The sequence below is a fragment of the Streptomyces sp. NBC_00083 genome, assembly GCF_026343295.1.
Classification (GTDB): domain Bacteria; phylum Actinomycetota; class Actinomycetes; order Streptomycetales; family Streptomycetaceae; genus Streptomyces.
Window position 1 is genome coordinate 1,598,437 of the sequence record NZ_JAPELY010000001.1, and the last position, 229,605, is coordinate 1,828,041.

Below are 229,605 nucleotides of genomic sequence, written 5' to 3' on the forward strand. Positions count from 1 at the left end.
TCATAAGTTGCCGGGCGGGTTGCCGCAGCGCCCGCCCGGCACGGTAGCGTCGACCCTGCCATGGAACTTGCCTTCATCCCCAGCCCGTCGACCGGGGTGCTCCACCTCGGGCCGATCCCGCTGCGCGGCTACGCCTTCTGCATCATCATCGGTGTCTTCGTCGCCGTCTGGTACGGCAACAAGAGGTGGATCGCCCGCGGCGGCCGCTCCGGCACCGTCGCCGACATCGCCGTGTGGGCGGTGCCCTTCGGTCTCGTGGGCGGCCGGCTCTACCACGTCATCACCGACTACCAGCTGTACTTCAGCGACGGTGAGGACTGGGTCAACGCCTTCAAGATCTGGGAGGGCGGCCTCGGCATCTGGGGCGCGGTCGCGCTCGGCGCGGTCGGCGCCTGGATCGGCTGCCGCCGCCGGGGCATCCCGCTGCCGGCCTGGGCCGACGCCCTCGCCCCCGGCCTCGCCTTCGCGCAGGCCATCGGGCGCTGGGGCAACTGGTTCAACCAGGAGCTGTACGGCCGCCCGACCGACGTGCCCTGGGCGCTGAAGATCAGCGAGGGCCCGAACCGGATCGCCGGCACCTACCACCCGACGTTCCTGTACGAGTCGCTGTGGTGCCTCGGCGCCGGCTTCCTGATCATCTGGGCGGACCGCCGCTTCAAGCTGGGCCACGGCCGGGCGTTCGCGCTGTACGTCGCCACGTACTGCGTGGGCCGGTTCTGGATCGAGTACATGCGGGTCGACGAGGCCCACCACATCCTGGGTCTGCGCCTCAACGACTGGACGGCCGGCGGGGTCTTCCTGCTCGCGGTCGCCTACATCGTGATCTCGACGAAGCTGCGCCCCGGCCGCGAGGAGATCGTCGAGCCCGGCGCGCAGGACGACGACGAGCCGGTGTCCCTGGACAAGTCCGAGGACGTGTCCCAGGACGAGTCCCCGGACAAGGGCGAGTCCGCGGCCGAGTCCACCGGGCCGGCGGACGAGCCCCGGGCCGAGTCGACGGCCTCGGCCTCGCGACCGGAACCGAAGAAGGCCTAGCCACCGCCACCCCGGCCGGCCCGCGGAGCTCCGCCCCGGCCGGGCCCGGGGCTCCCGCCCCCGCAGGGCTACCCGTCGATCTCCGTGCGGTACGGCATCGACGTCGCCGCGCCCGGACGCTGGACCGACAGCGCGGCCGCGGTGGACGCCCAGGTCAGCGCCTCGGTCATCGGGCGGCCCTCGGCCAGGGCCACCGCGAGGGCGCCCACGAAGGTGTCGCCCGCGCCGGTCGTGTCCACCGCGGTGACCGGCGGGGCCAGCACCGCCACCGGCTCCGGCTGGGAACGGGACGCGTACAGACAGCCCCGCGCGCCCAGCGTGATCACCACTTCGGGCACCTGCGCGAGCAGCGCCGCGGCGGCCCGCTCCGGATCGCCCGAGATGCCGGTCAGCGTCGCCGCCTCGTGCTCGTTGGGCACCAACAGGTCGGTGACGGCGAGGAGTTCGGCCGGCAGGGGCTGGGCGGGGGCCGGGGTCAGGATGGTACGGACGCCGTTGCGCCGGGCCGCTTCGGCGCCTTCGAGGACGGCGCTCATCGGCAGCTCCAGCTGGAGCAGGAGCGACTGCGCCTCGGCGATCAGCGCACGGTCGGCGTGGCTGAGCGAGGTGACGGAGCCGTTGGCGCCGGGGATGACGACGATCGCGTTGCCGCCGTCGCCGTCCACCACGATGTGCGCGGTGCCCGAGGGGCCCTCGGTGGTGCGCAGCAGGTCGATGTCGATGCCCGCGTGCTCCAGGGTGCTGCGCAGCCGGTCGCCGAACTCGTCCGTGCCGACCGCGCCGATCATCGCGACCTCCGCCCCGGCGCGGGCGGCGGCGACCGCCTGATTGGCGCCCTTGCCGCCGGGAACGGTGCGGAACTCGTGGCCGGTGACGGTCTCGCCGCTGCGGGGCGCGGTCGTGACGTAGGCGACGAGGTCCATGTTGGTGCTGCCGAGCACGGTGATCCGGGTCATGCCGGGATTGTCTCCCGGGGGCGGCCGGTTCGGTGACCGTGGGTCTCCCGGCGCGTTCGGCGCAGAACGCCCGAAAACGGCTCTCGAAACGCCCCCAGCCAGGCCTTCCTTACTGAGCGCAGCCTTACTGAGTAAGGCCTTGCTTGCTGGCGCGGCCCTTACATCGAGCGTAGTTTCGACAGCATTGAGGGGGCGCGGGACGAGCTGGTGCCCGCTGCTGAGTACAAGGGGATAGCTGTGTCCATCATCGATACCGACGCCACGCTGCACGAGGCGCACCGCGACAACCACACCCACCGCGATGTCAACGGTGGCTGGCTGCGCCCGGCCGTGTTCGGCGCGATGGACGGCCTCGTCTCCAACCTGGCCCTGATGACGGGCGTCGCCGGCGGCGCGGTCTCGCACCAGACCATCGGCATCACCGGTCTCGCGGGTCTCGCGGCCGGCGCCTTCTCGATGGCGGCGGGCGAATACACCTCGGTGGCCTCGCAGCGCGAACTCGTCGAGGCCGAACTCGACGTCGAGCGGCGGGAGTTGCGCAAGCACCCCGCCGACGAGGAGCGCGAGCTCGCCGAGCTGTACATGTCGCGCGGCGTCGAGCCGGACCTCGCCCGCGAGGTCGCGCGGCAGCTGTCGCAGGACCCCGAGCAGGCGCTGGAGATCCACGCCCGCGAGGAGCTCGGCATCGACCCCTCCGACCTGCCCTCGCCCACCGTGGCCGCGGTGTCCTCGTTCGCCTCCTTCGCCCTCGGCGCGCTGCTGCCGCTGCTGCCGTACCTGCTCGGCGCGAGCGCGCTGTGGCCCGCGGTGCTGCTCGCCCTGATCGGCCTGTTCGGGTGCGGCGCGGTGGTCGCGAAGGTGACGGCCCGCTCGTGGTGGTTCAGCGGTACGCGCCAGCTGGCGCTCGGCGGCATCGCGGCGGCCCTCACCTTCGGGCTCGGCCACCTCTTCGGCACCGCCATCGGCTGACGGGCGCCGCGCGACATCAGGACCCTCACACGGGGCGGAGCCGATCGGCTCCGCCCCGTGTGACATTCGTCCTGCCCGCTGCGGGGCCCCGGGCCGTAGAATGGCGGGAGTATGCAGACGGCCACATAACTAATCGTTACTCGGCGGTTTCGGATCTTCCGCCGCCGGGCATAGGCCGTACACACCCATCACCGCACTTCTGTGCGACTCGCGAGCAATGAAGCTCGCACCCGGGTGTCCGCATGTTGGAATGAACTATCCGGTTCCCGAGATACGTTCCATCATGTAACCTGCACAAAATTTCGCAGAGGGCCAACGTCGTCCCTCGGCTTCGAACATGCCACGACGACGACGGGAGAGCCGATGCGTTCCGACGCCTGGTCGCCCATGGACGGTCGCCCCGCCCAGCAGGGGATGTACGACCCCCGTAACGAGCACGACGCCTGTGGCGTCGGGTTCGTGGCCACCCTCACCGGTGTTGCCAGCCATGAGCTGGTCGAGCAGGCGCTGACCGTACTGCGGAATCTGGAACACCGCGGTGCCACCGGCTCCGAGCCCGACTCCGGAGACGGCGCCGGCATCCTGCTCCAGGTCCCGGACGTGTTCCTGCGCGAGGTCACCGACTTCGAGCTGCCCGAGGCCGGCTCCTACGCCGTCGGCATCGCCTTCCTGCCGCTGGAGGAGACCGACGAGGCCGTCTCGCGGATCGAGACGATCGCCGGTGAAGAAGGACTCACGGTCCTGGGATGGCGCGAGGTCCCCGTCACCCCCGCACTCCTCGGCAACGGCGCCCGCGCCACCATGCCCGCCTTCCGTCAGCTGTTCGTCGGCGACGGCAGTGCCACGGGCATCGCGCTCGACCGCAAGGCCTTCGTGCTGCGCAAGCGCGCCGAGCGGGAGGCCGGTGTCTACTTCCCGTCGCTCTCCGCCCGGACCATCGTCTACAAGGGCATGCTGACCACCGGCCAGCTGGAGCCGTTCTTCCCGGACCTCTCCGACCGCCGCTGCGCCACCACCGTCGCCCTCGTGCACTCGCGGTTCTCGACCAACACCTTCCCCAGCTGGCCGCTGGCCCACCCGTACCGCTTCGTCGCGCACAACGGCGAGATCAACACGGTCAAGGGCAACCGCAACTGGATGGTGGCCCGCGAGTCCCAGCTCGCCTCCAACCTGTTCAACTCCGGCGCCGGCAAGATCGACCGGATCTTCCCCGTCTGCACGCCGGACGCCTCGGACTCCGCGTCCTTCGACGAGGTGCTCGAACTCCTCCACCTCGGCGGACGCTCGCTGCCCCACTCGGTCCTGATGATGGTCCCCGAGGCGTGGGAGAACCACGAGTCGATGGACCCGGCCCGCCGCGCCTTCTACCAGTTCCACTCCACGATGATGGAGCCCTGGGACGGCCCGGCCTGCATCACCTTCACCGACGGCGTCCAGGTCGGCGCGGTCCTCGACCGCAACGGTCTGCGCCCCGGCCGCTACTGGGTGACCGACGACGGCCTCGTCGTCCTCTCCTCCGAGGTCGGCGTCCTCGACATCGACCCCGCGAAGGTCGTCCGCAAGGGCCGCCTCCAGCCCGGCAAGATGTTCCTCGTCGACACCGCCGAGCACCGCATCATCGAGGACGACGAGATCAAGGCGTCCCTCGCCGCCGAGAACCCGTACCAGGAGTGGCTGGAAGCCGGCGAGATCGAGCTGGAGGACCTGCCCGAGCGTGAGCACATCGTGCACACCCACGCCTCGGTCACCCGCCGCCAGCAGACCTTCGGCTACACCGAGGAAGAGCTCCGCGTCATCCTCGCGCCGATGGCCCGCACCGCCGGCGAGCCGCTCGGCTCCATGGGCACCGACTCGCCGATCGCCGCGCTCTCGGCCCGGCCCCGGCTGCTCTTCGACTACTTCACGCAGCTGTTCGCGCAGGTCACCAACCCGCCGCTGGACGCGATCCGTGAAGAGCTCGTCACCAGCCTGCGCTCCACGCTCGGCCCCCAGGGCAACCTCCTGGAGCCGACCGCGGCCTCCTGTCGCAGCGTCACGCTGCCCTTCCCGGTCATCGACAACGATGAGCTGGCGAAGCTGATACACATCAACGCCGACGGCGACATGCCGGGCATGACGGCCGCCACCCTGTCGGGCCTGTACCGGGTCTCCGGCGGCGGCGACGCGCTCGCCGCCCGCATCGAGGCCATCTGCCAGGAGACGGACGCCGCCATCGAGGCCGGCGCCCGCCTGATCGTCCTGTCCGACCGGCACTCCGACGCCGAGCACGCGCCGATCCCGTCGCTGCTGCTCACCGCCGCCGTCCACCACCACCTCATCCGCACCAAGCAGCGCACCCAGGTGGGCCTGCTGGTCGAGGCCGGTGACGTCCGCGAGGTGCACCACGTCGCGCTGCTCATCGGATTCGGCGCCGCCGCGGTCAACCCGTACCTCGCGATGGAGTCCGTCGAGGACCTCGTGCGGGCCGGCACCTTCATCGACGGCCTGGAGCCCGAGCAGGCGATCCGCAACCTGATCTACGCGCTCGGCAAGGGCGTCCTGAAGGTCATGTCCAAGATGGGCATCTCCACGGTCGCCTCCTACCGCGGCGCCCAGGTCTTCGAGGCCGTCGGTCTCGACGAGGCCTTCGTGCAGAAGTACTTCATCGGCACCGCCACCAAGATCGGCGGCGCCGGCCTGGACATCGTCGCCAAGGAGGTCGCCGCCCGCCACGCCAAGGCGTACCCCGCCTCCGGCATCCCCTCGGCGCACCGTGCCCTGGAGATCGGCGGCGAGTACCAGTGGCGCCGCGAGGGCGAGCCGCACCTGTTCGACCCGGAGACGGTCTTCCGCCTCCAGCACGCCACGCGCAACAAGCGGTACGACATCTTCAAGCAGTACACGGACCGCGTGAACGAGCAGTCCGAGCGGCTCATGACGCTGCGCGGCCTGTTCGGCTTCACCAGTGAGCGCCCGTCGATCTCCCTCGACGAGGTCGAGCCGGTCTCCGAGATCGTCAAGCGCTTCTCCACCGGCGCCATGTCGTACGGATCCATCTCGCGCGAGGCCCACGAGACGCTCGCCATCGCCATGAACCAGCTGGGCGGCAAGTCCAACACCGGCGAGGGCGGCGAGGACGCGGACCGCCTGTACGACCCGGCGCGCCGCTCGTCCATCAAGCAGGTCGCCTCCGGCCGCTTCGGTGTGACCAGCGAGTACCTGGTCAACGCGGACGACATCCAGATCAAGATGGCGCAGGGCGCCAAGCCCGGCGAGGGCGGCCAGCTGCCCGGCCACAAGGTCTACCCGTGGGTCGCCAAGACCCGGCACTCCACCCCGGGCGTCGGCCTCATCTCGCCGCCGCCGCACCACGACATCTACTCCATCGAGGACCTGGCTCAGCTGATCCACGACCTCAAGAACGCCAACCCGGCCGCGCGCATCCACGTGAAGCTCGTCTCCGAGGTCGGCGTCGGCACGGTCGCCGCGGGCGTCTCCAAGGCCCACGCGGACGTCGTCCTCATCTCCGGCCACGACGGCGGGACGGGCGCGTCCCCGCTGACCAGCCTCAAGCACGCGGGCGGTCCCTGGGAGCTCGGCCTCGCCGAGACCCAGCAGACGCTGCTGCTCAACGGCCTGCGCGACCGCATCGTGGTGCAGACCGACGGCCAGCTCAAGACCGGCCGCGACGTCATCATCGCCGCGCTGCTCGGCGCCGAGGAGTTCGGTTTCGCGACCGCGCCGCTCGTCGTCTCCGGCTGCGTCATGATGCGCGTCTGCCACCTGGACACCTGCCCGGTCGGCATCGCCACCCAGAACCCGGTGCTGCGCGACCGCTTCTCCGGCAAGCCCGAATTCGTCGTGAACTTCTTCGAGTTCATCGCCGAAGAGGTCCGCGAGATCCTCGCCGAGCTCGGTTTCCGTACGATCGAGGAGGCCGTCGGCCACGCCGAACTCCTCGACACCGACCGGGCCGTCACCCACTGGAAGGCCCAGGGCCTCGACCTCGCGCCGCTGTTCTACGTGCCCGAGCTGCCCGAGGGCGCCGTGCGCCACGCGGTGATCGAGCAGGACCACGGCCTGGAGAAGGCGCTCGACAAGGAGCTCATCAAGCTCGCCGCCGACGCCCTGGAAGCCGAGACCCCCGAGGCCGCCCAGCCGGTCCGCGCGCAGATCGCGATCCGCAACATCAACCGGACCGTGGGCACCATGCTCGGCCACGAGGTGACGAAGAAGTTCGGCGGTGCGGGCCTGCCCGACGACACCATCGACATCACCTTCACCGGCTCGGCGGGCCAGTCCTTCGGCGCCTTCCTGCCGCGCGGCGTGACGCTGCGCCTGGAGGGCGACGCCAACGACTACGTCGGCAAGGGCCTCTCCGGCGGCCGCGTCGTGGTCCGCCCGGACCGGGGCGCCGACCACCTCGCCGAGTACTCCACGATCGCGGGCAACACCATCGCGTACGGCGCGACCGGCGGCGAGCTGTTCCTGCGCGGCCGCACCGGCGAGCGCTTCTGCGTCCGCAACTCGGGGGCCACCGTCGTCTCGGAGGGCGTGGGCGACCACGGCTGCGAGTACATGACCGGCGGCAACGCGGTCGTCCTCGGCGAGACCGGGCGCAACTTCGCGGCCGGCATGTCCGGTGGCATCGCGTACGTCATCGACCTCGACCGGGACAACGTCAACTCCGGGAACCTGGGCGCCATCGAGGCCCTGAGCGACACCGACAAGCAGTGGCTGCACGACGTCGTGCGCCGCCACTTCGAGGAGACCGCGTCCACGGTCGCCGAGAAGCTGCTCGCCGACTGGTCCGTGCACGTGGACCGCTTCAGCAAGATCATCCCGACCACGTACAAGGCAGTGCTCGCCGCCAAGGACGCCGCTGAGCTCGCCGGTCTCTCCGAGCAGGAGACCACCGAGAAGATGATGGAGGCGGCGACCAATGGCTGACCCCAAGGGCTTCCTGACCACCGGACGCGAGGTCGCCAAGACCCGCCCGGTGGGCGAGCGAGTCAAGGACTGGAACGAGGTCTACGTTCCCGGTTCGCTGCTGCCGATCATCAGCAAGCAGGCCGGGCGCTGCATGGACTGCGGCATCCCGTTCTGCCACAACGGCTGTCCGCTGGGGAACCTGATCCCCGAGTGGAACGACTACGCCTACCGCGAGGACTGGCAGGCCGCCTCCGAGCGCCTGCACGCCACCAACAACTTCCCGGAGTTCACCGGGCGGCTGTGCCCGGCGCCCTGCGAGTCGGCGTGCGTGCTCGGCATCAACCAGCCCGCCGTCACCATCAAGAACGTCGAAGTCTCCATCATCGACAAGGCGTGGGACACCGGCGACGTCCGGCCGCAGGCGCCCGAGCGGCTCTCCGGCAAGACCGTCGCGGTCATCGGCTCGGGCCCCGCGGGCCTGGCCGCCGCCCAGCAGCTGACCCGGGCGGGCCACACGGTCGCTGTGTACGAGCGTGCCGACCGCATCGGCGGCCTGCTGCGCTACGGCATCCCCGAGTTCAAGATGGAGAAGGTGCACATCAACCGCCGCATCGAGCAGATGCGCGCGGAGGGCACCAAGTTCCGCACCGAGGTCGAGATCGGCCGCGACATCGACGCGGCGAAGCTCCGCAAGCGGTACGACGCGGTCGTCATCGCGGCCGGCGCCACCGTCTCGCGCGACCTGCCGGTCCCGGGCCGCGAGCTGAACGGCATCCACTTCGCGATGGAGTACCTGCCGCTCTCGAACAAGGTGCAGGAGGGCGACTTCGTCACCCCGCCGATCACCGCCGAGGGCAAGCACGTCGTGGTCATCGGCGGCGGCGACACCGGCGCGGACTGCGTGGGCACCGCCCACCGCCAGGGCGCGGCCTCCGTCACCCAGCTGGAGATCATGCCGAGGCCGGGCGAGGAGCGGAACCCGGGCCAGCCCTGGCCCACGTTCCCCATGCTCTACAAGGTGACCTCCGCGCACGAGGAGGGCGGCGAGCGGGTCTACTCCGTCTCGACCACCCACTTCGAGGGCGACGAGGACGGCAACGTGCAGTCGCTGCACCTCACCGAGGTCGAGTTCATCGACGGCAAGCTGACCCCGAAGCCCGGCACGGAGCGCTCGATCCCCGCGCAGCTGGTCACGCTCGCCATGGGCTTCACCGGCACCGACCAGGCCAACGGCCTCGTCCAGCAGTTCGGCCTCGAACTGGACGAGCGCGGCAACGTGGCCCGTGACGCGGAGTTCGCGACCAACGTCGACGGCGTGTTCGTCGCCGGTGACGCGGGCCGCGGCCAGTCCCTGATCGTCTGGGCGATCGCCGAGGGCCGTTCGGCCGCGCGCGGTGTCGACCGCTACCTGACCGGCGCGAGCGACCTGCCCGCCCCGATCCGCCCCACGGACCGCTCCCTGATGGTCTGACCCTCATCGTCCCGTACAACGACGTACGGAACTGACCGGCGCCCGCCCCACTGTCCCCGACCGGACGACTGGGCGGGCGTCGCGGCATGTCCGGCCCGGCCGCCCGGCGCCCGCTGCCCCGCGAGGTATTGACTAATAGTCAATAACGCTCCACCCTTTCGGGACGACCAGCCGTCCGTCACCGGGAGGTCCCGTGAGCAACGAAGCGCTGTCGCGACTGAGTACGGAGCTGGGGGCGGTGCCACCGCCCGCCGTCACCGACCTGACGGAGGATCAACTCGACTACCTCGCAGGCGCGTTGAGTGCCGAACGCGAGCGCCGCGCCGCCGGACTCGGCGAGGCCGCCGAAGCCGCCCTCGGCCTGGTGCCCGCCCTCGCCCGCGGCCCCGTGCGCCGCATCCTCTTCAAGTGAGGCCGGTGACAGGCATGGACACCCGAGACGCGCTCCGCACCCGCGCCGAGACCGAGAAGCTCGCCGCCCAGCTCGACGTGCGCGCCGACGAGCTCGGCTTCCTCGCGGCGCTCCCCGCCGACGACGTACGCATCCTGCGCGAACAGTCCGTGGCCGCCCTGTTCGACGGTGCGCCCGACATGCTGGACCGCATCGCCCGCGCCACCCGGCTCGTCCCCGCCGGGGTCGCCGCCGCCATCTCGCAGAAGGCCCTCGGACCCCGGCTCGCCGCCGCCGTGGCCGGCCGGCTCGAACCCGCGCGCGCCGCCGACATCATCGACAGGCTCCCGGTCGCCTTCACCGCCGTGTCCTGCGCCCACCTGGACCCGCGCCGCATCGCGGGCATCGTCGACCGCCTCGACGAGGGCCTGCTGGTGCGGATCTCGGTCGCCCTCGCCGAACGCGGCGACCACCTCACGATGGGCCGCTTCGTCGGCCACCTGCCCGATGCGGCGCTCACCCGCATCCTGCCGCAGGTCGACGACGCGGTGGTGCTGCGCACGGGGTACGCCATGGACCAGCCCCAACGCCTCGGCAGGGTCATCGAGTTGATGGGCGAGGAGCGCCTGGCCCGGGTCATCGCGTCGGCCGCCGACGGCCTGTGGCCGCAGGCCCTGGCGATCGCGGGCATGGCGCCGCCCGAGCAGCGGGCCCGCATCGCCACCCTGACCGCCCGCCGGCCGGCTGCCCAGTTGGACACCCTGGTCCACACGGTGGCCGACCAGTCCCTCTGGGAGTCCCTCCTGCCCCTGGTGGCCCTGCTGTCCCCCGAGGACCGCCGAACGATGGCCCGACTCCCGTCCCTGGCAGACCCGGACACGCTCGACGGCATCGTCCCCGCAGTCGTGGCGACGGCCCTGTGGGCGGACTTCCTCCCCCTGGCGGAACTCCTCCCCGACCCGTCCCGCCAGGCGATCGCGAACGCCGCGGCGACCCTGGCCGACGAGGAACTGGACGCCCTGGCCCGCGAGGTCGCCGAGCAGGACCTGTGGGACGCGGTCCTGCCCCTGGTGGAGCTGATGGACGACGCGGCCAAGGAGCGCATCTTCGCCCTGCCGTCCTTCCAGAACCAGGCCTAGGGCACGGCGCGTCAGCCGGGTCGGGCCGCTCGCCGGCGGCCCGACCGGGGGCGAGCGCAGGAACTCCCGCGCCCCGGACCAGGCCGTACCATCGATCAGGAGTTCCACGGCCCAGGGCGTCTCCCTGCGCGCTCAGCCCCAGAAGGACCGCACTTCCGTGAACGCTGCCCGCCCCCACGCCCTGTTCTCCTTCGGCACCCTTCTGGACGACCGCGTCCAGAAGACCCTCTTCGGGCAGCGCGTCCCGCGGACAGCGGCCGCCCTCGCCGGACACTCGACACGGTCCCTCACGATCACCGACCCCGCGGTGATCGCCACCAGCGGCCTCGACGTGCACCTCACACTGGAGCGCCGGATCGGCGCCGAGGTCGAGGGGGCCGTACTGCACCTGACGGAGGCCGAGTTGGCCGCCGCCGATGCCTACGAGGTCGACGACTACACCCGCCGCCGCGTACGGCTCTCCTCGGGTGCGAGCGCCTGGGCCTACCTCGACACGCGACCGCTGCGCCCCGCGGCCCGCGTCGTGATCGTCGGCGACAGCATCGCGTACGGACGCTGCGATCCGCGGGGCGGCTGGGCGGCCCGGCTGGCGGAGCAGCACATCGCCCGGGACGAGAGCGACCACCGCGTCTTCAACTGCGCCGTCCCCGGCGCCACGCTCGCCGAGATCGCGGAGCAGACCCCCGCCCTGCTGCCGGCCCGTCTCCCCGACACGCTGGTGGTCGCGGCGGGCATCAACGACGTGGCCGCCGGCACCGCCCCGGGCCACCTGGAGGCCGGCCTCGACGCGCTGGCGGCGACGGCCCTGGCCCACGGTGCGCGGCTGGTCGTCATCGGCCCCACCTGGCTCGACGAGGACCGGGCCCCCCGCTATGAGGGCCTGTCCTTCACGCACGAACGCGCCCTGGCCCTCCGCGAGACCCTGCGCTCCTGGTGCACCGCCCACCACATCGACCATGTCGACCCCTGGGAAGCGCTGCGCGACCGCTCCGACCTCCTCGCCGACGGCCTGCACCCCACACCCGAGGGCCACGAGGTACTCCACCACCTCATGACCACCGCCCTGGCGTAGCCTCGACACCCCCGACCCGTCGTAGGCCGAACGAACGGAGACGAGGCGCATGCCCGCACTGCCCCTCCAGCGCGTGAAGGAGCGTGCCCCCGCGCTCGTCTCCCTCTACAAGAGCGCCGCGGAGTCCATCGAACGGCATGGGCTCGACGCCGAGACCGCCGCCGTCTACCTCGTCGTCGACCACTCCGGCTCGATGCGCCCGTACTTCAAGGACGGCAGCGTGCAGGCGCTCGCCGACCGCGTACTCGGGCTCTCCGCCCACCTCGACGACGACGGCCGCGTCCCCGTCGTGTTCTTCTCCACCGGCATCGACGCCGAGACGGAGATCGCGCTCGACAACCACCGCGGCCGCATCGAGCGGATCGTCGCCAACCTCGGTCCCATGGGCCGGACCAACTACCACGTGGCGATGGACGCCGTCATCGACCACTACCTGGAGAGCGGAGCGAGCGCCCCCGCGCTCGTCGTGTTCCAGACCGACGGCGGCCCCAGCAGCAGGCTCGCCGCCGAACGCTACGTCTGCAAGGCGGCGGCCCTGCCGATGTTCTGGCAGTTCATCGGGTTCGGCGATCCGGACAGCCACCGGTTCGACTTCCTGCGCAGGCTCGACGAGCTGGCCGTCCCCGCGTTCCGGCGCGTCGACAACGCGGGGTTCTTCGCCGCCGGGAGCGACCCGCGCCGGATGACCGACGCCCAGCTCTACGACCGGCTCCTCGGCGAGTTCCCGCACTGGCTGCGGGCGGCGCGTGGGGAAGGGGTCGTGCGGTGAAGGTGTTGCGGGCCGCCGGGCGGGTGGCCGTGCCGTGGAGGAACGGGGGCGGGGTGACCCGGGGCGTCGCCGCGCATCCCGAGGGCGCGGGGACCGCGGACTTCGCGTGGCGGGTCAGTCTCGCCGATGTCGCCGAGGACGGCCCGTTCTCCGGCTTCCCCGGCGTCGACCGGATCCTCACCGTCGTCGAGGGCGCCGGAATGGACCTCACGGTGGACGGCCGGCGGCGCCTGGTCGACGAGCGGTTCGTGCCCCAGCACTTCCCGGGCGACGCCCCCACCGACTGCCGGCTCCTGGCCGGCCCCGTCGTCAACTTCAACGTGATGTACCGCAGGGGGCGGCCCGCCCCGACGGTCGCCGTCGTCCGCGGCGCCCTGCGCGTCGCCGGGCCCGCCCTGATCGTCGCCCTCGACGCGCCCGCCCACGCCGGCGCCGTCCATCTCGACCCGTACGACGCGGTGCTCACCGGCGAGGGCACCACGGAGGTGCGCGCCGAGGGCCACACCGCCGTGGTCACCCTCCCTCTTCGGTAATCCCGACAGAGGACGTCGGGTATCTGAGGTTTCCTGGAGTCAGGACGCCGCACATCAGCACGAAGGAGATGTCGTGACCGGTCAGGACAGACCCGCCCCCGCTGTCGGCTGGGCGCAGTTCCAGGAAGCCGAGAGCTCGTTCGCCGCCGCGGTCGAGGCGCGGTTCGCCCAGTACAAGCACCAGGTCCTCGCGACCCTGCGCGAGGACGGCTCGCCCCGGGTGACGGGTCTGGAGGTGGAGTTCCAGGCCGGTGAGATGTGGCTCGGCATGATGCCGGGCTCGATGAAGGCCCGCGACCTGCGGCGCGACCCGCGCTTCGCGATGCAGGCCAACCCGGGGCCGGACGCGGAGATGGCCGACGGCGACGTACGGATCAGCGGGCGCGCCGTGGAGGTCACCGACCCCGCGGTGATGGCGCGGTTCGCCTCCCTGGTGGCGCCGCCCGAGCCGTTCCACCTCTTCCGCGCCGAGCTGACCGAAGTCGTGCGCACCGATGTGGAGGACGACGAACTCGTCGTACGGGTGTGGCGCCCCGGCGCCGCCCTGCGCGTCCTCAGGCGCGGCAACGGCGACGAGGGAGTGCGCGAGGACGCCTGAACCGGCACCGGGCCCCCGGGGAGATCAGCCCGCCAGGACCAGCTTCCTGCACGCGCCGGGTGTGCCCCACGCGTCCCTGAGCGGGCGCGCCTTGCGCAGCCAGAGCGACAGATCGAGCTCCTGCGTGTAGCCCACCGCGCCGTGCAGTTGCAGCGCGGTGCGGGCGGCGGCGTACGCGGCCTCACCTGCGGTGACCTTCGCGGCGGCCACGTCAGCCGGCGCGAGCGAGAGCGCGGCCCCGAAGAGCAGCGGCCGGGCGAACTCCACCGCGACCAGCGTGTCCGCGAGCCGGTGCTTGACCGCCTGGAAGGAGCCGATGGGCGCTCCGAACTGGATGCGCTGCTTGACGTACGCCACGGTCCGGTCGAGCAGCGCCTGGGCGAGTCCGAGGCACTGCCCGGCCGCCGCGAGCCGCGCCCACCCGGTGGCGTACGCGACGGCATCGGCCAACGGGGGCCCCGCGGCGAGGAGTTCACCTCCGGGCAGCGGCCGGGACAGCCGCCGCGCGGGATCGGCCGAGGCCTGGACCGGACCGTGCCCGGGGGCGAGCCGCAGCTCGGGGCCCGGCCCGCCCGGCCGACGCGTCCGGGCCGACTGGGCCGATACGACCAGGACGGCATCGGCGGTGTCCGCGTCGAGCGCGTACGGCCCCGCGCCGGGGAACAGCACGCTCGCCACGCAGGCGCCGGAGACGACCGGGGGCAGCAGCCGCTTGGCCGGTCCCGGCTCGCCGAGCTCCGCGAGCCGGCCGAGCAGGGCAGCCGCCGCCACCGTCTCCACATAGGGGCCCGGCGCCGCATGACGGCCCAACTCCACACAGGCGAGGGCGAGTTCGACGGGCAGCGGGCCGACGTCTTCGTACGCCCCGGGTGCCGCGAGTGCGAGGATCCCGGCGTCGGCGGCGCGCGACCACAGGGCCCGGCCCGGCCCCGCGTCCCCCGCGCCCCACGCCCGTACCGCGGACGGCGTGTCGGCGGCGGTCAGCATCGCGTCGAGGGAGCGCGTGAAGTCGCGCTGTTCCGAGGTGAGCAGGAACCTCATCGGCGGCCCTTCGGCAGGCCGAGCAGACGCTCGGCGATGATGTCGCGCTGGATCTCGTTGGTCCCCGCGTAGATGGGGCCGGCCAGCGAGAAGACGTAGTTCTCGGCCCAACTCCCGTACTCCGGGGCCTCGTCGGCGTCGTCGGACAGCTCCCCGTACGGCCCGAGCAGATCGAGCGCGCACTCGTGCAGGGCGATGTCGTACCCGGACCAGAACACCTTGTTCAGGCTGGACTCGGCGCCGATGGTCCCGCCCGCGGCGAAGCGGGAGGCGTGGGCCGCGGTGAAGAGCTGATAGGCGCGCGCCCCGATCACCGCGTCCGCGACCCGGTCGCGCAGCGCGGTGTCCGCCGGATCGCCCGAGGCCCGCCACAGCTCCACGAGGCGCGCGGCCGACGCGAGGAAACGACCGGGGGAGCGCAGCATCAGGCCGCGCTCGTTGCCCGTCGTCGACATGGCGATCCGCCAGCCCGCGCCCACCTCGCCGATGACGTCCTCGTCCGGCACGAAGACGTCGTCGAGGAACAGCTCGGCGAAGGCGGGCTTGCCGTCGAGCCGGCCGATGGGGCGGACCGTCACGCCGGGCGCCCGCAGGTCGAACATCAGATACGTGAGGCCCTGGTGCGGCCTGTCCGCCGCCGGGTCCGTGCGGAAGATGCCGAAGGCGCGGTCGGCGAAGGCGGCCCGCGACGACCAGGTCTTCTGCCCCGAGAGCAGCCAACCCCCGTGCGTGCGAATGGCCTTGGAGCGCAGGGAGGCGAGATCGGAACCCGCCTCCGGCTCGGACCAGGCCTGCGCCCAGATCGTCGCGCCGCTCGCCATGTCCGGCAGGACGCGCGCCCGCTGCTCGGGTGTGGCGTGGTCGAACAGGGTCGGCGCGAGCAGGTTGATGCCGTTCTGCGAGACCCGGCCGGGCCCGCCCGCCGCGAAGTACTCCTCCTCGAAGACGAGCCACTGGAAGATGTCGGCGCCCCGGCCCCCGTACTCCTCGGGCCACGACACCACCGACCAGCGGTCCGCGGCCAGTTGCGCCTCCCACTCCCGGTGCGCGGCGAAACCGGCCGCCGTCTCCAGGGAGGGCAGCGGCACGGCGGGCACGTGCGTGGCGAGCCAGGCGCGCGCCTCGGCCCGGAAGGCCTCCTGGCCGGGCGTGGGATCCAGGTCCATGGGTGCGGCACACCATCCTTCCCTAACAAGTGTTTGGTAGGTTAACGTGGCGCCGTGACGGACAACAAGGCTCAGTACGTGCCGGGCCACGGCCTCCTCGACGGCCGCACCGCCGTCGTCACCGCGGCGGCCGGCGCCGGGATCGGCGGGGCCACCGCCCGCAGGCTCCTCGAAGAGGGCGCCCGTGTCGTCATCGGCGACACCCACACCCGCCGCCTCCAGGAGTCCGAGCGGGCGCTCGCCGCGGAGTTCGGCGCGCACCGCGTCGCCTCCCTGCCCTGCGACGTGACCGACGAGGACCAGGTCGCCGCCCTCTTCGCGCTCGCCGCCCGCGAACACGGCGGCCTCGACATCGTCGTCAACAACGCGGGCCTCGGCGGCACGTGCTCCCTCGTCGACATGAGCGACGAGGCATGGACCAAGGTCCTCGACGTCACGCTGGGCGGCACCTTCCGCTGCACCCGCGCCGCCCTGCGCGCCTTCAAGGAGAGCGCCGGGTCCGGGGAGACCGGCCGCGGCGCAGTGATCGTCAACAACGCCTCCGTCGTCGGCTGGCGCGCCCAGGCGGGCCAGGCCCACTACGCCGCCGCCAAGGCCGGCGTCATGGCGCTCACCCGGTGCGCGGCCATCGAGGCCGCCGAGTACGGCGTCCGCGTCAACGCCGTCGCGCCCAGCCTCGCCATGCACCCGCACCTCGTGAAGGTGACCTCCGCCGAACTCCTCGAAGAACTCACCGCGCGCGAGGCGTTCGGCCGCCACGCCGAACCCTGGGAGGTCGCCAACGTCATCGTCTTCCTGGCCAGCGGCTACTCCTCGTACCTGACCGGCGAGGTCGTCTCCGTCAGCAGCCAGCACGCCTAGCCGGGGCAGCACAATGGACGGGTGCCGACGAACGAACCGACGAACAAGCCGAACAGGCCCGCGCCCCGGAAGGCGGCGCAGGTGAGCGCCGCGCCCGAGCGGCGGAGCGAACTCCTCGCCACCGCCGCCGAGGTGTTCGCCTCCCAGGGGTACAACGCCACCACCGTCCGCCGGATCGCCGACGAGGCGGGGCTGCTCGCGGGCAGCCTCTACTACCACTTCGACTCCAAGGAGTCGATGCTCGACGAGATCCTCTCGACCTTCCTGAACGAGCTCTGGGAGGGGTACGACGCCGTGCTCGCCGCCGGCCTCGGGCCCCGGGAGACCATCGAAGCCCTCGTCACCGAGTCGTTCCGGGAGATCGACCGGCACCGCGCCGCCGTCGCGATCTACCAGAAGGAGTCCCGCCACCTGGCCGCGCAGCCCCGCTTCCACTACCTCGCCGACTCGCAGCAGAAGTTCGAGAAGGCATGGCTGGGCACGCTGGAGCGCGGGGTCGAGGCGCGGGTCTTCCGCGCCGACCTGGACATCCGCCTCACCTACCGCTTCGTGCGCGACACGGTGTGGGTCGCCGCGTCCTGGTACCGCCCCGGCGGCCTGCACAGCCCGGAGGAGATCGCCCGCCAGTACCTCTCGATGGTCCTGGACGGAATCGCCGTACGCACATAACGCGCATCCACACATGGGGAGTCGACATGGCCGAGGCCTACATCGTCGAAGCGGTACGCACTCCGGTGGGCCGCCGCGGGGGAGGGCTCGCCGGGGTCCACCCCGCCGACCTCGGCGCCCACGTACTGAAGGCGCTCGTCGAGCGCAGCGGCATCGACCCGGCCGCCGTCGAGGACGTCGTCTTCGGCTGCCTCGACACGGTCGGCCCGCAGGCCGGCGACATCGCCCGCACCTCGTGGCTGGCGGCCGGGCTGCCCGAAGAGGTCCCCGGCGTCACCGTCGACCGCCAGTGCGGCTCCTCCCAGCAGGCCCTCCACTTCGCCGCCCAGGGGGTGCTCTCCGGCACCCAGGACCTGGTCGTGGCGGGCGGCACCCAGAACATGTCGATGATCCCCATCGCGTTCGCCTCCCGCCAGGCCGCCGAGCCGCTCGGCCTGACCGACGGACCCTTCCTCGGCAGCGAGGGCTGGCGGGCCCGCTACGGCGACGCGCCCGTCAACCAGTTCCACGGAGCCCAGCTCATCGCCGAGAAGTGGGCCATCACGCGCCGCGACATGGAGGAATTCGCCCTGTGCTCGCACCGGCGGGCCCTGCGCGCCATCGACGAGGGCCGCTTCGCGCGCGAGACCGTCGCCTTCGGGGACGTCACCACCGACGAGGGCCCGCGCCGGGACACCACCCTCGACAAGATGGCCGCCCTCAAGCCCGTCATGGACGGCGGCACCATCACCGCGGCCTGCTCCTCGCAGGTCTCCGACGGCGCGGCCGCCCTCCTCATCGCCTCCGAGCGCGCCGTCGCCGACCACGGCCTGACCCCGCGCGCCCGCATCCACCACCTGTCGGTACGCGGCGAGGACCCGATCCGCATGCTGTCCGCGCCGATCCCCGCGACCGCGTACGCCCTGAAGAAGACGGGCCTGACCATCGACGCCATCGACCTCGTCGAGATCAACGAGGCCTTCGCGCCGGTCGCCCTCGCCTGGCTGAAGGAGACCGGCGCCGACCCGGCCCGCGTCAACGTCAACGGCGGCGCGATCGCGCTCGGCCACCCGCTCGGCGCGACCGGCGCGAAGCTGATGACCACGCTCCTGCACGAGCTGGAGCGCACCGGGGGGCGCTACGGCCTGCAGACGATGTGCGAGGGCGGCGGCCAGGCCAACGTGACCATCGTCGAACGGCTCTGACGCGCCTCCGCGCACGGCACCGGGCCCGGCCCTGCGGCCTCCCCGTCCGTGACGTGCGCCACGGACGGGCCGCACAGGAGCGTGCTATCGTGGTGGCTGTTGCAGTTTTGGTACCCATATACTTTATGTGCGCCTGACGGGAATGTTCCTCAGGCGCATTATTTGTTTCCGGGGTTTCTCCGGATGGGCTCAATGCGGCGACGAGGAATCCGTAAATCCGCGGATTTCCGGAACTGCCCCTGTCTTAGGAGAAATGACATGGCTACTGGCACCGTGAAGTGGTTCAACTCGGAAAAGGGCTTCGGCTTCATCGAGCAGGACGGCGGCGGCCCCGACGTCTTCGCCCACTACTCCAACATCGCCTCCTCCGGCTTCCGTGAGCTCCTCGAGGGCCAGAAGGTCTCCTTCGAGGTCACCCAGGGCCAGAAGGGCCTGCAGGCGGAGAACATTCTCCCCGCCTAATCGCCGACGAGGCGTATTTTGCAGCCGCGGAATTAGCGGCTCGCGAATTTCGCAGCCGGGGCCCGCACCCTCAGGTGCGGGTCCCGGCTTGTGCTGTCTTGTCCCAGGAGGCAAAACCGTATGACGCGCACGACCAGCAAGCGCTTCGGCGCAGGTTCCGGTGCCGCCGCCGGCTCACGTACCGGTTCCGGTGGCCGCCAGGGGTCCGGACGGCCCGCCGCGAAGTCCGCCAAGTCCGCGAAGCCCGCCAAGGGCCGGAGCACGGGGGCGCCGCAGGGCGAATTCAAGCTGCCGGAGACCCTCACCCCCGCGCTGCCCGCCGTCGAGGCCTTCGCCGACCTGGACATGCCCGCCGCGCTCCTCAAGACGCTCGACGCGCAGGGCGTGACCGAGCCGTTCCCGATCCAGGGCGCCACCCTTCCGAACTCGCTGGCCGGCCGCGACATCCTCGGGCGCGGCCGTACCGGTTCCGGCAAGACCCTCGCCTTCGGCCTCGCCCTGCTCGCCCGCACCGCGGGCCGGCGCGCCGAGCCCACCGCGCCCCTCGCGCTCGTCCTGGTCCCCACCCGGGAACTGGCCCAGCAGGTCACCGACGCGCTCACGCCGTACGCGACCGCGGTCAACCTCCGCCTCACCACCGTCGTCGGCGGGCTCTCCCTCACCAAGCAGGCCAACGCGCTGCGCCGCGGTGCCGAGGTCGTCGTCGCCACGCCGGGCCGGCTCAAGGACCTCATAGAGCGAGGTGACTGCTCGCTGGAGAACGTGGGCATCACCGTCCTCGACGAGGCCGACCAGATGGCCGACATGGGCTTCATGCCGCAGGTCACCGCGCTGCTCAAGCAGGTCGAACCGGACGGCCAGCGCATGCTGTTCTCGGCGACCCTCGACGCCAACATCGACCGCCTGGTCCGGATGTTCCTCACCGACCCGGTGGTGCACTCCGTCGACCCGTCGGCCGGCGCGGTCACCACGATGGAACACCACGTCCTGTACGTGATGGACGAGACCGACAAGAAGGCCGTCACCACGCGCATCGCGGCGCGCGACGGCCGCGTGATCATGTTCCTCGACACCAAGCGGTCCGTGGACCGGCTGGTCAAGCGACTGCTCGCGAGCGGTGTGCGGGCGGCCGGGCTGCACGGCGGACGTTCCCAGCCGCAGCGCAACCGCACGCTCGACCAGTTCAAGAACGGCCAGGTCACCGCGCTGGTCGCGACGAACGTGGCGGCGCGCGGCATCCACGTCGACGACCTCGACCTCGTCGTCAACGTCGACCCGCCGACCGACCACAAGGACTACCTCCACCGCGGTGGGCGCACCGCGCGCGCGGGCGAGTCGGGCAGCGTCGTCACGCTGGTCCTGCCGGACGAGAAGCGCGAGATGACCAAGCTCATGTCGTTCGCGGGGATCCGGCCCAGCACGGCCGAGATCAAGTCGAGCTCGGAGGAGCTGACGCGCCTCACGGGTGCGCGCGAGCCGTCCGGCGTGCCGGTCGTCATCGAGATCCCGGCCCAGCCGGAGCCGAAGCGGGCCGCGTCCGGCGGGCGCAGCCGGGGCCGCCGCGGCGGCCAGGGCACCCGCGGCACGACCCAGCCGTCGACCCCGCGCACCCAGTCCGGCGCCTCCCGCACGGAGTCCGGCACGCCCCGCTCACAGGGCGCGTCCCGTACGCAGGGCGGTGCTGCTCGCACGCAGGGCGGTGCTGCTCGCACGCAGGCGGGCGCATCCCGTACGCAGGGTGGTGCTGCCCGTTCGCAGGGCGGCGCGGGCCGTACCCAGGGCGCGCGGACCCAGGGCTCCGGCCAGGGCGGCCGGGGCGCATCGCCCCGCTCCTCCCAGCCCGGCCGAGGCCGCGGCCAGTCCGGCACGGGCCGGTCGGGGGCCTGAGCCTTTTCGCGCAGCCCTCCGAGTCGTCGCTCAACGGGTTTGGGCGGTCTCGTACTGCGGGTTAGGGTGCCCAGCGCACGCTGATCATCAGGGGGGACCGCACATGAGCGACGACAAGCTGCCCGAACCGTCTCAACTGCCGCTCACGCCCGAGGAGTTGGAGAAACACCACGCTCCCTGGGCGGCCGGCACGATGGTAGCGCCTCCCGCCGGCAGTTACGCCGATCCGTTGGCCGTCCGGCCGCTACAGCCGAACCCGGTTCAGCAACCGTCTCCGTTCCTCAAGCCGGCTCCTCAGGCCGGACGGCACCAGGAAGGCGAACGGCTGAAGATCGAGCCGTCCATCCTGACGGGGGCCGCGGGCAGGGCGGACGAGATCCATACGGCATTCACCAAACCCGCCGCAGCGCTGGAAGCCCCGGCGCTGGCCGCAGCCTCGGCCATGGAGGGCTGGGAGACGGCGCTGGCACTGAAGACCGCTCACACGCACTGGGAGAGCCAGGCCGGCACGGTGGCCGGCTGGCTTGCGCAGATCGCGGCGAGTCTGCGCGCGGGAGCGAAGGACTACACCAAGACCGATGCGGCCATTGATGAGGCCTTCAGGGGTGTCAAAAGTCCTCGATCGCCGTTCGAGAGGTACTGATGTCTTCGTTCTACCGGGAGATACTGGACACCGATCTCGGGCCGCTCCACAAGCTCGCCACTCAGTGGCGTACCTCGCACCGCGAGATCGGGAAACTCGGCAAGCGAGTCCATGACGAGATACTCCAGCCGTTGCGGAACAAGGGGTATTGGGAGGGTGCCGCAGCACCCTACGCGTGGCGCATGATCGACGACATCGAGCGCCAACTCGAAAACGCCACCAAGGTCGCGGCGGCCGTGGTGGGCGTATTGGACGACGCTCTGGGCGAGTTGGAGTCCGTGCGAGCGGATCTGCACGCCGCGATCGGCCGGGCGAGCGCCTCGGGGCTTCACGTCGCTGCCGACGGGACCGTATCCACGACGGTGGTCCGTGGGCAGTGCATACCCATCGACAAGGACTCCGATGAGGACAAGGCGATCCAGACCGCTCAGCGCGAGTTCGTGGACATCGTGAAACGAGGGATTGCCGCCGACCAGAACTTGGCGTTCAGCCTCATGTCGGACATAGGAGTCGACCCGTGGTTCAACGGCAATCCCCAGCACAGCAACATCGACACCACCAACACCATCGGCTATGAGGAGTACAACGCCCTCAACCGAGCGATGCAGGGCAAGTCGCCCTATCCCGTGGCCTCCAAGGACGATCCGTACGACCTGGGTCTCGGGTGGCTTCTGGGCGAGGGGCCGCGGGAGCGGGACTACGACGCAGGGGACACCATGACGGAACTGATCCGTGCGAGCGAGAGCATGGAGCAGCTCCGGGCCGACACGGCCGATCAGTGGCGCAAGGAGGGGAACGCCCAGGGGACCGTGCAGTACTCCATCTCCGCCGGTGGGAAGGTAGGCGCCCTCGAGAAGCTGATCACGACGGACCTTCCGGCGATTGTGACCGATGACCCGAAGCATCTCGGCGAGGCGTTCGTCGGATCCTATTCGCTGGACTACCAGATTCGCGGGCAGGACCCCGACGGTTCTCTCGTCGTGCAGTACAAGTTGAAGAACGCGACCAGCAATGAATCCTTCCTGCACTACATCGGCTACTACGACTGGCTCAAGAAAACCAATCGCGATGAGGGTGTTCTCTCTACCGTGCGCCAGGAAATCACTTGGACCGAGCGCATCCCTGCCGGGGGAAAGTAAAGGTATGAGCCGCTTTCTGCGCATGGCCGCGATAGTTGCGACCCTCCCATTGTTGGCTCTCGGGCTCACGGGCTGCGGGGCGGCCGAGCGCTGTGTCCCGGCGGGGAGTTCGGTCGTGGGCACCGGGGATCTGGCCGGGACGTACCGGGGGGTGCACGAGGCGCAGGGAGCCGTTCTCACGCTGGCGTCCGTCCCGGGGTGGAGTGGGGGCACCCTCACGGTCGAGGGCTGGCCCACGGGCCCGTCCTACCGTGCGGAGCTGGGCAGGACGTTCAAGGGCTCTGGCACGTGGGAGCTCGATGCCGGTTCCACGGGCGGTCCACTGGTCCGCCTCTCCTTCACCCAGCCGCACGACTGGATATCGGGCGACACGGTGGATCGGCTCGCAGTCGCGGCGGATTCGTCGAGGACGGTGCTGTACGAGAACTCCGACCCGGACACGTGCCCCGACTTCCGTCTGGACCGCCCCTGACGCTCCGGCTCCGCCGCGGTGATCCGCTCGGTCCCGGGTGCCCTACGTAGGGGCGCGGGGAACTGCGCGGGTGCCCCAGCACGGTCCGCACTCGAAGTCCGGGGGGTTCCTGGGGCTCCGCCCCAGACCCCGGGAGTCACCCCACCCCGCCCCTTCCCGAAACCCTCCGGGGGCGGGAGAGGGGGCTGGGGTTCAGGATGCTGGGGCTCCGCCCCAGACCCCGTTCGCGCCTTAAGGGAAGCATGTCAGGGGACCAGGTGAGTGCGGAGGGCCGTCAGGTCTCCCAGGGTCAGGCCCAGGCCTCGCGTCAGGTAGCCGTACAAGTCGCCGTACTGGGACGACAGTTGGGTGAGCGCCGCGTTCAAGTAGTCGCTCCGCACCTCCTGGAGCGGGATCAGCAGGTCCGGGTTCTGCATGATCCCCGCCTGCTTCAGCCCCGCCCGCAGCCCCGCGTCCGCCGCCGCGCGGAACCCGTTGGACGCCAGATAGTCCTGCTCCGCCGTCGCCGCCGGGACACCCACCGCGCGCAGGAGCACGTAACTCTCCCACCCCGTACGGTCCTTGCCCGACGTGCAGTGGAAGAGCACCGGCCCGCGGGACGACGCCACGTCCTTCAGCGTCGCCCCGAACTGGGCGCGCGCCGCCGGGTCGGAGACGAACGCCCGGTACTCGGCGCGCATCAGCGCCTCCGCCCTGCCGTGGCCGAGCATCGCGTCCTGTGTCGCCGGGTCCCTGGACCCGATCGCGGACAGCGTCTGCGCGTACAGGCCGCTGTCGGTGACCGGGCGGGACGTCGGGGCCACCCCGGCCGGCAGCCGGTCGGGGCCGTCGTACTGGAGCTCCAGCGGCACCCGGAAGTCGACCACCTCGCGCAGGCCGAGCCGCGCCAGCGTCGAGAGGTCCGGGTCCGTCGCCTTGTTCAGCGCGTCGGCGCGGTAGGCGACGCCGTACCGGACCTGTCCGCCGTCGTAGGTCCGGTAACCGCCCAGGTCACGCACGTTGACCGCGCCCTGGAGCACGACCTGGTGGATCGGCGCGGCGTACGCGTGGTGCGGGGCCGCGGCCGGTCGGGCCGGCGCGGCGGACGCCGAGGCCGCGGCGGGCAGCAGGCCCACGGTCAGGGCGGCCGCCACCGCCGCGATCGCCACGGACCTGGCACGTGTCACTGGACGGGCGTGCGGGTGGGGGTGGGAGTACCGCTTCATCGGATCATCAACTCCACTGCTGGGGAGGGGGGTTCACTTCGTCGTCGGCAGCGCGGTGAGAACCCGCGCCGCCTCGCGCATCACCCGGGTGATGAGTTCCTCGCAGCTCGGGAGGTCCTCGATCACCCCGGCGACCTGGCCCGAGGCCATCACGCCGAGATCGGTGCGGCCCTCGACCATGGACGCCCTCAGCAGCATCGGGGTGTTCGCCGCCAACAGGGTCTGACTCCAGGTCAGGTTCTTGCCGTGCCGCGTCGCCAGGCCGTCCCTGACGAGCTGGGCCCAGGTCAGACCGGAGATCCTCCGGAAGCCCGAGGCCCGCCGTAGCGCGTGGGTCAGTGCCCGGACCCGGCCCGCCGCCTCCAGCGACGCGACGAGGTCGGTACGGAGCATGCGGTGCGGCAAGCCGTCCACGGCCGTGGTCACGGTGACGTCCTTGACCGAGGCCTGTAGGTACTTCGCCTTCACCGCGTCCGGGACCGTCGAATCGGAGGTCAGCAGGAAGCGGGTGCCCATGGCCACGCCCGCCGCGCCGTAGGCGAGCGCCGCCACCAGACCCCGCCCGTCGTGGAAGCCGCCCGCCGCGATCACCGGGATGTCCACGGCGTCCACGACCTGCGGGAGCAGCACGGTGGTCGCCACCTCGCCCGTGTGACCGCCGCCCTCGCCGCCCTGCACGATCACCGCGTCCGCGCCCCACGCCGCGACCTTCTCGGCGTGCCGCCGCGCGCCGATGGACGGGACCACGACGACGCCCGCGTCCTTCAGCTCGGCGATGAGATCGCGGGAGGGGGCGAGCGCGAAGGACGCCACACGCACCCCCTCGTCGACGATGATCCGTACCCGCTCGCGGGCATCGGTGGCGTCGGCCCGCAGGTTGACCCCGAACGGGGCCCGGGTGCGGGAGCTGACCTCCCGCACCGCCCGCCTCAGTTCGGGCACCGTCATCGTCGCGGACGCCAGGATGCCGAGGGCGCCGGCGTTCGCGGTGGCCGAGACCAGCCGGGGGCCGGCCACCCACCCCATGCCGGTCTGCACGATCGGATGCCGCACGCCCACCAGCTTCGTCAGCGCCGTCTCGATCCGCGGCTCCGCCGTCATGACCTCACCTCGCGCTCGCGCAGCCCGTCCGGGTCGAGGACCTCGCGGATCAGGCGCAGTTCGTCGGCGCTCGGCTCGCGGGTGTACGCAGCCTCGTCGAGCCCGGCCGGCTCGAACGCCGTCGCCTCGCGCACCTCCCCGACCGTGGCCCCGGGGTGCAGCGACACCAGCCGCATCGAGTGGTCCGGCGTCGCGAAGTCGAAGACGCCGAGGTCGCTCACCACGCGCGGGATGCGGTGGAAGCGCGTCGCGGAGGGGCCCGCGGCCGCCGCGCTGTCGTAGCCGACGCCGCAGATCATGTCGACCTTCGGCACGAAGACCCGGGTCGAGTGTTTCGGCACCCAGTAACTCACCGGATTGTTCAGGGTGTTGACGGGTGCGCCGCGCACCCCGAGGAGCTGGCGGTCCGGCCGGGACCAGTCGCCGATGCAGGAGATGTTCTGGTTGCCGAACCGGTCGATCTGGCTCGCGCCCATCATGACGTGCCGTCGGCCGCCGGTGACCATCGTCAGATGGCGGCGGTAGGGCAGCCACCCCTCGGGTCGGCCGTCGGGCCCCACGAGCATCGCCTCGCCGTCGGTGAGCAGCAGGTCGGGCGCGAAGGTGCGCCGGGCGAGGCGGGCGCCGATCGACGGGATCAGCCCCATCGGGCTCGCGAGGACCTCGCCGTTGTCGCGCCAGGCCTCGGCGCAGGCGATCACGCAGTACTCGGCGCGCGTCACGCGCACGGCGTTCGTGGTCACGCGCGCTCCTCGTCGTGCAGGCTCTGGACCGCCGACTGGTAGGACTTCTCGTCGGGCCCGGCCAGGAAGCGCCCGGCGAACTCGGCCCAGGGCGTGGTCGCGTACAGCTTCTGGAACGGCTCGTCCCGGGCGTAGTCGGGGGCGCAGGAGGTGAAGTGGGCGCCGCCGGGGCACTCCACGACGCCGGTGACCACGTGCCGGCCGACCAGCAGGGACTGCGGCACGGCGTCCGTGAAGCCGTCCACGATCCGCTCGCACGAGAGGTACGCGCTGTCGGCGGCCTCGCAGAACAGGTCGTCGAAGTACGGGTCGGGGCCGAGGTACTGGCCGTTGCCGAGCCGGTCGGCGCGGTTGAGGTGGACGAGCGCCGCGTCCATCCGCAGGGCCGGCATCGCGACGAGCGTCTCGCCGTCCCCGTACGGTGATGTGACCGTGCGCAGCGCCGGGTTGACGCGCATCACGTCCGAGCCGAGGCCGGCGCGGACCGGCAGGAACGGCAGCCGGTTGGCGGCGGCGTGCAGGCCCCACATGAACATTGCCTCGTCGACCTCCATCAGCTCGAACGCGGCCGCCTGGCGGGCCGCGCGGAAGTGCGGCTCCAGGGGGATCGAGTCGAGCGTGACGAAGGGCGCGACCAGCTTGCGGATCCGGCCGGCGGCGGCGAGCAGGCCGACGTCGGGGCCGCCGTACGAGATCACCGTGAGGTCGGTGACGGGGGAGCGCAGCAGGGCGCGCACCAGGGCCATGGGCTTGCGGCGCGAGCCCCAGCCGCCGATGCCGAGGGTCATGCCGCTGCTCAGGCGGGCGACGACGTCCTCGGGCGTCATGGTCTTGTCGGTCACCGCTGTCCCTCCTCGATGGGTGTCCCGCCGGTCGTCGCCGGGTCGGTCCCCGGCGCCCCGAACGTGTCGCGCACGCGGTCCGCGACGCCGCTGAGGCCCGCCTCGAAGGTGAAGCCCTGCTCGAAGCGGTAGCTGCGGCGGACGTCGACGGGGTCGATGCCGTTGATGGCGGCCTTGGCGAGCCGGATGAGCGTGCCGTCCTTGCGGGCGATCTCGCGCGCCAACTCCATGGCCTCGCCCATCAGGTGGGTGCGCGGGACGACCTTCCACACCGAGCCGTGGGCGTGCAGCTCGGCGGCGGTCGCGGTGCGCGAGGTGTAGTAGAGGGCGCGCATCAGGTGCTGGGGCACGAGGCGGGCGAGGTGGGTGGCGGCGCCCAGCGCGCCGCGGTCGAGTTCGGGCAGGCCGAAGACGGCGTCCTCGCTCGCCACGATCGCGTCCGCGTTGCCGGCCAGGCCGATGCCGCCGCCCAGGCAGAACCCGCCGACCGCCGCGACGACCGGCACCTCGCACTCGTACACCGCGGCGAACGCCTCGTAGCAGCCCCGGTTCGCACCGATGAGGGCCGCGTGGCCCGGGTCGCGCTGCATTTCCTTGATGTCGACGCCCGCGTTGAAACCGCGGCCCTCGGCGGCGAGGACCACGCAGCGGTTCTCGGGGTCGCGGCCGGCGGCGCGGACCGCGTCGGCGAGCTCGTACCAGCCCCGTACGGGAAGGGCGTTGACGGGCGGGAAGTCGACCGTGACGAGGCGGATGCCCTTGTCGGGGCTTGAGGTGGAGACACCCATGGGCGGATCAGCTACCTTTCCACCAAACATTTGTTAGGTGAGGAAGGTAGCGCGGATGGAGCTGACCGGGAAGGCAGTCGTCGTCACCGGTGGCACCCGGGGCGTGGGCGCGGGAATAGCGAAGGCGTTCCTCGGGGCGGGCGCCCATGTCGTCGTGTGCGCCCGCAGACCCCCCGACCGGCCGGTCCGGCGCGCGGGCCGCACCGCCGAGTTCCGCCCGCTCGACCTGCGGGAGCCCGACGCCGTACGGGCGTTCTTCGCGGAGGTCGCCGCCGACCACGGGCGCCTGGACACGCTGGTCAACAACGCCGGCGGCACCCCCTACCGGCTGCTCGACGAGGGCGACGCGGAGCGTCACGCGCGGGTCGTCGAGCTGAATCTGCTCGCACCGATGACGGCTTCCCTGGCGGCCCGGCCGTATCTGCGGGCCGCCCGCGGATCGGTCGTGATGATCGGCAGTGTGAGCGGGACGCGGCCCTCGCCGGGGACGGCCGCGTACGGCGCGGCCAAGGCGGGCCTCGAGGGCCTCGCCCGCTCGATGGCGGTCGAGTGGGCGCCCGAGGTACGCGTCAACACCCTGGTCCTCGGCATGGTCCGCACCGAACGGAGCGACCTGCACTACGGCGACGCGGAAGGCGTCGCGCGGGTGGGCGCGACCGTGCCGCTCGGCCGGCTCGCCGAACCCGGGGAGATCGGGGAGGCCGCCGTCTTCCTCGCCTCCGCCGCCGCGTCCTACATCAGCGGCGCGTCCCTCCTCGTCCACGGCGGCGGGGAACACCCGGCGTTCCTGGACGCGGCAACAGTCGATCGACGTGCTCAACAACCCTGAAGGAGACGGAAGATGAGCGGATTGTGCGACGGGCGGGTCGTGATCGTGACCGGCGCGGGGCGGGGGCTCGGCCGCGCCCACGCGCTGGCCTTCGCCGAACAGGGTGCCCGCGTCGTCGTCAACGACCTGGGCGTGGGGCCGGACGGCGCGGGCGCCTCGGGCGGGCCCGCGCAGCAGGTGGTGGAGGAGATCCGCGCGGCCGGCGGCGAGGCCGTGGCGCACGGCGGCGACATCGCCACGACACAGGGCGCCGCCTCCCTCGTGGCCACCGCCCTCGACGCCTTCGGCGCGCTGCACACCCTGGTCAACAACGCGGGGTTCCTGCGCGACCGGACGCTGGTCAACCTGGACGAGGACGACTGGGACGCCGTGATGCGGGTCCACCTCAAGGGCCACTTCCTGCCCCTGCGGCACGCCGCCGGGCACTGGCGCGCCGAGGCGAAGGCGGGCCGCGAGATCGCCGCGCGGGTCGTCAACACCAGCTCTGGCGCGGGCCTGTTGGGCTCGGTGGGGCAGGGCAACTACAGCGCCGCGAAGGCCGGGATCGTGGGGCTCACCCTGGTGGCGGCGGCCGAGCTGGGCCGCTACGGCGTCCAGGTCAACGCGATCGCGCCGGCCGCCCGCACCCGGATGACCGAGGGGACCTTCGCGGAGGCGATGGCCGCGCCCAAGGAGGCGGGCGCCTTCGACGCGATGGCGCCGGAGAACGTCTCGCCGCTGGTGGTGTGGCTGGGGTCGGCCGCGAGCGAGGGCGTCACCGGTCGGGTCTTCGAGGCGGAGGCGGGCCGCATCACCGTCATGGAGGGCTGGCGGCCCGGCCCGACCCGCGACAAGGGCGCCCGCTGGACCCCGCGCGAGGCGGGCGAGGCGACCCTGAAGCTCCTCGCGGAGGCCGAGGCCCCGGGGGTGGTGTACGGGTCGCGGTAGCCGCCTGGCGGCCCCGGGTTGACGGACGCTCAACCCCCGGTGGCGGCTTCGTTACGAGCCCGGCGGGTTCGGTGAACAGGCGGAAAAGATAGCGGAGTTGCCGTTGACCGGCCCCGCTCTACGCGCGTCATCATGGCCGACATGACCATCCCCCCACGCTTGACCGTCCTCGCCGGCGCGTTCGCCGTCACCGCCGCCCTCTTCGCCGGCCCCGCCGCCGTGAGCGCCTCGGCCGCCCCCACGACCGCGTCCGTCGCCACGGCCCCGGCCTCTCCCGCCTCGGTGGGCAGCGTCTGCTACTCGGCCCTGCCCTCCCAGGCCCACGACACCCTCGACCTCATCGCCAAGGGCGGCCCGTTCCCGTACTCCCAGGACGGCGTCGTCTTCCAGAACCGCGAAGGTGTGCTGCCGCAGCAGAGCAGCTCCTACTACCACGAGTACACGGTGATCACCCCGGGTGCGCCGACGCGCGGCACCCGCCGGATCATCACGGGTGAGAAGTCCCAGGAGGACTACTACACCGCCGACCACTACGCGACGTTCAAACTGGTCGACTTCGGCTGCTAGAGGCCCAGTTGGCCAAGACGCTCCGACGCCGGGCCCGCCTCACCCTCCGGGGTGGTGCGGGCCCGCTCGCGTGGCCCGTACGGCGCGGGGCTCACTCCTGCCCGAACTGCCGTCCCAGCGCCCCGCCCGCCGTCGAGTTGTGCACCGTGAACGCCACCGTGCCCGGCAGATAGCGGTCCTCGGACCACTCCACCGGGGTGCCCGCCGGGTCGGTGGAGCGGCGGCGTTCGCGCAGCAGCGCGTCGCCCCGCCGGCAGCCGAGCAGCTCCGCGTCGTCCGCGTCCGCGTGGCCCACGTCGATGGTGTGCTGGGCGTCGGTGAACAGCACGCCGTGCAGCTCCAGTTGGCGCGAGTGCGACACCTCGTCGACCGCCATGGCGGCCACCAGCCGCCCGACCCGCACCGGGTAGGTCGAGCGCTCCACCATCACCGGCGCGCCCGACAGGGTCCGCACCCGACGGACCCGGAACACCGGTGTGCCCTCGGCGAGTTGGAGATGATGGGCCTCCTCCGGTGTCGCCTCGGCCGGCTCCACCGCCACCGTGCGGCCACCCGGCTCCTCGCCGAGCGAGCGGGCCCAGCGGGCGAAGGAGCGCAGCTCCGAGAAGCTCTGCAGCCGGGCCGCGCCGCCGAGCACCACCCGCCGCGCGCCGCGCCGCGACGTCACCAGGCCGTCCGCGCGCAGCGAGGCGAGGGCCTGGCGGACCGTGCCCCGGGACACGCCGTAGCGGCGGGCGAGTTCCTCCTCGGCGGGCAGCCGTGCGCCCGAACCGTACTCGCCCGCCGCTATGGCGGTCCGCAGATCCCCGGCCACTTTCCGGTAGAGCGGCGACTTGCTGGACACCCCGGCCCCCTCACCTGCCGATCAGCGAGCGGAGCAAGGAGACGTCCGCCTCCTCCAGACTAGCCACCACCGTGCGGCCCTCGGCCGGCGCGATGGGCTCCACCGACGGCACCGCCAGCACCACACAGCCCGCCGCCTCCGCCGACGCCACGCCCGTCGCGGTGTCCTCGACCGCCACGCAGCGCGCCGGGTCCGCGCCGAGCGCCGCGGCCGCCGCCAGATACGGGTCCGGGGCCGGCTTGGTGCGGGCGGTGTCCTCGGCCCCGTACACCGCGTCGAACCGGTGGCCGTCGAGCGAGGTCGCCACCCGGCGCACGATCGCGCGCGGCGACGCCGACACCAGCGCGGTCAGCACCCCCGACTCCCGCAGCGCGCGCAGCAGTCGCAGCGCGCCCGGCCGCGGCTCGGCGCCCTGCGCGACCCGGGCCGTGAAGCCGGCGCCCAGCTCCGCCGCCAGCTCCTCACGGCCAACGCCGAGCGGGCCGTACAGCAGCCCGGCGGTGTCCTCCACCGAGCGCCCGTACACCGAGCGGCGCTCCTCGCCCGCCAGCGTGTGCCCGCGGCGGGCCGCGACCTGCTCCACCACCTCCACCCAGGCCTCCTCGGTGTCGACGAGGGTGCCGTCCATGTCGAACAGGACCGCGCGCAGCCCGCTCATGCCGCCTCACCGGCCGCGAGCACGGGACGCCGCTGCGGGCGTACGGTGACGCCCGCGCCCGCGCCGAACGAGCCGGCGGCGTGCGAGGGCAGGTCGGCCTTGACCTCCGTGCCGTCCGCGAGCCGCACGCTCAGGCGGGTGCTCGCGCCGTGGAAGGACGAGGCCGTCACCGTGTCGGGGCCGCCCTGCGTGACCTCAAGGGCCTCCGGGCGCAGCAGGAACACCGAGCCCCGCGCGGGCCCGTCCACCGGCAGGCGCACACCGAGCACCTCGGCGAGCCCGTCGGAGGTGACCGTGCCGGGCACCCGGTTCATCGTCCCCACGAACGACGCCACGAACGCGGTCGCCGGACGGTCGTACAACTCGGCCGGGGCAGCGCACTGTTCGAGCCGCCCGCCGCGCATCACCGCGACCTTGTCGGCCATGGACAGGGCCTCCTCCTGGTCGTGGGTGACGAACACGGTGGTGATGCCCAGCTCCAGCTGGAGCCGGCGGATCTCCTCGCGCAGCTGCACCCGGACCTTCGCGTCGAGGGCGGACAGCGGCTCGTCCAGGAGGAGCAGCCTCGGCTCCAGGGCGAGCGCGCGGGCCAGCGCCACCCGCTGCTGCTGCCCGCCGGAGAGCTGGTGCGGGAACCGGTCGCCGTGCTCGGGCAGCCCGACCAGGTCCAGCAACTCCGCCGCGCGCGCCCGGCGTCGGGCGGCGGGCACCTTGCGCATCCGCATGCCGAACGCCACGTTGTCCGCCGCGTTCAGATGCGGGAAGAGGCTGTACGACTGGAACACCATCCCGGTGTCGCGCCGGTTGGCCGGCACCGGCACGATGTCCTCGCCGTCGAGCAGCACCTCACCCGCGTCGGGCCGCTCGAAGCCCGCGAGGACCCGCAGGGCGGTGGTCTTGCCGCAGCCCGACGGGCCGAGCAGCGCCAGGAGTTCGCCCGGCGCGGCATCGAGGTCGAGCCCGTCGAGGGCCACGGCGGACCCGAAGGTGCGGCGCAGGCCCCGGATGGTGAGGGCGGTGCCGGTGCGCGGCGGTGCGATGGTCATCAGGAGGCTTCCTTCGTACGGGACGTGACGGTACCGCGGGTGCGGGCGAGGCCGGTCACGACGAGCAGCAGGCCCCACGTGAGCAGCAGGCTGAGCAGGGACACCGCCACCGACAGCTGGGCGTCGGCGCCGGAGGCCTGCACGATCCACACCGCGAACGGCTGGAACCCGAGCAGGGAGGCCACCGTGAACTCGCCGAGCACCAGGGCGAGCGCCAGGAACGAGGCGTTGAGCAGCGCGGTCCGCAGATTGGGCAGCACGACCGCGAACAGCGCCCGCGGCCAGGACGCGCCCAGATCGCGGGCCGCCTCCACGAGGGTGCGGACATCGACGGCCCGCAGGCCCGCGTCGAGGGAGCGGTACACGAACGGCAGCGCCATCACGACGTACGCGAAGACCAGGACCAGCGGGAACGACGGGTTCTGGAGCGCGACGAACGTCTGGTACAGCGGCGTCGTCGCCAGATGGTCCGGGCCCCACTTGAGGACCGTGCCGAGGCCCGCGACCAGCGCCACCGGCGGCACCACGAGCGGCAGGGTGCACACCACTTCGAGCACCGCGCGCAGCCGCCCCGAGCCGGACAGCCGCACCGCGAGCGCGGCCGGCACCGTCAGGAGCAGCGCGAGCGCCACCGTGGCCAGGGCCAGGCCCATCGACCGGAGCAGGGCCGCGGTGAACCCGTCGGCGCCGAAGATCCGCGTGTACGAGTCCAGGGTGAAGCCCTGCCCCGGCACGTCCACCGTGAACACGAGGGAGGCGAGCAGCGGCACCGCGAAGTAGGTCCCGGCGACGAGCAGGACCGCGCCGCGCCAGGGGCGCGGCGGATGTGTCAGGCGAGCCATCGGGCGCTCCTTCGCTGCAGCGGCAGATGGACGGCCATGACCAGGAGGGCGACGATCACCATGTCGAGGCTGAGCGCCAGCGCCACGTTCTCCTGGCCGACCAGGACGTTGCCGGAGAGCGCGTCCGCGATCTGCATGGTGACCAGCGGCACCGAACTTCCCACCATCGAGGCGGCCGTGGCGTACGCGGCGAACGCGCTGCCGAACAGCAGCACGAAGCCGCCGAGCAGGGTGGGCAGCAGCACCGGGATGCCGACGTGGCGCCAGTACTGCCAGGCGCTCGCCCCGCTGTTCCGGGCCGCCTCGCGCCACTGGGGGCGCAGCCCGTCCAGGGCCGGCGCCACGGTGAGCACCATCAGCGGGACGAGGAAGTACAGATAGGTCAGGGCCAGGCCCCAGAAGCTGTAGAGGCTCCAGCCGTGGTCGGCGAGGCCCAGCTTGGTGGTGAGGACACCCGCGTTGCCCAGGGTGGCGACGAAGGCGAACGCGAGCGGCACGCCGCCGAAGTTGGCGAGCACGCCCGACGCGGTGAGCACGGCCTCGCGCAGCGCCGTGCCGCGCGAGGTGACGACGGCCTGCGCGAGCAGCAGCCCCAGCAGGGCCGCGATGGCGGCGGTGGTGGCGGACAGCTTGACGCTGCCGAGCAGCGCGGTCCAGTACGCGCCGTGCACGGACTGGCTCATGTTGCCGAACCCGTACGAGCCGTTCACGGACAGCGCGCCGTTCAGCATGGCGAGGGCCGGCAGGCCGAAGGCGAGCGCGACGAAGACGAGCAGCGGGACGGCGGCGAGCCAGGCGCCGGGGCGCTTGCGGCCCCGGCGTCCGTTCGGCCGCTCGACTGCCGCTGCGGCGGCGGTGGTCGAGGTGGTGGCGACAGTCATGACGGTGTGATCAGCCCGAGATCGCCTTGGCCCAGCCGTTGGCCAGGACGGTCTTGGCCTTGGTGTTCTGCGCCTCGGTGGGGAAGGTGGGGGTGCCGGAGACCTGCGGGAGCTTGCCGGCCGCGGTCTTGTCGAGCGTGCCGTCCTTGTCCATGGCGGGCATGAGCGCCGGGCGGGCGTACCCCTTCAGCCACAGGTTCTGGCCCTCGGCGGAGTACAGGTACTCCTGCCACAGGCGGGCCGCCGCCGGGTGCGGGGCGTCCTTGTTGACGGCCTGGGAGTAGTACTGGGCGTAGACGCCGTCGGTGGGGACCGCGGTCTTCCAGTCGAGGCCCTTGCCCTTGAACTGGTCGGCGTAGCCCGCGTTCAGATAGTCCCAGTCGATGGAGATCGGGGTCTCGCCCTTCTCGACCGTGGCCGGGGTCGACTCCACCGGGTTGTAGTTCCCGGCCTTCTTCAGCTTGGCGAAGAAGTCGAGGCCGGGCTGGATGTCGTCCAGCGAACCGCCGTTGGCCAGCGACGCCGCGTACACCCCGGCGAAGGCCGAACCGGACTTGGTGGGGTTGCCGTTGAGCGCGACCTGGCCCTTGTACTCGGGCTTGAGGAGATCGGCGAAGGTCGTCGGGCACACCTTGACGCGCTTGGCGTCGCAGCCGATGGAGACGTAGCCGCCGTAGTCGTTGAACCAGCGCCCCTGTGCGTCCTTCTGGGCCGCGGGGATCTTGTCGAAGCCCTCGACCTTGTACGGGGCGGTCAGGCCCTGGTCGCCCGCGGACTGGGCGAACGACGAGCCCAGGTCGAGGACGTCGGGGGCGCGGCCCTGGCCCTTGCGGGTCTTGACGGCGTTGATCTCGTCGGCGCTGGAGCCGTCGGGGTTCTCGACGGCGACCTTGATGCCGTACTTCTTCGTGAAGCCGTCGATGAGCGCGCCGTAGTTGGCCCAATCGCGGGGGATGGCTATCGCGTTGAGCGTGCCCTCCTTCTTGGCGGCGGCGATCAGCGCGTCCATGCCGCCGGCGTCCTTCGCGGAGGTGGCGGTCGCGGGGCTCTTGCCGCCCTTGCCGCCGTCGGCCGCGCTGGTCGAGGCGTCGGACTTGGCGCCGCAGGCGGCGAGGGCGAACGCGGAGGCGGCCAGGGTGACGGCGAGGGTGGCGGTGCGGATGCGTGGGGCGATCACGGGGGCTCCAAGTTGTACGGACAACTGTTGTACAGACAACTCCATTACGGAGGGGGTGGGTGGCGGGCCGGTGAACGCGGGGCGACGTACGCGATGCACTTACCCATCGCTTTCCAGCCACCCTCCTGGACGGCGGCGTCGCCGGGCTCCAGCTCCCCGGGGCTCCGCCCCGGACCCCGCTCGCGCCTGAAGGCCGCTCGTCCTCAACCGCCGGACGGGCTGAGGATGCCGATGCCGGGCACACCGCCCAGGCCCGACCCCGCCAGGGGCGCGGGGAACTGCGCGAGACGCGGACACGGTCCGCAGACGAAAGCGGGGGTGTCCTGGGGCTCCGCCCCAGACCCCGTTCGCGCCTGAAGGGCGCTCGTCCTCAAACGCCGGACGGGCTGGGGATGCCGATGCTGGGCACACCGCCCAGGCCCGACCCCACCTGGGGGCGCGGGGGACTGCGCGACCAGCCACGCACGGTCCGCACCCGAAGGCGGGGTTGCCGGGGCTCTGCCCCGGACCCCCGTTCGCGCCCGAAAGGCCGCTCGTCCTCAATCGCCGGACGGGCTGAGGATGCTGGGGCTGGGCATGCCGCCAAGGCCGACCCACCTAGGGGCGCGGGGAACTGCGCGAGAAGCGGGCACGGTCCGCAGGCGAAGGCGGGGTTGGGGGGCGCAGGGGCCGCAGGTGAAGGTCAGGGGCGCGGGCGACTGCGCGGCGGGGCTACGTGTCGCAGGGGAGGAGCGTGCCGCACACCCCGCACCGCACCCGCACAACCCCCCGCACCCCCACCCGGATCCGCTGGCAGCACGTCGGGCAGGGGAAGGAGACCCGCAGGCCGGAGGGGCCGGGCTCGAAGGCGTACGGGGCGCCGGGCGCGGCCCGGGTGTGCCGGCGGTCCTTCTCGTAGCGGCGCCGCCCCGCCCACCCCGCCGCCGCCAGCGGAGGCTGCCGCGCGTCCCGCCGCGCGAGGGCCGCGCCCGCCGTGTACGCGGGGTACGCCTGCGGGCTGGTGAACCAGGGCGACGGGTCCTCGCCGAACAGCTCGGCCCGCTTGGCCAGGACGTATCCGAACTCCTCCGGCGTCAGATAGCCCAGCTTCTGGCTGGACACCCCGTCCTCGCGGAACGCGTCGAGCAGCAGCCACCCCGCGCCCAGGTACGTCGTCACGGTGTCGGTGAGGATCTCGTTGTCCCGCGTACCGGGGAACGTCAGGTCCAGGCGGTGCAGCAGCACATGCGTGATCTCGTGCGCGAGCGCCGCCCCGATGTCCCTGCGGTGCGTACGGAAACGGTCGTTCAGCTCGATGAAGTACTCCGGCCCCGCGGCCAGTTCGACGCTCGCCGCATGCTGCATCTCGCGGTAGCCCACGATCATCCGGGCCTCGGGAAGACGCAGGTGCCGCACCAGCGCCCCGGCCACCCGCTGCGCCCCCAGGTGCAGGTCGTCGTGGTCGGCGAAGGCCACGTCGACGGGGAGCACGCTGGTCGCGTACGCCCGGAGCCCCTCGTAGGACAGCCGCTTGTGCAGCGCAGTGATCGCCGCGCGCACCGTGGCGAGGTGCGGATAGCCGTGCACGACCGGGCTCGACGCGCCCACGCTGTCACCCCCGTTCCGAACCGCGGACCGGCTTCCACTGTAAGCGCGCCGCGCCCGAGCCGGACCGTCCGCGGCCTGGCCGGAAAGCGGTCCTTGTGGGGGTCGGGGACGCCTCCTCATAATCCCCGCAACGCATTGACGCGCCCATGACAGAAGGGCGTCCGTCCGTGCGGACCGACAGCCAACCCCCCACGAGAGGCAGTCAGTTGAAGAAGATCATGCGAGCGCTGCGCAGATGCCTGGCCGTCACGGCCGTCCTCGCCGCCGCGGTCACCCTCCCCGCCACCGACGCCTTCGCCTCACCCGCGCCGGCGGCCTCCGCCTCGCCCCAGCCGGTGGTCGGCGGCACCCGGGCCGCGCAGGGCGAGTTCCCCTTCATGGTCCGGCTCTCCATGGGCTGCGGCGGCGCGCTCTACACGCAGCAGATCGTCCTCACCGCCGCCCACTGCGTCGACGGCAGCGGCACCAACACCTCCATCACCGCCACCGGCGGCGTCGTCGACCTGCAGAGTCCGAGCGCGACCAAGGTCAAGTCCACCAAGGTGCTCCAGGCCCCCGGCTATAACGGCAAGGGCAAGGACTGGGCGCTGATCAAGCTCGCCAAGCCCATCAACCAGCCCACCCTCAAGATCGCCACCACGACCGCGTACAACAGCGGCACCTTCACCATCGCCGGCTGGGGCGCCCGCAGCGAGGGCGGCGGCCAGCAGCGCTACCTGTACAAGGCGACCGTCCCCTTCGTCTCCGACGCCCAGTGCCAGCAGGCGTACGGCGGTGACCTAGTCCCGAGCGACGAGATCTGCGCCGGCTACGTCGCCCAGGGCGGCGTCGACACCTGCCAGGGCGACTCCGGCGGCCCGATGTTCCGCAAGGACGACGCGGGCGCCTGGATCCAGGTCGGCATCGTCAGCTGGGGCAACGGATGCGCCGAGCCCGGCTACCCCGGCGTCTACTCCGAGGTCTCGACCTTCGCCTCCGCCATAGCCCAGGCCGCCGCGACGCTGTAGCGCCGCACGCCCCACCCGCCGGCCCGCCCCGCCCAGGGGCCCGCACCCCCGCCCGGCCGGGCGCCGCGCATTTGCGGACGCCCGGCCAAACCTGCTCATATAGGGGCATGTCGATCAGAGTGGTCATCGCGGACGACCAGGAAATGGTCAGGACCGGGTTCCGCATGATCCTGGAGAGCAGGGACGACATCGAGGTCGTCGCCGACGTCGTCGACGGGAACGCCGCCCTCGAAGCCGTCGCACGCCTCCAGCCCGACGTCCTGCTCCTCGACATCCGCATGCCGGGCCTGGACGGACTGGAGGTCACCCGCCGCCTGGCCGGCCGCGACCGGCCCCGCATCGTCATCTGCACCACCTTCGACCTCGACGAATACGTCCACTCCGCCCTGCACGGCGGCGCCTCCGGCTTCCTCCTCAAGGACGCAAGCCCCGAAATGCTCGTCGAGGCGGTACGCGCCGCGGCCGCCGGCGACTCCCTCGTCTCACCCGCGATCACCGTGCGCCTCCTGAAGGAGCTGGCGTCGGCCCGCCCCGCCGACGGCATGCGCACCCCGGTCGAGCCGCTCACCGACCGCGAACGCGACGTGGTGCGCTGTCTGGCCCGCGGCGCCACCAACGCCGAGATCGCCGGCGAACTCTACGTCTCGCTGTCCACCGTCAAGACCCACCTCGCCAACGTCCAGGGCAAACTCGGCGCCCGCAACCGCGTCGAGATCGCCGCCTGGGCCTGGGAGAGCGGACTCGCCACGAACGCCGCGTGAGCCGCCCATGAGCCCCGTACGCAGCTGGCTCCGGCGCCACCCGCGCGCCGCGGCCACCGCCCGCCCGCTGCTCGCCGCCGTCCTCGTCGCCCTCGTCACCTACGAGGGCGTGGCCCTGGCCCGCCAGCCCACCCGGCCGCACGCCATCGTGTGGTGCGCCGGCATCGCGGTCTGCCTGTGCGCGGTGCCCTGGCCGAGGATCCCGCTCGTGTCGCGGGCCTGGACCGCGGCGGCCCTCACCTGGACCGCGACCGCCCTGCTCCTCCTCGACCGGCCCGAGATCGTCTGGGGCATGGGCGAGGCGATCGCGCTCCTGGTGCTGCTCTCCTCCGTCCTCCTGTACGCCCCCGCCCGCACCGCGGCGCTCCTCGGCCCCGTCCTCGGCCTCGGCTGCGTGGCCGTACCCGTGCGCGACGCCGACCCCGGCCGGTTCACCCTGCTCTTCGCCGTCCTCGCGGTCGTCGTCAGCGCGTACTCGCTGCTCATGCGCGCCCAGTCCGGCCAGCGGATCCGCGACCTCCAGGCCGTCCGCACCGCGGAACGCCTCGAACTCGCCCACGAACTGCACGACTTGGTCGCCCACCACGTCACCGGCATCGTCGTGCAGGCGCAGGCGGCCCGCTTCACCGCCGCCTCGGGCGAACGCGCCGCCGAGTCCTTCGCCCGCATCGAGGAGGCGGGCGGCGAGGCGCTCGGCGCGATGCGGCGGCTGGTACGGGTGCTGCGCGAGGACGACCCGAAGACGGAGCCGGTGGCGGGCATCCCCCAGATCCGCGAGCTCACCGCCCGCTTCTCCCTCGCGGGACCCCCGGCCGTCCTCGACGTGGAGGACGGCCTTGAGGCACGCCTGCCGGGCGAGGCGGCGGCGCTCGCCCACCGGGTGGTGCGCGAAGCCCTCACCAACGTACGCAAACACGCGGCGGACGCGACGGTGGTGCGGGTCGCGCTGCGCGTCACGGAGCGGGGCCTCGACGTGCGCGTCGCCGACGACGGCTCGCACGCGGTCCCCCTCACGGAGCAGGCCCGGGGCGGCGGCTTCGGCCTCGTCGGCCTGACGGAGCGGGTGGCTGCGATGGGGGGCGAGCTTGCGGCGGGGCCGGGGGAGGACGGCTGGCAGGTGACGATGCGCCTCCCCTTGCACCCCCTGTAGCCCCAGCCCCTCCCGCGCAGTTCCCCGCGCCCCTGGATGGGGTCGCCCTTGGCAGGGTGCCTGGTCTCGGCATCTTCAGCCCGTCCGGCGTTTGAGGACGAGCGCCTTTCGGGCGCGAACGGGGGTCTGGGGCGGAGCCCCGGGTAACCCCGGCCTTCGGGTGCGGACCGTGCGTGGCTGGTCGCGCAGTTCCCCGCGCCCCTATCGGGGTCGGCCTGGGCGGTGTGCCCAGTCTCGGCATCTTCAGCCCGTCCGGCGTTTGAGGACGAGCGCCCTTCAGGCGCGAACGGGGTCCGGGGCGGAGTCCCGGGGAGCCGGGGCCGGGGGAGCGTTAGTCCAAGACGTACCCCCGCTTTGTCCATGGGCACACCCGCACCCAGCGGAACACCGTGGTGCGCACCCACCCCCCACGGCAAGGAGCGCGCGCGTGAATCCCGAACAGCACGGCCCGACGCGGAGGACGGTCGTCGCCGTCACCGCCCTCGCCGGAGCCGGAGCCACTCTGGGCATCCCCTCCCCGGCGCACGCCGCAGGCCCGAACGCCCGCCGGAACACCGGCGAGACGGTGCTGCGCTCCGCCGGCCTCGACGTCCGCGTGGCCGACACCTTCCCGCGCATCGTGGCGTACACCGACCGCGCGACCGGCGCCGTCCTGCACGGCCAGGAGGACCCCGTCACCGAGGTGCTCATCGACGGCGCCCCCCACACCCCCCGCGTCACCTCGCACGCGTCCCGCGACCACATCGCGTACACCCTCACCTTCGACGGCGACGGCGACGGCGACGGCGACGGCGACGGGAACCGCACCCCGACCCGCATCACGGCCGAGATCCGCGTGAGCGGCCACCGCGTCGACTGGCGCATCACCCGCATCGACGACACCCCGGCCCTGCGCGTCGGCACCCTCCAGATCCCCGGCCTCGCCCTGCTGTCCGTCCGCAGCGACCAGCCAGGCGCCCAACTCCTCGCCGCACAGCTCCAGTTGGACAAGGCCAAGAGCGGCGACACCCTCGTCGTGCCCACTGCCACCACCGCCCCCGACGCCAAGCCCATCGGCTGCGCCTACGCGGTCCTCGCCCACCACGCGCTCGGCGGCGCCGTCGAGACCAACACCGTCTACGACAACCCCGCCGCCACCCCGGGTGCCACCTGGGAGAACGGCCGGCTGTGGCGCCAGACCCTGCGACGCGACGGCTACGTCAAGACGCAGCTCGTCCCCGGCCAGTGGACGCACCGCGCCGCGACCGCCCCCACCGGCGCCACCGAGCCCCTCCCGTACGCCACCGTCGTCGTCACCGGTGACCGCAACAAGGACGGCGTCGTCGACTGGCAGGACGCCGCCATCGCGTTCCGCGACATCATGGTCGAGCCGCTCGGCGCCGACACCCAGCACCTGCGGGTCGTCCCGCACATCCCGTACAACTTCGCCTCGCAGGCCACCAACCCGTTCCTCGCCACCCTCGACAACGTCAAGCGGATCTCGCTCGCCACCGACGGGCTGCGCCAGTACACCCTGCTCAAGGGCTACCAGTCGGAAGGCCACGACTCCGCGCACCCCGACTACGCGGGCAACTACAACGAGCGCGCCGGAGGCCTCGCCGACCTCAACTCCCTGGTGCGCGAGGGCAAGAAGTGGAACAGCGACTTCGCCGTCCACGTCAACGCCACCGAGTCCTACCCGGTCGCGCACGCCTTCTCCGACACCCTCGTCGACAAGAACAACCCGCAGTGGGACTGGCTCGACCAGTCCTACCGCATCGACCAGCGCCGCGACCTGGTCTCCGGCGACATCGTCAAGCGCTTCGCCGACCTGCGCCGCGAGGCCGACCCCGCACTCGACGCGCTCTACATCGACGTGTTCCGCGAATCGGGCTGGACCTCCGACCGGCTCCAGCGTGCCCTGCGCGACCAGGGCTGGCTCGTCGCCTCCGAATGGGGCCACGGCCTGGAACGCTCCTCGCTGTGGTCGCACTGGGCCAACGAGACGGATTACGGCCCCGACACCTCGCGCGGCATCAACTCCCGGCTCATCCGCTTCATCCGGCACCACCAGAAGGACGTCTTCGCCAACAAGTGGCCCACGCTGCTCGGTCACGCCCACATGGGCAACTTCGAGGGCTGGACCGGCAAGACGGACTGGACGGCGTTCTATGACCTGATCTGGACGGAGTCGCTGCCCGCGAAGTACCTCCAGGCCCACCCCATCGAGCGGTGGACCGAACACGAGGTCACCTTCGCCGGGTCCGCCGCCACCTCGGTCAGCGACGCCACCGGAGCGCGCCGCATCACCACCGACGGCCGGCTCGTCTACGACGCCGGCACCTACCTCCTGCCCTGGGAGCCCCGCAACGCCACCGACCCGGCGAAGCTCTACCACTACAACCCCGTTGGCGGCACGACGAGTTGGCGGCTGCCACGCGGCTGGTCGGGGCTGCGTACGGTGGTGCTCTACCGGCTCACCGACCAGGGCCGGGTGCATGTCGCCGACCTGCCCGTCCGCTCCGGCGGCGTGACGATCCCCGACGCGGCGGCCGGGCAGCCCTACGTCGTCCACCGCACCCGGGCCCGCGCGCAGGGCGACCCGGCCTGGGGCCAGTTCACCCCGGTGCGCGACCCCGGCTTCCACTCCGGGGCGCTGCGGGACTGGCAGGTGTCCGGCGCCGCGAAGGTCGTCCGCAGCGCGCTCGGCGACTACGAACTGGTCCTGCCCGGCGGCGCCGCGGCCACCGTGGGCCAGCGCCTCGCGCGGCTCGCGCCCGGCACGTACCGCGCGTCCGTACAGGTCGAGGTCGGCGAGACGGCGGGGGAGCGGCGCCTCGCCGCGCTGGACGTCCGCACCGGGGACGGCGTCACCGCCACCAACTGGACCGACACCTCCACCGCGGTCAACTACGTGGCCGGCGACCGCAAGCACGGCACCCGCTTCCAGCGGATGGGGGTGCCCTTCACCGTGCCGGCGGGCGGCGGCCCGGTCACCCTGACGCTGCGGGCGGGCGCGGGGGCGGCGCGGGTCCGCTTCGACAACGTACGCGTCGTACGGGCCGAGCCGACCGTCAAGCCCGGCACGGTCGCGTACGAGGACTTCCAGAACGTGCCGTCCGGGTGGGGCCCCTTCGTCAAGGGCGACGCGGGCGGCTCCACCGACCCCCGCACCCACATCGCGCTGCGGCACGCGCCGTTCACCCAGCGGGGCTGGAACGGCAAGGCGATCGACGACGTCGTCGACGGCACCCAGTCGCTGAAGTCGCGGGGCGAGAACGACGGGCTGGTCTACCGCACGGTCGACCACACCGTCCGCTTCCTGGCGGGGCGGCGCTACCGGGTGTCCTTCCGGTACGAGAACGAGAAGGCCGGGCAGTACGCGTGGATCACGGCGGTCGACGAGCCGGCGCCGCGCGAGCTGAGCCGGGTCGCGCTGCCGGCCGCGGCCGAACCCACCGAGTTCTCCTACGAGTTCACCGCGCCGGAGGCGGGGGCGGCCTGGGTCGGCCTGCGGAAGGCGGGCGACGACGGGACGGCGGAGTTCACCCTGGACACCCTGTCCATAACGGCCCTGTAGCCCGCCCCGATGTCCACGCCGCCCGGCATCGAGTAACTCAGGGACGCGGGCACGGTCCGCACCCTGAAGCCGACCCCCTGGGGCTCCGCCCCAGACCCCCGTTCGCGCCTTAAGGGCGCTCGTCCTCAATCGCCGGACAGGCCGAGATGGCCCCGCCTACGCGCCCCGCCAAGGGCAACCCACCTAGGGGCGCGGGGAACTGCGCGACCAGCCAAGCACGGTCCGCACCCTGAAGCCGACCCCCTGGGGCTCCGCCCCGGTCCCCGTTCGCGCCCGAAAGGCGCTCGTCCTCAATCGCCGGACAGGCCGAGGTGGCCCCGCCTACGCGCCCCGCCAAGGGCAACCCACCTGGGGGCGCGGGGAACTGCGCGAAACGGGCCGAGGAGGTCCACGCCGCCCGGGGGCGGGTCAGGGGGTCAGGGTGGGGGGCGGGGCAGACTCCGCGCCGGCCAGTTCGAGCACCCACACCTCCGCCCCGGCCCCCAGCACCGCCCCCGGCACATAGAGCGCCTCCTGCGGCCCGACCCCCCAGTACCGGCCCACACAGAACCCGTTCACCCACACGAACCCCCGCCCCCACCCCGCCATCCCCAGCCACCCGAAGTCCGCCCCGGCGGGCACGTCGAGCCGGCCCCGGTACAGGCCCGGCACCCCCGGCCGCGCCGGCACCTCGCCGCAGGGCAGTTTCTCCACCGCCCCCGGGACGGAGAGCGCGTCCAGCCGCAAGCCCCGCGCCCGTACCCCGTGCAGATACTGCCGTTCGTGCAGCACCCCGCCGGTGATCCCCTTCGGCTCCCCGCCGCGCGGCCCGTAGTTGACGCGCCCGAGCGACTCCACCCACAGCTCGACCGCCGCCCCGCCCGGCACCGGCTCCGCCAGCGTCGCGTCCTCGCTGTCCAGGACCCCGGCGCGCACCCCGTCGACGTACACCGTCGCCACGTCGCGCAGCCCGAGCACGCCCAGCGGGTACGGCCGGCGCCCCCCGGGCACGTCCACGCGGTAGCGGACCACGCCCCGGTCCACGTCGAGCTCCTCGAACGTGGGCGGCACCGGCGACTCGCTCTCCTCCCCGCCCAGGGTGTCCATCACCTCGGAGAGGGCGGTCCAGCCCTGCCACACCGTCGCGGCAGGACCCGTCAACCGCAGCGGTTCCGGCGGCAGTTGGGGCAGCGCCGCCGCCCCGCCCTCCTGGTACTCCGCCAGCACCTCGCGGAAGCGCCAGAACTTCTCCGTGGGCCTGCCCGCCTCGTCGATCGGCGCGTCGTAGTCGTACGACGTAGCCGTCGGCTCCAGCGCCCCCACATGCAGCGTGCCCGCCCGGTTCGCCCCCGACCAGCCCGCGAAGTTGGTGCCGCCGTGCGCCATGTAGAGGTTGACCGACGCCCCGCACTCCAAGATCTCGCGCAGGGTCGCCGCCGCGTCGGCCGCGTCCCGCACCACGTGCTCCGCACCCCAGTGGTCGAACCAGCCGCACCAGAACTCCATGCACATCAGCGGCCCCGACGGCTGGTGGCGGCGCAGGACCTCGAAGCCCTCGCGCGCCCCGCTGCCGAAGTTCGCCGTGGCGAGGACACCCGGCAGCGACCCCCCGGTCAGCATGTGGTCCTCGGGCCCGTCCGACGTGAACAGCGGCACCGTGATCCCGCAGTCGTGCAGCAGATCCGCGAGGTGACGCAGATAGCCGCGGTCGGTGCCGTAGCTGCCGTACTCGTTCTCCACCTGCACCATCAGGACGGGACCGCCCCGGTCGATCTGGCGCTCGGCGACCTGGGGGAGCAGCGCGTGGAACCACCGGTTCACATGCACCAGGTACTCGGGGTCGTCCGTGCGCGCCCGCCGTCCGAGGCGGCCCGTCAGCCAGTGCGGAAGCCCCCCGTTCTCCCACTCGGCGCAGATGTAGGGCCCCGGCCGCACGATCGCCCACAGGCCCGCGTCGTGCGCCGCGTCCAGGAACCGGCCGAGCGCCGCCACGTCCCGGTACTGGCCGAGGAACGGCTCGTGCAGGTTCCACGGCACGTACGTCTCGACACAGTTCAGGCCCATCGCCCGCAGCATCGACAGCCGGTGCCCCCACTGCGCCTCGTGCACCCGGAAGTAGTGCAGGGCGCCCGACAGGAGCCGCACCGGCCTCCCGTCGAGCAGAAAGTCCTCGTCCCCCACCGTGAAGTCGGCCACCGGTCAGCCCCGCCCGTCTCTCTCGATCGCTACGCGGGCCACTCTCGCCCCCTGGCGCGGCACCGGTCCATGGACAAAGATCGGCGCTGATTGGACGCAAGGGGGACCGGCAGAGAGCGGAAAGCGGCATGTATCACACCTGGATGCGGTATTTCACCCCGAGTCCGGCCCACCATCGGCTCGGCCTGGTCTGCCTCGGCGTCGGACTGCAGCACGGCACGCTGCCCACCGTGGGACCCCGCACCCTCGACCACCACGTCGCCGTCGTCATCGGCGCGGGGAGCGGCTGGTTCCGCGGCGCCGACGGCCGCCGGATCCCCGTCACCGCGCCCGCCCTGATCTGGCTCACCCCCGGCGTGCCCCACCACTACGGCGCCGACCCCGCCACCGGCTGGGACGAGTCGTTCGTCGACTTCGCCGGGCCCGCCACCACCACGTACACCGAACTCGGCTACATCGACCCCGACCGGCCCGTCGTCCCGCTCAGCGACACCGTCGCCGCCCGCGCCGCCGTCGGCCGCATCGCGAGGGCCGCACGCCGCGGCAACCCGCTCCTGGAGGTGGAGACCGCAGCCGCCGTCCACGAACTGCTCGTCGCGCTGCGCCGCGCCCGCGCCGACGTCGCGCCCGACGGCGACCCCGTGCTCGACGCGCTGGCCCGCGACGCCTTCCAGCCCCTGTCGGTCGCCGAACACGCCGCCCGGCACGGCATGACCCCCGCCGAGCTGCGCACCGCGGTGCGCAGATCCGCCGGCTGCAGCCCCAAGGACTACCTCCTCGGCATCCGCCTCGGCCGCGCCAAGGAACTCCTCGCCGCCACCGAACTGCCCGTCGCGGCCGTCGCCCGCCGGGTCGGCTACGACGACCCCGCCTACTTCTCCCGCCTGTTCACCCGGCGTGTCGGCATCGCGCCCGTACGCTTCCGCGAGCAGCAGGGCCGGGCCGTCCCCGGTGGCTGGAGCCGGCAGATTCCGGATCCTGAACACCCGCCGACCATCGTCGGCCATGCCACGTAAGCTCGACCAATGACCACGATCGACCCCTCCGTGCAAGCAGAGCTCTCCCGGCTCCGCGACAGCATCGACAACATCGACGCCGCTGTCGTGCACATGCTGGCCGAGCGCTTCAAATGCACCCAGCAGGTCGGCCACCTCAAGGCCGAGCACCGACTTCCCCCGGCCGACCCCTCCCGCGAAGCCGAACAGATCGCCCGGCTGCGCCGCCTCGCCGAGAGCGCCAAACTCGACCCCGCCTTCGCCGAGAAGCTCCTCAACTTCATCATCGCCGAGGTCATCCGCCACCACGAGACCATCGCCAACTCCGGCTGACCCGGCCCCACCACACCCGGCACGCCCCACCCCGCGCATCCCAGGACATCGCACCGCGACCCGGTGCGATGATCTGCCCGTGACGACACACCAGGTGGCGACCCACGCCCAGCCGACCGGAAGCGACATAGCCGGCTACCTCCGGCGCCTGGGCCTGGAACGGCCCCAACAGCCCACCGCCGAGGCCCTGTTCGCCCTCCACCGCGCCCAGATCGAACGCGTGGCGTACGAGAACATCGACACCTACCTCGGCCGCCCCGCGGGCATCGACGCACTCCTCTCGCTGCGCCGCGTCGCCGCCGGGCACGGCGGCTACTGCTACCAGGCCAACGGCGCCCTCGGCCTGCTCCTGCACACCCTCGGCTTCGACGTCACCCGCCACTACGCCGGCGTGCACGGCACCCCCGAAACCGAAGGCGCCCGCGGCAACCACCTGGCCCTCACCGTCCGCACCGGCGACCAGGAATGGCTCGTGGACGCGGGCCTCGGCGACGGCATCCACGAACCGCTCCCGCTGCTGACCGGCACCTACCGCCAGGGCCCCTTCACCTTCCGCATGGCCCCCTCCACCGCCGAACCCGGCGGCTGGCGCTTCCAGCACGACCCCGCCGGCGGTTTCCACCACATGGAATACGCCCCCGCGCCGACCGGCCCGACCGCGTTCGACGACGAGCACACACGGCTCACCACCTCACCCGAGTCCGGCTACGTCAAAGCCCCCGTCGTGGCCCGCCGCGACGCCACCACCATCGACGTCCTGCGCGGCCGCATCCTGCGCCACACCGACGCCGACGGCACCAGCGAACACGAACTCGCCACCCCCGCCGCCTGGTTCGAGGCCCTCCACGACCTCTTCCACATCGCGCCGGCCACCCTCACCGACGACGACCGCACCGAACTGTGGGCCCGCGTCACCCGCTCCCACGAGGCATGGCTCGCCACCCGCACCTCCTGAGACCGGCCCGCCCGCACGCTGGGCGGGCCCGCCCGCATCGGGCAGCATGGGCCCATGTCCGTACTGACGCGCGACGAAGCGCAGACCCGAGCCCTCCTCCTCGACGTCCAGCGGTATGCGATCGAGCTCGATCTCACCACCGGCGACGACACGTTCGACTCCCGCACCACCATCCACTTCACCTCCCGCGCCGCCGGGGACACCTTCGTCGAACTCAAGCCCGCCACCCTGCGCTCGGCCACCCTCGACGGCACCCCCCTCGACCCCGAGACCCTCGACGAGAACCGGCTCCCGCTGACCGCCCTCACCGCGGGACCCCACGAACTGCACATCGACGCCGTCATGAGCTACTCCCGCACCGGCGAGGGACTGCACCGCTTCACCGACCCCGCCGACGGCGAGACGTACGTCTACACCCAGCTCTTCATGGACGACGTCCAGCGCGTCTTCGCCGCCTTCGACCAGCCCGACCTCAAGGCCCTCGTCGACCTCACCGTCACCGCCCCCGAGCCCTGGACCGTCCTCGCCAACGGCATCACCACCCAGCAGGACGACGGCCGCTGGAAAGCCGCCACCACCCCGCTGATCTCCACCTACCTCGTCGCCGTCGCCGCCGGCCCCTGGCACTCCGTCACCACCGAACACGCCGGACTCCCCTTCGGCCTGCACTGCCGCCGCTCCCTCGCCCCCCACCTCGACGCCGACGCCGACGAACTCTTCGAGATCACCCGGCAGTGCTACGACCGCTACCACGAGAAGTTCGAGGAGCCCTACCCCTTCGACTCCTACGACCAGGCGTTCGTCCCCGAATTCAACGCCGGCGCCATGGAGAACCCCGGCCTCGTCACCTTCCGCGACGAATTCGTCTACCGCTCCGCCGTCACCGACACCCAGCGCCAGATCCGCGCCATGGTCGTCGCCCACGAAATGGCCCACATGTGGTTCGGCGACCTCGTCACCCTCCAGTGGTGGGACGACATCTGGCTCAACGAGTCCTTCGCCGAATACATGGGCTACCAGACCCTCACCGAAGCCACCCGCTTCACCGACACCTGGGTCGAATTCGCCATCACCCGCAAGTCCTGGGGCTACGACGCCGACCAGCGGCCCTCCACCCACCCCGTCGCCCCCGCACCCGACGCCGTCCCCGACACCGCGTCCGCACTGCTCAACTTCGACGGCATCTCCTACGCCAAGGGCGCCTCCGCCCTGCGCCAACTCGTCGCCTGGCTCGGCGAGAAGGACTTCCTCGCCGGCATCAACACCCACTTCGCCCGCCACAAGTTCGCCAACGCCACCCTCGCCGACTTCATCGACTCCCTCGCCTGCGCCACCGACCGCGACGTCCACGCCTGGGCCGCGGAATGGCTCGGCACCACCGGAGTCGACACCCTCACCCCCACCGTCGCCGAGAGCGACGGAGAGTGGCACCTCACCACCACCCACCAGGGCCACCGCCCCCACCGCCTCACCGTCGGCGCCTACGACCCCGACCCGCACCACCCCCGCCACCTCGTCCTGCGCGAACGCTTCGACATCGACGTCCCGCACAGCGAACCCGTCACCCGCCCCGGCCGGCGCCCCGCCCTGCTCGTCCTCAACGACCAGGACCTCAGCTACACCAAGGTCCGCCTCGACGCCACCTCCACCGAAACCGCCCGGCACGCCCTGTCCGGCATCCCCGACGCCCTCACCCGCGCCGTCCTGTGGAACACCCTGCGCGACATGGTCCGCGACGGCGAACTCGCGCCCGGCGCCTACCTGGAGACCGCACGCGACCACCTCGGCGAGGAGACCGACCTCGCCATCGTCCAGGGCGTCCTCACCTTCGCCGCCACCCAGATCACCGACCGCTACCTCACCCCCACCGACCGCCCCGCCGCCCTCACCCTCCTCACCGACCTCACCCGCGACCTGATCCGCCGCACCGAGGACGGCACCCACCCCGGCCTGCGCCTCATCGCCGTACGCCACTTCATCGACGCCGCCACCCAGCCCGACACCCTGCGCGCCTGGCTCCAGGACGGCCACGTGCCCGGCGGCCCCGAACTCGACCCCGAACTGCGCTGGCGCGTCCTGACCCGTCTCGCCGTCCTCGGCGCCACCGACGAGAACGAGATCGCCGCCCACCTCGCCGACGACCCCAGCGCCACCGGCGAAGAAGGCGCCGCCCGCTGCCGCGCCGCCCTGCCCACCCCCACCGCCAAGGAAGCCGCCTGGAACGCCATGTTCCACAGCGACACCCTCTCCAACTACCTCTTCACCGCCACCGCCCAGGGCTTCTGGCAGCCCGAACAGGCCGACCTCCTCCAGCCCTACATCGCCCGCTTCTACGAGGACACCGTCCCCTTCGCCACCCGCCGCGGCCCCGCCATGGCCCAGGCCGCCGGCCACTACGCCTTCCCACTGCCCGCCGTCGACGAGGAGACCCTGCGCCTGGGCGAGACCTGCCTGACCCACGAGGACCTCACCCCCGCCCTGCGCCGCCGCCTCGCCGACCAGGTCGACGACCTGCGCCGGGCCCTGCGCGTACGCGGCTGACCCCCACACGGGCCGCCCCGGACCCGGCCCGGGGCGGCCCGGACCCGCCATACCAGCAACCACCCGCCCCAACTCGCCCCCACCGCAAGGCAATACCACTTTCGGGTTGAGATCGTTGTGCACAGCGGCTTCACCGGCCGACGCAGGACCACGCTGGTGAAGTCGCTGCCCACACCCCCGAAGGAACCCCATGCACAGCCCGCCCCTCGCCGGAGGCACCGCAGGGCCCGCCGCCCTTCGCCCCCTCCTCGACGTCGTACTCGACGCCCTCGACCAGGGAGCGAAGACCCGGGGCGGCCCGCTGCCCGCCGGCGGACCCCGAGCCGTCGCCGACCGCGTCCACCACGCAGCCCGCGACGTACTCCCCGCCCACGGAACCGGCGCCGAAGAAGCCCTCACCACCCTCGTCCGCACCCTCGCCGAAGGCGCCGCCGACCCCGCCGAACCCCTCTGCGCCGCCCACCTCCACACCCCGCCCCTCGCCCTCGCGGCCGCCGCCGACCTCGCCGCGTCCGCCCTCAACCCCTCCCTCGACTCCTGGGACCAGGCCCCCGCCGCCTCCGCCCTCGAAGCCCTCCTCACCCGGACCATCGCCCAGGAGATCTGGCCCCACGGCGACGCCCTCATCACCACCGGCGGCACCGAGTCCAACCAACTCGCGCTCCTCCTCGCCCGCGAACACCACGACCACGTGCAGATCGTGTGCGGCGCCCACACCCACCACTCCATCCAGCGCGCCGCCTGGCTCCTCGGCCTGCCCCGGCCCGTCGTCGTCCCCGCGCCCACCGGCACCACCGACCTCGCCGCCCTCGACGACACCCTCACCACCCTCGGCGGGCCCGCCCTCGTCGTCGCCACCGCCGGCACCACCGACACCGGCGCCATCGACGACCTCCCCGCCATCGCCGCCCTCTGCGCCCGCCACCACGCCCGCCTCCACGTGGACGCCGCCTACGGCGGACCCCTCCTCTTCAGCGAACGCCACCGCCCCCGGCTCGCCGGCCTCCACCACGCCGACACCGTCACCCTCGACCTGCACAAACTCGGCTGGCAACCCGTCGCCGCCGGCCTCCTCGCCGTCGCCGACCCCGACCACCTCACCCCCCTCGCGCACACCGCCGACTACCTCAACGCCGACGACGACACCCACCACGGCCTGCCCGACCTCCTCGGCCGCTCCCTGCGCACCACCCGCCGCCCCGACGCCCTCAAAATCGCCGTCACCCTGCGCGCGCTCGGCCGCGACGGCCTCGCCCACCTCGTCGACCAGGTCTGCGCCCACGCCGCCACACTCGCCCAACTCATCGAGCGCCAACCACAGTTGGAGCTCTACCGGCACCCCGCCATCTCCACCGTCCTCTTCCGCCCCCGCCACGCCCCCGACGCCACCGTCGCCCACCTCCGCCGCACCCTGCTCACCCACGGCACCGCCGTCCTCGGCCGCGCCCACGCCGACGGCCGCCTCTGGCTCAAAGCCACCCTCCTCAACCCCCACCTCACCCCCGACGACCTCACCACCCTGCTAGCCACCACCCTCGAAGCCGCCGAAGCCGCCGCACCCCAAGCAACCGGCACCTCCGAAGCCCCCGCACCCGAAGCAGCCGCCCCACCCCGCATCACCCCACCCCCCACCCCACCCCCCACGGAAGGCGCCCCACAATGACCCCGCACCCCGAAGACCAACCCCACGACCTCGTCGGCATCGGCATCGGCCCCTTCAACCTCTCCCTCGCCGCCCTCGCCCACGGCCTCCCCGACGGACTCGACACCGCCTTCTACGAACAGCGCCCCGCCTTCCACTGGCACCCCGGCCTCCTCATCGAAGGCACCACCCTCCAAGTCCCCTTCCTCGCCGACCTCGTCACCCTCGCCGACCCCACCAACCCCTGGACCTTCCTCAACTACCTGAAGCACCGAGAACGGCTCTTCCCGTTCTACTTCGCCGAAAAGTTCCACATCCAGCGCACCGAATACGACGCCTACTGCCGCTGGGTCAGCGAAAACCTCACCAACCTCCACTTCGCGCACCAGGTCGACGCCGTCCGCTGGAACGCCGAACGCGCCCTGTTCGAAATCGACTACACCCACCTCGACCTCAACGGCGAAGCCCAGGCACTCGGCCGCGCCCACACCCGCCACCTCGCCATCGGCATCGGCACCGAGCCCCACGTACCCGAACCCCTCAAGCCCCTCGCCGACGCCCCCACCGTCCCCGTCCTGCACTCAGCCGACTACCTCGACCACCGCGCACGCCTGCTCACCGCCGACCACATCACCGTCATCGGCTCGGGCCAGTCGGGCGCCGAAGTCTTCCTCGACCTCCTGCGCAACCGCCCCCAGGGCGCCGAGAAACTCACCTGGCTCACCCGCAGCGAAGCGTTCGCGCCGATGGAGTACTCCAAGCTCGGCCTCGAACACTTCACGCCGGACTACACCCGCTACTTCCACGCCCTGCCCGAAGCCGTACGCGACCAGCTCCTGCCGCGCCAATGGCAGCTGCACAAGGGCATCGACGCCGACACCATGGCCGCCATCCACGACGAGCTCTACCGCCGCACCCAGCACGGCGGCTGGCCCGACATCACCATGACCCCCGGCGTGAGCGTACGAACCGCGGGCCGCGTCGCCACCACCAAGGTCGAACTCCACCTCGAACACGCCCAGCAGGGCACCCGCTCCCGCCTCACCACCGACGCCGTCGTCCTCGCCACCGGCTACCGCGAACGCCCCCTCGGCCGCATCCTCGCCGGACTCGACCCCTACATGCGCTACGACGCCTCCGAACGGCCGCGCGTGGACGACGAGTTCAGGCTCGTCCTCGACCCCTCCGTCACCGGACACGTCCACGTCCAGAACGCCGAGCAGCACACCCACGGCGTCGGCGCCCCCGACCTCGGCCTCGCCGCCTGGCGCAGCGCCACCATCCTCAACTCCCTCACCGGCAAGGACCCCTACCCCCTGCCGGCCCGCACCGCCTTCACCACCTTCGGCCTCGACAAAAAGAACCAGGCCCGCCCGGCGCATCTCCCGGGGGGCCTGATTCCACTCGTCGAACAGCCGTGACGTTTCGCCGACCGCCGGCTCAGCACGTCCGACGGCTCAGCACACCGACGGCTCAGAACACCGCGACACCGTTCTGCGTCAGCTTCCAGTCCACCGAAGCGAACTCCGCCTGATCGATGACACCCTTCGCCTTCACCCACGCGATCATCGTGTTACGGATCTCGTCGGAGTTCGCCCACAGCTGCTTGGCGGTGGCCACCCCGGGGAAGTTGCCGCCACCATTGGCCCGGTAGTTGTTCACCGCCAGCACGAACTGCGCCGCGTCGTCCAACGGCTTCCCGTCGAACATCACCTTCGACACCCGCGAACCCGCCGGCTTCGCGATGTCGACCTTGTACGACACCCCGCTGACCACGTCGTAGTTGTAGTCCGGCGTGCTGTTCGCGTTCGTGATCTTCGCCGGGTCCACCGCACCCGTTGTCTGCACGTAGTAGTTGGCCGAGAACTCGATGTACGCCCGCACCTGAGCACCCGTCAGAAGCCGCGCCTCCAGCGTGTTCTCGTACACGTACAGACCCGCGACGTCCTTGATCGTCACCTTGCCCGCCGGAATGACGGCCGACCGCGAGAAACACGCCGCCTGCGACAGCACCGGCAGCGCCGCGTACTGCGTCGACGCGAGCGCCGCCTTCACCGTCTCCGCCTGGATGTGGTTGATCAGATCGATGATCGGCACATCCTTGTACGGAGCCTGGTCCGAGCGCATCTCCGCCGCGTTGCTGCCCACCACCTGGTTCACATACGCCACGACCCTGTCGTGCTCCGCCTTCACCAGACGCTTCACCACCGGGTCCTCGGCCACCGCGTTGGCGTTGCGCACCCCCGCCGTCACCGACGCCACATGCCAGCGGCCCCGCGAGAACTCCAACTCGAAGTCGAAGACGCTCAGCCGCATGCCCCACATGTACGGCTCGGACAGCACCACCGTCTTGCCGGTCTCCTGGTTGACCACCGTCCGCGACGCCACCTCCTTGTGGGTGTGACCCACCAGGATCGCGTCGATCCCCGGCACCTGCTCCGCCACCAACGACGACGCGTTCTCCGGATACGGCAGCGCGTCCCCGTACGACGTGGAACCGTCCAGGCCCGAGTGATCCGTACAGATCACCACGTCACACCCGAGCGCCCGCAGCTTCGGCACATAGATCTTCGCCTGCTCCACCAGACCCGGGAACACCATCCTGCCCTGCACGTTCGCCTTGTCCCAGATCGCGATCCCCGGGTTGGTGAGACCCAGGATCCCCACCTTCACATCCGGCCCGTGCGGCACCTTCAACCGCCGCACCGTGTACGGAGGGAACGCCGGCTTCAACGTCTTCGCGTCCAGCGCGTTCGCACCGAGCAGCGGAAAGTCCAACTGGTCCTGGAACGCGCGCAGCGTCGGAATGCCGTAGTTGAACTCGTGGTTGCCGAGCGCCGCCGCGTCATAGCGCATGTGGTTCATCGCCAGCGCCATCGGGTGCTCGGGCCCCCGCTTCCCGCCCGACCCCGTGATCGGCTCGACCCGCGCGTAGTAGTACGACAGCTGCGTGCCCTGGATGATGTCACCCGCGTCGATCAGCAGCGTGTTGTGCCGGCCCTTCTCCTTGCGGACCTGGTCCACCAGAGTCGAGATCTTCGCCAGACCCACATCGTTGTGCGCCGCGTCGTCGTACTCCGCGTCCGTGAAGTAGTCCCAGTTGAAGACATGGCCGTGCAGATCCGTCGTCCCCATCACCGAGAACGCGTACCGCTTCGGCGGACGCCCGTGCCCGTGGTCCAGCTCCATCGGCGCCGCCTCGGCGGGCGACGCGACACCCCCGGCCACGGCCACACCGGCACCGGCGGCGGCCGTAGTGCCAAGGAACGTCCTGCGGTTCAGCGGCATGCTCTCTCCCTGAAGTCGTGTGACGCGCGTAGAAGTTGAGCGGACGGCGACGCGCGTAGACCCACGGATTCTGACGCACAACCCCGCCCCCGCAACACCCACAGAAGGTTTCGATCTGATGACCGGGCCCTGACAGAACACCACCCACCCGACACCCCCGCCAATGCCACAGTGGACCCATGACCGACACCCAGCCCTACGGAACCCCCGACCAGCCCCGCCTCGCCGTCCACGGCGAAGCCCACCTCGAAGTCGACCCCGAACTCGCCGGCATCACCATCACCATCGCCACCCGCGGAACCGACCGCCGCGCCACCCTCGACGACCTCACCCGCCGCAACGCCTACGTCATCGACCTCATCAAGACCTACGGCACCGCCGTCGACAAACTCGAAACCGGCGCCTTCACCCTCACCCCCCAACTCGCCCGCCACGGCCGCGGCGAACGCGTCCGCACCTACAACGGCAGCGTCCGCATCACCACCGAACTCACCGACTTCACCGCACTCGGCGAACTCACCACCCGCCTCGCCGACCTCGAACTCACCCGCGTCGACGGCCCCTGGTGGTCCCTGCGCCGCGACTCACCCGCCTACGGCGACGTACGCCGCCGCGCCGTCCAGCAAGCCGTCGCACGCGCCCGCGAATACGCCGACGCCCTCGGCACCAGCCTCGCCGCACTCGTCGAACTCTCCGACCCCGGCGCCGACAACCCCACACCCGGCTACGGCCGCCCCGCCGGCGGCGGCATGGCCTTCCGCGCAGCCGCCCCCGGCGCCGCCCCCGAACCCGCCCCCGCCCTCGACCTCGAACCCCAACGCCAATCCGTCCACGCCCGCGTCAACGCACGCTTCATCATGACCCCGCCCACCCTCTAACACCCCGCCGCGCCACCCCGCCCGGGGGCCCCGAACCGCTCATCGGAGCGCCCCCGCGCACGATTCAACACTTGTCAACCACCCTTCACCCAAAGGTTGTTGAGCAGTAACCCACGACCAAATACCTACCCGACGGTAAGCCCCTAGGCTCATCCCATGCGCCGAGCCAAAATCGTCTGCACCCTAGGGCCCGCCACCGACACATACGACCAGATCAAAGCCCTGGTCGAAGCCGGAATGGACGTAGCCCGCTTCAACCTCAGCCACGGCACCTACGCCGAACACGAAGAGCGCTACCACCACGTCCGCAAAGCCTCCGACGAAACCGGCCACAACGTCGGCATCCTCGCCGACCTTCAAGGCCCGAAGATCCGCCTCGGCCGCTTCACCGAAGGCCCCGTACTCCTTGAACGCGGCGACGAATTCACCATCACCGTCGAACCCGACACCCAAGGCGACCGCCACCGCTGCGGCACCACCTACAGCGGCCTCGCCGGCGACGTCACCACCGGCGAACGCATCCTCGTCGACGACGGCAAAGTCGCCCTCCAAGTCACCGCCGTCGACGGCCCCCGCGTCCACACCCTCGTCATCGAAGGAGGCATGGTCTCCGACCACAAAGGCCTCAACCTCCCCGGCGTCGCCGTCTCCGTCCCCGCCCTCTCCGACAAGGACCAGGAAGACCTCCGCTGGGCCCTGCGCACCGGCGCCGACATCATCGCCCTCTCCTTCGTCCGCAACGGACGCGACATCGACGACGTCCACCGCATCATGGACGAAGAAGGCCGACGCCTCCCCGTCATCGCCAAAATCGAAAAACCCCAAGCCGTCGACAACATCGACGACATCGTCGCCGCCTTCGACGGCATCATGGTCGCCCGCGGCGACCTCGGCGTCGAAATGCCCCTCGAACAAGTCCCCATCGTCCAAAAACGCGCCATCAAACTCGCCAAACGCAATGCCAAACCCGTCATCGTCGCCACCCAAATGCTCGACTCGATGATCGACAACGCCCGCCCCACCCGCGCCGAAGCCAGCGACGTCGCCAACGCCGTCATCGACGGCACCGACGCCGTCATGCTCTCCGGCGAAACCAGCATCGGCAAACACCCCATCGAAACCGTCAAAACGATGGGCCGCATCGTCGAAGCCGCCGAAGAAGACGTCCTCGCCAAAGGACTCCCGCCCCTCACCGACCGCAACAAACCCCGCACCCAAGGCGGAGCCGTCGCCCGAGCCGCCGCCGACATGGGCGACTTCCTCGGCGCCAAATTCCTCGTCGCCTTCACCCAGTCCGGCGACACCGTCAAACGCCTCTCCCGCTACCGCTCCCCGATCCCCCTGCTCGCCTTCACCCCGGTGCCCGCCACCCGCTCCCAGCTCAACCTCACCTGGGGCGTGGAGACCTACCTCGGCCCGCACGTCGAATCCACCGACGAGATGGTGGCGCAGGTCGACGAGATGCTCCTGAAGGTCGGCCGCTGCCAGAAGGGCGACGTCGTCGTCATCACGGCCGGCTCCCCGCCCGGCGTCCCCGGCTCCACCAACCTGGTCCGCGTCCACCACATCGGCGAAGACGACAGCCCCAAGTAACCCCGGGCCCCGGCCCCTTGCCCCACCCCTTGCAGGGGGCCCTCGTCAGTATTTCGGGCCTATGTGCTGGTCCATGAGGGCGACGGAGTTCCGCCGGGCGACGGATACGTTCCGGGCGCCCCGGGCGCGGCGCGCGGAGCGCCATTCCACCCCGACACGGTCGAGTGCGCCGGTGAAGAGGTCCACGATGTCGGTGGAGGTGTTGGTGAAGAAGTACCGAGGATATTCGTAGCGCTTGCGTTCACCGGAGATGACCTTCTCGGTCCAGTTGACGATCCGGCATCCGTCGGAATGAACGAGCCCGCGGATGAACTCCCATGGATGTGTGCCGATCACGGCCTCCTGCCAGGGTTCGAGCACGATGGCACGCTCGTGCTTCTTGCCAGGACCGTGCTGAGGGAACAGGCAGGGCCAGTGGCGGTCGTAGCTGGTCACGGAGACGTACCCCTGCCTTTGCAGGTCGTACACGCCGCTCTCCGGGCGCACCGCTTTGATCGCATTCCGGCACAGCTCCATCAGGCCCGGCCACGCGTCGGCGCAGGCGATGCGCAAGTAGTGGCCGACGCCTCGCGGGTGTGCGCTGATGCAGCCGTCTCCGAGATAGAGGCCGAGAAGGTACGCGTACGCGGCGGTGTCACCCGGAACGCCCGGGTCGTGGCGGCACCTCGGACACGGGCTCGCGCTGCGGAGCGGCTCGATTCGGCTCTGCCAGGCGCGAATCGCCGCGCGCGATATCCCGGTCTGCTTGCTGACGGAGTTCAGGCTGCGGCCTTGGGCGACGAGCTCCAGAACGGAGCGCCGCGTCGATATGTCGTACATGCCCGAGAGGCTTGTCGATTGCCTGCCGCAGGGTGACGTTCCGAGCGTGTGTTCAGCAGGTCGAGTGAAGATCGCCAAACATTGGCTGAACCTTGGAAATGAAGGAGAAGTGCCCCGAGTCGGATTCGAACCGACGCTGAATGGGTTTTGAATCCATCGCCTCTACCGCTGGGCTACCGGGGCCCCTTCGAAACGAAGGATACCGAAGACCCCTCGTATCTCAAACATACAGGAGCTAGGTAGGCTCAGGTAGCAGCACCTGCCTTAACCAAGGAGCCCCCGTGACCGCCCCCGAGTCGCCCCAGCCCGTCGCAGACGACGACGCGTCGCACGTCCCCCCGCTGACGACCCGTGTCGTCATCGCTGAGGACGAGGCCCTCATCCGCCTCGATCTCAAAGAGATGCTCGAAGAAGAGGGCTACGCGGTCGTCGGCGAGGCCGGTGACGGGCAGAAGGCCGTCGAGCTGGCCCGGGAGCACCAGCCGGATCTGGTGATCCTGGATGTGAAGATGCCGGTCCTGGACGGGATCTCCGCGGCGGAGCTGATCGCGAAGGAGTCGATCGCGCCGGTGCTGATGCTGACCGCGTTCAGTCAGCGGGATCTGGTGGAGCGGGCGCGGGACGCCGGTGCGATGGCGTATCTGGTGAAGCCGTTCTCGAAGAGCGATGTGGTGCCGGCGATCGAGATGGCGGTGTCGCGGTTCACGGAGTTGAAGGCGCTGGAGCAGGAGGTCGCGGACCTTTCGCAGCGTTTGGAGACGCGGAAGCTGGTGGACCGGGCGAAGTCGGTGTTGCAGACGCAGTACGGGTTGTCGGAGCCGGCGGCGTTCCGGTGGATTCAGAAGACGTCGATGGACCGGCGGATGTCGATGCAGCAGGTTGCCGAGGCGGTTATTGAGGACGCCGAGGAGAAGAAGGCGGCGAAGGGGGAGTAGTTCCCCGATGTACGCGAAGGGCCCGCATCCGGAGGCAGTTCCGGGTGCGGGCCACTTTTGTGTGTGCGGGGTTCAGTCTTCGCCGAGGTAGGCCTTGCGGACGGATTCGTCGTGGAGGAGGTCCTGTCCGGTTCCGGAGAGGACTATTTTGCCGATTTCCATGACGTGGCCCTGGTCGGCGAGGGAGAGCGCGGCTTGGGCGTTCTGTTCGACGAGCAGGATGGTGGTGCCTTGGGCTTTGAGTTCGGTGATGGTGGCCATGATTTTCTGCATCATGATGGGGGAGAGGCCCATGGAGGGTTCGTCCAGCATGAGGAGTTTGGGCTGGGACATGAGGGCGCGGCCCATGGCGAGCATTTGTTGTTCGCCGCCGGAGAGGGTGCCTGCGGCTTGCTTTCGGCGTTCTCCGAGGATGGGGAAGAGGTCGTAGGCGCGCTGGATGTCTTTTTCGATGCCGGCTTTGTCGTCGCGGAGGTAGGCGCCGAGGCGGAGGTTGTCCTCGATGGTCATGCGGGGGAATATGTGGCGGCCTTCGGGGGAGTGGGCCATGCCGAGGGCGACGATTTTGTGTGCGGGGACGTTTTTGAGGGGTTTGCCGTCGAAGGTGATGCGTCCGGCGAGGGGTTCGAGGAGGCCGGAGAGGGTGCGCAGGGTGGTGGTTTTGCCGGCGCCGTTGGTGCCGATGAGGGTGACGACCTGGCCTGCTTCGACGCTGAAGGAGATGCCTTTGACGGCTTCGATTTTGCCGTAGGCGACCCGGAGGTCCTCGACTTCGAGGAGTGCGGTCACGGGGTGTCTCCTTCGGTGCGGGTGGTGCTCTGCGCCGTTTCGGCTGCTTCTACTTCGGCGATTTCCTCGTCTCCGGGTGCGCCTTCGAAGGGGGTGCCGAGGTAGGCGGCGATGACGCGTTCGTCGGCTTGGACGATGTCGGGGGTGCCTTCGATGAGTTTTTGGCCTTGGACGAGGACGGAGACGCGGTCGCAGAGGTTCATGATGAACCGCATGTCGTGTTCGATGACGAGGACGGCGATGCCTTGGTCGCGGATGGCGAAGATGAGTTCTTCGGCGGCGCGGGTTTCTTGGGGGTTCATGCCGGCGGTGGGCTCGTCGAGGAGGAGGAGTCCGGGTTCGCTGGCGAGTGCGCGGGCGATTTCGAGCTTGCGTTGTTCGCCGTAGGGGAGGTTGCGGGAGAGGTGGTCGGCTTTTGCGGCGAGTCCGGTGAACTCGAGGAGTTCCATGGCTCGTTCGCGGGATGCGTCTTCGGCTTTTTTGAATCCGGGGAGGCGCAGGAGTGCGGACCAGAGGCCTTCTTTGGTGCGGGTGTGGCGGCCGACGAGGACGTTTTCCAGGACGGTCATGTTGGGGAAGAGGCGGATGTTCTGGAAGGTGCGGGCGACGCCGGCTTGGGTGACGAGGTGGGGTTTGGGGGGAAGGATGGTGCCTTTGTAGGTCACTTTTCCTTCGGTGGGGATGTACAGGCCGGTGAGGCAGTTGAAGAAGGTGGTTTTGCCTGCGCCGTTGGGGCCGATGAGGCCGACGATTTCGCCGCTGTTGACGGTGAGGTCGACGTTGCGTACGGCGGTGAGGCCGCCGAAGCGCATGGTGACGCCGCTGGCGTGGAGGACGGTGTCGGTGGTGGTGGTCATGGTGGTCACGCCCCCGCCTTGGTGACGCCGACGGGTGTGTCGGTGAGGCTGGTTTCTGGTGTGTCGAGTTGGCCGGTCTCGTGGAATTCGAGCTTTTTCCTGCGGTCGGCGACGATGCCTTCGGGGCGTAGGCGCATGAGGACGATGAGGGCGACTCCGAAGAGGAGGAGCTGGTAGTCCTGCATGAATTGGAGTTTGGCCGGGATGAGGTAGAGCAGGGCGGCGCCGATGAGGGGTCCGCTCATGGTTCCCATGCCGCCGAGGATGACGGCGGCGAGGAGGAAGGCGGAGTTGGGGGGTACGGAGCCGGCGAATTGGTACTGCTCGGGGGTGACGGTGCTGGTGAGGTGGCCTTGGACGGTGCCGGCGAGTCCGGCGAGGGTGGCGCCGAGTGCGAAGGCGATGAGTTTGACGCGGAAGCCGTTGATGCCCATGGCGGTGGCGGCGGTTTCGTCTTCGCGGATGGCGACCCAGGCGCGGCCGATGCGGGAGTCGGCGCTGCGTCGGAAGACGGTGACGACGATCAGGGTGATGACGAGCATCAGGAGGTAGTAGTTGCCGGGTTTGCCGAGGGTGAAGCCGGCGATGTCGTGGCTGATGCCGAGGTCGTATCCGAAGATCGTGATGTCGGGGATGGCGGGGATGCCGCGGGAGCCGTTGGTGACGTTGGGTCCGCTGTTCCCGTTGAGGTTGTTCATGGTGATGCGGAAGATTTCGCCGAAGCCGAGGGTGACGATGGCGAGGTAGTCGCCGCGTAGGCGCAGGGTGGGGGCGCCGATGAGGACGCCGAAGATGAGGGATGCGCCGGCGCCGACGAGGATGGCGGCCCAGAAGGGGAAGTGGACGCCGAGGCTGGAGGTGCTTGCGCCGGAGACGAGGGCTGCGGCGTAGGCGCCGACGCCGAGGAAGGCGACGTAGCCGAGGTCGAGGAGGCCGGCGAGGCCGACGACGACGTTGAGGCCGAGGGCGACGGTGGCGAAGATGAGGATGTTGGCGCCGATGAGGGCGTATTCGTCGCTGGATTGTGTGAAGGGGAAGCAGATCGCGGCGACGAAGGCGGCGCTGAGGGTGATGGTGCGGTGGTGTGCGGTGAGTGCGGAGAGGCGGGCGATGAGGCCTGCCTGGGTGATGGCGGCGAAGGTGAACACGGCGGTGATGAGGAAGCCGATGAACAGTTCGGTGTAGGCGGTGTCGATGCCGTAGGCGAAGACGTAGAGGCCGATGGCGAAGGCGGCGACGATGATGAGGATGCCGGCCCAGTCGGGGATTGTCTTGGCGGGGGTGGGGCTGGGGGCGGCGAGGGTGTGGCGGATGCGTTGCCAGGTGTTGTCGCCGGTGGTGTCGGTGGTGGGGGTGTCGCCGGGGAGGGCGAAGGCGGCGATGAGGGCGATGAGGGAGCCGATTCCGGAGACGTAGGCGCCCGGTTCGAGGTTGACGATGCCGCCGAGGTCGCTGGAGATCGCGCCGAGGGTGTAGCCGGTGGTGCCGAAGGTGGCGAGGGTGAGGAGGCGGAGGGGGGCGTTGGTGCCGCCGGGGGTGAGCCAGCGCAGTCCTGGGACGCCGTAGGTGGAGAGGGCGAAGAGGATGGTGAGGGCTGCGGTGGTGAGGGTGAGGAGCTGGAGGCCGCCGGGGTAGCCGGTGACGGTGAGGTCGCCGGGGAAGTCGCTGGTCCAGGTCCATGCGAGGAAGGTGCCGATGAGGGCGATGGCGGCGCCGGCGGTGACGGTGTGCCGGGCGAGGGTGGTGGGGAGCGGGATGAGGGGGGCCGCGGTGTCGGCGGCGGGGGTGCTGGGGGTGGTGTTGGTGGTCATGGTGATCACGCCCTGTCCGCGACGCGTTCGCCGAGCAGGCCTTGGGGTCGCACGAGGAGGACGACGATGAGGAGGACGAAGGCCCATACGTCCTTCCAGGCGCCGCCGCCGAAGAGTTCCATGCTGGGGATGTTGCCGATGTAGCCGACGGCGAGTGCTTCGGCGAGGCCGAGGACGATGCCGCCGAGCATGGCTCCGTAGATGTTGCCGATGCCGCCGAGTACGGCTGCGGTGAAGGCTTTGAGGCCCATGATGAAGCCCATGCGGAAGCCGACTTGGCCGTTGTGGAGGCCGTAGCCGACGGCGGCGACGGCGGCGAACGCGGCGCCGATGGCGAAGGCCATGACGATGATGCGGTCGGTGTTGATGCCCATGAGTTTGGCGGTGTCGGGGTCTTGGGCGGTGGCCTGCATGCCGCGGCCGGTGCGGGTTTTGTTGACGTAGATGCCGAGGGCGATCATGCAGACGGGGGCGGCGATGAGGATGAAGAGGTCGCCGCGTTGGATGTTGGCGCCGAGGAGGTGGAAGGGGCTGCCGTCGAACTGGGGGAAGGAGCGGTCCTTCTTGGCGTCGGGGTACCACTTCCATACGGCTTGCTGGAGGGCGAGGGAGAGGCCGATCGCGGTGATGAGCGGGGCGAGGCGGGGTGCGTTGCGCAGGGGGCGGTAGGCGAAGCGCTCGGCTGCGGTGGCGACGAGTACGGAGACGATGACGCCGCCGATGATCATGAGCGGGATGGCGGCGAGGAGCGAGAAGCCTGAGGGGAGTGCGAGGAAGACGGTGAGAGCCCCGAAGCCCCCGACCATGAATATCTCGCCGTGGGCGAAGTTGATGAGCTGGACAATGCCGTAGACCATCGTGTAGCCGATCGCGATGAGTCCGTACATCGCGCCGAGGATGAGTCCATTGGCCAGCTGTTGCGGCAGTTCGTGCACCGCGGGGCCTCCGTGAATGTGAGCGGATATGGCACCGCGCGGGAGCGCTGGTGGCGCTCCCGCGCGGTCCTTGGGTTGCGGCGTGGCGGGATTCGCCGGGTTACGGCTTGTAGGCCTCGCTGAGCTCGGGCTTCCAGGCGCCGTCGGTGACCTTGTAGGCGGTCATCATGGTGTTGGTGGTGTCGCCGTATTCGTCGAAGGAGACGGGGCCGGTGACTCCGTCGAACTTGACCTTGCCGACGGCGTCGAGGACCTTGGCGCGCAGGTCGCCGTCGGGGAGCTTGCCGTTGTTGGCGGTGACGACGTCCTTGACGGCCTGGATGATGGCCCAGGTGGCGTCGTAGGTGCCGCCCCCGTAGGCCTCGTAGGCGTCCTTGTATCCGGCGGTCTTGTAGTTCGCGATGAAGGTCTTCGCGGAGTCGAGCTGCTCGACGGGCTTGCCGACGGAGGTGGCGAGGTCGCCTGCGGCCTTCTTGTTGAGCTTGATGAAGTCGGCGCTGTAGATGCCGTCGCCGCCCATGAGCGGGATGTTGGTGCCGCTGTCCTTGAGCTGCTGGGACAGGGGGCCGGCGGCGGGGTATTCGCCGCCGTAGTAGAGGGCCTTGGCGCCGGTGGTCTTGACCTTGGCGACGATGGCGTTGAAGTCGCGGTCGTCGGGGTTGATGTGGTCGCTTCCGACGATCTTGCCGCCGAGCTTGGTGAAGGTGTCCTTGAAGGACGCGGCGAGGCCGGCGCCGTAGGTCTTCTGGTCGTCGATGAGGTAGACCGAGTCGATCTTGGCGTTGTTGAACAGGTACTTGGCGGCGAAGGCGCCCTGGACCTGGTCGGTGGTGGCGGTGCGGAAGAAGGTCTTGTAGGGGCGCTTCTTCGTGCCGGTCTTCCAGCCGTCGCCCTGGGTCAGCTCGGTGCCCGTGTTGGCGGGGGATATCTGGGTGAGGCCGGCGTCGTTGAGCGGTTTCTGCATGGACTGCGAGACGCTGGAGTTCAGGGGGCCGACGACGCCGACGACGCTCTTGTCGCCGATGAACTTCGTGGCGTTCTGCTGGCCGACGGACGGCTGTGCCTGGTCGTCGAGCGGCTGGGTCTTGAACTCGACGCCGGGGACGAGGTTCTGCTTGTTCGCCGTCTGGGCGGCGAGGTCGGCGGAGTTCTTGATCCCGAGGCCGAGGGCGGACAGGTCACCTGTGAGGGGTGCGTCTACGCCGATGACGACGGTCTGCTTCTTGCCGCTGCTGTCGTCGCCGCCTTTGTCGCGCGAACCGCAGGCGGTGAGCGTGAGTGCGCCTGTGGTGAGCACTGTGGTGAGGATGAGCAAGGAACGGTGTCGCACGGTGGGTCCTTTCCCTGGCGCGGCCTCCTCGTGGCGAGGTGCCGTGTCGGTCGCCGGGCCGTACTGGTTGGTGAGGGCCGTGCAGCAGTCGCACCCGGCGGCGCGGTGACTGGCCGTGACTCTAAGCGCAGCTGGGGAGGGTGGGGAGCGGCCGGGACAGGATGTGACTTTCTTGTTATGCCAAGGCCAAACCTTCGTGGCACAGGGCGGACAATTTGCACATTTAAGGGCGCCGGGATTTCTCGCATGATGAGAACGCGCAGTTCCGCTAAGGGGCTTGAGGGGATCATGGTGCTGACACGGCCCCGGGCGTCCGGAAGCCGGGCGTCGGCCTGGACGGTGTCGCCCGGTGGCCGGAACGTGCTCTCGCCGCCCCGGCTGATCATTACGCAGCGTTACGAAGATCCGGACGGGGTGGGCAGCTTCGTCTGCGCCCAGGGGTCCGTCGTCGGGGTGCCGTTGCGATAGCGCTCGGCGCAACCGCGCTGCGCGTGCTCCTCGATGAGCCGGTCGCCCGCGGCCCTGCCGTGCGCGGCGCGCTCCTGACGTGCCGCGGCCAGGGTGGTCAGGAGGATCTCGTTCTGCCCGTCGGACAGGCCCTTCTCCTGATAGTCCAGGCCGGATCCCTGGCCCTCGTCCAGCTCCTGCTCCGCCCAGTAGGTGATCAGGTGGGTGCAGAGTTCCGCAGGTGAAGTGGTGTGCGGGGAGGGGGAGTTGAGGGAGGGGGCGGGGTGTGCGGCGGTGGTGCCGGGTGGGGCGGGGGAGTCGGTGGAGGAGCAGCCCGCCAGGGCGGCCGCGAGGGCGAGCGCGCCGACGAGGGCCGCTCGCGCCCGCGCCGGCCGCCGTGCCGGCGGGCGTTCCGGCCGCTGTGTCCGTGCCCGTGCCCCCGCCCGTGGTCCCGCTCGGGTCCTCATGGCACGACGGTAGGGCGCGCCCCGTGACGTGACAATGGCCGGTGAGTCGTCAACTCACCGGCCGTGAAGCGGAGTTGTCGGCTCCGGCGTGTTCCTGCGCGGGTTCAGGCCTTGAGGCCCTCGGCGTCGCGCAGCAGGCACGTCAGCCGGGCCGAGCAGACCCGCTTGTCCTGCTCGTCGGTGATGACGATCTCGTACGTGGCGGTCGAGCGGCCGCGGTGCACGGGGGTGGCGACCCCGGTGACCAGGCCGCTCTTCACGCCGCGGTGGTGGGTGCAGTTCAGGTCCACGCCGACGGCGACCTTGCTGAGGCCGCCGTGGAGCATCGAGCCGACCGAGCCGAGCGTTTCGGCCAGGACCGCGGAGGCGCCGCCGTGCAGCAGTCCGTAAGGCTGGGTGTTGCCCTCGACGGGCATGGTGCCCACGACGCGCTCCGCGGAGGCCTCGATGATCTGCACGCCCATGCGGGTGCCCAGATCGCCGGCGGAGAACATCGCATGCAGGTCGACGCCGAGGGCCGCGTACTCGTCGACTACGTCCTGCGGGAACTTCACGCTGCTCTGCTCGCCCATGGGCACGGCTCCGTTCATCTGCGGTTACTGCGCTGTCCGCTCCGTCATACCAGATGGCTGAGCAAACGCTTAGGGCGCAGCTCTCATTCCCCGGCCCGGTCCTCCCGCTCCGCGGGTTCGAAGCGCACCACCACGGACTTGCTGGCCGGGGTGTTGCTGACGTCGGCCGTGGAGCCGAGGGGGACCAGGACGTTGGTCTCCGGGTAGTAGGCGGCGGCGCAGCCGCGGGCGGTCGGGTAGTGGACGACGCGGAAGCCGGGGGCGCGCCGCTCCACGCCGTCCTTCCACTCGCTCACGAGGTCCGTGTACGCCCCGTCGGCCAGGCCCAGTTCGGCCGCGTCGGCGGGGTTGACGAGGACCACCCGGCGGCCGCCCTTGATGCCGCGGTAGCGGTCGTCGAGGCCGTAGATGGTGGTGTTGTACTGGTCGTGCGAGCGCAGGGTCTGCAGCAGCAGCCGGCCTTCGGGGAGCTCGGGGAATTCGACGGGCGCCGCCGTGAAGTTGGCCTTGCCGGTGGCGGTGGGGAAGCGCCGCTCGTCGCGCGGGGCGTGCGGCAGCTGGAAGCCGCCGGGGTGGGCGACCTTGGCGTTGAAGTCCTCGAAGCCGGGCACCACGCGGGCGATGCGGTCGCGGATCGTGGCGTAGTCCTTCTCGAACTCCGCCCAGTCGATCACCGAATGGGCGCCGAGGGTGGCCCGCGCCATGCGGGCCACGATGGCGGGCTCGGACAGCAGATGGCGGCTTGCCGGGGCGAGGTTGCCGCGGGAGGCGTGGACCATGCCCATGGAGTCCTCCACGGTCACGAACTGCCTGCCGCTCTTCTGTACGTCCTTGTCGGTGCGGCCCAGGGTGGGCAGGATCAGGGCGCGCCGGCCGGTCACCGCGTGCGAGCGGTTGAGCTTGGTCGAGACGTGCACGGTGAGCGAGGCGCGGCGCATGGCGGCCTCGGTGACGTCGGTGTCGGGGGTGGCGCTCACGAAGTTGCCGCCCATGGCGAAGAACACCTTGGCCTTGCCGTCGCGCAGCGCCTCGATGGACCGGACGACGTCGTAGCCGTGGTGGCGGGGCGGGGCGAAGCCGAACTCCTTCTCCAGGGCGTCGAGGAGGGCCGGGGCGGGCCGCTCGAAGATGCCCATGGTGCGGTCGCCCTGCACGTTGGAGTGGCCGCGGACCGGGCAGACGCCGGCGCCGGGGCGGCCGATGTTGCCGCGCAGCAGGAGGAAGTTGACGACCTCGCGGATGGTCGGCACGGAGTGCTTGTGCTGGGTGAGGCCCATGGCCCAGCAGACGATGGTGCGCTTGGAGGCGAGGACCATCGCGAGGGCCTGCTCGATCTCGGTGCGGCTCAGGCCGGTCGCGGCGAGGGTGGCCTCCCAGTCCGCTTCGCGGGCCGCGGCCCTGAACTCCTCGAATCCATGGGTGTGTTCACGTACGAAGAGCTCGTCGACGGCGCCTTCGGTCTCCAGGATCAGCTTGTTGAGGAGGCGGAACAGGGCCTGGTCGCCGCCGATGCGGATCTGCAGGAACAGATCGGTGAGGGCGGCGCCCTTGATCATGCCCTGGGGGGTCTGCGGGTTCTTGAACTTCTCCAGGCCCGCCTCGGGCAGCGGGTTGACCGAGATGATCCTGGCTCCGGCGTGCTTCGCCTTCTCCAGGGCGGAGAGCATCCGGGGGTGGTTGGTGCCCGGGTTCTGCCCGGCGATCACGATGAGGTCGGCCTGGTGGAGGTCTTCGAGGGAGACGCTTCCCTTGCCGATGCCGATGGTCTCGGTGAGCGCCGAACCGGACGACTCGTGGCACATGTTGGAGCAGTCCGGCAGGTTGTTGGTGCCGAACTCGCGGGCGAAGAGCTGGAGCAGGAACGCGGCCTCGTTGCTGGTGCGGCCCGAGGTGTAGAAGAGGGCCTCGTCGGGCGAGTCGAGCGCGGTGAGCTCCTCCGCGATGATCTCGAAGGCCCGCTCCCAGGTGATGGCCTCGTACCGGTCGGCGCCCTCGGGCAGGTACATGGGCTGGGTGATGCGGCCCTGCTGGCCCAGCCAGTACCCGCTGCGCGTGGCGAGGTCGGCGAGGGGATGCGCGGCGAAGAAGTCGGGGGTGACCCGGCGCAGCGTGGCCTCCTCGGCGACGGCCTTCGCGCCGTTCTCGCAGAACTCCGCGGTGTGCCGCTTGTCGCCCTCCGGCCAGGCGCAGCCGGGGCAGTCGAAGCCGTCCTTCTGGTTGACCTTGAGCAGGGTCCGCGCGGTGCGGCTCACGCCCATCTGCTGCTGGGCCATGAGCAGGGTGTGACCGATGGCGGGGAGGCCGGCGGCGGCGTGCTTGGGCGCGGCGACCTGCGGCGCGTCCTGGACCGGATCACCTGCGGGCGGCTTGCTGGCCATGGCGCTGCTCCCCTTCGAGCGGACACGAGATGCGTACACCTTCGATCCTGTCACGCACCTCCGACAGCCGCGGGCCCGGACCGGGACTGGCCAGGATTGTCAGTGGGGCGTGGCAGGATCGGGGGCATGGCTGAGACAGCATCGAAGAAGTCCCCGGACAACCGACCGCGCCTGCTCCTCATGGACGGGCACTCCCTGGCGTACCGGGCGTTCTTCGCGCTGCCCGCGGAGAACTTCACCACCGCGACGGGCCAGCCGACCAACGCGGTCTACGGCTTCATGTCCATGCTCGCGAACACCCTGCGTGACGAGGCGCCCACGCACTTCGCGGTCGCGTTCGACGTGTCCCGCAAGACGTGGCGTTCCACGGAGTTCCCCGAGTACAAGGCGAACCGGTCGAAGACCCCGGACGAGTTCAAGGGCCAGGTCGAGCTGATCGGCGAGCTGCTCGACGCGATGCACGTCGACCGGTTCGCGACCGACGGGTTCGAGGCGGACGACATCATCGCCACGCTGGCCACCCAGGCCGAGGCGGCCGGTTTCGACGTCCTGATCGTCACCGGTGACCGCGACTCCTTCCAGCTGGTCTCCGACCACGTGACCGTCCTCTACCCCACCAAGGGCGTCTCGGAGCTGACCCGGTTCACCCCGGCGAAGGTCGAGGAGAAGTACGGCCTGACCCCGGCGCAGTACCCGGACTTCGCGGCGCTGCGCGGCGACCCGTCGGACAACCTGCCGGGCATCCCCGGTGTCGGTGAGAAGACCGCCGCGAAGTGGATCAACCAGTTCGGTTCGTTCGCGGAGCTCGTGGAGCGCGCCGAGGAGGTCAAGGGCAAGGCCGGGCAGAACTTCCGCGACCATCTCGACGCGGTGAAGCTCAACCGCCGCCTCACCGAGATGGTCAAGGACGTGGAGCTGCCCAAGGGCCCGGCCGAGCTGGAGCGCGCCGCCTATGACCGCGCCGCGTTGACCGGCGTCCTCGACGTCCTGGAGATCCGCAACCCGTCGCTGCGCGAGCGGCTGCTCGCCGTCGACCCGGGCGCGGACGAGGCGCAGGCGCCCGAGCCGGCCGCCGGTGTCGACGTCGACGGCACCGTCCTCGGCGCGGGCGAACTCGCTCCGTGGCTGGCCGAGCACGGCGGGCAGCCGCTCGGTGTGGCCACCGTCGACACCTGGGCGCTCGGCGCCGGAAGCGTCACCGAGATCGCGCTGGCCGCGGCGGACGGGGCGGCCGGCTGGTTCGACCCGGCGCTGATCGACGAGGCCGACGAGCGGGCCTTCGCCGCGTGGATGGCCGACGCCGCCCAGCCCAAGATCATGCACAACGCCAAGGCCGCCATGCGGGTCTTCCCCGAGCACGGCTGGAGCATCGCCGGCGTCTCCATGGACACCGCGCTCGCCGCCTACCTCGTCAAGCCCGGCCGCCGCTCCTTCGCCCTGGACGCCCTGTCGATCGAGTACCTCGGCCGTGAGCTGGCCCCGGCCGGCGCCGCCGACGGGCAGCTCGCGTTCGGCGCGGACGACGAGGCGGAGGCCGCCGCCCTGATGACGCAGGCACGAGCCGTCCTCGACCTGGGCGGCGCGTTCACCGAGCGCCTCAAGGAGGTCGGCGCCACCGACCTGCTGCACTACGTGGAACTGCCCACCTCGCTCCTCCTGGCCCGCATGGAGCGGTACGGCATCGCGGCCGACCGCGCCCACCTGGAAGCGATGGAGCAGCAGTTCGCCGGCGCGGTCCAGCAGGCCGTCAAGGAGGCGCACGCCTCGGTGGGCCACGAGTTCAACCTGGGCTCGCCCAAGCAGCTCCAGGAAGTCCTCTTCGGCGAACTGGCCCTGCCCAAGACGAAGAAGACCAAGACCGGCTACACCACCGACGCCGACGCGCTGGCCTGGCTCGCCGCCCAGACCGAGCACGAGCTGCCCGTCGTCATGCTGCGCCACCGCGAGCAGGCCAAACTGCGCGTCACCGTCGAAGGCCTGGTCAAGACGATCGCGGCGGACGGCCGCATCCACACCACGTTCAACCAGACCGTCGCCGCGACCGGCCGGCTCTCCTCCACCGACCCCAACCTGCAGAACATCCCCGTCCGCACCGACGAGGGCCGCGCGATCAGGCGGGGCTTCGTGGTCGGCGAGGGGTACGAGTCGCTGCTCACCGCGGACTACAGCCAGATCGAACTGCGCGTGATGGCCCACCTGTCGGAGGACGCGGGCCTCATCGAGGCGTTCGCCTCCGGCGAGGACCTCCACACCACGGTCGCCTCCCAGGTCTTCGGCGTCGCCAAGTCCGAGGTCGACCCGGAGATGCGGCGCAAGATCAAGGCGATGTCGTACGGCCTGGCCTACGGCCTGTCCGCGTTCGGCCTGTCGCAGCAGCTGAACATCGAGGCCGGCGAGGCGCGCGGCCTGATGGACACGTTCTTCGAGCGCTTCGGCGGCGTACGCGAGTATCTGCAGCGCGCCGTCGAGGAGGCCCGCGCGACGGGCTACACGGAGACGATGCTGGGCCGGCGCCGCTACCTGCCGGACCTCAACAGCGACAACCGCCAGCGCCGAGAGATGGCCGAGCGGATGGCGCTCAACGCCCCGATCCAGGGCACCGCGGCGGACATCGTGAAGGTCGCGATGCTGAACGTGGACCGCGCCCTGACCGAAGCGGGCCTCACCTCCCGCCTGTTGCTCCAGGTTCATGACGAAATCGTCCTGGAAGTCGCACCCGGCGAACGCGAGAAGGTCGAGGCGCTGGTCCGCCGCGAGATGGCGGGAGCGGTGCAACTGCGCGCTCCGCTCGACGTGTCGGTGGGCTCGGGCAACGACTGGGAGTCCGCGGCGCACTGAGGCCGCGGGCCCGGGAGCCCGGCTCGTCGCAGGCCGCGGCCGGTGGAACATCTCCACCGGCCGCGGCCTGCGCGTTAGCCGCCCGTTAGCGGTGAGCCGTTCAATGGCAGACGACACCCGGCTGCCGTCTGCCGTATGGACGCCTGCCGTCCGCCTGATGCCTGCCGCCGGTACGGCACACGTGGCGAATCAGTGAAAAGCGGTCGGGCCACGGTGCCGTCGCACAGACGGTTGCCGTAATGTCACCTGCGTTCGAGCGCCGGGGAGCGCGAACAGCCGAGTACCGGGGAGGGACTTGACGTATGGCACCGCACATGGGCCGACGACTGCGCAAGGGAGCGGGGACCACGGCGGTGGCCGCGCTGGCGGTGGCGGCGCTTTCCGCGTCGCAGGCGCCGGGGATCGTACACGCGAGCAGCCCGACCGACCAGGCCGCCTCGGACGTGACGCCGTCGCCCACGCCTGACGCTCCGGCCTCGGGCAACTCCCCGTACTACACCGACCTGCCGCCCCTCACGTCGCCGACGCCGCCGCCCGCCGCGTCGAACCCGCCGGTGGGCCAGCTGCCCGCCGGTGACCAGCAGGGCATACCGGCGACGGTCCTCGACGCGTACCAGAAGGCACAGGCCGCCCTCGCCCGGGACAGGCCCAACTGCCACCTCCCCTGGCAGCTGCTCGGCGGCATCGGCAAGGTCGAGTCGGGCCACGCCAACGGCGGGCGCGTCGACGCCAACGGCACCACGCTCACGCCGATCCTCGGCCCCGTGCTCAACGGTGCGGGCTTCGCCAACATCACCGACACCGACCACGGCCTCTACGACGGCGACTCGGTGCACGACCGGGCGGTCGGGCCCATGCAGTTCATCCCGTCGACCTGGGCGTCCTCGGGCCGCGACGGCAACGGCGACGGTGTCAAGGACCCGAACAACGTCTACGACGCGGCGCTCGCCGCCGGTTTCTACCTGTGTGGCCATGGACGCGACGTCGCGGTCAAGGCCGATCTGGACCGGGCGATCCTGAGCTACAACCAGTCGCAGGAGTACCTGACGACGGTCACGACGTGGTTCGACTTCTACCGGCGCGGCACCCACGAGGTTCCCGACGGCACGGGCTCCCTGCCCGGTCGCCGCAGCGACCAGAGCTCCGGCAGACTGTCGACGCCGACGGCGCCGCCCAGCACCCCGGCGTCCGGACCGAGCTCGAAGCCCGGCTCCCGGCCCACGACGAAGCCGACCACCCCGGCGACACCGCCCACGGTGCCGGCCAAGCCCCCGGTGACGCCCACCAAGCCCGGCGGCGACGCGACGCCGACGCCGGTGCCGCGCCCCAAGACGCTGGAGAGCACCGGCGCCAAGGAGCTGACGGCGTTCGCCGGCGGCGCCTTCTCCGGACAGCCGACGGTGCGGGTGACATCCGACTCCGGCAAGACGATGGCGCACGTGACCGTCAAGTTCGAGATCGTCGGCGACACGGACACCCGCTTCGCCGGCGGCGCCACCACCGCGAACGCGCAGACCGCGGCCGACGGCACGGTGGCGGCCCCGGCCCTGAAGGCCGGCGAGAAGACCGGCACCTTCACGGTGCGCGCCACCGTCGTCACCTCCGCGCTGCCCGCCGTCGAGTGGAAGGCGACCGTCGTCGCCCGGCAGGCCGACGGGATCACGCGCGGCGACACGAAGGCGCTGACGGCGGCGCCCGGCGGCGAGTTCGCCGACGTCGTGTCGCTCAAGGCGACCTACAAGGGCGCCGTGGCCTCCGGTGTCGCGGCCACCGCGACCATGATCGAGACCCCGGCGGCGGGCGCCGACCCCAAGGCCGCGCCCAAGGTCAACGACAAGGGCCCCTACTTCAAGGACGCCAAGAACAACCCGGTCCGCGAAGTGAAGGACCTGAAGACCGACGCGAAGGGCCTCCTGGTCCTGCCGAAGATGTACGCGGACGGCCAGAGCGGCACGTTCCTGCTGCGCATCACCACCGAGGGCGGCGCCACGCTCACCGTCGAGCTCAAGGTGGCCGCCGCCTCCTGACGGGCCCCCGGTCCCCGCTTCCCCAGCAGCCCCTTTGCCGCCCCGCGGCAGAGGGGCTGTTCGACGTGTTCTCATCTCGGCCGGGCGTTGCTACGGTGCCCACTCCTGACGCCCCATCAGCTCCCGGAGGCCGAGCATGCGCGCCCTGATAGCCGCCGCGATCGGGCTGGCCGCCGCCCTCGCCCTCGTCCTGACGGTCTCCGCCATCGGCGCCCCCGAGGGCACGACCTCGCCCAAGCCCCTGCTCACCACCGTGCCCAGCGCCCCCGGGAAGATCACGCAGACCAAATAGCGCCCACTTGGGCCCAGTTGAGCTACAGCACGAGTTGAGCTACAGCCCCAGTAGAGATCCGGCCCCAGTTGAGGGAGAGCAGGTCCATGCGACGCAAAGCCAGTCTCGTCCTGCTCGCCCTCGCCGTGTTCTTCGCCGCGCTGTCGCCCCTGCTGCGCTGGTACGCCTTCCCACGCCTCGCGAAGATCCCGCCCAGTCAGTACCAGGAAGCTGTCCTCGAAGCGAAGAACGCCACCCTCATCGACTACGCCACCATGCAGTCCAAGACGGTTCCCAAGGTCACGGTCGTCCAGACGCTGAAGGGCAACGTGGAGGCGGCCAAGGAGATCGAGAAGAGCGCCGGCAAGGACGTCGTGGTGTGGGACACCCTCTCCTACGTGCAGGGCCCCGACGGCAAGATGGTCTCCCAGATACCCGAGCGCTACATCTTCGACGCCCACACCCAGGCACCCGTCCACGCCACCGGCGAGATGGTCGACGGGGACGCCGTCCAGCGCAAGGGCATCGAGTTCAAGTGGCCGTTCCTGACGGAGAAGCGGGACTACGAGTACTTCGACTTCCAGGCCCGAACCTCCGCGCCCATCCACTACAAGGGCACCCAGAAGTTCCACGGACTCGACGTCTACTACTTCGAGCAGACCATCCCCTGGACCAAAGTGCCCTACCCGAAGAAGATGCCGCTGCCCGGAATCGACTCCAGCACTCTGGAGAAGACCACCGGCACCTCCCTCTGGTACACCACCACCCGCAAGTTCTGGATCGACCCGGTCACCGGCGCGCCGGTCAACGGCGAGGAGATGAACCAGGAGGAGATGCGCGGCGGCACCCTCCTCGGCGGCCGCGACAAGGTCACCGTGTTCGCCGGCGACGTCAAGATGCGCCCCGACTACGTCGACTACACCGTGGACCTGGTCAAGAAGAACCGCGTTCTGGTCCTGCTGCTCACCTCCTACCTCCCGTGGGGGTTCCTCGGGCTCGCCCTGGTCCTGCTCGCCCTCTCCCTGTGGCTCGAAGCACGCACCCGGCGCCCCGGCGGCCCGCCCACCGGTGTGAGCGAACCCCTCGAACCCGTGATGACCTGAGCGCCGCTCCCGTCCGCCGTTACCGAGGCGCCGCTCCAGCCGCTCATGGCCGGAACGCCGCCCGGACCGTCATGACCCCAGCCGTGCCTTGGTGAACCGCGTCGCCTGCGCCCGGGTCGGATCCTCCGGCCACGGATGCTTGGGGTAGCGGCCGCGCAGCTCGGCCCGCACGGCGCGGTATCCCTCGCGCCAGAAGTTCGCCAGGTCGGCGGTGACCGCGGCCGGCCGCCCGGCGGGGGAGAGCAGATGGACCAGGACGGGCACCCCGGCCACCTCCGGTGTGCCGTCCAGACCGAACATCTCCTGCAACTTGACGGCCAGGACCGGCTGTTCACCCCCGTACTCCACCCGTATCCGCGAGCCGCTGGGCACGAGGATCCGCTCGGGCGCCAGCTCGTCCAGGCGCGCCGCCTCCCCGGTCGCCCACGGCAGCAGCCGGTTGAGCGCGGCGCCCGCCTCGATCCGGCCGAGGTCGGCCCGGCGCCGGGCCCGCGACAGCTCGGGCTCCAGCCAGGCGTCGGGCCGGGCGAGCAGGGCCGCGTCGGCCACATCGGGCCAGGGCGGGCCGAGCACCCGGTGCAGGAAGGCGAGCCGCTCGCGCAGGTTCACCGCGTCACGGGTCCAGCGCAGCAGTCCGAGCCCCTCCCGCGCGAGCCCGTCGAGAAGGGCGTCCCGCACCAGACCCGTGTCCGGGCTCTTCAACGGGCGTACGGCCAGCTCGACCGCGCCGAGCCTCGACACCCGGCGGGCCACGACGTCCCCGTCCTCCCAGTGCACCTCCTCTCCCTGCGCCAGCAGGTGTCCCGCGGCGAGCCGGGCGGTCTCCTCGTCGATGACGCAGGCCAGCCGCACCCGGGCGGACGCCGCCTGCACCGGCCGGTCCGCGACGGCCACCGCGAGCCAGCCCGCGGAGCCGAGCCCGGACCCATCGGCCACCTCGGCGCCGGTGCCCGACACCATCAGGAACGCGCCGCCCCCACGCGCCCGCGCCACCCGTTCGGGAAACGCCAGGGCCGCGACGAGCCCGGCGGCCGCCTCGGCGGAACCCCGCTCGGGGTGGCTCCCGGCGAACGCGGTGAGGCGCCGCACCTCCTGCGTCCAGCGCCCCGCGTATCCGTCCCCGCCCCGGCGCGCGGTGCGCCAGGCCGCCGCCAGGTCGTCCCCGTACTCGCGCGGCGGTTCCTCGCTGAGCAGCGCCACCACTTCGGCGGCCCGCCGGCCCCCGACCTCCGCGGCCCCGTCGAGGAGCGCGCGGGCGAGCCGGGGGTGCACCCCGAGCCGGGACATCCGGGTGCCCCGCTCGGTGGCGCGGCCCTGCCCGTCCACCGCCCCGATCGCCGAGAGCACCGCTCGGGCCGCGGCCATCGCGCCCGCCGGAGGTGCGTCGAGCAGGGCGAGGCCCTCGGCCGACGGGTCGCCCCAGCAGGCGGTCTGCAGGGCGAAGGCGGCCAGGTCGGCGACCTTGATCTCGGGGGCGGGGAAGCGCGGCAGCCGGCTGTTCTCCGCCTCGGTCCAGCAGCGGTAGACCGCGCCCGGCGCCTCACGCCCGGCCCGGCCGGCGCGCTGGCGTGCGGCGGCCTGCGAGGCCCTGACCGTGGTCAGCGCGCCGAGACCCCGGGCATGGTCGACCCGCGGCTCGCGGGCCAGGCCGCAGTCCACCACCACCCGCACCCCCGGCACGGTCAGTGACGACTCGGCGACCGAGGTCGCGAGGACGACTCGCCGCCCGGCCGCCCCGGCGAGCACCGCGTCCTGCACGGAAGCCGGGGCGCGGCCGTGGACCTGGAGGATCTCGACGCCGGGCAGATCGCCCAACTGGCGTGCCACACGGGCGATCTCACCCACGCCGGGCAGGAAGCAGAGGACATCGCCGTCCCGCTCGGACAGCGCCGCGCGCACCGTGGCAGCCACATGGGAGAGCAGCGCCGGGTCGACCCGCATGCCGTGCGGCGGGCGCACCGGCCGTGCGGGGGGCGCCCACACCACCTCCACCGGGTGTGCCACCCCGGCCGCCTCGACGACAGGGGCGCCGCCGAGCAGCTCGGCCCAGCCCTCGGCGTCCGTCGTCGCCGAGGCCGCCACCAGGCGCAGCTCGGGCCGCAGCGCGGCGCGCACGTCCAGGAGGAAGGCGGCCACGGTGTCAGCGTCCAGGTGCCGCTCATGGCACTCGTCGAGGACGACGACGTCGACGCCCGTCAACTCCTGGTCGCGCTGCAGGCGTTGGAGGAGCACACCGGTGGTGACGACCTCGACGACGGTGTCCGGTCCGACGGACCGCTCACCGCGCACCGTGAATCCGATCCGCCCGCCCGTCCGCTCGCCGAGCAGCCACGCCATCCGGCGCGCGGCCGCCCTGGCTGCTATGCGGCGCGGCTCGGCCACCACGACCCGGCGCACCGGGCCGTCGCCGACCAGGCCCGCGAGGATCAGCGGCACGAGAGTGGTCTTGCCGGTGCCGGGCGGGGCGCACAGCACGGCCGTCCCGTGCCCGTCGAGTGCGGCGAGCAGCTCGGGCACGGCCTCGCGTACGGGGAGGGCGTCGAGTGCGTCGGTTCGGATCATGCGCTCAGTGTCGTACGTCCCGCGGAACCGTGCGGCGCCCCGTCCACAGGCGCGGTGGGCTTATATGACTGCCCGCGTCGCGGAGGGCCCGCCTCAGTCCCGTACGTACACGCGTCAGTCCCGTACGCACACGAAGATCGCGGTCCCCGGGAGCAGATTGCCCCGGAGCGGAGACCAGCCGCCCCACTCCTGTGAGTTCCAGGCCGGCCACTCCGGTTCCACGAGATCCTGGAGGTGGAAGCCGCCCGCGACGACGTCCCGCACCCGGTCGCCGAGCGTGCGGTGGTGCTCCACATAGACGGCGCGACCGCTCTCGTCCTGCTCGACGTAGGGCGTCCGGTCGAAGTAGGAGGCGGAGACCGACAGGCCCTCGGGTCCCGGTTCGTCGGGGAACGCCCAGCGGATGGGATGGGTGACCGAGAAGACCCAGCGCCCGCCCGGCCGCAGCACGCGGCGCACCTCGCGGAAGACCCGCACCGGGTCCGAGACGAAGGGGACCGCGCCGTAGGCGGAGCACGCCAGGTCGAAGGATCCGTCCGCGAACGGCAGGGCGCCCGCGTCCGCCTCGATCAGCGGGAACGCGCCACCGTCGATGCGCAGCGCGTGCTGGAGCTGGCGGTGCGAGAGGTCCAAGGCCACCGGGCGCGCGCCTTGAGCGGCCAGCCATCGCGAGCACTGGGCGGCGCCCGCCCCGATCTCCAGGACGTCGAGGCCCTTCAGGGACTCCCTCGGGCCGAGAAGCTGGGCGTCCGCCTCGTCCACGCCTTCCGGACCCCACACGAAGCGGTCGTCGCCGAGGAACGCACCGTGATCGGTCTGGTACTCGTCGGCGTTCCGGTCCCACCAGCTGCGGCTGGCCCGGCTGCTCTCCGTGTCCCCGGCCGCACGACGTGTCGCCTCCGGTTCGGAATCGGCCCCGTTCTCGGACTCGTACGCTTGGATCTCTTGGCTCATCGTGCCCGTCGTTGTAGTTTGCGCGGAACGTGGCCGCGTGTTCGCGAAGGCCCTCGAAAGAGGTGCCCGGAGCCCATCGTGGCCTCGGGGAACCTTAGTTGTGCCGGGATTGCGGGGATCCGCCCCGGGTGTGCGCCTTCGCGCATTGACCCTGTCCGGCAGCCCCCGTATGCTACAAGTTGCGCTGCGAGCCTGCGCACCTCAGACGTAGCAGGCGCGCCTCCATCTGTTGCATGTCCCCTCGGTTTGTCGAGGCACCATCCGGACCGACCCGGATCGGTGCTTCCCTGGCTGTCCGGCTTCTGCAGAGGCGATACGGGCTTACGGCGTGGCAGTACCTACGACTTTCTGTCCGTAACCGGAGCCCTTTCCCACATGACGAGCAGCACCGAGACCACCTCTACCACTCCGCAGGTAGCGGTCAACGACATCGGTAACGAGGAAGCCTTCCTCGCCGCGATCGACGAGACGATCAAGTACTTCAACGACGGCGACATCGTCGACGGCGTCATCGTGAAGGTCGACCGGGACGAGGTCCTGCTCGACATCGGTTACAAGACCGAAGGCGTGATCCCGAGCCGTGAGCTCTCGATCAAGCACGACGTCGACCCGAACGAGGTCGTCAAGGTCGGCGACGAGATCGAGGCCCTGGTTCTCCAGAAGGAGGACAAGGAAGGCCGTCTGATCCTGTCCAAGAAGCGCGCTCAGTACGAGCGTGCCTGGGGCACGATCGAGAAGATCAAGGAAGAAGACGGCATCGTCACCGGTACCGTCATCGAGGTCGTCAAGGGTGGTCTCATCCTCGACATCGGCCTCCGTGGCTTCCTGCCGGCTTCCCTCGTCGAGATGCGCCGCGTCCGCGACCTCCAGCCCTACGTGGGCAAGGAGCTCGAGGCGAAGATCATCGAGCTGGACAAGAACCGCAACAACGTGGTCCTGTCCCGCCGCGCCTGGCTCGAGCAGACCCAGTCCGAGGTTCGCCAGACGTTCCTCACCACCCTGCAGAAGGGTCAGGTCCGCTCCGGCGTCGTCTCCTCGATCGTCAACTTCGGTGCCTTCGTGGACCTGGGTGGCGTCGACGGTCTCGTCCACGTCTCCGAGCTCTCCTGGAAGCACATCGACCACCCGTCCGAGGTTGTCGAGGTCGGCCAGGAAGTCACCGTCGAGGTCCTCGACGTCGACATGGACCGCGAGCGTGTCTCCCTGTCGCTGAAGGCGACGCAGGAAGACCCGTGGCAGCAGTTCGCCCGCACGCACCAGATCGGGCAGGTTGTTCCCGGTAAGGTCACCAAGCTCGTTCCGTTCGGTGCGTTCGTGCGCGTCGACGAGGGCATCGAGGGCCTGGTCCACATCTCCGAGCTGGCCGAGCGCCACGTGGAGATCCCGGAGCAGGTCGTCCAGGTCAACGACGAGATCTTCGTCAAGGTCATCGACATCGACCTCGAGCGTCGCCGGATCTCGCTGTCCCTGAAGCAGGCCAACGAGTCCTTCGGTGCCGACCCGGCGTCGGTCGAGTTCGACCCGACCCTGTACGGCATGGCCGCGTCCTACGACGACCAGGGCAACTACATCTACCCCGAGGGCTTCGACCCCGAGACCAACGACTGGCTCGAGGGCTACGAGACCCAGCGCGAGGCGTGGGAGGGCCAGTACGCCGAGGCGCAGTCGCGCTTCGAGCAGCACCAGGCCCAGGTCATCAAGTCCCGCGAGGCCGACGAGGCCGCCGCTGCCGAGGGCGCTGCCGCTCCGGCCGGTGCCCCGGCGGGCGTCTCCGGCGGTTCGTACTCCTCGGAGTCGGACGACAACTCCGGCGCTCTGGCGTCGGACGAGGCGCTGGCTGCCCTGCGCGAGAAGCTGGCGGGCGGCCAGAGCTGACGCTCCGACCACCGGCTGGTAGATAGCTGAAGGCAAGGCCCGTTCCCCCTGGGGGAGCGGGCCTTGCTTCATGTCGCGATCATGTCGTGATCAAGTCGCGAGCATGCCGGGGCGACATCGGAGTGCCGCCGGGCCATGCCGACCAGCCGCAACCCGGCCGGTGCGCAGCCGAGTTGGCCGCCGCCCAGGCCTGTTCCGGACGGCGTGCGCGGGGGGCGGCGGCAGGCCGGGCGTGCGGAGCCCCGGCAGCGTCTGCGGGTTTCCGCAAATGCGGCGTGGGCGGGAATGTCCACGTCCTGACGGTCGTTCTTCCTGGTGAACACGAGGAGGAGCGGTAATCGTGCTTGATCCGCAGGGTTTGTACGAATGGGAGCCGAAGGGCCTCGCCGTCGTCGACATGGCGCTCGCGCAGGAGTCGGCCGGCCTGGTCATGCTGTACCACTTCGACGGCTACATCGACGCGGGTGAGACCGGCGAGCAGATCGTCGAGAAGCTGCTCGACACGCTGCCCCACCAGGTGGTGGCCCGCTTCGACCACGACCGGCTCGTCGACTACCGGGCCCGCCGGCCGCTGCTGACCTTCCGGCGCGACCGCTGGACCGAGTTCGAGGTCCCCTCCCTCGAAGTGCGCCTGGTGCAGGACGCCACGGGCGCGCCCTTCCTGCTGATGTCGGGCCCCGAGCCGGACGTCGAGTGGGAGCGCTTCGCGCTGGCCGTCCGCCAGATCGTCGAGCGCCTCGGCGTCCGCCTGTCGGTCAACTTCCACGGCATCCCCATGGGCGTCCCGCACACCCGCCCCGTGGGCCTCACCCCGCACGGCAACCGCACCGACCTGATGCCGGGCCACCGTTCGCCGTTCGACGAGGCACAGGTGCCGGGCAGCGCCGAGTCGCTGGTCGAGTACCGCCTGATGGAGGCCGGTCACGACGTCCTGGGCGTCGCCGCGCACGTTCCGCACTACGTGGCGCGCTCGTCCTACCCGGACGCGGCGCTGACCGCCCTGGAAGCCGTCACGGCCGCCACCGGCCTGGTCCTGCCGAGCGTCGCGCACGGCCTCCGTACGGAGGCGCAGCGCACCCAGACCGAGATCGAGCGGCAGATCGGCGAGGGCGACGAGGAACTGGTCAGCCTGGTACAGGGACTTGAGCACCAGTACGACGCGGTCGCCGGCGCGGAGACGCGCGGCAACCTCGTCGCCGAACCGGCGGACCTCCCGTCGGCGGAGGAACTGGGCATGGAGTTCGAACGTTTTCTCGCCGAGCGGGAGGGCGACCTCTAGGGGCGGGCGCCTAAGCTTCGGCTCATGCTGAAGGTGGGCCTGACCGGCGGTATCGGCGCCGGCAAGAGCGAAGTGTCACGGCTGCTCGTCTCGTACGGGGCCGTTCTGATCGACGCGGACAGGATCGCGCGGGAGGTCGTCGAGCCAGGAACACCCGGTCTGGCGGCGGTGGTCGAGGCGTTCGGCCCGGCCGTCCTGGCCGCGGACGGCACGCTCGACCGGCCCAGGCTGGGCGGCATCGTCTTCTCCGACCCGGAGAAGCTCGCCACCCTCAACAAGATCGTGCACCCGCTGGTCGGGGCGCGCTCGGCCGCGCTCGAATCGGCCGCGGGCCCCGACTCGGTCGTCATCCACGACGTGCCCCTCCTGACGGAGAACGGCCTGGCGGCCCTGTACGACCTGGTCGTCGTCGTCGACGCCACCCCCGAGACCCAGCTCGACCGGCTCGTGCGGCTGCGCGGCATGACGCCCGACGAGGCCCGCGCCCGCATGGCGGCCCAGGCGGACCGTACGCAGCGGCTTGCCGTCGCCGACCTGGTCATCGACAACGACGGGCCCCTCGCGGCCCTGGAGCCGCAGGTGCGGAAGGTCTGGGCGGAACTGGTGGAGCGCGCAGACAGCTGAGAAGCGGGGCGCCGGCGCGTATCGGGGCCGTATGGATTCCCTCATCATGCTGGGTTTCCCGGGCTTGCGCCGCCCTGCGCGGCCTGTGCGATCTACGATCCGGACTGTGCTCTTCGTACTCGCGGGTTTCACTGTCCTCGGCGGTCTCGTGGCACTGCTCGCCGGGGTGTACGGGCTGCGGGAGACGCGGCGCGTGGAGCGGGCAGGGGCGCTCGCGTGGGCGCTCGTGAAGCCCGCGCCGCACGGGTCCGAGCGGCCCCTCCTGCAGTTCGAGACGGTCGACGGCGATGTCCTCGAACTGCCGTCGCCCGTCCCGCCGAGCCGCCGCGAACCCCTCCCCGCGGGCTCCAGCGTCCGGGTGTCCTACGACCCGGAGGACCCCCGCACCGTCGTCGTCCTGGGCCGCGAACGCACCGCCGTGGACCGGGCGTTCATGGCGGCCGGCGCGGCCATCGTGCTCCTCGGGCTGACCCTGGCCGCCGCCGCGCTCTGAGCCGCGCGCCCGACGCGACCGCGACCGGTATCCCGTACGCATCCATCGCCACGCATACGGAATAGCGCGGCCGGGAATGGCGTTGACATCGCGCAGCGAGCGAAAGGAACAGGTACGTGGGCGAGAACACCCCCGAGACGCACGTCATCGACTTCCGCGCCGCCGAGCAACTCCTGGCCGCCCGGGACCCACGTGGTGCCGTCAAGCTTCTCGACTCGGTCGTCGCGGCCCACCCCGAGAACACCGCGGCCCGTCTGCTGAGAGCGCGAGCGTTCTTCGCGGCGGCCCAACTCCGCGCCGCGGAAATGGAGTTCCAGCTGGTCCTGGAGCGTGAGCCGGACAACGCCTTCGCCCACTTCGCGCTGGCCCGCACCTACGAACGGCAGGCCCGCCCCGACCAGGCCAAGCGCCACTTCCGTCTGGCGGCGGCCCTCGACCCCAAGCCGGACTATCTGGCGGCGGCGCGTTTCGAGGACGAGGCGCGGTAGCGAGCGGGTGCGCGTGCGTAGTCGCGCGCAAGCACGGCGTCAGCGGGTGCGCGGTGGTTCGTAGGGAGGGATGTCACGACCCGGCTGGTAGTGCGGGCCCTGCCGCATATGGCGGATGATCATGACAAGGTCGACGACGATCACCGCGGCCAGCACCGCGCAGGCCGCCATCCACCCCGGGCGGCCCTCGACGGCGAACCCCACTGTGCCTCCGGCGGCCCAGATCAGGCCCCAGATGCTCAGCCAGAGCCGCATCCGCAGGGGGCTGCGGGCGGTGATCGGTTCGTTACCCGTGCGCGGCATGGTGATCGCCTCCCTAGAGGTGTACCCGCTGGGGCAGGGGTGAAAGCCGTTGCGCACGGACGATCGGGACGCCGGGCGCCGTGTGCGGGACCCGGGGGCCGGGCGGAGCGGCTGAGGCGCGTCGCCCGATGCGGGCGCGCGCCGGGAACGGCGTGGCTAGGGTGGCGCGCATGCTGCTCCTCGACGATCTGCCCGAGACGCTGCTCGACCTCGCCGTGCCCCACGAGGACATCAACGAACTGACCGCGCTGGCCGCCCGGTTCACCGCCGAGCCCGAGCTCGCCGGTCTCCTCGAGCGGTCCGTGCTCGCCCTCGTCGAGGACATCGGCACCATCGGCGGCCCGTGCGAACCGCCTCCCCTGCCCAAGGGGCTCGGCGACCTGGAACGCTGGTTCCCCGTGTACGTCACGCTCGCCGCGCTGCCGTACACCAGGGCGTACCACCGGGAGCGGGGCATCCCCGAGGACATCGCCCGCCGCACCCTCGCCGACCTCGGGCGACACATCGCGCTGCACCGCAGGCGGCGCGGAAACGGCGGCCTCAACGCGCCCCACTGGCTGCGGCTGCACTTTCGGGGGGAGCTCTATCAGCTGGGGCGGCTCCAGTTCCAGCGCGCGCGGCTCGGGGAGCGCACGAGCCGGGCCGCCCGCGCGGCAGGCGTCGAGGCCGAACCCGGCGACCCCTGCCTGAACCTGCACATCCCCGATTGTCTGGGCCCCCTGACACCCCGGGCGTGCGCCGACTCCGTCGCCCGCGCCAGGACGTTCTTCGCCCGGCACTTCCCCGAGGAGCGCTTCCGCGTGGCGACGTGCCACTCATGGCTGCTCGACGAACAGCTGAGGGACCACCTTCCCGAAAGCTCCAACATTCTCCGCTTCCAACGTTTGTTCCGTACCGCCTACAGAAGCGACGAACAGGCCGACGGCGAACCCGTCGGCTTCGTCTTCGGCGATCCCCGCCTGCCCGTGGCGGACCTTCCGCAGCGCACCTCGGTGCAGCGCGCCGTCACCCGGCACCTGCTGAACGGCGGCCACTGGTACCTGGGCCACGGCTGGTTCGAGCTGTAGGCGCGCGGGCCGGCGTCGGGGGCTCAGTGCACGAAGCTGTAGCTGCGCCACGGCGGCGCCTGCGGTGCGACGTTGTTGGTGAGCCGGCTGCCGATGTACGTCGTGTCCTTGCCGGTGCAGTCGGGCGTCCGGTACATGACCATGTCGACCAGCGTGTTGTTGAACACCTGGTTCGTGCCCGCCGGGAGCACCCGGTGGCAGCCCCTCACCTTCGGGCTGGTCAGCGAGACGGCGGCGTTCCGGCCCACCGGGTAGCTGATGGTGCCGACCGCCGTCCGCCCGAGGCTGGAGCACGCGGTGGTGGCGAGGGTGAGCAGCACGGCCCCGGCGGCGATCCGCGTGCGGCGACGGCGGCGCGAGGCGGAGCCGGGAGCGGGGGACTGGGACGCGGTCACGGACATGAGTGGTCCTCGTCTGTACGGCATGGCTGCGGCGGTCAGTGTCGCCAGCCTGCCCCGGGTCGCCGCGCACGGCATCCGGTGTGCCCCGCGGATAGCCCGCCCGGGGTACGAGGGATTACGGTGCCCGCAGCCGGGCATGCGGTCCCCGTGGAATGCCCCGGGTCACGCGGCGCGGCTCCACCCGAAACCCTGTCGGAAGGCGCACGAACCTGATGGAACCGATCCGTACGACCCACCAGGGAGCGGTGCGAGGACGGCTCGTCGCCGACGATGTGGCCGCCTTCCTCGGGATTCCGTTCGCCGCGCCCCCCTTCGGGGAGGGACGCTTCCGGGCCCCGGCACCGGCCGTGCCCTGGGACGGCGTACGCGACGCGCTCTCCTGTGGACCGAGCATGCCCCGGGCTCCCTACGCGCCGCCCTTCGACGCCCTCATCGCGGACGAGGAGCCGCAGGGCGAGGACTGCCTCAATCTGAACGTCTGGGCCCCGCAGCCGGCCCCGGGCGGCGGGCTCCCGGTCATGGTGTGGATCCACGGCGGGGCCTTCGCCAACGGCTCGGGCTCGTCCACCGCCTACGACGGCAGCGCCTTCGCGCGGGACGGCGTCGTCTTCGTCAGCATCAACTACCGGCTCGGCGCCGACGGCTTCCTGAGGCTGCCGGACCGGCCCGACAACCGCGGCCTGCTCGACCAGATCGCCGCCCTCGAATGGGTGCGCGACAACATCGAGGCCTTCGGCGGCGACCCCGGCCAGGTGACCGTGTTCGGCGAGTCGGCGGGCGCCATGAGCATCGGCGCCCTGCTCTCGATGCCCCGCGCCCGCGGCCTGTTCCGGCGGGCGATCCTGCAGAGCGGCGCCGCCCACCACTTCCTGCGCCCCGCGTCCGCCGACCTGATCACGGCCCGCCTCGCGGAGAAGCTCGGCATCGAGGCGACCGCGGACGCGTTCGCCGCCGTCCCCCTGGCAGAGCTGCTGCCCGCCCAGGCGGAGCTGCGCGGCGAGATCGGGGACCGCCCGGACCCGGCGCTGTGGGGCGAGGCGGCGCTCAACATGATGCCGTTCGAACCCGTCCTCGACGCGTTCACCCTCCCCGCCGAGGACTGCGGCGTGGAGTTCCTCGTGGGCAGCAACCGCGAGGAGTACCGCCTGTTCCTGGTGCCCACCGAGCGCCTCGACGTCCTGCCGCAGGAAAGGCTCCGGCTGGCGACGGCGGCGTACGGACTCGACCCGGACAAGGCGCTTCCCGTGTACGCGGAGCGCCGCCCGGACGCCGTGCCCGGCGAGCTGTTCGACGCGGTCACCACCGACTGGTTCTACCGGATCCCCGCGCTGCGCCTCGCCGAGGCGGTGCCCGGGTCGCACGTGTACGAGTTCGCCCGGCGCTCCCCGGCCTACGAGGGCAGGCTCGGCGCCTGTCACGCGTCGGAGCTGGCCTACGTCTTCGACCGGCTCGACGACCCCGCCTATACCGCGATGATCGGCCCGCGCCCGCCGCAATCCCTGGCGGACGCGATGCACGGGGCCTGGGTGGCCTTCGCGAAGACGGGCGATCCCGGTTGGGCACCGTACGACCAGGAGCGCCGCACCACCCAGGTCTTCGACACCGTCCCGAGCGTCGAGTGCGACCCCCGCGGTACGGAACGTGCCCTGTGGGAAGGGGTGCGTTGAGGGCGCGGGGGCCCGTTGTCAGACCTCGCCCGTAAGGTCGTAGATCAGTCGCGCAGCACGCGACGCGACACGACCGTGCGGACGAAGGGAGGTGACCGGCGATGGACCGGCCGACACCGATGCGGCACGCCGAGCGGGAGCAGGGCACCTCGGGGCGGGCCGGGGCCGCCTGGCGCCACCACCCCGACCGGCTGCCCGAGCGCACGGAGGCCTTCGCCCGGCCCCACGGCGCTCCGGCGGCCCGGACCGACGCCGAGGCCGCGCCCCGCGCGTGGCCGGGCGTGACGGCGGCCGCCGTGTTCCTGCCCGCCGGGCTGCCCCGCGAAGGCAAGGTCGCCTTCTGGGTCCCCGACCAGGGGCCCCTGCCGCACGGGCCGGCCGGCCCCGCGGGGGAGGTGACCGAGCTGACGGTGGTGCGCCGCCACGGCGGGGGCGCCCGCAGCCGCAAGGTCGCCGCCCTTCTCGTGCCGGTCGCCGAAGCCCTCCCGCTCCTGATCGAGGCCCGGCGCCACCCCGCCGCGCACCCGGCGGCGGCGTGCTGGGGCGCCGCCGCCCTGCACGCCCTGCACCTCGTCGCCCGCGGCAGACTGCTGCCCGGCCTCACCCCCACCCACCACGACGCCTGGCGGGCCGGCCCGCTCGACGCGGACGACATCGCCCAGCTGCGCGCCATCGCCGCCGCCATGCCGTACGAGGCGTACGGCGTGCCCGTCCCCGGCCGCGGCGCGCTCCAGCTGCCCGAGCCGGAAGCCCTGGTGCGCGCCTTCCTCGACGCGGTCGCCGACGCCCTGCCCCGCACCCCGGCCGCGGCCCACGCCGCCGGGGCGCCCTTCGCCGCACCCACCGCGCAGCACCTGCCGGCCGCGCGGGCCTGGGCCGCGGAGGCCGCCGCGGGCATGGACGCGGGCGTGCGGGTCTCGCTGCGGCTCGACCTCGCCGGGTACGAGCTGTTCGACACGGCCACCGAGGAGGAAGGCGAGGCGCGGCGCGCGGGCTCGGCCATCGTCCAGGTGCACAGCCTCGCCGACCCCACCCTCGTCGTCGACGCCGCGCGCCTCTGGTCCGACGCGGCCCCGGAGAGCGCGGCCACCACCCCAACGGGTGCTTCCGGAAGCGGAGTTGACGCCTTCGGTCCACGTGCCCGGATCGACGCGCTGCTGGCGCTGCGCCGTGCCGCCCGCGTCTGGCCGCCGCTCGGGCTCCTCCTCGAACGCAGCGTCCCCGACGTCCTGCCGCTCACCGAGACCGAGCTGTACGAGCTGCTCGGCGAGGCGTCGGCACGGCTGGCCGCGGCGGGCGTCACCGTCCACTGGCCGCGCGAGCTGGCGCGCACGCTCAGCGCCACCGCCGTCGTCCGCCCGGCGCCCGGCTCGGCCACCGACGGCACCGCGTTCTTCGACGCCGAGGAACTCCTCTCCTTCAACTGGCAGTTGGCGCTCGGCGGTGAACCGCTCACCGACGCCGAGATGGACGTGCTGGCCGAGTCCCACCGCCCCGTCGTGCGGCTGCGCGACCAGTGGGTGGTCGCCGACCCCGAGCTGGTCCGCAAGGCCCGCAAACGGGACCTGGGCCTGCTCGACCCGGTGGACGCCCTGTCCGTCGCCCTCACCGGCACCGCCGAGGTCGACGGCGAGACCGTCGAAGCGGTGCCCGTTGGAGCGCTCGCGGTGCTCCGCGACCGCCTCCTGGAGGGGCCCGCGACGGCCGAACAGCCGGCGGGGCTCGACGCGACGCTGCGCGACTACCAACTGCGCGGCCTGGCCTGGCTTTCCATGATGACCTCCATGGGGCTCGGCGGCTGCCTCGCCGACGACATGGGCCTGGGCAAGACGATCACCGTGATCGCCCTGCATCTGCGCCGGGCCCGCCGCGAACCCACCCTCGTGGTCTGCCCGGCCTCACTGCTCGGCAACTGGCAGCGCGAGATCGCCCGCTTCGCGCCGGGCGTCCCGGTGCACCGCTTCCACGGCAGCAGCCGCAGCCTGGACACGCCGAGCGGCGAGGGCGGCTTCGTCCTCACCACGTACGCCACCATGCGCACCAGCGCGCCCCAATTGGCCGCCCGTACCTGGAACATGGTGATCGCCGACGAGGCGCAGCACGTCAAGAACCCGTTCTCGGCCACCGCGAAAGCGCTGCGCACCATCCCCGCCCCGGCCCGGATCGCGCTCACCGGCACCCCGGTCGAGAACAACCTCTCCGAGCTGTGGGCGCTGCTCGACTGGACGACCCCCGGCCTGCTCGGCCCCCTCAAGGCGTTCCGGGCCCGGCACGCCCGCCTCGTGGAGAACGGCGAGGACGACGACGCGGCGGAGCGCCTCGCCCGCCTGGTCCGGCCCTTCCTCCTGCGGAGGAAGAAGTCCGACCCGGGCATCGTGCCCGAGCTGCCCCCCAAGACCCAGACCGACCATCCCGTCCCGCTGACGCGCGAACAGGCCGCCCTCTACGAGGCGGTGGTCCGCGAGGTGATGGCCGCGGTCGAGGCGTCGGAAGGCATCGCACGGCGCGCCCAGGTCATGAAGCTGCTCACCGCGCTCAAGCAGATCTGCAACCACCCCGCGCAGTACCTGAAGGAGGAGTCCCCGCGCCTCGCGTCCCGCTCGGGCAAGCTGGCGCTCCTCGACGAGCTGGTGGACACCATCCTCAGCGAGGACGGCTCGGTCCTGGTCTTCACCCAGTACGTCGCGATGGCCCGGCTGCTCTCCCGCCACCTCACCGCACGCGGCGTGCCCTCCCAACTGCTCCACGGCGGGACGCCGGTGGCCGAACGGGACCGCCTGGTCGACGCCTTCCAGGCCGGCGAGGTGCCCGTGTTCATCCTCTCCCTCAAGGCCGCCGGCACCGGCCTCAACCTCACCCGCGCCGGCCACGTCATCCACTACGACCGCTGGTGGAACCCGGCGGTGGAGGAACAGGCCACCGACCGCGCCTACCGCATCGGCCAGACCCAGCCGGTCCAGGTCCACCGCCTGATCGCCGAAGGCACCGTCGAGGAGCGCATCGCCGAGATGCTGGAAGAAAAACGCCGCCTCGCCGACGCGGTGCTCGGCTCCGGCGAGAGCGCCCTGACCGAACTCACCGACCGGGAGCTGGCCGACCTGATCTCCCTGCGGAGAGCCTCATGACCGCCCCCCGTCCCTCCCTTCGCACCCCGCGCCACGACGACCGCCGGCGCACCTACCCCGCGCTCGGCGCCCGCTCCGAGCGGACCGGCACCTGGTGGGGCGACGCCTGGGTCGAGGCCCTGGAGGAGCTGGCTCTGGACGCCGCCCGGCTGGCGCGCGGCCACACCTATGCGCAGGGCGGCCATGTCGACGCGATCACCGTCACACCCGGCCGCATCACCGCCTACGTCCACGGCTCCCGCCCCCGCCCCTACCGCACGGAACTGCGGCTGCGGACCCTGCCCGACCAGGCATGGGAGGAGTTCCTCGACACCGCGGCGCAGGAGCCCGCGCACATCGCCGCGCTCCTCGACAAGGACCTGCCGCACGCCCTGGCCGACGAGGCGGCGCTGCTGCCCGCCTCCGGCGACCTGATCCCCGACTGCTCGTGCCCCGACGACGGCTTCCCCTGCAAGCACGCGGCGGCCCTCTGCTACCAGACCGCCCGGCTTCTGGACGAGGACCCGTTCGTGCTGCTCCTGATGCGCGGGCGCGGCGAACAGGAGGTCCTCGCCGCGCTCACCCGGCGCAACGCCGCCCGCATGGCCGTGGAACGCACGGCCCCGCTGCCCCAACTCCCCACGGTCCCGGCCCGGTCGGCGGTCCAGCCGCGCACCCGGCCGCCGTTGCCGCCGCCGTTTCCCGCGCCGTCGAGACCAGGGCACCCGCCCGCCTTCCCCGACGTGCACGGCGGCCCCGACCCGCTCTCCCTCGACCTCCTCGCCACGGAAGCGGCGATGCGCGCCCACACCCTGCTCACCACCGGGCACGACCCGATCGCCCCGCTCACCACTTGGCAGGACGCGGTGCGCCTGGCCGCGGGGCACCCCGGTTCCGGGCTGACCTCCGCCACCCGCGCCCTCTACACTGCCCTGACCCGGGCCACCGACCGCACGCCTACGGACCTGGCGCGCGCCGTGGCCGCCTGGCGGCAGGGCGGCATCGAGGCGCTCGCCGTCCTCGAAACCCCCTGGGACCCGCCGGCCGGCCCCTTCGACCGGGCCCGCCCCGCCCTGAGCGCCGCCGGATTCCCCGACTTCCGGCCCAGCCGCAACCGGCTGTCCACCCCCACCACCCAGCTCCGCTACGGCCGGGACGGCCTCTGGTACGGCTACGAGTCGGACCCGGGCCGGGACGACTGGTGGCCCCGGGGCAGCCCCGACCCGGACCCGGTGGGGGCGCTCACCACCCGCCTCGGCGGCTGACACCCACCGGTGAGTCAGGCGGGCGTGCCCGGTGCCGCCGTCCTGCGCTGCGTCGCGCGGGGCCGCTCCAGGCGGGTCACCACATGGGAGTGGAAGACGTCCACCGCGGCGTCGACACCCCGGATGAACCCGGTCTCGGCATTGCCGCGCGTATGACCCACGCTCTTGACGAGCGACAGGCGGAATCCGGTGATCGCCTCCGGCCCCTTCGGGAGCAGGTCACCGGGCTCGGGGCGCAGCTTCTCCAGGGTGCCCCGCGGTCCGACCCCGTCGCCGTCGAGCAAAGTCTGCACATGCAGATCGGCCGGGGCCTCGGCGAGCTGCCGCATCAGGCGCTTCACCCAGGAGAGCGGATAGCCCTGCTCGGGCGCGGGGATCTCGATGGACGTCCTCAGCCGCCCCATCCGCAGGTCCGCCACGACCCCCAGCACTCCGGGCGCCCCCTCCACCCGGATCTCGGCCCGCAGCTGCCCGTCCACACAGAGGCGGTGCGCCAGTTCCGACCGGCGCGACTGCGGGTCGGTGCCGCGCTTGGCCCGCTGCACGGGCACCACCTTGGCGCCCAGCTCGCCACCGAGCCGCAGACAGACCTGACGGATCAGCCGTTCCCAGCTCTCGACGACCTGCACGGAGCGCGGGTCGCCCGGCGTCAGGGTCTCCTCGTCGATGCCGTTGCGCACCGGAACCCACGCCGGGCCCATGTTCTGGAAGCCGTGGCAGCCGGAGTTGTCGTGCTGGAGATAGTGCAGCAGCTCCTGGAGGAGCCAGGCGTGCGCCTCATTGCGTACGCCTTCGTGGCGGATGAGGAGCTGCGCCTGATGCGTCACCTCGGCCCAGGACAGGTGCCACAGGGCGACCTTGTGCTTGCGCCGCCCGTCGGTCTTCACCTCGACCAGGGAACTTCCCTCCAGCGCCACGTCGTTGGAGAGGGTGATGACCGCCTCGTAGCCCCGCCGGGCGGCGATGTCCATGTACGCCTGGATCTGCTCGCTCTTGAGCGCGTTGCCGTTGGTCTTCGTCTCGACTAGGGCCGTCCACAGTTTCCCGGCCCGCTCCACACGGATGACGCCGTCGGGCCGCTTGGGGCTGTCGCCGTGCGGGAGCGAGACCTCCGTGAAGGCCTCCATCCGCCCGGCGGGTGCCCCGAAGGCGGCAATGAGGCGTCGGCCGAACTCGGGCACCTGGGTCATCACGGCGAGCAGGACCGATGTCGCCCGCGTCTCGCGTTCACGGTCGCTCTTCAGCGTGGACGCGGGGAACAGCCGTGCGGCGTGCCACCCGTCGTTCTCCGCGAGCGAGTCCTTGGGGGCCTTGGGCAGCGTCACCTTCTTCTTGGCCGTGCGGAGCCGGCGGGCGGGAGCGGCGGCGGGCGGTTCCGTGGTGCCCGGCTCGGCGCCGCGCTGGGCGGGCACCGCGACCGTGACCGGAACGCTCACCTCAACGGCCGTCCGGGGTACCGGGGTTGGGGCCGCCTGCTCGACGGCGACCCCAACAGCGACCCCTGCGGCGTCCCCGTCGGCGGTACTGGAGACGCCGGACTCGACGGCCGCCGCGATCTCAACAGCCCCCACGCCGGGCCGGCCGGGCTCGACGGATGCGGGGGACTCGGAGGACTCGGCGACGTGGCTGCCGCCCTCGCCCTCGCCGTCCTGGTCGTCGTCCTCGTCGATCTCGATGCCGTAGTCGGTGGCGAGGCCGGCGAGCCCGGAGTCGTACCCCTGGCCGATGGCCCGGAACTTCCAAGTCCCCTCACGCCGGTAGACCTCGCCGAAGACGAACGCGCTCTCCGTGCTCGCCCCGTCGATGCAGAAGTCGAGCAGCCCGTCGCCGGAGCCGTCCGTGACGACCAGACGGATGTTCTCCAACTCGCCGAAGTGCGCCCGTCGGTGGCGGCTCGCCGCGACGATCACACGGTCGACATCGCCGGGAAGCCCGGCCAGGTCGAGCCGAATCCTGTCTTCGCTGCCGTTCTCGGTCGGTGCGGCGCCGAGGAGTTGTACGGTGCCGTCTGCCGCGGCCGGGTTGTTGTAGAAGAAGAAGTCCGCGTTGTCGCGGACTTTGCCGTTCGCGCCGATCAGCAGCACGGAGACGTCGGCGTCGCCCTCACCGCTCGGGCTGCTCCAGCTCAGGCCGACGATGACGGAGTCGGCGTTCTCGCTCAGAGCCGACAGGCTGACATTCGCACCCTTGACCATTGCGTGCATACGAGATCCCCCCACGGGATGGAGGGCCGTACGGGCATGGCCGAACTGCCCTCTGTTCACGGAAAAGTTGTGGCTCTCCCCAAGAGCGTGAAATTCAGCCTACTGGTCGAAGCGGCCCGCGCTCACGGTAATCGGCGCTCTTCGGGCCGCGCCTGTGCCGCCCACCGGATCAAGGTGTCGAAATCCGCTGTCCGCAGCCCCCGCCGGGGGTGGATGCGCATCATCAGGGCGGGCGCGTCGTGGTGGACGCGCACATAGGTTTCGTCCAGATCGGTGATCATGTCGTCGACCCACGCGAACGGGCGGCCCGCCGCCCACTTCAGCAGCGGTCTGGTCTTCCAGTACAGGCCGTCCGGGTCGGTGGCGAAGAGTTCGGGCCAGGCGATGAAGGGGAGGTCCGGCGGGAGGCCGATGACGGGGGCGATCATCTCGTTCGCCTCGTTCATCCACGTGGTGGCCCAGGCGAGTTCGTAGGGCAGCGAACTGAGCCGGGGCCCGTGCGCCGGATTGAGCTGGACGCGCAGGCCGCGCCGGTGGGAACGGGAGCCGGGGGTCTGGCGGGAGAGCCAGGCCGATGGATGGAGCCGGTGGGTGCGGTATCCGCGCAGATGGGCCAGGCGGGCGGCGTACGGATTGAGGGGGCCGTCCACGTCGAGGAGGAGCAGGGGGCGGTCCGGCGCAGTCGTCATGCGGGAGGGATACCCATGGCCGGCCCTTCAGCCCCCCGAAGTCGTCACGGACTCCCGGGTTTCCGGGGCCCACGCCAGCGACACGAGCATGCCGGCGAGGAGGACCGCCGCCAGCCAGTACATCGAGCCGCTCAGCCCGAGGTGGTCGAGGCTGACCGGCAGGATGAAGGTGCCGACGGCCGAGGCGATGCGGCTCGTGCCGTTGAGGAAGCCGACACCGGTGGCGCGCAGATGCGTCGGGTAGAGCTCGGCGGGATACACCTGCGTGAGGTTTGAAGCCCCGGCCATCACAAAGGTGTAGACGAGGAAGGGAATCATGAGGGCGATCGTCGAGGCCTGGGCGAAGGCGCCCATCAGGGCGAGCGCCGCCGTCATGATGCCGAACGTGACGATCGTCAAGGGGCGGCGGCCGGTTTTCTGGAGGAACCAGAGACCGATGACGCCGCCGGCGAGCAGGAAGAGGTTGAGCAGCAGGTTCTGCAGGTCGGGGTCGGGCACGTGCAGGGCGGCCAGAATGGTCGGCATGAACGTGTAGATGGCGAAGTAGGGCAGCACCTGCGCGCTGTAGAACACCGTGCCGAACCAGGTGCGCCGGGCCTGGCCGGGGGAGAAGAGCTCCCGGTACGCGGCGGTCGCACCCGCGTGGCTCTGGGCAGGCGCTGCCTCGGCGGCGCCCAGCTCCGACTTCAGGTACTTCCTGGCGATGGCCCGCGCCTCCTCGATCCGGCCCTGGCTGATCAGCCAGCTCGGCGACTCGGGCGTACCGATGCGCAGGAGCAGCACCAGGAGCGCCGGAACAGCCCCGGAGGCGAGCAGCAGGTAGGCGTTGCCCTCGGACTTGCCGAGGTAGGTGCCGAGGATGCCCGCGATGACGTAACCGACGGTCCACATCACGGTGAGGGAGCCGAGGAGGACGCCCCGGAGCCTGCGGGGTGCGAACTCCGACAGCATCGTCGGGCCCACCGCGTAGTCGGCGCCGAGGCCGAAGCCGATGAGCAGGCGCAGGGTGAACAGGAGCGCCGGATCCCGCGCCCAGAGCTGGAGCAGCGAGGCGACGGTGATCAGGACGAAGTTGTAGATGTACAGCTTCTGGCGGCCGATGAGGTCGCCGACGCGGCCGAGCACGATGCTGCCGAAGAAGAGCCCGATCAGTGCGGAGGCGCCGAGCAGGCCCTGCCAGACGCCGGAGAGGTGCCGCGCGTCGGTGAGGGTGGCGAGGACCGCGCCGATCATGCCGAGCGCGTAGCCGTCGGAGAAGTTCGCCCCGAACGTCGTCGCCGTCACTCTCAGATGGAAGGGGCGCAGGGGCGCTTCGTCGAGCGACGGGGCGAGCCGCTCGGGTGCGTCGGGTTCCGCGGTGGCCGGCTTCGGCATCGGCTTTACCTCGCCTTGGGCGTGGGCCCGCCGGGGAGTGGCGGGGACGGGCGGCTTGAGTCGAGCGCAGCCATCCTGCCTGCCCGAGCCCTGGAAGGGAATCGTTCTATGCGAAAGAAGTGTGAGTGAATGGAATTCTTACGCGAGTGGAAGCTCACCTTCCGCGACCCTGGAGGCTACCTCGGCGGGCGCGGAGGATGCGGAGAGCGCGGATGGTGCGGCGGGCGCCGGGTGTGCCTGCGGTGCGGAAGGAGCAGGGGAAGCCGGGCGAACCGGGGGTATCGGCTCCGGGGCCGACCATGCGGCCAGCACGGCGTCGATCGCGGCGGCGACCCTCGCCCGCGCCCGGTTGTGCGGCACGCGGGCCATGAGCAGTGCGTCGTACTCCGTGTCCAGATGGCGGACGGAAGCGCGGACGGCCAGCGTCACCGCCGTCACGTCCAGCGCCCTTCCCGCCGCCGAGCGCCCCACCCGCCCGCTGCCGCGCACCGACGCGTGCTCGGCGATGGAGCGGGCACGTTCGGCGGGGCAGCGCGGGAAGAGCCGCAGGATCTCGTCGGTCATGGCCGCGGTGAAGCGGACGTCCTCGGCGGCCCGCCGCCCGGCATCGCGGGCGCGCCGCCGGGCGCGTGCCTCGCCGTCGGCAAGGCAGGCGGCCTCGGCCGCGGCGAGGGCGCCCTCTTCGACGAACACGCCCTGACGCTCGTAGCGCCGCCGGCGCCGGTTGAAGCGGACCACCACGGCCGACAGGGAACTGCCGTTCCGCGCACGGCGGGTGAGCGCGGTGTCGCCGCGCGGCAGGAAGACCAGATGGCCCAGGTCCGAGCAGTCGAGACAGCGCGGCGAGCCGGACTCCAGGACGAGATGGCGCAGCGGCCCGCGATCGCACACGGCGCAGCGGTGATGGCGCCGGGGTTCTATGACGAGAATGGCAACAGCCCTCCTTGCGTGCGCCCCCGACGCCCTGCGCCCCCCGACGTCCTGCTTTCCCTCCCCTCCGTGATTCCCCGTTTCTCCGCTCGACGACCGCCGGAACGGGCCACCAGAACAGGCCACCAGAACAGGCCACCGGAACAGCCGCGGGAGACAGGTTGCTCAGACCACCGGCGCCGGGGTGCTCCGCAGGGTCACGTTGGCGTGGCTCTCCTGGAAGCTCTGGTCGGAGACGAGCGTCAGGCGGGCCGAAGCGTGGAACTCCGCCAGCGTGACGGAACCGCAGGAGACCATCGTGGTCCTGAGCTTGGCGATGGTCAGGGCGAGCCCTTCGCCGAGGTCGCCCGCATAGGGAACGTAACCGTCCACGCCCTCCTCGAAGAGGAGCCCCTGACCGCCCTGCCCGTAGCGCTGCCAGTTGCGGGCGCGGTTCGAGCCCTCGCCCCAGTACTCCTTCACGAAGCCGTCCCCGGCGGGGAGTTTCGCGCCGGCCGCCTGATCGAAGCGCGCGAAGTAGCGCCCCATCATGACGAAGTCCGCCCCCATGGCCAGCGCGAGGGCGACGTGATAGTCGTGCACCAGGCCGCCGTCGGAGCAGACCGGCACGTACGCGCCGGTGCGCTCGCGGAAGGCGTCCCGCGCCGCCGCGACATCCAGCACCGCGCTCGCCTGGCCGCGGCCGATCCCCTTCTGGTCGCGCGTGATGCAGATGGAGCCACCGCCCACACCGACCTTGACGAAGTCCGCCCCCGCCTCGGCGAGGAAGGTGAACGCCTCGCCGTCGACGACGTTGCCGCCGCCCGCCGGGATCTCGGGGTAGTGCTTCTTCACCCAGGCCAGGGCCTCCGCCTGCCAGTCGCTGTAGCCGTCGGAGGAGTCGAAGCAGAGCGCGTCCACGCCCGCCGCGGCCAGCGCCGGGACACGCTCGCGGTAGTCATGGGTGTTGACACCGGCGCCGACCCGCAGGGTTTCGGCGCCGCCCACGGCCTCGGCGCTCTTGACCCGGCCGACCGCGGCGACCTGGTCCTCGATGGACCGGTTGTGGTGCAGGAAGCTGAGACCGCCGTTGCGGGCGAGCGCGATCGCGAGTTCGGGCGTGCCGACGGCCTGCATGATCGCGGACGTGAACGGCACGTCCAGCTCGACGGCCGGACGCTCACCCACCATGTGCCGCACCAGGGGCGTACGCAGCTCCACCGTCGCGGGCGAACAGCCGGCCCGCGTGCGATTGGGCAGGAGCAGGAACTCGTTGAACGTTCGCGAGACCTCGGCGATGATCTGTGCCACTCGTACCTCCTGGCCCGTCGGCAGGGGCCCGACTGCCCCGCCGTGAAGACCGCCCCGGTCGTCCCGGGGGCAGGCGGATGCAGAGGTCGGCACGGCAGTCGTGGAGGTGCCACCACCGCGGCAGAGCCCTGACCGGCCCGGTGGTCGAACGGGGTGCGGTCGTGACCCGGCACCCTACCGATCACGCGGCCCACGCACGAATCGCGTCCCTCGGCGCCAACAGCGCTCTCCGCGCGCCCCCTTGGAAGTGGCCCTGGGTGGCCCTGGGGCATCGTCCGGCGGCGAGACCAAGGGCGCGCGCCCGCGGAGGGGCGTACCGCGCATGATGGGGGCGTGCGATTCGAAGCGATCACCTGGGAACGGCTGACCGACGCCCTCGCCGAGCGGGCCGTGCACCTGAAGCCCGCCGACGGCGGCCCCTGGCTGCGCCTCGGCGTCGACGGCGCCCCGGCCGCCCGCACCGGGGAGCTCGCGGAACGCCTCGCGGACTCACTGAGGCTGCGTGGCAGGTCCGTACTCTCCGTCTCCACCGAGGGCTTCCTGCGGTCCGCTTCGCTCCGCTACGAGTTCGGCCGCGAGGACCCGGACACGTACTACGACGGCTGGTTCGACACCGGCGCTCTGTGGCGGGAGGTCTTCGGGCCGCTCGACCCGGGCGGCACCGGACGGGTGCTGCCCGACCTGTGGGACCCGGTGACCGACCGGGCGACCCGGAGCCCCTACCACCTCCTGCCGGAGGGCGGGGTGCTGATCGTGCACGGCCCCATGCTGCTCGGCCGCTGGTTCCCCTTCGACCTCACCGTGCACCTGCGCCTCTCGCCGCACGCGGTGCGCCGCCGAACGGAAGAGAGCGCCCGGTGGACGCTCACCGCCTTGGAGCGGTACGAGTCCGAGGTGCGGCCGGCGGACGCGGCCGATGTCGTGGTGCGGGTCGACGACCCCCGCCACCCGGCCTGGGCGGCGGCCGAGGACCGGTAGGCGCGCCGTCGCCTACTCCCTCACCGGCGGCCGCCCTCCCACCACGGAGACCGCGAGCGCCCCCGCCCGGCATCCCGCCTCCGCGGCCCGCACGGGGGACGCGCCGCGCAGGCGGGCGGCGAGGAAGCCGCCCGTGAAGGCGTCGCCCGCGCCCGTGGAGTCCAGCGCGCGGGCCGTGGGCGCCGCCACCGTCGCGACGACCTGCCCGCCGGCGGCGACCAGGGCGCCGGCCGGGCCGAGCGTGACCGCCACGAGGGGGAACACCCTGCTCAACTTGGCCGCCGCGTCGGCCGGTTCGGGCAAACCGGTCAGGTAGGCGGCCTCGTCCGCGTTGGGAAGCAGGACGTCGACGCCTTCGGCCGCCGCCAGGAATCGTTCGACACCCAGGTCGGCGAGGAAGCCGCACGACGCCGGGTCGAGACTCACGGTCGGGCCCGCCCGCCTGGCCGCGTCCTTCGCCAGCACGGCGAGTCGACGGCTCCGGTCGGAGAACAGGAGATAGCCGGACAGATGGAGGTGGGCCACGCCGTCCAGGAGCGCGGGAGACCAGTCGGCCGGGCCCATGTGGTGCACAGCGCCGCTGTCGGTGAGGAAGGTGCGCTCCGCCGTGGCGGCGTCGACCAGGGAGATCACGGTCGCGGTGGGGGCGTCCGCGTCCGGGATCAGCAGGGGGCGTACGCCCGTGGCGCGCAGCCGTTGGCCGTGCCAGGCGGCCTCGTCCCGGCCGACGCGGGCGAGCAGCCGGACGTCGGAGCAGCCCGAACGGGCGGCCCAGCAGGCCGCGTTGGCGCCCGCGCCGCCCGGTACCGTACGAATGGCGGCGGCGGTGTCCGTGGCGGTGCTGAGCGGTCCCCGGTACCGGGCGACGACATCGGTGACGACGTCCCCGACCACCAGGAGCCCGCCGCCGGCGCGCCCGTCCCCGGCTGGGCCGCCTCCGACGCGCCCGTCCTGTTCGGTCTCGTCTCCTTCGGCTCCCCCTTCGCCTCCGCCCTCGTTCACAGGGCTGCCGCGATCTCCGCGGCGAGCCGCACATTGCCGCGTACGGCCGCCACGTTGGCCTCGAGGGACGCGCCGCGGGTGTGCTCGACCAGATAGGTGAGGAGGAACGGCGTGACCGCCTGTCCCGTGATGCCCTCGGCGCGGCAGGCCGCGAGGCCCGAGGCGAGCACCTCGTCGTGCAGCCGGGGATCGAGCTGCTCGGACCGCGGCACCGGGTTGCCCACGATCACCGCCGAACCGAGCCCGAGGGCGCGATGGGCCCGCAGCACGTCCGCCGCCTCGCGCGGGGTCCGCACCGTCCAGTCGACGGGCTCGCCCGAACTGGACAGGTAGAACCCCGGGAAGCGGTCCGTGCCGTAGCCGACCACGGACACCCCGAGCGTCTCCAGGCGCTGGAGCGTGGCCGGCACGTCGAGGATCGACTTGACGCCGGCGCACACCACCGCGATCGGCGTCGTGGCGAGCAGCCGCAGGTCCGCCGACTCGTCCTGGGTGCGCTCCCACTCACGGTGTACGCCGCCGAGGCCGCCCGTAGCGAAGACGCGCAGCCCGGCCCGCTCGGCCAGGAACGCGGTGGCCGACACCGTGGTCGCGCCGCTGACCCCGCTCGCCAGCGCCATCGGCAGGTCGCGGTGGCCGAGCTTGCGCAGCTCGTCATGGGCGACGCGCTCCAACTGCCCCTTGTCCAGGCCCACTCGGGGGCGCCCGTCCAGGACGGCGATCGTCGCGGGGACGGCGCCCGCGGCCCGTACCAGCTGCTCAAGCTCCAGGGCGACCCGCAGATTGCGGGGCCGGGGGAGGCCGTGCGAGATGATCGTCGACTCCAGGGCCACGACGGGGCGGCCCTCCTCCAGGGCGGTCCGTACTTCCTCCGAGATCTCGGAGGTCCCGGTGATCTCGCTCGCGTCAGGTACGTCGTCACAGGACATGTCCCATCCCTGGCGCGCCGGGCGGGCGGATAAACGCGCCCGAGGCCGCCGTCGGTGCGGACTCGACAGTGTGTCGCGCGGGGGCGCCCCGGGCGGGCCGCACTGTCGCTCGAAGCCCCGGCCCGGCGCGGATAGATTGAGCGGCCATGAGCACCATGGACGACGCCACCGCCCCCGCCGGCCGGGACACCCGGGGCCCCGCATCCTTCGCCGTGCGCGTGCCCGACGCCGAACTGGAAGCCGAGCCGCTCGACCCCGCCCAGATCGTCTCCGGAACCCCCGAGGTGACCGGGAAGGTGCTCTGGGAGTCGCCGGACGGCAAGCAGATCCGCGGCATCTGGCAGATCACGCCGGGCGTCGTCACCGACACCGAGGCGGACGAACTCTTCGTGGTGGTCAGCGGGCGCGCGACCGTCGAGGTGGCGGGCGGCGCCACCCTGGAGGTCGGGCCCGGCGACGCCTGCGTCCTGCGGGAGGGCGACCGCACCACTTGGACCGTGCACGAGACGCTCCGCAAGGCCTACCACATCAGCCTGTAGGTCCCCGGGAGCCCGTAGGTCCCCGGGGACGACGCCCGTGGGCGCGGGAGCCGCCGCCCCGCCGGGGGACTCAGAACAGCGGCTGTGGCAGCACCCCTTCGAGCGCGAGCAGCTGCCGCTTGGTCTCCAGGCCGCCGCCGAAACCGCCGAGTCCGCCGTCGCTCTCCACCACGCGGTGACAGGGCACCACCACGGGCAGCGGGTTGGCCCCCATGGCCGCGCCCACGGCCTGCGCCGCCCCGGGCCGGCCGACCCGGTCGGCCAGATCGCCATAGCCCACCACCGTGCCGTACGGCACCCCGGCCGCGAGCTCGCGCAGCACCTGCCGGTTGAACCCGGACGCCAGTGACCAGTCGAGCGGCAGCGTGAAGTCGCGCAGCCGGCCGTCGAAGTACGCCCCGAGCTGGCGTATGGGCTCCCCCAGGGGGCCCGCGCGGCCGGGCACGGCCGGGGCCGGGTCGGTGCCGAACCGGGCGGCCAGACCCCTAACGGCCCGGTCCCGCACCGCTTCGTCGGCGTGGAACACCACGTTGACCAGGCCCTGGCCCGTCGCGGCCAGGAGCAGCGGACCGATGTCGCTCCCGACCACGGCCCACTCGACGAACTGCGCGCTGCTGTCCATGCCGACCACGGTACGGGCGCCCACTGACAACGCGGTCCGGTCCGCCCGGAAGGTGAGAATCCGGGCGCCAAAGCGAACAGATCCCCCCAGAGAGGAACGCCCCAAGCGCCCGGAGTCGATAAATTGCCCGGAAAATGTTTGCCTGTCGCGCAGCGAGCCCTAATGTCGCCCCGAAACCAGGGCCGCAACAAAAGTAGGGCCTCTTCAGTCGGTACGGGGTGAAGGGCACACGGGTATGCACGGGACGGTCGACGGATTCAGCTATGGCCTGGTGACGCCGGTGGCGGCGTTCATCATGGCCTGTCTAGGCGGGGCGCTGGGGCTGCGCTGCACCGCACGCTCCGTGCTGAGCGGGCGCTCCTTCAAGGCCGCATGGCTCGCGCTCGGTGCCACGTCCATAGGGTCGGGCATCTGGACCATGCACTTCATCGCGATGATGGGCTTCAGCGTCCACGAGGCGCCCCTGGGCTACGACCGGGGCATCACCTTCGCGAGCCTCGTCGTGGCGATCGTGATGGTCGGCATCGGCATCTTCATCGTCGGCTACCGGGGCGCCACACCCATGGCCCTGGTCACCGGCGGCACCATCACCGGGCTCGGCGTGGCCACCATGCACTATCTGGGCATGGCCGGGATCAAGATGAACGGGGAGTTCGAGTACAACACCTTCGTCGTCAGCATCTCGGTCGTGATCGCCGTGGTCGCCGCCACCGCCGCGCTGTGGGCAGCGGTCTCCGTCCACGGGTTCATGGCGAGCCTGGTGGCCAGCCTCGTCATGGGGGTCGCGGTCAGCGGGATGCACTACACCGGCATGGCGGCGCTCAGCGTCCATCTGCACGGCGCGGCCGGGACCCCAGGCGGCGGGGAGTCGCCCGCCGCCCTGCTCGCGCCCATGCTGATCGGGCCGGTCGCCTTCCTGGTCCTGGCCGGGGTGGTCGTGATGTTCGACCCCCTGGTGGTGATGGGCAAGCCGGACTGGCAGAAGCGGCCGCCGCGCCAGATCCCCACGCCCAGACACCGCCCCTCCTTCCCGGAACGCACCAGCTGGGCGGCGTCCGAGCCGCCGCGCGAGGGCTCCGCGTCACCGCACGACTGGTGACCCGAACCCGATCGGACCGCGGTTGTCAGTGGCGGGTCGTACGGTGGTTGCATGCGGCCCGTTTCCAAGATCGAACGTACGGTGGCGCCCTTCGAGGTCGTCAGTCCCTACCAGCCCAGCGGTGACCAGCCGGCGGCCATCGCCGAGCTGGAGAAGCGCATCCGTGCAGGTGAGAAGGATGTCGTCCTGCTCGGCGCCACCGGCACCGGAAAGTCGGCGACGACCGCCTGGATGATCGAGAAGCTCCAGCGCCCCACGCTCGTCATGGCGCCGAACAAGACGCTCGCCGCCCAGCTGGCCAACGAGTTCCGTGAGCTGCTGCCCAACAACGCCGTCGAGTACTTCGTGTCGTACTACGACTACTACCAGCCCGAGGCGTACGTCCCGCAGTCGGACACCTACATCGAGAAGGACTCCTCGATCAACGAGGAGGTCGAGCGGCTGCGCCACTCGGCGACCAACTCGCTCCTGACCCGGCGCGACGTGATCGTGGTCGCGTCCGTCTCCTGCATCTACGGTCTGGGCACCCCGCAGGAGTACGTCGACCGCATGGTCCAGCTGAAGGTCGGCGACGAGATCGACCGCGACCAGCTGCTGCGCCGCTTCGTCGACATCCAGTACACCCGCAACGACCTGGCGTTCGCCCGCGGCACCTTCCGGGTGCGCGGCGACACCATCGAGATCTTCCCGGTCTACGAGGAACTGGCCGTCCGCATCGAGATGTTCGGGGACGAGATCGAGGCGCTCTCCACGCTGCATCCGCTCACCGGCGAGATCATCAGCGAGGACCAGTCGCTCTACGTCTTCCCGGCGAGCCACTACGTGGCGGGCCCGGAGCGCATGGAGAAGGCCGTCACCGGCATCGAGAAGGAGCTGGAGCAGCGCCTTGCGGAGCTGGAGAAGCAGGGCAAGCTCCTGGAGGCGCAGCGACTGCGCATGCGCACCACGTACGACCTGGAGATGCTCCGCCAGATCGGCAGCTGCTCCGGCGTCGAGAACTACTCGATGCACTTCGACGGCCGCGACCCGGGCACCGCGCCCAACACCCTGATCGACTACTTCCCCGAGGACTTCCTGCTGGTCCTCGACGAGTCGCACGTGACGGTGCCGCAGATCGGCGCGATGTACGAGGGCGACGCCTCCCGCAAGCGCACCCTCGTCGACCACGGCTTCCGGCTGCCCTCCGCGCTGGACAACCGGCCGCTCAAGTGGGAGGAGTTCCTCGGCCGCATCGGTCAGACCGTCTACCTGTCGGCGACGCCGGGCAAGTACGAACTCTCGCGCGGCGACGGCTTCGTGGAGCAGATCATCCGCCCGACCGGCCTGGTCGACCCGGAGGTCGTGGTCAAGCCCACCGAGGGCCAGATCGACGACCTGGTGCACGAGATCCGGCAGCGCACCGAGAAGGACGAGCGCGTCCTGGTCACCACACTGACCAAGAAGATGGCCGAGGACCTCACCGACTACTTCCTCGAACTGGGCATCCAGGTCCGCTACCTGCACAGCGACGTCGACACCCTGCGCCGCATCGAGCTCCTGCGCGAGCTGCGGGCCGGCGAGTACGACGTGCTGGTCGGCATCAACCTGCTGCGCGAGGGCCTCGACCTGCCCGAGGTCTCCCTGGTGGCGATCCTCGACGCCGACAAGGAGGGCTTCCTGCGCTCGGGCACCTCCCTGATCCAGACCATCGGCCGTGCGGCGCGAAACGTCTCGGGCCAGGTCCACATGTACGCGGACCGCGTCACCCCGGCGATGGAGAAGGCCATCGACGAGACCAACAGGCGCCGCGAGAAGCAGATCGCGTACAACACGGAGAAGGGCATCGACCCGCAGCCGCTGCGGAAGAAGATCAACGACATCGTCGCGACCATCGCGCGCGAGGAGGTCGACACCGAGCAGCTGCTCGGCACCGGATACCGCCAGGGCAAGGACGGGAAGGCCGCCAAGGCGCCGGTTCCCTCGCTCGGCGGCAAGGCGGCGAAGGGCGCCAAGGGCGCCAAGAAGGAACTCACCGACCGGCCCGCGTCCGAACTGGCCGGAATCATCGAGGAGATGACCGACCGGATGCGGGCCGCGGCGGCGGACCTGCAGTTCGAGGTGGCGGCCCGGCTGCGCGACGAGGTCGGCGAACTGAAGAAGGAGCTCCGTCAGATGAGGGAGGCCGGGCTCGCCTGACGGGCGGTGCGCGAGAGCGGGGGCCGTGGGTGCGCGGTGTGTTGCAAGACCGCCACAAAAGGCCCCCGCATAGTGGCGTGGGCCACGTCACTGCGTAGGGTTCGGGCCGGAGAACGAACACCAACGCAAAGCATGTCAAGAACGACACATGGGGAGAGGGGACAGCGCGTGACGGTCAATCTGTCCAAGGGTCAGGCCATCAGCCTGGAGAAGCAGGGTGGCGGCACCCTGACCGCGGTGCGGATGGGGCTGGGCTGGCAGGCGGCCCCGCGCCGGGGCCTGTTCGGCAAGCGGACGCAGGAGATCGACCTGGACGCCTCGGCGGTGCTCTTCGCCGACAAGCAGCCCGTGGACGTGGTCTTCTTCCGCCACCTCGTGAGCGACGACGGCTCGGTCCGGCACACCGGCGACAACCTCGTCGGCGGTGCGGGCCAGGGCGGTGACGACGAGTCGATCCTGGTCGACCTCGCCCGTGTGCCGGTCCACATCGACCAGATCGTCTTCACGGTGAACTCGTTCACCGGCCAGACGTTCCAAGAGGTGCAGAACGCGTTCTGCCGTCTCGTCGACGAGACCAACGGCCAGGAGCTGGCCCGCTACACGCTGGACGGCGGCGGTCAGTACACGGCGCAGATCATGGCCAAGGTGCACCGCTCGGGCGCCGGCTGGCAGATGACGGCCATCGGCAACCCGGCCAACGGGCGCACCTTCCAGGACCTGATGCCGGCGATCCTGCCCCACCTCTGACACCGCAGCACCGAGCAGAGCAGTACCGCGACACCGCAGCTCCCGGAGGCACGACGCCGCCGGGAGCTGCACCACAACCGCACACCCACCACGGTCCACGACCGCAGTCGCACCACCATCAACTCGACGAGGGGACAGAGGCGATGACGGCCGAGCTGGTACGGGGACAGAACCACCCCCTGCCCCGGACCCGACTGGAAATCCGGGTGTCGGCCGGCACCCCGATCGTGGCCGGGGCCACGCTCGGCGACGAGCGGGGACAGGTGCGCGCCGCCGAGCGGGTCGCCCACCCGGGCTCGCCGGCCCTGCCCGGCGTCGAGGTCTCCCGGCAGGCCGCCGCCGACCACCGGCTCGCCGTGGACCTGGAGGCCCTGGACGAGGGCGTGCACCGGGTCGGCGTGCTCCTCGCGCTCCCGCTCGGCACGCCGGGGCCCAGCCGGTTCGCCGCCGTCGCCGCGCCCTTCGTCGCCGTCACCGGTCTCGACGGCACGGAGATCGCCAGCTTCACGATCACCGGCCTGAGCGAGGAGTCCGCGGTGGTGGCCCTTGAGCTCTACCGCCGCCAGGGCGCCTGGAAGGTCCGCGCGGTGGGCCAGGGGTACGCGGGCGGCCTCGCCGATCTGCTGGCCGACCACGGCCTGCCCGGAGCGGGGCAGCTGGCCGCCGCCATCCAGGAGGCGATCGCGGTCGGCGTCTCCCGTTCGGTGGCGGCGCCCCCGCCGCGTGCGAGCGACGACGCCCGGGTGCGCGCCGCCGGAGCGTCGGTGGCCGGCGGCCCCACGCAGGCGGCCGGCCCCACGCAGGCCGGCACCGCGCAGCCAGGGGTCGAACCGCCTACTGCCGAGCCGCCCGCTGCCGTGCCCCAACAGGCGGTCGGCGACGGCGGTCCCATCAGCTACACGCATCCGCGCCGCCGGACCGCCGCGCCGCCGCCACCGCCTCCGGCCCCGCCGGCCGCCGCCCCGGGCGAGCCGCCGCGCCCGGTCGCGGGCGACGCCGGCGGCTGGTCCATGGACGAGCGGCTCTACAACCAGGTGTGGGGCATGTTCGAGGACCTGGCCCGCGCCGTCGCCGCCTACCGCAGCGCCGTCGACTTCGCGGACTCGCGCGAGGAGCAGGAGCTCGACCGGGCCCTGTCCGACCCGCGCGGCCGCATGGGCACCGCCGGTGACCTGGCACGCGAGGCGGCCCGCGCCAAGCGCGAGGACCTCGTCACGCGGGCCAGGGAGGTGCTGGACCGGGAGCTCGCGCAGCTGACCGCCGAGTCCGAGGTCGTCGAGCCCGCGCTGCCGCCCGCGTACGCCCGCTGGTCCAGCCCGGTCTGGCAGGGCTACCGGGTGCCGATGGAGCTCCCCATGGCCCTGCGGATCGGCGACGTGCGACTGCCCGAGCGGCCGGAGCTGCGCATTCCGATGCTGGTGAGGCTGCCGTTGGAGCGCGGTCTGTGGATCGACGCGGGGCGCGTCGGCTCGGAGGTGGCCGCGTTCATGGATCCGGAGCAGATCAAGGGCCTCGCCGTGGACACGGCCGTGGCGATCGCGGCCCGGCTGCTCGCGGTCTACCCGGCGCACGAGTTCACGGTCCACGTCATCGACCCGGCGGGCTCGGCCGCGGCCCGGCTGGCCCCGCTCACCCGGGCCGGGGTGGTGGCCGCGCCGCCCGCCGCGGGCGCCGAGGGAGTGGCCCAGGTGCTGGCCCGGCTCACCGAGCGGGTGGACCTGGTGCAGATGGCGGTCCGGGGCGGCGCCGGTGCGGACGCCCTGCCGCCCACCCTGGACACCTCGGAGCAGCTGCTGATCGTCAACGACTTTCCGCACGGCTTCGACGACCGCGCCCTCAACCAGTTGCGCTACCTCGCCGACGAGGGGCCCTCGGTCGGCGTCCACCTCCTGATGGTCGCGGACCGCGACGACGCGAGCGAGTACGGGCCGGTGCTGCACCCGCTGTGGCGCTCGCTGCTGCGGCTGACGCCGGTCCCCGAGGACCACCTCGCCGACCCGTGGGTGGGCCACGCCTGGACGTACGAGCCGCCCCTCGCGCCGGCGGGCAGCCTGATCCTGGAGCAGGTGCTCGGCCAGGTCGGCGACGCGCGCTCGGCCTGGCCCCGCTAGACCACGAACCGTCCCCACCTGGAGACTTGGCCTTCCTTTACCAATCTCTTTACCTTTTCTTGGGTATTCGGGTAGGCTTCCTTCCAGCGGAGGGGAGTACTCCCGACTGCGGCGTTCCCGTCAATACGGACCCACGGGACGGGTCCCGGGGCGCCGGCCCGCGGCGCGAGGGAAGGCGCCCGGGTGGAAGAGACCTCCGGCAGCGACGACGCTGATCAGTAGCCGTACGACGCCGGAGGCGCAGTGGACGTTTCAATGACCTTGTGGGTGCTGACCATTCTCGGTCTGTGTGCCCTGATCGCGGCCGACTTCTTCATCGGGCGCAAGCCCCACGACGTATCGGTCAAGGAAGCCGGCATCTGGACCGTGGTCTGGATCGTGCTGGCCGCGCTCTTCGGCGTGGGCCTGCTGGTCTTCGGCACCAGCCAGGCGTCGGGCGAGTTCTTCGCCGGCTTCATCACCGAGAAGTCGCTCTCCGTCGACAACCTCTTCGTCTTCATCCTGATCATGGCGAAGTTCTCGGTCCCCTCGCACCTCCAGCAACGGGTGCTGCTCTTCGGCGTGTTGATCGCCCTGGTGCTGCGCGCCATCTTCATCGCGGCCGGTGCGGCGGTCATCGCCAACTTCTCGTGGGTCTTCTACATCTTCGGCGCGTTCCTGATCTACACGGCCTGGAAGCTCATCCAGGAGGCGCGCTCCGGTGACGAGGAGGAGGAGTTCGAGGAGAACCGCCTCCTGAAGTCCGTCGAGAAGAAGTTCGGCGTCGCCGACAGGTACCACGGCACCAAGCTGTTCGTGGCGAAGAACGGCAAGAAGATCATGACGCCGCTGATGGTCGTCATGCTCGCCATCGGCACCACCGACGTGCTCTTCGCGATGGACTCGATCCCGGCGATCTTCGGCCTCACCCAGGACCCGTACATCGTCTTCACCGCCAACGCCTTCGCGCTGATGGGCCTGCGCCAGCTGTACTTCCTGATCGGCGGGCTGCTCAAGAAGCTGGTCCACCTCAGCTACGGCCTCTCGGTGATCCTCGGTTTCATCGGCGTGAAGCTGGTGCTGCACGCCCTGCACGAGAACGGGGTGCACGTCCCGGAGATCTCCATCCCGGTCTCCCTCGGGGTCATCTGCGGCGTGCTGGTCATCACCACCATCACCAGCCTGATCGCCGCCAAGAAGCAGACGGCGGCCGAGGCGCAGGAGAAGGACAGCATCGGCGCCTGACCGGGCGACCCGCCGCCGGGCGGCGGGTCGCCCACCGGATGCGACGAGACGGCCCCCTACGCGGGGGCCGTCTCCGATTCCGCCCCGGGAACCGCCCGCACCGCCGCCTGCGGACCCGTCTCGGGCAGCAGTGCGAAGCAGCCCAGGCTCAACAGCCCCAGCCCCGTCAGATACGCGGCGACGCCCCAGGGCGGGCCGTCTCCCCGGGACAGCGCGGTCGCCACGATCGGGGTCAGCGCGCCGCCGATCACCCCGCCCAGGTTGTAGCCGACCGCAGCGCCCGTGCAGCGCACCTTCGGCTCGTACAGCTCCGGCAGATACGCGGCGATCACCGCGAACATCGTGATGAACGCCAGCATCGCGCCCAGGAACCCGGCGAACATCAGGAGCGGCTCGGCGGTCTCCAGGAGCGCCACCATCGGGAACATCCAGACCACCGTCGCCGCGCACCCCACGAGACACAGGGGCCGCCGCCCGTACCGGTCGCCGAGGAGCGCCACGACCGGGGTCAGCGGGCCCATGATCGCGACGGCCGCCATGACGCAGGCCAGCATCACGGTGCGGTCGACCCCCAGCCGCTCGGTCGCGTACGCGAGGGACCAGGTGGAGACCGCGTAGAAGACGGCGTATCCGACCGCGAGGGCGCCGGCGGTGAGCAGCACCAACCGGCCGTGCCCGCGCACCACTTCGAGCAGCGGCAGCCTGACCGGTTCGCCCATCGCGCGGAAGTGCGGCGTCTCCGCGAGGGAGGTGCGCAGCAGCAGCCCGGCGAGCGCGAGCAGCCCGGCGCCCCAGAACGGCACCCGCCACCCCCAGGCGCGGAACTGGGCGTCGCTCAGGGCGGCGGACAGGGCGAGGAGGGCCCCGTTGGCCAGCAGGAAGCCGACGGAGGGCCCGATCTGCGGGAAGCTCGTCCACAGCCCGCGCCGGTGGGCGGGCGCGTGCTCGGCGGTCAGCAGCACGGCGCCGCCCCATTCGCCGCCCAGTCCGAGCCCTTGCAGGAAGCGCAGCACCAGGAGCAGTACGGGCGCGGCGATGCCGAGGGTGGCGTACGAGGGCACACAGCCGACCGCCACCGTCGCGAGCCCGGTCAGGGTGAGCGAGGCGAACATGACCGGGCGGCGCCCGTAGCGGTCGCCGATGTGTCCGAAGACGACGGAGCCCAGGGGGCGGGCGAGGAAGCCGGCCCCGAAGGTGCCGAAGGCGGCGAGGGTCCCCGCGAGCGCGGAGAAGGTCGGAAAGAAGAGCGGGCCGAGAACGAGGGCGGCCGCGGTCCCGTACACGAAGAAGTCGTAGAACTCGATGGCGGTGCCCGCGAGCGAGGCGGCCGCGAGGCGGAGCATCGACGGGGGGCCGGGGGCGGGTGTGGTGCTGGTGCGCATGTCGCGCCAACTACCCACGGTGATCATCCGTTACGGGGGCGCGCGGAAGCTCGGGGGGCGGGGTGGCGGCTGCGCGGCGGCGCGGACGCTTCGCGCGCCGGTCGCCCGGAAAGGCGGCCGGACCTGCGCGGAAGCCCGATTGTCAGTGGCGGGTGCCACGATCGGGGCATGGACTTCTACGGCGCGGTGAGCGGACCGGGCGCCCGGGTGGCGGCGGCGGGTGCCGCCGCGCGGCTACCAGCCCCGGGCGTGCCACTCCGGCAGGTGCGGGCGCTCGTCACCGAGCGTGGTGTCGTTTCCGTGCCCGGGATAGACCCAGGTCTCGTCCGGCAGGGTGTCGAAGAGCTTGGCCTCGACATCGCGGATGAGGCTGGCGAAGGCCTCCGGGTCCTTCCAGGTGTTGCCCACACCGCCGGGGAAGAGGCAGTCACCGGTGAAGACGTGGGGGTGCCCGTGCGGGTCGTCGTAGACCAGGGCGATCGAGCCCGGCGTGTGGCCGACGAGGTGGCGCGCGGTCAGCTCCACACGCCCCACGGTGAGGGTGTCGCCGTCCTCGACGAGCACATCGGTCGCCACCGGGATGCCCTCGGCGTCGTGGCGCCCCGCGTAGGTGCGCGCGCCGGTCGCGGCGACGACCTCGGCGAGCGCCCCCCAGTGGTCGCCGTGGCGGTGCGTGGTGACGACGGACGCGATGCCGTCGTCACCGATCAGCGTGAGCAGGGTGCCGGGCTCCGCCGCCGCGTCGATGAGCAGTTGCTCGCCGGTGTTGCGGCAGCGCAGCAGATACGCGTTGTTGCCCATGGATCCGACCTGCACCTTGGAGATCATCAGGTCGGTCAGCTCGTGCACATCGGCGGGACCGCCGGCCTTCACCGCTCCGCTGTACGTCATGGGCTCAGCCTAGCGCCGGGGTCAGAGCGGAGGCAGGGCGGGCAGCGCTGCGCCGGCCGTCTTCAGGGCGGCGCCGTCGCGCCGGCCGGCGAGCCAGCCGACGAGGTCGGCGGCGCGGCCGTGGACCTCCACGGTGGCGCCTTCCGCGCCGCCCCCGGTGGTCCACGTGCGGCCCTTGTCGTCGCTCAGGGCGATCGTCGGAAGGTCCTTGTGGCCGGCGAAGCGGGCGGTGAGGAAGTCGGTCTCGCGGCGCACGAAGTCCTCGGAGAGGTCTTCGAGTTCATAGCCGATCCCGAGGTCCACGTGGTGCAGCTCGACCTCGATGAGCCGGCGGAACGGCACGCGCGCCGCGGCGTCCGTCACGCCGTTGCGCAGCTCGACGGTGCGCGACCAGTCGGCCGGCCGCTCGCCCTCCGCCTGGAAGCCGGCCGCGCTGTCGCGCACGTCCGCGAGCTGGGTCTCCAGCGGACGGGGCGCGTCCCGCTCGATGTCCGCGTCCCGGGCCTCGGCGCTCGCATACATGGGCCGCCCGGCGAGCACCTCGACGAGCGCGTCCGCGTTCCGTGCGAGATGGGCCAGCACGTGGCCGCGGCTCCAGCCGGGCAGCCGTGACGGCTCGGCGACGGAGGCGTTGTCCAGTGCGGCGGCTGCACTGAGCAGCCGATCGGTGGCTTCGCGTACAGAGGCCAGGTCGCGTGCGTGATCAATCATGGCGCCGACGATAGCCCCGCCACTCGTCCGGGTGAAGGTGGCAGGACGAGTCCGTAAATCGAATGCACGTGCTATACGCTCGGGAATGGGTTCCCGCTCAGAACCGTTGAGGAACCTGTCCGGATTCATCCAAGAATCAACGACACCACCGCGGCGGCCCCCCTACCCTGAATGGGGGTCCTGCAGCTCCCTCTCCCTATGAAAGGTGCGGACCGGCGTGGCCGACCGTCTCATCGTCCGTGGCGCGCGCGAGCACAACCTCAAGAACGTCTCGCTCGACCTGCCGCGCGACTCCCTCATCGTCTTCACGGGTCTGTCCGGGTCGGGCAAGTCCTCGCTCGCCTTCGACACGATCTTCGCCGAGGGACAGCGGCGGTACGTCGAGTCGCTGTCCTCGTACGCCCGCCAGTTCCTCGGCCAGATGGACAAGCCGGACGTCGACTTCATCGAAGGTCTCTCGCCCGCCGTCTCCATCGACCAGAAGTCGACCTCGCGCAACCCGCGCTCGACGGTCGGCACCATCACCGAGGTCTACGACTACCTGCGTCTGCTCTTCGCGCGCATCGGCAAGCCGCACTGCCCCGAGTGCCACCGGCCGATCTCCCGCCAGTCGCCGCAGGCCATCGTCGACAAGGTGCTCGAACTGCCGGAGGGGAGCCGCTTCCAGGTGCTCTCGCCGCTCGTCCGCGAGCGCAAGGGCGAGTTCGTCGATCTCTTCGCCGACCTCCAGACCAAGGGCTACAGCCGTGCCCGCGTCGACGGCGAGACCATCCAGCTCGCCGAGCCGCCCAAGCTGAAGAAGCAGGAGAAGCACACCATCGAGGTGGTCATCGACCGCCTCACCGTGAAGGACGGCGCCAAGCGCCGCCTCACCGACTCGGTGGAGACCGCGCTCGGTCTCGCGGGCGGCATGGTGGTGCTCGACTTCGTCGACCTGCCGGCCGACGACCCCGAGCGCGAGCGGATGTACTCGGAGCACCTGTACTGCCCGTACGACGACCTCTCCTTCGAGGAGCTGGAGCCGCGCTCCTTCTCCTTCAACTCGCCGTTCGGCGCCTGCCCCGACTGCACCGGCATCGGCACCCGCATGGAGGTCGACCCCGACCTGATCGTGCCGGACGAGGACAAGTCGCTCGACGAGGGCGCCATCCACCCGTGGTCGCACGGCCACACCAAGGACTACTTCGCCCGCCTGGTGGGCGCGCTCGCCGGCGAGCTCGGCTTCCGCACTGACATCCCCTGGGCCGGCCTTCCGCAGCGCGCCAGGAAGGCGCTGCTGTCCGGCCACAAGACCCAGATCGAGGTCCGCTACCGCAACCGCTACGGCCGGGAGCGGGCGTACACCACCGCCTTCGAAGGCGCCGTGCCGTTCGTCAAGCGGCGCCACTCCGAGGCGGAGAGCGACGGGGCACGCGAGCGCTTCGAGGGCTACATGCGCGAGGTGCCCTGCCCCACCTGTGCGGGCACCCGCCTCAAGCCGCTGGTCCTCGCGGTCACCGTGATGGAGAAGTCCATCGCCGAGGTCGCCGCGATGTCGATCAGCGACTGCGCCGACTTCCTCGCCGAGCTGCGGCTCAACGCCCGCGACAAGAAGATCGCCGAGCGGGTCCTCAAGGAGGTCAACGAGCGGCTGAAGTTCCTGGTCGACGTCGGCCTCGACTACCTCTCGCTCAACCGCGCGGCCGGCACCCTCTCCGGTGGCGAGGCCCAGCGCATCCGGCTCGCCACCCAGATCGGCTCCGGCCTCGTCGGCGTCCTGTACGTCCTGGACGAGCCGTCGATCGGGCTGCACCAGCGCGACAACCACCGCCTCATCGAGACGCTCGTGCGCCTGCGCGACATGGGCAACACCCTGATCGTCGTCGAGCACGACGAGGACACCATCAAGGTGGCCGACTGGGTCGTCGACATCGGCCCCGGCGCCGGTGAGCACGGCGGAAAGGTCGTCCACAGCGGCCCCTTGAAGCAGCTCCTGAGCAACAAGGAGTCGATGACCGGCCAGTACCTGGCGGGCAAGAAGTCGATTCCGCTGCCCGACCTGCGGCGTCCCACGGACCCCAAGCGCCGGCTCACCGTGCACGGCGCGAAGGAGAACAACCTCCGCGACATCGACGTGTCGTTCCCGCTGGGCGTCCTGACCGCCGTCACCGGCGTCTCCGGCTCCGGCAAGTCGACGCTGGTCAACGACATCCTCTACACCCACCTGGCCCGCGAGCTGAACGGGGCGCGCAGCGTGCCCGGCCGGCACACCCGGGTCGCCGGGGACGACCTCGTCGACAAGGTCGTCCACGTCGACCAGTCGCCGATCGGCCGCACCCCGCGGTCCAACCCGGCGACGTACACGGGCGTCTTCGACCACGTCCGCAAGCTGTTCGCCGAGACGATGGAGGCGAAGGTCCGGGGCTACCTGCCGGGCCGGTTCTCCTTCAACGTCAAGGGCGGCCGCTGCGAGAACTGCTCAGGCGACGGCACCATCAAGATCGAGATGAACTTCCTGCCCGACGTGTACGTGCCGTGCGAGGTCTGCCACGGGGCGCGCTACAACCGGGAGACGCTGGAAGTCCACTACAAGGGCAAGTCCATCGCCGAGGTGCTGGACATGCCGATCGAGGAGGGCCTGGAGTTCTTCGAGGCCGTGCCGACTATCGCCCGCCACCTGCGGACGCTGAACGAGGTCGGGCTCGGCTACGTTCGGCTCGGGCAGTCCGCGCCGACCCTGTCGGGCGGTGAGGCGCAGCGCGTGAAGCTGGCCTCCGAGCTGCAGAAGCGGTCCACGGGGCGCACGGTGTACGTCCTCGACGAGCCCACCACCGGGCTGCACTTCGAGGACATCTCGAAGCTGATCAAGGTGCTGTCCGGGCTGGTCGACAAGGGCAACACGGTGATCGTCATCGAGCACAACCTGGATGTCGTGAAGACCGCGGACTGGGTCATCGACATGGGGCCGGAGGGCGGCAACGGGGGAGGCCTCGTGATCGCCGAGGGCACGCCCGAGGAGGTGGCCTCGGTGCCGGCCAGCCACACCGGGAAGTTCCTGCGGGACATTCTGGGGGCGGACCGCATCAGCGACGCGGGGCCGTCGTCGGTGCGGAAGGCGGCGAAGCCGGCGAAGAAGAGTGCCGTCGCGAAGAGTGCTGCCGCGAAGAGTGCCGCCGCGAAGGGTGGGGTTGCGAAGAAGGTTGCGGCTCGGACGCGTAAGGCCTGAGGTGTGCCCCACCCCGCCCCTTCCCTCAACCCTCCCGGGGGCGGGGGAGGGGCGGGCGTCCCGGGGCTCCACCCCGGACTCCGTTCGCGCCTGAACGGCGCTCGTCCTCCATCGCCGGACCGGCTGAGGTTGTGCGTGCCGCTCGGCATCGAGGGGCGCCGGGGAACTGCGCGGGTGACCCTGCACGGTCTACGAATGACCGCGGGGCAGGCGGTCACCGTCGTGGCCATCGGGCGGATGCGTCAGGAGGCGGCCCGCACTTCCTCCGCCGTGGGAGGCTGCGCCCCCGTTCTCGCGCAGGTCAGGGCCGCCGCCCTCGCCGCGTACCGCAGGACGCCCGGCCAGTCCGCCGAGGACAGGGCGGACACCGTCGGCACGTGCCGCAGCAGCGCCGCGTTCACCGTGTCCCCCGCCCCGATCGTGTCCGCGATCTTCACGCGTTCCGCCGGCACCGCGTACTCCCCGCCCTCCGCGGTGTGCGCCGACAGGCCCGCCGCGCCCCGCGTCACGACCACCGCTCGCGGGCCCGCGCCGAGCCACTCCTCGACCGTGCCGCCGAGCCACGCCGCGTCCTCCTCCGAGAGCTTCAGGAGGGACACGTACGGCAGCCAGCTCCGGAAGCGGGCGCGGTAGGCGTCGGGGTCCGGGATCAGCGCCGCGCGGATGTTCGGGTCGAGGAGCGTGAGCAGGCCCCGGTCCGACTCCCTGCGCAGCAGGGCCTCGTAGGCACTCGCTCCCGGTTCGAGGACCAGGGAGCAGGTGCCGAGGGCCAACGCCGTTGCCCGCGGCGGGAGGTGAGGGGGGAGTTCGAAGAGGCGGTCCGCGGTGCCGTCCGCGTAGAAGCCGTACCCCGCGGAGCCGTCCGGCCCCACCGCCGCGACGGCGAGCGTCGTGGGTTCCGGCCCGCGCTGCACCAGGGACGTGTCCACGCCGACCGCGGCGAGCCCGCCAAGGAGCGTCTCCCCGAACCCGTCCGTGGACACCCGGGAGCAGAAGGCCGCCTCCGCGCCGAGCCGCCCCAGGGCCACCGCAGTGTTGTACGGCCCACCGCCCGGCCGGGGCGACAGCGGCCCCAGGGGATCCTCCGGGTGCAGCGGCACCAGGTCGATGAGGGACTCTCCGGCTACGACGATCACGGCCAGAACGTAACCCATCACCCGCCCGTACGGGCAGCCCCGACCCGGCCGGACCGGGGCAGGGGCAGCCCCGCCGAAAAGCTGTCGTTCTGCGCCGGTATCGTCGAATGCGCAACCCGGGTCGGTTGCGCGCCGGCCGGTCCGGTCGCGCGACGGCCGGCCAGGACGAGACCAGTGATCAGTGGAGAGCCCATGACCGGCCAGCCCGCCGCCCGTCGCACCGTGCTGAAAGGCGCCGCCCTCGCCGGGGCCGCGGGGGTCGGCGTGGCCGCCTGCTCCACCGAGTCCAAGCTCGGCCACGCCGAGACGCCCACGCCGACCGCCCCCGAGCCGCTCGGCTCGCCGGACGCGGTCCCGGTCGGCGGCGCCAAGCTCTACCGCGAGCAGCGCGTCATGGTGTGCTGCCCGGCGAAGGGCGAGTACAAGGCGTTCAGCGCGCAGTGCACGCACGCCGGCTGCCTCCTGGAGAAGATCGAGGACGGCCACGCGAACTGCCCCTGCCACGGCAGCCGCTTCAACGTGATGACCGGCAAGCCCGTCCAGGGCCCCGCCACCGTGCCGCTTCCCTCGGTCCCGGTGAAGCTCAAGGACGGTCAGCTGGTGGCGGGCCCCGACGCCTGACGGCGGCCGACGCCGGGCGGTGGCGGCCGGCGGGAGGGCTCACTCCCAGTCCCAGTCCACCCCCAGGATCCCGGGGCGCACACCCTGCTCCACCAGGTGCACCGACCGGTGCCTGCCGCTGATCGTCAGGTCGCTGCGGCCCGAGCGGGTGGCGCCCGTGGAGCTCTGCGAGAAGCGGCGGCAGCGGGCCGGCAGGGCCTGCTCGTCGAAGCGCACCTGCAGGACGTACTGGCCGCCCGCGAAGGCGAACCCCCGCATGTACTCGTGGCTGGGGCCGCCCGTGCCGTCCTCGAAGCCGTATCCGAACAGGAACGTCTCGCCCGCCCGCAGCCGCGTGTCGAAGAGCAGCTCGGCGACGAGGACCCCGCTGGAGCCGTCCCACCGGACCCGTCCGGTGCGGCAGTTCTCGCCCGCGCGCACCTCGACCCGCGCCGGATCGCAGCCCGCGTCCCCGCGGTGGATGGCCAGATAGCGGTCGACGCCGTCACGATGGGCCCGCACGACATGCTGGGAGGCACGGCCGCGCAGTTCGCGGGCGGCGCCGATCCGGACCCGCTCGTGGTGGCCGACGGTGTGCAGCCCGCCGTCCACCGGTGACTCCAGCCCGGCGATGAGCTGCTCCACCACGCCCGACGCCTCGACGAGCGAGCGGTAGGAGCGACCCGTGGGCCGGTCGGTCTCGGCAGCGGTGGGTCCGTCGAGCAGGCGCAGCAGGGAGTTCGCGGGGAGCCCGAGCACCTCTTCGAGCCCGCGTACCGCACGCAGCGACTCGGGGCGCTGTGGCCGGCGCGCGCCCTGCTGCCAGTAACTCAGGCTGGTCACACCGACCTTGATGCCGCGCCCGGCGAGATGGTGCTGGACCCGCTGGAGCGGCAGACCGCGTACGGAGAGTGCGGCGCGCAGCGCCAGGTGGAACGGGCCGGTGTGCAGCGCCTGTTCCAGGTCGGCCTCGGTGTGGAGCATGGGGGACTCCTCAGTGAACGTTCACGGTGGGGGGAGGGCGCGGCGCGGCGGCAGGTCGGGGAAAACCTGGTGGCGGGGGAGGAGTGGTTCACACTCCGGCCACTTCGTTCACACCCGCGTCCCACCCCGCATTCAAGCGCGTTGACCTGTTCTCGACAACGCCCGATGCTCATCAGCAAGCGTCCGGACGCGATCCCCCACCATCCCCACCCCCCACCCCGCCATGGGAGGAACGCGATGCGCGACAAGAAGAGACGGCTGTCGGCCCTCACCCTCGTGGTGGCGGCCCTGTTCGCCGCCCCCACGGCAGCAGCGACCGCCGCCCCGCACCACGACAAGCCGGTGCCCGCCGCAGCCGCCGCGGCGAGCGCCGCCGGTTCCAAGCGCCTCAACATCACCATGCAGGCCCAGCAGAAGGACAACTGGTGCTGGGCCGGCAGCGGCAACACCATCGCCACGTGGTTCGGCCGCACCTACACCCAGAACCAGTTCTGCAACGCGGCGTTCGGCCGGGCGCAGGGCTACGACTGCCCCAACTCGCAGGCGGACCTGGGCAATGTGCAGAACGCCCTGGACTGGGCGGGCATCAACTCGGGCTCGTACGTGACCGGCTGGCTGCGCTACTCGACCGTACAGACCGAGATCAACAACAACCGGCCGATCGAGACCCGCATCCAGTGGGCGAGCGGCGGCGGCCACATGCACGTCGTGTACGGCTACGACGACGCCAACTCGTGGGTGTACTGGGGCGATCCCTGGCCCTCCAGCACCCGCTACAACTGGGCGTCGCACGACTGGTACGTCAGCAACAACTCCTTCTCCTGGACCCACTCGCTGTACCGGATCGGGGCGTGACGACGATGAAGGTGACCCGCCTCGCACCCGCGGTTCTCGCCGTGGCCCTCGTCGGCCTCGCGGCGCCGTACGCCGCCGCCGACCAGTCCCCGCTCGCCTCCGCCGACTCCATGGTCGCGGCCCGCCGGGCCGCGACCGCCCCCGCCACCCTCGACACGCTGTCCCGCTTCTTCTCCCGGGACGGCAAGGTGGCCCTCAAGGCCGCGGCCCCGCGCATCGAGGGCGACGCGGTGCCCGTCTACGCGCTCTCCCCGCAGTTCGTGGCGGGCAGGGCGGGTGCTCCGGTGGCCCAGCTGGAGTACCTCGCCTCCACGGCCGTCTCCGCCGACGGCCAGAAGGCGTCGCTGTGGACGGTCAAGCAGGGCGCTTCCTGGAAGGTGGTGAACATAGCCACCGGCGACGACGAGTCCCGCTACGCCGCGGCCGGCGCCGCGAAGCTGCCCGGCGGCACGGTGTTCCAGGAGCCGCAGATCAACGCCTGGTACGTGGAGAAGGGCAGCACGGTGCTGCCGCTCGACGACGACGCCGTCAAGGCGGTGGGTGCCGGGGGCACGACGCTCGCGGGCTACCAGAAGCGGGTCGCGCGGGCGTACGGGGACAAGCTGCCGGGCTCGGCGTACGACCGGTCGGGCAAGGCGGGTGGCTTCGCCGAGCCGGCCGCGGGGTCCGGCGGGGCCGGGGGCGACTCGTCCCTGGCGATGGTGTCCGGCGCGGGCGCGGTGCTGGTGCTGGGGCTGAGCGGGGCGGCCGTGCGGCGCCGCCGCCACCGGGGGTGACCCGCCACCGGGGGTGACCCCAGGCCGGTGCGGGCCCGACCACCCCGCACCGGCCGCCGCTCGCTCCGCGGCGGCCCGTGCCCCTCGGCCACTCGGTGCCGGGCGGCACGGGTCACCTCCGGTTGGGCGGGCAGGGACGAGCGCCTCTCGTCCGCGGACCGTGCCCGCTTCCCACCCAGTTCCCCGCGCCCCTGGGTGGCTTGCCCTTGGCAGGGTGCGAGCCCGTCCGGCGTTTGGGGCGGAGCCCCAGGAACCCCGTCTTCGGGTGCGGGCCGTGTGTGGCTGGTCGCGCAGTTCCCCGCGCCCCTGGCGGGGCCGCCTGGGCGGCATGCCCAGTGCGGGCCCACCTCGGCCCGCCCGGCGTTTGAGGGCCCGGGGCGGAGTCACGGGGCGCTCGGGGTTGTCGGTGGGCGACAGTAGGGTGGGGGCCATGGCAGACCCCTCCACCTACCGCCCCAAGCCGGGACAGATCCCCGACTCGCCGGGGGTCTATAAATTCCGCGACGACCACCGCCGGGTGATCTACGTCGGGAAGGCGAAGTCCCTGCGCCAGCGGCTCGCCAACTACTTCCAGCCGTTGACGAGTCTGCACCCCCGCACGGCCACGATGGTGACCACGGCCGCCTCCGTGGAGTGGACCGTCGTCGCCACCGAAGTCGAGGCGCTCCAGCTCGAATACTCCTGGATCAAGGAGTTCGACCCCCGCTTCAACGTCAAGTACCGCGACGACAAGAGCTATCCGTACCTCGCGGTGACGATGAACGAGGAGTTCCCGCGCGTCCAGGTCATGCGCGGCGCCAAGAAGAAGGGCGTGCGCTACTTCGGGCCGTACGGCCAGGCATGGGCGATCCGCGAGACCGTCGACCTGCTCCTGCGCGTCTTCCCCGTACGCACCTGCTCGGCCGGTGTGTTCAAGCGGTCGGCGCAGATCGGCCGCCCCTGTCTGCTGGGCTACATCGGCAAGTGCGCCGCGCCCTGCGTCGGCCGCGTCACGCCCGAGGAACACCGCGAACTGGCGGAGGACTTCTGCGACTTCATGACCGGCCGCACCGGCGCGTACCTGCGCCGCGTCGAGCAGGACATGATGGTCGCGGCCGAGGACATGGAGTACGAGCGCGCGGCCCGGCTCCGTGACGACCTGGGCGCGCTCAGGAAGGCGCTGGAGAAGAACGCGATCGTCTTCAACGACGCCACCGACGCCGACCTGATCGCGGTCGCCGAGGACGAGCTGGAGGCGGCCGTCCAGATCTTCCACGTGCGCGGCGGCCGGGTCCGCGGCCAGCGCGGCTGGGTCACCGACAAGGTCGAGGCGGTCGACACCGCGGGCCTGGTCGAGCACGCGCTCCAGCAGCTGTACGGGGAGGAGACCGGCGACTCCGTACCGAAGGAGGTGCTGGTCCCGGCGCTCCCCGAGGACGCGGACGCGGTGAGCGGCTGGCTCGCCGGCCGGCGCGGCTCCGGCGTCTCGCTGCGCATCCCGCAGCGCGGCGACAAGAAGGCCCTGATGGAGACGGTCGCGCGCAACGCCCAGCAGGCCCTCATGCTGCACAAGACCAAGCGCGCGTCCGACCTGACCACGCGCTCGCGCGCGCTGGAGGAGATCGCCGCCGCCCTGGAGCTCGACAGCGCGCCGCTGCGCATCGAGTGCTTCGACATCTCGCACCTCCAGGGCGACGACGTGGTGGCCTCGATGGTCGTCTTCGAGGACGGCCTGGCCCGCAAGAGTGAATACCGGCGCTTCCAGATCAAGGGCTTCGAGGGCCAGGACGACGTCCGGTCCATGCACGAGGTGATCACCCGCCGCTTCAAGCGCTACCTCGCCGAGCAGGCCCGTACGGGGGAGTGGGTCGAGGAGGAAGAAGCGGAGGGGGCGGCGCAGACGGCGGTGCTGCCCGGGGCCGACACGCCGGTCGCCGAGCAGCCCGGCGACCCGGTCGAGCAGCTGTCCGGCCCGGCTCCCCTCTCCGGCGAGGTGTCCGCGCTGCAGGACGAGGACGGCCGGCCCAAGCGGTTCGCGTATCCGCCGCAGCTCCTCGTCGTCGACGGCGGGCAGCCGCAGGTCGCCGCCGCCAGGCGGGCCCTGGACGAGCTGGGCATCGACGACATCGCGGTGTGCGGGCTGGCCAAGCGCCTCGAAGAGGTCTGGGTGCCCGGCGAGGACGACCCCGTGGTGCTGCCCCGCTCCAGCGAGGGGCTCTACCTCCTCCAGCGGGTGCGTGACGAGGCCCACCGCTTCGCCATCACCTACCAGCGGGCCAAACGGACCAAGCGCTTCAAGGCGGGCCCCCTGGACGCCGTGCCGGGCCTCGGCGACACCCGCAAGCATGCTCTGATCAAGCACTTCGGCTCGGTGAAGAGGCTCCGGTCGGCGACAATCGACGAGATCTGCGAGGTTCCCGGCATAGGCCGCAAGACGGCCGAGACCGTTGCCGCGTTCCTCGCGCAGGCCGCCCCGGCGGCGCCCGCCGTGAACACCGCGACAGGAGAGATCATGGAAGAGGACGACGGGGGCAGCACGACATGACTGAGCAGAACGAAGAAGACCGAGAAGCAGGAGTAGACGTGAGTACGGGCACGACGATCGAGGCCGGCGGGGCCGATGCGCCCATCCCCGAGCTGGTGATCATCTCCGGTATGTCCGGCGCGGGGCGCAGCACCGCCGCCAAGTGCCTGGAGGACCTCGGCTGGTTCGTCGTCGACAACCTGCCGCCCGCGCTGATCCCCACCATGGTGGAGCTCGGCGCCCGTTCCCAGGGCAACGTGGCGCGCATCGCCGTCGTCGTCGACGTGCGCGGCCGCCGGTTCTTCGACAACCTGCGCGAGTCGCTCGCCGACCTCGACGCGAAGGAGGTCACCCGGCGCATCGTCTTCCTGGAGTCCTCCGACGACGCCCTGGTGCGCCGCTTCGAGTCGGTGCGCCGCCCGCACCCGCTCCAGGGCGACGGCCGGATCGTCGACGGCATCGCCGCCGAGCGCGACCTCCTGCGCGAGCTGCGCGGCGACGCCGACCTGGTGATCGACACCTCCAGCCTCAACGTCCACGAGCTGCGCGCCAAGATGGACGCCCAGTTCGCCGGCGACGAGGAGCCGGAGCTGCGCGCCACCGTCATGTCGTTCGGCTACAAGTACGGCCTGCCGGTCGACGCCGACCTGGTGGTCGACTGCCGCTTCCTGCCCAACCCGCACTGGGTTCCGGAGCTGCGTCCCTTCACCGGCCTCAACGAGGAGGTGTCGGGCTACGTCTTCAACCAGCCCGGTGCCAAGGAGTTCCTCGACCAGTACAGCGAGCTGCTCCAGCTGATCGCGGCGGGCTACCGCCGCGAGGGCAAGCGGTACGTGACGATCGCGGTGGGCTGCACCGGCGGCAAGCACCGCTCGGTGGCCATGTCCGAGAAGCTCGCCGCCCGCCTCGCCACCGAGGGGATCGAGACCGTCGTCGTCCACCGGGACATGGGGCGCGAGTGAAGGTGTACCGCCGGCGCACCGTAGGGCCGGGGCTCCGCACCGGCCGCAAGCGGGGCGCCCAGCCCAAGGTCGTCGCCCTCGGCGGCGGCATGGGCCTCTCGGCCTCGCTCGCCGCGCTGCGCCGCATCACGGGCGATCTCACGGCCGTCGTCACCGTCGCCGACGACGGCGGCTCCAGCGGCCGGCTCCGCGACGAGCTGGGCGTGCTGCCCCCCGGCGACCTGCGCAAGGCGCTGGCCGCGCTGTGCGGCGACGACGACTGGGGCCAGACGTGGTCCCGGGTCATCCAGCACCGCTTCCAGTCCAAGGGCGAGCTGCACGAGCACGCCGTGGGCAATCTGCTGATCGTCGCGCTGTGGGAGCAGCTCGGCGACCATGTGCAGGCCCTCGACCTGGTCGGCAAGCTGCTCGGCGCGCAGGGCCGGGTCCTTCCGATGTCAGCGGTCCCGCTGGAGCTCGAAGCCCTCGTACGGGGGCACGACCCGGAGCGCCCCGAGGACGTGGACACCGTGCGCGGCCAGGCCACGGTGGCGCTCACGCCGGGCGAGGTGCTCTCGGTGCAGCTGGTCCCGCACGACCCGCCGGCCGTCCCCGAAGCGGTCGCCGCGGTGCTCGACGCGGACTGGGTGGTGCTCGGTCCCGGCTCCTGGTTCTCCTCCGTCATCCCCCACCTGATGGTGCCGGAACTGCTCGACGCGCTCACCGAGACCAAGGCCCGCAAGGTCCTCTCGCTGAACCTCGCGCCACAACCGGGTGAAACCGATGGGTTCTCACCGCAGCGTCATTTGGAGGTTTTGGGACGACACGCCCCTAAACTCGCCTTCGACGTGGTGCTGGCCGATGTGGCCGCCGTGCCCGACCGGGGGAGCCTGACCGAAGCCGCGAAACGGCTCGGAGCCGAGGTCGAGCTGGCGCCCGTGGCCAGGCCCGATGGTTCTCCGAAGCACGATCCGGAGCTGTTGGCCGCCGCGTACGACCGTATTTTTCGGATGCATGGAAGGATCGGCCCATGGCGATGACGCCGGCGGTGAAGGACGAGATTTCCCGGCTGCCCGTCACCCGGACCTGCTGCAGGAAGGCGGAGGTCTCGGCGATTCTTCGATTCGCGGGCGGGCTGCACCTGGTGAGCGGCCGCATTGTGATCGAGGCGGAGCTGGACACCGCGATGGCGGCGCGCCGGCTCAAGCGGGACATTCTGGAGATCTTCGGGCACAGCTCCGAGCTGATCGTGATGGCCCCCGGCGGCCTGCGCAGAGGCTCGCGGTTCGTCGTGCGGGTCGTGGCGGGCGGCGACCAGCTGGCCCGTCAGACCGGGCTCGTCGACGGGCGGGGCCGCCCCATCCGCGGCCTGCCGCCCCAGGTGGTCTCGGGGGCCACCTGTGACGCCGAGGCCGCCTGGCGCGGCGCGTTCCTGGCGCACGGCTCGCTGACCGAGCCGGGCCGCTCCTCGTCCCTTGAGGTGACCTGTCCGGGCCCGGAGGCGGCCCTCGCCCTGGTCGGCGCCGCACGACGGCTCCAGATCGCGGCCAAGGCACGCGAGGTCCGCGGTGTGGACCGGGTGGTCGTCCGTGACGGCGACGCGATCGGCGCCCTGCTCACCCGGCTCGGCGCGCACGAGTCGGTGCTGGCCTGGGAGGAGCGGCGGATGCGCCGCGAGGTCCGCGCCACCGCCAACCGCCTCGCCAACTTCGACGACGCCAACCTGCGCCGTTCGGCGCGGGCCGCCGTCGCCGCGGGGGCCCGGGTGCAGCGCGCCCTGGAGATCCTGGCGGACGAGGTGCCCGAGCACCTGGCGGCAGCCGGCCGGCTGCGCATGGAGCACAAGCAGGCCTCCCTGGAGGAGCTGGGCGCGCTCGCCGACCCGCCGCTGACCAAGGACGCGGTCGCGGGCCGGATCAGGCGCCTGCTGGCGATGGCCGACAAGCGGGCCCAGGACCTGGGCATCCCCGGCACGGAGTCCAACTTGACCGAGGAGATGGCGGACGGCCTGGTCGGCTGAGTCCGGCCCGTACCGCACCCCCGTACCGCACCCCGTTCCTCAACTCGCCCCGTCCGGCGCCCACTTGGTGGGCGCCGGTTCCGTTCCGGGACCGGCCGTCCGCGGCCCTCGGCGGTATTGACATGATCATGAAGTGTCATGAGCCTGGCGTCTGTCCACTTCCGTGGCACACACCAGCTAGGGGGGCTCATGAGACGCAGAGCGAGAGCGATCCTCGCCGCTGCATCACTGCTGACGGCCGGCCTGATGGCGGCACCCGCCGCACAGGCCCGGCAGGGCGGAGCGGACGGCGAGGGCATCGTCGTCTGGAACGCCCAGGTCAGCCGCGCACAACTGCCGCTGCTCCTGGAGGCCGGCGCCGACGCCCAGGAACTGGGCGCCCGGCTGCCCGCCAAGGGCTCGGCCGGAGTCGAGCTCTACCTCACGAAGTCCCAGGCCGCCGCGTTGCGCGGCAAGGGCGTCGACCTGTCCGAGCGCAAGGTCTCCGCGGGGACCCAGAACCACCTCAAGGCCGCGGGCGACGGCGTGTTCCGCCCCTACAGCGGCCCGAACGGCCTGAAGCAGGAGATCCTCGACACCGGCAAGGCCAACCCGTCGCTCACCAAGGTCGAGTCGATCGGCAAGACCGTCGACGGCCAGGACATCCTCGCCCTCAAGCTGACCAAGGGCGCCGCCAAGTCCAAGGACGGCTCCAAGCCCGCCACGCTCTACATGTCCAACCAGCACGCCCGGGAGTGGATCACCCCGGAGATGACCCGGCGGCTGATGCACTACTACCTCGACAACTACGGCAAGGACCCGCGGATCACCAAGATCGTGGACTCCACCGAGCTGTGGTTCGTGCTCTCGGCCAACCCGGACGGCTACGACTACACCTTCACGCCCGGCAACCGGCTGTGGCGCAAGAACCTCCGCGACAACAACGGCGACGGCAAAATCACCTCGGTCGACGGCGTCGACCCGAACCGCAACTTCCCCTACAAGTGGGGCTACGACAACGAGGGTTCGTCCGCCGACCCCTCGAACGAGACCTACCGCGGCCCGAGCGCGGGCAGCGAGCCCGAGACCAAGGCGCTCGACTCCTTCGAGAAGCGGGTCGGCTTCAACTACGCGATCAACTACCACTCCGCGGCCGAACTGCTGCTGTACGGGGTGGGCTGGCAGGTCGCGACCCCCACCCCCGACGACGTGATCTACAAGTCGCTGGCGGGCACCCCCGACAAGCCGGCCATCCCCGGCTACCTCTCGGAGGTCTCCTCCGCGCTCTACACCACCAACGGTGAGGCCGACGGCCACGCGGCCAACGTCAACGGCACGATGATGTTCACCCCCGAGATGTCGACGTGCACCACGGCCTCGAACGTGGACCCGAACGACGCGTGGAACGCGGCGGATTGCCCCTCCGACTTCAACTTCCCCGACAGCGAGAAGCTGATCCAGGGCGAGTTCGAGAAGAACATCCCCTTCGCCCTCTCCGTCGCCGAGACCTCGGCCCACCCCGACCAGCCCTCCTCGTCGGTCGGCATCGCCGCCCCCGACTTCACGCCGGACACCTTCGCGACCTCGTACGCACGCGGCGGGGACCAGCAGGTCGCCGTCACCGTCCGCAAGTCGGTACGCGACAAGACCCTCAACTACCGCGTCGACGGCGGACGCAGGCAGACCGAGGAGCTCAAGCCCTGGAAGGGCGGCGACGTCTTCGGCGGCGAGGACAACATCCGCTTCGACCAGTACCGCGCCAAGGTCGAGGGCGCCGACGCCGGCGCCAAGGTCGAGGTGTGGTTCACCGGCAGGACCGCCGCGGGCAAGGCCACCTCCAGCACCCCCTTCACGTACACCGTGGCCGCCCGGCCCCAGGGCGACACCCTGGTCCTCGCCGACGAGAGCGGCACCACGCCCGCCAAGAACACCGCGCTCTACACCAAGGCGCTCGCCGACAACGGCAGGAAGGCGGCCGTCTGGGACGTGGCGACCCAGGGCACCCCGAGCGCACTCGGCGTGCTCAGCCACTTCAAGAACGTCCTCTGGTACACCGGCAGCGACCCGTCATCGGCGCCGACGGCGGCCACCACGTTCGCCGTACGCGACTTCGTCAACGAGGGCGGCAAGCTGATCAACGCAGGTCAGCAGGCCGGCGGCAGCGTCGACCTCGGCGGGGGCGCGCTCTCCGACGACTTCTCGCAGTACTACCTCGGTGCCTACAACAAGGCCGGGCTCAAGTCCCCGCCCGCCTTCGCCGGATCCGGCGCGCTCGCCGGAGCCGCGGCCCCGCTGGCCGCCGCGCCGGGCAGCCCGCTGACCGCGGCCGGTGCGTACACCGTCACCTCCGACACCCTGAAGCCGGCGCAGTTCCCGCAGTTCGCGAGTGCCTCCGCCGGTGACTACCCCGGGGTGCGCACGCCCTTCGAGCCCGCCGAGGGTTCCTGGTTCGCCGCGGCCCAGCACCGGGACGACGCGTACATGCGGCTCGCGCGCACCGTCGACCTGACGGGAACCACGGCCTCCCAGAAGCCGAGCCTGGACTTCCAGCTCAGCTACGACACCGAGCCCGGCTACGACCAGGTCATCGTCGAGGCGCACACCGTCGGCCAGGACGACTGGACGACGCTGCCCGACCTCAACGGGGGCAGCACCACCAGCGTGCCCAGCCAGTGCGAGCAGGGCTTCCTCCTCCAGGAGCACCCCTTCCTGACGCACTACCTCACGCCCGGCTCGCCGGCCTGCACGGCATCGGGCACCAGCGGCGCCTGGAACCGCTTCACCGGCTCCTCCGACGGCTGGCAGCAGGTCTCCGTCGACCTCGCCGCCTACGCGGGCAAGCAGGTCGAGGTCGCCGTCGCCTACGTGTCCGATCCGGGCACCGGCGGACTCGGCGCCTTCGTCGACGACACCCGCCTCGTCATCGGCGCCGCGCCCCAGGGCGCCGAGGGCTTCGAGACCTCGCTCGGGCCCTGGAGCGTGCCCGGAGCGCCGGCCGGCAGCCCCGGCAACAGCGGGGACTGGGCCCGCTCGCAGGCGCTCTTCCACTCCTCGGCGGCCGTCACCACCCGCTCCACCGTCCTCCTCGGCTTCGGCCTGGAGAACGTCAGCACCGCCGCCGGCCGCAAACAGGTCGTCGGAAAAGCACTCAGCGCACTCCACCGCTGACACCGTGTAGTGGGGCCGAAGGTCCCCGGAGGCCCGTATCGCGGTCGGATACGGGCCTCCGGGCCGGTCCGGGCGTGATTTCGGAACCATTCGGGCGCTCGGATGTCACTTCGCGGGCCCCGGGGAGGTAGGGTCGTAAGCGGTCGGGGACATCCCATACAACTCGCCGGCGTCGAGTACCCGGCGTACCTAACGAGGAGATCGGTTCGTGACGATCCGCGTAGGCATCAACGGCTTCGGCCGCATCGGGCGCAACTACTTCCGGGCGCTGCTTGAGCAGGGTGCAGACATCGAGATCGTGGCTGTCAACGACCTTGGTGACACCGCGACCACTGCCCACCTCCTGAAGTACGACACCATCCTGGGTCGCCTCAAGGCCGAGGTCACCCACACCGCCGACACCATCACGGTCGACGGCCACACCATCAAGGTGCTCTCCGAGCGCAACCCGGCCGACATCCCCTGGGGTCAGCTGGGCGTCGACATCGTCATCGAGTCGACCGGCATCTTCACCAAGAAGGCCGACGCCGAGAAGCACATCGCGGGCGGCGCGAAGAAGGTCCTCATCTCGGCTCCGGCCAAGGACGAGGACATCACCATCGTGATGGGCGTCAACCAGGACAAGTACGACGCGGCCAGCCACCACGTCATCTCCAACGCCTCCTGCACCACCAACTGCGTGGCGCCGATGGCCAAGGTCCTCGACGAGAACTTCGGCATCGTCAAGGGTCTGATGACGACGGTCCACGCGTACACCAACGACCAGCGCATCCTGGACTTCCCGCACTCGGACCTGCGCCGCGCCCGCGCCGCCGCCGAGAACATCATTCCGACCACGACCGGTGCCGCCAAGGCCACCGCTCTGGTCCTGCCGCAGCTCAAGGGCAAGCTCGACGGCATCGCGATGCGCGTGCCCGTCCCGACCGGTTCGGCCACCGACCTGGTCGTCGAGCTGCAGCGCGAGGTCACCAAGGACGAGGTCAACGCCGCGTTCAAGAAGGCCGCGGGCGACGGCGACCTGAAGAACATCCTTTACTACACCGAGGACCCGATCGTGTCCTCGGACATCGTGGGCGACCCGGCCTCCTGCACCTTCGACTCCTCCCTGACCATGGTCCAGGAGGGCAAGACGGTGAAGATCCTCGGCTGGTACGACAACGAGTGGGGCTACTCCAACCGCCTCGTCGACCTGACCGTCTTCGTCGGCGGCCAGCTCTGACCTCGGTACGGTAGACACCTGATGTGAGCTACAGGGCTCGGGCAGCGCAATGAGGCGCTGTACGGGCCCTGTCGCCTGTCCAGACCGTTGGTCCCGTACCTCGCAAGGAGTCACTCCCCTATGAAGACGATCGACGAACTTCTCGCCGAAGGGGTCGAAGGCAAGCGGGTCTTCGTCCGCGCCGACCTCAACGTGCCGCTGGCCGAGGGCAGCATCACCGACGACGGCCGCATCCGCGCGGTGCTGCCGACCGTCCAGGCGCTCGTCGCCGCCGGTGCCAAGGTCGTCGTGGCCTCGCACCTGGGCCGCCCCAAGGGCGCCCCGGACCCGCAGTTCTCGCTGCTCCCCGCCGCCGAGCGGCTCGGCGAACTCCTGGGCGCGCCGGTCGCGTTCGCCCAGGACACCGTGGGCCCGGCCGCCCACGACGCGGTGGACGGGCTGCAGCCGGGCCAGGTCGCCGTCGTCGAGAACCTGCGCTTCAACGCCGGTGAGACGGCCAAGGACGACGCCGAGCGCGGCGCCTTCGCCGACCAGCTCGCCGCCCTCGCCGACGTGTACGTCGGTGACGGCTTCGGCGCGGTGCACCGCAAACACGCCTCCGTCTTCGACCTCCCGGCGCGCCTTCCGCACTACGCCGGCTACCTCATCGCCACCGAGGTCGGCGTGCTCAAGAAGCTGACCGAGGACGTCAAGCGCCCCTACACCGTCGTGCTCGGCGGCGCCAAGGTCTCCGACAAGCTCGCCGTCATCGACGAGCTGCTCGGCAAGGCCGACCGCATCCTGATCGGCGGCGGCATGGCGTACACCTTCCTCAAGGCCAAGGGGTACGAGGTCGGCATCAGCCTCCTTCAGGAGGACCAGATCCCGGTCGTCACGGAGTACATGGAGCGCGCCGAGAAGAACGGCGTCGAGCTGGTCCTGCCGGTCGACGTGCTGGTCTCCAAGGACTTCCCCGACCTGAAGACCAAGGCGCCGGCCGACTTCCAGACCGTCGACGCGGACAAGATCCCCGCGGACCAGGAGGGCCTCGACATCGGCCCCGAGTCCCGCGAGCTGTTCGCCTCGAAGATCGCCGACGCCGAGACCGTCTTCTGGAACGGTCCGGTCGGCGTCGCCGAGCACCCCGACTACGCCGGCGGCACCTCGGCCGTCGCGCGGGCCCTGCTCAACTGCGACGGCTTCACCGTGGTCGGCGGCGGCGACTCCGCCGCGGCCGTCCGTAACCTGGGCTTCGACGAGAATGCCTTCGGCCACATCTCGACCGGCGGCGGCGCCTCCCTCGAATACCTCGAGGGCAAGACGCTCCCCGGCCTCGCCGCACTGGAGGACTGAACACCCGTGAGCACCCGTACCCCGCTGATGGCGGGCAACTGGAAGATGAACCTCAACCACCTTGAGGCCATCGCGCACGTCCAGAAGCTCGCCTTCGCCCTCGCCGACAAGGACTACGACGCGGTCGAGGTCGCCGTCCTGGCGCCCTTCGTCGACCTGCGCTCCGTGCAGACCCTGGTCGACGGCGACAAGCTCAAGATCAAGTACGGCGCCCAGGACATCTCGGCGCACGACTCCGGTGCCTACACCGGCGAGATCTCGGGCCCGATGCTGGCCAAGCTGAAGTGCGCCTATGTCGCGGTCGGCCACTCCGAGCGCCGTCAGTACCACAACGAGACCGACGAGATCTGCAACGCCAAGGTGAAGGCCGCCTACAAGCACGGTCTGACCCCGATCCTGTGCATCGGCGAGGGCCTCGACGTCCGCAAGGCCGGCGAGCAGGTCGCGTACACCCTGGCCCAGCTCGACGGCGGCCTCAAGGACGTGCCAGCCGAGCAGGCCGAGTCCGTCGTGATCGCGTACGAGCCGGTCTGGGCGATCGGCACCGGCGAGGTCGCCACGCCCGAGGACGCCCAGGAGGTGTGCGGAGCGATCCGCGCGCGCCTGGCGGAGCTGTACTCGCAGGAGCTCGCCGACAAGGTGCGCATCCAGTACGGCGGCTCGGTGAAGTCCGGGAACGTGGCCGCGATCATGGCCCAGCCGGACGTGGACGGCGCCCTGGTCGGCGGCGCCGCGCTGGACTCCGAGGAGTTCGTCAAGATCGTCCGCTTCCGCGACCAGTAAGTATGCGGTAGCGCGGATCCGTCGTACCCTTGCGGGGGCCGGGACAGGGATTGTGGAATGTCCCCCCGGCCCCCGTCGCCATATCAGTCCTAGGAAGTTGGTCCAGCCGTGATTGTCGGGTTCTCGATTGCCCTGATCGTCTTCAGCCTGCTGCTGATGCTGCTGGTGCTGATGCACAAGGGGAAGGGTGGCGGCCTCTCCGACATGTTCGGCGGTGGCATGCAGTCCTCCGTCGGTGGCTCCTCGGTCGCCGAGCGCAATCTCGACCGCATCACCATCGTGATCGGTCTGTTGTGGTTCGCGTGCATTGTCGTACTTGGTCTGCTGATGAAGCTCAAGTAAGCCGCTGTCGTTCGGCGTTTCGGGGGAGGGGTGTAACTCCAATCGCTGGACGCGCGTTGGGCCTTACGTAGACTGGGGCATCTTCGAGCACCATCACGCAGGGAGTTACGACCGTGGCAAGTGGCAACGCGATCCGGGGAAGCCGGGTCGGAGCGGGGCCGATGGGGGAGGCCGAGCGCGGCGAGTCCGCGCCGCGCCTCCGCATCTCCTTCTGGTGCTCGAACGGGCACGAGACGCAGCCGAGCTTCGCCAGTGACGCACAGGTTCCGGAGACGTGGGACTGCCCGCGCTGCGGATTCCCCGCGGGACAGGACCGGGACAACCCGCCGGACCCGCCACGCACGGAGCCGTACAAGACCCACCTGGCGTACGTGAGGGAACGGCGCAGCGACGCGGACGGCGAGGCGATCCTCGCGGAGGCGCTCGCCAAGCTCCGCGGCGAGATCTGACGGATGAAGGGCCCACTGGGTGAACTCGGTTCATCCGCAGGGCCCTTCGGTGCATCCGGGGCCGCCCGCGGCGCCGGGATCCGGCCCTGAGCGCCCGCCCGCCGGCTTCCGCGTTCCTCCCGATTTCTCCCGGCCCTTCTCCGCCGGCCACTTCCGGCCTTCTTCCCGGCCGACGCCGCCGCGATGATTCCTGCCCGCGCCGCCTGATCAATTAGGTTGGAGGGGCAGCGGGGCAAGGTACGCAAGTACGAGAAGAAGTGGGCTGATGCCGGAGATGAACGCAGGAAGCCGTACCAGGCTCAACCAGATGCCCGAGTGGACCGCACTGGGCAAGCACCGGGAGCAGTTGGGCGACACCCATCTGCGTGAGCTGTTCGCCGCCGAGCCCGGCCGGGGCACCGCATACACCCTGGCGGTCGGCGACCTCCACCTCGACTACTCCAAGCACCTCGTGACCGACGAGACCCTCGCGCTCCTGCGCGAACTGGCCGCCGCCACCGACGTCGCCGGGCTGCGGGACGCCATGTTCCGCGGCGAGAAGATCAACGTCACCGAGGACCGCGCGGTGCTGCACACCGCGCTGCGCGCCCCGCGCGACGCCGTGATCGAGGTCGACGGCGAGAACGTCGTGCCGGGCGTCCACGAGGTGCTCGACAAGATGGCCGCGTTCTCCGGGAAGATCCGCTCCGGGGAGTGGACCGGCCACACCGGCAAGCGCATCAAGAACGTCGTCAACATCGGCATCGGCGGCTCCGACCTCGGTCCGGCGATGGCGTACGAGGCCCTGAAGTCGTTCGCCGACCGGGAACTGACGGTCCGTTTCGTCTCCAACGTGGACGGCGCCGACCTCCACGAGGCGGTCCGCGACCTGGACGCCGCCGAGACGCTGTTCATCATCGCGTCCAAGACGTTCACCACCATCGAGACCATCACCAACGCCACCTCGGCCCGCAACTGGCTGCTCACCGAGCTGAAGGCCGGTCAGGATGCCGTCGCCAAGCACTTCGTGGCGCTGTCGACCAACGCCGAGAAGGTCGCCGACTTCGGCATCGACACGGCCAACATGTTCGGCTTCTGGGACTGGGTCGGCGGGCGCTACTCCTTCGACTCGGCCATCGGCCTCTCGCTGATGATCGCCATCGGCGCGGACCGGTTCCGCGAGATGCTGGACGGCTTCCACCTGGTCGACGAGCACTTCCGCACCGCGCCCGCCGAGTCCAACGTGCCGTTGATCATGGGCCTGTTGGGGGTCTGGTACGGGGCGTTCTTCGACGCGCAGTCGCACGCGGTGCTGCCGTACTCGCACTACCTGTCGAAGTTCACCGCCTACCTCCAGCAGCTGGACATGGAGTCCAACGGCAAGTCCGTGGACCGCGACGGCAACCGGGTCGACTGGCAGACCGGACCGGTCGTGTGGGGCACCCCGGGCACCAACGGGCAGCACGCGTACTACCAGTTGATCCACCAGGGCACCAAGGTCATCCCGGCCGACTTCATCGGCTTCGCCGAGCCGGTCGCCGACCTGCTGCCGGGCCTGGTCGCCCAGCACGACCTCCTGATGGCCAACTTCTTCGCCCAGACGCAGGCCCTCGCCTTCGGCAAGACGCCCGACGAGGTGCGCGCCGAGGGCGTGGCCGAGGAGCTCGTGCCGCACAAGACGTTCCAGGGCAACCACCCCACCACCACGATCCTGGCCAAGGAGCTGACCCCCTCGGTCCTCGGCCAGCTGATCGCGCTGTACGAGCACAAGGTGTTCGTACAGGGCGCCATCTGGAACATCGACTCCTTCGACCAGTGGGGCGTGGAGCTCGGCAAGGTCCTCGCCAAGCGCGTCGAGCCCGCCCTGACCGAGGGCGCCGATGTACCGGGCCTCGACGGGTCCAGCAAGGCGCTCGTCGCCAAGTACCGCTCCCTGCGCGGCCGTTGAGCCCGACGGCGCGTTGAGACCCCACGGCCTGTTGAGCCGCTGAGGCACCCGTGACGACGAACGGCCCGGCCCGCCCCCGAAGGGGAGGACCGGGCCGTTCGCCCGTGGCGTCTAGGCGGACGCCGGGGGGTACAGCGACCGCGGCAGCTCGGACGCGGCGGCCGCGTCCAGGAGCCACAGGGTGCGGGCACGGCCGTAGGCGCCCGCGGCCGGAGCCTGCACCTCACCCGCGCCCGACAGGGCTATCCGCGCCGCGTGCGCCTTGTCCTCGCCGGCCGCGAGCAGCCAGACCTCGCGGGCCGAGCGGATCGCCGGGAGGGTGAGCGAGACCCGGACGGGCGGCGGCTTGGGCGCGCCGTGCACCCCGACCACCATCCGCTCGGTCTCCCGCACCGCGGGCAACTCCGGGAAGAGCGACGCCACATGGGTGTCGGGCCCGACACCCAGCATCAGCACGTCGAACGTCGGCACCGGGCCGTGGTCCTCGGGGCCGGACGCCTCCGCGAGCTCCGCCGCGTAGGCGGCTGCCGCCGCGTCCGCGTCGTCGCCGAAGACCCCGCCCGAAGCCGGCATCGCGTGGACCCGCTTAGGGTCGAGCGGCACCGCGTCGAGCAGCGCCGCGCGCGCCTGCGTGTAGTTGCGCTCGGGGTCGCCCTCGGGCAGGAACCGCTCGTCGCCCCACCACAGGTCGAGCCGCGACCAGTCGATCGCGTCCCGGGCCGGCGAGGAGGCGAGCGCCGCCAGCAGCCCGTTGCCGTTGCGGCCGCCGGTGAGGACCAGCGACGCCGAACCGCGGGCCGCCTGGGCGTCCACGACCTTGGTGATGAGCCGGGCCGCCGCGGCCTCGGCCATCAGCTCCTTGTCGCGGTGGACGACCAGCTGCGGCGTGCTCACTTCGCCGCTGCCTTCTTGGCCGGCGCCGCCTTCTTCGCCGGAGCGGCCTTGGCCTGGGCGCCGTCGGTTCCGTCCGCGCCGTCCTTGCCGGCCTGCGCGGTCTTCTCCTCGACGCCCTCGCCGAGCTTGTCGACGCCGTACTTCAACGCGGACGCGTAGGTGTCGTCCGGGTCGAGGCGGCGCAGCTCCTCCGCGATGAGTTCGGAGGTCTCACGGCGCTTGAGGGCCACCGCGCGGTCGGGCTGGCCCTGCATGGACAGCGTGGCGAGCGAGCCGTCCGCGCGGTCCAGGACGATCGGGCCGCAGTCCGTCTCCAGGCGTACGGCGGTGAGGCCGGGGCCCTGCGACAGGGAGCGCCTGACCGGCACGTCGAGCCGGTCGGCGAGCCACATCCCGAGCAGTTCGCAGCTCGGGTTGAACTCCTCGCCCTCCACCTCGGCACCGATGACCTTGCAGGCCACCTGGTCGAGGGCCGCGGCCAGCATCGAGCGCCAGGGCGTGATGCGGGTCCACGACAGGTCGGTGTCGCCGGGGGTGTACGCCTCGGCGCGGGCGGTCAGCTCCTGGATGGGCTGCTCGGCCGCGTAGGTGTCGGTCACCCGGCGCTGGGCGAGCGCGCCCAGCGGGTCCTGCGCCGGGTCGATCGGCGCGTTCACCGGCCACCAGACGACGACCGGCGCGTCCGGGAGCAGCAGCGGGAGCACCACGGACTGGGCGTGGTTGAGCACCTCGCCGTACATCCGCAGCATCACCGTCTCGCCGGTGCCGGCGTCCGCGCCGACCCGCACCTCGGCGTCGAGGCGGGAGGCGGTGCGGTCGCGGGGCGAACGCGAGACGCGCTTGATGACGACGAGCGTGCGCGAGGGGTGCTCGCGCGAGGCCTCGCCCGCCGCCCGCAGGGCGTCGTACGCGTTCTCCTCGTCGGTGACGATCACGAGGGTGAGCACCATGCCGACCGCGGGGGTGCCCACGGCCCTGCGGCCCTGCACGAGCGCCTTGTTGATCTTGCTGGACGTGGTGTCCGTAAGGTCGATCTTCATGGCCGACGCCAGCTCCGTCCGTCTCGTGCGAGCATTTCGTCCGCCTCGTCGGGACCCCAGGTCCCCGAGGGGTACTGGGCGGGCTTGCCGTGTGCGTCCCAGTACTGCTCGATCGGGTCGAGGATCTTCCAGGACAGCTCGACCTCCTCCACACGAGGGAAGAGGTTGGAGTCGCCCAGGAGGACGTCCAGGATGAGGCGCTCGTAGGCCTCGGGGCTCGACTCCGTGAAGGACTCGCCATAGGCGAAGTCCATGGAGACGTCCCGGACCTCCATCGAGGTGCCCGGCACCTTGGAACCGAAGCGCACCGTCACGCCCTCGTCCGGCTGCACCCGGATGACCAGGGCGTTCTGGCCCAGCTCCTCCGTGGCGGTGTGGTCGAAGGGGGAGTGCGGAGCGCGCTGGAAGACCACCGCGATCTCGGTGACCCGCCGGCCGAGCCGCTTGCCGGTGCGCAGGTAGAACGGCACGCCCGCCCAGCGGCGGTTGTCGATCTCCAGCTTGATCGCGGCGTAGGTGTCGGTCTTCGACTTGGGGTCGATGCCGTCTTCCTGGAGGTAGCCGACGGCCTTCTCGCCGCCCTGCCACCCGGCCGCGTACTGACCGCGCACGGTGGACTTGCCGAGGTCCTTGGGCAGCCGCACGGCGCCGAGGACCTTGGTCTTCTCCGCCGCGAGCGCGTCCGCGTCGAAGGAGGCGGGCTCCTCCATCGCGGTCAGCGCCATCAGCTGCATCAGGTGGTTCTGGATGACGTCACGGGCCGCGCCGATGCCGTCGTAGTAGCCGGCCCGGCCGCCGATGCCGATGTCCTCGGCCATCGTGATCTGCACGTGGTCGACGTAGGAGCGGTTCCACAGCGGCTCGAACATGGTGTTCGCGAACCGCAGGGCCAGGATGTTCTGAACGGTCTCCTTGCCCAGGTAGTGGTCGATCCGGAAGACCTCGTTGGGCGGGAAGACCTCGTGCACGACCTGGTTGAGCTCCTCCGCGGAGACCAGGTCGTGGCCGAACGGCTTCTCGATGACCGCGCGGCGCCAGGAGCCGTTCTTCTGGTCGGCGAGCCCGTGCTTCTTGAGCTGCTGGACGACCTTGGGGAAGAACTTCGGCGGCACCGACAGGTAGAAGGCGAAGTTGCCGCCCGTGCCCTGCGCCTTGTCGAGCTCCTGGATCGTGGACTTCAGGGTCTCGAACGCGTCGTCGTCGTCGAAGTCGCCCTGGACGAAGCGCATCCCCTGGATGAGCTGCTGCCAGACCTCCTCGCGGAACGGCGTACGGGCGTGCGCCTTCACCGCGTCGTGGACCTCCTGAGCGAAGTCCTCGTCCTGCCACTCGCGGCGGGCGAAGCCGATCAGGGAGAAGCCCGGCGGCAGCAGACCCCGGTTGGCGAGGTCGTAGACAGCGGGCATCAACTTTTTACGGGACAAATCGCCCGTGACGCCGAAGATCACCAGGCCCGACGGCCCCGCGATGCGCGGGAGCCGTCGGTCTGCGGCGTCACGCAGCGGATTGCTGCTTGACAAGATTTACGCCTCCGAGGGTGCGAGGCGCTTGAGCTCCGCCTCGGTGGACTTGAGCAGGTCGTTCCAGGCGCCTTCGAACTTCTCGACGCCCTCGTCCTCGAGGAGCTGCACGACCTCGTCGTAGGAGATCCCCAGCTTCTCGACGGCGTCGAGTTCCGCGCGGGACTGCTCGTACGTGCCGGTCACCGTGTCGCCGGTGATCTGCCCGTGGTCGGCGGTCGCCTCCATGGTGGCTTCCGGCATGGTGTTGACCGTGTTGGGTGCCACCAGGTCGTCCACGTACAGGGTGTCCTTGTACGCCTTGTCCTTGACGCCCGTCGAGGCCCACAGCGGGCGCTGCTTGTTGGCGTGCGCCTTGTCCAGCGCGGCCCAGCGGTCGGAGGAGAAGACCTCCTCGTACGCCTGGTAGGCGAGGCGCGCGTTGGCGAGACCGGCCTTGCCGCGGGCGGCCTTGGCCTCGTCGGTGCCGAGCGCGTCGATCCGCTTGTCGATCTCGGTGTCCACACGGGACACGAAGAAGGACGCCACCGAGTGGATCTTCGACAGGTCGAGGCCGCGCTCCTTGGCCTTCTCCAGGCCGGAGAGGTAGGCGTCCATGACCTCGCGGTAGCGCTCGAGCGAGAAGATCAGCGTGACGTTGACGCTGATGCCGAGACCGATGGTCTCGGCGATCGCCGGCAGACCCGCCTTGGTGGCCGGGATCTTGATGAGCGTGTTCGGCCGGTCCACCAGCCACGCCAGCTGCTTGGCCTCGGCGACCGTCGCCCGGGTGTTGTGCGCCAGGCGCGGGTCGACCTCGATGGACACCCGGCCGTCCTGGCCCTCGGTGGCGTCGAAGACCGGGCGCAGGATGTCGGCGGCGTCCCTCACGTCAGCCGTCGTGATCATGCGGATGGCCTCTTCGACGGTCACCTTGCGGGCCGCGAGGTCGGTCAACTGGGTGTCGTAGCCGTCACCCTGGCTGATCGCCTTCTGGAAGATCGACGGGTTGGTGGTGACACCGACCACGTGCGACTGGTCGATCAGCTCGGCCAGGTTGCCGGACGTGATCCGCTTGCGCGACAGGTCGTCGAGCCAGATCGCGACGCCTTCGTCGGAGAGGCGCTTGAGTGCGTCTGTCATGAGAAATGCATCTCCTACTAGTTCGTATACCGGCGTCAGCGCTTGGCGGCGTCGATGGATTCCCGGGCGGCGGCGGCCACGTGGTCGGCAGTGAAGCCGAACTCCTTGAACAGGACCTTGCCGTCCGCCGAAGCGCCGAAGTGCTCCAGCGAGACGATGCGGCCCGCGTCGCCCACGAAGCGGTGCCAGGTCAGACCGATACCGGCCTCGACCGCGACCCGCGCCCTGACCGACGGCGGCAGCACGCTGTCCCGGTACGCCTGGTCCTGCGCCTCGAACCACTCCACGCACGGCATCGAGACCACACGGGTCGGGATGCCGGCCGCCTGGAGCTGCTCCCGCGCGCCGACGGCGAGCTGGACCTCGGAGCCGGTGCCGATGAGCACGACCTGCGCGTCGGTCTTCTGCCCGGAGGGCCCTTCGGCGTCCAGGAGGACGTAACCGCCCTTGGCGGCGTCCTCGTTCACCTCGTACGTCGGCACGCCCTGGCGGGTCAGCACGAGGCCGTGCGGGGCCCCCTTGCCGTACACCTTGGTGTAGCGCCGGAGGATCTCGCGCCAGGCGATGGCGGTCTCGTTGGCGTCCGCGGGGCGGACCACGTTGAGGCCGGGGATCGCGCGCAGCGAGGCGAGGTGCTCGACCGGCTGGTGCGTGGGACCGTCCTCGCCCAGACCGACCGAGTCGTGCGTCCACACGTACGTGACCGGCAGGTGCATCAGCGCGGACAGACGCACGGCGTTGCGCATGTAGTCGGAGAACACCAGGAAGGTGCCGCCGTAGATGCGGGTGTGGCCGTGCAGCGCGATGCCGTTCATCTCCGCGGCCATGGAGTGCTCGCGGATGCCGAAGTGCACGGTGCGGCCGTACGGGTCGGCCTCGGGCAGCGGGTTGCCGGCCGGCAGGAACGACGACGTCTTGTCGATGGTCGTGTTGTTCGAGCCGGCGAGGTCGGCGGAGCCGCCCCACAGCTCGGGCATGACCGCGCCGAGCGCCTGGAGGACCTTGCCGGAGGCGGCGCGCGTCGCGACGGCCTTGCCGGTCTCGAAGACGGGGAGGTGCGACTCCCAGCCCTCGGGCAGCTCGCCCGCGTTGATGCGGTCGAACTCGGCGGCGCGCTCCGGGTTGGCGGTGCGCCAGGCGGCGAAGGTCTTCTCCCACTCGGCCTTGGCCTCACGGCCGCGGTCAAGAGCCTCGCGGGTGTGCGCCAGGACCTCGTCGGCCACGAAGAAGGACTTCTCCGGGTCGAAGCCGAGGACGCGCTTGGTGGCGGCCACCTCGTCGTCGCCGAGCGCCGAGCCGTGCGCGGCCTCGGTGTTCTGCGCGTTCGGGGCGGGCCAGGCGATGATCGAGCGCATCGCGATGAACGACGGCCGGTCGGTGACCGCCTTAGCGGCCTCGATCGCGTCGTACAGCGCCTCCGGGTCGAGGTCGCCGTCGGGCTTGGGCGCGACGCGCTGGACGTGCCAGCCGTAGGCCTCGTACCGCTTGACGGTGTCCTCGGAGACGGCGGTCTCGGTGTCGCCCTCGATCGAGATGTGGTTGTCGTCCCACAGCAGGACCAGGTTGCCGAGCTGCTGGTGACCGGCGAGGGAGGACGCCTCGGAGGAGATGCCCTCCTGGAGGCAGCCGTCACCGGCGATCGCGAAGACGAAGTGGTCGAACGGGGAGGTGCCGGGGGCGGCCTCCGGGTCGAACAGGCCGCGCTCGTAGCGGGCGGCCATCGCCATGCCCACCGCGTTGGCGACACCCTGGCCCAGCGGGCCCGTCGTCGTCTCCACGCCGGTGGTGTGGCCGTACTCCGGGTGGCCGGGGGTCTTCGAGCCCCAGGTCCGGAACGCCTTGAGGTCATCCAGCTCCAGGCCGAACCCGGCCAGGTACAGCTGGATGTAGAGAGTCAGGGACGAGTGGCCCGCGGAAAGGACGAAACGGTCGCGGCCCACCCAGTCGGCGTCCGCCGGGTCGTGCCGCATCACCTTCTGGAAGAGGGTGTACGCGGCCGGCGACAGGCTCATCGCCGTACCTGGATGGCCGTTGCCGACCTTCTGTACGGCATCCGCGGCCAGTACGCGGCCGGTGTCTACGGCCCGCTGGTCCAGCTCGGTCCACTGGAGGTCTGTGGTGGTCGGCTTGGTGCTCACCCTGAGTCAGGGCTCCTCTCCACATGTCGTATCCCGGTGACTGAGGGCGCACCGGGCGTTGTCGAGCCTACCCCCGCAGGAACGCTCATTTTTTCGACTGACTGCACGTTGAGACGGACACGTCCAGGGTGCCGGGGACCGGCGAAATCCGCCTCCCGACGAACCATCCCCAACACGACCCCACCCCCGGGGATGGCGGCGTATGGGCAACGTCTAGAGTGGCGTGGTACGCGCAAGTCTTTACCGGGCCTTCACGTCCGGGAACGTCCCGGATTACCGGGGACTTGCTGGGAATTCTCTGTCAGGGGTGTGCGTGACGGCCGTCGAGTCCCGACCCGCAGGGGTCGTCTTGACTCCCAGCCCGGGGGGCCATCGGCCATTCGGGGCCCGCGTCAAGGCCTTCGTGGCGCTGACCAAGCCACGGATCATCGAACTGCTCCTCATCACCACCATTCCGGTGATGTTCCTGGCCGAGCAGGGCGTTCCCCCACTGTGGCTGGTCTTCGCCACCACACTGGGCGGGTACCTCTCGGCGGGCGGCGCAAACGCCCTGAACATGTACATCGACCGCGACATCGACGCGCTGATGGACCGAACCTCCCAGCGTCCGCTGGTGACGGGCATGGTCTCGCCGCGTGAGTGCCTGGTCTTCGGCATCTCGCTCGCCGTCTTCTCGACGCTGTGGTTCGGGCTGCTCGTCAACTGGCTCTCGGCCGCCCTGTCGCTCGGCGCGCTGCTCTTCTACGTCGTCGTGTACACGATGATCCTCAAGCGCCGGACCTCGCAGAACATCGTGTGGGGCGGCATCGCGGGCTGCCTGCCGGTGCTCATCGGCTGGTCCTCGGTCACCGATTCGATGTCGTGGGCGCCGATCATCCTGTTCCTCGTCATGTTCTTCTGGACGCCGCCGCACTACTGGCCGCTGTCCATGAAGGTCAGGGAGGACTACGCCCGGGTCGGCGTGCCGATGCTGCCGGTGGTCGCCTCCAACAAGGTCGTGGCCCGTCAGATCGTGCTCTACAGCTGGGTGATGGTCGCCGTCTCGCTGCTGCTGACCCCGCTCGGCTACACGGGCTGGTTCTACACGGTGGTCGCCGTCGTCTCCGGCGGCTGGTGGCTGTGGGAGGCGCACGCGCTCCAGTCCCGTGCCAAGCACGAGGCGACCGGCACCAAGCTGAAGGAGATGCGCCTCTTCCACTGGTCCATCACCTACGTGTCGCTGCTGTTCGTGGCCGTCGCGGTGGACCCGTTCCTGCGCTGACCCCCGCATACGCACCAGGAGGGGCCAGTGGCGCAAGCCACTGGCCCCTCTTCTCGCTCCCGGAACTACCCGCTAGTAGCATCGCGGCATGGCAGACACCCAGGTTGACGAGAAGCAGGCCGCGAAGGCCGAACGGCACGCGGCCAGGCTGGCCCGCCAGATCGGCTCCTTCGCCAAGGAACACGGCGGCGCCGAGGGCCAGATCGCGTACATCGGCCAGAAGGGCGCCCGCATCGTCCTGGTCGGCGAGGACGGCGGCTGGGGCGACCTGGTGGCCCCCACCCGCGCCGTCGCGCTGAGCGCCGTCGAGAAGTCCGGGATCACCGTCCACGAGGACTTCGACGGGGAGTTCGCCGCCAAGGTGAAGACCGGCCCGTACGAGTGGAGCCGCATGGCCGGCATCCAGCTCGGCGGTCCGAAGAACAGCTGAGCGGCAGCCGATCAATACCGATCCGGGGCTCACCCGTTAGGAGGGGTACAAGCGCGTCCACCCCAGGGAGCCCCGGATGATCGACACCCCGACCCTGGTGGACCAGTACTGCCACGGCATCCTGCGCACCGAACTCGGCCTCGGCACCTTCGAGACGGCGCTCGGCCGCACCGGGACGCTCCCCGCGCCCGGCACCACCTTCTTCGACACCCAGACCGGCTTCGCGGTACGCCGCTGGTGCCCCCCGCTCCTCGGCCTCGAACCGCACTGCCCTCCGGCCCGCTATCTGGCCCGCCGCCGCGAGCTCGGCGTACTGGAGTCGGGCAGACGCCTGCTGAGGGGCTCGGGAGTCTCCACCTATCTGGTGGACACCGGGCTGCCCGGCGACCTCACCGCGCCGCACGAGATCGCCGCGGCGGGCGCCGCAGACGCCCATGAGATCGTCCGCCTCGAACTCCTCGCGGAGCAGGTCGCCGACACCTCGGGGACCGTCGAGTCCTTCCTCGCCAACCTCGCCGAGGCCGTGCACACCGCGGCGCACTCGGCCATCGCCTTCGCCTCGGTCGCCGGCGTACGCGAAGGCCTCGACCCGGAGCCGCCGGGCCCGGGGGAGGTGCGCGGCGCGGCCGGACGGTGGCTCGCGGGCCGCCGCAAACACGACCGCCTCGACGACCCCGTCCTCCTGCGCCACCTGCTGTGGAGCGCCGTCGCCTGCGGCCGCCCGCTCCAGCTCCAGGTGGGCATGGCCGACCCGATGCCGCTCGCCGGATTCGCGGACGCGACGGCCGGGCTCGGCACCGACCTGGTGCTGCTCCACGGCTATCCGTACCACCGCCAGGCCGCGCATCTGGCCGGTCTCCACCCGCATGTGTACGCGGATGTCGGGCCCGCCCTGGTGCGCACCGGCGCCCGCGCCGCCGCCGTCCTGGCGGAAATCCTGGAGCTGGCCCCGTTCGGGAAACTGCTCTACTCCAGCGGGGCGTGCGGGCTGCCCGAGCTGCACGTGGTGGGCGCGCGGCTGTTCGCGGAGGCGCTCGGCCGGGTCCTCGGCGACTGGGTCGGCGAGGGCGCGTGGTCGCGCGCGGACGCGCAGCGGGTGGCGGGGATGATCGCGGCGGGCAACGCGCGGCGGGTCTACGGACTGCCGGACCCGGCGCAGCCCTGAACGCCCGCGCGGGGGCGGGCGTTCAGGGGTGACGCGGAGAGGACCCCCGGTACGGGGACGCGGGGCTCCGGACGGTCAGGCGTGGCTCAGCGCGGAGTCGGCCTGGGCCGGGACATCGGCCGTGAGCTCCGGCCGCTCGCGCAGCGAGAGCAGTACGCGCAGCACGGCGATCCACACCAGGCACGAGCCCAGCATGTGCAGGCCCACCAGGATCTCGGGCGTCTTGAGGAAGTACTGGACGTACCCGATGACGCCCTGACCCATCAGCACCAGGAACAGATCGCGGGCACGGGCGCGCGGCCCGGGGGGCGCGTCGACCGCCTTGAGGACGAACCACAGGGCGACGGAGAGCGCCACGACGATCCAGGCGAGGTCCGCGTGCAGCTGCGTGATCATCGTCCAGTCGAGCGGGATGCGCGGCACGTCCTTGGAGTCGCCGGGGTGGCGGCCGGTGCCGGTGACGACCGTGCCGACCGCGATGAGCGCGGCCGACGCGCCCACCAGGAGCCAGGTCAGCTGGGCAACCGCCTTGCCCACCAAGGGCCTTGGCGCGCCGTCGCCCTCCTGGGTGCGCTGCCAGGTGACGACGGCGACCGCGATGAGCGCGCTGGAGAGCAGGAAGTGGGCGGCCACCGTATAGGGGTTGAGGCCGACCAGGACGACGATGCCGCCGAGGATCGCGTTGCCCATGACCACCCAGAACTGCACCCAGCCGAGCCGGGTCAGCGGGCGCCGCCAGGGCTTCGCGGAGCGGGCCGCGATGATGGCCCAGCCGACCGCGGCACACAGCACGTAGGTGAGCATGCGGTTGGTGAACTCGATGGCCCCGCGGAAGCCCATCTCGCTGGTGGCGGTGAGGCTGTCGGCGGTGCACTTGGGCCAGGTGGGGCAGCCGAGCCCCGAGCCGGTGAGCCGGACCGCGCCGCCGGTCACCACGATGGCGACGGCCATGACGAGGGCGGCGAGGGCCGCGCGCCGCACGATCGCGGGGGAGGCGGTCCAACGCTCCGCGATGAAGAGAAGCGGATTGCGGGCCGCTGCGGTCACATCGGCGCGGGTCACTTTCGGCATGGGGCCTATCGTAGGCGCCCGTTTGTGCATGTTTTCACTAGGGGGCCCCGCCGTGCCCGGACGGGAGGAAAGTCACTCCCGACCGGGCCCGCGGCGCACTCCCCGGGCGCTCCCTGCGCACTCCTCGGACGCTCCCCGCGCGTGTCCGGTGCACGTCCGGGCTCGCTCCCGGCTCACTCCCAGCGGAAGAACTTCGCGGCCGCGCCCAGGCCGAGCACCGCCCACACCGCGAGGATCCCGACGTCGCCCCACGGCATGGCGGCGCCGCTCTGGAGGACGTCGCGCAGCCCGTCGGAGAGCGCCGAGATGGGCAGCAGATCGAGCACGGACCGTACGCCGCCGGGGAACTTGTCCATCGGCACGATGACCCCGCCGGCGACGAGGAGCAGCAGGAACACCAGGTTGGCCGCGGCGAGCGTGGCCTCGGCCTTGAGGGTGCCGGCCATGAGCAGCCCGAGCCCCGAGAAGGCGGCGGTGCCGAGCACCAGGAGGAGCAGGACCGCGAGCGGGTTGCCGTGCGGGGACCAGCCGAGGGCGAAGGCGATGACGGTGAGCAGGACGACCTGGAGCACCTCCGTGACGAGCACGGCGAGCGTCTTGGAGGTCATCAGCGCCCAGCGCGGCAGCGGCGACGCGCCGAGCCGCTTGAGCACTCCGTACCGCCGCTCGAAACCGGTCGCGATGGCCTGGCCGGTGAACGCGGTGGACATGACGGCGAGCGCGAGGATGCCGGGCGCGAGGAAGTCGACGGAGCTGCCCGTACCGGTGTCGATGATGTCGACGGTCGAGAACAGGACGAGCAGCAGGCTCGGGATGATCACGGTGAGCAGCAGCTGCTCGCCGTTGCGCAGCAGCATCCGCGTCTCCAGGGCGGTCTGCGCCCCGATCATCCGCCCGAGCGGCGCGGCGCCGGGCTTCGGTGCGTATGTGCCGGTACTCATGCCCGCAACTCCCTGCCTGTCAGCTCCAGAAAGACGTCCTCAAGCGTGTGGCGTTCGACCGAGATGCCGTCGGGCATCACGCCGTGCTGGGCGCACCAGGTGGTGACGGTGGCGAGCAGTTGGGGGTCGATGGTGCCGGTGATGCGGTACGCGCCCGTGGTCTGCTCGATCGCGGCGGAGCCGTCCGGCAGCGCCTTGAGGAGCGAGCCGAGGTCGAGGCCGGGGCGGCCGGTGAAGCGCAGGGTGTTCTCTGCGCCGCCCTTGCAGAGCTGCTCGGGGGAGCCCTGGGCGACGACCTTGCCGGCGTCGACGATGGCCACGTCGTCCGCGAGCGACTCGGCCTCGTCCATGAAGTGGGTGGTGAGGACCACGGAGACGCCGTCGGCGCGCAGTTCGCGCACGAGGTCCCAGGTGGAGCGGCGGGCCTGCGGGTCGAGGCCGGCGGTCGGCTCGTCCAGGAAGACCAGCTCGGGGCGGCCGACGACCGCCATGGCGAGCGCGAGGCGCTGCTGCTGGCCGCCGGAGAGCCTGCGGTAGGTGGTGCGGCCGCAGCTGCCGAGGCCGAGGCGCTCGATGAGGGCGTCGACGTCGAGCGGGTGGGCGTGCAGCTTCGCCATGTGGCGCAGCATCTCGTCGGCGCGGGCGCCGGAGTAGACGCCGCCGGACTGGAGCATCACGCCGATGCGCGGCTTGAGCCGTTCGCCGTCGGTGACCGGGTCGAGGCCGAGGACGCGGACGGTGCCCGCGTCGGGCCTGCGGTAGCCCTCGCAGGTTTCGATGGTGGTGGTCTTGCCGGCGCCGTTGGGGCCGAGGACGGCGGTCACGGTGCCCGCGCCGACCGTGAGGTCGAGGCCGTCCACCGCGGTCTTGGGTCCGTACCGCTTGACCAGGCCCAGGACCTGGACGACGGGCTCGCTGTTCATGACCGGCAAGTCTAGGCCTGGGTGCCGGGTCCCCCGGCGTGGGGGCCCGGCGGCCGCTTCATCCCTCGTACGGGCGATGGACGGGCAGCCAGCGCGTCGCGTAGGAGACCGCGTCCCGGACCGGGAACAGGCGGCACACGGCCGCGCCGGCCCGGCCGCGCTCCACGCTCCGCGCGTCCCGTTCGAAGTCGGCGCCCAGCTCGGCGAAGTCCTCGCTGTCGAGGGCCGTGTCGCGGACGGTGAGCCACTCCCGGCCCCGCGGGGTCGTCGCGGCGAACGACACGTCGACGACGGGGCCGGGCACCCGGTACTCCGCCAGGTGGAAGGAGGTGCAGGAGCCGAATCCGGCGCCGAGCAGCAGCACCCGGGCGTCCGCTTCCTCCAGGCGGGCCAGCGGGCTGCGCTCGCCCAGGGCGCAGTCGAGCGGGTGGCCGGCGGTGATCCGCGACGCGCCCGGACCGATCGCGGCGAAGGACGACTGCGGATGGTCGCTGCGCAGCGCGCCGGGCCAGTTGCGCACGGCCTCGGGTATCACTCCGACGCCGCGGCTGGGGGTGGTGCGCGGGTCGTACGCGGGGAAGGCGCCCCGGATGGTCTCCCACCACTCCTCGGGCACGGCGGGGCGACGCCATGGGGCGGGGTCGGAGTTGTCGTTGGAGAAGGCGGGGACCACCAGAGTGCCCGTTTCGCCCAGCGTGTCGAGAAGAGATTCGACGACCGTGACCACGCCTCCGCAGACCCAGCCGAGCGACTTGAGGGAGGAGTGCACGAGGAGCGTCTCGCCGCGGCGGACGCCGAGCTCGCGCAGGTCGTGCGTGAGCGAGTCGCGGGTGCACAAAGGGCCGGTCACAGGCGGTGTGGGCATGGTCGGCGAGTCTGCCGCAGGAGGCTTCCGAGGGCCACCGAATAACGCGGAACGACCCCGCGCGCTGATCGATCAAAGATCGTTTCCGCAGGTCAGCTTAGGTTCGCCTAAGTGATACACCGCACCGTTCGTGATCGCGACGTGGGTTGTCAGGCCCTGAGGAATTACGCAACAATGGTGTTGTGAAAAACGTCGGCGAGGCTCCCCAGGAGGAACTCGCGACCGGTGAGCGGTCCACCCGCAACCGCGTCGCGCGCTCCATCCTGGACCACGGGCCCTCGACCGCTCAGGACCTCGCGAAGCGCCTCGGCCTCACCCAGGCCGCCGTCCGCCGCCACCTCGACACGCTCGTCGCCGACGAGGTCGTCGAACCGCGCGAACAGCGCGTCTACGGCGCGCGGACCCGCGGCCGCCCGGCCAAGGTCTTCGCCCTGACCGACTGCGGCCGGGACGCCTTCGAGCAGTCCTACGACAAGCTCGCCGTCGACGCCCTGCACTGGATCGAGCAGTCCGCGGGCGGCGGCGCGGCCGGCGAGGAAGCCGTCGCGGCGTTCGCGCGGGCCCGCGTCGAGGCTCAAGCCGGGGCGTACCGGGACGCGATCGAGGCAGCGGAGCCTGAGGAGCGGACCCAAGCCCTGGCCAAGGCCTTGAGCGCCGACGGGTACGCTGCTACGGCGCGCAGCGCACCTCTTCCGCAGCGGGGCGAGCAGCTGTGCCAGCACCACTGCCCGGTCGCCCACGCCGCCGAGCGGTACCCGCAGCTGTGCGAGGCGGAGACGGAGTTCTTCTCCCGCCTCCTGGGAACACATGTGCAGCGCCTGGCGACGATCGCCCACGGCGACGGCGTCTGCACCACGTTCATCCCGCACGGCGCGCCACCACAGACCACACACCAGCAAGCATCTGCAAGCACGGCCGGGAGGAACCCCGCATGACGCTCCCCACGGAGACTGCCCACCCTGAGCTTGATGGCCTGGGCACGTACGAATACGGCTGGGCCGACTCCGACGCGGCCGGCGCCGCTGCCAAGCGCGGTCTTTCCGAGGCTGTCGTCCGCGACATCTCGGGGAAGAAGAACGAGCCGGAGTGGATGCTGAAGCTGCGCCTCAAGGGCCTGCGTCTCTTCGACAAGAAGCCCATGCCGAACTGGGGCTCCGACCTCTCCGGCATCGACTTCGACAACATCAAGTACTTCGTGCGGTCGACGGAGAAGCAGGCGGCGTCCTGGGAGGACCTGCCCGCGGACATCAAGAACACGTACGACAAGCTCGGCATCCCCGAGGCGGAGAAGCAGCGCCTGGTGGCCGGTGTCGCGGCCCAGTACGAGTCCGAGGTCGTCTACCACCAGATCCGTGAGGACCTGGAGGAGCAGGGCGTCATCTTCCTCGACACCGACACCGCCCTGAAGGAGCACCCCGAGCTCTTCCAGGAGTACTTCGGCACCGTCATCCCGGTCGGCGACAACAAGTTCGCGTCGCTGAACACCGCGGTGTGGTCCGGCGGCTCGTTCATCTACGTGCCCAAGGGTGTCCACGTCGACATCCCGCTCCAGGCCTACTTCCGTATCAACACGGAGAACATGGGCCAGTTCGAGCGGACGCTGATCATCGTCGACGAGGACGCCTACGTCCACTACGTCGAGGGCTGCACCGCCCCGATCTACTCCTCGGACTCGCTGCACAGCGCCGTCGTCGAGATCATCGTCAAGAAGGGCGGCCGCTGCCGCTACACGACGATCCAGAACTGGTCGAACAACGTCTACAACCTGGTCACCAAGCGCGCCGTGGCGTACGAGGGTGCGACCATGGAGTGGATCGACGGCAACATCGGCTCCAAGGTCACCATGAAGTACCCGGCCGTCTACCTGATGGGCGAGCACGCCAAGGGCGAGACGCTCTCCATCGCCTTCGCGGGCGAGGGCCAGCACCAGGACGCCGGCTCCAAGATGGTCCACATGGCGCCGAACACCTCCTCCAACATCGTCTCCAAGTCGGTGGCGCGAGGCGGCGGCCGCACCTCCTACCGCGGTCTCGTCGAGATCGGCGAGGGCGCCCACGGCTCCAAGTCGAACGTGCTCTGCGACGCGCTGCTCGTCGACACGATCTCCCGCTCGGACACGTACCCCTACGTCGACGTCCGCGAGGACGACGTCTCCATGGGCCACGAGGCGACCGTCTCCAAGGTCTCCGAGGACCAGCTCTTCTACCTGATGAGCCGCGGTCTGACCGAGTTCGAGGCGATGGCGATGATCGTGCGCGGCTTCGTCGAGCCGATCGCCAAGGAGCTCCCCATGGAGTACGCCCTTGAGCTCAACCGGCTGATCGAACTGCAGATGGAGGGCTCGGTCGGATAACGACCGTTCCCCGTCCGGCAGTTGAGCAGATTCTGATTCAGGAAGAGAGCACTACGACAGCCATGGCTGAGGCTCAGAACATCCCGGCCGGTTCCACCACGGCCGGCTCGATCGCGGTGGCCGCCGAGTCGACCGTCGCCACCCGCATGAGCGCCCCTCCGTCCTTCGACGTCGGTGACTTCCCGGTCCCGCACGGCCGCGAGGAGGAGTGGCGGTTCACGCCGCTGGAGCGCCTGCGCGGGCTGCACGACGGCACCGCCGTCGCCACCGGTGACGGTGTGAAGGTCGCCGTCGACGCGCCCGAGGGCGTCGTCGTGGAGACCGTCGGGCGCGACGACGCCCGCCTCGGCAGGGCCGGCACGCCGGTGGACCGCGTCGCGGCCCAGGCGTACTCGTCCTTCGAGAAGGCCTCCGTCGTGAGCGTCCCCAAGGACACGGTGCTCACCGAGCCGATCCGGATCGCCGTGCACGGCGAGGGCGGCGTTGCCTACGGCCACCAGATCGTCGAGCTCGGCGCGTTCGCCGAAGCCGTCGTGGTCATCGACCACACGGGCGACGCGGTGCTCGCCGCCAACGTCGACTACCTCATCGGCGACGGCGCCAAGCTGACCGTCGTCTCCGTGCAGGACTGGGACGACAAGGCCGTCCACGTCTCCCAGCACAACGCGCTGATCGGCCGCGACGCCACCTTCAAGTCGTTCGTGGTCACCTTCGGCGGCGACCTGGTGCGCCTGCACCCGCGGGTCTCCTACGCCGGCACCGGCGGTGAGGCCGAGCTGTTCGGCCTGTACTTCACCGACCAGGGCCAGCACCAGGAGCACCGCCTCCTGGTCGACCACACCACCCCGCACTGCAAGTCCAACGCGGTGTACAAGGGCGCCCTCCAGGGCGACGACGCGCACGCCGTGTGGATCGGTGACGTCCTCATCCAGGCCACGGCCGAGGGCACGGACACCTACGAGATGAACCGCAACCTGGTCCTCACCGACGGCGCCCGCGTCGACTCGGTGCCGAACCTGGAGATCGAGACCGGCGAGATCGCCGGCGCCGGTCACGCCTCGGCCACCGGCCGCTTCGACGACGAGCAGCTCTTCTACCTGATGTCGCGCGGCATCCCGCCGATGGAGGCCCGCCGCCTGGTCGTGCGCGGCTTCTTCGCGGAACTCGTCCAGCAGATCGGCCTGCCGGACGTCGAGGAGCGCCTCCTGGCGAAGATCGAGACGGAGCTGGAGGCTTCCGTCTGATGGCCTTCGTCAAAGCCTGTGCGCTGAGCGAGCTGGAGAGCGACACCCCCAAGCGGGTGGAGATCGACGGCACGCCGGTGTCCCTCGTCAAGACCGGGGGCGAGGTGTTCGCGATCAACGACATTTGTTCCCACGCGAACGTGTCGCTCTCGGAGGGCGAGGTCGAGGACTGCGCCATCGAGTGCTGGCTGCACGGCTCGAGCTTCGACCTCCGCACCGGCAAGCCGTCCGGCCTTCCCGCGACGCGCCCCGTGCCCGTATACCCCGTACAGATCCAAGGGGACGATGTGCTCGTCTCCGTCACCCAGGAGTCCTGAGTTCCCCATGGCAACGCTTGAAATCCGCGACCTGCACGTCTCCGTCGACACCGAGAACGGTACGAAGGAGATCCTCAAGGGCGTCGACCTGACCGTGAAGCAGGGCGAGACCCACGCCATCATGGGCCCCAACGGCTCCGGCAAGTCGACCCTGGCGTACTCGCTGGCCGGGCACCCCAAGTACACGATCACCAGCGGCACCGTCACGCTCGACGGCGAGGACGTCCTGGAGATGTCCGTCGACGAGCGCGCCCGCGCCGGCGTCTTCCTCGCCATGCAGTACCCGGTCGAGGTCCCCGGCGTCTCGGTCTCCAACTTCCTGCGCACCTCCGCCACCGCCATCCGCGGCGAGGCCCCCAAGCTGCGCACCTGGGTGAAGGAGGTCAAGTCCGCCATGGAGCAGCTCCAGATGGACCCGGCCTTCGCCGAGCGCAACGTCAACGAGGGCTTCTCCGGCGGTGAGAAGAAGCGCCACGAGATCCTCCAGCTGGAGCTCCTCAAGCCGAAGATCGCGATCCTCGACGAGACCGACTCCGGCCTCGACGTCGACGCGCTGCGCCAGGTCTCCGAGGGCATCAACCGCGTCCGTGAGAACGGCGAGGTCGGCACCCTCCTGGTGACCCACTACACGCGCATCCTGCGCTACATCAAGCCCGACTACGTCCACGTCTTCGCGGGCGGCCGCATCGTCGAGTCCGGCGGCGCCGAGCTCGCCGACAAGCTCGAGTCCGAGGGCTACGCGTCGTACACGAAGGGTGGCGCTTCCGAGTGACACAGCTGCCGGGCCTCCTCACGCAGTCCGCTCTCCTGGACGAGGCGATCCGCAAGGACTTCCCCTTGCTGGACCGTGTGGTCCACGACGGGAAGAAGATCGTCTACCTCGACTCGGCGGCGACGTCGCAGAAGCCGCGCCAGGTGCTCGACGCGCTCAACGAGTACTACGAGCAGCACAACGCGAACGTGCACCGCGGTGTGTACCTCGTCGCGGAGGAGGCCACGGCGCTGTACGAAGGCGCCCGTGACAAGGTCGCCGGTTTCATCAACGCGCCCAGCCGCGACGAGGTGATCTTCACCAAGAACGCCTCGGAGTCGCTCAACCTCGTCGCCAACATGCTGGGCTGGGCCGACGAGCCCTACCGCGTGGACAGCGACACCGAGATCGTCATCACGGAGATGGAGCACCACTCCAACATCGTGCCGTGGCAGCTGCTCGCGCAGCGCACGGGCGCGAAGCTGAAGTGGTTCGGCCTCACCGACGACGGCCGGCTCGACCTGTCGAACATCGACGAGATCATCACCGAGAAGACGAAGATCGTCTCCTTCACGCTGGTCTCCAACCTGCTCGGCACGCAGAACCCGGTCGAGGCGATCGTGCGCCGCGCGCAGCAGGTCGGCGCGCTGGTCTGCATCGACGCCTCGCAGGCCGCCCCGCACATGCCGCTCGACGTGCAGGCGCTCCAGGCCGACTTCGTGGCCTTCACCGGCCACAAGATGTGCGGTCCGACCGGCATCGGCGTCCTGTGGGGCCGCCAGGAGCTCCTGGAGGACCTGCCGCCGTTCCTGGGCGGCGGCGAGATGATCGAGACGGTCTCGATGCACTCGTCGACCTACGCTCCGGCGCCGCACAAGTTCGAGGCGGGCACGCCCCCGATCGCGCAGGCCGTGGGCCTGGGCGCGGCCGTGGACTACCTCTCCTCGATCGGCATGGACAAGATCGCCGCGCATGAGCACGCGATCACCGAGTACGCGGTCAAGCGCCTCCTGGAGGTCCCGGACCTGCGGATCATCGGCCCCACCACGGCCGAGGACCGCGGCGCGGCGATCTCCTTCACGCTCGGCGACATCCACCCGCACGACGTGGGCCAGGTCCTCGACGAGGAGGGCATCGCGGTCCGCGTGGGCCACCACTGCGCGCGCCCGGTCTGCCTGCGCTACGGAATTCCTGCGACCACACGAGCGTCTTTCTATCTGTACTCCACGCCCGCCGAGGTCGACGCCCTGGTGGACGGTCTGGAGCACGTACGAAACTTCTTCGGCTAGGGGTCGAGACGTGAAGCTTGATTCGATGTACCAGGACGTCATCCTGGACCACTACAAGCACCCGCACGGCCGGGGCTTGCGGGACGGTGACGCCGAGGTGCACCACGTGAACCCGACGTGCGGCGACGAGATCACCCTGCGGGTGAAGTACGACGGCGCGCGCATCGAGGACGTCTCGTACGAGGGCCACGGCTGCTCCATCAGCCAGGCCAGCGCCTCGGTCCTCAACGACCTGCTGGTCGGCAAGGAGCTGACCGACGCGCAGCGGATCCAGGAGACCTTCCTGGAGCTGATGCAGTCCAAGGGCCAGCTGGAGCCGGACGACGCGATGGAGGAGATCCTGGAGGACGCGGTGGCATTCGCCGGCGTCTCCAAGTACCCCGCCCGCGTGAAGTGTGCTCTGCTGAGCTGGATGGCGTGGAAGGACGCGACGGCCCAGGCTCTGGGCGACGTCGCCGAAAGGAAGACGGCATGACCGAGAACGCGGAGGCGGCGATCAAGCCGGCGACCGAAGAAGAGATCCGCGAGGCGCTGTACGACGTCGTCGACCCCGAGCTGGGCATCGACGTCGTCAACCTCGGCCTGATCTACGGCATCCACATCGACGACTCCAACGTCGTCACGCTGGACATGACCCTGACGTCGGCGGCCTGCCCGCTGACCGATGTGATCGAGGACCAGGCGAAGTCCGCGACGGACGGCATTGCCAACGAGCTGAAGATCAACTGGGTCTGGATGCCGCCGTGGGGCCCGGACAAGATCACCGACGACGGCCGCGAGCAGCTGCGCGCCCTGGGCTTCAACGTCTGAGCCCACCGTCCCGCATAGAGGCCCCCGGCACCGCACGGCGCCGGGGGCCTCTTCGCGTGCCGCGGCCTCCTACCCGCCCTCGGCCAGGCGCCGCATCGCCTCGGCGGGGCGTGGTCCGAGCGGGCCGGGGGGATCGTCATCCGGGCGGGCGGGACAGCGTAGCCGGGGTGGTGCGGTTCCGGGGCGGGGGTGCGGGGAGTCTGATCGGCTGACGTTCGCCCGCTGTACGGATTGCGTACGCCTGCGCGTGGCGGGGTGACCGCAACCTACTCGACGACACCCCGCCGACGAGAGGCCATCCCCGTGCCGCATCACTCTTCGCTCCGCCGCGCCAGGACCCTCGCGGCCGCCTCCGGCGTTCTCACGCTGGCCGTCATGGGCCCCAACCCCCTTGCGCACGCCGCGAGTTACGGCACCCCCACCATTGCCCTCTCGGCCTCCTACCTCTCCGGGGCCGTCGGCGCCACCGGCGACCCCGCGGTGACCGTGACCGTCGCGCAGAGCGGCGCCGACGCCTCGGCGCTCACCGTGGCCGCGTCCGCCAGCAGCAAGAGCGCGGTGGCCGGGACCGGGGACGTCGGCGTCACCGGGAGCGGCGGCAGCCGGCAGCTGACCGTGGCCGCACACGCCCGCGGCTACACGGACCTCACCATCAAGGTCACCGGCCTCGGCGGCAAGACCGCCACCAAGACGCTCCACTACGCCGCGTCCGCCGCCGTGCGGAACGCCGCCGACACCCGGTACTTCACCGGCTCCAGCGACGCCTCCGCCGCCGTGGACGTGGGCGGCGGCTATGTCGTCGTCGCCGACGACGAGTCCAACACGCTGCGCCTGTACGACCGTTCGGCCTCCGGCGCACCCGTCAGGACCTGGGACTTCAGCTCCAAGCTCGGCGTCTCCAAGGAGATCGACATCGAGGGCGCCGCCCGCGTCGGCAACACGATCTACTGGACGGGCTCGCTCGGCAACAACAAGGACGGCGAGTACAAGGCCGACCGCAACACCGTCTTCACCACCACCGTCACCGGCTCGGGCGCCTCGACCCAGCTCGCGCTCGGCGGTTCGTACAAGAAGCTGCGGGACTCCCTGGTCGCCTGGGACCACGCCAACGGGGACCGCTTCGGGTTCACCGCCGCGACCGCCGACGGCCAGGTGCCCAAGCAGATCGACGGGTTCAACGTGGAGGGCCTGGAGTTCGCGCCGGGCTCCACGAGCACCGCGTACATCGGCTTCCGGGCGCCGCTCGTGCCGCCGGCCACCGGAGGCAAGGCGCTGATCGTGCCGGTCACCAACTTCGACAAGGTGGTGGGCAGCGGCGCCAACCCCGTCTTCGGCGCCGCCATCCAGCTCGACCTCGGGGGCCTCAGCATCCGCGACATCCGCAAGAACGCCGCCGACCAGTACCTGATCGTCGCCGGGTCGTGGGCCGCGGACGACAACTCCGACCCGTACGCGGTCTACTCCTGGGACGGCGTCGCCGGACACGCCCCCGTCAAGCGGGCCGACCTGCCGACCAGCGACCCGGGTGGCTGGGAGGCCGTGGTGGACGTCCCGGACCTCGACCAGGCCGGAGCGCGCGCCCAGTTCATCACCGACGACGGCTCCGCCGACCTCTACGGCGACGGCACCGAGGCCAAGGACCTCTCCCACGCCGAGTGGAAGAAGTCCCGGGCCACGTGGTTCGCGGTGAACGCCGGCTGATCCGGCGCTACCAGCGGACCACCGGCGGGGCGGCCCCCGGCGTGGCACCGGCAGCGGCCGCCAGCGTGGGCGCCAGCTCCTCGCGGCGGATGCGCTGGTCGATGTAGAGCAGCCCGGCGGCCAGCTGGGGCAGGGTGGTCGAAAGGAACTGGCTGATCACCATGCCGACCAGATACAGCACCAGCACGATGACGACGCCGGCGATGACGGCGCCGACGGAGCCGCCGGAGCTGCCGGCGAGCATCAGCGGCATGACGGCGAGGATCCCGCCGTAGGTGAACGGCATCTGGACCAGGTTGCCCATGACCATGGCGATCATCCCGACGAGCAGCACGATGCCGAACGTCCGCCACCAGGCGCCCTTCACCAGCCGGGCCGAACGGCGCAGCGCCTCCACCGGCCGCTGGTTCTCCAGGACCGCCGCCACCGGGGCGAAGCCGAAACGCACCGTCATCCAGATGGTGAACGGGATCAGCGCGAGGAAACCGAGGCCGGCCAGGACCAGCTGGGCGACGGGCGGCTCGTGGTCGTTGCGCGTCGGGAGCATCAGCAGCAGCATCAGGCCGGCGAAGAGGAGCATCGCGCCGGCCGTGATCAGGAAGGTGAGCGCCAGCGTGCCGAGGGCCGCGGGGAAGCGGGACCAGGTCCTGCGCCACACGGCGCCGAAGGGGGCGCGCCGCCCGAGCACCGCGTCCTGGAGGACGGTCGCGGTGGCCGAGGACATCAGGGCCATCGCGACGACCCACATCGCCATCGCGACCAGGAAGGCCACGGCCCCGGCCAGCACCACGGGCACCACGTCGGAGGATGCCGGGCCGCTCTCGTACACCGTGCGGTGGCGGAAGACGGGGTCGATGTGCTCGTGGACGGCGGCGATCGACGCGGCGAACGCCCCGCCCGTGACCAGCGCCCCGATCCCGTACGCGACGAGAGCCACGCCGAAGAGCTGCTTCCAGTGGCGGCCGAGGGTGCTGAACGCGCCGCCGAGTATGTCGCCGAGGCCGAGCGGGCCGAGGGGTATCACGCCGGGCCGCGGCGGCGGGGGCGGCATCCAGCGGCCACCCCAGCCGGGGCCCCACCCCGGCGGAGGACCGGGGGGCATCCCCGGCCCGCCGGGGCCCCACGTCGGCGGAGCTCCCGGAGGCATCCCCGGTCCGCCGGGGCCCCATGCCGGCGCAGCCCCCGGAGGGACGCCCGGTCCGCCGGGGCCCCATCCGGCCGGGGGACCCGGGGGAACGCCCGGTCCGCCGGGGCCCCGCGGCGGCGGGGTTCCCTGGGGAGCACCCGGTCCGCCCGGGTGGGGTCCCGGCAACGGCCCCTGGCCGCCGCCGCCCTGGCCGCCGGCGTCCGCTCCCATGTCCAGCGTCACTGCGTCCTCGCTCTTCCCGTACGTCGCCGTACGCCCCGTCCCCTGATGATCGGCCCACCGTAGCCCGCCCCGTCCCGGAGGTACGCTCGCCCCCATGCCCTACGTCCTTCTCGCCTGCGCCATCGGCTCGGAGATCGTCGCCACGTCCGCGCTGAAGTACAGCGAGGGATTCAGCAGGCTCTGGCCCTCGTTGATCACCGCGGCCGGCTATCTGCTCGCCTTCTACCTGCTGTCGCTGACGCTCAAGTCCCTCTCCGTGGGCACCGCGTACGCGATCTGGTCGGGCGTGGGCACAGCCGTCATCGCCGCCATCGGCATGGTCTTCATGGGGGAGGCGATGACCGCGGCCAAACTCGCCGGGATCGCCCTCATCATCGGCGGAGTGGTCCTGCTGAACCTCGGCGGCGCCGCGCACTGAACGGCGCCGCGCACTGAACGGCGCCGCGGGCGCGCCGGGTTCAGGCGCCGGCCGCCGAGCGCACCGCGTGCAGCGCCGCCCGCACGCTCGCCTCGATGTCGGTGATCGGATAGAGCGCCTCGACGACCGTACGGTCCCGGTCGACCACCAGGGTCAGCCGCTTGAGCCGGCTCGTCCCGGCCGTGCGGAAGGTCGGCAGGCGCAGGGCCGCCGTCAGGTCCAGACCGGCGTCCGAGAGCAGCGGGAAGCGCAGGCCCTCCTTGTCGGCGAACGCCCGCTGTTCGTCCGGGCGTTGGGTGGACACACCGTGCACGCTCGCGCCGGCCGCGGTGAACTCGGCCAGCTGGTCGCGGAAGGTGCAGGACTCCAGGGTGCAGCCGCGGGCGCCGGGGATCGAGGCCCAGCCGGGCGGGTACGACTCGGCGCGGGCGTAGGCGCCGGGAAAGCAGTACAGGACGGTGTACGGGGTCGCGGGTGCGACCGGGTCGCGCGACTCCCCGTCGAAATCGGTCAGTCGGAGCTCCGGCACCCGGGTGCCGACCAGCTCCCGCACTCGCTCGGTCTCGCCCGAGGTCTCCGTCGAGGTGGCCATGGTCTCTCCTTCCCCCAGCACCCAGGTGTCTCCCCAGTCCTGGAGCGCGATCAGCACGGGCAGCAGGGCACGGCCGCGCGGGGTGAGCCGGTACTCGTGGCGCACCGGGCGCTCCTGGTACGGCTCGCGCGCCAGGACCCCGCACTCCACGAGCAGCTTCAGCCGTTCGGCGAGGACCTTGCGGGACATGCCGAGCTCCCGCTGGAGCGCGTCGAACCGGTGCACGCCGCGCGCGGCGTCGCGCACGATCAGCAGGGTCCACCAGTCGCCCACGACGTCCAGGGCCTGGGCGATGGCGCAGTGCTCGTCGTCGAGCCGGGTGCGTTGAGGCATGCGGCCATCCTTTCGCGAGCACGCGCCGGGAGCGGACACCGCCCGCCCGGCAAGCCGGTTGACCTGCCCGGAATCATGCTGCCATAGTTAGTTCCCATAAGGAACTCACCTGGTGTCACCCAGGTCGGAGGCAGGGGGGCGGGCGGCGTGAACATGCTGCGCGAGGTGCCGAAGACGGTGCGACTGCTGTGCTGCGGCATCTTCTTCAACGCGGTCGTCAGCTTCACCTTCATCTATCTCTTCGTATGGCTCACCGGGCCGCGCGGGCTCACCGTCACCCAGGCCGGAGCGATCAGCGGCATCGGCGGACTGGGCCTGGTGGCGGGCAACTTCACCGGCGGCTGGTTCGGCGACGCCTACGGCCACCGCCGCGCCCTGCTGGCCGGCGCCGCCGTCAGCGGCACCGTCCTCAGCGTCGTGGCGCTGCTTCCGGTCGGCGTGCTCTGCGCCGCGCTGCCGCTCGCCCAGTACGCCTCCGGTGTGGTCAGGTCCGCCACCTCCGCGCTCATCGCGGTCAGCGTCCCCGAGGGCAGCCGGCGCCAGGGCTTCGCCGTCATGCGCTTCGCGAGCAACGCCGGATTCACCATCGGACCGCCGCTCGGCGCGCTGGTGGCCGCGCGCCTCTCCTTCGGCTGGCTCTTCGTCGCCGACGGCATCGGCACCCTGCTCTTCGCGGTGTACGCGGCCCGGGTGCTCCCCGCCCGCGGCGCGGCACACGCACCACGGGCCCGCACGGCCGGCGCGCCGCGCTTCCACCGCGAACTGAAGGCCCGGCCCGCCGTACTCGTCCTGCTCGCCGCCATCGTCTGCGTCGACCTCGTCTACCGGCAGCAGTACTGCACCCTGCCCGTCTTCCTCGGCGACCACGGCTTCGACGCCGGGACCTACGGCTGGCTGCTCGCCATCAACGGCGGCGTCATCCTCTGCCTCGAACTACCCGCCGCGCACGCCCTGCGCCGCCGGGCCCCGCTGTCCGTGATCGGCTCCGGGCTGCTCCTGGTGGGGCTCGGCTACGCGGCGCTCGTTCCCGGCGCCTCGCTCGCCGCTGCCGCCGCCCTGATGGTGTCGCTCACCCTCGGCGAGATCCTCTACAAGACCACCGCCACCGCGTACGTCGCCGACCAGGCGCCCGCCCACGCCCAGGGCCGCTTCCAGAGCCTGTACGCGGGTGCCTCCATCAGCGGCCAGGTGCTCGCCCCGCCGCTCGGCGGCGCCCTCTACACCCTGGCGCCCGGCCTGCTCTGGCCGCTGTGCGCGGCGCTCGCCGCACTCGCGGGTCTCGCCGTGCTGTGGGCGCGACGGCTGCGCGGGGCGTCGGCGGGGGCGGACACGGGACCGTCACTTGAGACCGGTTCGCTCCGGCGGGCCGCGGCCGGTTAGGTTTTGGGTCATGACCGACACGACTGCACCTGCTTCGACCGGCGCCGCGGCCGCCGGACTCGCCACCATCGCCGCCGACGGCACCATCCTGGACACCTGGTTCCCCGCCCCCGAGCTCGTGGCCGTCGCCGAGCCCGGCCCGGCCGGCACCGAGCGGCTCTCCGCCGAGCGCACCGCCGAACTGCTCGGCGCGGGCGCGCTCAAGGCCGTCGGCCCGGACGAGCGCCGCGGGGTCGAGGTCGTCGCCGTCCGTACGGTCATCGCCTCGCTCGACGACAAGCCGCTCGACGCGCACGACGCCTACCTGCGTCTGCACCTCCTCTCGCACCGGCTGGTGAAGCCGCACGGCCAGAGCCTCGACGGGCTGTTCGGGCTGCTCGCCAACGTCGCCTGGACCTCGCTCGGCCCGGTCGCCGTCGACGACGTGGAGACGGTCCGCCTCAACGCGCGCGCCGAGGGGCTGCACCTCCAGGTGACGTCCGTCGACAAGTTCCCCCGCATGACGGACTACGTCGCGCCCAAGGGTGTACGCATCGCCGACGCCGACCGGGTGCGGCTCGGCGCGCACCTCGCCGAGGGCACCACCGTCATGCACGAGGGCTTCGTGAACTTCAACGCGGGCACGCTCGGCACGTCCATGGTCGAGGGCCGCATCTCGGCCGGCGTGGTGGTCGGCGACGGCTCCGACATCGGCGGCGGCGCGTCCACGATGGGCACGCTGTCGGGCGGCGGCAACGTCCGCATCGTCATCGGCGAGCGGTGCCTCGTCGGGGCGGAGGCGGGGGTCGGCATCGCGCTCGGCGACGAGTGCGTCGTGGAGGCGGGGCTTTACGTCACCGCCGGTACGCGGGTCACCATGCCCGACGGGCAGATCGTGAAGGCGCGGGAGCTGTCGGGCGCGTCCAACATCCTGTTCCGGCGGAACTCGGTGACGGGGACGGTTGAGGCGCGGCCGAACAACGCGGTGTGGGGCGGCCTGAACGAAATCCTCCACGCCCACAACTAGCTCCGCCCCGGGGCGCTCGTCCTCAACCGCCGGACGGGCTGAGGATGTGCGCACCGCCCGGCATGGAGTAGCCAGGGGCGCGGGGAACTGCGCGGGATGCGGGCACGGTCCGCAGGCGAAGGCGGGGTTGCTGGGGCTCTGCCCCAGGTCCGGTTCGCGCCTTGAGGGCGCTCGTCCTCAATCGCCGGACGGGCTGAGGTGGCCTGCACTGGCCACCCTGCCTGGGCCGACCCACCTAGGGGCGCGGGGAACTGCGCGAGAAGCGGGCACGGTCCGCAGACGTAGGCGGGGTTGCTGGGGTGGCCTGCACTGGCCACCCTGCCTAGGCCGACCCACCTAGGGGCGCGGGGAACTGCGCGAGAAGCGGGCGCGGTCCGCAGGCGTAGGCGGGGTTGCTGGGGTGGCCTGCACTGGCCGCCCTGCCTGGGCCGACCCACCTAGGGGCGCGGGGAACTGCGCGGGATGCGGGCACGGTCCGCAGGCGTAGGCGGGGTTGCTGGGGTGGCCTGCACTGGCCGCCCTGCCTGGGCCGACCCAACTAGGGGCGCGGGGAACTGCGCGGGATGCGGGCACGGTCCGCAGGCGTAGGCGGGGTTGCTGGGGCTCTGCCCCCGCTCGTCCTCAGGCGCCGGACGGGCCGGCTAGGCCGGTCCCGTCGGCGCCCTGGTCAGGGAGGACAGGGCCGCGCGCAGACGCCGGAGCTCCTGCGCGCCGCCCGCCCGCAGGGGCGCCCGGACCGGATACCCGAGGAGCCCCTTCGCCGTCACCGCCCCCGGCCGGCCCGACGCCATCATCAACTCCACCAGGGGAAGGGCGAGTTGGTTGAGCCGGGCCGCCTCGCCCGGCGCCCCCGCGTCGTATGCGTCCAGCACCCCCCGCACGGCCCCCGGCGCCACGTTCGCCACCGTGCTCACACAGCCCGCCCCGCCCACCGCGTACAGCGGAAGGTTCAGCTCCTCGCACCCCGAGTAGTACGCCAGGGACGTGCGGCCCATCACCTTGGTCGAGCCGAGCAGGTCGTACGCGCAGTCCTTCACCGCCACGATCCGCTCGTGCTCCGCGAGCCGCAGCATCGTCTCCACCTCGATCCGCGTGCCCGTGCGGCCCGGGATGTCGTACAGCATCACCGGCAGCCCGGTCGCGTCCGCCACCGTACGGAAGTGGGCCTCGACGTCGTCCTGCGGGGGACGGCTGTAGTAGGGCGTCACCACCAACAGGCCGTCCGCGCCAGCCTGTTCGGCCGCGCGGGCCAGGGCGACGGTGTGGGCGGTCGACGCGCTGCCCACCCCCGCCACGACCGACGCCCGGCCGCCCACCTCCTCGGCCACCGCTCGTACCAGCGCCGTCTTCTCCTCGTCGGTGGTCGTCGGCGATTCCCCGGTCGTGCCGTTCAGGACCAGGCCGTCGCAGCCGCTGTCGACGAGGTGCGCGGCCAGCCTCCGCGCGGCCTTGAGGTCGAGCTCGCGGGACGCGGACGCGGTGAACGGCGTGACCATGGCACACAGCACCCGGCCGAAGGGGCGGGGAACGGGGTTCGGTGTCGTCGTCATACGGCAGTCTCGCCCGCGTGGAAAGTCAACGTCTACTTAGACTTTGTCCCGGGATTCCGTAGTGGCGCTGAAGAGTGGGGGTGGGGGTCAGGGGGTGCCCCCGGGGTTACTGGCGCGTGGTGCGTTCCGGGCGCATCACGAGGACGACGCGGTGCTCGGCGTCGTCCAGCGGGCCCTCGTACTCCAGGCCGTACCGCTTGGCCAGGACGTCGAAGAAGGCGCCCGTCGGGTCGGGCTCGATCCGCTCGATGGTGCCCCGGACCTCCAGGTAGCGGTAGGGCCGGTCGGGGTCGTTGACCGAGAGGGAGACCTTGGGGTCGGCCACCACGTTCTTGTACTTGCGGCGCGTGGTGGTCGTGGTGAAGCGCAGGAACTCCCCGTCCCAGACCTGCCACACGGGGTTGACGTGCGGGACGCCGTTCGGGCCCTTGGTGGCGAGGTGGACGAAGAGGGGTCGGGTCAGCAGGTCGGCGTAGTCGGCCGGAATCACGGTGACACGGTCGTTCGGGGTGATCGTCATGGCGCCGCACGCTATCAACCGGCTCTGGAGCGGCGCCGGTTGGGACCGCGCCGGGCCGGCCGGGAAGGCATCGCGCCTCCCCGGCCGGCCGTCGCCGCTACGGGTGGAAGCGGATGATCTGCGGGTCGTGGTCGCTCGTCTGGTTGGCGAACTCCGCGTTGATGTGCACGCTGTCGTAGTCGAAGCCACGGATCGCGGGGCTGGTCAGGACCTGGTCGAGGACCTGGGTGTTGCCCTGGTAGACGTAGGAGTAGCGCTCCTTCTTCGGCAGCGTCCGGTAGGCCGAGCGCAGCGCGCCGCCGGCTTCGAGGGCCTTGGTCGTGCCCGAGAAGTCGAAGTCGTTGATGTCGCCGACGGCCAGGACGTCCGCGTGCTTGTCGACCGCGAGCAGCTGCTTGACGAAGGCGTTGACGGCCTGCGCCTGCTGGAGCCGCTTGGTCTCCGAGGAGCGCGGCACCGGCTGGTGCTGCGAGACCAGGCCCTCGTCGCCGCCCTTCGAGGCGAAGTGGTTGGCGATCACGAAGACCGTCCTGCCCTTGAACACGAACTCCCCGGCCAGCGGCTTGCGGCTGTCGTCCCAGGCCGCGTTGGACGGGTCGATGCGGCCGGGCGAGAGGGTCAGGGCCGGGTGGCCCTTGGTGCCGGTGACGCCGACGGCGGTCTTGTAGTCGCCGCCGGGGCGGTCGGTGAAGGAGACCCGCGCCGGGTTGAACAGGAAGCCCTGGCGGATGTTGCCGCCGGGCTCGCCGCCGTCCTTGTTGTTCTCCGGGTCGATCGAACGCCACTGGTAGGCGGGGCCGCCCGCCGCGACGATCGCGTCCGTGAACTTCTTCACGGTCGCCGAGGCGTCCACGGTGCCGTCGTTCTTCGCGCCGTTGTTGTCCTGGATCTCCTCCAGGGCCACGATGTCCGGAGAGGCGAGGTTGGTCACCACGCCCTGCGCCAGCGCGTCGAACTTCGACTGCGGGTCGGTCGGGTCCAGGTTCTCCACGTTGTACGTGGCGACCGCCAGCTCCCCGGTGCGCTGCTTGCGGGTGACCTCGCGCTTGAGGCCGTTGTCCTTGACCGTGCCGAGGGTGCGCGCGGTGATGGTGTAGCCGCCGAACTGGTTGAAGTCCAGGGGGCCTTCGGTGGTCCCGGTCAGGGTGTCGCCCACGTTCGCGGTGGGGAAGGCCTGCTGGGCCGTCGGGATCAGGCTCTGGATCTGGAGGCGGCCGGTGTTCTGGTCGTCGTACGACGAGTACAGCGAGCCGCCGCGCGCGGTCCGGTTCTCCTGCGGCTTCACCGTCACCCACAGCTCGGAGTACGGGTCGGTGGCGCCGACCACCCGCGAGGTGCCGATGCGGACGTTCATGCCCTCCAGGGACTCGTAGTAGTCCGTGGCGTACTTCTTGGGCCGGAGCGCCAGGCCGTTGACGCTGTTGCCGGCCGCCGGGTCGCCGTCGGGCGTGTAGCGGTCGGGCACGGTACGGGAGGTGATGACGACCGGGGCCGGGACGGCGTTGCCCGAGGAGACGACCGTGACGGTCGGCTTGGACAGCTCGGTCACCGACTGGTTGCCCGAGGACAGACCGCCGGGTACGAACTCCGAGACGGTCGCGGAGACCTCCACCGCGTCGCCCACGGCGACGGTCGGGTTGGAGCCGGTGAAGACGAAGACGCCCTCGCTGGTGGCGGGGTTCTTGTCGGGGGCGGTGTCCTGGAACCAGAAGCCCTTGGACGAACCGTAGGCACGCACACCGGTGACGACGCCGGTCACGCCGGTGACCTGCTGGCCGGCGAGCGGGGATATCCGGGTGGTGCCCTGGATGTCATGGATCTTCGCCGGTACGGGGGCGGCGGCCGGGGCGGCCTGCGAGGAGGCGGCGCAGACCAGGCCGGCGGCGAGGGCCGCGGCGACCACGGCGGACACGGCGGCGGTTCTCGGAACGGGCATTCAGGAACTCCGTGGGTGATGAGGGAAACGGTCTGTGCGGCGGTGCGGTTCTACGCGCGTCAATCTCTTGTCTGGAGAGGGGAGTTGTCAAGGGTTCCCGGTGGCTGATTACCGACGAGTAGGTGAAGTCTTGGGGCCGGGGCGCGACGGCCGCCGGTGCCGGGCGCCCTCGGCCGGGTCCGCGCCGGGTGCGCACGGCCGGCGCAACGAAACCCGGTGAAATGCGTCTACGCTGGGTGCCGCTCGATCAGCGCCGACCGGCGCGTCCAGAGCCCCCAGACCGTACGGCCGAGGAGTACCCCCAGATGTCCGGAGACCGCCCCACCCTGCCGCCGGTACGGCTGAACTCCGAGGCGGAGCTGGCGCGGGACGCGCTGTCCGCCCCGCTGCTCGCCCGCGCGGTGCGGCTCGCCCGCTGGGCCGGACCCGAAACCCGGGTCGGGGCCGGCGGCGAACTCGTCGAGGAGCAGTTGCCGGCGGCCGCCGCCGAACTGGGCCTGGCCGACGACCAGGACGGTGCGGCCTACGCGAGCGAGGCCTGGCGGGTCGCCGTCGACACCGGGCTCGTCGACATCGAGGACGCCGAGGGCGGCGACGAGGACGCCGAGGGCACCGCGTCCGCCGGCGACAACCTCGCGGTGCTCACCACCGGCTCGCCCCAGGACGTCCTCGCGATCTGGGCCGACGCCTTCGACGTGGTCTTCGCCGACGCCACCGCCCCGATGATCGACGACTTCGCGGACCTGGTCGGCGAGGACGGCGAGATCGACTTCGAGCGCCTCGAATGGGACCCGGAGGAGGAGGCCGAGTTCCTGGAGGGTGTGCTCGGCAATCTGTACCTGCTGACCGTCAGCGAGGGCGGTACCGCCGAGGGCCCCGTGCCGCTGCCCGCGCTCGCCGCGTCGATGATCGTCCCCGACGACATGGGGGAGCCCACCGACGACATCCTGGAGCAGGTCTCCGACGCGATGATGCGCCTCGACGACCAGTTCCGGCTCCTGGAGCCGATCGGCCTCGTCGAGTACGAGCCCGTCGACGAGGCCCTGATGGCCGAGGTGGGCGACGAGCCGGCCCCGCCCGTCGACGACGAGGACGTGTCGCGCTACGGCATGGTCCGCCTGACCCCGCTCGGCCTGTACGGCGTGCGCGCCCGGATGCTGGAGGCCGGTGTGGACGCCCCGGCCGTCGGCGACCTGGCGGGCAAGGGTGCCGACGCGCTGCTCGACGGCATCGCCTTCTTCCCCGAGGTGTCGGCCCGCGCCGAGACCGAGCAGTGGCTCAGCCGGCGCGAACCGGCCGAAGCGGCCGGTGAGTTGCTCGCCGCGGCCCGGGGCGGCGACGCGGGCGGCCCGCTGCGCAGGCTCCACTGCCAGCAGGCCCTCGCGCTGACCGGCGCCGCCGCGGAGCCCGCCGTGCGCGAGGTGCTGCCCGATCCCGAACTGGGCGGCCTCGCCCGGGTCTGGCTCGCCGAGCGCGGCGCTCCCGACGTGCCGCCGCCCTCCGAGACCATGATCTTCTGGCTGGCCATCGACACCATCGCCGCCCAACTCGCGGTGGAGGGCGACCTGGAGGAGCTCCAGGACCTCGTGGAGGGCCTCGTCGGCCGGCACAGCGGGTTCTTCGACTCGGCCTGGCGGGTCGACCACCCGGCGACCGCCGACGTCCTGGAGGCGATGGGCCGCCTCCACCCGGACAAGTCCACCGCCAAGGAGGCCCGCAAGGCGGCCTTCAAGGCCCGCTCCCGCGCCTGACCGGTCCCGGCCCCGCCGCCGGACCCGTACGCTCCCCACCGCCCGGCGGCCACTCGGCCGCCGGGCGGTTGCGTGCGGACGGGCGGCGTACGGACGGGTGCCGTGCGAACGGGCGGTGTGCGAACGGGCGGTGCCCGAAAAACACTTGGCGCGCTTCCGCGCCCCGCGCCTATGGTCGTTCTTGTCCAGGTGCGCAGGCAGGACCTACTTCCACTGTTAACGGGGAGGTCGCGGGTTCGAATCCCGCCGCCGGCTCTGATCGTGCCGGTGTAGCTCAGGGGCAGAGCACCACTGTCGGTTCCGCCGCCCTGATCTCTGGACACCCACACTTCGTTCGCTCACGCACCTCCCGGTGCGCAGGCCACGGCTCCTTCTTCCCACGAAACCCGCCGTTGCCGACCTCGATCTCGGGAGGCCATTCACCATGGCTCGGTTCAACACGCGCGCCGCCAAGGCGCCCGCCTCGTCCCCGCTCGCCACCACCGGCGCGGTCGTCCGCACCCACCAGGGCGGCCCCGGCCACCTGCGCGACGCCAGGTCGGAGCTGTTCCTCCTCGCCGTTGCCAACTTCGTTGCCCAGCAGGCGTTCTACGAGAGCGGCGCCGACCGCGACGACCGGTTCGCGGCGCTCGTGCGCCGGCTCGCCGTGGAGGACGCCGAGTGGACCGCGGGCCTGCTCGGCTGGCTGCGCGGCGAGGGCGGGATGCGTACCGCGTCGATCGTCGGCGCCGCCGAGTACGTGAAGGCACGCCTCGACGCGGGCGCCGAGAGCGGCCCCGCCAACCGACAGGTCGTCGCCTCGGTGCTGCGGCGCCCCGACGAGCCCGGTGAACTGCTCGGATACTGGACCTCGACGTACGGCCGCACGGTGCCCAAGCCCGTGAAGCGCGGGATCGCCGACGCGGTACGCCGCCTCTACACCGGCACGTCGCTGCTCAAGTACGACACCGCGTCCAAGGGGTACCGCTTCGGCGACATCCTCAACCTGGTGCACGCGGCGCCCGACCCCGACAAGCCGTGGCAGGGCGAGCTGTTCCGGTACGCGCTCGACCGCCGGCACAACCCGGGCACGGCGCGGCCGCCCGCAGGCGACCGGGTGCTCACCGCGCACCGGGCGCTGATGGCGCTCCCGGTCGAGGAGCGCCGCGCGGTCGTGCGCGCGCCCGACGGCGCCGAGCGGCTCGCCGAGGCCGGGCTGACCTGGGAGGCGCTCGCGGGCTGGCTCCAGGGGCCGATGGAGAAGGAGGCCTGGGAGGCGGTCATCCCGTCGATGGGCGCGATGGCGCTCGTGCGCAACCTGCGCAACTTCGACGAGGCGGGCGTCTGCGACGAGGTCGCCGCGCAGGTGGCGGCGAGGCTCGCCGACCCCGAAGTCGTCGCTCGGTCACGGCAGTTCCCGTTCCGCTACCTCGCCGCGTACCGGCACGCGCCGTCGCTGCGCTGGGCCTACCCGCTGGAGCGGGCGCTCGGCCACTCCCTCGCCAACGTGCCCGCGCTCGGCGGGCGCACCCTGATCCTCGTCGACCGCTCGGGCTCCATGTGGTCGCCGCTCTCGGAGCGCTCCGAGCTCAACCGGGCGGACGCCGCCGCGATCTTCGGCACGGCCCTCGCGCTGCGCGCGGAGGCCGCGGACCTCGTGCAGTTCGGATCCAGCAGCGCACCGGTGAGGTACCGGGCGGGCGAGTCCGTCCTGAAGGTCCTCGGGCGCTTCGGCGACCTGGGCGGCACCAACACCACCGAAGCGGTCCGCACCCACTACCGGGGCCACGACAGGGTGCTGATCGTGACGGACGAGCAGGCCTCGCACCACCGCCACGGCGGCCCGACCGAGCAGGTGCCGGCGCAGGTCCCGGTCTACACCTGGAACCTCGCGGGGTACCGGGCGGGACACGGCCCGTCGGGCACGGCCAACCGCCATGTGTTCGCGGGCCTCACCGACGCGGCGTTCCGTATGGTGCCGCTCCTCGAAGCAGGGCGCTCCGCCGCCTGGCCCTGGCCGCACGGCTGAGGCCCCGGCCCGCCCCCGGGCCTGGCGGACGGCCCGGGGCCGGGCCGCCGCCTCCTCAGGCGCGGGCCAGGACGAGGCTCACGTTGTGGCCGCCGAACCCGAAGGAGTTGGCGAGCGCGGCGTCCCAGGACCCCGTGCGGTTCTCTCCCGCGACCACGTCGAGGGTGACCGCCGGGTCGAGGCGGTCCAGGTTGCGGGTGGCCGGCACCGTGCCGTCGCGCAGCGCCAGCAGCGTGGCGATCGCGCCCACCGCGCCGGACGCGCCGAGCATGTGGCCGGTCATCGACTTGGTGGCCGTGACCACGGGACGCGTGCCGAGCGCCGTGGCCACCGCCTGCGCCTCGGCGAGGTCGCCCGAGGGCGTGGAGGTGGCGTGGGCGTGCACCACGCCGATGTCCGCGGGGGCCAACTCGGCGTCCCGCAGCGCCGATTCGATCGCCCGGACCTGACCGGCCACGTCCGACGCGGTGATGTGGTCGGCGCTGGACGTGACGGCCGCCCCCGCCACCGAGCCGTACACCCGCGCCCGCCGGGCCCGCGCGAACCCGGCCCGCTCCAGAACGAGGACGCCCGCGCCCTCGCCCATCACGAAACCGCTGCGGTCCGTGTCGAAGGGGCGGGACACGGCGGCCGGATCCTTGTCCTCGGTCGACAACGCCTTCATCTGCGCGAACGCGGCGATCGTGAACGGGTGCAGACAGGCTTCGGTGCCGCCGGCCACCACCACATCGGCCCGCCCCGCGCGGATCAGGTCGAGCCCCATCGCGATCGCCTCGGCGCCGGAGGCACAGGCGCTGACCGGTGTGCGGGCCCCGCCCCGCGCGCCCAGTTCCATGGAGACCCAGGCGGCAGGGCCGTTCGGCATGAGCATCGGCACGGCGTACGGGGAGAGCCTGCGGGCCCCGCTCTCCTCGAAGGTGTCGTCCTGGCCCAGCGTGGTGAGGACGCCGCCGGTGCCGGTGCCGATCACCACGGCGAGCCGCTCCGGCGCGACGGCGGGCGCGCCCGCGTCCCGCCACGCCTCGCGTGAGCCGATCATCGCGAGTTGTTCACAACGATCAAGCTTGCGGGCCTCGACACGGGCGAGCAGGGTGGCCGGGTCGACGGGCAGCGCGGCGGCCACGCCCACCGGGAGACCGGCCTTCCACCGGTCGTCGATCGGGCCGACCCCGGACGCGCCGGCCAGCATCGCCGCCCAGGTGGTGGCGGTGTCCGCGCCGAGCGGGGTGATCGCGCCGAGTCCGGTGACGAGTACTTCTCCAAGATCACTCATGCTCTCGACCCTGTCAGCAGGAACGGGCCGCCGGGAGGGCGCGGACGCAGCGATTTGTCCGGACGGTGTTGTGGGGTTCCCACAGCCGGCCAGGTAGGGGTCGGGGTGACTGCCGCGCCCGCGCCGTCGGTACGGAGGGGCCTACAGCGCCTCCGCCGACGGCTTGACCATGCCGCGGGCCGTGCGGGACTTCACGAAGGAGCCGACCGCGGTCATCTCCCACTCGCCGGAGAACTGCTTGATCAACTTAGCCATGATCACCCCGGTCTGCGGCTCCGCCCCGGTCAGGTCGAACCGGACCAGCTCCGCGCCGCTCGACGCGTCGATCAGGCGGCAGTACGCCTTGGCGACCTCGGTGAACTTCTGGCCCGTGAAGGAGTTGACGATGAAGACCAGCCCGGTGGCCTCGGCGGGGATGCGGCCCAGGTCGACCACGATCACCTCGTCGTCGCCCGCGCCCTCGCCCGTCAGGTTGTCGCCGGAGTGCTTGATCGCGCCGTTCAGGATGGACAGCTTGCCGAAGTAGCAGGTGTCCAGGTGGTTGCGCTGCGGACCGTAGGCGATCACCGACGCGTCCAGGTCGATGTCCTTGCCGCGGAAGGCCGGCTCCCAGCCGAGGCCCATCTTGACCTGGGAGAGCAGCGGGCGGCCGCCCTTGACCAGGGAGACCGTCTGGTTCTTCTGGAGGCTGACGCGGCCCTTGTCGAGGTTGATCTTCCCGCTGCCCGCGGGGGCGCCGGCGGGAGCGGGAGCGGCGGCGGCCTGCGGCGCCGGGGCGGCGACGCGCGGGTCGGCCGGGGGTGCGGACGGCATGGGGGGAGCCGGGGCGGGCGCGGCGGCGGGCGCTGCGGGCTCCTCGACCGTGACGCCGAAGTCGGTGGCGATCCCGGCGAGGCCGTTGGCGTACCCCTGGCCCACCGCTCGGGCCTTCCACGCGCCGCCGCGCAGGTAGATCTCCATGACCACGAGGGCCGTCTCGGTGCCGAGCCGGGGCGGTGTGAAGGTGGCGATCACGCTGCCGTCGTCGCCGTTGCGCAGGGTGGCGGTGGGCTCGATGCCCTGGAAGCTCTGGCCCGCCGCGTCCGGACTCGCGGTCACCACGATCTTCTCGATGCCCGCCGGCACCGCGGACGTGTCCACCGTGATCGCGTCGGGCCCGGTGCCGCCGCCGGAGCGGTGGGTGACGCCGGGGCCCTGCGGCTGGTTGTAGAAGATGAAGTCGTCGTCCGAGCGCACCTTGCCGTCGGCGGTGAGCAGCAGGCCCGAGACGTCCAGCCGCACGGGAGCGGTGACGTCCACCGTCACGCGGGCGGTCGGGAGCGGGAGGTTCGAGCCGGGGGTCATTGCGGTCATGCCCCGGGAACGAGCGGCGCCGCTTTACGGTTCCTTGAACCTCACCCGAATGTCGCGGCGGCCCTCGTCCCGCTCGGGTGTCCCGGCCCCCTCAGTGCGGCCAGACCGGCGGGTCGGTGACGAAGTGGCCGCCGAGGCGGGCGTGGTCGGGCCTGTCCGGGTCGAGTTCGCCCTGCGCGGCGATGAGCCCGGCCGCGTACGGCTCGGAGTCGTCCCGCGGCGCGTAGCCGAGCGCCCGCGCCGACGAAAGGTCCCACCACAGGCGGGTGTTGGCGGAGGACCCGTACACCACGCTGTGTCCGACGCGCTCGGCGGTGAGCGCGGCGTGGAAGAGGCGGGCGCCGTCCTGCGGACTCAGCCACATCGACAGCATCCGTACGGAGGTCGGCTCGGCGAAGCAGGACCCGATGCGGACCGAGACGGTCTCCAGGCCGTGCTTGTCCCAGTAGAACTGGGCGAGATCCTCCCCGAAGGCCTTCGACAGGCCGTAGAAGGTGTCGGGGCGGTGCGCGGTGGTGACCGGGATCAGCGGGTCGTCGTGCCGCGGCCGGGGGGTGAAGCCGACCGCGTGGTTGGAGGAGGCGAACACGACGCGTCCCACGCCCTCCTCGCGCGCGGCCTCGTACAGGTTGTACGTGCCCTCGATGTTGGCCCGCAGGATCTTGTCGAAGGAGGCTTCGAGGGAGATCCCCGCGAGGTGGAGGACGGCGTCGGCGCCGCGGACGGCGTCGCGCAGCGCGTCCCTGTCCGCGAGGTCGGCGGTGATCGCGTCCGGTTCACCGGGGACCGGCGCCATGTCGAGGAGCCTGAGCCGGTACCCGTAGGCCGGGAGGAGCCCGCGCATCAGGGTGCCGAGCCCGCCGGCGGCGCCGGTGAGCAGGACGGTGCGGGGTGCGGGCATGGGCTCTCCTCGGGGGTTCGGGGCGGTCCGGACGGAGCACCGGCCCCATCGACCTGATGCATCCATGGACATGGTTCACATGCATGGACACGCTAAGGAGCGCGCCCGAACCGCGTCAAGCGACGCGCGCCGCGGTTCAATTCGCCCGAGTCCCGGGGCTGTTCGGCTTGACCCCCGCCTGGCGGCGGGCTTAGCGTGGCATCGTTCAGAAATATAGACATCAGTCAGAACTGTGCACGACGGCCCTTGTCCAGGGAGCAACCCGTGACCTCAGCCCCGCTCGCCGCCCGTCTCACCCATGTCAGCGGTCCGCTGTTCTTCCCGGTGACCGCGTACGCACCGGACGGCAGCCTCGACCTCGACGTCTTCCGTGTCCATGTGAGGCAGGGCGTCGAGGCCGGCGCCGCCGCTGTGTTCGCCTGCTGCGGCACGGGGGAGTTCCACGCCCTGACCCCGCAGGAGTTCCGGGCCTGTGTCGAGGCCGCCGTCGAGGAGAGCGCGGGGCGGGTCCCCGTGGTGGCCGGCGCCGGATACGGCACCGCCCTCGCCGTCCAGTACGCCCGGCTCGCCGAGGAGGCCGGCGCCGACGGGCTGCTCGCGATGCCGCCCTACCTCGTCGTCGCCGACCAGGCAGGGCTGCTCGGCCACTACACCGAGCTGGCCGCGTCGACCCGGCTCGACCTCATCGTCTACCAGCGGGACAACGCCGTCCTCACCCCCGAGACCGCCGTCGCCCTCGCCCGCGTCGAAGGGATCATCGGCTTCAAGGACGGCCTGGGCGACCTCGACCTCATGCAGCGCATCGTCAGCGCCGTACGCTCGGCGGGGCTCGACCCGCTGTACTTCAACGGCCTGCCCACCGCCGAACTCACCGGACTCGCCTACCGGGGCATCGGCATCACGCTCTACTCGTCGGCCGTCTTCTGCTTCGCGCCCGACATCGCGCTCGCCTTCCACCAAGCCCTAGAATCGGGCGACGACGCGCTCGCCAACCGGCTCCTCGACGGGTTCTTCGTGCCGCTCGTGGAGCTGCGCAACCAGGGCCGCGGATACGCCGTCTCGCTGGTCAAGGCGGGCGTGCGGCTCGGCGGTCTCGACGTCGGCGAGGTGCGGCCCCCGCTGAGCGCACCGGACCCCGGTCACGTCGAGCAGCTGGCCGCGCTCGTCGAAGCCGGCCGGGCGCTGCTGCACACGGCCGGGCCGGACGGGACGCCGGCCGACGGGACGCCCGCCGCGTGAAGACCTCCGCGTTCCTCTACCCCTGGGACGTCGTGGGCGATCCGGACGCCCCGGCCCGCATCGCCGACCTGGGCATCGGCCAGGTGACGCTCGCCTCCGCCTACCACTCCACCCGCGCCCTGACGCCCCGCCACCCCCGCCATCGCGTCGTCACGGCCGAACACGCGGCCCTGCTGTACCCGCCGGGCGAACTGTACTGGCGGGAAAGGGAGTTGCGTCCCCATGCCGCCGGTCCCTGGGCGCCGGGCGACGCCTTCGGCCGGGCCGCCGACGCGCTGGCGGCGGCCGGCCTCGATGTCCACTCCTGGGTGGTGCTCGCCCACAGCTCCCGGCTCGGTGCGGACCACCCCGAGACCTCCGTGCTCAACGCGTACGGCGACCGCTACCCCTGGGCCCCGTGCATCGCCCAACCCCGGGTCCGCGGCCATCTCGTCGCCCTCGCCGCGGAGGCGGCGGTCCGCCCCGGCGCATCGGGCACCGAACTCGAATCCTGCGGCTGGTACGGGCTCGCCCATCTGCACGCCCACGACAAGATCGCGGGAGTGCCGCTCGACGACACCGCGCAGTACCTGATGTCGCTGTGCTTCTGCGCCTCCTGTGAGCAGGGATACGCCCAAGTCGGCCTGAAACTGGCCGAGTTGAGGGCCAGGGTGCGATGGGCGCTCGATCCGGTGTGGCGGGGCGGTCCGGTCGGGCACCCGGGCGCGGAGCTGCTCGCGGCCACGCTGGCCTTCCGGGCGCGCGCCGCCCGGGAGCTCCAGGAGTCGGCCGTCGCCGCGGTGCGGGCTCGGGCCCGCGCCGGGTTCCAGGTGCTCCTCCACGCCGATCCCCGGCCCGACCGGTGCGGGGCCAACGTGGGCGTCGACCCGGCGCACATCCTCGGCGTGGCGGACGGCGTCGTGGTGCCCTGCACGGCCGGTCCGGGCCTGCTGGACCCGTTCGCGGCGAGCGCGGCCCCGCGGACGCCGCACGCCGTGCTCGCGGCGAACCTCACCGTGGTCTCCGGGATGGGCGGCCGGCCGGAGGCGCTGGCGGACGACGCCGCCCGCGCCGCGGAACACGGAGCCACTCAACTGCGCCTGTACCACGCGGGGTTGGCGTCGGACGTGGATCTGGAGCGGGTGCGGAAGTCCGGCGCGGTGGGGTAGCCGGCTCGCGGCGCGGCGACAGGAACAGCCGCCCCGCGACCACAAGGGCGGCGCCGCACCCCGTCCGCGATGCCCGTGCGGAGCGGCGGACCCGCTCTCCGGCCGGACGCGTACACCACGATGCGCCGTGAAACCCCGTCAAGGACACAGTGCGGCAAAGATTTCGGCATTTCCCCTGGCGGGGCGCGTGTGATGCGCGTAGACAAGCGGCCATGCGCATTCTCACCAAAGCCGCGGCGACGACCGCTGCCCTCTCGCTGACCGGTGCCGCCTTCTACGGCGTCGGCGCGGCCTCCGCCGACAACGCCACGCCGAAGTCGGACCGCGAGATCCCGAACATCACCAAGGTCGAAGACAAGATCAACGCCTACTACGGCGGCGCGGTGGACGCCTCCGGGGCCTACCAGGCCTCGCCCAAGAGCAACTACGCCAAGCAGGTCGCCGGCATCGAGGCGCGCGCCAAGCGTCAGATCAAGCACGCCGCCGAGCACCCCAGGCGGGACGGCCGTAAGCCCGCCATCGTGCTCGACGTCGACGACACGACGCTCCTGACGTACGACTACGAGAAGAAGAACGGCTTCGCCTACAACGCCGCCGCCTTCGACGCCTACGTCCAGAGCGCGCAGTCGATCGCCGTGTTCGGCATGCCGGACCTCGTCAACTACGCCGCCAAGAACGGCGTCACGGTCTTCTTCCTCACCGGCCGCGACGCCTCCCAGCGCAACGCGAGCGCCGTCAACCTGACCAAGGCGGGCTACGCCGTGCCGGTCGACGCCGCGCACTTCTTCCTCAAGGACAAGGCCAACCCGCCGGCGTACCTGAGCTGCGCCAAGCCCACCTGGACCTGCTCGACCGTCGACTACAAGGCGGGCACCCGCAAGCACATCGAGTCGCTCGGCTACAACATCGTCGCCAACCTCGGCGACCAGTACACCGACCTCTCGGGCGGCTACGCGGACAACACGTACAAGATCCCGAACCCGATGTACTTCCTGCCGTAACACGCGGCCGGCGGTCCGGCCCGGGGCGCACACCGTCGTGCGCGCCCCGGTGGATCACTGCGCGGCCAGCGCGGCCTTCATCATGGCCTGCGCGACGGGGCCCGCGAGCCCGTTGCCGCTGACCTCGGAGCGCTCGGCGTCGGAGTCCTGGATGACCACGGCGACCGCGACCTCCTTGCCGGACTTCGGGTCCTTGGCGAACGAGGTGAACCAGGCGTACGGCTTCTTGGAGTTGTCCACTCCGTGCTGGGCCGTGCCCGTCTTGGCGCCGACTTCGAGGCCGGGCGTCTTCGCGTTGGACGCCGTGCCGTCGGTGACCACCGAGATCATCGCGCTGTACATCGCCCGCGCCGTCTTCGACGACATGATCCTCTCGCCGTCGGAGTCGGCGTACGACTGGAGCGTGTTCCCCTTGGCGTCGGTCACCTTGGACACCATGTGCGGCGACGACAGCACGCCGTCGTTGGCAATGGCGGCCGACACCATGGCCATCTGCATCGGTGTCGCGGTCACATCGAACTGGCCGATGCCCGACAGGGCCGTGGACGACGCGTTCATGTTCTTCGGATACACACTCGCCGAGGCGCGCACCGGGATGTCCAGCTCGGCGTCGTTGAAGCCGAACTTCTCGGCCATCGCCCGCACCTTGTCCTGGCCCAGATCGACGGCCATCTTGCCGAACACGTTGTTGCAGGAGTATTCGAGCGCCGTGCGGATCGAGGCGTTCGCGCACGGCGCGGACGCCGACTCGTTGCGCAGGTCCGTCGTCGTGCCCGGCATCCGGTACGGATTGGGGCTGTCGGTCCTGGCGTCGATGTCCGGATAGAGCCCGTTCTCCAGCGCCGCCGAGGCCACCACCAGTTTGAAGGTGGAGCCCGGCGCCAGCGGCTGGCGCAGCGCCCGGTTGAGCATCGGCTGGCTCTTGTCGTCGGACAGCTGCTTCCAGGCGTCGCCGGCGGCCGACGAGGACCCCGCGATCTTCGACGGATCGAACGAGGGGGTGGACACCATGCCGAGGACGCGCCCGGTCTTCGGGTCCATCGCGACCGCCGCGCCCTCCTTGTCGCCGAGCGCCTGGTATCCCGCCTTCTGCACGGCCGGGTCGATGGTCGTCAGGACGTCGCCGCCGGGTGCGCGCTGCCGGGTGAGCGCGTCGAAGGGGCTCTGCATGCGCAGATCGCTGCCGTCGAGGATCTTCGAGTAGATCCCCTCCAGCTGGGTCGACCCGTACACCTGCGACGCGAAGCCGGTGACGGGCGCGTACAGCGGCCCGTCCTTGTAGCTGCGCTGGTAGGCGAGGTCGCCGCTCTTCGTCCTTTCCGAGCCGGTGACCGGGGATCCGGCCACGATGATGTCCCCGAGCGGCTGCGAGTACTCCGCGATGGTGTTCCGCCGGTTCAGCTTGTCGTCCGCGAGGGCCTGGCCTTTGTAGTACTGCACATAGGTGGCTCGACCGAGGAGGGCGAGCACCATCAGCAGACAGAAGACCGAGGCGCGCCTGATTGTCTTGTTCATCCCATACGCAAGACGGGCGGGCCGGAGTGCCGAGTTCCTGCCGCGCCGGTTTCTCAGGAAACCTTCATCGGTGCGGCGCTCACCCCAGGGGCCGCACGAACCCGGATTCGTACGCCGCGATCACCGCCTGGGTGCGGTCGCGGGTACCCGTCTTGGCGAGGACCGAGGCGACATGGGTCTTCACCGTGGCGGGGCCCACACCCATCCGCCCGGCGATCTCGGCGTTGGTGAGCCCCGCCGTCATCAGCCGCAGCACCTCCGCCTCCCGCTCGGTAAGACGAGCCGCCCACGGAGCGGTGAGCGACGCGGGGGAGTGCCGTGCGGCCAGCGCGCGCAGCCGGGACGGGAACAGCAGCGAATCGCCGCGCGCCACCAGACGGACCGCCTGGATCAGCTCCTCGGCGGCGGCCCGCTTCAGCAGGAAACCCGAGGCTCCCACGCGCAGCGCGTCGTACACGTAGCTGTCGTTCTCGAACGTCGTCACCACGACGATCCTGGGCGGCGCCGCCATGGCCGACAGGATCTGTTCCGTGGCGCGGATACCGTCGATCTCGGGCATCCGGACGTCCATCAGGACCACGTCGGGGCGGGTGGTCCGCACGAGGGGAAGCGCCTCGGCGCCGGTGGCCGCCTCGCCGACGACCTCCAAATCGGGCTCGGCGTCGAGGATCACCCGCAGCGCGGTACGCACCATGCGCTCGTCGTCGGCGATCACCACCCGGATCGTGTCGTTCATCGCGTTCCCCCGATCGTCCGTCGTGTCGTGCGCCGGTCATCGCGTACCGCCGATCGCCGGTCGTGGCGCGCGGCGGTCATCGGCCGCCGCCGAGCGGAAGGCTCACGCGGAGCCTCCAGGCACCCCCCTCGGGGCCCGCCGTGACGCGGCCGCCGAGCAGGGCGGCCCGTTCGGCCATGCCGCGCAGACCACGGCCGCCGCCGGGGCGCACCACGGGCGTCGCGCCCGACACGGGGTTCTCCATCAGGATCTCCAACTCCCCACCGCCCATGGACACACGCAGGGTCACGGCCCGAGCGCCGCTGCCGTGCCGGACGGCGTTGCTCAGCCCCTCCTGCACGATCCGGTACGCCTCACGCGAGACCAGCTCGGGCACGGACGCCGGATCGCCCTGCGAGACGTACGCCACCTCCAGGCCGGTGCGGGCCACCAGCTCCCCGAGCCCGGCGAGTCCGGGCGTGGCGAGGTCGGTGTCGTCCTGGCGCAACAGGCCGAGCACGGCGTCGAGTTCGTCCACCGTGCGCCGGGCGGTCTCCTCGATGGCGGTCAGCGCCTCCCGTACGAACTCCCGGTCGTCGTCCAGGACCCGGCGGGCGGCACCGGCCTGGAGGGTCACCGCGCTCAGGGCGTGACCCACCGCATCGTGCAGCTCCCGGGCGAGCCGGTTGCGTACGGCCAGCTCCGCCGCGCGCTGCTCGGCGGCGGCCAGCCGGTCGGCGGGCGTGGGCCCGAGCAGGACCGGCGCGAGCCGGGCGAGCAGCGCCCCGGCCGCCGCCGAGCAGGCCGCGAGCCCGAGCAGCACCGTGATCCCGGCGAGCGGCGCGAGCGCGACGCCCCAGTCGGTGGCGAGCGGCCGGGTGGCACCGTACGGGGTGGAGCGCAGGCCGGGGAAGGCCGGCAGCACGATCAGGAACACCGCGAACGGCGGCAGCGCCAGGCTCATCCCGCTCAGGATCCCGCCGACGCCGACGTGCAGCGTGTACCAGGCGGCGGCGCGCAGCCGGGCGTCCCACGAGCGGGCGGGCCGGTCGGCGAGGGTCCCGGGGTCCACGGCGCACAGCGTCCGTACGCCGAACACGAGCAGCGGCCGCGCGATCGGCACCAGCGCGGTGACGGCGGGGAACGGGAGCGAGACGGCGAACGTGACGAACGCGAGCGGGAACGAATCGAAGGGGCTGACACCCGGGCCGAACGCGCCGACGACGACCGTGCCGACCAGGAAGTACGGCATCAACAGGGCGCCGCCGATGACGAGATGGACCCAGCGGAGCCGGGCCCTGGCGTCGAAGAGGGTACGTATCACGGGGTGCCGGCGGGGCTGTCCGGGCGCCGGGAGCGCGCTGCGAGGAAGCGGGCGCCGAGGGCGGCCACGGCCAGACCGGTGATCATCTGCACAGCGTAGGTGAGGTTCATCAACGGGGTGGGCCGGTCCGCCGCTCCGGCGCCGAGCACAGAGGACGAGAGCCAGAGCCAGCCGCCCCAGCAGGCGGTGGCGCCCGAGCCGAGCCAGGCCAGGGCCAGCGGCACCCGCAGCGCCAGCGACCCGCCGAACCCGAGGGCGAGGATGAGGACCCCGGCCGCGGCCGGCACGGTGAACGCCGCGAACACCGCCTCCAGGACGTACTGGTCGGCGCCACGCCCCGAGGCCAGGGAGGGTGTCATGCCCGCGGCCGAACCCGTCGCCCACACCGTGTGCGTCACCGCGGGCAGCAGCGACAGGGTCGCCACGGCGAGGGCTACGGGCCGCGACGCGGGCGGGGCGGCGCCGGGGCCGTTCACCGCCTCGCCGACCCGCCCGCTCCACAGGTGGCCCCAGCGGTCGCGGGCGTACAGCGTGAACAGGGCGCCCAGGGCGATGCCTTGGACGATGAATCCGGTGTACACGACGGCGAAGACCCACTCGTGGAGGAAGGCCGCGCTGCCGTCGTCCGGCGGCCTGACGCCGTTGCCGCCCAGCGCGCGGACCAGGAGCTGGAGCGGGTATCCGGTCATGACCGGCGCGAGCAGGCCGGTCGCGAGCCACATCGGTACCACCAGCAGCCACGCCTTGACCCGCAGGCCCCAGGGGCGGGTCAGCAACAGGGCGAGGACGATCACGCAGCCGTCCATGAGCACGGATCCGCTGTTGCCCACGGCCGTGCGGGCGCGGTGTTCCAGCAGGACGCTGCCGTCCGGGATGCCGAGGTGGCTGCCGCCTGCCCAGAGGATCTTGAGGGCGATGTAGGGGAGGCAGGCGGCGATGGCGCTCGCGCGGAGGATGCGGCGGGCGGGGCCGGGGGTGTCCTGGGTGAGGGGCATGCCCCTCACGCTCCCGCGCGGAGGGCGGCGCCGGCGTCGTGCTGCGGGGGGAGGGGCTCCGCCGCGCGGGGGAGGCGCCTCACCCGCCGCTCGGCCGTGGGGTCACAGGCGGCGGGTGGCCAGGGTCAGGCGGTCCCGGGCGTCGAACAGGGCGTCCTTGACGGTCTGTTCGTGGGCCGGGGTCAGGCGCGCCACCGGTACCGAGCAGCTGATCGCGTCGCGGGCCGGGGTGCGGTACGGGATCGCGACGCCGAAGCAGCGCAGGCCCAGCGTGTTCTCCTCGCGGTCCACGGCGTACCCCTGCTCGCGCACGAGGTGCAGCTCCTCGATGAGCTTCTCGCGGTCCGTGATGGTGTGCTCGGTGAGCTGCTGCAACGTCTCCGGCAGCAGCTTGCGCACCTGCTCGTCGCTGTGGGTGGCGAGCAGCGCCTTGCCGAGCGAGGTGGAGTGGGCCGGGAGCCTGCGGCCGACGCGGGTGAAGGGCCGCAGGTAGTGCTGGGACTGGCGGGTGGCGAGGTAGACGACGTTCGTGCCGTCGAGCCGGGCGAGGTGGATCGTCTCGGTCGTGTCGTCCGAGAGCCGGTCGAGGGTGGGGCGGGCCGCCGCCACGACCTCGTCGCCGTCGATGTAGGAGGTGCCGACGAGCAGGGCCCGCACCCCGATCCCGTACCGGGTGCCGGTCGCGTCGGTCTCCACCCAGCCGAGCTCCACCAGGGTGCGGAGCAGCATGTAGAGGCTGGACTTGGGGTAGCCGACCGCCTCCTGCACGGCGGCCAGGGAGTGCATTCCGGGCCGTCCTGCGAAATACTCCAGCAACTCCACGGTTCGCACCGCGGACTTGACCTGTGCTCCACCCGCATCGGCAGCCGACATCCAGCACCCCGCTCCTTCTCGCCGAGGCTTCTTGCCAAGGCGGAACGCCCGTTAATAGAGTCCCAGCATATTGAGCTTATTCAGCATCGGGAACACTGTTCAGAATACCGAACAAGTCCTGGTGGGCGGCAGTAGCGGACCGGCAGTAGCGGACCGGCAGCGGAAGGACAACGCGGTGAGCGCAGCAGCACCAGTCTGGAGTGTCGACCCCCGAACGGGGAAGCCGCGCGAAGAGGTTGCGGTCGAAGCCACACCCGAGGAGGTCGACCAGGCGGTCCGGGCGGCCCGTGCCACGCTCGGGGCGCTGGCCGACCTGAGCGTACGCGCCGTCTTCCTGCGGGCCGCCGCCGACCTCCTGGACGCGTCCGCCGGCCATGTGGTGGAGGCCGCCGACGCCGAGACGGCGCTCGGTCCGGTCCGTCTCACCGGTGAACTGGCCCGCACCACCGCCCAGTTGAGGGCGTTCGCCGAGGCGGTCGAGGAGGGGGCCTTCCTCGACATACGGATCGACCACGCCGACCCGTCCCGGACCCCGCCGTGGCCGGACCTGCGGCGGATCAAGATCCCGCTCGGGGTCGTCGCCGTCTACTCGGCCTCCAACTTCCCGCTCGCCTTCTCCGTGCCCGGCGGCGACACCGCGAGCGCGCTCGCGGCCGGCTGTCCGGTCGTCGTCAAGGCGCACCCCGACCACCCGGCCACCTCCGAGCTGTGTGTCTCGCTGCTGCGCCGCGCGGCCGTCCAGGTGGGACTGCCCGAGGACGTCGTCGTCCTCGTGCACGGCTTCACCGCGGGTGTCGAGCTCGTACGCCATCCGCTGGTGTCGGCCGCCGGGTTCACCGGCTCGGTGCGCGGCGGGCGGGCCCTGTTCGACGCGGCGGCGTCGCGTCCGGTGCCCATCCCCTTCCACGGTGAGCTCGGCTCCCTCAACCCCGTCGTGGTGACGGCGGCCGCCGCCGAGGAGCGGGGCGAGGGGATCGGGGCGGGGCTCGGCGCCTCGATGACCATGGGGGTGGGCCAGTTCTGCACCAAGCCCGGCTTCGTGCTGGCGCCCCTGGGTGCGGCGGGCGACGCCCTGCTCAAGGCCCTCACCGCGGCCGTCAGCGACACCGACGCCGGGGTCATGCTCGACCACCGCATGCGCGACGCGTTCGTGGCGGGGGTCGCCGAGCGGGCGGCGCTGCCCGGAGTCGAGGCCCCGGTCACGCCGGGCGCGGGCGGCGAGCACACGGTGAGCGGCGGCTTCCTGACCGTGCCGGCGGCCCTGCTCGCGGCCGAGGGCGAGCACGATCTGCTCCTGGAGGAGTGCTTCGGGCCGGTCACGGTCGTCGCCCGGTACGCGGACGCCTGGGAGATCGGCGCGGTGCTCTCGCGGTTGCCCGGCAACCTGACCGCCACGCTCCAGCTCTCCTCCGCCGAGGCGGACGGGGAGGGCGCCGGTGCCCAACTCCTGGCGGAGCTGACCCAGTTGGCGGGCCGTGTCCTGGTGGACGGCTGGCCCACCGGTGTCGCGGTCGCCCCCGCCCAGCATCACGGTGGGCCGTATCCGGCGACGACCTCCACCTCCACGTCGGTGGGCGCCACCGCCGTGGAACGCTGGCTGCGCCCGGTCACGTACCAGAGCACCCCGCAGGCCCTGCTCCCGCCGGAGCTGCACGACGACAACCCGCTGGGGCTGCCCCGCCGAGTAACCGGCCCAGGAGTCTGACCCCGCAGGGCTCCGCTCCGCGGTTCGGGCGCGGACCGCGCTCGCTGCCCGCGCACTTCCCCGCGCCCCTGGGTGCTTGCCCTTGGCGGGGTGCCCAGTCGCGGCCACCTCAGCCCGTCCGGCGTTTGAGGACGAGCGCCCTTCAGGTGCGAACGGGGTCTGGGGCGGAGCCCCAGGATCCTGAACCTCAGCCGTCCACAACCCCCGGAGGGTTTCGGGAAGGGGCGGGGTGGGGCATCCCGGGGTCCGGGGCGGAGCCCCGGCAACCCCTCAGCCCCGCGCCGGGAGGCGAAGCGTGGCCAGCGCCGCCGCCGCGAACAGCGCGCACGCGAGCAGCAGGCTGAGCCGCAGCCCCGGCACGAACCCCGCCGGCCCCGCCACGAGGGAGCCGAACACCGCGATGCTGAGCGCCCCCGCAACCTGCCGCCCCGCATTGAGCACCCCCGCCGCGAGCCCCGCCCGCTCCGGCGGCAGCGCCTCCAGCATGGCCGCGGTCAGCGCCGGTATCGAGAGGGCGCAGCCGAGCGCGAGCGGGACCAGCAGGAAGGCCGCGAGCAGCGCAGGCGTGTGCCCGTCGGTGAGCAGCAGCACCAACAGGCCCGCCAGGGACAGCAGTTGCCCCGCCAGGATCGGCACGCGCGGGCCGTACCGGTTGGACAGCTTCCCGGACAGCACGTTGGTCACCGGGATCAGCACCGTCATCGGCAGGAACATCAGCCCGGCCGTCAGCGCGGAAGCGCCCCTTACCCGCTGGAAGTACAGGCTGAAGACGAAGACGACGCCGTAGAACGCCACGCTGGCCGCCGCGCCCCCGCCGATGGCGACGACCACCGCCCGGCTGCGGAAGAGCCCGAGCGGCACCACCGGATGCGCGACGCGGCGCTCGATCAGCCAGAACGCCACCCCGGCGGCCACCGCGACGGCGCCCGCCGCCATCCCCACCGCGCCCTGCTCGATCACGGCGAAGGCGAGCGCGGCCAGGGCCACGACGGCCGCCAGCTGGCCCGGCAGGTCGAGCGGCGCGGGGCGGCGCTCGGCGCGCGGGGCGCGGGCGGTGAGGGCGAGGGCCGCCAGCCCGAGCGGCAGATTGATGAAGAAGATGCCCCGCCAGTCCCAGACCGTGGTCAGCGCGCCGCCCGCGACCGGCCCGAGCGCGACGGCCACCGAGCCGCCCGCCGCCCACAGCGCCACCGCCCTGGCCCGGCGCCGCGGCTCCGGATAGGCCTGGCGGACGAGGGCGAGCGAGGCGGGCAGCACCACCGCGGCCGCCACGCCCTGCACGACCCGCGCGCCGATCAGCACCCCGAGGCTCGGCGCGAGACCGCAGGCCGCCGATGCCAGGGCGAAGACGACCGTGCCCAGTGCGTACGCCTTGGCCGAGCCGACACGGTCCGCGAACGCGCCGGTCGACAGCATCAGCGCGGCGAACGCCAGGGTGTAGGCGTCCACCACCCATTGCAGCCCGGACATCCCGCCGCCGAGGTCGCCGCCGATCGCGGGCAGCGCGACGTTCACCACGGAGGCGTCCAGGGTGATCAGGGCGAAGCCCAGCAGGGCGGCGCCCAGGGTGAGGGCGGGGGAGGAGCGCGGCTTGGGTGTCAACTCGCGTCCGGCGGGCGGTGCTTGAAGTGTGGGGTTCGCAGACATGTCCCCAGCTTGGCGAGTGTGTGCCGCGTACAGTAGTGGCCCGAATGCCATACGTCCGGAGGTTCTGGCCATGCCGCTGCACCGGGTCGCCGTCGTCGCGCCCTCACCCGTGTCCATGTTCAACCTGGCCATCCCGGAGCTGCTGTTCGGCAAGGTGGAGATCGACGGCGGCCCCGGCTACGAGGTGGTCGTGTGCACCCCGGAGCCGGGCCCCGTCGCCACCACCGGGGGCCTCGACCTGCACGTGGGCCGGAGCCTCGACGCGGTCGAGGGCGCCGACACGGTGCTGGTCGCCGGGACGGGGCAGCGCTACGAGGTGGACCCGCGCACGGTGGGCGCCGTGGCGGCCGCCGCGGCCCGGGGCGTGCGCGTGGCGTCCATCTGCAGCGGCGCCTTCGTGCTCGCCGAGGCAGGACTGCTCGACGGGCGCAGCGCCACCACGTACTGGGAACTCGCCGAGGAGCTGCGCAGGCGCTATCCGGCGCTCGACCTCAAGGGCGACGTCCTGTACGTCCAGGACGGCAACGTGATGACGTCCTCCGGGTACGCCGCCGGGATCGACCTGTGCCTGCACATCATCCGCACCGACTACGGCGCCGCCGTCGCCAACGCGGTCGCCCGCCAGGCGCTGGTCGCCCCGGTGCGCCCCGGCGGCCAGACCCAGTTCACCCAGACCCCGCTGCCCGTGGAGCGCGGCACGGCCTGCGCGGACACCCGGGGCTGGGCCATGCGCAACCTCGACAAGCCGCTCACGCTCACCGACCTGGCCCGGCACGCGGGCGTCAGCGTGCGCACCCTGACCCGCCGCTTCCACGCCGAGAGCGGGGTGAGCCCGCTCCAGTGGCTCCTGCACCAGCGCATCGAACGGGCCAAGGAACTCCTGGAGACGACCACCCTCCCGATGGACCGGATCGCCGAAGCCAGCGGCCTGGGCAGCGCGGACTCCCTCCGCGCCCACATCACCCGCCGCACCGGCCTCACCCCGACCGCCTACCGCACCACCTTCACCCGACTCACGGCCGCCGCCTGAACCGGGACGGCCCTGCCCCGCAGCCGGCGGAGGCGAGCTGAAGGCGCCTCACTCGGGCGGACCGCTGTACCGCTCCAGGGTGGCCTTGCTGGTGGACCGGTCGACCAGGCTCAGTTCCCACGGCCCGGTGTTCACATCGAAGTCCTTGCCGAACCCCACCCACTTACCGGCCATCCGCCGACCGGTCGGCTCCACGAGCAGTTGGACGGCTCCGTGGTATCGGGCGCCGTTGTAGTACCCGTCCGCTGCCGTCTGCTCGACCCATGATCCGGTGACCACGTTCCGGTCCACGGTCAGGTCCAGCGTCAGAGGGCTCTCCGGGTTGCTGGACGCTCCCGGGAGGCTCTGGGCTGTCAACCGGTTCCCGTGCTGCACCAGCACGACGTAGTGCTTGCCCTCGAACGTCTCACCCCGGCTGGAGGAGTAGTACTCGTACTGGCTGAGCCACACTCCGGAGAACGTTCCGTCCCCCGCTTGGGCTGCTGCCTGAGCGGGGGCTGCGGCAGCAGAAATGCGCCCGGGTCTTTCGGCGTCCATGTCATGCCCTCCTGCCTTGTCCGGGTGGACTCTCATCATCGGCACGGGCAGGGCGAAGCCCAACGCCTCGACCGGACGCCCTGTGACCCGCTCCAACGCCCTCGCGTACACGCCCCTTGGAGTTCTACTGGTCCCCGCCTCCCAGCGTTGCACCAGGCGCTTGGATGCCTCGTTCGGCTCGCTGAGTTCCGCGCCGGCCCGGCGGATGGCCTTGGCGAAGTCGTCCTGGCTCATGCGCAGGCCGATACGCACGGCCCGCAGCACGTCATTCGGCACCGCGGTGGTCGTCGTCATGACGTCAAAGCTAGACCGAACTTGCCTCCAATGACACCCAATTGACGCCCCTATGGGTGTCATTGACGTCCCGCCGAAGGACACCCGGGTGACGCCTGTTGGGTCGTCGCTGTGCCGCGCTTCCCAAGAGCAGTATCTAGGCGTCGCAAGGTAGCCGAGCAGGGAGCGTGGGGAGTGGCAGGCGAGTTCAACAACCAGGGAATGACAGTGCGCGTATCTCGCGACTCGGGTCAGACCTGGGGCAGGAAGGCCACCTTCTCCACTGATGAGTGGGGAACGACGTTCACCTCTGAGGTTTCCACGGCATGGCCGCCGTGCAAGTGCCTGCGCTGCAAGCCCTCGTTGAAGCACCATCCGTCCAGGAAGGAAGAGACGTGACGATCACCCACGAACACCCGACCGAGGTCTTGAACCTCATCGGTCCGGACGTGTGCGCCGTGCTCATCCAAGACGTACGGAAGGACTGGCCCGAACTCACGGACGACATGGGCAGGCGCGGCGTCAGCCAGATGGTGGCCTTCCTCGCGACCAGCGCGACCAGCGCGACCACGGATGACCCGCTGACGCCCTCGCTGCGTGTGGACCTGTTCTGGCACCGGTTCCTCAAGCGCACCGTGCCGTACCTGGCCTTCTCCCGGGCGCTCGGGGTCGACTGCATCCACCACATCCCCGACGACTCCGAGGGAGGTGTGGACCCCGAAGCGGGGTGGACTGCGATGAGGACCACGACAGCCGCGATCACGGCAGCCGGCTTCACCGTCGATGCCGAGTTCTGGCCGGGCACGGGCGCGGCGGACTGCTCGCAGTGCCACGCTGGGTGCACCGACAGCCCCGTGAACAAGTAGCCCCCAAGAGTGGTGGCCGTCCGGCAGAAATGTCGGGCGGCTGCAGCCGTGAGCCAGAGTGGAGACCAGCAGATGGCGGACAGTCGTAGCGCCGCGTGGGACACCTACTCCCAGTCCAAGCCCCAACGCCGTGTGACGAACGCCAAGGGGGAGGCGACGTGGTTCAACTGGACTCAGCATGCCGACCACGGGCCCGGTGCCGAGTTGCTCTCCCTCGCCGTCGGCGAGCGGGTTCTCGATGTCGGTTGCGGGTCCGGGGGCAATCTGGCTCACCTTGCCGCGCAAGGCATGCGGGCGGTTGGCGTGGACCTGTCCCCAGCTCAGCTCGGCAAGGCCCGTGAGCGTTGGTCCGACCTGAGCGGGATGGAACTGCATCAGGGCGACGCCCTGGCCTTCATTGCGGATTCGCCTGCGCCGTTCGACGCCGTGTACTCCGTCTTCGGAGCTGCCTACTTCACCGATCCCGGGCTCATGCTTCCCGCCGTTCACAGCCGCCTTGTTCCAGGCGGCGTGTTCGTCATGTCGCAGCATCCCGCCGTCGAGGGCTGCTACGGCTGTCAGGCGTCCTACATCCCGCGCGGAGCGGACGAGGACCCGGCAGTGGTCAAGCGGTGGGACTACCCGCCGGAGACGTGGGCGACGATGGTCGAGTCCCACGGTTTCGACCAGGTGACGGCCACGATCTTGCCTGCGCCTGCCGAGGGGAAGCGGCGGATCGGGACGCTGCTGATTCGGGGGATTCGGAAGCCTTGACGCGTGGCCGGCGCGGGAGGAGCCGCCCGGGGAATGGGCAGGGCGGGGGCGGCGTTGTCGGGGAGGTACGACGTTCAACAATCTGAGAGAAGTGACATGCGCGTCGAGATCTGGAGCGACATCGCCTGCCCCTGGTGCTACATCGGCAAGGCCCGTTTCGAGAAGGGCCTGGCGGAGTTCGCCCACCGGGACGACGTCGAGGTGGTGCACCGCTCCTTCGAGCTCGACCCCGGCCGGGCCAGGGGTGAGGTCGGGCCGGTGATTCCGATGCTGGCCAAGAAGTACGGGCGGACCATCGAGGAGGCCCGTGCGATGGAGGCGAACGTCGCGTCCAACGCGCACGCCGAGGGGCTCGGCTACCTGGCCGACGGCCGTGACCACGGCAACACCTTCGACATCCACCGGCTGCTGCACCTGGCCAAGGCGCGCGGCCGTCAGAGCGAGCTGCTCGACCTCGCCTACCGGACCAACTTCGCCGAGGAGCGCTCCGTCTTCGACCCGGAGGTCCTGGCCGACATCGCGGTCCGGGCCGGTCTCGACGCCGCCGAGGTCCAGGCGGTCCTCGGCGACGAGAACGCGTACGCCGACGAGGTGCGCGCCGACGAGCGCGAGGCCGCCGAGCTGGGCGCCAACGCCGTGCCCTTCTTCGTGCTGGACCGCAGGTACGGCATCTCCGGCGGACAGCCCGCCGAGGTCTTCACCCAGGCGCTCGAACAGGCCTGGCAGGAGCGCACCCCGGCCCTGAAGACCCTCACGGGCGACGACGCCGAGGCCTGCGGGCCGGACGGCTGCGAGGTCCCCCGCTGAGCACCGGCCCGGCTCCCCGCCGCGTCCGCGCGATCGATCCGCAGGGCCCGTCCGGGCGGCGCGACCCGGCCAAGGCATAAGGCTCGCTTGGGGATATCCGCCAAAATTGCCCAATTGACGTGAGGTTGCCGGGGATTCAGGCTGGAGTGCATGGAACTGGACTCCCTCGCGCCCGGCGAATTCGCCCCGAAGACCACCTACCTCAACACCGCGAGCACCGGGCTGCTGCCCGCGCGGGCCGTGGCGGCCATGAACGAGGCCATCGCCGCCGCGGCCGCCGGGCGCCCGACCGACATGTTCGGTGACGTGGAGGCCGCCCGCGCCGCCTACGCCCGGCTGGTCGGCGTGCCCGTGCGGCGCGTCGCGGCCGGCGCGTCCGTCGCCGTCTACGCCGGTCTCGTCGCCACCTCCCTGCCCGAGGGGTCCGAGGTCCTCGTGGCGGAGGCCGACTTCAGCTCGGTGGTCAACCCGTTCCACGTACGCCGCGACCTGAAGGTGCGCACCGCCCCGCTGGAGAGCCTCGCCCAGGCGGTGCGGCCGGGCACCGCGCTCGTCGCGGTCAGCGCCGTCCAGTCCGCCGACGGCCGCATCGCCGACCTCGCCGCGATCCGGGAGGCGGCCCGCACCCACGGCGCCCGGACCCTCGTCGACGTCAGCCAGGGCGTCGGCTGGTACCCGGTCGACGCGGGTGCGTACGACTACACGGTGACCGCCGGCTTCAAGTGGCTGACCGGCCCGCGCGGGGTCGCCTTCTTCACCGTCCCCGACGACCTCGGCGCGCTGACCCCCGTCTTCGCCGGCTGGGTGGCGGGCGAGCGCCCCTGGGACAGCTGCTACGGCCCGGTCGAGGAACTCGCGCACTCCGCGCGGCGGTTCGACGAGAGCCCCGCGCTCTTCTCCTACACCGGGGCCCGGCACTCCCTGGCGCTCCTGGAGGAACTGGGCATCGAGCGCGTCCACGCGCACAACACCGCGCTCGCCGACCGCTTCCGCGCCGGGCTCGCGCCGCTCGGGTACGAGCCGGTGGCCGCGCCCGGCTCCGCGATCGTCTCGGTGCCCGGACTCGGCCACCGCCAGGAGGAGTTGAGCCGCTCCGGCATCGAGCTCTCGGACCGCGCGGGCAACTTGCGCGCGGCGTTCCACCTCTACAGCTCCGCCCAGGACGTGGACCGACTGCTCGCCCTGCTGTCCCCGGCCCGCTGAGGCGGTGGTCCCGGTCCGCCGGGGTGGCGGTGCGCCGGTCCGCCGACGTACCGGCACGGGCTGACGCGCTCGCTCACCGGTCCGGCCGCCGGGCGGCCCCGCGGGCTCAGCCCCCGCAGCCCGCCTCGTCGCCGGCCGAGCGGCACAGGTTGGCCTCCACCTTGCCCAACAGCCGTGCCAGTTCGGCCCGTTCGGCCTCGTCGAGGCCGGCCAGGGTCTGCTCCTCCAGCTCCGTCCAGGCGTCGCGCACCCGCTCGTGCAGGACGCAGCCGTCGTCGGTGGCCTCCACGAGCGAAGCGCGCCGGTCCTTGGGGTCGGGGGTGCGCCGCACATAGCCGGCCTGCTCCAGGCGCTGGAGCATCTTCGTCACCGTCGACGGATCGAGTTCGAGCAGCTTGATCAGCTGGGACTGGCGGGTGGCCCCCGCGTCCCACAGGTACATCATCAAGAACTCCTGCCCCGGGTAGAGCCCGATCGAGCGCAGCTGCCTGCCCGCCGCGATGCGGTGCAGCCGGGCCACCCGGGAGACGGCGTGGCTGAACGGGCCGCCGCGCGCGGCGCTCGGCAGACGGGCGGAATCGGGACAGACGGGGTCGTCGGAGCTCATGCCCACCAGATTACCTTGGTCGGCCAATCAATGGGTTACAGTGGCACTCGGCGGCGATACTTGGCCGACCACATAAATCCGCTCTCCACCCCTGCCCGTCTCCCTGGAGGCCGCTGTGACCACCGCATTCGACCCGATCGACCTGGCCGGCACCCCGCTCGCCAACCGCATCGCCCTGGCGCCGATGACCCGCAGCCGCGCGCACGGCGCAGGCCGCACGCCGACCACCTCGATGGCCGAGTACTACGCCCAGCGCGCCTCCGCCGGGCTCGTCATCACCGAGGGCGTGCAGCCCTCCCCGGTCGGACAGGGCTACCCCGACACCCCGGGTCTGCACAGCGCCGAGCAGGTCGCGGCCTGGCGGAAGGTCACCGATGCCGTGCACGCCAAGGGCGGCCGGATCTTCGCCCAGATCATGCACGCCGGCCGGATCGGCCACCCGGACCTGCTGCCCGACGGCCTGATCAACGTGGCGCCCTCCGCGGTGGCCGCCGAAGGCCAGGTCTACACCCACGAGGGTCCGAAGCCCTTCATCACTCCGCAGGCGCTGAGCGAGGACCAGATCCTCGTCACCATCGGCGAGTTCGCCACCGCCGCCCGCAACGCCGTCGAGGCGGGCTTCGACGGCGTCGAGCTGCACGGCGCCAACGGCTACCTCATCCACCAGTTCCTCGCGCCCAACACCAATGTGCGCGAGGACGGCTGGGGCGGCTCGGTCGAGGGCCGCATCCGGTTCGCGGTCGAGGTCACCAAGGCGGTCGCCGCCGAGATCGGCCCCGAGCGCACCGCGATCCGCCTCTCGCCGGGCAACCCGTACAACAGCATCGACGAGCCCGAGCCGCAGGCGGTCTACACCGCGCTGGTCGACGCCCTCGAACCGCTCGGTCTCGCCTATCTGCACCTGCTCGAAACCGCCCCGGAGCGCCGGGAGTTGACGCTGCGGCTGCGCAAGGCGTTCTCGGGGGTGCTGATCCTCAACGCCGCCACCGAAGGCCCGACCGGGCCCGAGGCGCTCACCCTGATCGAGGACGGCACCGCCGACCTCATCTCCTACGGGGCGCTCTTCCTCGCCAACCCGGACCTCCCGGCCCGGCTCGCGGCCGGCGGCCCCTTCAACACCCCCGACGTGTCGACGTTCTTCGGCGGCGACGACCGCGGCTACCTCGACTACCCCGCGCTCGGCGCATGACGCGTGCCGCATGACGCGTGCCGCATGACATGCGCCGCGCGCGGTGCGGCGCGTGAAATTCGCTGGTCACGGCCCGGCCGGAGATGGAGGATCGGGCCGTGATCATCCACACGGACGCCACGGAGCAGGCCCGCGAAGCCGCCCGCAACAACGCCGCGTGGTGCGCCGCGCTCTGCCGCGCCCACGGCATCACCGGGCTCGCCGGGCCGCGGGCCTGGACCAGCCCCCGCCGGACCCCGCTCTACTATCCCGACGCGGTGACGCTCACGCCCGGGGCCTCGCCCCAGGACATCGTCGGCCACATCGACCTCACGGCGCCCGGCGCCTCGGTCAAGGACAGCTTCGCGGCGCTCGACCTCACGGCGCAGGGGTTCGACGTCCTCTTCGACGCCCAATGGATCCATCACCCGGCCCCGGGGGCGGCCGACGGGAACTGGCAACGCGTCGTCGACCCGGACGAGTTGGCCGCATGGGAGCGGGCCTGGTCCGACGGGGGGAGCGCGGGCCTCTTCCCGCCGGCGCTGCTCGCCGACCCGGACCACACCTTCCTGGTGGACCGCGACGAGCGGGGAGCGGTGCGGGCGGGGGCCGTCGCCACCCGGAGCGGCGAGGTCGTGGGGATCTCCAACCTGTACGCCGTCGAGAAAGACCCGGAGGCGGCATGGGCCGGCTGTCTCGCCACCGTCGCCCGGCTCTGGCCGGGGCGCGAGGTCGTCGGCTACGAGAGCGGCGAGGACCTCGCGGCCGCCCTGCGCGCGGGCTTCGCCCCGGCGGGACCGCTCAGGGTGTGGCGGCACCGGAGCTGAGCGGCTCCCCGTACCAGCGCCAGCGCTCCGGGCGCTCCCGCCCCGGCAGGTCCCCGCGGCCGGTCGCCCAGAGCAGCACCTGCCAGCGGTCCTGGTCGTCGGGCACGTCACGGAAGAGCCGGGCCAGCACCCGGTCGCACAGGCCGGCCGGGGGCGTCCAGGTCAGCCCGAGCCCCTCGGCGACGTCGTGCGTGTGCAGCAGGGTCTCCACGATGCCCATCGCGCCGAAGCCCTCGGGGTCGGAGATGCCGAAGCCGTGATGGGCGCGTACCTCGGGCGACGTGGTGCGCACCATCGCGGTGAGCAGCGCGCCGCTCGCCTCCAGCGTCTGGAGCAGGCCGGCCGGTCCCGCGGCGCGGTCGGCGTGCACCGCGTTGCGGGGGCCGCCGGGCCGCTTGGCCTCCCACAGGAACGGCACCTCGCCGTCGAGCGGAGGCTGGGCGGGCCCGATCTGCGCGGCGTAGGCGAACAGGTCGTCCGAGAGGTGCTCGACGGTCTCCCAGCAGTCCCACTCCAGCGTTCCCGCCTTCGCGCTCCAGTCCGCGGCGAGCCCGGCGCGCAGCGCGGTGACGGAGAGCCGTACCGCGTGCTCGACGTCGGCGGCGGTCACGGGAGTTCGGGAAGGTTCATCGACCATCGACATGGGGGGACCGTACCAACGATCTCTGTGCGCGGGGGGAGACGGCTTCCAGGCCGGGGGTCCGGGGGGGTGGCCCCGGACCCCCGGCCTGGAGGTCGTTCACCGCACCGGCGCGCGGTCCGCCGGTGCCGCTTCACCGCCGGTCACTTCACGGGGGTGAAGTCCCGCGCTCCGATGAACTCAGGACGCCGGATCGGCGCGGCGAACGGCTCCACCGCGGTGTTCTCGACGCTGTTGAAGACGATGAACACGTTGCTGCGCGGGAACGGGGTGATGTTGTCCCCGGAGCCGTGCATCGCGTTGCAGTCGAACCAGGTCGCCGATCCCGCGCGGCCGGTGAACAGCTTGATGCCGTGCCGGTCGGCCATCTTCGTGAGCGCCTCGTCGGACGGCGTCCCCGCGTCCTGCATCTGCAGGGACTTCTTGTAGTTGTCCTTGGGGGTGGCGCCCTCGCAGCCGAGGAAGTCCCGGTGCGACCCGGGCATGATCATCAGGCCGCCGTTGGTGTCGTGGTTCTCGGTCAGCGCGATCGAGACCGAGACCGTCCGCATGTTCGGCAGACCGTCCTCGGCGTGCCACGTCTCGAAGTCCGAGTGCCAGTAGAAGCCCGAGGCGCCGAAGCCCGGCTTCACATTGATCCGCGACTGGTGGACGTACACGTCCGAACCGAGGATCCTGCGCGCCATGCCCACCACGCGCTCGTCGCTCACCAGACGCGCGAACAGCTCGCTGAGCCGGTGGACCTCGAAGACCGAACGCACGGACTGCGACTGCGGCTCGATGATCGACCGCTCGTCGGCGCGCACCGCGGGGTCGGCGATCAGGCGCTCCAACTCGGCGTGGTAGAGCGCCACTTCGTCGTCGGTGAGCAGATCCTGGATCGACAGGAAGCCGTTCTGCTCGAAGGATTCGAGCCCGGCCGACGGTCCCCAGACGACGGGGTCCTGGCGGGGTGTGATCACCTCGGCGGCGCCACGCGTGGGGTAGAGATCCTGGGCAGTCATGGTCAGCCCTCCTCGGGTTCGGTCAGCAGGGGGTAGACGCCGTTCTCGTCGTGGTCCTCCCGTCCGGTGACGGGAGGGTTGAAGACGCAGACGCAGCGGAAGTCGGTCTTGGGGCGCATGGTGTGGCGCTCGTGGCCGTCCAGGAGGTACATCGTGCCCGGCGCGATCCAGTGGGTCTCGCCGGTCTCCTCGTTGGTGAGCTCGGCCTCGCCCTCGGTGCACAGGACCGCCTCGATGTGGTTGGCGTACCACATGGAGGTCTCGGTGCCCGCGTAGAGCACGGTCTCGTGCAGGGAGAAGCCGACCTTCTCCTTCGCGAGGACGATCCGCTTGCTCTCCCAGGTGCCTGAGGCGGCCTTCACATGGCGGTCGGTGTTCTCGATGTCCTTGAACGAGCGGACAATCACGGTGAGTTGCTGCCTTTCTGTGTACGTCTGTGTCGGTGCGCCGGGTGGGCCGTGCGGAACGGGTCAGACGGTCGCGGCGACCGCGCGGGCCAGGGTGCGCAGGCCCTCGTCCAGCTCGTCCGGGGTGATGGTCAGCGGCGGGAGCAGCTTGACGACCTCGCTCTTGGGACCCGAGGTCTCCAGGAGCAGCCCCAGCTCGAAGGCGCGGGCGCAGACCTCGGAGGCGCGCGCCGGGTCGGCGAACTCCAGACCCCACACGAGGCCGCGGCCCCGGTAGGTCACGCCGAGCCGGCTGTGCTCGGTGCACAGGGCGAGCAGCGCCTGCTCGACCTGCTCGCCGCGGGCCAGGGTGTGCTTCTCCATCTGGCCGTCGGCCCAGTACGCGTCGAGCGCGGCGGTCGCGGTGACGAACGCCGGGTTGTTGCCGCGGAAGGTGCCGTTGTGCTCGCCCGGCTCCCACACGTCGAGCTCGCCCTTGAACAGGCAGAGCGAGAGCGGGAGTCCGTAGCCGCTGATCGACTTCGAGACGGTGACGATGTCCGGCACGATGCCCGCCTCCTCGAAGGAGAAGAAGGCACCGGTGCGGCCACAGCCCATCTGGATGTCGTCGACGATGAGCAGCATGTCGCGGCGGCGGCACAGGTCCGAGAGGGCGCGCAGCCACTCGGCGCGGGCCACGTTGATGCCGCCCTCGCCCTGCACGGTCTCCACGATCACGGCGGCCGGCTTGTTGAGGCCCGAGCCCTGGTCCTCCAGGAGGCGCTCGAACCACAGGAAGTCCGGGACCTGGCCGTCGAGGTAGTTGTCGAACGGCATCGGGGTGCCGTGCACGAGGGGGATGCCCGCGCCGGCCCGCTTGAAGGCGTTGCCCGTCACGGCGAGCGAGCCGAGCGACATGCCGTGGAAGGCGTTGGTGAAGGACACGATCGACTCGCGGCCCTTGACCTTGCGGGCCAGCTTCAGCGCCGCCTCGACGGCGTTGGTGCCGGTCGGGCCGGGGAACATCACCTTGTACGGCAGGTCGCGCGGGCGCAGGATCACGTTCTGGAACGTTTCGAGGAACGCCCGTTTCGCGGTCGTCGCCATGTCCAGGCCGTGCGTGATGCCGTCACGCTCGATGTAGTCGAGCAGCGCCCGTTTCATCACGGGGTTGTTGTGCCCGTAGTTGAGTGAGCCGGCTCCGGCGAAGAAGTCCAGGTAGCTGTGGCCGTCCTCGTCGGTGAGGCGGGCACCCTGCGCGCGGTCGAACACGGCGGGCCAGCCGCGGCAGTAGCTGCGCACCTCCGATTCGAGCGACTCGAAGACACTGAGGGCGGGCGGGGTGATGGTCACAGCGATTCTCCCTGGGGGTGGAGGGGGCCGATGCGGTAGAGGACCTCGGGCTGGTGCCCGTCGTCCGGGAACAGCCCGGCGTCGAAGAGGACCTCACGGCTCAGGAGTGCGCCGCGTCGCGTGGCGTACGAGGTGAAGAGCCGGTCGGAGGGGATGTTGTCCGGCGACACCGTCGTCTCGACGCGGGTGATCCCGTGCGAGTTGGTCACCTTCGAGGTGAGCGCTTCCAGCAGCAGTCCCGCGAGACCCTCGCCGCGGTGGGCGTGGTCGACGGCCACCTGCCAGACGACCAGGGTGTCCGGCCGCTCGGGCCGTACGTAGCCGGTGATGAACGCGATCGGCTCACCCTCGGTGCCGCGGGCCACCACGGAGGTCCGGGCGAAGTCGCGGCACCAGAGCAGATAGCTGTACGAGGAGTTGAGGTCGAGCACCTCGGAGTCACGGGCGATGCGCCATATCGCGGCTCCGTCCTCCACTCGTGGGCTTTCGATTCGGACTGCTGTTTGCGCGGCGGTCATGCCGAGGGAATTTACCGATCGGAAATTGAAATCGCATTCCCGTCAGGGGGTGTGCATCGAGGTCATCCGTGTTATCACGCGAGCATGTGCGCGAACCGGTTTGTCCGGTAATTACCGGACAAAAGGGCAGGGGTGTGGAGTCGATCACACCTGCGCGGCGGGGCGGAAACCTTGATGGAATCAGTGCGTTTAGGGCTGTGCATTCGGGGCAGAAGAAAACGGGAAGCTGCGGTGGATAAGCAGCTTCCCGTTCTGTGGAACGCATTGTGGAATTCAGTTGTGCTTTATGTGTCCTGCTTATGCGTCCTGCTCTGTGTCTGCTCTGTGTCCGTGATTGTGCCGGAGGGCCGCCGCGAAGGTGTCACCACGTTTCGGACACGGCCCTGCGGGCGCCCTCCAGGTCCACCGCGATCCCGTGCTCACCGAGCGCCGCCCCGAGCGCGGCGAGCGACGACTGCACCACGCCCCGCGTGGCGTCCACGCCGTAGTGGTTGACCCGGATCATCGTCGCGGCCAGCGCCCCGCCGCCCGCGATCAGGGGCAGCGACGGGTCGGCGGCGAGCGCCTTGGCCACCAGCTCCGAGGCGTCCACGCCCTCGGGCGCGCGCAGGGTCGTCGCCACCGGAGCGGCGTCCGCGGCCTCCTGGACGTACGGGGTGACACCGCCCAGCGCGACGGCGCCCGCCCGGGTCGCCGCGGCGGCCGAGGCGTGCCGGGCCGTCACCGCCTCCAGGCCCTCGGCGTCGATGCGCTCCACACATGCTTCGAGCGCCAGCATCTCCAGCTGCGCCGGGGCGTGCGGCAGTGCCCGGCGGCCGGCGTCGATCCAGCGCTGCTTCCAGTCGAGGAGCGAGAGGTAGGAGTGGCGCGGCGCCTTCGGGTTGGCGGCGATCCGCTCCCAGGCGCGGGCGCTGACGGAGACCGCGGAGACGCCGGCCGGGCCGCCCATCGCCTTCTGCGCGCCGATCACACACAGGTCCACGCCCCACGCGTCCACGAGCAGCGGCTCGGCGGCCACCGAGGCCACCGCGTCCAGCATGAACAGCGCGCCGTGCCGGCGCACCACCTCGCCGATCGCCGCGACCGGGTTCGTGTTGCCGGTCGCCGCCTCCGCGTGGACCAGCGACACGAAGTCGATCTCCGGGTGCTCGGTGAGCGCACGGTCGATCTGCTCCGCGGTCACCGCCGCGTGGAAGGGCACCTCCAGGTCGACGACCTCGGCGCCGCAGTCGCGCAGCCAGTTGCCGAAGGTCTGCCCGTAGGGGCCGGTCACCACGTTGAGCGCGGTGGAGCCCGGATGCGCGGCGCCCCGGATGCAGCCCTCCAGGGGGAGCAGCGCCTCGCCCTGCATGATCACCACGTCCTGCTCGGTGGCGAGCAGCGCGGCCACCCGTCGTTCGACCGCCGCGAAGTGGGCGGCGGTCAGCGGGGCGAGGTCCAGGAGCGGGTGTGTCACGGCGGTGCCTTCTTCAGTCGGGGCGTGGGCCGGATCGGGGTGCACGTCAGGTGTTCGATCCTCTGGAGGGAGACTACCCAGGGCCTCGTACAGTGCTGGGCATGAGCGATCGCACGGTGCTGCATGTGAAGGGGCGCGTCCTCGCGGGACCCGAGGACGTACGGGACGAACTGTGGGCCGTCGACGGGCGGATCACCTACGAGCGCCCACCGGGAGAGGCCCTCACCGTGACCGGCTGGGCGCTGCCGGGCCTCGTCGACGCGCACTGCCACGTCGGCCTCGACCAGCACGGCCCGGTCCCCGACGAGGTCAGCGAGAAGCAGGCCCTCACCGACCGCGACGCCGGGACGCTCCTGGTGCGCGACGCGGGCTCCCCGTCCGACACCCGCTGGGTCGACGACCGCGAGGACCTGCCGAAGATCATCCGCGCGGGCCGGCACATCGCCCGCACCCGCCGCTACATCCGCAACTACGCCCACGAGATCGAGCCCGGCGACCTGGTCGCGTACGTCGCCCGGGAGGCGCGGCGCGGCGACGGCTGGGTCAAGCTGGTCGGGGACTGGATCGACCGCGACGCCGGAGATCTGGCCCCCTGCTGGCCGCGCGGCGAGGTGGAGGCGGCGATCGCCGAAGCGCACCGGCTCGGCGCCCGTGTCACCGCGCATTGCTTCGCCGAGGACTCGCTGCGGGACCTCGTCGAGGCGGGCATCGACTGCATCGAGCACGCCACCGGCCTGACCGAGGAGACCATCCCGCTCTTCGCCGAGCGGGGCGTGGCGATCGTGCCGACCCTGGTCAACATCGCCACGTTCCCGCACATGGCCGACGGCGGCGAGGCCAAGTTCCCGGACTGGGCCGCCCACATGCGCCGCCTGTACGAGCGCCGCTACGACACGGTGCGCTCGGCGTACGACGCCGGGGTGCCCGTCTTCGTCGGAACGGACGCGGGCGGCTCGCTCGCCCACGGCCTGGTCGCCGCCGAGGTCGCCGAACTCGTCAAGGCCGGCATCCCCGCGCTCGACGCGCTCTCGGCGACGGCCTGGGGGGCCAGGGCCTGGCTCGGCCGCCCGGCCCTGGAGGAGGGCGCCCCGGCCGACCTGGTGGTCTACGACCAGGACCCGCGCGCGGACGTCCGGGTCCTCGCGGCGCCGGGCCGGATCGTGCTCAACGGGCGCGTGGTGGGCTGAGCGGCGCCTGAACGGGGCTGCGCGAGGGGACGGGGGCCATCGGCCCCGCCGCCCCCTCGCGCGGCCGGTCAGCCGCGCCCGCCGCGCAGGCGCCGGCGTGTGGCGACGAGCGCCCCCGCCCCGCCCACCAGGAGAACCGCAGCCCCGCCCGCGAGGTACGGCGTCGCCGAACTCCCGCCGGTCTCGGCCAGCTTGGTGTCGGCGACGCTCTGGGTCCGCACCGCCGTCCCCACGGGCCCCTTGTCGGGATCGGCCGCGGTGCCCGGCTGGGGCTTCGCGGGCGCGGGCGGCGCCTCGGGCGTCCGGCACGTCGCCTCGGCGAGCGTGACCTCGCCCTTGACGTCGGCGACGTTCAGATGGAGCGGGTTGACCGAGACCTTGAGCTGGAGCGCGACGGCCGCCGCGCTCCGCGAGGTGGTGGTCGCCTTCGACAGGTCGAGGGTGACCTCGCCGACGCCGGGCACCTGCACCCGCGTCGTACCGCCCGCCGACAGCGTGACCTTCCTGCCGAGCACGGTCACCGCGCCCAGCACGTTCGACTTGGCGACCGGCGCGCGGCCCGCCTCGCAGACCGCGCTCGACGTCACCTCGCCCACCTCGACGAGCGAGAGCAGCGGAAGGCCGGGCAGGTGGAGCCGGGCGTTGACCAGCCGGGTCGAGCCCTCCGCCTTCTTCGCGTCGACGCTCGCCCTGGCCGTTGCCACGTCGGCCTTCAGCACGTTGACGGGCTGCCCGCCGCCGACCCCGTCGAGCTTCACGGTCAGCGCGGTCTTCTCGGCGCTCGCCGGGGCCTGCACCTCGTTGAGCGTGGCCTTGAGCGGCACGTCGATCGCCTTGTTGAGCAGGGAGACATCGAGCCCGGTGCGCAGCACGACGGCGCTCGCCCGGCCGCCGCCGTCGCCCTCGACGCCGGTGGCCCCCGCGGGCGCGGCGAGCAGCAGCGGCCCCGCGGCCAGCGCCGCACAGGACGCGAGGGCGAGGGAGCGACGGGCCGGGCGGGCGGCCGGACCGTGCGCGGGCAGGCGGAAGTTGTTGCTGTTCAAAATGGTGGAACCCCCACAGGAGACATGGCTGACCGGGCGCCCGCCACGGGGACTCGTGGGACTCCTGCGAATCGTGGGGCGCGCCGGCGACTAGAGACACCGCATCTTTACGCACGGAGAGTGAACTGGCCGTCACACGGCGCCAGTTCACCCCAAAGGGTGGTTTCCGTCTCCATATTCGATTCTTCCGGCATCGGCGCCCCCATCCGTCACCCCCGCAACCGCCCGGAGCCCCGTACGCCGCCTCTCACCCCGGCGTTCACCACGGCGGGCACATGAAGACCATCAACGACCGCGAGCCGCCCCGCGTAACGCCCGGTCAACCACGTGCCCGCGTGGGGGTCAGCGTGCCGCGAGGACCAGGGCCTGGTCCAAGGCCTGGAGGAAGCGGTTGGTCGTGGCCCTGTCCCGGACCGCCAGGCGGAGCCATTGCGGGCCCAGGCCGGGGAACGTGTCGCCGCGCCGGGCCGCGAAGCCGAGGCCCCGCAGCCGTTCCCTGACCTCGGCCGCGCCCTCGATCCGTACGAGCACGAAGGGGCCCTGCGCCTGCTCCACCGCGCGTACCTCGTCGAACTCCGCGAGCCCGGCCAGCAGATGGGCCCGGTCCTCGGCGACGCGTACGGCGGCCGCCTCGGCCTCCGCCAGCGCGCGGGGCTCCATGCAGGCGGCGGCCGCGACCAGGGCCGGGGTCGACACCGGCCACAGCGGCTGGGCCCGCTGGAGGGCGGCGACCGTCTCCGGCTCGCCCAGCACATAGCCGATCCGCAGGCCGGCCAGGCCCCAGGTCTTGGTCAGGCTGCGCAGGACGAGGAGGCCGGGCAGATCGGTGCGGCCGGCCAGCGCCTCGCGCTCGCCCGGCACCGCGTCGATGAACGCCTCGTCCACCACCAACGTCCGCCCCGGGCGGGCGAGTTGAGCCAGCAGCGCGGCCGGGTGCAGGACGGACGTGGGGTTGGTCGGGTTGCCGACCACCACCAGGTCCGCCTCGTCCGGCACCGCCGCGGGATCGAGCCGGAAGCCGTCCTCGGCGCGCAGCAGTACCCGCCGCACCTCGTGGCCCGCGTCGCGCAGGGCCGCCTCCGGTTCGGTGAACTGCGGGTGCACCACGACCGGGTGACGGAACGTCAGGGCGCGGGCGATCAGGACGAACGCCTCCGCCGCACCCGCCGTCAGGAGCACCCGCTCCACCGGGACGCCGTGCCGGGCCGCGACCGCCGCGCGCGCGGCCCGCCCGTCCGGGTAGGCGGCGAGCCCGGTCAGCGACTCGGCTATCCGCTCGCGCAGCCAGACCGGGGGAGTGCCGGTGCGGACGTTGACCGCGAGATCGATCAGTTCGCCGCCGTCGTCGCGTACCTCCGCGTCGCCGTGGTGGCGCAGATCGAGTGGGACCTCGGTGGTGGGGATGGGCATGGCTTCCTCGCTCCTGGTGGGGGGTGCGTCGCGCCCGGAGGCGCTCGGCCGGAGGTGGGGTCGACGTACGATCGCACACGTCGCCATGGCGGCACGGCCGGTGCCGCTCGACTTCCGCTTGGGCACGAGCAGTTCGCCGCCGCGGGCCAGCGCCGCGGCCTCGGCCACCGACGGCGTACCCACCGCGGCGAGGGCCGCCCGTGAGCCGTTCGGCACCGCGACGGCCGCGAGCTCGCCGGCCGTGTACCCGAGGACCGGCACGCCGAGCCGGGCCGCGGCGGCCACGATCCCCGGCTCCCGCGACCTGCCGTCCAGGGTGGCCAGTTCGGCCACGGCCCCCGCGTCGAGCCCCGCCTGCGCCAGCGCGTCCCCGATCAGGCCGAGCACCTCCTCGGCGCGTACGCCCTTCGAGGCGCCGACGCCCACGACGAGACACGCCCCGGTGCCCGGCGGGACCGGGGCGGCTGCGCGGGGAAGGGCGTCGTCGGCGGCCATGGCGGGGATCCTCTCAGGGGGCCGGCGGGCGGCGCGGGGACGAGGCGTGGACATGCGGAGTACGGGCACCGTCGGTTAGCAAGGGCCCATGGCGGTAATCGTCGCGCTCGGCGCGTTCCTGATGACCCTGGTGGGCGGCTGGACCGCCCAGCGGGTCACCGACCGGCGCCACCTGGTGCTCGGGCTCGCCGGCGGCCTCATGCTCGGCGTGGTCGGCCTCGACCTGCTGCCCGAAGCCCTCGACGCGGCCGGCGAGGACCTCTTCGGGGTGCCCCGCGCGCTGCTCCTGTTCGTCGGCGGCTTCCTCTTCGCGCACGTCGTCGAGCGGATCCTCGCGGTGCGCCAGGCGGCCCACGGGGCGGGCGAGCACCGGGCGCCGCAGGTGGGCGTCGCGGTGGCGTCGGCGATGGTCGGGCACAGCCTGATGGACGGCATCGCGATCGGCGCCGCCTTCCAGGTGGGCGCCGGGATGGGCGTGGCGGTGGCCCTCGCCGTCATCACCCACGACTTCGCGGACGGCTTCAACACGTACACGATCACCAGCCTGTACGGGAACGAGAAGCGCAAGGCGCTGGCGATGCTGTTCGCCGACGCGCTGGCCCCGATGGTGGGGGCGGCCTCGACCCTGCTGTTCACCCTTCCGGAGCAGCTGCTCGGCAGCTATCTGGGGTTCTTCGGCGGCGTGCTGCTGTATCTGGCCGCCGCCGAGATCCTCCCCGAGGCCCACCACGAGCACCCGGCGCTGTCGACACTGCTGTTCACCGTCGCGGGCGTGGGGTTCATCTGGCTGGTGGTGGGCATCGCCGGCTGAGCGCGTCATGGCGCGCAGGCCCCGGCGAATCTGAGGGCGACCTCCGGGCGGGCCGCCCAATGGGTGTGCAGATAGCTCGCGTGCACACCCTGCCGTACGAAGCCCTCGACGCGGCGCTCCGGGTGCACGATGCCCCAGGCCGGCTCGGCGCCGGCGCCCGGCTCGATGACGGTGCGGTGGAACTCGTGGCCGCGCAGCCGCGTCCCGGCGACGGCCAGGCTGTTGTCGGCCACCGCGACGGCCTCCCGGTAGCCGAGGGTGAGGCGGCCCGACATCCGGGCGTCGGCGTCGAGCACGCCGCACATGGGCAGCCCGTCGAGCGAGCGGGCCAGATAGAGCAGGCCCGCGCACTCGGCGGCCACCGGCGCCCCCGACCGGGCGAGCCCGGCGACGGCCTCGCGGAGCCGCTCGTTGGCGGACAGCTCGGCCGCGTACACCTCGGGGAAGCCGCCGCCTATCACCAACCCGCTGGTTCCGGGAGGGAGTTGCTCGTCCCTGAGCGGGTCGAAGGTGACGACCTCCGCGCCGGCGGCGGTGAGCAGCTCGGGGTGCTCGGCGTAGGAGAACGTGAACGCGGAGCCGCCCGCCATGGCGACGACGGGGCGCCGCGCGGTGGCCGGGCGGGGCTGTGCCCCGGTCCCGGTCCCGGCGTCCGGGGCCGGCTCCCACGGCTTGACGCCCAGCGGCGGGGCCGATCGCGCCAGGGCGAGGAGGGCCGGCAGGTCACAGCCCGCCCGCACCTGTTCACCCATCGCCCCCACCGCGTCCACCGCGTCCGTGCGGCGCTCCGCGACCGGAACCAGGCCCAGGTGGCGGGAGGGGGTGTCGACCTGCGGGGCGCGGCGCAGGGCGCCGAGGACCGGGACGCCCACGTCCTCCATCGCCTCGCGCAGCAGCGCCTCGTGCCGGTCCGAGCCGACCTTGTTGAGGATCACGCCGCCGATGCGCACCCCGGGGTCCCACGACGCGAAACCGTGGACCAGCGCGGCCACCGACCGCGACTGCGAGGAGGCGTCCACCACGAGCACCACCGGCGCGCGCAGCAACTTGGCGACCTGGGCGGTGGAGGCGAGCTCGCCGAGCCCGCTCGCCCCGTCGTACAGGCCCATCACGCCCTCGACCACCGCGAGGTCGCAGCCGCGCGCGCCGTGCGCGAAGAGCGGCGCCATCAGCTCGGGCCCGCACATGTACGCGTCGAGGTTGCGGCCGGGGCGCCCCGTCGCCAGCGCGTGGTACCCGGGGTCGATGTAGTCCGGCCCCACCTTGTGCGGGGACACGGCGAGCCCCGACCGCGCGAACGCGGCCATCAGCCCCGTCGCCACGGTGGTCTTGCCGCTGCCCGACGCCGGGGCCGCGATGACGAGACGCGCTACCACTCGATGCCCCGCTGGCCCTTCTGACCGGCGTCCATCGGGTGCTTGACCTTGGACATGTCGGTGACCAGATCCGCGTACTCCACCAGCTGCTCGGGCGCGTTGCGGCCGGTGATGACGACATGCTGGGTGCCGGGCCGGTCGCGCAGCACCGAGACGACCTCGTCGACGTCGACCCAGCCCCAGTGCAGCAGATAGGCGAACTCGTCGAGCACGTAGAACTTGTACGTCTCGGCCGCCAGGTCGCGCTTGACCTGCTCCCAGCCCTCGCGGGCCTTCTCCTCGTGGGTGGGCTCGCCCTCGGCGGTCTCGCGCTGGATCCACGACCAGCCCTCGCCCATCTTGTGCCAGTCGACGGTGCCGCCCTCGCCGGACGCCCCGAGCACCTTCAGCGCGTTCTCCTCGCCGACCTTCCACTTCGCCGACTTCACGAACTGGAACACCCCGACCGGCCAGCCCTGGTTCCAGGCGCGCAGCGCCATCCCGAACGCGGCGGTCGACTTCCCCTTGCCGACGCCGGTGTGCACCATCACCAGGTGCCTGTTGCGACGCTGACGGGTCGTCAGACCGTCCTCGGGTACGACACTGACCTGTCCCTGCGGCATTAAGCGGCCCTCCTCGAAGTTCCCTGGACATCCTTGACGAGGCCGGCGATGGAATCCGCCCGCAGCTCGTCCAACGTGACGGCGCTGCCGCCCAGTTCACGCGCCAGCTCCCCGGCGAGACCGAGCCGCACCATCCCCGACTCGCAGTCCACGACCACCGACGCGGTGCCCTCGGCCGCGTGCAGCCGGGCCGCCCGCCCGGCGAGCGCCACCGGCTCGGGCCCGCCCGTGGCACGGCCGTCGGTGACCACCACGAGCAGGGGGCGCCGCGAGGGATCGCGCAACCGCTCCACGCGCAGCACGTCATGGGCCTTCAGGAGCCCCGCCGCGAGCGGGGTGCGCCCGCCGGTCGGCAGCGTTTCGAGCCGGGCCGCCGCCGCGTCCACCGACGAGGTCGGCGGGAGCGCGAGCTCCGCGTCCGCGCCGCGGAACGTGACGAGGCCGACCTTGTCGCGGCGCTGGTAGGCGTCGAGGAGCAGCGAGAGCACCGCGCCCTTGACCGCGCTCATCCGCTGCCGCGCCGCCATCGACCCGGAGGCGTCCACCACGAACAGGACGAGGTTGCCCTCGCGCCCCTCGCGGGTGGCCTGGCGCAGATCGTCACGCCGTACGACGAGACCCCGGCCCGAGCGTCCGCGGGCCCGCTGGTGCGGGGCCGCGGCCTGCACCGTCGCCGTCAAGTGCAGCTTGGTGAGCGCCCCTTGGGGCCGGCGCGAACCGGTCGTGCGGCCGTGGTCGGTGCGGGCCCGCGAGCGCCGGCCCGCCGCGCCCTCGCCGAGGCCCGGCACGCTCAGCATCTTCGTACGGAACGGCTCGGCGGCCTTCACCGCGGCGCGCTCGCCCGGCCCGCTCGGGGCGGGGGCGGCGGGCGGCTCCACCGGCCCGGACGGGTCCGGCGACCCGGCCGGCTCGGGGGAGTCGGCCGGGCTCTCGGGGGAGTCGCCCTGCGGCGGCACCCCGCCGCCCCCGCCACCGCCGGGTCCCTCGGGGCCCGGGTCCGGATCGTCGTCGCCCTCGGCACCCTCGTCGCCCCGGAACTGCTCCAGGGTCTCGTCGAGCCTGTCCTCGTCCAGGCCCGGCGCGTCGAACGGGTTGCGCCGGCGCCGGTGCGGCAGCGCGAGCAGCGCGGCCTGCCGGACGTCGTCGCTCGTCACCTCGGTGCGCCCGGCCCACGCGGCGAGCGCGGTCGCGGTGCGTGCCATCACGATGTCGGCGCGCATGCCGTCGACCTCGAACGCGGCGCAGGTGGCCGCGATCTGGAGCAGGACCGCGTCGCCGAGCACGACCGAGGGCAGCAACTCCCGCGCCGCCACGATCCGTTGACGCAGCGCCCCCTCGTCGTCGGCCCAGCGCGCGGCGAAACCGGCCGGGTCGTCGTCGTACGCGAGACGGCGGCGCACCACCTCGACGCGCTGCTCGGGCTCGCGCGAAGCGGCGACCTCCACGGTCAGGCCGAACCGGTCGAGCAACTGCGGCCGCAGCTCGCCCTCCTCGGGGTTCATCGTGCCGACCAGCAGGAAGCGGGCGGCGTGCCGCACCGAGACGCCCTCGCGCTCGACGTAGGAGGAGCCCATGGCCGCGGCGTCGAGCAGCAGGTCGATGAGGTGGTCGTGGAGGAGGTTGACCTCGTCGACGTAGAGGATGCCGCGGTGGGCGTCGGCCAGCAGGCCCGGCTCGAAGGCCTTCACGCCCTCGCCGAGCGCCCGCTCGATGTCGAGGGCGCCCACCAGACGGTCCTCGGACGCGCCGACGGGCAGCTCGACCATGCGGGCCGCGCGGGCCGTCCCCGGCCCGCTCTCGTGCGGCCCGTCCGGGCACTGCGCGTCGGGCGCCGCGGGGTCGCAGCTGAAGCGGCACCCCGCGACGACGGCCACCTCGGGCAGCAGATCCGCGAGCGCCCGCACGGCGGTGCTCTTCGCGGTGCCCTTCTCGCCCCGGACGAGGACACCGCCCACCGCCGGGCTGACGGCGTTCAGGAGCAGCGCGAGGCGCAGGTCGTCCATGCCGACCACGGCCGTGAACGGATACCGGGTGCTCATGTGCCGATCTCTCCTTCGAGTAGTGCTGTACGCGGCGGTCGTGCGGGGCGGGTCATGGCGCCCCGGGCGGGATGAAGGGCAGCCCGGCGGGCGGGCCCTGCTCGATCAGGCGCATCAGGGCGTCGGTGTCGGCGTGTTCCTCGATCAGGTCGCCGAGCCGGTCGAGCTGCTCCTCGCGCAGCACCCCGAACGAGGTGTCGGGCGCCGGCACGAACCGCCGGCCCGCGTCCCGCGCGACCTGCTCCAGGAAGCGGCGCCGGAACCCGTCGCTCTCCAGGGAGCCGTGCCAGTGCGTGCCCCAGACCGGGCCGATGCGGCATCCGTCCAGGCTGCGGCCCTCGTCATCGCGGAGGAACGCTTCGCCGCCCAGGACTTCGGCCACGCCGTGGTGGATCTCGTACCCCTCGACACGCTCGCCGAGCGCCCGGCCGACGGGCCGGGCCAGGGTCTTCTCGGCGGCGAACCGCACGCGGACCGGCAGCAGGCCGAGGCCCGCCACCGAGCCCGCCCGCGATTCGACGTCGTCCTCGATGTGCTCGCCGAGCAGCTGGTAACCGCCGCAGATGCCGAGCACCGGACGCCCGGCGGCGGCACGACGCGCGAGTTCCGCCGCGAGGCCGCGCTCGCGCAGCCACTCCAGGGCGCGGACCGTGCCGCGGGTGCCGGGCACCACCACGAGGTCGGCGTCGGTGAGCTCCTCGGGCCGATCCACGAACCGCACGACCACACCGGGTTCGGCGGCGAGCGCGTCCACATCGGTGAAGTTGGACATCAGCGGCACCGCGCAGACCGCGACCCGCAGCACGTCCTCGCCGACGGGCGGCGCCACCACCGACTCGCGCACGGTTCCGCGCATGGACACGCGCAGGCCGTCCTCCTCGTCGATGCCGAGGCCGTGGGCGTACGGCAGGATCCCGTAGGTGTGGCGCCCGGTGAGGCCGCGCAGCATCTCGATGCCGGGCTCCAGGAGCGTCACATCGCCGCGGAACTTGTTGACGACGTACCCCGCGACCAGCGCCTGGTCCTCGGGGCTCAGCAGCGCCGTCGTGCCGAAGAACGACGCGAAGACCCCGCCGCGGTCGATGTCGCCGACCACGACGACGGGCAGCCGCGCGGCCCGTGCGATGCCCATGTTGACGATGTCGGTGCGCCGCAGGTTGATCTCGGCCGGGCTGCCCGCGCCCTCGCAGATCACCGCGTCATGGGTGTCCCGCAGCTCCTGGAGGCAGTCGAGGACGGTGCCGAGCAGCGCCTCACGGCTCCCGCCGCGCAATGCCGAGCCCGAGGAGGGGTCGGCGGAGCCGAAGAACCCGCGGGCGCTCAACTCGCCCACCGGTCTGCCCATCAGGACGACCTGGCTCGATCGGTCGCTGCCGGGCTTGAGCAGCACCGGGTTCATCAGCGCGGTCGGCTCCACCCGGGCCGCCTGTGCCTGCATCGCCTGCGCCCGGCCGATCTCGGCGCCCTCGCGCGTCACGAACGAGTTCAGCGACATGTTCTGCCCCTTGAAGGGCGCGACCTTGACGCCCCGGCGCACCAGCCAGCGGCAGATCCCGGCCGTGACGACGCTCTTGCCGGCGTCCGATGTGGTGCCCGCGATCAGCAGCCCGCCACCCATGTACGTCCCCTCCTCACAGCGGCCCGCGCCACCACGGCGGCGGCCAGCGTCAGCCCGCCCACCGTGCGCGAGAGCCGTACCGCCCGTTCGATGTCCGCGAAGTCGACGGCGCGGCCCGTGGCGTTCAGGACCGGCCGGTGCTCGACGCGCCCCGCGTAGGAGAGCGTGCCGCCGAGCCGGACGCCCAGCGCGCCCGCGAACGCGGCTTCCACGGGGCCCGCGTTGGGGCTCGGGTGCCGGTGCGCGTCGGCGCGCCAGGCGCGTACCGCGCCCCGGGAGTCGGGTCCGGCGAGGGCGGCGAGGGCGGCGGTGAGCCGGGCGCCGGGCCAGCCCATCACGTCGTCCAGGCGCGCCGAGGCCCAGCCGTACCTGCGGTACGTGGCCGACTTGTGCCCGACCATCGCGTCGAGGGTGTTGACGGCGCGGAAGCCCACGAGCCCCGGCACGCCCGCGAGCGCGCCCCACACCAGGGCGCCGACGACCGCGTCGGAGGTGTTCTCGGCGACCGACTCGACCACGGCGCGCGCGATGCCGTCGGCGTCCAGGGAGTGCGGGTCGCGTCCGCACAGGTGCGGCAGGCGCTTGCGGGCCGCGTCCACGTCACCGGCTGCGAGCGCGTCGCCGATGGTCCGGGCCTCGCGGCCGAGCGAGGTGCCGCCCACCACGCTCCAGGTGGCGGCCGCGGTCAGCGCGGCGGCCGCGGCGGGACGGTCGCGGACGGCACGGGAGAGCAGGGCGGCGGCGCCCGCGGCGCCACCCGCGCACACGACGGTGTGCAGGGCGCCCCAGCCGCGGTGGTCGCGCCACAGGGCGCGCTCGACGGCGGCGGCCGCCCGGCCGAACGCGGCGACCGGATGGCCGCGGCGGGGGTCGCCGAGCAGGAGGTCGCCGATGAGCCCGGCGGTGGCGCCGTAGGCGAAGGTGCGGTCGGCGCGCATGCTCAGCGCGCCAGGGCGGAGCAGGAGGGGCCGGAGAGTCCGAACGGGCAGGCGCGCATGGCGGTATGTCCTCACTCAGGGTGTCCGCGCCCTGGTTCGACGTGACCGGCGGTGAGAGTTCCTGGCTGGCGGGGATCGCTCCCCGGTGACAGTGGCGGGACCGCGCCGGATTCGCACCGGCTTCCTCTTCTGCCGCCGTAGCTGGCCGGTGCAGTCCACCACGCCCCGCGAACACCCGTCAACTTGCCGTTGACCTGCGGCGCGAGAGAGTGCTCGGCGCCACGGCGAACCGCCCCGCGGCGGGGGCCGCGGGGCGGTTCGGGTGGTGCGTGCGGGTCAGGCGACGATCAGATAGATCCCGTACGCCACGGCCGCCGCGCAGAGCGCGAAACAGGCGTACGCGCCGGTGCGGGCCATCGCGGCGTTGCCGGCGGTGCCGGAGGCGACGGCCTCCCGCTTGGTGAGGCCGACGATGCCGAGGGTGAACAGGCCCACCAGGCCGACGGTCACCGCGAGGCTGACGCCGAAGACGGAGCCGAGGGCTGCCCAGTCGATGTGCATGAGGATTCCTTAGCTGTGCCGGAGAGCTGTGCCGGAGGGACCGGGGTCAGACCGTCGCCGGGGTGGGCGGGTCGGCGGGGGCCGGGGCCTGGATCGTGGCCCTGAGGTCGGTCGACGCGACGGCCAGGCCGGTCGGCGGCGGCGTGACCGCGGCGATCGCGGTGGTGATGACACCGGCGGGCTCGGCCACGGGGGCGTCGTCGGCGGTGACGTGGTCGGCGGTGACGTTGTGGGCGTCGACCGGCCGGCGGCGCGACAGCTTCCAGATGATGCCGGAGCCGGCGATCAGGAGGACCGCGACGGCGGCGATGCCCCAGGGGCCCTGCTGGGTGAGGAACTCCGCGCCGGCGCCGACGAGTCCGGCGGCCGGCAGCGTCAGGATCCAGGCGACGGCCATGCGGGTCGCGGTGGACCAGCGCACCACACCGCCCTTGCGGCCGAGGCCCGCGCCCATGACGGAGCCCGAGCAGACCTGGGTGGTGGAGAGCGAGAAGCCGATGTGCGAGGAGGCGAGGATGACGGTCGCGGCGCCGGTCTGGGCGGCGAAGCCCTGCGGCGGGCGCAGCTCGGTCAGGCCCTTGCCCATGGTGCGGATGATGCGCCAGCCGCCGAGGTAGGTGCCCATCGCGATGGCCAGACCGGCCGAGACGATGACCCACAGCGGGGGGTTGGCGCCGGGGTGCAGGACCCCGCCGGTGACCAGGGCGAGGGTGATGATGCCCATCGTCTTCTGGGCGTCGTTGGTGCCGTGGGCGAGCGAGACCAGGCCGGCCGAGGCGATCTGGCCCGCGCGGTACCCCTTGGCGGTGGCCTTCTCGTCGGTGTTCCGGTTGATCCGGTACGTGAGCCGGGTGGCCAGCATCGCGGCGATGCCGGCGACGATCGGCGCGGCGACGGCCGGCAGCAGCACCTTGGTGACAACGGTGGAGCCGTTGACCGAGGACCAGCCGGCCGACATGACCGCGGCGCCGATGAGGCCGCCGAACAGGGCGTGCGAGGAGCTGGACGGCAGTCCGAGCAGCCAGGTCAGGAGGTTCCAGAGGATGGCACCGACGAGGGCCGCGAAGATGACCTCGGTGCGGATCCCCTTCTCGTCGATAATCCCGCCGGAGATCGTCTTGGCGACCTCCACCGACAGGAACGCGCCGACCAGGTTGAGCGCGGCGGACATGGCGACCGCCGTCTTGGGCTTCAGGGCGCCGGTCGAGATGGTGGTGGCCATCGCGTTGGCGGTGTCGTGGAAACCGTTCGTGAAATCGAACACTAGAGCTGTCACGATCACAATCGCGAGCAGCAGCGTGATGTGTTCCATTTACCCAGGCAATCGTTCGACGTCAGTGGCGGGACGAACGTAAGTAACCTGAGTGAACGGAAGATGAACTGGGGCGGGCGCACCGGTGTCCGTGTCCGGTTCTCGCGTCGCCCCCGCTCCCACGGGCCGTTCAGCGCCCGGCCGCGAACCGCTTCAACTGCGCAAAAGTCCCATTGAAGAGATTCTGGTCACCCGGCAGGCTGCCGGAGCCATTGGCGTATTGCCACACCGTCCAGTACGACCAGCCCGCCGGCAGCGCGCCCGGCGCCGCCGCGTACCGGGCGAGCCACAGGGGATGGTCGGCGGCGAATGCCGTGCTGCGGCCCGTGCACCGGTTCCACCAGGCCGCCGTCGTGTAGATCACCGGACGGCGGCCGGTGCGCAGCCGCACCTCGTCGCTGAACCCGGCGACCCAGTTGGTCATCTCGGCGGGGCTCAGCCCGTAGCAGGTGTCGCCGCTGCCGCCCTTGGCGTCCTTGCCGTACGGGTTGTGCTCCAGGTCCACCGCGGGCGGCAGGGTCCAGCCGTCGCCGCGCCAGCCGCCCCCGTTCGCCGCGAAGAAGGCCGCCTGCGCCCGGCCCGAGGACTGGTCGGGCACCGCGAAGTGGTAGGCGCCCCGGATCAGGCCCGCCCGCCGGGCGCCGTCGTACTGCTGCCCGAAGAAGGGGTTGCGGTACGACGTCGACTCGGTCGCCTTGACGTAGACGAAGCGCGCGCCGCGCCCCTTCGCGGCGGCCCAGTCGACGTTCCCCTGGTGCGAGGAGACGTCGTGGCCGGCCGGCTTGTCCTGCGCCGCCGCACCGGGCGGCGCCGTGAGGGCGGTGAGGGCCGTACAGCCCAGCGCCAGAGCCGCGACGGACAGAGCGAGCGCGGCCCGCGCGCGGCTGCGGCGTGCGAGCGGACCGTGGTCCCGAGCCATGGATTTCCCCCGAATTTCGGTGTACGGACCCAAACGTCCCGAGGCTGGGGGACGAGCACCGGCCGGCCCGTACCCCGGTCGCGCCCGCCCTGGCAGGATCAGCCTCATGAGCGACAACGAGGCGGCCACCGCCGCGGCATGGGCCCAACTGGTCGACACCGCGCGCAGGACCGCGGCCGAAGGGCTGGTCGTCGGAACATCGGGCAATGTGTCGGTACGCCTCGGCGACCTGGTCCTCGTCACGCCGACCGGCGTCCCCTACGACCGGCTCGGTCCCGCCGACACCGTCGCCGTCGACCTCGAAGGCCGCCAGGTCCTGGGCACCCTGCGGCCCACCAGCGAACTCCCCATGCACCTGGCCGTGTACCGCGCCACCGACGCCCGCGCCGTCGTCCACACCCACGCCGTGCACGCCACCGCCGTCTCCACGCTGGTGCCCGAACTCCCGCTGGTCCACTACATGGCGGCCGCGCTCGGCGGCCCGGTCCGGGTCGCCCCGTACGCCGTGTACGGAAGCGAGGAGCTGGCCGGGAACATGCTGGCGGCGCTGGAAGGGCGCACCGGCTGCCTCCTCCAGAACCACGGCACCGTCACGTACGGAGCAGGCCTCGACCAGGCCTACGACCGCACCGCCCAACTGGAGTGGATGTGCCGGCTCTGGCTCACCGCCGCCGCCCTGCCCGGCCGCACCCCGTCCCTGCTCAGCCCCGCCCAGCTCGACGAGGTGGCCCAGCGGCTCAGCGGCTACGGACAGCCCTGACCCGGGCCCGGCCGGCCCGGCGCCCCGCGGGCGGACTCCACTGACCCGGTGATCCGCGGCTTCGAAGGGCCCCGCCCACTGGCACCCGGGCGGCTTCGCACCGAGACTGGGCAGGTGCGCCCCGCTACGAAGACGGCAGCGGCCGTCACCACACTGATCGGCGTCGGCGCGGCAGCCGTCGTCGCCGGACGCTACGCCAGCGACGCCGCCCTCAAGGCGCCGCCAGGCCGCCCGCTGCCCGCCGACCGCCGGCTCACCGTGCACGCGACGGACCCCGGCGCCATCACCCTGACCCGCTCGCTCGCGGCGCTGCGGCCGGGGACCTACGGCCTGGAGGGCGACGGCGTCCACGCCGTCGTCGGTGACGTGCTCGACCGGGCACCGCACACCGCCGACACGGTCGTACGCCGCCTGGAGCGCGTCACCCACGGCGTCCTCGTCCCGGGCGACCGGGTCGCGCTGACGCCCCAGGTCCACCACGGCACCCCGGGCACCGCCCTCGGCATCGACTACCAGGACGTCGAGATCCCGGCCGAACTGGGGCCGCTGCCCGCCTGGCTGGTCCCCGCCCCGCGCACCACCTGGGTGATCGCCGTGCACGGCCTCGGCACCACCCGCGAACACCCGCTCAACATCCTGGAGTTCCTGCACCGCCAGCAGCTCCCGGTGCTCGCCCTCTCCTACCGGGGCGACGAGGGCGCGCCCCGCTCCCCGGACGGCCTCGGCCACCTCGGCGACTCCGAGTGGCGCGACCTCGACGCGGCGATCCGCTACGCCCTGCGCTCCGGGGCCCGCCAGGTCATCCTGCACGGCTGGTCCACCGGCGCCACGATGGCCCTGCACGCCGCAGCGCACTGCGCCCAGCGCGAGCGCATCAGCGGCATCGTCCTGGACTCGCCCGTCCTCGACTGGGAGTTCACGCTGCGCGCCCTCGCCTCGGCCAACGGCACCCCCGGCGCCCTGCTGCCGCTCGCCGTCCGCGCCGCGCAGGGCCGTACCGGGCTCCACGGCGACCGGCTCCAGGAAGCCGTCGACCCCAAGGCCCTGCGCGTCCCGACGCTGCTCTTCCACGGCCCCGACGACGCGCTCGCCCCCTGGGGGCCCGCGTGTCAACTGGCCGACCGGCGGCCGGAACTGATCACCCTGCACACCGTCCCGGACGCCCCGCACGCCGCGATGTGGAACGCCGACCCGGCCGGCTACGAAGAAACCCTGCGCCGCTTCCTCACCCCCCTCATGTGACACCCCCGCCCGCCCGGCCCACCCGGGCGCGGCTGATTCCGCTTGACGTGGCGGGAAGGTGGCAGGCGGCTGTCCTCGTGGGGGCGGCCCCTTGGCCGGGAGCCGTCCCGCTCGCTTCGGAAGGGCCGCCTGAGGCTGATTCCGCTTGGGTGTTCGGGCGACGAGCGCAAGCGCGTCGTTCCTGGCTACGGCCCCAGGGCCACCGGGCGCCCCCGGGGCCCCCGGGGTGCCGAGCGTGGCCGATTCCGTTTGGGCTTTCGGGCAGTGAGCGGGAAGACTGCATGCGTGACGTCCCGGAAGCCTGATGAGAAGTTGCCGCGCGACTCCAGACTGCGGCTTGTCCGCGCTCCGCACCCGATGCAGGCCCGGCCCCTCGCCGCAGCCCGCAGGGCCGTGTCCGACCGGCGCACCCGCTCGGCCCCCCGGCCGCCCGCGGGCACCCCGGCCGCCGGCGAGCTGGCCCGCCAGGCCAGAGCGGTGCTCGCCGACGCCGTGCGCGTGGCCCGCTGGACCGATGCCGAGCGGGCCCGCGGCGCCGCCCCCGGCCCCGGCCGGCCGGGGCCGCTTCCCGCGCCGGTCACCGAGCGGGCCGCGGCCGCACTGGGCCTGACCCCCGGTCAGGTACGGGCGGCCTGGGACCGGGCCCGCCTCGCCGGCCTCGTCGAACTGCACGGCGCGACGGTCCGCCCCGGCTGGCGGCTGCGCGCCTGGGACCGCGACGACGCGGCCGTCCTGCGCGGCTGGGTCGCCCTGTTCGACGCGTGGTCGCTCGTCCACCCCGCTCCCGGTGACACCGCCCCCACGGCGGTCGCCGAGGTGGTCGAGGCCGTTCCCCAAGTGCTCTCCCTGCTCCAGCTCTCCAACGGGCCCGTCCTCGCGCCGGCCCTGCTCGACCTCCTCGCACAGCGGGTGGCCGAACTCCGCGAAGAGCGCTGCGAGGTGCCCTACGGCCCCGGGCCCGGCACCGATCCGCTCCCCGGCACGGACCTGCTCTCAGGAACGGACCCGCGGCCCGGCACGGACCTGCTCCCAGGAACGGACCCGCGGCCCGGCGCGGACCCCCGGCCCGCCGCCGACCCGCTGCCCGGCCCAGCCGCCCCCTCTCCGCAGCGCCTCGCGCACCTCCTCGACTGGGCCCTGGCCGGCCTCGCCGCAGTTGGCGCGCTGGTGCTCGGCGAGGGCCAGGCCACCCTGACGCCGCTCGGCAACTGGGCGGTCTGGGTCAAGCTGGAGCAGATCTGCGTCGCCGCGCAGAGCCCGGCGGGCAACATCGAGCAGCCCGCCGAGGACATGCTGCGCGGCTGCGCGGGCCTCACACCCGGCCCGGCCCGCGCCGAGTACCGCGCCTGGATCGCCGCCCGCACCGTCGGTAGCGCGGTCGGCGAACTCCTCGACGTCGCCCGGGGCGACGACGCGCTGCTGCGCGGCCTCGCCTTCGAGGCGCTGCGGGTGGTGGGCGCCCCCGCCGAGCCCGGGGTGCGCGCCGTCGTCACGGAGACCTGCCTGCGCCCCTACGCCCTGCTGTGGCTCGCCGAGCACGAGGGCGGCGACCCCGAGGACGTGCTCGGGGTGCTGTCCCGGGAGGAATCCACCTGGCTGTGGGTCGACACCGCCGCCGCCGTGGCCGACCACGGCGAGAGCGAGCTGCTCGTACGCCACCTCGACTCCGCCGTGCAGGGCACGGTGCCTGCGCTGCTCGACGAGGTGCGGGCCGTCGGGCACCCCCGCACCGTGCAGGTCCTGGTCGCCCTCGCCGCGGCCCACCCCGACCCCGCCCTGGCCAAGGCGGTCCGCCGCGCCGCCTTCCAGGTCCACACCGGTTCCGTATAGCGACGCGCGTAGCGAAGGACCCGCCCGCTCCCGGGGGCGGGACGTGCCCGATCGGCTTGCGGGGGGCGGGAGTCGACGGTGTCCTACCGGCGGCCCCGCCTCACTCGCCGCTCCCCGGGGCGTACGTGCCGAAGCTCCACACGTTGCCCTCCGCGTCTCTCGCCATGTAGTCCCGCGAGCCGTAGTCCTGATCGGTGGGCTCCATCAGGATCTCCACGCCCTGCTCCGCGGCGCGCTTGTGGTGCGCGTCGACATCGGTCACCACCACGTAGACGCCGACCGGGCCCGCGTCGGCCATCGTCTGTGCGAACAGGCCCGCGCGGCCCTTCGAGCCGAGCATCACCACACCCGTCCCATAGGACAGCTCGGCGTGCATCACGCTGCCGTCCTCCGCCTCGTACGCGCACACCTCCGTGAAGCCGAAGGCGTCCTTGAGCTGGCGGATCGCCGCTTTCGCGTCGCTGTAGAGAATCGTCGGGTACATGCTCATGCCGATCGCTCCTTCCCCGTACAAACCGCTGAGTGTGACCTGGATCTCAGTCTTGCACCCGGCACTGACAACGCCATCCGGCGCCGGGGCTCAGCGCGCGAAGGTGTTGCAGCGGGCCATGTCGCCGGTCCGGTAGCCGGTGTAGAACCACTGCTGGCGCTGCTGCGCCGAGCCGTGGGTCCAGGTCTCCGGAGTGACCCGGCCCTGGAACTTCTCCTGGATCCGGTCGTCGCCGACCGCGGCCGCCGCGTCCAGGCCGTCCTTGATGTCCTGGTCGGTCAGCTGCGTGATGAGCGGGCGGCCGGTCGCCTTGTCCGGGGTCGTCGTCGCGTGGTGCGCCCACACCCCGGCGTAGCAGTCGGCCTGCAGCTCCACCCGCACGGCGTTGCTGCCCGCGCCCTGCTGCCCGTCCTGCGACTTCTGCAGGGTGCCCATCAGGTTCTGGATGTGGTGGCCGTACTCGTGCGCCACCACGTACGCCTGCGCGAACGGGCCGCCGCTGGAGCCGAACTTGGTCCGCAGCTCGTCGAAGAAGCCCAGGTCGAGGTAGACCTGCCGGTCGCCGGGGCAGTAGAAGGGGCCGACCGCCGAAGTGGCCGTCCCGCACGCGGTGTTGACGCGGCCGGTGAAGAAGACCGTCCGCGCGGGGGAGTACCGGCCGCCGCGCCGCGGGAACTCCTGCCCCCAGTAGTCCTGGACGCTGTTGACCACCGCGACGATCCGGCAGTCCTCCTTGGTGTTGGCGTCCGCGCCGGTACGGCAGCTCTGGCTGACCTGCGCCTGCGACGACGAGCTCGCGCCCGGCGCGGTGTCGCCCGACGACAGCCCCAGCTGCTCGGGACCCACCCCGAAGAACAGGCCGAGGAGCAGCGCGATGACACCGACGATCCCGCCGCCGATGGTCGCCCGGCCGCCCGGGATCCGGCCGCCGCCGCGCGCGTCATTGACCTCCGACGTGTCCAGGTCGGCGTCGTCGTCGAACTGCATGGGCGCACCACCCTGTTGTCCACCGGGGCCGCCGCCCGGGGCCACCCCGCGTATCCGAGAGATCACCCCGAGTATTGACCAGCTCATTGCGGTACGCCCGTTTTGACGCGTCGGCCGATACGCTCGGCGCGTCATGGACCGGACCCGCCTCGCACTGACCGCAGTCGCCGCCGTTCTCGCCCTGCCGCTGGTCACCGCGGCCCAGCACACCCGCCCGGCCCCGTACGGCGACCGCTTCGCGACCTTCGCCGCACCCGGCGCCCCGGCCGCGGGGCCCGTGGGGGTACGGATCCGGGGCGCGGCCGTCGAGGCGTACGACAGGGTCACCGGGGCGCGGGAGTGGGCGTACACCCGAGGGGACAGCAGGCCGCTCGCCCTGCGCCGGGCCCCCGGACACGCCGTCGCCCTGTGGGCCGACGGCATCGTGACCGACACCGACACCGACACCGACATCGCAGGCACCCGCACCGGCACCCGTACGAAGACCGGCAAGGGCCCGGACGCCCCCCGGCGCCGGGTCCGCTGGCACCGGGCGGTGCCCGGACTCGGCGCCTGGCTGGCGGGGCGGCCCGAGCGCGCCGCCGGGGTGCTCCAAGTGCTCGACCCCGGCGCCCGCATGATCGCCGTCGTCACCCCCGAGCGGGTCAGCGCGTTCCGGACCGCCGACGGCGACCTGCGCTGGCTGCTCGCCGCCCGCGAGGGCTGCGCCTTCGACCCGGCGCGCACCGCGCACACCAGAGGCGTCCTGCTGCTGGCCCGGCCCTGCCATGACCGGGACTCCTGGAGCCGGCATCTGGCCGCCGTCGACGGCCTCGGCCAGATCACCGAGGGGCGCACCCCGCTCGGCAACGACCTCCCAGGTGAGCGGCGTGCGGACGGGGGCGGAAACCGGGTTGCACCGCCCAGTTAGAATTGACCCCATGGCAATTCTCCTTGTGCATTAGGCGGCGTCGACCTCCACGCCCTGCCGTCGCCCGACACCGCCCTTCCAAGGACGCGCTTCGCGCGGCGCCTCTTGCCGTCCCGTCCGCCGTCCATACCGCCTGGAGTCTTTCCGTGATCACCGCCACCGGCATCGAGCTGCGCGCCGGCGCCCGAGTCCTCATCGAGTCCGCTTCCTTCCGTGTCGCCAAGGGCGACCGCATCGGCCTGGTCGGCCGCAACGGAGCGGGCAAGACCACCCTCACCAAGTGCCTGGCGGGCGAGGGCATCCCCGCCGCCGGCACCATCACGCGCTCGGGCGAGGTCGGCTATCTGCCGCAGGACCCGCGCACCGGCGACCTCGACGTGCTCGCCCGCGACCGCGTCCTGTCCGCCCGCGGCCTCGACGAAGTCCTGCGCAAGATGCGCGAGAACGAGGAGCGCATGGCGAACGGCAAGGGCGCCACGCGCGAGAAGGCGATGAAGAAGTACGAGCGCCTGGAGACCGAGTTCCTCACCAAGGGCGGGTACGCCGCCGAGGCCGAGGCCGCCACCATCGCCGCCGCGCTCGGCCTGCCCGACCGGGTCCTCGGCCAGCCGCTGCACACCCTCTCCGGTGGTCAGCGCCGCCGCATCGAGCTCGCCCGCATCCTCTTCTCGGACGCCGACACCCTGCTCCTCGACGAGCCGACCAACCACCTCGACGCCGACTCCATCGTCTGGCTGCGGGACTATCTGAAGACGTACCGCGGCGGCTTCATCGTGATCTCCCACGACGTCGACCTCGTCGAGACGGTCGTCAACAAGGTCTTCTACCTGGACGCCAACCGCTCCCAGATCGACGTCTACAACATGGGCTGGAAGCTCTACCAGCAGCAGCGCGAGGCCGACGAGAAGCGCCGCAAGCGCGAGCGCCAGAACGCCGAGAAGAAGGCCGCGGCCCTCAACTCGCAGGCCGACAAGATGCGCGCCAAGGCCACCAAGACCGTCGCCGCGCAGAACATGGCCAAGCGCGCCGAGCGGCTGCTGTCCGGCCTCGAAGCGGTCCGCGTCTCCGACAAGGTCGCCAAGCTGCGCTTCCCCGAGCCCGCGCCCTGCGGCAAGACGCCGCTGACCGCCGAGGGCCTGTCGAAGTCGTACGGCTCCCTCGAGATCTTCACCGATGTCGACCTGGCCATCGACAAGGGCTCCCGCGTCGTCATCCTCGGCCTCAACGGCGCCGGCAAGACGACCCTGCTGCGGCTGCTCGCCGGGGCCGAGAAGGCGGACACCGGCGAGGTCACCCCGGGCCACGGCCTCAAGATGGGCTACTACGCGCAGGAGCACGAGACGCTCGACCCGGAGCGGACGGTCCTGGAGAACATGCGCTCCTCGGCGCCCGACCTGGACCTGGTCGAGGTGCGCAAGACGCTCGGCTCGTTCCTCTTCTCCGGCGACGACGTGGACAAGCCGGCCGGCGTCCTGTCCGGCGGCGAGAAGACCCGTCTCGCCCTGGCCACGCTCGTCGTGTCGTCCGCCAACGTGCTGCTGCTCGACGAGCCCACCAACAACCTCGACCCCGCGAGCCGCGAGGAGATCCTCGGCGCGCTGCGTACGTACAAGGGCGCGGTCGTCCTGGTCACCCACGACGAGGGCGCCGTCGAGGCGCTCCAGCCGGAGCGGATCATCCTGCTGCCGGACGGCGTGGAGGACCTGTGGGGCCCGGACTACGCGGACCTGGTCGCGCTCGCCTGACCGTGGTTCCGGCGCGGCTTCCGCGCATGATCCATCCACTGATCCACTTCCTCTGGATCATTCGGCTTACGCGTGATCCTCAATCTGAGTGAGTGCGTCTCGTACCCCGGTGTGTCAGGCGCCGGATCAAGGTCCGTCCCCCGTGGGACGGGCCTTTTTCCGTATGTGACCCGGAACACAGCGCTGACCTGGCGCTTCGTCTCGACTTTCGGGCCGGGATATGTCCAAGGGCAGGTGGAATGCGATATTCCGCGCGGCCCGGACGGCGTCCACGCCCCCAAGGTTGTTGCACGGACCTTGCCGAATGGGTGGCCAGGAAGCGCGAGAGGGGTGATCATGAGAAGTCCAGAGCGCACTTCCCATGAGGAGGCACGGGTGGCCGAGACTCTGAAGAAGGGCAGCCGGGTAACCGGCGCCGCGCGCGACAAGCTCGCGGCAGACCTGAAGAAGAAGTACGACTCCGGTGCGAGCATCCGGGCGCTGGCCGAGGAAACCGGCCGGTCCTACGGGTTCGTCCACCGGATGCTCAGCGAGTCCGGGGTCACTCTCCGTGGACGCGGCGGAGCGACACGGGGCAAGAAGACCGCCTCGGCCTGACCGAGGCGGTCCCGGGCAGCTCCTGTGGCCCACCGGTTGCGGTGGTGGCCACCCGGTCGGCTCTGCGGTCGACCGGGTGGTTACTGTGCAGTCACTTAATGACCGCCGAGGCGGTCGTTCCCTGACGGCCACCCATCCGGAGGCGCCCCATGGCTACGCCCGCATCCGCACTCGACGTATTCGACAAGGACGGTGTCCGGCTCTCCGTCGATGACGCGGTCGCCACCGTGAGCCTGACCAATCCGGCCAAGCGCAACGCTCAGTCTCCCGCTCTGTGGCGGGCGTTGGCGGAGGCCGGACGGTCGCTTCCGGGCAGTGTCCGCGTCGTCGTGCTGCGCGGAGAGGGCAAGTCCTTCTCCGCCGGCCTCGACCGCCAGGCCTTCACCCCCGAAGGCTTCGACGGCGAGCCCTCCTTCCTCGACCTCGCGCGCGGCTCCGACCAGGAGCTCGACGCGGTCATCGCCGAGTACCAGGAAGCGTTCACCTGGTGGCGCCGCAACGACATCGTGTCGATCGCGGCCGTCCAGGGCCACGCGATCGGTGCCGGTTTCCAGCTCGCCCTCGCCTGCGACCTCCGGGTCGTCGCGCAGGACGTGCAGTTCGCCATGCGCGAGACCAGCCTCGGTCTCGTCCCCGACCTCACCGGCACCCACCCGCTCGTCGGGCTCGTCGGGTACGCCCGCGCGCTCGAAATCTGCGCCACGGGCCGGTTCGTCGGGGCCGAGGAGGCCGAGCGCACCGGCCTCGCCAACCTCGCCGTGCCCGCCGACGAACTCGACTCGGCCGTACGGGACTTGGCGGGCGCCCTGCTCGCCGCGCCCCGCGACGCCGTGGTCGAGACGAAGGCCCTGCTGCGGGGCGCCGCCGGCCGGGGCTACGAGGACCAGCGCCTCGCCGAGCGCGCCGCCCAGGCCCGCCGCCTGCGCGACCTGGCCGGCCTCGCGGACTGACCCGGTCCCGACCCGGGGCCCGTCCGGCCTGTGCCTCCTGCGGGGCCGCGCGTCAGCCCACCCAGGTGATCAGAACCGCCACCGAGGCCGCCTCGGGGACGTCCCGGCGTACCTCCGCCCGGACCGCCCGCGCGACCTCCAGCGGGTGGTGGAGCGGGGCCGTGGCCAGTTCCAGGCGGATGTGGCCCTCCGTGGTGTGCACCGGCGGGCCCAGCTCGGCGGTGAGCCGGGCCACCCCGGGCGTCGTGTACGCGGCGGTCGCCGCCACCGAGTCCGGCCGGTCCGCTGGGCCGGGCGGGGGACCGCCGTCCGGGGGATCCGGCAGTTCGTCCAGGAGCGCCGACACCTCGACGTCGACGTCCGACACGACGAGCCCGAGCCGGTCCCGCGCCGCCGTGAACAGGGCTTCGCGCACCGCCGCCGCGAGCTCCGGCAGCGGCCGGCCGCCCAGCGCCGCGAGCTCCGCCGCGACGCGCAGCGGACCCGGGTCCAGCGCGGACGGCGGCGCGGGCACCGCCGGTTCCCCGGCGGCGCCGGGGTCGGCCGGGGCGAGCCGGAGCGCCGTCACGGCGCACCCCGGCACCGCCGCCGCGGCGGCCCCGAGCACCGACACCGCGGCCCGCTCCGTGATCCACGCGCCGTCCTCACGACCGCCGAGGGCGAGCAGCCGGCCGAGGCCCAGCCGACGACGTACCGCGGCACTCCATCCATCACCCGTCATGCCCCCAGCCTGCCGCATCGCGGGCGCGAGTCGGGGCAACCGCACTTAATGTGGGCATTGGAGTCCAAGGTCGAAGGGACGAACGGTCATGAGCGAAAGCGAACAGCGCAACCGGCCCGGTGCACCTGCCAATGACCCGGCCGGTGGCTCGGCCGACCAGGCCAGGAAGCCGTCCACCGTCAAGCGCGGCGGCGGCGACCCGGCGGGGCGCGGCCGCACCACGATCGCCGACGGCGTGGTCGAGAAGATCGCGGGCCTCGCGGCCCGCGACGTCGTGGGTGTCCATGCGATGGGCAGCGGCCTGTCCCGCACGTTCGGCGCGGTCAGGGACCGGGTGCCGGGCGGCAACAAGTCGGGTGTCACCCGCGGCGTGAAGGCCGAGGTGGGCGAGGTGCAGACCGCGCTCGACCTGGAGATCGTCGTGGACTACGGCGTGTCCATCGCCGAGGTCGCCCGCGACGTCCGCGAGAACGTGATCTCCGCCGTGGAGCGGATGACCGGGCTCGAAGTCGTCGAGGTCAACATCGCGGTGAGCGATGTGAAGCTGCCCGACGAGGAGGACGACGAGCCGGACTCCCGGCTCCAGTGACCCCCATGGCCCAACCGGGCCACACCTCTCCACTTCTCCGCACCGACTGCTGACGGGTCGGGATTCATGGGACCGAGGAGCTCAGCATGAGCATGGCGGTGGTTGGCCTGATGGCCGGCATGGCGCTCGGATTCGCCGGATATTTCGGCGGGTTCGGGGCGTTCCTGCTGATCGCGGCGTTGGGCGCGATCGGTTTCGTGGCGGGCCGGTTCCTGGACGGTGACCTCGAACCCGGCGACTTCTTCCGCCCGCGCGACCGCGGCGACCGGCGGCGCTGACCGATGGCGGTGGCCGGACGGATCGAGCCCGCCGAGCGCGGCGCCACCAAGATCGCCGACCGGGTCGTGGCGAAGATCGCCGCCCAGGCGGCGCGGGAGGCGCTCGGCGAGGTCCCGGCGGGCGGTGCGCCGCCGCGCGCCGATGTCGCCGTGCACCAGGACGCGGCCCGGGTCCGGGTCAGTGTCGAGCTCGGCTACCCCGGCGACCTCGGCGGCCAGTGCCGCGCGGTGCGTCACCAAGTCGCCGAGCGGGTAAGGGCGTTGGCGGGGATGGAAGTCCCCGAAGTGGCGGTGCAGATCGAGCGTCTGCACGCGGCGGACGCGCGCACGGCGAACCGGGGGAGGATCCGATGAGCCACCCGCAGGAAGGCGAGGACGGCACACAGCGGCTGCCCGTCATCGAGCAGGGCGACGGGCCGGGCCACGGCCCCGGCCTCGACCAGGCCGTCTCGGCCGCCGGGTACGACGCGGTGCCGGTCCTCGCCGACGGCGAGGGCGGCAGGGCCGGGCGCTTCTGGTCGGTCCGCCGGGTGCCGTCCGCGTTGCTCGCGCTGGTGATCCTGGCCGGGGCCGGGCTGCTGCTCTACGACGTCGCCGCGGTGCGCGCCCACCGCTCCGCGATGAGCTGGCGGGTGCGGCTCGCCGACTGGCTGGCCACCCACCCCGTCGACGATGTGGCGGTCCTCGCCGGCGCCGCCGCCGTGGCGGCCATCGGCATCTGGCTCGTCGTGCTCGCCGTCACCCCGGGGCTGCGGAGCATCCTGCCGATGCGGCGCCCCTCGCCCGCCGTGCACGCCGGGCTCGACCGGGCCGCGGCGGCGCTCGTGCTGCGGGACCGTGCGATGGAGGTGTCCGGCATCCAGTCGGCGCGGGTCCGCATGGGCCGCCGCCGCGTCGTGGTGCGCGCCCATTCGCACTTCCGTGAACTCGACGACGTACGGGCCGACTTGGACGCGGCGCTCGGCGCCGGGATCCGGGAGCTCGGCCTGGCCGGGCCGCCCGGACTCGCGGTGCGGGTGAACCGCCCGGTACGGAAGGGCTGAGCCATGCTGCGAACGGTCAACCGGGTAGTGCTCGGCCTCGTCGGCCTCGTGCTGTTCCTCGCGGGCGGCGCGGTGCTCGCCGCCGGGTTCGGCGCCCCCGTGCCGTCGTGGTGGCCCTGGGCCACCCGGCACGAGGTGCTCCTGAGCCGGTACCGGCGCCACCACTGGCGCGAGCAGGACTGGTGGTGGCCGGTGGTCATCGCCGTCCTCGCGCTGCTCGTACTGCTCGCCCTGTGGTGGCTGTTCGCGCAGCTGCGCCGGGCCCGGCTGGCCGAGGTCCTGGTGGACTCCGGCGACGGCGAGGGCGCGCTGCTGCGGGGCCGCGCCCTCGAAGCGGTGCTCGCGGGCGAGGCGGAGACGCTGGACGGGGTGGCGCGGGCGCAGGCCGTCCTGGTCGGCAAGCGGACCGCGCCGGCCGCGCGCGTGGCCATGCTCCTGGAACCGCACGCCCAGCCGGCCGCCGCCCTCGTCCACCTCGACGGGCAGGCCCTCGCTCACGCGCGGGACTCGGCGGGGCTCGCGGAGCTGCCCGCCGAGGTCCGGCTGCGCGCGGTCAAACACCGCGCCCGGCGCGTGAGCTGAGCGGGCCGCCCCGGCTCAGAAGCCGTGCCGTGCCCCGCCGTCCACCGGCACCATGATGCCGGTGAGGTACGAGGCGGCGGGGGAGAGCAGGAAGGCCGCCGTGCGGCCGAACTCCTCCGGGGTGCCGTAGCGGCGCAGCGGGATCCGCGCCTCATTGGCCGCGCGGGTCGCCTCCGCGTCCCCGGACAGCTCGTCCAGCTGGCGGACCCGGTCCGTGTCGATCCGGGCCGGCAGGAGCCCCACGACACGGATGCCGCGCGGCCCCAGCTCGTCGGCGAGCGACTTGGCGAACCCGGCGAGCCCGGGGCGCAGCCCGTTGGAGAGGGTCAGGCCCGGGATCGGCTCGTGCACGGAGCCGGAGAGCACGAAGCCGATCACCCCGCCCTCGTCGAGCTCCCCGGCGGCCGTGCGCGCGATGCGGACCGCGCCGAGGAACACCGACTCGAAGGCCGACTGCCACTGCTCGTCGGTGTTGTCCGCGACGAAGCCCGGCGCCGGGCCGCCCACGCTGATCAGGAGGCCGTCGAAGCGCCCGAAGTGCTCGCGGGCGGCGGCGACGAGCCGTCCCGCCGACGCCGGGTCGGCGTTGTCGGAGACCACCGGCAGCGCGCCGGGGCCGAGTTCGGCGGCGGCCTCCTTCAGCGTCTTCTCGTCGCGGCCGGTGATGACCGCCTTCGCGCCGTCCGCGACGAGCGCGCGGGCGGCGGCCAGGCCGAGGCCGCGGGAGGCGCCGGTCACTACGTACACACGGTCCTTCAGTCCAAGATCCATGGACCTATCCTGCCTCGTCGCCGCAGTCCGGCTCCAGCGCGCAGGCGGTGGCGACGAGACCGATGTGGCTGAAGGCCTGCGGGAAGTTGCCGAGCTGCCGGCCGGCCACCGGGTCGTACTCCTCGGCGAGCAGCCCCACGTCGTTGCGGAGGGTGAGGAGCCGCTCGAACATCTCCCGCGCCTCCTTCTCACGGCCGATCAGACGCAGCGCGTCCGCCATCCAGAACGAGCAGACCAGGAAGGTGCCCTCGTCGCCCGGCAGACCGTCCACGTCGGCGGCTTCCCCGTCGGTGCTGTAGCGGCGTACGAACCCGCCCTGGCCCAGCTCCGCCTGGATCGCCTCGACGGTGCCGACCACGCGGGGGTCGTCCGCGGGGAGGAAGCCGACGCGCGGGATGAGCAGGGTCGCCGCGTCCAGCTCCGCGGAGCCGTACGCCTGCGTGAAGGTGTTGCGGACCGGGTCGAAGCCCTTCTCGCACACCTCCTGGTGCACCGCGTCCCGCATCCGCCGCCAGCGGTCCGCGTCGCCGCGCAGGGCGGGCTCCTCCTCCAGGGTGCGCACCGCGCGGTCGGCCGCCACCCACGCCATCACCTTGGAGTGGACGAAGTGCCGGCGCGGCCCGCGCACCTCCCACAGGCCCTCGTCCGGCTCCCGCCACCGCTCCTCCAGGAAGCCGAGCAGGCTGAGCTGGATGTTCCAGGCGTGTGCCTCGCTCTTGAGCCCGGCCCGGCGCGCCAGATACAGCGAGTCGACGACCTCCCCGTACACATCGAGCTGCAGCTGGTCGACGGCGGCGTTGCCGATCCGGACCGGCGCCGACCCGAAGTGGCCTTTCAGCCAGGGTAGTTCACTCTCCGGAAGCCTGCGTTCGCCGGCGATCCCGTACATGATCTGGAGGTCGGCCGGGTCGCCCGCGACGGCGCGCAGCAGCCAGTCCCGCCACTGCGCGGCCTCGTCGAGGTAGCCCGCGGAGAGCAGCGATTCGAGGGTGAGGGTGGAGTCGCGCAGCCAGCAGTAGCGGTAGTCCCAGTTGCGGATGCCGCCGATCTCCTCGGGCAGCGAGGTGGTGGGCGCCGCCACGATGCCGCCGGTGGGCGCGTAGGTGAGGGCCTTGAGGGTGATGAGGGAGCGCATCACGGCGTCCCGGTAGGGCCCCTGGTAGCGGCAGCGCCCCGCCCACTCCCGCCAGTCGGCGAGGGACTGCTCCAGGGACTCGTAGGGGTCGATGAGGTCGGGGCGCGGCTCGTGCGAGGCGTGCCAGGTGAGGACGAAGGCGACCTTCTCGCCCTCGCCGACCGTGAACGACGAGCGGGTGCTCATGTCCTGGCCCCACGTCTCGACCTCGGGGTCGCTGCGCAGCCACGCCGAGTCGGGTCCAGCGATCGCGACCCGGTGCCCGTCAGAGCGCCGCATCCAGGGCACCACATGGCCGTGGTCGAAGCGGAGCCGCAGGACGGAGCCCATCTCGACGGTGCCGCTGACGCCCTCCACGATGCGGACGACATCGGGGGCGACATCGCGCTGCGGCATGAAGTCGATGACCTTCACCGTGCCGGTGCGGGTCTCCCAGTAGGTCTCGAGGACGAGCGAGTCGTCCGCGTAGGCGCGCCGGGAACACTGGCCCGCCCGGCCGGCCTCGACGGGGGCGATCCGCCAGTGGCCGTTGTCCTCGTCGCCGAGCAGCGCCGCGAAACAGGCGGCGGAGTCGAAGCGGGGCAGGCAGAGCCAGTCGACTGATCCGTCGCGGCCGACGAGGGCGGCGGTCTGCAGATCGCCGATGAGGGCGTAGTCCTCGATGCGCTGTGTACGTTGGGTCACGCCAAGGCGTGTTCCCGGCCAGACAAATTGCTAAGCAGCGCGGGCTCCCGCACCACTCCCCGCTAGGCGGCCGCGTGCTCCGGCACCACCGCGGGCTCGGCCTTCGCGGCCTCGCGGTCCTGCTTCTCCCGGCGTACGAGGATGAACCAGCCGACCGGCACCGCGGCGGAGAACAGCCACCACTGAACGGCGTACGCCATGTGCGGGCCGATGGAGCTGTCGTCGGGGGCCGGGATCAGTTCGGGCGAGTCGTCCGGCGGTTCGGGCGCGGTCTGCTCGATGTAGCCGCCGAGCACCGGACGGCCGAGCGCCTTGGTCTGCTGGGCGCTGCTGATCAGCATGACCTGCCGGGGCGGCAGGCCCTTGACGTCCTTGATGCCGCTGGCCGCGGTCGTCTGGTCGGCCATCAGACGGCCGGTGATGGTGACCTTGCCGCGGGGCGGCGGCGGGATCTTGGGGAAGTCCAGCTGGTTGCCGTTGTCGGCGATCCAGCCCCGGTTGACCAGCACGGTGGGACCGTCGGCGAGGACGAACGGGGTGAGCACGTGGTAGCCGACCCGGCCGTCGGCCGCGGTCCTGCGCCGCACGACGACCTCGTCGGCGGTGTCCCAGGTGCCGGTGGCGCTGACCTTGCGCCAGTAGTCCGAGCGCGGCACGGTGTGGCCCGGCGAGGTCAGCTCGGTCACCGCGACCGGCTGCGCCTTCAGGTTGTCGGCGATCAGGGTGTTCTGGGCGACCTTGTGCTCATGGCGGTGCAGTTGCCAGAAGCCCAGCTCGATCATCGTGGGGATGAGAGCCAGGGCCAGAAGGGTGACGAGCACCCACTGCCGGGACAACAGGAAGCGGTACACCCCATGACCGTACAACTCGGGCCATGGGGTGCGCTGAGTGGGGTGGGGGAGCGCAGGGGTCAGACTTTGTCGACGATGCCCGCCTTTCCCTCCGCGCGGGCGCAGTGCGCCCCGCAGAACCATGAGCCCTCGACCTCGACCCCCTGGCCGATGATCTGGACCCGGCAGTGCTCACAGATGGGCGCCATGCGGTGGATGGCGCACGAGAAGCAGTCGAAGACGTGCACCGCCCCCTGCGCGTGCACCTCGAAGGAC

At 71.9% G+C, this 229,605-nt stretch carries 202 protein-coding genes, 1 tRNA gene and 1 riboswitch (1 of these 204 only partly in view); of the genes, 111 read left to right on the plus strand and 92 right to left on the minus strand.

What is annotated here, in order from left to right; genetic code table 11:
* Positions 1–60 precede the first annotated feature (60 nt).
* Complete coding sequence (gene lgt, locus OOJ98_RS06950) at positions 61–1,035, plus strand: prolipoprotein diacylglyceryl transferase (RefSeq protein ID WP_267053735.1); 975 nt, start codon at positions 61–63, stop codon at positions 1,033–1,035.
* A gap of 68 nt (positions 1,036–1,103) precedes the next feature.
* Here lgt and rbsK read toward each other — a convergent pair whose 3' ends face one another.
* Positions 1,104–1,991 carry a ribokinase gene (rbsK, locus tag OOJ98_RS06955; protein ID WP_267053736.1) on the minus strand — a complete coding sequence of 296 codons (888 nt, stop codon included), beginning with the start codon at positions 1,989–1,991 and terminating at the stop codon, positions 1,104–1,106.
* Between the two features lie 237 nt (positions 1,992–2,228).
* Here rbsK and OOJ98_RS06960 point away from each other — a divergent pair, with 237 nt between their 5' ends.
* The 9 genes from OOJ98_RS06960 to OOJ98_RS07000 all read left to right on the plus strand — a co-directional run bounded on the left by OOJ98_RS06960 (position 2,229) and on the right by OOJ98_RS07000 (position 13,844).
* A complete protein-coding gene (locus OOJ98_RS06960; RefSeq protein WP_267053737.1) occupies positions 2,229–2,960 on the plus strand; it encodes a VIT1/CCC1 transporter family protein in 732 nt (243 codons plus the stop codon).
* A gap of 363 nt (positions 2,961–3,323) precedes the next feature.
* Complete coding sequence (gene gltB / locus OOJ98_RS06965) at positions 3,324–7,889, plus strand: glutamate synthase large subunit (RefSeq protein ID WP_267053738.1); 4,566 nt, start codon at positions 3,324–3,326, stop codon at positions 7,887–7,889.
* Entirely contained in the window at positions 7,882–9,342 is a 1,461-nt protein-coding gene (locus OOJ98_RS06970) for a glutamate synthase subunit beta (protein ID WP_267053739.1), read from the plus strand. Before gltB ends, OOJ98_RS06970 begins: the two co-directional genes overlap by 8 nt.
* A 193-nt stretch (positions 9,343–9,535) precedes the next feature.
* Entirely contained in the window at positions 9,536–9,754 is a 219-nt protein-coding gene (locus OOJ98_RS06975) for a hypothetical protein (protein WP_267053740.1), read from the plus strand.
* A 14-nt stretch (positions 9,755–9,768) separates the two neighbouring features.
* Complete coding sequence (locus tag OOJ98_RS06980; protein WP_267053741.1) at positions 9,769–10,872, plus strand: hypothetical protein; 1,104 nt, start codon at positions 9,769–9,771, stop codon at positions 10,870–10,872.
* A 157-nt stretch (positions 10,873–11,029) separates the two neighbouring features.
* Positions 11,030–11,944: a GDSL-type esterase/lipase family protein gene (locus OOJ98_RS06985; RefSeq protein WP_267053742.1), complete on the plus strand. Its 915-nt coding sequence runs from the start codon at positions 11,030–11,032 to the stop codon at positions 11,942–11,944.
* A gap of 49 nt (positions 11,945–11,993) precedes the next feature.
* Complete coding sequence (locus tag OOJ98_RS06990; protein ID WP_267053743.1) at positions 11,994–12,713, plus strand: VWA domain-containing protein; 720 nt, start codon at positions 11,994–11,996, stop codon at positions 12,711–12,713.
* Positions 12,710–13,246 carry a HutD family protein gene (locus tag OOJ98_RS06995; RefSeq protein ID WP_267053744.1) on the plus strand — a complete coding sequence of 179 codons (537 nt, stop codon included), beginning with the start codon at positions 12,710–12,712 and terminating at the stop codon, positions 13,244–13,246. Before OOJ98_RS06990 ends, OOJ98_RS06995 begins: the two co-directional genes overlap by 4 nt.
* 73 nt (positions 13,247–13,319) lie before the next feature.
* Entirely contained in the window at positions 13,320–13,844 is a 525-nt protein-coding gene (locus OOJ98_RS07000; protein WP_267053745.1) for a pyridoxamine 5'-phosphate oxidase family protein, read from the plus strand.
* A gap of 24 nt (positions 13,845–13,868) precedes the next feature.
* Here OOJ98_RS07000 and OOJ98_RS07005 read toward each other — a convergent pair whose 3' ends face one another.
* Both OOJ98_RS07005 and OOJ98_RS07010 read right to left on the minus strand, forming a co-directional pair.
* Positions 13,869–14,885, minus strand: coding sequence for an acyl-CoA dehydrogenase family protein (locus OOJ98_RS07005; protein ID WP_267053746.1), 1,017 nt, complete (start codon positions 14,883–14,885; stop codon positions 13,869–13,871).
* A complete protein-coding gene (locus tag OOJ98_RS07010) occupies positions 14,882–16,051 on the minus strand; it encodes an acyl-CoA dehydrogenase family protein (protein ID WP_267053747.1) in 1,170 nt (389 codons plus the stop codon). Before OOJ98_RS07010 ends, OOJ98_RS07005 begins: the two co-directional genes overlap by 4 nt.
* A gap of 54 nt (positions 16,052–16,105) precedes the next feature.
* Between OOJ98_RS07010 and OOJ98_RS07015 the strand changes: the two genes are divergently transcribed.
* The 8 genes from OOJ98_RS07015 to OOJ98_RS07050 all read left to right on the plus strand — a co-directional run bounded on the left by OOJ98_RS07015 (position 16,106) and on the right by OOJ98_RS07050 (position 23,368).
* Positions 16,106–16,912 (plus strand): SDR family oxidoreductase, encoded by an 807-nt coding sequence (locus OOJ98_RS07015; protein WP_267053748.1) that lies wholly within the window; start codon positions 16,106–16,108, stop codon positions 16,910–16,912.
* Positions 16,913–16,993: 81 nt separating this feature from the next.
* On the plus strand, positions 16,994–17,581 hold the full coding sequence (locus OOJ98_RS07020) for a TetR/AcrR family transcriptional regulator (protein ID WP_267055546.1): 588 nt from the start codon (positions 16,994–16,996) through the stop codon (positions 17,579–17,581).
* 26 nt (positions 17,582–17,607) lie between these two features.
* Positions 17,608–18,765: an acetyl-CoA C-acetyltransferase gene (locus OOJ98_RS07025; RefSeq protein WP_267053749.1), complete on the plus strand. Its 1,158-nt coding sequence runs from the start codon at positions 17,608–17,610 to the stop codon at positions 18,763–18,765.
* Between the two features lie 258 nt (positions 18,766–19,023).
* A complete protein-coding gene (locus tag OOJ98_RS07030; RefSeq protein ID WP_053727847.1) occupies positions 19,024–19,227 on the plus strand; it encodes a cold-shock protein in 204 nt (67 codons plus the stop codon).
* Between the two features lie 120 nt (positions 19,228–19,347).
* A complete protein-coding gene (locus OOJ98_RS07035) occupies positions 19,348–21,114 on the plus strand; it encodes a DEAD/DEAH box helicase (protein WP_267053750.1) in 1,767 nt (588 codons plus the stop codon).
* 103 nt (positions 21,115–21,217) lie between these two features.
* Positions 21,218–21,757 (plus strand): hypothetical protein, encoded by a 540-nt coding sequence (locus OOJ98_RS07040; protein ID WP_267053751.1) that lies wholly within the window; start codon positions 21,218–21,220, stop codon positions 21,755–21,757.
* Complete coding sequence (locus OOJ98_RS07045; RefSeq protein WP_267053752.1) at positions 21,757–22,896, plus strand: hypothetical protein; 1,140 nt, start codon at positions 21,757–21,759, stop codon at positions 22,894–22,896. Before OOJ98_RS07040 ends, OOJ98_RS07045 begins: the two co-directional genes overlap by 1 nt.
* Positions 22,897–22,948: 52 nt before the next feature.
* Entirely contained in the window at positions 22,949–23,368 is a 420-nt protein-coding gene (locus tag OOJ98_RS07050) for a hypothetical protein (RefSeq protein ID WP_267053753.1), read from the plus strand.
* 245 nt (positions 23,369–23,613) lie between these two features.
* On the opposite strand, the gene OOJ98_RS07055 is transcribed toward OOJ98_RS07050, so the two are convergent.
* From OOJ98_RS07055 to OOJ98_RS07075, 5 genes are all read right to left on the minus strand, one after another.
* Positions 23,614–24,534, minus strand: coding sequence for a tyrosine-protein phosphatase (locus OOJ98_RS07055; RefSeq protein ID WP_267053754.1), 921 nt, complete (start codon positions 24,532–24,534; stop codon positions 23,614–23,616).
* Between the two features lie 72 nt (positions 24,535–24,606).
* Complete coding sequence (locus tag OOJ98_RS07060; protein ID WP_267055547.1) at positions 24,607–25,656, minus strand: nitronate monooxygenase family protein; 1,050 nt, start codon at positions 25,654–25,656, stop codon at positions 24,607–24,609.
* A gap of 14 nt (positions 25,657–25,670) precedes the next feature.
* A complete protein-coding gene (locus tag OOJ98_RS07065) occupies positions 25,671–26,417 on the minus strand; it encodes a CoA-transferase subunit beta (protein WP_267053755.1) in 747 nt (248 codons plus the stop codon).
* Positions 26,414–27,259, minus strand: a complete 846-nt coding sequence (locus OOJ98_RS07070; protein WP_267053756.1) for a CoA transferase subunit A — start codon at positions 27,257–27,259, stop codon at positions 26,414–26,416. Before OOJ98_RS07070 ends, OOJ98_RS07065 begins: the two co-directional genes overlap by 4 nt.
* The gene (locus OOJ98_RS07075) at positions 27,256–28,047 is read right to left on the minus strand and encodes an enoyl-CoA hydratase family protein (RefSeq protein ID WP_267053757.1); all 792 of its coding nucleotides are present in this window, start codon (positions 28,045–28,047) and stop codon (positions 27,256–27,258) included. The genes OOJ98_RS07070 and OOJ98_RS07075 overlap by 4 nt, the downstream gene beginning before the upstream one ends.
* A gap of 55 nt (positions 28,048–28,102) precedes the next feature.
* On the opposite strand from OOJ98_RS07075, the gene OOJ98_RS07080 reads away from it, so the two are divergent.
* From OOJ98_RS07080 to OOJ98_RS07090, 3 genes are all read left to right on the plus strand, one after another.
* Entirely contained in the window at positions 28,103–28,876 is a 774-nt protein-coding gene (locus OOJ98_RS07080; RefSeq protein WP_267053758.1) for an SDR family oxidoreductase, read from the plus strand.
* Between the two features lie 12 nt (positions 28,877–28,888).
* Positions 28,889–29,803: an SDR family oxidoreductase gene (locus OOJ98_RS07085; RefSeq protein WP_267053759.1), complete on the plus strand. Its 915-nt coding sequence runs from the start codon at positions 28,889–28,891 to the stop codon at positions 29,801–29,803.
* 141 nt (positions 29,804–29,944) lie between these two features.
* Positions 29,945–30,370 (plus strand): ribonuclease, encoded by a 426-nt coding sequence (locus OOJ98_RS07090; RefSeq protein ID WP_267053760.1) that lies wholly within the window; start codon positions 29,945–29,947, stop codon positions 30,368–30,370.
* Positions 30,371–30,461: 91 nt separating this feature from the next.
* On the opposite strand, the gene OOJ98_RS07095 is transcribed toward OOJ98_RS07090, so the two are convergent.
* From OOJ98_RS07095 to OOJ98_RS07125, 7 genes are all read right to left on the minus strand, one after another.
* Positions 30,462–31,214 carry a GntR family transcriptional regulator gene (locus tag OOJ98_RS07095; protein ID WP_267053761.1) on the minus strand — a complete coding sequence of 251 codons (753 nt, stop codon included), beginning with the start codon at positions 31,212–31,214 and terminating at the stop codon, positions 30,462–30,464.
* A gap of 10 nt (positions 31,215–31,224) precedes the next feature.
* On the minus strand, positions 31,225–31,872 hold the full coding sequence (locus OOJ98_RS07100; RefSeq protein WP_267053762.1) for an HAD family phosphatase: 648 nt from the start codon (positions 31,870–31,872) through the stop codon (positions 31,225–31,227).
* The gene (locus OOJ98_RS07105) at positions 31,869–32,918 is read right to left on the minus strand and encodes an ABC transporter ATP-binding protein (RefSeq protein WP_267053763.1); all 1,050 of its coding nucleotides are present in this window, start codon (positions 32,916–32,918) and stop codon (positions 31,869–31,871) included. The genes OOJ98_RS07100 and OOJ98_RS07105 overlap by 4 nt, the downstream gene beginning before the upstream one ends.
* Complete coding sequence (locus OOJ98_RS07110; RefSeq protein ID WP_267053764.1) at positions 32,918–33,760, minus strand: ABC transporter permease; 843 nt, start codon at positions 33,758–33,760, stop codon at positions 32,918–32,920. The genes OOJ98_RS07105 and OOJ98_RS07110 overlap by 1 nt, the downstream gene beginning before the upstream one ends.
* Positions 33,748–34,641 carry an ABC transporter permease subunit gene (locus OOJ98_RS07115; protein ID WP_267053765.1) on the minus strand — a complete coding sequence of 298 codons (894 nt, stop codon included), beginning with the start codon at positions 34,639–34,641 and terminating at the stop codon, positions 33,748–33,750. Before OOJ98_RS07115 ends, OOJ98_RS07110 begins: the two co-directional genes overlap by 13 nt.
* A 10-nt stretch (positions 34,642–34,651) precedes the next feature.
* The gene (locus OOJ98_RS07120; RefSeq protein ID WP_267053766.1) at positions 34,652–35,818 is read right to left on the minus strand and encodes an ABC transporter substrate-binding protein; all 1,167 of its coding nucleotides are present in this window, start codon (positions 35,816–35,818) and stop codon (positions 34,652–34,654) included.
* 711 nt (positions 35,819–36,529) lie between these two features.
* Positions 36,530–37,405: a hypothetical protein gene (locus tag OOJ98_RS07125; RefSeq protein ID WP_267053767.1), complete on the minus strand. Its 876-nt coding sequence runs from the start codon at positions 37,403–37,405 to the stop codon at positions 36,530–36,532.
* A 206-nt stretch (positions 37,406–37,611) separates the two neighbouring features.
* Between OOJ98_RS07125 and OOJ98_RS07130 the strand changes: the two genes are divergently transcribed.
* The 4 genes from OOJ98_RS07130 (at position 37,612) to OOJ98_RS07145 (ending at position 43,882) form a co-directional block, all read left to right on the plus strand.
* Entirely contained in the window at positions 37,612–38,412 is an 801-nt protein-coding gene (locus OOJ98_RS07130; RefSeq protein ID WP_267053768.1) for a trypsin-like serine protease, read from the plus strand.
* A 107-nt stretch (positions 38,413–38,519) separates the two neighbouring features.
* A complete protein-coding gene (locus OOJ98_RS07135) occupies positions 38,520–39,173 on the plus strand; it encodes a response regulator transcription factor (protein WP_267053769.1) in 654 nt (217 codons plus the stop codon).
* 7 nt (positions 39,174–39,180) lie between these two features.
* Positions 39,181–40,323, plus strand: a complete 1,143-nt coding sequence (locus tag OOJ98_RS07140) for a sensor histidine kinase (RefSeq protein ID WP_267053770.1) — start codon at positions 39,181–39,183, stop codon at positions 40,321–40,323.
* Between the two features lie 427 nt (positions 40,324–40,750).
* The gene (locus OOJ98_RS07145) at positions 40,751–43,882 is read left to right on the plus strand and encodes an endo-alpha-N-acetylgalactosaminidase family protein (RefSeq protein ID WP_267053771.1); all 3,132 of its coding nucleotides are present in this window, start codon (positions 40,751–40,753) and stop codon (positions 43,880–43,882) included.
* Positions 43,883–44,290: 408 nt separating this feature from the next.
* On the opposite strand, the gene OOJ98_RS07150 is transcribed toward OOJ98_RS07145, so the two are convergent.
* Positions 44,291–46,057, minus strand: a complete 1,767-nt coding sequence (locus tag OOJ98_RS07150) for a beta-galactosidase family protein (RefSeq protein WP_267053772.1) — start codon at positions 46,055–46,057, stop codon at positions 44,291–44,293.
* Between the two features lie 128 nt (positions 46,058–46,185).
* On the opposite strand from OOJ98_RS07150, the gene OOJ98_RS07155 reads away from it, so the two are divergent.
* The 6 genes from OOJ98_RS07155 (at position 46,186) to OOJ98_RS07180 (ending at position 53,944) form a co-directional block, all read left to right on the plus strand.
* Positions 46,186–47,073 (plus strand): AraC family transcriptional regulator, encoded by an 888-nt coding sequence (locus OOJ98_RS07155; protein ID WP_267053773.1) that lies wholly within the window; start codon positions 46,186–46,188, stop codon positions 47,071–47,073.
* A 9-nt stretch (positions 47,074–47,082) separates the two neighbouring features.
* Positions 47,083–47,385, plus strand: coding sequence for a chorismate mutase (locus tag OOJ98_RS07160; RefSeq protein ID WP_267053774.1), 303 nt, complete (start codon positions 47,083–47,085; stop codon positions 47,383–47,385).
* 79 nt (positions 47,386–47,464) lie between these two features.
* Positions 47,465–48,340, plus strand: coding sequence for an arylamine N-acetyltransferase (locus OOJ98_RS07165; protein WP_267053775.1), 876 nt, complete (start codon positions 47,465–47,467; stop codon positions 48,338–48,340).
* A gap of 54 nt (positions 48,341–48,394) precedes the next feature.
* A complete protein-coding gene (gene pepN, locus OOJ98_RS07170; protein WP_267053776.1) occupies positions 48,395–50,881 on the plus strand; it encodes an aminopeptidase N in 2,487 nt (828 codons plus the stop codon).
* Positions 50,882–51,071: 190 nt separating this feature from the next.
* Entirely contained in the window at positions 51,072–52,544 is a 1,473-nt protein-coding gene (locus OOJ98_RS07175) for an aminotransferase class V-fold PLP-dependent enzyme (RefSeq protein WP_267053777.1), read from the plus strand.
* Positions 52,541–53,944, plus strand: coding sequence for a lysine N(6)-hydroxylase/L-ornithine N(5)-oxygenase family protein (locus OOJ98_RS07180; protein WP_267053778.1), 1,404 nt, complete (start codon positions 52,541–52,543; stop codon positions 53,942–53,944). The genes OOJ98_RS07175 and OOJ98_RS07180 overlap by 4 nt, the downstream gene beginning before the upstream one ends.
* Positions 53,945–53,996: 52 nt before the next feature.
* On the opposite strand, the gene OOJ98_RS07185 is transcribed toward OOJ98_RS07180, so the two are convergent.
* Positions 53,997–55,811, minus strand: coding sequence for a bifunctional UDP-sugar hydrolase/5'-nucleotidase (locus tag OOJ98_RS07185; RefSeq protein ID WP_267053779.1), 1,815 nt, complete (start codon positions 55,809–55,811; stop codon positions 53,997–53,999).
* Positions 55,812–55,990: 179 nt separating this feature from the next.
* Here OOJ98_RS07185 and OOJ98_RS07190 point away from each other — a divergent pair, with 179 nt between their 5' ends.
* A complete protein-coding gene (locus tag OOJ98_RS07190) occupies positions 55,991–56,689 on the plus strand; it encodes an SIMPL domain-containing protein (RefSeq protein WP_267053780.1) in 699 nt (232 codons plus the stop codon).
* A gap of 156 nt (positions 56,690–56,845) precedes the next feature.
* The gene (pyk, locus tag OOJ98_RS07195) at positions 56,846–58,282 is read left to right on the plus strand and encodes a pyruvate kinase (RefSeq protein WP_267053781.1); all 1,437 of its coding nucleotides are present in this window, start codon (positions 56,846–56,848) and stop codon (positions 58,280–58,282) included.
* 45 nt (positions 58,283–58,327) lie between these two features.
* Here pyk and OOJ98_RS07200 read toward each other — a convergent pair whose 3' ends face one another.
* Positions 58,328–59,101 (minus strand): helix-turn-helix domain-containing protein, encoded by a 774-nt coding sequence (locus tag OOJ98_RS07200; RefSeq protein WP_267055548.1) that lies wholly within the window; start codon positions 59,099–59,101, stop codon positions 58,328–58,330.
* Between the two features lie 110 nt (positions 59,102–59,211).
* Positions 59,212–59,284, minus strand: a tRNA-Leu gene (locus OOJ98_RS07205).
* Between the two features lie 98 nt (positions 59,285–59,382).
* Here OOJ98_RS07205 and OOJ98_RS07210 point away from each other — a divergent pair.
* Entirely contained in the window at positions 59,383–60,036 is a 654-nt protein-coding gene (locus tag OOJ98_RS07210; RefSeq protein WP_267053782.1) for an ANTAR domain-containing response regulator, read from the plus strand.
* A 72-nt stretch (positions 60,037–60,108) separates the two neighbouring features.
* Here the strand turns inward: OOJ98_RS07210 and OOJ98_RS07215 are convergent, their stop codons facing one another.
* The 8 genes from OOJ98_RS07215 to OOJ98_RS07250 form a co-directional block, all read right to left on the minus strand.
* On the minus strand, positions 60,109–60,825 hold the full coding sequence (locus tag OOJ98_RS07215) for an ABC transporter ATP-binding protein (protein ID WP_267053783.1): 717 nt from the start codon (positions 60,823–60,825) through the stop codon (positions 60,109–60,111).
* Positions 60,822–61,691, minus strand: coding sequence for an ABC transporter ATP-binding protein (locus OOJ98_RS07220; protein ID WP_267053784.1), 870 nt, complete (start codon positions 61,689–61,691; stop codon positions 60,822–60,824). Before OOJ98_RS07220 ends, OOJ98_RS07215 begins: the two co-directional genes overlap by 4 nt.
* Positions 61,688–63,493 (minus strand): branched-chain amino acid ABC transporter permease, encoded by a 1,806-nt coding sequence (locus OOJ98_RS07225; protein WP_267053785.1) that lies wholly within the window; start codon positions 63,491–63,493, stop codon positions 61,688–61,690. The genes OOJ98_RS07220 and OOJ98_RS07225 overlap by 4 nt, the downstream gene beginning before the upstream one ends.
* A gap of 5 nt (positions 63,494–63,498) precedes the next feature.
* Positions 63,499–64,428 carry a branched-chain amino acid ABC transporter permease gene (locus OOJ98_RS07230; RefSeq protein ID WP_267053786.1) on the minus strand — a complete coding sequence of 310 codons (930 nt, stop codon included), beginning with the start codon at positions 64,426–64,428 and terminating at the stop codon, positions 63,499–63,501.
* A 100-nt stretch (positions 64,429–64,528) separates the two neighbouring features.
* Positions 64,529–65,743 carry a branched-chain amino acid ABC transporter substrate-binding protein gene (locus OOJ98_RS07235; RefSeq protein WP_267055549.1) on the minus strand — a complete coding sequence of 405 codons (1,215 nt, stop codon included), beginning with the start codon at positions 65,741–65,743 and terminating at the stop codon, positions 64,529–64,531.
* Positions 65,744–66,153: 410 nt separating this feature from the next.
* Positions 66,154–66,672 carry a hypothetical protein gene (locus tag OOJ98_RS07240; RefSeq protein ID WP_267053787.1) on the minus strand — a complete coding sequence of 173 codons (519 nt, stop codon included), beginning with the start codon at positions 66,670–66,672 and terminating at the stop codon, positions 66,154–66,156.
* Positions 66,673–66,776: 104 nt separating this feature from the next.
* Positions 66,777–67,244 (minus strand): PaaI family thioesterase, encoded by a 468-nt coding sequence (locus tag OOJ98_RS07245; protein ID WP_267053788.1) that lies wholly within the window; start codon positions 67,242–67,244, stop codon positions 66,777–66,779.
* A gap of 83 nt (positions 67,245–67,327) precedes the next feature.
* On the minus strand, positions 67,328–69,622 hold the full coding sequence (locus tag OOJ98_RS07250; protein WP_267053789.1) for an FdhF/YdeP family oxidoreductase: 2,295 nt from the start codon (positions 69,620–69,622) through the stop codon (positions 67,328–67,330).
* Between the two features lie 126 nt (positions 69,623–69,748).
* On the opposite strand from OOJ98_RS07250, the gene polA reads away from it, so the two are divergent.
* From polA to OOJ98_RS07270, 4 genes are all read left to right on the plus strand, one after another.
* Positions 69,749–72,460 carry a DNA polymerase I gene (gene polA / locus OOJ98_RS07255; protein WP_267053790.1) on the plus strand — a complete coding sequence of 904 codons (2,712 nt, stop codon included), beginning with the start codon at positions 69,749–69,751 and terminating at the stop codon, positions 72,458–72,460.
* Between the two features lie 302 nt (positions 72,461–72,762).
* Positions 72,763–74,487: a lytic transglycosylase domain-containing protein gene (locus OOJ98_RS07260; protein WP_267053791.1), complete on the plus strand. Its 1,725-nt coding sequence runs from the start codon at positions 72,763–72,765 to the stop codon at positions 74,485–74,487.
* Positions 74,488–74,623: 136 nt separating this feature from the next.
* Complete coding sequence (locus tag OOJ98_RS07265; protein ID WP_267053792.1) at positions 74,624–74,779, plus strand: SPW_0924 family protein; 156 nt, start codon at positions 74,624–74,626, stop codon at positions 74,777–74,779.
* Positions 74,780–74,865: 86 nt separating this feature from the next.
* Positions 74,866–75,861 carry a DUF3068 domain-containing protein gene (locus tag OOJ98_RS07270; RefSeq protein ID WP_267053793.1) on the plus strand — a complete coding sequence of 332 codons (996 nt, stop codon included), beginning with the start codon at positions 74,866–74,868 and terminating at the stop codon, positions 75,859–75,861.
* A 69-nt stretch (positions 75,862–75,930) separates the two neighbouring features.
* Here the strand turns inward: OOJ98_RS07270 and hrpB are convergent, their stop codons facing one another.
* A complete protein-coding gene (gene hrpB, locus OOJ98_RS07275; protein ID WP_267053794.1) occupies positions 75,931–78,423 on the minus strand; it encodes an ATP-dependent helicase HrpB in 2,493 nt (830 codons plus the stop codon).
* Positions 78,424–78,537: 114 nt separating this feature from the next.
* Positions 78,538–79,377: a class I SAM-dependent methyltransferase gene (locus tag OOJ98_RS07280; protein ID WP_267053795.1), complete on the minus strand. Its 840-nt coding sequence runs from the start codon at positions 79,375–79,377 to the stop codon at positions 78,538–78,540.
* A 375-nt stretch (positions 79,378–79,752) separates the two neighbouring features.
* On the opposite strand from OOJ98_RS07280, the gene rpsA reads away from it, so the two are divergent.
* The 5 genes from rpsA to OOJ98_RS07305 all read left to right on the plus strand — a co-directional run bounded on the left by rpsA (position 79,753) and on the right by OOJ98_RS07305 (position 84,136).
* Positions 79,753–81,252: a 30S ribosomal protein S1 gene (gene rpsA / locus OOJ98_RS07285; RefSeq protein ID WP_053729297.1), complete on the plus strand. Its 1,500-nt coding sequence runs from the start codon at positions 79,753–79,755 to the stop codon at positions 81,250–81,252.
* A gap of 340 nt (positions 81,253–81,592) precedes the next feature.
* Positions 81,593–82,531, plus strand: a complete 939-nt coding sequence (locus OOJ98_RS07290) for a PAC2 family protein (protein WP_267053796.1) — start codon at positions 81,593–81,595, stop codon at positions 82,529–82,531.
* A gap of 24 nt (positions 82,532–82,555) precedes the next feature.
* Entirely contained in the window at positions 82,556–83,155 is a 600-nt protein-coding gene (gene coaE / locus OOJ98_RS07295; protein ID WP_267053797.1) for a dephospho-CoA kinase, read from the plus strand.
* A gap of 106 nt (positions 83,156–83,261) precedes the next feature.
* Entirely contained in the window at positions 83,262–83,648 is a 387-nt protein-coding gene (locus OOJ98_RS07300) for a DUF3592 domain-containing protein (RefSeq protein ID WP_267053798.1), read from the plus strand.
* Positions 83,649–83,764: 116 nt separating this feature from the next.
* A complete protein-coding gene (locus OOJ98_RS07305; protein WP_267053799.1) occupies positions 83,765–84,136 on the plus strand; it encodes a tetratricopeptide repeat protein in 372 nt (123 codons plus the stop codon).
* Positions 84,137–84,175: 39 nt separating this feature from the next.
* Here OOJ98_RS07305 and OOJ98_RS07310 read toward each other — a convergent pair whose 3' ends face one another.
* Positions 84,176–84,439: a DUF6343 family protein gene (locus OOJ98_RS07310; protein WP_267053800.1), complete on the minus strand. Its 264-nt coding sequence runs from the start codon at positions 84,437–84,439 to the stop codon at positions 84,176–84,178.
* 170 nt (positions 84,440–84,609) lie between these two features.
* Between OOJ98_RS07310 and OOJ98_RS07315 the strand changes: the two genes are divergently transcribed.
* Positions 84,610–85,506, plus strand: a complete 897-nt coding sequence (locus tag OOJ98_RS07315; protein WP_267053801.1) for an acyltransferase domain-containing protein — start codon at positions 84,610–84,612, stop codon at positions 85,504–85,506.
* Between the two features lie 23 nt (positions 85,507–85,529).
* Here OOJ98_RS07315 and OOJ98_RS07320 read toward each other — a convergent pair whose 3' ends face one another.
* Entirely contained in the window at positions 85,530–85,907 is a 378-nt protein-coding gene (locus OOJ98_RS07320) for a hypothetical protein (RefSeq protein ID WP_267053802.1), read from the minus strand.
* 212 nt (positions 85,908–86,119) lie between these two features.
* Between OOJ98_RS07320 and OOJ98_RS07325 the strand changes: the two genes are divergently transcribed.
* From OOJ98_RS07325 to OOJ98_RS07335, 3 genes are all read left to right on the plus strand, one after another.
* Complete coding sequence (locus OOJ98_RS07325; protein WP_267053803.1) at positions 86,120–87,574, plus strand: carboxylesterase/lipase family protein; 1,455 nt, start codon at positions 86,120–86,122, stop codon at positions 87,572–87,574.
* Positions 87,575–87,675: 101 nt separating this feature from the next.
* On the plus strand, positions 87,676–90,699 hold the full coding sequence (locus tag OOJ98_RS07330) for a DEAD/DEAH box helicase (protein WP_267053804.1): 3,024 nt from the start codon (positions 87,676–87,678) through the stop codon (positions 90,697–90,699).
* Positions 90,696–91,943 carry an SWIM zinc finger family protein gene (locus OOJ98_RS07335; RefSeq protein WP_267053805.1) on the plus strand — a complete coding sequence of 416 codons (1,248 nt, stop codon included), beginning with the start codon at positions 90,696–90,698 and terminating at the stop codon, positions 91,941–91,943. Before OOJ98_RS07330 ends, OOJ98_RS07335 begins: the two co-directional genes overlap by 4 nt.
* A gap of 14 nt (positions 91,944–91,957) precedes the next feature.
* On the opposite strand, the gene OOJ98_RS07340 is transcribed toward OOJ98_RS07335, so the two are convergent.
* The 5 genes from OOJ98_RS07340 to OOJ98_RS07360 all read right to left on the minus strand — a co-directional run bounded on the left by OOJ98_RS07340 (position 91,958) and on the right by OOJ98_RS07360 (position 98,430).
* Positions 91,958–94,138: a TerD family protein gene (locus tag OOJ98_RS07340; protein WP_267055550.1), complete on the minus strand. Its 2,181-nt coding sequence runs from the start codon at positions 94,136–94,138 to the stop codon at positions 91,958–91,960.
* Positions 94,139–94,269: 131 nt separating this feature from the next.
* Positions 94,270–94,836 (minus strand): hypothetical protein, encoded by a 567-nt coding sequence (locus OOJ98_RS07345; protein ID WP_267053806.1) that lies wholly within the window; start codon positions 94,834–94,836, stop codon positions 94,270–94,272.
* Positions 94,837–94,863: 27 nt separating this feature from the next.
* The gene (locus tag OOJ98_RS07350; RefSeq protein ID WP_267053807.1) at positions 94,864–96,210 is read right to left on the minus strand and encodes an MFS transporter; all 1,347 of its coding nucleotides are present in this window, start codon (positions 96,208–96,210) and stop codon (positions 94,864–94,866) included.
* 138 nt (positions 96,211–96,348) lie between these two features.
* On the minus strand, positions 96,349–97,140 hold the full coding sequence (locus OOJ98_RS07355) for a DUF2293 domain-containing protein (protein ID WP_267055551.1): 792 nt from the start codon (positions 97,138–97,140) through the stop codon (positions 96,349–96,351).
* 165 nt (positions 97,141–97,305) lie between these two features.
* Positions 97,306–98,430 (minus strand): IMP dehydrogenase, encoded by a 1,125-nt coding sequence (locus OOJ98_RS07360; protein WP_267053808.1) that lies wholly within the window; start codon positions 98,428–98,430, stop codon positions 97,306–97,308.
* Between the two features lie 333 nt (positions 98,431–98,763).
* On the opposite strand from OOJ98_RS07360, the gene OOJ98_RS07365 reads away from it, so the two are divergent.
* Entirely contained in the window at positions 98,764–99,408 is a 645-nt protein-coding gene (locus OOJ98_RS07365; RefSeq protein WP_267053809.1) for a uridine kinase, read from the plus strand.
* Between the two features lie 12 nt (positions 99,409–99,420).
* On the opposite strand, the gene OOJ98_RS07370 is transcribed toward OOJ98_RS07365, so the two are convergent.
* Together OOJ98_RS07370 and OOJ98_RS07375 are read right to left on the minus strand one after the other, a co-directional pair.
* A complete protein-coding gene (locus OOJ98_RS07370) occupies positions 99,421–100,305 on the minus strand; it encodes a carbohydrate kinase family protein (protein WP_267055552.1) in 885 nt (294 codons plus the stop codon).
* 101 nt (positions 100,306–100,406) lie between these two features.
* Positions 100,407–101,339, minus strand: a complete 933-nt coding sequence (locus OOJ98_RS07375; protein ID WP_267053810.1) for a pseudouridine-5'-phosphate glycosidase — start codon at positions 101,337–101,339, stop codon at positions 100,407–100,409.
* Positions 101,340–101,485: 146 nt separating this feature from the next.
* Between OOJ98_RS07375 and OOJ98_RS07380 the strand changes: the two genes are divergently transcribed.
* Positions 101,486–101,878: a cupin domain-containing protein gene (locus OOJ98_RS07380; RefSeq protein WP_267053811.1), complete on the plus strand. Its 393-nt coding sequence runs from the start codon at positions 101,486–101,488 to the stop codon at positions 101,876–101,878.
* 70 nt (positions 101,879–101,948) lie between these two features.
* Here the strand turns inward: OOJ98_RS07380 and OOJ98_RS07385 are convergent, their stop codons facing one another.
* Positions 101,949–102,500: a methylated-DNA--[protein]-cysteine S-methyltransferase gene (locus OOJ98_RS07385; protein WP_267053812.1), complete on the minus strand. Its 552-nt coding sequence runs from the start codon at positions 102,498–102,500 to the stop codon at positions 101,949–101,951.
* Between the two features lie 235 nt (positions 102,501–102,735).
* Between OOJ98_RS07385 and OOJ98_RS07390 the strand changes: the two genes are divergently transcribed.
* From OOJ98_RS07390 to OOJ98_RS07410, 5 genes are all read left to right on the plus strand, one after another.
* Positions 102,736–103,599 (plus strand): MHYT domain-containing protein, encoded by an 864-nt coding sequence (locus OOJ98_RS07390; protein WP_267053813.1) that lies wholly within the window; start codon positions 102,736–102,738, stop codon positions 103,597–103,599.
* Between the two features lie 51 nt (positions 103,600–103,650).
* A complete protein-coding gene (gene uvrB, locus OOJ98_RS07395) occupies positions 103,651–105,774 on the plus strand; it encodes an excinuclease ABC subunit UvrB (protein WP_267053814.1) in 2,124 nt (707 codons plus the stop codon).
* Between the two features lie 168 nt (positions 105,775–105,942).
* Positions 105,943–106,521: a TerD family protein gene (locus tag OOJ98_RS07400; RefSeq protein WP_267053815.1), complete on the plus strand. Its 579-nt coding sequence runs from the start codon at positions 105,943–105,945 to the stop codon at positions 106,519–106,521.
* 143 nt (positions 106,522–106,664) lie between these two features.
* Positions 106,665–108,632, plus strand: coding sequence for a TerD family protein (locus tag OOJ98_RS07405; RefSeq protein ID WP_267053816.1), 1,968 nt, complete (start codon positions 106,665–106,667; stop codon positions 108,630–108,632).
* A gap of 243 nt (positions 108,633–108,875) precedes the next feature.
* Entirely contained in the window at positions 108,876–109,856 is a 981-nt protein-coding gene (locus OOJ98_RS07410) for a TerC family protein (RefSeq protein ID WP_267053817.1), read from the plus strand.
* Positions 109,857–109,912: 56 nt separating this feature from the next.
* On the opposite strand, the gene OOJ98_RS07415 is transcribed toward OOJ98_RS07410, so the two are convergent.
* The 3 genes from OOJ98_RS07415 to OOJ98_RS07425 all read right to left on the minus strand — a co-directional run bounded on the left by OOJ98_RS07415 (position 109,913) and on the right by OOJ98_RS07425 (position 112,840).
* Positions 109,913–111,199: an MFS transporter gene (locus OOJ98_RS07415; protein WP_267055553.1), complete on the minus strand. Its 1,287-nt coding sequence runs from the start codon at positions 111,197–111,199 to the stop codon at positions 109,913–109,915.
* Positions 111,200–111,472: 273 nt separating this feature from the next.
* Positions 111,473–112,129, minus strand: coding sequence for an MBL fold metallo-hydrolase (locus OOJ98_RS07420; RefSeq protein WP_267053818.1), 657 nt, complete (start codon positions 112,127–112,129; stop codon positions 111,473–111,475).
* 21 nt (positions 112,130–112,150) lie between these two features.
* Complete coding sequence (locus OOJ98_RS07425) at positions 112,151–112,840, minus strand: maleylpyruvate isomerase family mycothiol-dependent enzyme (RefSeq protein WP_267053819.1); 690 nt, start codon at positions 112,838–112,840, stop codon at positions 112,151–112,153.
* 217 nt (positions 112,841–113,057) lie between these two features.
* Between OOJ98_RS07425 and uvrA the strand changes: the two genes are divergently transcribed.
* The gene (gene uvrA, locus OOJ98_RS07430) at positions 113,058–116,045 is read left to right on the plus strand and encodes an excinuclease ABC subunit UvrA (RefSeq protein ID WP_267053820.1); all 2,988 of its coding nucleotides are present in this window, start codon (positions 113,058–113,060) and stop codon (positions 116,043–116,045) included.
* 242 nt (positions 116,046–116,287) lie between these two features.
* On the opposite strand, the gene OOJ98_RS07435 is transcribed toward uvrA, so the two are convergent.
* Positions 116,288–117,181, minus strand: coding sequence for a carbohydrate kinase (locus tag OOJ98_RS07435; RefSeq protein WP_267053821.1), 894 nt, complete (start codon positions 117,179–117,181; stop codon positions 116,288–116,290).
* Positions 117,182–117,373: 192 nt separating this feature from the next.
* Between OOJ98_RS07435 and OOJ98_RS07440 the strand changes: the two genes are divergently transcribed.
* The gene (locus OOJ98_RS07440) at positions 117,374–117,802 is read left to right on the plus strand and encodes a Rieske (2Fe-2S) protein (protein WP_267053822.1); all 429 of its coding nucleotides are present in this window, start codon (positions 117,374–117,376) and stop codon (positions 117,800–117,802) included.
* A gap of 39 nt (positions 117,803–117,841) precedes the next feature.
* Here the strand turns inward: OOJ98_RS07440 and OOJ98_RS07445 are convergent, their stop codons facing one another.
* On the minus strand, positions 117,842–118,765 hold the full coding sequence (locus OOJ98_RS07445) for a hypothetical protein (protein WP_267053823.1): 924 nt from the start codon (positions 118,763–118,765) through the stop codon (positions 117,842–117,844).
* A gap of 237 nt (positions 118,766–119,002) precedes the next feature.
* On the opposite strand from OOJ98_RS07445, the gene OOJ98_RS07450 reads away from it, so the two are divergent.
* The 13 genes from OOJ98_RS07450 to pgi all read left to right on the plus strand — a co-directional run bounded on the left by OOJ98_RS07450 (position 119,003) and on the right by pgi (position 135,059).
* A complete protein-coding gene (locus OOJ98_RS07450) occupies positions 119,003–119,620 on the plus strand; it encodes a papain-like cysteine protease family protein (RefSeq protein WP_267053824.1) in 618 nt (205 codons plus the stop codon).
* Positions 119,621–119,625: 5 nt separating this feature from the next.
* Positions 119,626–120,396: a hypothetical protein gene (locus OOJ98_RS07455; protein ID WP_267055554.1), complete on the plus strand. Its 771-nt coding sequence runs from the start codon at positions 119,626–119,628 to the stop codon at positions 120,394–120,396.
* A gap of 430 nt (positions 120,397–120,826) precedes the next feature.
* Positions 120,827–122,920 (plus strand): excinuclease ABC subunit UvrC, encoded by a 2,094-nt coding sequence (gene uvrC, locus OOJ98_RS07460; RefSeq protein WP_267053825.1) that lies wholly within the window; start codon positions 120,827–120,829, stop codon positions 122,918–122,920.
* Positions 122,917–123,861 carry an RNase adapter RapZ gene (gene rapZ, locus OOJ98_RS07465; protein WP_267053826.1) on the plus strand — a complete coding sequence of 315 codons (945 nt, stop codon included), beginning with the start codon at positions 122,917–122,919 and terminating at the stop codon, positions 123,859–123,861. The genes uvrC and rapZ overlap by 4 nt, the downstream gene beginning before the upstream one ends.
* A complete protein-coding gene (yvcK, locus tag OOJ98_RS07470; RefSeq protein WP_267053827.1) occupies positions 123,858–124,880 on the plus strand; it encodes a uridine diphosphate-N-acetylglucosamine-binding protein YvcK in 1,023 nt (340 codons plus the stop codon). Before rapZ ends, yvcK begins: the two co-directional genes overlap by 4 nt.
* On the plus strand, positions 124,871–125,860 hold the full coding sequence (gene whiA, locus OOJ98_RS07475; protein ID WP_120724474.1) for a DNA-binding protein WhiA: 990 nt from the start codon (positions 124,871–124,873) through the stop codon (positions 125,858–125,860). The genes yvcK and whiA overlap by 10 nt, the downstream gene beginning before the upstream one ends.
* A gap of 189 nt (positions 125,861–126,049) precedes the next feature.
* Entirely contained in the window at positions 126,050–129,007 is a 2,958-nt protein-coding gene (locus tag OOJ98_RS07480; RefSeq protein WP_267053828.1) for a M14 family metallopeptidase, read from the plus strand.
* A 208-nt stretch (positions 129,008–129,215) separates the two neighbouring features.
* Positions 129,216–130,226, plus strand: a complete 1,011-nt coding sequence (gene gap, locus OOJ98_RS07485) for a type I glyceraldehyde-3-phosphate dehydrogenase (RefSeq protein ID WP_267053829.1) — start codon at positions 129,216–129,218, stop codon at positions 130,224–130,226.
* 120 nt (positions 130,227–130,346) lie between these two features.
* Positions 130,347–131,558, plus strand: a complete 1,212-nt coding sequence (gene pgk, locus OOJ98_RS07490; protein WP_267053830.1) for a phosphoglycerate kinase — start codon at positions 130,347–130,349, stop codon at positions 131,556–131,558.
* Between the two features lie 6 nt (positions 131,559–131,564).
* Positions 131,565–132,341, plus strand: coding sequence for a triose-phosphate isomerase (tpiA, locus tag OOJ98_RS07495; protein ID WP_267053831.1), 777 nt, complete (start codon positions 131,565–131,567; stop codon positions 132,339–132,341).
* 108 nt (positions 132,342–132,449) lie between these two features.
* Positions 132,450–132,683, plus strand: a complete 234-nt coding sequence (gene secG / locus OOJ98_RS07500; RefSeq protein ID WP_261711188.1) for a preprotein translocase subunit SecG — start codon at positions 132,450–132,452, stop codon at positions 132,681–132,683.
* 113 nt (positions 132,684–132,796) lie between these two features.
* On the plus strand, positions 132,797–133,132 hold the full coding sequence (locus OOJ98_RS07505; protein ID WP_003976875.1) for an RNA polymerase-binding protein RbpA: 336 nt from the start codon (positions 132,797–132,799) through the stop codon (positions 133,130–133,132).
* Between the two features lie 274 nt (positions 133,133–133,406).
* Positions 133,407–135,059, plus strand: a complete 1,653-nt coding sequence (gene pgi, locus OOJ98_RS07510) for a glucose-6-phosphate isomerase (RefSeq protein ID WP_267055555.1) — start codon at positions 133,407–133,409, stop codon at positions 135,057–135,059.
* 111 nt (positions 135,060–135,170) lie between these two features.
* On the opposite strand, the gene pgl is transcribed toward pgi, so the two are convergent.
* Genes pgl through tkt form a run of 5 tightly spaced genes read right to left on the minus strand, consistent with a single transcriptional unit; the run spans position 135,171 to position 141,773 of the window.
* Positions 135,171–135,953 (minus strand): 6-phosphogluconolactonase, encoded by a 783-nt coding sequence (gene pgl, locus OOJ98_RS07515; RefSeq protein ID WP_267053832.1) that lies wholly within the window; start codon positions 135,951–135,953, stop codon positions 135,171–135,173.
* Positions 135,950–136,993: a glucose-6-phosphate dehydrogenase assembly protein OpcA gene (gene opcA / locus OOJ98_RS07520; RefSeq protein ID WP_267053833.1), complete on the minus strand. Its 1,044-nt coding sequence runs from the start codon at positions 136,991–136,993 to the stop codon at positions 135,950–135,952. Before opcA ends, pgl begins: the two co-directional genes overlap by 4 nt.
* The gene (gene zwf / locus OOJ98_RS07525) at positions 136,990–138,513 is read right to left on the minus strand and encodes a glucose-6-phosphate dehydrogenase (protein WP_267053834.1); all 1,524 of its coding nucleotides are present in this window, start codon (positions 138,511–138,513) and stop codon (positions 136,990–136,992) included. The genes opcA and zwf overlap by 4 nt, the downstream gene beginning before the upstream one ends.
* 3 nt (positions 138,514–138,516) lie before the next feature.
* The gene (gene tal / locus OOJ98_RS07530; RefSeq protein WP_267053835.1) at positions 138,517–139,635 is read right to left on the minus strand and encodes a transaldolase; all 1,119 of its coding nucleotides are present in this window, start codon (positions 139,633–139,635) and stop codon (positions 138,517–138,519) included.
* A 35-nt stretch (positions 139,636–139,670) separates the two neighbouring features.
* Positions 139,671–141,773 (minus strand): transketolase, encoded by a 2,103-nt coding sequence (tkt, locus tag OOJ98_RS07535; protein WP_267053836.1) that lies wholly within the window; start codon positions 141,771–141,773, stop codon positions 139,671–139,673.
* A 307-nt stretch (positions 141,774–142,080) separates the two neighbouring features.
* On the opposite strand from tkt, the gene OOJ98_RS07540 reads away from it, so the two are divergent.
* The 3 genes from OOJ98_RS07540 (at position 142,081) to OOJ98_RS07550 (ending at position 144,629) form a co-directional block, all read left to right on the plus strand.
* Entirely contained in the window at positions 142,081–143,034 is a 954-nt protein-coding gene (locus tag OOJ98_RS07540; RefSeq protein ID WP_267053837.1) for a heme o synthase, read from the plus strand.
* A gap of 88 nt (positions 143,035–143,122) precedes the next feature.
* Entirely contained in the window at positions 143,123–143,464 is a 342-nt protein-coding gene (locus OOJ98_RS07545) for a hypothetical protein (protein ID WP_267053838.1), read from the plus strand.
* Positions 143,465–143,540: 76 nt separating this feature from the next.
* A complete protein-coding gene (locus tag OOJ98_RS07550) occupies positions 143,541–144,629 on the plus strand; it encodes an amidohydrolase (RefSeq protein ID WP_267053839.1) in 1,089 nt (362 codons plus the stop codon).
* 75 nt (positions 144,630–144,704) lie between these two features.
* Here the strand turns inward: OOJ98_RS07550 and OOJ98_RS07555 are convergent, their stop codons facing one another.
* The 4 genes from OOJ98_RS07555 to OOJ98_RS07570 form a co-directional block, all read right to left on the minus strand.
* Positions 144,705–145,709 carry a heme A synthase gene (locus OOJ98_RS07555; protein WP_267055556.1) on the minus strand — a complete coding sequence of 335 codons (1,005 nt, stop codon included), beginning with the start codon at positions 145,707–145,709 and terminating at the stop codon, positions 144,705–144,707.
* A gap of 164 nt (positions 145,710–145,873) precedes the next feature.
* Positions 145,874–146,641 (minus strand): ABC transporter permease, encoded by a 768-nt coding sequence (locus OOJ98_RS07560; RefSeq protein WP_267053840.1) that lies wholly within the window; start codon positions 146,639–146,641, stop codon positions 145,874–145,876.
* Complete coding sequence (locus OOJ98_RS07565) at positions 146,638–147,564, minus strand: ABC transporter ATP-binding protein (protein ID WP_267053841.1); 927 nt, start codon at positions 147,562–147,564, stop codon at positions 146,638–146,640. Before OOJ98_RS07565 ends, OOJ98_RS07560 begins: the two co-directional genes overlap by 4 nt.
* A gap of 58 nt (positions 147,565–147,622) precedes the next feature.
* Positions 147,623–148,429 carry an aminoglycoside N(3)-acetyltransferase gene (locus OOJ98_RS07570; protein WP_267053842.1) on the minus strand — a complete coding sequence of 269 codons (807 nt, stop codon included), beginning with the start codon at positions 148,427–148,429 and terminating at the stop codon, positions 147,623–147,625.
* 182 nt (positions 148,430–148,611) lie between these two features.
* Here OOJ98_RS07570 and OOJ98_RS07575 point away from each other — a divergent pair, with 182 nt between their 5' ends.
* From OOJ98_RS07575 to OOJ98_RS07615, 9 genes are all read left to right on the plus strand, one after another.
* Entirely contained in the window at positions 148,612–149,364 is a 753-nt protein-coding gene (locus tag OOJ98_RS07575) for a metalloregulator ArsR/SmtB family transcription factor (protein ID WP_267053843.1), read from the plus strand.
* Entirely contained in the window at positions 149,361–150,782 is a 1,422-nt protein-coding gene (gene sufB, locus OOJ98_RS07580; protein ID WP_267053844.1) for a Fe-S cluster assembly protein SufB, read from the plus strand. Before OOJ98_RS07575 ends, sufB begins: the two co-directional genes overlap by 4 nt.
* Before the next feature lie 62 nt (positions 150,783–150,844).
* On the plus strand, positions 150,845–152,026 hold the full coding sequence (gene sufD, locus OOJ98_RS07585) for a Fe-S cluster assembly protein SufD (protein WP_267053845.1): 1,182 nt from the start codon (positions 150,845–150,847) through the stop codon (positions 152,024–152,026).
* A complete protein-coding gene (locus OOJ98_RS07590) occupies positions 152,026–152,343 on the plus strand; it encodes a bifunctional 3-phenylpropionate/cinnamic acid dioxygenase ferredoxin subunit (protein ID WP_267053846.1) in 318 nt (105 codons plus the stop codon). The genes sufD and OOJ98_RS07590 overlap by 1 nt, the downstream gene beginning before the upstream one ends.
* A 7-nt stretch (positions 152,344–152,350) precedes the next feature.
* Positions 152,351–153,115 (plus strand): Fe-S cluster assembly ATPase SufC, encoded by a 765-nt coding sequence (sufC, locus tag OOJ98_RS07595; protein ID WP_267053847.1) that lies wholly within the window; start codon positions 152,351–152,353, stop codon positions 153,113–153,115.
* Positions 153,112–154,383 (plus strand): cysteine desulfurase, encoded by a 1,272-nt coding sequence (locus OOJ98_RS07600; RefSeq protein WP_267053848.1) that lies wholly within the window; start codon positions 153,112–153,114, stop codon positions 154,381–154,383. Before sufC ends, OOJ98_RS07600 begins: the two co-directional genes overlap by 4 nt.
* Before the next feature lie 10 nt (positions 154,384–154,393).
* Positions 154,394–154,858, plus strand: coding sequence for a Fe-S cluster assembly sulfur transfer protein SufU (gene sufU, locus OOJ98_RS07605; protein ID WP_267053849.1), 465 nt, complete (start codon positions 154,394–154,396; stop codon positions 154,856–154,858).
* Positions 154,855–155,193: a metal-sulfur cluster assembly factor gene (locus OOJ98_RS07610; RefSeq protein WP_267053850.1), complete on the plus strand. Its 339-nt coding sequence runs from the start codon at positions 154,855–154,857 to the stop codon at positions 155,191–155,193. The genes sufU and OOJ98_RS07610 overlap by 4 nt, the downstream gene beginning before the upstream one ends.
* Before the next feature lie 375 nt (positions 155,194–155,568).
* The gene (locus OOJ98_RS07615) at positions 155,569–156,894 is read left to right on the plus strand and encodes a DUF3616 domain-containing protein (protein WP_267055557.1); all 1,326 of its coding nucleotides are present in this window, start codon (positions 155,569–155,571) and stop codon (positions 156,892–156,894) included.
* A gap of 7 nt (positions 156,895–156,901) precedes the next feature.
* Here OOJ98_RS07615 and OOJ98_RS07620 read toward each other — a convergent pair whose 3' ends face one another.
* On the minus strand, positions 156,902–157,945 hold the full coding sequence (locus OOJ98_RS07620) for a hypothetical protein (protein WP_267053851.1): 1,044 nt from the start codon (positions 157,943–157,945) through the stop codon (positions 156,902–156,904).
* Between the two features lie 412 nt (positions 157,946–158,357).
* On the opposite strand from OOJ98_RS07620, the gene OOJ98_RS07625 reads away from it, so the two are divergent.
* On the plus strand, positions 158,358–158,681 hold the full coding sequence (locus OOJ98_RS07625) for a multidrug efflux SMR transporter (RefSeq protein WP_267053852.1): 324 nt from the start codon (positions 158,358–158,360) through the stop codon (positions 158,679–158,681).
* Between the two features lie 40 nt (positions 158,682–158,721).
* On the opposite strand, the gene OOJ98_RS07630 is transcribed toward OOJ98_RS07625, so the two are convergent.
* The gene (locus OOJ98_RS07630; RefSeq protein WP_267053853.1) at positions 158,722–159,606 is read right to left on the minus strand and encodes a winged helix-turn-helix transcriptional regulator; all 885 of its coding nucleotides are present in this window, start codon (positions 159,604–159,606) and stop codon (positions 158,722–158,724) included.
* Positions 159,607–159,753: 147 nt separating this feature from the next.
* Here OOJ98_RS07630 and OOJ98_RS07635 point away from each other — a divergent pair, with 147 nt between their 5' ends.
* Complete coding sequence (locus OOJ98_RS07635; RefSeq protein ID WP_267053854.1) at positions 159,754–160,986, plus strand: MFS transporter; 1,233 nt, start codon at positions 159,754–159,756, stop codon at positions 160,984–160,986.
* A 10-nt stretch (positions 160,987–160,996) separates the two neighbouring features.
* Entirely contained in the window at positions 160,997–161,992 is a 996-nt protein-coding gene (gene dapD, locus OOJ98_RS07640; RefSeq protein ID WP_267053855.1) for a 2,3,4,5-tetrahydropyridine-2,6-dicarboxylate N-succinyltransferase, read from the plus strand.
* Between the two features lie 641 nt (positions 161,993–162,633).
* Here the strand turns inward: dapD and dapA are convergent.
* From dapA to OOJ98_RS07655, 3 genes are all read right to left on the minus strand, one after another.
* Complete coding sequence (gene dapA, locus OOJ98_RS07645; RefSeq protein ID WP_267053856.1) at positions 162,634–163,542, minus strand: 4-hydroxy-tetrahydrodipicolinate synthase; 909 nt, start codon at positions 163,540–163,542, stop codon at positions 162,634–162,636.
* Positions 163,543–163,648: 106 nt separating this feature from the next.
* Positions 163,649–164,062 carry a PPOX class F420-dependent oxidoreductase gene (locus OOJ98_RS07650; protein WP_267053857.1) on the minus strand — a complete coding sequence of 138 codons (414 nt, stop codon included), beginning with the start codon at positions 164,060–164,062 and terminating at the stop codon, positions 163,649–163,651.
* 97 nt (positions 164,063–164,159) lie between these two features.
* Positions 164,160–165,998 carry an endonuclease/exonuclease/phosphatase family protein gene (locus tag OOJ98_RS07655; RefSeq protein WP_267053858.1) on the minus strand — a complete coding sequence of 613 codons (1,839 nt, stop codon included), beginning with the start codon at positions 165,996–165,998 and terminating at the stop codon, positions 164,160–164,162.
* A gap of 305 nt (positions 165,999–166,303) precedes the next feature.
* Here OOJ98_RS07655 and OOJ98_RS07660 point away from each other — a divergent pair, with 305 nt between their 5' ends.
* A complete protein-coding gene (locus OOJ98_RS07660) occupies positions 166,304–167,749 on the plus strand; it encodes a hypothetical protein (RefSeq protein ID WP_267053859.1) in 1,446 nt (481 codons plus the stop codon).
* Between the two features lie 424 nt (positions 167,750–168,173).
* Positions 168,174–169,757 carry a TROVE domain-containing protein gene (locus tag OOJ98_RS07665; RefSeq protein ID WP_267053860.1) on the plus strand — a complete coding sequence of 528 codons (1,584 nt, stop codon included), beginning with the start codon at positions 168,174–168,176 and terminating at the stop codon, positions 169,755–169,757.
* A gap of 55 nt (positions 169,758–169,812) precedes the next feature.
* Here OOJ98_RS07665 and OOJ98_RS07670 read toward each other — a convergent pair whose 3' ends face one another.
* The 3 genes from OOJ98_RS07670 to OOJ98_RS07680 all read right to left on the minus strand — a co-directional run bounded on the left by OOJ98_RS07670 (position 169,813) and on the right by OOJ98_RS07680 (position 173,284).
* Complete coding sequence (locus tag OOJ98_RS07670; RefSeq protein WP_267053861.1) at positions 169,813–171,030, minus strand: beta-ketoacyl synthase; 1,218 nt, start codon at positions 171,028–171,030, stop codon at positions 169,813–169,815.
* Between the two features lie 141 nt (positions 171,031–171,171).
* Positions 171,172–172,383, minus strand: a complete 1,212-nt coding sequence (locus OOJ98_RS07675; RefSeq protein ID WP_267053862.1) for a TerD family protein — start codon at positions 172,381–172,383, stop codon at positions 171,172–171,174.
* A 91-nt stretch (positions 172,384–172,474) separates the two neighbouring features.
* On the minus strand, positions 172,475–173,284 hold the full coding sequence (locus tag OOJ98_RS07680) for an NAD(P)-dependent oxidoreductase (RefSeq protein ID WP_267053863.1): 810 nt from the start codon (positions 173,282–173,284) through the stop codon (positions 172,475–172,477).
* Between the two features lie 264 nt (positions 173,285–173,548).
* Here OOJ98_RS07680 and OOJ98_RS07685 point away from each other — a divergent pair, with 264 nt between their 5' ends.
* The 3 genes from OOJ98_RS07685 to OOJ98_RS07695 all read left to right on the plus strand — a co-directional run bounded on the left by OOJ98_RS07685 (position 173,549) and on the right by OOJ98_RS07695 (position 176,672).
* Positions 173,549–174,523 (plus strand): 5-dehydro-4-deoxyglucarate dehydratase, encoded by a 975-nt coding sequence (locus OOJ98_RS07685; protein ID WP_267053864.1) that lies wholly within the window; start codon positions 173,549–173,551, stop codon positions 174,521–174,523.
* Positions 174,520–175,671 carry a hypothetical protein gene (locus tag OOJ98_RS07690; protein ID WP_267053865.1) on the plus strand — a complete coding sequence of 384 codons (1,152 nt, stop codon included), beginning with the start codon at positions 174,520–174,522 and terminating at the stop codon, positions 175,669–175,671. Before OOJ98_RS07685 ends, OOJ98_RS07690 begins: the two co-directional genes overlap by 4 nt.
* 212 nt (positions 175,672–175,883) lie before the next feature.
* The gene (locus OOJ98_RS07695) at positions 175,884–176,672 is read left to right on the plus strand and encodes an HAD family acid phosphatase (protein ID WP_267053866.1); all 789 of its coding nucleotides are present in this window, start codon (positions 175,884–175,886) and stop codon (positions 176,670–176,672) included.
* Positions 176,673–176,726: 54 nt separating this feature from the next.
* Here OOJ98_RS07695 and OOJ98_RS07700 read toward each other — a convergent pair whose 3' ends face one another.
* The 5 genes from OOJ98_RS07700 to OOJ98_RS07720 form a co-directional block, all read right to left on the minus strand.
* Entirely contained in the window at positions 176,727–178,187 is a 1,461-nt protein-coding gene (locus tag OOJ98_RS07700) for a penicillin-binding protein 2 (protein ID WP_267053867.1), read from the minus strand.
* 79 nt (positions 178,188–178,266) lie between these two features.
* Positions 178,267–178,923 (minus strand): response regulator transcription factor, encoded by a 657-nt coding sequence (locus tag OOJ98_RS07705; RefSeq protein ID WP_267053868.1) that lies wholly within the window; start codon positions 178,921–178,923, stop codon positions 178,267–178,269.
* Positions 178,924–178,999: 76 nt separating this feature from the next.
* Complete coding sequence (locus OOJ98_RS07710) at positions 179,000–180,226, minus strand: sensor histidine kinase (protein ID WP_267053869.1); 1,227 nt, start codon at positions 180,224–180,226, stop codon at positions 179,000–179,002.
* Positions 180,223–181,221, minus strand: coding sequence for a hypothetical protein (locus OOJ98_RS07715; protein ID WP_267053870.1), 999 nt, complete (start codon positions 181,219–181,221; stop codon positions 180,223–180,225). The genes OOJ98_RS07710 and OOJ98_RS07715 overlap by 4 nt, the downstream gene beginning before the upstream one ends.
* Before the next feature lie 102 nt (positions 181,222–181,323).
* Positions 181,324–182,094 carry an IclR family transcriptional regulator gene (locus OOJ98_RS07720; RefSeq protein WP_267053871.1) on the minus strand — a complete coding sequence of 257 codons (771 nt, stop codon included), beginning with the start codon at positions 182,092–182,094 and terminating at the stop codon, positions 181,324–181,326.
* 175 nt (positions 182,095–182,269) lie between these two features.
* On the opposite strand from OOJ98_RS07720, the gene OOJ98_RS07725 reads away from it, so the two are divergent.
* Positions 182,270–183,799, plus strand: a complete 1,530-nt coding sequence (locus tag OOJ98_RS07725) for an aldehyde dehydrogenase (NADP(+)) (RefSeq protein WP_267053872.1) — start codon at positions 182,270–182,272, stop codon at positions 183,797–183,799.
* 270 nt (positions 183,800–184,069) lie between these two features.
* Here the strand turns inward: OOJ98_RS07725 and OOJ98_RS07730 are convergent, their stop codons facing one another.
* Positions 184,070–185,446 (minus strand): MFS transporter, encoded by a 1,377-nt coding sequence (locus OOJ98_RS07730; protein ID WP_267053873.1) that lies wholly within the window; start codon positions 185,444–185,446, stop codon positions 184,070–184,072.
* A 70-nt stretch (positions 185,447–185,516) separates the two neighbouring features.
* On the opposite strand from OOJ98_RS07730, the gene OOJ98_RS07735 reads away from it, so the two are divergent.
* The gene (locus OOJ98_RS07735) at positions 185,517–186,476 is read left to right on the plus strand and encodes a GlxA family transcriptional regulator (protein WP_267053874.1); all 960 of its coding nucleotides are present in this window, start codon (positions 185,517–185,519) and stop codon (positions 186,474–186,476) included.
* Positions 186,477–186,524: 48 nt separating this feature from the next.
* On the opposite strand, the gene OOJ98_RS07740 is transcribed toward OOJ98_RS07735, so the two are convergent.
* Positions 186,525–187,307 (minus strand): DNA-binding transcriptional regulator, encoded by a 783-nt coding sequence (locus tag OOJ98_RS07740; protein WP_267053875.1) that lies wholly within the window; start codon positions 187,305–187,307, stop codon positions 186,525–186,527.
* A gap of 374 nt (positions 187,308–187,681) precedes the next feature.
* On the opposite strand from OOJ98_RS07740, the gene OOJ98_RS07745 reads away from it, so the two are divergent.
* The 4 genes from OOJ98_RS07745 (at position 187,682) to OOJ98_RS07760 (ending at position 190,915) form a co-directional block, all read left to right on the plus strand.
* On the plus strand, positions 187,682–188,152 hold the full coding sequence (locus OOJ98_RS07745; RefSeq protein ID WP_267053876.1) for a hypothetical protein: 471 nt from the start codon (positions 187,682–187,684) through the stop codon (positions 188,150–188,152).
* 72 nt (positions 188,153–188,224) lie between these two features.
* Positions 188,225–188,905 carry a bifunctional 2-polyprenyl-6-hydroxyphenol methylase/3-demethylubiquinol 3-O-methyltransferase UbiG gene (locus tag OOJ98_RS07750; protein WP_267053877.1) on the plus strand — a complete coding sequence of 227 codons (681 nt, stop codon included), beginning with the start codon at positions 188,225–188,227 and terminating at the stop codon, positions 188,903–188,905.
* Positions 188,906–189,001: 96 nt separating this feature from the next.
* The gene (locus OOJ98_RS07755; RefSeq protein WP_267053878.1) at positions 189,002–189,712 is read left to right on the plus strand and encodes a DsbA family oxidoreductase; all 711 of its coding nucleotides are present in this window, start codon (positions 189,002–189,004) and stop codon (positions 189,710–189,712) included.
* A 150-nt stretch (positions 189,713–189,862) separates the two neighbouring features.
* Entirely contained in the window at positions 189,863–190,915 is a 1,053-nt protein-coding gene (locus OOJ98_RS07760) for an aminotransferase class V-fold PLP-dependent enzyme (RefSeq protein ID WP_267053879.1), read from the plus strand.
* Between the two features lie 106 nt (positions 190,916–191,021).
* Here the strand turns inward: OOJ98_RS07760 and OOJ98_RS07765 are convergent, their stop codons facing one another.
* On the minus strand, positions 191,022–191,522 hold the full coding sequence (locus OOJ98_RS07765; protein WP_267053880.1) for a MarR family winged helix-turn-helix transcriptional regulator: 501 nt from the start codon (positions 191,520–191,522) through the stop codon (positions 191,022–191,024).
* A 115-nt stretch (positions 191,523–191,637) separates the two neighbouring features.
* On the opposite strand from OOJ98_RS07765, the gene OOJ98_RS07770 reads away from it, so the two are divergent.
* The gene (locus OOJ98_RS07770; RefSeq protein WP_267053881.1) at positions 191,638–192,711 is read left to right on the plus strand and encodes an alkene reductase; all 1,074 of its coding nucleotides are present in this window, start codon (positions 191,638–191,640) and stop codon (positions 192,709–192,711) included.
* A gap of 98 nt (positions 192,712–192,809) precedes the next feature.
* Positions 192,810–193,517, plus strand: coding sequence for a hypothetical protein (locus OOJ98_RS07775; RefSeq protein ID WP_267053882.1), 708 nt, complete (start codon positions 192,810–192,812; stop codon positions 193,515–193,517).
* Here the strand turns inward: OOJ98_RS07775 and OOJ98_RS07780 are convergent.
* The 6 genes from OOJ98_RS07780 to OOJ98_RS07805 form a co-directional block, all read right to left on the minus strand.
* Positions 193,492–194,160, minus strand: coding sequence for a hypothetical protein (locus OOJ98_RS07780; protein ID WP_267053883.1), 669 nt, complete (start codon positions 194,158–194,160; stop codon positions 193,492–193,494). The genes OOJ98_RS07775 and OOJ98_RS07780 overlap by 26 nt on opposite strands.
* Positions 194,161–194,300: 140 nt before the next feature.
* The gene (gene thpD / locus OOJ98_RS07785; RefSeq protein ID WP_267053884.1) at positions 194,301–195,161 is read right to left on the minus strand and encodes an ectoine hydroxylase; all 861 of its coding nucleotides are present in this window, start codon (positions 195,159–195,161) and stop codon (positions 194,301–194,303) included.
* A gap of 2 nt (positions 195,162–195,163) precedes the next feature.
* On the minus strand, positions 195,164–195,568 hold the full coding sequence (locus tag OOJ98_RS07790; RefSeq protein ID WP_267053885.1) for an ectoine synthase: 405 nt from the start codon (positions 195,566–195,568) through the stop codon (positions 195,164–195,166).
* A 63-nt stretch (positions 195,569–195,631) separates the two neighbouring features.
* Positions 195,632–196,900, minus strand: a complete 1,269-nt coding sequence (gene ectB / locus OOJ98_RS07795) for a diaminobutyrate--2-oxoglutarate transaminase (protein WP_267053886.1) — start codon at positions 196,898–196,900, stop codon at positions 195,632–195,634.
* Positions 196,897–197,418 (minus strand): diaminobutyrate acetyltransferase, encoded by a 522-nt coding sequence (gene ectA / locus OOJ98_RS07800; RefSeq protein ID WP_267053887.1) that lies wholly within the window; start codon positions 197,416–197,418, stop codon positions 196,897–196,899. Before ectA ends, ectB begins: the two co-directional genes overlap by 4 nt.
* Positions 197,419–197,779: 361 nt before the next feature.
* Positions 197,780–198,874, minus strand: coding sequence for an alanine--glyoxylate aminotransferase family protein (locus OOJ98_RS07805; protein ID WP_267053888.1), 1,095 nt, complete (start codon positions 198,872–198,874; stop codon positions 197,780–197,782).
* Between the two features lie 101 nt (positions 198,875–198,975).
* Here OOJ98_RS07805 and OOJ98_RS07810 point away from each other — a divergent pair, with 101 nt between their 5' ends.
* Complete coding sequence (locus OOJ98_RS07810) at positions 198,976–200,061, plus strand: amidohydrolase family protein (protein ID WP_267053889.1); 1,086 nt, start codon at positions 198,976–198,978, stop codon at positions 200,059–200,061.
* Positions 200,062–200,129: 68 nt separating this feature from the next.
* Here OOJ98_RS07810 and OOJ98_RS07815 read toward each other — a convergent pair whose 3' ends face one another.
* Complete coding sequence (locus OOJ98_RS07815) at positions 200,130–201,104, minus strand: SCO1860 family LAETG-anchored protein (protein WP_323177883.1); 975 nt, start codon at positions 201,102–201,104, stop codon at positions 200,130–200,132.
* Between the two features lie 342 nt (positions 201,105–201,446).
* Positions 201,447–203,009, minus strand: a complete 1,563-nt coding sequence (cobC, locus tag OOJ98_RS07820; RefSeq protein WP_267053890.1) for an Rv2231c family pyridoxal phosphate-dependent protein CobC — start codon at positions 203,007–203,009, stop codon at positions 201,447–201,449.
* Positions 203,010–203,097: 88 nt separating this feature from the next.
* On the opposite strand from cobC, the gene OOJ98_RS07825 reads away from it, so the two are divergent.
* Positions 203,098–203,820: a ZIP family metal transporter gene (locus OOJ98_RS07825; RefSeq protein WP_267053891.1), complete on the plus strand. Its 723-nt coding sequence runs from the start codon at positions 203,098–203,100 to the stop codon at positions 203,818–203,820.
* A 5-nt stretch (positions 203,821–203,825) separates the two neighbouring features.
* On the opposite strand, the gene OOJ98_RS07830 is transcribed toward OOJ98_RS07825, so the two are convergent.
* The 8 genes from OOJ98_RS07830 to OOJ98_RS07865 all read right to left on the minus strand — a co-directional run bounded on the left by OOJ98_RS07830 (position 203,826) and on the right by OOJ98_RS07865 (position 213,185).
* Complete coding sequence (locus OOJ98_RS07830) at positions 203,826–205,196, minus strand: cobyrinate a,c-diamide synthase (RefSeq protein ID WP_267053892.1); 1,371 nt, start codon at positions 205,194–205,196, stop codon at positions 203,826–203,828.
* Positions 205,190–205,798, minus strand: a complete 609-nt coding sequence (gene cobO / locus OOJ98_RS07835; protein WP_267053893.1) for a cob(I)yrinic acid a,c-diamide adenosyltransferase — start codon at positions 205,796–205,798, stop codon at positions 205,190–205,192. The genes OOJ98_RS07830 and cobO overlap by 7 nt, the downstream gene beginning before the upstream one ends.
* Positions 205,798–207,837 carry a putative cobaltochelatase gene (locus OOJ98_RS07840; RefSeq protein WP_267053894.1) on the minus strand — a complete coding sequence of 680 codons (2,040 nt, stop codon included), beginning with the start codon at positions 207,835–207,837 and terminating at the stop codon, positions 205,798–205,800. Before OOJ98_RS07840 ends, cobO begins: the two co-directional genes overlap by 1 nt.
* A 52-nt stretch (positions 207,838–207,889) precedes the next feature.
* Positions 207,890–209,455, minus strand: coding sequence for a cobyric acid synthase (locus OOJ98_RS07845; protein ID WP_267053895.1), 1,566 nt, complete (start codon positions 209,453–209,455; stop codon positions 207,890–207,892).
* Positions 209,437–210,393, minus strand: coding sequence for a cobalamin biosynthesis protein (locus OOJ98_RS07850; protein ID WP_267053896.1), 957 nt, complete (start codon positions 210,391–210,393; stop codon positions 209,437–209,439). Before OOJ98_RS07850 ends, OOJ98_RS07845 begins: the two co-directional genes overlap by 19 nt.
* A 94-nt stretch (positions 210,394–210,487) precedes the next feature.
* Positions 210,488–210,629, minus strand: a riboswitch (cobalamin riboswitch).
* Positions 210,630–210,729: 100 nt separating this feature from the next.
* Positions 210,730–210,954 carry a hypothetical protein gene (locus OOJ98_RS07855; protein ID WP_267053897.1) on the minus strand — a complete coding sequence of 75 codons (225 nt, stop codon included), beginning with the start codon at positions 210,952–210,954 and terminating at the stop codon, positions 210,730–210,732.
* A gap of 46 nt (positions 210,955–211,000) precedes the next feature.
* Complete coding sequence (locus tag OOJ98_RS07860; RefSeq protein ID WP_267053898.1) at positions 211,001–212,266, minus strand: inorganic phosphate transporter; 1,266 nt, start codon at positions 212,264–212,266, stop codon at positions 211,001–211,003.
* A 130-nt stretch (positions 212,267–212,396) separates the two neighbouring features.
* Positions 212,397–213,185, minus strand: a complete 789-nt coding sequence (locus OOJ98_RS07865) for a lysozyme (protein WP_267053899.1) — start codon at positions 213,183–213,185, stop codon at positions 212,397–212,399.
* Between the two features lie 106 nt (positions 213,186–213,291).
* Here OOJ98_RS07865 and OOJ98_RS07870 point away from each other — a divergent pair, with 106 nt between their 5' ends.
* From OOJ98_RS07870 to OOJ98_RS07880, 3 genes are all read left to right on the plus strand, one after another.
* The gene (locus tag OOJ98_RS07870) at positions 213,292–213,945 is read left to right on the plus strand and encodes a class II aldolase/adducin family protein (protein WP_267053900.1); all 654 of its coding nucleotides are present in this window, start codon (positions 213,292–213,294) and stop codon (positions 213,943–213,945) included.
* Positions 213,946–214,059: 114 nt separating this feature from the next.
* A complete protein-coding gene (locus tag OOJ98_RS07875) occupies positions 214,060–215,187 on the plus strand; it encodes an alpha/beta hydrolase (protein WP_267053901.1) in 1,128 nt (375 codons plus the stop codon).
* A 357-nt stretch (positions 215,188–215,544) separates the two neighbouring features.
* Positions 215,545–217,017 carry a hypothetical protein gene (locus OOJ98_RS07880; protein WP_267055559.1) on the plus strand — a complete coding sequence of 491 codons (1,473 nt, stop codon included), beginning with the start codon at positions 215,545–215,547 and terminating at the stop codon, positions 217,015–217,017.
* A 100-nt stretch (positions 217,018–217,117) separates the two neighbouring features.
* Here OOJ98_RS07880 and OOJ98_RS07885 read toward each other — a convergent pair whose 3' ends face one another.
* Positions 217,118–217,507 (minus strand): VOC family protein, encoded by a 390-nt coding sequence (locus OOJ98_RS07885; RefSeq protein ID WP_267053902.1) that lies wholly within the window; start codon positions 217,505–217,507, stop codon positions 217,118–217,120.
* A gap of 90 nt (positions 217,508–217,597) precedes the next feature.
* Complete coding sequence (locus OOJ98_RS07890) at positions 217,598–218,494, minus strand: neutral zinc metallopeptidase (RefSeq protein ID WP_267053903.1); 897 nt, start codon at positions 218,492–218,494, stop codon at positions 217,598–217,600.
* A gap of 133 nt (positions 218,495–218,627) precedes the next feature.
* Between OOJ98_RS07890 and OOJ98_RS07895 the strand changes: the two genes are divergently transcribed.
* From OOJ98_RS07895 to OOJ98_RS07910, 4 genes are all read left to right on the plus strand, one after another.
* The gene (locus OOJ98_RS07895; protein ID WP_267053904.1) at positions 218,628–219,404 is read left to right on the plus strand and encodes a hypothetical protein; all 777 of its coding nucleotides are present in this window, start codon (positions 218,628–218,630) and stop codon (positions 219,402–219,404) included.
* 146 nt (positions 219,405–219,550) lie between these two features.
* The gene (locus OOJ98_RS07900; protein WP_267053905.1) at positions 219,551–221,149 is read left to right on the plus strand and encodes an ABC-F family ATP-binding cassette domain-containing protein; all 1,599 of its coding nucleotides are present in this window, start codon (positions 219,551–219,553) and stop codon (positions 221,147–221,149) included.
* Between the two features lie 375 nt (positions 221,150–221,524).
* A complete protein-coding gene (locus OOJ98_RS07905) occupies positions 221,525–221,746 on the plus strand; it encodes a helix-turn-helix domain-containing protein (RefSeq protein ID WP_005477683.1) in 222 nt (73 codons plus the stop codon).
* Between the two features lie 149 nt (positions 221,747–221,895).
* A complete protein-coding gene (locus OOJ98_RS07910; RefSeq protein WP_267053906.1) occupies positions 221,896–222,696 on the plus strand; it encodes an enoyl-CoA hydratase/isomerase family protein in 801 nt (266 codons plus the stop codon).
* Positions 222,697–222,748: 52 nt separating this feature from the next.
* On the opposite strand, the gene OOJ98_RS07915 is transcribed toward OOJ98_RS07910, so the two are convergent.
* Positions 222,749–223,417 carry a hypothetical protein gene (locus tag OOJ98_RS07915; RefSeq protein ID WP_267053907.1) on the minus strand — a complete coding sequence of 223 codons (669 nt, stop codon included), beginning with the start codon at positions 223,415–223,417 and terminating at the stop codon, positions 222,749–222,751.
* Between the two features lie 88 nt (positions 223,418–223,505).
* Between OOJ98_RS07915 and OOJ98_RS07920 the strand changes: the two genes are divergently transcribed.
* The 5 genes from OOJ98_RS07920 to amaP all read left to right on the plus strand — a co-directional run bounded on the left by OOJ98_RS07920 (position 223,506) and on the right by amaP (position 225,909).
* The gene (locus OOJ98_RS07920) at positions 223,506–224,006 is read left to right on the plus strand and encodes an Asp23/Gls24 family envelope stress response protein (RefSeq protein ID WP_267053908.1); all 501 of its coding nucleotides are present in this window, start codon (positions 223,506–223,508) and stop codon (positions 224,004–224,006) included.
* Positions 224,007–224,092: 86 nt separating this feature from the next.
* On the plus strand, positions 224,093–224,284 hold the full coding sequence (locus OOJ98_RS07925) for a hypothetical protein (RefSeq protein ID WP_267053909.1): 192 nt from the start codon (positions 224,093–224,095) through the stop codon (positions 224,282–224,284).
* 3 nt (positions 224,285–224,287) lie between these two features.
* A complete protein-coding gene (locus OOJ98_RS07930; RefSeq protein ID WP_267053910.1) occupies positions 224,288–224,638 on the plus strand; it encodes an iron-sulfur cluster assembly protein in 351 nt (116 codons plus the stop codon).
* The gene (locus tag OOJ98_RS07935; RefSeq protein WP_267053911.1) at positions 224,635–225,327 is read left to right on the plus strand and encodes a DUF6286 domain-containing protein; all 693 of its coding nucleotides are present in this window, start codon (positions 224,635–224,637) and stop codon (positions 225,325–225,327) included. Before OOJ98_RS07930 ends, OOJ98_RS07935 begins: the two co-directional genes overlap by 4 nt.
* A gap of 3 nt (positions 225,328–225,330) precedes the next feature.
* Complete coding sequence (gene amaP, locus OOJ98_RS07940; RefSeq protein ID WP_267053912.1) at positions 225,331–225,909, plus strand: alkaline shock response membrane anchor protein AmaP; 579 nt, start codon at positions 225,331–225,333, stop codon at positions 225,907–225,909.
* A 15-nt stretch (positions 225,910–225,924) separates the two neighbouring features.
* Here the strand turns inward: amaP and OOJ98_RS07945 are convergent, their stop codons facing one another.
* From OOJ98_RS07945 to OOJ98_RS07960, 4 genes are all read right to left on the minus strand, one after another.
* On the minus strand, positions 225,925–226,680 hold the full coding sequence (locus OOJ98_RS07945; protein WP_267053913.1) for an SDR family oxidoreductase: 756 nt from the start codon (positions 226,678–226,680) through the stop codon (positions 225,925–225,927).
* A 4-nt stretch (positions 226,681–226,684) separates the two neighbouring features.
* Positions 226,685–228,499, minus strand: coding sequence for a glycoside hydrolase family 15 protein (locus OOJ98_RS07950; protein ID WP_267053914.1), 1,815 nt, complete (start codon positions 228,497–228,499; stop codon positions 226,685–226,687).
* A 62-nt stretch (positions 228,500–228,561) separates the two neighbouring features.
* Entirely contained in the window at positions 228,562–229,350 is a 789-nt protein-coding gene (locus OOJ98_RS07955) for an SURF1 family protein (protein WP_267053915.1), read from the minus strand.
* Between the two features lie 59 nt (positions 229,351–229,409).
* On the minus strand, positions 229,410–229,605 hold the 3' portion of the coding sequence (locus OOJ98_RS07960; protein WP_100574681.1) for a hypothetical protein. 38 nt of this gene lie beyond the right edge of the window; the window shows 196 of its 234 coding nt (coding positions 39–234); its start codon lies beyond the right edge, outside the window; the stop codon is at positions 229,410–229,412.

Bases quoted from the DNA above. Each gene is read 5' to 3' on its own strand.
- uvrC (WP_267053825.1), top strand. From the start codon at position 120,827: ATGGCAGACCCCTCCACCTACCGCCCCAAGCCGGGACAGATCCCCGAC.
- lgt (WP_267053735.1), top strand. From the start codon at position 61: ATGGAACTTGCCTTCATCCCCAGCCCGTCGACCGGGGTGCTCCACCTC.
- OOJ98_RS07780 (WP_267053883.1), bottom strand. From the start codon at position 194,160: ATGTCGATGGTCGATGAACCTTCCCGAACTCCCGTGACCGCCGCCGAC.
- OOJ98_RS07245 (WP_267053788.1), bottom strand. From the start codon at position 67,244: ATGGGCGAGCAGAGCAGCGTGAAGTTCCCGCAGGACGTAGTCGACGAG.
- OOJ98_RS07700 (WP_267053867.1), bottom strand. From the start codon at position 178,187: ATGAACAAGACAATCAGGCGCGCCTCGGTCTTCTGTCTGCTGATGGTG.
- sufC (WP_267053847.1), top strand. From the start codon at position 152,351: ATGGCAACGCTTGAAATCCGCGACCTGCACGTCTCCGTCGACACCGAG.
- OOJ98_RS07315 (WP_267053801.1), top strand. From the start codon at position 84,610: ATGCTGCTCCTCGACGATCTGCCCGAGACGCTGCTCGACCTCGCCGTG.
- OOJ98_RS07655 (WP_267053858.1), bottom strand. From the start codon at position 165,998: ATGCCCGTTCCGAGAACCGCCGCCGTGTCCGCCGTGGTCGCCGCGGCC.
- polA (WP_267053790.1), top strand. From the start codon at position 69,749: ATGGCTGAGACAGCATCGAAGAAGTCCCCGGACAACCGACCGCGCCTG.
- tal (WP_267053835.1), bottom strand. From the start codon at position 139,635: ATGACAGACGCACTCAAGCGCCTCTCCGACGAAGGCGTCGCGATCTGG.
- whiA (WP_120724474.1), top strand. From the start codon at position 124,871: ATGGCGATGACGCCGGCGGTGAAGGACGAGATTTCCCGGCTGCCCGTC.
- OOJ98_RS07450 (WP_267053824.1), top strand. From the start codon at position 119,003: ATGCGCGACAAGAAGAGACGGCTGTCGGCCCTCACCCTCGTGGTGGCG.
- OOJ98_RS07760 (WP_267053879.1), top strand. From the start codon at position 189,863: ATGGAACTGGACTCCCTCGCGCCCGGCGAATTCGCCCCGAAGACCACC.
- amaP (WP_267053912.1), top strand. From the start codon at position 225,331: ATGCTGCGAACGGTCAACCGGGTAGTGCTCGGCCTCGTCGGCCTCGTG.
- OOJ98_RS07705 (WP_267053868.1), bottom strand. From the start codon at position 178,923: ATGAACGACACGATCCGGGTGGTGATCGCCGACGACGAGCGCATGGTG.
- cobO (WP_267053893.1), bottom strand. From the start codon at position 205,798: ATGCCGCAGGGACAGGTCAGTGTCGTACCCGAGGACGGTCTGACGACC.
- OOJ98_RS07280 (WP_267053795.1), bottom strand. From the start codon at position 79,377: ATGAGCCAAGAGATCCAAGCGTACGAGTCCGAGAACGGGGCCGATTCC.
- OOJ98_RS07945 (WP_267053913.1), bottom strand. From the start codon at position 226,680: ATGGATCTTGGACTGAAGGACCGTGTGTACGTAGTGACCGGCGCCTCC.
- OOJ98_RS07240 (WP_267053787.1), bottom strand. From the start codon at position 66,672: ATGAGGACCCGAGCGGGACCACGGGCGGGGGCACGGGCACGGACACAG.
- pyk (WP_267053781.1), top strand. From the start codon at position 56,846: ATGCGCCGAGCCAAAATCGTCTGCACCCTAGGGCCCGCCACCGACACA.
- OOJ98_RS07340 (WP_267055550.1), bottom strand. From the start codon at position 94,138: ATGGTCAAGGGTGCGAATGTCAGCCTGTCGGCTCTGAGCGAGAACGCC.
- OOJ98_RS07185 (WP_267053779.1), bottom strand. From the start codon at position 55,811: ATGCCGCTGAACCGCAGGACGTTCCTTGGCACTACGGCCGCCGCCGGT.
- OOJ98_RS07005 (WP_267053746.1), bottom strand. From the start codon at position 14,885: ATGAGGTTCCTGCTCACCTCGGAACAGCGCGACTTCACGCGCTCCCTC.
- OOJ98_RS07860 (WP_267053898.1), bottom strand. From the start codon at position 212,266: ATGGAACACATCACGCTGCTGCTCGCGATTGTGATCGTGACAGCTCTA.
- OOJ98_RS07680 (WP_267053863.1), bottom strand. From the start codon at position 173,284: ATGCCCGCACCCCGCACCGTCCTGCTCACCGGCGCCGCCGGCGGGCTC.
- pgk (WP_267053830.1), top strand. From the start codon at position 130,347: ATGAAGACGATCGACGAACTTCTCGCCGAAGGGGTCGAAGGCAAGCGG.
- OOJ98_RS07480 (WP_267053828.1), top strand. From the start codon at position 126,050: ATGAGACGCAGAGCGAGAGCGATCCTCGCCGCTGCATCACTGCTGACG.
- OOJ98_RS07895 (WP_267053904.1), top strand. From the start codon at position 218,628: ATGGACCGGACCCGCCTCGCACTGACCGCAGTCGCCGCCGTTCTCGCC.
- OOJ98_RS07250 (WP_267053789.1), bottom strand. From the start codon at position 69,622: ATGGCCAGCAAGCCGCCCGCAGGTGATCCGGTCCAGGACGCGCCGCAG.
- OOJ98_RS07930 (WP_267053910.1), top strand. From the start codon at position 224,288: ATGGCGGTGGCCGGACGGATCGAGCCCGCCGAGCGCGGCGCCACCAAG.
- OOJ98_RS07045 (WP_267053752.1), top strand. From the start codon at position 21,757: ATGTCTTCGTTCTACCGGGAGATACTGGACACCGATCTCGGGCCGCTC.
- OOJ98_RS07885 (WP_267053902.1), bottom strand. From the start codon at position 217,507: ATGAGCATGTACCCGACGATTCTCTACAGCGACGCGAAAGCGGCGATC.
- OOJ98_RS07320 (WP_267053802.1), bottom strand. From the start codon at position 85,907: ATGTCCGTGACCGCGTCCCAGTCCCCCGCTCCCGGCTCCGCCTCGCGC.
- OOJ98_RS07140 (WP_267053770.1), top strand. From the start codon at position 39,181: ATGAGCCCCGTACGCAGCTGGCTCCGGCGCCACCCGCGCGCCGCGGCC.
- OOJ98_RS07075 (WP_267053757.1), bottom strand. From the start codon at position 28,047: ATGGGTGTCTCCACCTCAAGCCCCGACAAGGGCATCCGCCTCGTCACG.
- OOJ98_RS07035 (WP_267053750.1), top strand. From the start codon at position 19,348: ATGACGCGCACGACCAGCAAGCGCTTCGGCGCAGGTTCCGGTGCCGCC.
- OOJ98_RS07405 (WP_267053816.1), top strand. From the start codon at position 106,665: ATGACGGCCGAGCTGGTACGGGGACAGAACCACCCCCTGCCCCGGACC.
- OOJ98_RS06980 (WP_267053741.1), top strand. From the start codon at position 9,769: ATGGACACCCGAGACGCGCTCCGCACCCGCGCCGAGACCGAGAAGCTC.
- OOJ98_RS07630 (WP_267053853.1), bottom strand. From the start codon at position 159,606: ATGCCTCAACGCACCCGGCTCGACGACGAGCACTGCGCCATCGCCCAG.
- OOJ98_RS07565 (WP_267053841.1), bottom strand. From the start codon at position 147,564: ATGAACAGCGAGCCCGTCGTCCAGGTCCTGGGCCTGGTCAAGCGGTAC.
- OOJ98_RS07840 (WP_267053894.1), bottom strand. From the start codon at position 207,837: ATGAGCACCCGGTATCCGTTCACGGCCGTGGTCGGCATGGACGACCTG.
- OOJ98_RS07865 (WP_267053899.1), bottom strand. From the start codon at position 213,185: ATGGCTCGGGACCACGGTCCGCTCGCACGCCGCAGCCGCGCGCGGGCC.
- OOJ98_RS07175 (WP_267053777.1), top strand. From the start codon at position 51,072: ATGCACAGCCCGCCCCTCGCCGGAGGCACCGCAGGGCCCGCCGCCCTT.
- OOJ98_RS07225 (WP_267053785.1), bottom strand. From the start codon at position 63,493: ATGACCACCAACACCACCCCCAGCACCCCCGCCGCCGACACCGCGGCC.
- OOJ98_RS07385 (WP_267053812.1), bottom strand. From the start codon at position 102,500: ATGGACAGCAGCGCGCAGTTCGTCGAGTGGGCCGTGGTCGGGAGCGAC.
- OOJ98_RS07730 (WP_267053873.1), bottom strand. From the start codon at position 185,446: ATGTCTGCGAACCCCACACTTCAAGCACCGCCCGCCGGACGCGAGTTG.
- hrpB (WP_267053794.1), bottom strand. From the start codon at position 78,423: ATGATCCGAACCGACGCACTCGACGCCCTCCCCGTACGCGAGGCCGTG.
- OOJ98_RS07180 (WP_267053778.1), top strand. From the start codon at position 52,541: ATGACCCCGCACCCCGAAGACCAACCCCACGACCTCGTCGGCATCGGC.
- OOJ98_RS07190 (WP_267053780.1), top strand. From the start codon at position 55,991: ATGACCGACACCCAGCCCTACGGAACCCCCGACCAGCCCCGCCTCGCC.
- rbsK (WP_267053736.1), bottom strand. From the start codon at position 1,991: ATGACCCGGATCACCGTGCTCGGCAGCACCAACATGGACCTCGTCGCC.
- OOJ98_RS07455 (WP_267055554.1), top strand. From the start codon at position 119,626: ATGAAGGTGACCCGCCTCGCACCCGCGGTTCTCGCCGTGGCCCTCGTC.
- OOJ98_RS07115 (WP_267053765.1), bottom strand. From the start codon at position 34,641: ATGACTGTCGCCACCACCTCGACCACCGCCGCCGCAGCGGCAGTCGAG.
- OOJ98_RS07935 (WP_267053911.1), top strand. From the start codon at position 224,635: ATGAGCCACCCGCAGGAAGGCGAGGACGGCACACAGCGGCTGCCCGTC.
- OOJ98_RS07720 (WP_267053871.1), bottom strand. From the start codon at position 182,094: ATGTCGGCTGCCGATGCGGGTGGAGCACAGGTCAAGTCCGCGGTGCGA.
- OOJ98_RS07380 (WP_267053811.1), top strand. From the start codon at position 101,486: ATGAGCACCATGGACGACGCCACCGCCCCCGCCGGCCGGGACACCCGG.
- OOJ98_RS07650 (WP_267053857.1), bottom strand. From the start codon at position 164,062: ATGACGATCACCCCGAACGACCGTGTCACCGTGATTCCGGCCGACTAC.
- cobC (WP_267053890.1), bottom strand. From the start codon at position 203,009: ATGGCCGCCGACGACGCCCTTCCCCGCGCAGCCGCCCCGGTCCCGCCG.
- OOJ98_RS07715 (WP_267053870.1), bottom strand. From the start codon at position 181,221: ATGCCCCTCACCCAGGACACCCCCGGCCCCGCCCGCCGCATCCTCCGC.
- OOJ98_RS07445 (WP_267053823.1), bottom strand. From the start codon at position 118,765: ATGCTCCACACCGAGGCCGACCTGGAACAGGCGCTGCACACCGGCCCG.
- OOJ98_RS07345 (WP_267053806.1), bottom strand. From the start codon at position 94,836: ATGACGACTGCGCCGGACCGCCCCCTGCTCCTCCTCGACGTGGACGGC.
- OOJ98_RS06990 (WP_267053743.1), top strand. From the start codon at position 11,994: ATGCCCGCACTGCCCCTCCAGCGCGTGAAGGAGCGTGCCCCCGCGCTC.
- OOJ98_RS07090 (WP_267053760.1), top strand. From the start codon at position 29,945: ATGACCATCCCCCCACGCTTGACCGTCCTCGCCGGCGCGTTCGCCGTC.
- uvrB (WP_267053814.1), top strand. From the start codon at position 103,651: ATGCGGCCCGTTTCCAAGATCGAACGTACGGTGGCGCCCTTCGAGGTC.
- OOJ98_RS07765 (WP_267053880.1), bottom strand. From the start codon at position 191,522: ATGAGCTCCGACGACCCCGTCTGTCCCGATTCCGCCCGTCTGCCGAGC.
- OOJ98_RS07915 (WP_267053907.1), bottom strand. From the start codon at position 223,417: ATGACGGGTGATGGATGGAGTGCCGCGGTACGTCGTCGGCTGGGCCTC.
- OOJ98_RS07870 (WP_267053900.1), top strand. From the start codon at position 213,292: ATGAGCGACAACGAGGCGGCCACCGCCGCGGCATGGGCCCAACTGGTC.
- OOJ98_RS07560 (WP_267053840.1), bottom strand. From the start codon at position 146,641: ATGAGTACCGGCACATACGCACCGAAGCCCGGCGCCGCGCCGCTCGGG.
- opcA (WP_267053833.1), bottom strand. From the start codon at position 136,993: ATGAAGATCGACCTTACGGACACCACGTCCAGCAAGATCAACAAGGCG.
- pgi (WP_267055555.1), top strand. From the start codon at position 133,407: ATGAACGCAGGAAGCCGTACCAGGCTCAACCAGATGCCCGAGTGGACC.
- gltB (WP_267053738.1), top strand. From the start codon at position 3,324: ATGCGTTCCGACGCCTGGTCGCCCATGGACGGTCGCCCCGCCCAGCAG.
- OOJ98_RS07335 (WP_267053805.1), top strand. From the start codon at position 90,696: ATGACCGCCCCCCGTCCCTCCCTTCGCACCCCGCGCCACGACGACCGC.
- OOJ98_RS07625 (WP_267053852.1), top strand. From the start codon at position 158,358: ATGCCCTACGTCCTTCTCGCCTGCGCCATCGGCTCGGAGATCGTCGCC.
- OOJ98_RS07590 (WP_267053846.1), top strand. From the start codon at position 152,026: ATGGCCTTCGTCAAAGCCTGTGCGCTGAGCGAGCTGGAGAGCGACACC.
- OOJ98_RS06970 (WP_267053739.1), top strand. From the start codon at position 7,882: ATGGCTGACCCCAAGGGCTTCCTGACCACCGGACGCGAGGTCGCCAAG.
- OOJ98_RS07265 (WP_267053792.1), top strand. From the start codon at position 74,624: ATGCGCGCCCTGATAGCCGCCGCGATCGGGCTGGCCGCCGCCCTCGCC.
- OOJ98_RS07425 (WP_267053819.1), bottom strand. From the start codon at position 112,840: ATGATTGATCACGCACGCGACCTGGCCTCTGTACGCGAAGCCACCGAT.
- ectA (WP_267053887.1), bottom strand. From the start codon at position 197,418: ATGACCGCCGCGCAAACAGCAGTCCGAATCGAAAGCCCACGAGTGGAG.
- OOJ98_RS07620 (WP_267053851.1), bottom strand. From the start codon at position 157,945: ATGCCGCCCCCGCCGCCGCGGCCCGGCGTGATACCCCTCGGCCCGCTC.
- OOJ98_RS07920 (WP_267053908.1), top strand. From the start codon at position 223,506: ATGAGCGAAAGCGAACAGCGCAACCGGCCCGGTGCACCTGCCAATGAC.
- OOJ98_RS07610 (WP_267053850.1), top strand. From the start codon at position 154,855: ATGACCGAGAACGCGGAGGCGGCGATCAAGCCGGCGACCGAAGAAGAG.
- OOJ98_RS07735 (WP_267053874.1), top strand. From the start codon at position 185,517: ATGCCGCTGCACCGGGTCGCCGTCGTCGCGCCCTCACCCGTGTCCATG.
- OOJ98_RS07040 (WP_267053751.1), top strand. From the start codon at position 21,218: ATGAGCGACGACAAGCTGCCCGAACCGTCTCAACTGCCGCTCACGCCC.
- OOJ98_RS07665 (WP_267053860.1), top strand. From the start codon at position 168,174: ATGGCTCGGTTCAACACGCGCGCCGCCAAGGCGCCCGCCTCGTCCCCG.
- OOJ98_RS07025 (WP_267053749.1), top strand. From the start codon at position 17,608: ATGGCCGAGGCCTACATCGTCGAAGCGGTACGCACTCCGGTGGGCCGC.
- OOJ98_RS07085 (WP_267053759.1), top strand. From the start codon at position 28,889: ATGAGCGGATTGTGCGACGGGCGGGTCGTGATCGTGACCGGCGCGGGG.
- OOJ98_RS07810 (WP_267053889.1), top strand. From the start codon at position 198,976: ATGAGCGATCGCACGGTGCTGCATGTGAAGGGGCGCGTCCTCGCGGGA.
- OOJ98_RS07390 (WP_267053813.1), top strand. From the start codon at position 102,736: ATGCACGGGACGGTCGACGGATTCAGCTATGGCCTGGTGACGCCGGTG.
- OOJ98_RS07200 (WP_267055548.1), bottom strand. From the start codon at position 59,101: ATGTACGACATATCGACGCGGCGCTCCGTTCTGGAGCTCGTCGCCCAA.
- OOJ98_RS07010 (WP_267053747.1), bottom strand. From the start codon at position 16,051: ATGGACCTGGATCCCACGCCCGGCCAGGAGGCCTTCCGGGCCGAGGCG.
- OOJ98_RS07825 (WP_267053891.1), top strand. From the start codon at position 203,098: ATGGCGGTAATCGTCGCGCTCGGCGCGTTCCTGATGACCCTGGTGGGC.
- thpD (WP_267053884.1), bottom strand. From the start codon at position 195,161: ATGACTGCCCAGGATCTCTACCCCACGCGTGGCGCCGCCGAGGTGATC.
- OOJ98_RS07750 (WP_267053877.1), top strand. From the start codon at position 188,225: ATGGCGGACAGTCGTAGCGCCGCGTGGGACACCTACTCCCAGTCCAAG.
- OOJ98_RS07850 (WP_267053896.1), bottom strand. From the start codon at position 210,393: ATGCGCGCCGACCGCACCTTCGCCTACGGCGCCACCGCCGGGCTCATC.
- rpsA (WP_053729297.1), top strand. From the start codon at position 79,753: ATGACGAGCAGCACCGAGACCACCTCTACCACTCCGCAGGTAGCGGTC.
- OOJ98_RS07910 (WP_267053906.1), top strand. From the start codon at position 221,896: ATGGCTACGCCCGCATCCGCACTCGACGTATTCGACAAGGACGGTGTC.
- OOJ98_RS07755 (WP_267053878.1), top strand. From the start codon at position 189,002: ATGCGCGTCGAGATCTGGAGCGACATCGCCTGCCCCTGGTGCTACATC.
- OOJ98_RS07855 (WP_267053897.1), bottom strand. From the start codon at position 210,954: ATGCACATCGACTGGGCAGCCCTCGGCTCCGTCTTCGGCGTCAGCCTC.
- OOJ98_RS07570 (WP_267053842.1), bottom strand. From the start codon at position 148,429: ATGCCCACACCGCCTGTGACCGGCCCTTTGTGCACCCGCGACTCGCTC.
- OOJ98_RS07135 (WP_267053769.1), top strand. From the start codon at position 38,520: ATGTCGATCAGAGTGGTCATCGCGGACGACCAGGAAATGGTCAGGACC.
- OOJ98_RS07890 (WP_267053903.1), bottom strand. From the start codon at position 218,494: ATGCAGTTCGACGACGACGCCGACCTGGACACGTCGGAGGTCAATGAC.
- OOJ98_RS07615 (WP_267055557.1), top strand. From the start codon at position 155,569: ATGGGCCCCAACCCCCTTGCGCACGCCGCGAGTTACGGCACCCCCACC.
- OOJ98_RS07160 (WP_267053774.1), top strand. From the start codon at position 47,083: ATGACCACGATCGACCCCTCCGTGCAAGCAGAGCTCTCCCGGCTCCGC.
- OOJ98_RS07695 (WP_267053866.1), top strand. From the start codon at position 175,884: ATGCGCATTCTCACCAAAGCCGCGGCGACGACCGCTGCCCTCTCGCTG.
- sufB (WP_267053844.1), top strand. From the start codon at position 149,361: ATGACGCTCCCCACGGAGACTGCCCACCCTGAGCTTGATGGCCTGGGC.
- OOJ98_RS07740 (WP_267053875.1), bottom strand. From the start codon at position 187,307: ATGACGACGACCACCGCGGTGCCGAATGACGTGCTGCGGGCCGTGCGT.
- rapZ (WP_267053826.1), top strand. From the start codon at position 122,917: ATGACTGAGCAGAACGAAGAAGACCGAGAAGCAGGAGTAGACGTGAGT.
- OOJ98_RS07420 (WP_267053818.1), bottom strand. From the start codon at position 112,129: ATGACGTACAGCGGAGCGGTGAAGGCCGGCGGTCCCGCCGATGTGCAC.
- OOJ98_RS07100 (WP_267053762.1), bottom strand. From the start codon at position 31,872: ATGAGCGGGCTGCGCGCGGTCCTGTTCGACATGGACGGCACCCTCGTC.
- OOJ98_RS07270 (WP_267053793.1), top strand. From the start codon at position 74,866: ATGCGACGCAAAGCCAGTCTCGTCCTGCTCGCCCTCGCCGTGTTCTTC.
- OOJ98_RS07925 (WP_267053909.1), top strand. From the start codon at position 224,093: ATGAGCATGGCGGTGGTTGGCCTGATGGCCGGCATGGCGCTCGGATTC.
- dapD (WP_267053855.1), top strand. From the start codon at position 160,997: ATGACCGACACGACTGCACCTGCTTCGACCGGCGCCGCGGCCGCCGGA.
- OOJ98_RS07660 (WP_267053859.1), top strand. From the start codon at position 166,304: ATGTCCGGAGACCGCCCCACCCTGCCGCCGGTACGGCTGAACTCCGAG.
- OOJ98_RS07550 (WP_267053839.1), top strand. From the start codon at position 143,541: ATGATCGACACCCCGACCCTGGTGGACCAGTACTGCCACGGCATCCTG.
- OOJ98_RS07110 (WP_267053764.1), bottom strand. From the start codon at position 33,760: ATGGCTCGCCTGACACATCCGCCGCGCCCCTGGCGCGGCGCGGTCCTG.
- OOJ98_RS07375 (WP_267053810.1), bottom strand. From the start codon at position 101,339: ATGTCCTGTGACGACGTACCTGACGCGAGCGAGATCACCGGGACCTCC.
- OOJ98_RS07330 (WP_267053804.1), top strand. From the start codon at position 87,676: ATGGACCGGCCGACACCGATGCGGCACGCCGAGCGGGAGCAGGGCACC.
- pepN (WP_267053776.1), top strand. From the start codon at position 48,395: ATGTCCGTACTGACGCGCGACGAAGCGCAGACCCGAGCCCTCCTCCTC.
- dapA (WP_267053856.1), bottom strand. From the start codon at position 163,542: ATGACGACGACACCGAACCCCGTTCCCCGCCCCTTCGGCCGGGTGCTG.
- OOJ98_RS07440 (WP_267053822.1), top strand. From the start codon at position 117,374: ATGACCGGCCAGCCCGCCGCCCGTCGCACCGTGCTGAAAGGCGCCGCC.
- OOJ98_RS07310 (WP_267053800.1), bottom strand. From the start codon at position 84,439: ATGCCGCGCACGGGTAACGAACCGATCACCGCCCGCAGCCCCCTGCGG.
- OOJ98_RS07155 (WP_267053773.1), top strand. From the start codon at position 46,186: ATGTATCACACCTGGATGCGGTATTTCACCCCGAGTCCGGCCCACCAT.
- OOJ98_RS07030 (WP_053727847.1), top strand. From the start codon at position 19,024: ATGGCTACTGGCACCGTGAAGTGGTTCAACTCGGAAAAGGGCTTCGGC.
- OOJ98_RS07670 (WP_267053861.1), bottom strand. From the start codon at position 171,030: ATGAGTGATCTTGGAGAAGTACTCGTCACCGGACTCGGCGCGATCACC.
- OOJ98_RS07350 (WP_267053807.1), bottom strand. From the start codon at position 96,210: ATGCCGAAGCCGGCCACCGCGGAACCCGACGCACCCGAGCGGCTCGCC.
- OOJ98_RS07545 (WP_267053838.1), top strand. From the start codon at position 143,123: ATGGCAGACACCCAGGTTGACGAGAAGCAGGCCGCGAAGGCCGAACGG.
- sufD (WP_267053845.1), top strand. From the start codon at position 150,845: ATGGCTGAGGCTCAGAACATCCCGGCCGGTTCCACCACGGCCGGCTCG.
- OOJ98_RS07880 (WP_267055559.1), top strand. From the start codon at position 215,545: ATGCAGGCCCGGCCCCTCGCCGCAGCCCGCAGGGCCGTGTCCGACCGG.
- OOJ98_RS07415 (WP_267055553.1), bottom strand. From the start codon at position 111,199: ATGCTCCGCCTCGCGGCCGCCTCGCTCGCGGGCACCGCCATCGAGTTC.
- OOJ98_RS07845 (WP_267053895.1), bottom strand. From the start codon at position 209,455: ATGGGTGGCGGGCTGCTGATCGCGGGCACCACATCGGACGCCGGCAAG.
- OOJ98_RS07080 (WP_267053758.1), top strand. From the start codon at position 28,103: ATGGAGCTGACCGGGAAGGCAGTCGTCGTCACCGGTGGCACCCGGGGC.
- coaE (WP_267053797.1), top strand. From the start codon at position 82,556: ATGCTGAAGGTGGGCCTGACCGGCGGTATCGGCGCCGGCAAGAGCGAA.
- OOJ98_RS07260 (WP_267053791.1), top strand. From the start codon at position 72,763: ATGGCACCGCACATGGGCCGACGACTGCGCAAGGGAGCGGGGACCACG.
- OOJ98_RS07675 (WP_267053862.1), bottom strand. From the start codon at position 172,383: ATGACCGCAATGACCCCCGGCTCGAACCTCCCGCTCCCGACCGCCCGC.
- OOJ98_RS07325 (WP_267053803.1), top strand. From the start codon at position 86,120: ATGGAACCGATCCGTACGACCCACCAGGGAGCGGTGCGAGGACGGCTC.
- OOJ98_RS07105 (WP_267053763.1), bottom strand. From the start codon at position 32,918: ATGACCATCGCACCGCCGCGCACCGGCACCGCCCTCACCATCCGGGGC.